Origin of the sequence: Aliiglaciecola sp. 2_MG-2023 (assembly GCF_030548145.1) — a bacterium.
GTDB lineage: Bacteria > Pseudomonadota > Gammaproteobacteria > Enterobacterales > Alteromonadaceae > Aliiglaciecola > Aliiglaciecola lipolytica_A.
Genome location: NZ_JAUORY010000004.1, coordinates 115,344 through 283,341, shown reverse-complemented (window position 1 = coordinate 283,341; position 167,998 = coordinate 115,344). Strand labels below are relative to the sequence as shown.

The 167,998-nt window shown below is 41.1% G+C and carries 122 protein-coding genes, 1 tRNA gene and 6 pseudogenes (1 of these 129 running past the window's edge); 90 read left to right on the top strand and 39 right to left on the bottom strand.

All coding sequences use genetic code 11. The features are described 5' to 3' along the window. The 4 genes from Q4567_RS06575 to gloB form a co-directional block, all read right to left on the bottom strand. Positions 1 to 199 (bottom strand): hypothetical protein (locus Q4567_RS06575; protein WP_303499811.1); only part of this gene is annotated, 199 nt, incomplete at its 3' end. A 290-nt stretch (positions 200 to 489) separates the two neighbouring features. Next, entirely contained in the window at positions 490 to 1,545 is a 1,056-nt protein-coding gene (locus Q4567_RS06570) for an ion transporter (RefSeq protein ID WP_216047037.1), read from the bottom strand. A gap of 34 nt (positions 1,546 to 1,579) precedes the next feature. Next, positions 1,580 to 3,265, bottom strand: a complete 1,686-nt coding sequence (locus Q4567_RS06565) for a LysM peptidoglycan-binding domain-containing protein (protein ID WP_216047046.1) — start codon at positions 3,263 to 3,265, stop codon at positions 1,580 to 1,582. A gap of 43 nt (positions 3,266 to 3,308) precedes the next feature. Further along, positions 3,309 to 4,103, bottom strand: coding sequence for a hydroxyacylglutathione hydrolase (gene gloB / locus Q4567_RS06560; protein WP_303499810.1), 795 nt, complete (start codon positions 4,101 to 4,103; stop codon positions 3,309 to 3,311). Positions 4,104 to 4,179: 76 nt separating this feature from the next. Between gloB and Q4567_RS06555 the strand changes: the two genes are divergently transcribed. Then, on the top strand, positions 4,180 to 4,950 hold the full coding sequence (locus Q4567_RS06555) for a class I SAM-dependent methyltransferase (RefSeq protein WP_216047035.1): 771 nt from the start codon (positions 4,180 to 4,182) through the stop codon (positions 4,948 to 4,950). 104 nt (positions 4,951 to 5,054) lie between these two features. On the opposite strand, the gene metG is transcribed toward Q4567_RS06555, so the two are convergent. After that, positions 5,055 to 7,100, bottom strand: coding sequence for a methionine--tRNA ligase (gene metG, locus Q4567_RS06550; protein WP_303499808.1), 2,046 nt, complete (start codon positions 7,098 to 7,100; stop codon positions 5,055 to 5,057). A 117-nt stretch (positions 7,101 to 7,217) separates the two neighbouring features. On the opposite strand from metG, the gene apbC reads away from it, so the two are divergent. Then, complete coding sequence (apbC, locus tag Q4567_RS06545) at positions 7,218 to 8,279, top strand: iron-sulfur cluster carrier protein ApbC (protein ID WP_303499806.1); 1,062 nt, start codon at positions 7,218 to 7,220, stop codon at positions 8,277 to 8,279. An 89-nt stretch (positions 8,280 to 8,368) separates the two neighbouring features. Beyond that, entirely contained in the window at positions 8,369 to 8,959 is a 591-nt protein-coding gene (gene dcd / locus Q4567_RS06540) for a dCTP deaminase (RefSeq protein ID WP_216047033.1), read from the top strand. A gap of 18 nt (positions 8,960 to 8,977) precedes the next feature. Here the strand turns inward: dcd and Q4567_RS06535 are convergent, their stop codons facing one another. Next, positions 8,978 to 10,000, bottom strand: a complete 1,023-nt coding sequence (locus Q4567_RS06535) for an AraC family transcriptional regulator ligand-binding domain-containing protein (protein ID WP_216047032.1) — start codon at positions 9,998 to 10,000, stop codon at positions 8,978 to 8,980. Beyond that, the gene (locus Q4567_RS06530; RefSeq protein WP_303499805.1) at positions 9,993 to 10,946 is read right to left on the bottom strand and encodes a diguanylate cyclase; all 954 of its coding nucleotides are present in this window, start codon (positions 10,944 to 10,946) and stop codon (positions 9,993 to 9,995) included. The genes Q4567_RS06535 and Q4567_RS06530 overlap by 8 nt, the downstream gene beginning before the upstream one ends. 319 nt (positions 10,947 to 11,265) lie before the next feature. Here Q4567_RS06530 and Q4567_RS06525 point away from each other — a divergent pair, with 319 nt between their 5' ends. From Q4567_RS06525 to Q4567_RS06500, 6 genes are all read left to right on the top strand, one after another. Continuing rightward, on the top strand, positions 11,266 to 13,956 hold the full coding sequence (locus Q4567_RS06525; protein ID WP_303499803.1) for a TonB-dependent receptor: 2,691 nt from the start codon (positions 11,266 to 11,268) through the stop codon (positions 13,954 to 13,956). A 125-nt stretch (positions 13,957 to 14,081) separates the two neighbouring features. Next, positions 14,082 to 15,050, top strand: a complete 969-nt coding sequence (locus tag Q4567_RS06520) for a tartrate-resistant acid phosphatase type 5 family protein (RefSeq protein WP_216047029.1) — start codon at positions 14,082 to 14,084, stop codon at positions 15,048 to 15,050. Between the two features lie 2 nt (positions 15,051 to 15,052). Beyond that, positions 15,053 to 16,990 carry a phytase gene (locus tag Q4567_RS06515; protein WP_303499801.1) on the top strand — a complete coding sequence of 646 codons (1,938 nt, stop codon included), beginning with the start codon at positions 15,053 to 15,055 and terminating at the stop codon, positions 16,988 to 16,990. A gap of 204 nt (positions 16,991 to 17,194) precedes the next feature. Then, a tRNA-Pro gene (locus tag Q4567_RS06510) sits at positions 17,195 to 17,271 on the top strand. 545 nt (positions 17,272 to 17,816) lie between these two features. After that, complete coding sequence (locus Q4567_RS06505) at positions 17,817 to 17,996, top strand: AlpA family transcriptional regulator (RefSeq protein WP_303499800.1); 180 nt, start codon at positions 17,817 to 17,819, stop codon at positions 17,994 to 17,996. 562 nt (positions 17,997 to 18,558) lie between these two features. Beyond that, the gene (locus tag Q4567_RS06500; RefSeq protein ID WP_303499799.1) at positions 18,559 to 18,810 is read left to right on the top strand and encodes an MbcA/ParS/Xre antitoxin family protein; all 252 of its coding nucleotides are present in this window, start codon (positions 18,559 to 18,561) and stop codon (positions 18,808 to 18,810) included. Between the two features lie 170 nt (positions 18,811 to 18,980). Here Q4567_RS06500 and cadR read toward each other — a convergent pair whose 3' ends face one another. Next, a complete protein-coding gene (cadR, locus tag Q4567_RS06495; RefSeq protein ID WP_216052016.1) occupies positions 18,981 to 19,370 on the bottom strand; it encodes a Cd(II)/Pb(II)-responsive transcriptional regulator in 390 nt (129 codons plus the stop codon). Between the two features lie 81 nt (positions 19,371 to 19,451). Between cadR and Q4567_RS06490 the strand changes: the two genes are divergently transcribed. From Q4567_RS06490 to Q4567_RS06460, 7 genes are all read left to right on the top strand, one after another. After that, the gene (locus Q4567_RS06490) at positions 19,452 to 20,087 is read left to right on the top strand and encodes a cation transporter (protein WP_303499795.1); all 636 of its coding nucleotides are present in this window, start codon (positions 19,452 to 19,454) and stop codon (positions 20,085 to 20,087) included. Then, positions 20,084 to 20,443, top strand: a complete 360-nt coding sequence (locus tag Q4567_RS06485; protein ID WP_303499794.1) for a DUF3703 domain-containing protein — start codon at positions 20,084 to 20,086, stop codon at positions 20,441 to 20,443. Before Q4567_RS06490 ends, Q4567_RS06485 begins: the two co-directional genes overlap by 4 nt. Beyond that, positions 20,436 to 21,320: a cation diffusion facilitator family transporter gene (locus Q4567_RS06480; protein ID WP_303499793.1), complete on the top strand. Its 885-nt coding sequence runs from the start codon at positions 20,436 to 20,438 to the stop codon at positions 21,318 to 21,320. Before Q4567_RS06485 ends, Q4567_RS06480 begins: the two co-directional genes overlap by 8 nt. Before the next feature lie 87 nt (positions 21,321 to 21,407). Then, on the top strand, positions 21,408 to 21,803 hold the full coding sequence (locus Q4567_RS06475; protein WP_303499792.1) for a hypothetical protein: 396 nt from the start codon (positions 21,408 to 21,410) through the stop codon (positions 21,801 to 21,803). Positions 21,804 to 21,874: 71 nt separating this feature from the next. Beyond that, on the top strand, positions 21,875 to 23,197 hold the full coding sequence (locus Q4567_RS06470) for a TolC family protein (RefSeq protein WP_303499790.1): 1,323 nt from the start codon (positions 21,875 to 21,877) through the stop codon (positions 23,195 to 23,197). Beyond that, positions 23,194 to 24,132 carry an efflux RND transporter periplasmic adaptor subunit gene (locus Q4567_RS06465; protein ID WP_303499789.1) on the top strand — a complete coding sequence of 313 codons (939 nt, stop codon included), beginning with the start codon at positions 23,194 to 23,196 and terminating at the stop codon, positions 24,130 to 24,132. Before Q4567_RS06470 ends, Q4567_RS06465 begins: the two co-directional genes overlap by 4 nt. A 53-nt stretch (positions 24,133 to 24,185) precedes the next feature. After that, the gene (locus tag Q4567_RS06460; RefSeq protein WP_303499788.1) at positions 24,186 to 27,299 is read left to right on the top strand and encodes an efflux RND transporter permease subunit; all 3,114 of its coding nucleotides are present in this window, start codon (positions 24,186 to 24,188) and stop codon (positions 27,297 to 27,299) included. A gap of 450 nt (positions 27,300 to 27,749) precedes the next feature. Here Q4567_RS06460 and Q4567_RS06455 read toward each other — a convergent pair whose 3' ends face one another. Then, positions 27,750 to 27,974, bottom strand: a complete 225-nt coding sequence (locus Q4567_RS06455) for a helix-turn-helix transcriptional regulator (protein ID WP_303499787.1) — start codon at positions 27,972 to 27,974, stop codon at positions 27,750 to 27,752. 124 nt (positions 27,975 to 28,098) lie between these two features. Here Q4567_RS06455 and Q4567_RS06450 point away from each other — a divergent pair, with 124 nt between their 5' ends. From Q4567_RS06450 to Q4567_RS06380, 15 genes are all read left to right on the top strand, one after another. Continuing rightward, positions 28,099 to 29,265, top strand: a complete 1,167-nt coding sequence (locus tag Q4567_RS06450) for a DUF3596 domain-containing protein (RefSeq protein WP_368509176.1) — start codon at positions 28,099 to 28,101, stop codon at positions 29,263 to 29,265. Further along, complete coding sequence (locus tag Q4567_RS06445; protein ID WP_303499786.1) at positions 29,262 to 30,098, top strand: hypothetical protein; 837 nt, start codon at positions 29,262 to 29,264, stop codon at positions 30,096 to 30,098. The genes Q4567_RS06450 and Q4567_RS06445 overlap by 4 nt, the downstream gene beginning before the upstream one ends. Before the next feature lie 2,421 nt (positions 30,099 to 32,519). Then, positions 32,520 to 33,056 carry a HEPN domain-containing protein gene (locus Q4567_RS06440; protein WP_303499784.1) on the top strand — a complete coding sequence of 179 codons (537 nt, stop codon included), beginning with the start codon at positions 32,520 to 32,522 and terminating at the stop codon, positions 33,054 to 33,056. A 315-nt stretch (positions 33,057 to 33,371) separates the two neighbouring features. Next, positions 33,372 to 33,629: a hypothetical protein gene (locus tag Q4567_RS06435; RefSeq protein WP_303499783.1), complete on the top strand. Its 258-nt coding sequence runs from the start codon at positions 33,372 to 33,374 to the stop codon at positions 33,627 to 33,629. A 454-nt stretch (positions 33,630 to 34,083) separates the two neighbouring features. Next, complete coding sequence (locus Q4567_RS06430) at positions 34,084 to 34,971, top strand: WYL domain-containing protein (protein WP_303499781.1); 888 nt, start codon at positions 34,084 to 34,086, stop codon at positions 34,969 to 34,971. Between the two features lie 9 nt (positions 34,972 to 34,980). Beyond that, the gene (locus tag Q4567_RS06425; protein ID WP_303499779.1) at positions 34,981 to 37,656 is read left to right on the top strand and encodes an ATP-dependent helicase; all 2,676 of its coding nucleotides are present in this window, start codon (positions 34,981 to 34,983) and stop codon (positions 37,654 to 37,656) included. Positions 37,657 to 37,691: 35 nt separating this feature from the next. Then, entirely contained in the window at positions 37,692 to 38,198 is a 507-nt protein-coding gene (locus tag Q4567_RS06420) for a BrxE family protein (protein ID WP_303499777.1), read from the top strand. Positions 38,199 to 38,200: 2 nt separating this feature from the next. Then, complete coding sequence (locus tag Q4567_RS06415) at positions 38,201 to 38,977, top strand: BrxA family protein (RefSeq protein WP_303499776.1); 777 nt, start codon at positions 38,201 to 38,203, stop codon at positions 38,975 to 38,977. After that, complete coding sequence (locus tag Q4567_RS06410; protein ID WP_303499774.1) at positions 38,964 to 39,548, top strand: BREX protein BrxB domain-containing protein; 585 nt, start codon at positions 38,964 to 38,966, stop codon at positions 39,546 to 39,548. The genes Q4567_RS06415 and Q4567_RS06410 overlap by 14 nt, the downstream gene beginning before the upstream one ends. A gap of 12 nt (positions 39,549 to 39,560) precedes the next feature. Further along, positions 39,561 to 43,193, top strand: coding sequence for a BREX system P-loop protein BrxC (gene brxC / locus Q4567_RS06405; RefSeq protein ID WP_303499773.1), 3,633 nt, complete (start codon positions 39,561 to 39,563; stop codon positions 43,191 to 43,193). 12 nt (positions 43,194 to 43,205) lie between these two features. Continuing rightward, a complete protein-coding gene (locus Q4567_RS06400) occupies positions 43,206 to 45,269 on the top strand; it encodes a hypothetical protein (protein WP_303499771.1) in 2,064 nt (687 codons plus the stop codon). Then, entirely contained in the window at positions 45,269 to 47,290 is a 2,022-nt protein-coding gene (locus Q4567_RS06395; RefSeq protein ID WP_303499769.1) for a hypothetical protein, read from the top strand. The genes Q4567_RS06400 and Q4567_RS06395 overlap by 1 nt, the downstream gene beginning before the upstream one ends. After that, positions 47,287 to 49,836 (top strand): PglZ domain-containing protein, encoded by a 2,550-nt coding sequence (locus tag Q4567_RS06390; protein ID WP_303499767.1) that lies wholly within the window; start codon positions 47,287 to 47,289, stop codon positions 49,834 to 49,836. The genes Q4567_RS06395 and Q4567_RS06390 overlap by 4 nt, the downstream gene beginning before the upstream one ends. Before the next feature lie 9 nt (positions 49,837 to 49,845). Next, positions 49,846 to 51,906 carry a BREX system Lon protease-like protein BrxL gene (gene brxL / locus Q4567_RS06385; RefSeq protein WP_303499765.1) on the top strand — a complete coding sequence of 687 codons (2,061 nt, stop codon included), beginning with the start codon at positions 49,846 to 49,848 and terminating at the stop codon, positions 51,904 to 51,906. Positions 51,907 to 51,915: 9 nt separating this feature from the next. Next, complete coding sequence (locus tag Q4567_RS06380; protein ID WP_303499764.1) at positions 51,916 to 53,544, top strand: hypothetical protein; 1,629 nt, start codon at positions 51,916 to 51,918, stop codon at positions 53,542 to 53,544. A 360-nt stretch (positions 53,545 to 53,904) separates the two neighbouring features. Here Q4567_RS06380 and Q4567_RS06375 read toward each other — a convergent pair whose 3' ends face one another. After that, a complete protein-coding gene (locus Q4567_RS06375; RefSeq protein WP_303499763.1) occupies positions 53,905 to 55,494 on the bottom strand; it encodes a DUF3987 domain-containing protein in 1,590 nt (529 codons plus the stop codon). A gap of 1,159 nt (positions 55,495 to 56,653) precedes the next feature. On the opposite strand from Q4567_RS06375, the gene Q4567_RS06370 reads away from it, so the two are divergent. The 5 genes and pseudogenes from Q4567_RS06370 to Q4567_RS06350 all read left to right on the top strand — a co-directional run. Continuing rightward, positions 56,654 to 57,022 (top strand): hypothetical protein, encoded by a 369-nt coding sequence (locus Q4567_RS06370; protein ID WP_303499762.1) that lies wholly within the window; start codon positions 56,654 to 56,656, stop codon positions 57,020 to 57,022. A 4-nt stretch (positions 57,023 to 57,026) separates the two neighbouring features. Continuing rightward, positions 57,027 to 57,926 (top strand): hypothetical protein, encoded by a 900-nt coding sequence (locus Q4567_RS06365; RefSeq protein ID WP_303499761.1) that lies wholly within the window; start codon positions 57,027 to 57,029, stop codon positions 57,924 to 57,926. 415 nt (positions 57,927 to 58,341) lie between these two features. Beyond that, positions 58,342 to 59,499: pseudogene (locus tag Q4567_RS06360) on the top strand (IS30 family transposase). Between the two features lie 155 nt (positions 59,500 to 59,654). Continuing rightward, positions 59,655 to 59,849, top strand: a complete 195-nt coding sequence (locus tag Q4567_RS06355; protein WP_303499760.1) for a transposase zinc-binding domain-containing protein — start codon at positions 59,655 to 59,657, stop codon at positions 59,847 to 59,849. 272 nt (positions 59,850 to 60,121) lie between these two features. After that, positions 60,122 to 60,949: pseudogene (locus tag Q4567_RS06350) on the top strand (transposase); the annotation flags it as partial. A 156-nt stretch (positions 60,950 to 61,105) separates the two neighbouring features. On the opposite strand, the gene Q4567_RS06345 reads toward Q4567_RS06350, so the two are convergent. From Q4567_RS06345 to Q4567_RS06335, 3 genes are all read right to left on the bottom strand, one after another. Next, entirely contained in the window at positions 61,106 to 62,035 is a 930-nt protein-coding gene (locus Q4567_RS06345) for an ImmA/IrrE family metallo-endopeptidase (RefSeq protein WP_303499759.1), read from the bottom strand. A gap of 47 nt (positions 62,036 to 62,082) precedes the next feature. After that, a complete protein-coding gene (locus Q4567_RS06340) occupies positions 62,083 to 62,394 on the bottom strand; it encodes a hypothetical protein (protein ID WP_303499758.1) in 312 nt (103 codons plus the stop codon). Between the two features lie 372 nt (positions 62,395 to 62,766). Continuing rightward, complete coding sequence (locus Q4567_RS06335; protein ID WP_303499757.1) at positions 62,767 to 63,597, bottom strand: DUF6792 domain-containing protein; 831 nt, start codon at positions 63,595 to 63,597, stop codon at positions 62,767 to 62,769. A 329-nt stretch (positions 63,598 to 63,926) separates the two neighbouring features. Between Q4567_RS06335 and Q4567_RS06330 the strand changes: the two genes are divergently transcribed. The 3 genes and pseudogenes from Q4567_RS06330 (at position 63,927) to Q4567_RS06320 (ending at position 66,634) form a co-directional block, all read left to right on the top strand. Beyond that, the gene (locus Q4567_RS06330) at positions 63,927 to 64,058 is read left to right on the top strand and encodes a hypothetical protein (protein ID WP_303499756.1); all 132 of its coding nucleotides are present in this window, start codon (positions 63,927 to 63,929) and stop codon (positions 64,056 to 64,058) included. A 36-nt stretch (positions 64,059 to 64,094) separates the two neighbouring features. After that, positions 64,095 to 65,339 (top strand): annotated as a pseudogene (locus Q4567_RS06325) (IS110 family transposase). Between the two features lie 344 nt (positions 65,340 to 65,683). Then, positions 65,684 to 66,634: a hypothetical protein gene (locus tag Q4567_RS06320; RefSeq protein ID WP_303499755.1), complete on the top strand. Its 951-nt coding sequence runs from the start codon at positions 65,684 to 65,686 to the stop codon at positions 66,632 to 66,634. A 367-nt stretch (positions 66,635 to 67,001) separates the two neighbouring features. On the opposite strand, the pseudogene Q4567_RS06315 reads toward Q4567_RS06320, so the two are convergent. The 3 genes and pseudogenes from Q4567_RS06315 to Q4567_RS06305 form a co-directional block, all read right to left on the bottom strand. Further along, positions 67,002 to 67,157: pseudogene (locus tag Q4567_RS06315) on the bottom strand (transposase); the annotation flags it as partial. A gap of 343 nt (positions 67,158 to 67,500) precedes the next feature. Then, positions 67,501 to 67,857, bottom strand: coding sequence for a hypothetical protein (locus Q4567_RS06310; protein ID WP_303499754.1), 357 nt, complete (start codon positions 67,855 to 67,857; stop codon positions 67,501 to 67,503). A gap of 946 nt (positions 67,858 to 68,803) precedes the next feature. Then, positions 68,804 to 70,231, bottom strand: coding sequence for a tyrosine-type recombinase/integrase (locus Q4567_RS06305; protein ID WP_303499753.1), 1,428 nt, complete (start codon positions 70,229 to 70,231; stop codon positions 68,804 to 68,806). 456 nt (positions 70,232 to 70,687) lie between these two features. On the opposite strand from Q4567_RS06305, the gene Q4567_RS06300 reads away from it, so the two are divergent. The 6 genes from Q4567_RS06300 to Q4567_RS06275 all read left to right on the top strand — a co-directional run bounded on the left by Q4567_RS06300 (position 70,688) and on the right by Q4567_RS06275 (position 79,043). Beyond that, a complete protein-coding gene (locus Q4567_RS06300; protein WP_303499752.1) occupies positions 70,688 to 70,870 on the top strand; it encodes a hypothetical protein in 183 nt (60 codons plus the stop codon). A 505-nt stretch (positions 70,871 to 71,375) separates the two neighbouring features. After that, positions 71,376 to 73,724, top strand: coding sequence for a TonB-dependent receptor (locus tag Q4567_RS06295; protein WP_303499751.1), 2,349 nt, complete (start codon positions 71,376 to 71,378; stop codon positions 73,722 to 73,724). 115 nt (positions 73,725 to 73,839) lie between these two features. Next, complete coding sequence (locus tag Q4567_RS06290) at positions 73,840 to 75,030, top strand: serine hydrolase (RefSeq protein WP_216047024.1); 1,191 nt, start codon at positions 73,840 to 73,842, stop codon at positions 75,028 to 75,030. 186 nt (positions 75,031 to 75,216) lie between these two features. Continuing rightward, complete coding sequence (locus tag Q4567_RS06285) at positions 75,217 to 76,389, top strand: cytochrome c family protein (protein WP_216047023.1); 1,173 nt, start codon at positions 75,217 to 75,219, stop codon at positions 76,387 to 76,389. A 17-nt stretch (positions 76,390 to 76,406) separates the two neighbouring features. Next, a complete protein-coding gene (locus tag Q4567_RS06280; protein ID WP_303499750.1) occupies positions 76,407 to 77,621 on the top strand; it encodes a serine hydrolase in 1,215 nt (404 codons plus the stop codon). A gap of 3 nt (positions 77,622 to 77,624) precedes the next feature. Then, entirely contained in the window at positions 77,625 to 79,043 is a 1,419-nt protein-coding gene (locus Q4567_RS06275) for a sodium/proline symporter (protein ID WP_303499749.1), read from the top strand. Positions 79,044 to 79,099: 56 nt separating this feature from the next. On the opposite strand, the gene Q4567_RS22245 is transcribed toward Q4567_RS06275, so the two are convergent. Both Q4567_RS22245 and Q4567_RS06270 read right to left on the bottom strand, forming a co-directional pair. After that, the gene (locus tag Q4567_RS22245; protein WP_368509175.1) at positions 79,100 to 79,501 is read right to left on the bottom strand and encodes a GtrA family protein; all 402 of its coding nucleotides are present in this window, start codon (positions 79,499 to 79,501) and stop codon (positions 79,100 to 79,102) included. A gap of 205 nt (positions 79,502 to 79,706) precedes the next feature. Then, complete coding sequence (locus Q4567_RS06270) at positions 79,707 to 80,459, bottom strand: glycosyltransferase family 2 protein (protein ID WP_303499748.1); 753 nt, start codon at positions 80,457 to 80,459, stop codon at positions 79,707 to 79,709. A gap of 899 nt (positions 80,460 to 81,358) precedes the next feature. Between Q4567_RS06270 and Q4567_RS06265 the strand changes: the two genes are divergently transcribed. From Q4567_RS06265 to Q4567_RS06230, 8 genes are all read left to right on the top strand, one after another. Continuing rightward, the gene (locus Q4567_RS06265; RefSeq protein ID WP_303499747.1) at positions 81,359 to 82,507 is read left to right on the top strand and encodes a glucosyltransferase domain-containing protein; all 1,149 of its coding nucleotides are present in this window, start codon (positions 81,359 to 81,361) and stop codon (positions 82,505 to 82,507) included. Between the two features lie 39 nt (positions 82,508 to 82,546). Then, positions 82,547 to 82,855, top strand: coding sequence for a hypothetical protein (locus Q4567_RS06260; RefSeq protein WP_303499746.1), 309 nt, complete (start codon positions 82,547 to 82,549; stop codon positions 82,853 to 82,855). 372 nt (positions 82,856 to 83,227) lie between these two features. After that, positions 83,228 to 84,055: a universal stress protein gene (locus tag Q4567_RS06255; RefSeq protein ID WP_216047018.1), complete on the top strand. Its 828-nt coding sequence runs from the start codon at positions 83,228 to 83,230 to the stop codon at positions 84,053 to 84,055. A 2-nt stretch (positions 84,056 to 84,057) separates the two neighbouring features. Further along, positions 84,058 to 85,389: a dicarboxylate/amino acid:cation symporter gene (locus tag Q4567_RS06250; RefSeq protein WP_216047017.1), complete on the top strand. Its 1,332-nt coding sequence runs from the start codon at positions 84,058 to 84,060 to the stop codon at positions 85,387 to 85,389. Positions 85,390 to 85,500: 111 nt separating this feature from the next. Continuing rightward, positions 85,501 to 87,165 (top strand): Na/Pi cotransporter family protein, encoded by a 1,665-nt coding sequence (locus tag Q4567_RS06245; protein ID WP_216047016.1) that lies wholly within the window; start codon positions 85,501 to 85,503, stop codon positions 87,163 to 87,165. Between the two features lie 14 nt (positions 87,166 to 87,179). Then, positions 87,180 to 88,583, top strand: coding sequence for an MBL fold metallo-hydrolase RNA specificity domain-containing protein (locus Q4567_RS06240; protein WP_303499745.1), 1,404 nt, complete (start codon positions 87,180 to 87,182; stop codon positions 88,581 to 88,583). 82 nt (positions 88,584 to 88,665) lie between these two features. Next, positions 88,666 to 89,457: a DUF432 domain-containing protein gene (locus Q4567_RS06235; RefSeq protein ID WP_216047014.1), complete on the top strand. Its 792-nt coding sequence runs from the start codon at positions 88,666 to 88,668 to the stop codon at positions 89,455 to 89,457. Positions 89,458 to 89,480: 23 nt separating this feature from the next. Further along, positions 89,481 to 90,371 (top strand): mechanosensitive ion channel family protein, encoded by an 891-nt coding sequence (locus tag Q4567_RS06230; RefSeq protein WP_216047013.1) that lies wholly within the window; start codon positions 89,481 to 89,483, stop codon positions 90,369 to 90,371. A 59-nt stretch (positions 90,372 to 90,430) separates the two neighbouring features. Here Q4567_RS06230 and Q4567_RS06225 read toward each other — a convergent pair whose 3' ends face one another. Genes Q4567_RS06225 through Q4567_RS06215 form a run of 3 tightly spaced genes read right to left on the bottom strand, consistent with a single transcriptional unit; the run spans position 90,431 to position 93,512 of the window. Then, positions 90,431 to 91,579, bottom strand: coding sequence for an ABC transporter permease (locus Q4567_RS06225; protein ID WP_216047012.1), 1,149 nt, complete (start codon positions 91,577 to 91,579; stop codon positions 90,431 to 90,433). Further along, positions 91,576 to 92,508 (bottom strand): ABC transporter ATP-binding protein, encoded by a 933-nt coding sequence (locus tag Q4567_RS06220; protein WP_303499816.1) that lies wholly within the window; start codon positions 92,506 to 92,508, stop codon positions 91,576 to 91,578. The genes Q4567_RS06225 and Q4567_RS06220 overlap by 4 nt, the downstream gene beginning before the upstream one ends. A 2-nt stretch (positions 92,509 to 92,510) precedes the next feature. Beyond that, complete coding sequence (locus Q4567_RS06215; RefSeq protein WP_303499744.1) at positions 92,511 to 93,512, bottom strand: HlyD family secretion protein; 1,002 nt, start codon at positions 93,510 to 93,512, stop codon at positions 92,511 to 92,513. A 256-nt stretch (positions 93,513 to 93,768) separates the two neighbouring features. Here Q4567_RS06215 and Q4567_RS06210 point away from each other — a divergent pair, with 256 nt between their 5' ends. From Q4567_RS06210 to Q4567_RS06195, 4 genes are all read left to right on the top strand, one after another. After that, the gene (locus Q4567_RS06210) at positions 93,769 to 95,328 is read left to right on the top strand and encodes a sodium/solute symporter (RefSeq protein WP_303499743.1); all 1,560 of its coding nucleotides are present in this window, start codon (positions 93,769 to 93,771) and stop codon (positions 95,326 to 95,328) included. A gap of 139 nt (positions 95,329 to 95,467) precedes the next feature. Then, positions 95,468 to 95,935 carry a (2Fe-2S)-binding protein gene (locus Q4567_RS06205; RefSeq protein ID WP_216047009.1) on the top strand — a complete coding sequence of 156 codons (468 nt, stop codon included), beginning with the start codon at positions 95,468 to 95,470 and terminating at the stop codon, positions 95,933 to 95,935. Beyond that, positions 95,935 to 98,196 (top strand): molybdopterin cofactor-binding domain-containing protein, encoded by a 2,262-nt coding sequence (locus Q4567_RS06200; protein WP_303499742.1) that lies wholly within the window; start codon positions 95,935 to 95,937, stop codon positions 98,194 to 98,196. Before Q4567_RS06205 ends, Q4567_RS06200 begins: the two co-directional genes overlap by 1 nt. Before the next feature lie 285 nt (positions 98,197 to 98,481). Beyond that, positions 98,482 to 99,033 carry a hypothetical protein gene (locus Q4567_RS06195; RefSeq protein WP_216047007.1) on the top strand — a complete coding sequence of 184 codons (552 nt, stop codon included), beginning with the start codon at positions 98,482 to 98,484 and terminating at the stop codon, positions 99,031 to 99,033. 9 nt (positions 99,034 to 99,042) lie between these two features. On the opposite strand, the gene cynS is transcribed toward Q4567_RS06195, so the two are convergent. From cynS to Q4567_RS06175, 4 genes are all read right to left on the bottom strand, one after another. Further along, positions 99,043 to 99,489, bottom strand: coding sequence for a cyanase (cynS, locus tag Q4567_RS06190; RefSeq protein WP_216047006.1), 447 nt, complete (start codon positions 99,487 to 99,489; stop codon positions 99,043 to 99,045). Between the two features lie 10 nt (positions 99,490 to 99,499). Further along, positions 99,500 to 101,227 (bottom strand): bifunctional protein-serine/threonine kinase/phosphatase, encoded by a 1,728-nt coding sequence (locus Q4567_RS06185; RefSeq protein ID WP_303499741.1) that lies wholly within the window; start codon positions 101,225 to 101,227, stop codon positions 99,500 to 99,502. Continuing rightward, a complete protein-coding gene (locus tag Q4567_RS06180; RefSeq protein ID WP_216047004.1) occupies positions 101,214 to 102,080 on the bottom strand; it encodes a formate/nitrite transporter family protein in 867 nt (288 codons plus the stop codon). The genes Q4567_RS06185 and Q4567_RS06180 overlap by 14 nt, the downstream gene beginning before the upstream one ends. Before the next feature lie 403 nt (positions 102,081 to 102,483). Further along, a complete protein-coding gene (locus Q4567_RS06175) occupies positions 102,484 to 104,910 on the bottom strand; it encodes a serine/threonine-protein kinase (RefSeq protein ID WP_303499740.1) in 2,427 nt (808 codons plus the stop codon). A 155-nt stretch (positions 104,911 to 105,065) separates the two neighbouring features. Between Q4567_RS06175 and Q4567_RS06170 the strand changes: the two genes are divergently transcribed. Next, positions 105,066 to 105,674, top strand: a complete 609-nt coding sequence (locus Q4567_RS06170) for an ECF-type sigma factor (protein WP_216047002.1) — start codon at positions 105,066 to 105,068, stop codon at positions 105,672 to 105,674. A 10-nt stretch (positions 105,675 to 105,684) separates the two neighbouring features. On the opposite strand, the gene Q4567_RS06165 is transcribed toward Q4567_RS06170, so the two are convergent. After that, entirely contained in the window at positions 105,685 to 106,587 is a 903-nt protein-coding gene (locus Q4567_RS06165; protein ID WP_216047001.1) for a PEP-CTERM sorting domain-containing protein, read from the bottom strand. Between the two features lie 812 nt (positions 106,588 to 107,399). Here Q4567_RS06165 and Q4567_RS06160 point away from each other — a divergent pair. The 19 genes from Q4567_RS06160 to Q4567_RS06070 all read left to right on the top strand — a co-directional run bounded on the left by Q4567_RS06160 (position 107,400) and on the right by Q4567_RS06070 (position 135,391). Then, complete coding sequence (locus Q4567_RS06160; RefSeq protein WP_216047000.1) at positions 107,400 to 108,008, top strand: DUF4255 domain-containing protein; 609 nt, start codon at positions 107,400 to 107,402, stop codon at positions 108,006 to 108,008. Further along, the gene (locus Q4567_RS06155) at positions 108,005 to 108,808 is read left to right on the top strand and encodes a hypothetical protein (RefSeq protein WP_303499738.1); all 804 of its coding nucleotides are present in this window, start codon (positions 108,005 to 108,007) and stop codon (positions 108,806 to 108,808) included. Before Q4567_RS06160 ends, Q4567_RS06155 begins: the two co-directional genes overlap by 4 nt. A 90-nt stretch (positions 108,809 to 108,898) precedes the next feature. Then, positions 108,899 to 110,806 (top strand): phage tail sheath subtilisin-like domain-containing protein, encoded by a 1,908-nt coding sequence (locus Q4567_RS06150; RefSeq protein ID WP_303499737.1) that lies wholly within the window; start codon positions 108,899 to 108,901, stop codon positions 110,804 to 110,806. A gap of 24 nt (positions 110,807 to 110,830) precedes the next feature. Continuing rightward, positions 110,831 to 111,280 carry a phage tail protein gene (locus Q4567_RS06145; RefSeq protein ID WP_216046997.1) on the top strand — a complete coding sequence of 150 codons (450 nt, stop codon included), beginning with the start codon at positions 110,831 to 110,833 and terminating at the stop codon, positions 111,278 to 111,280. 26 nt (positions 111,281 to 111,306) lie between these two features. Next, the gene (locus tag Q4567_RS06140; RefSeq protein ID WP_303499736.1) at positions 111,307 to 113,382 is read left to right on the top strand and encodes a phage tail sheath C-terminal domain-containing protein; all 2,076 of its coding nucleotides are present in this window, start codon (positions 111,307 to 111,309) and stop codon (positions 113,380 to 113,382) included. Next, entirely contained in the window at positions 113,382 to 113,918 is a 537-nt protein-coding gene (locus Q4567_RS06135) for a phage tail protein (protein WP_303499735.1), read from the top strand. The genes Q4567_RS06140 and Q4567_RS06135 overlap by 1 nt, the downstream gene beginning before the upstream one ends. Positions 113,919 to 113,957: 39 nt before the next feature. Beyond that, the gene (locus tag Q4567_RS06130; protein WP_303499733.1) at positions 113,958 to 115,445 is read left to right on the top strand and encodes a hypothetical protein; all 1,488 of its coding nucleotides are present in this window, start codon (positions 113,958 to 113,960) and stop codon (positions 115,443 to 115,445) included. Beyond that, the gene (locus Q4567_RS06125; protein ID WP_216046993.1) at positions 115,442 to 115,612 is read left to right on the top strand and encodes a hypothetical protein; all 171 of its coding nucleotides are present in this window, start codon (positions 115,442 to 115,444) and stop codon (positions 115,610 to 115,612) included. Before Q4567_RS06130 ends, Q4567_RS06125 begins: the two co-directional genes overlap by 4 nt. Then, on the top strand, positions 115,605 to 116,681 hold the full coding sequence (locus Q4567_RS06120; RefSeq protein ID WP_216046992.1) for a phage late control D family protein: 1,077 nt from the start codon (positions 115,605 to 115,607) through the stop codon (positions 116,679 to 116,681). The genes Q4567_RS06125 and Q4567_RS06120 overlap by 8 nt, the downstream gene beginning before the upstream one ends. 62 nt (positions 116,682 to 116,743) lie before the next feature. Next, complete coding sequence (locus Q4567_RS06115; protein WP_216046991.1) at positions 116,744 to 117,403, top strand: phage baseplate assembly protein V; 660 nt, start codon at positions 116,744 to 116,746, stop codon at positions 117,401 to 117,403. 7 nt (positions 117,404 to 117,410) lie between these two features. Then, the gene (locus Q4567_RS06110; protein ID WP_303499731.1) at positions 117,411 to 119,255 is read left to right on the top strand and encodes a hypothetical protein; all 1,845 of its coding nucleotides are present in this window, start codon (positions 117,411 to 117,413) and stop codon (positions 119,253 to 119,255) included. Further along, positions 119,252 to 119,653, top strand: a complete 402-nt coding sequence (locus Q4567_RS06105; RefSeq protein ID WP_216046989.1) for a GPW/gp25 family protein — start codon at positions 119,252 to 119,254, stop codon at positions 119,651 to 119,653. Before Q4567_RS06110 ends, Q4567_RS06105 begins: the two co-directional genes overlap by 4 nt. A 6-nt stretch (positions 119,654 to 119,659) precedes the next feature. After that, positions 119,660 to 121,849, top strand: a complete 2,190-nt coding sequence (locus Q4567_RS06100; protein ID WP_303499729.1) for a putative baseplate assembly protein — start codon at positions 119,660 to 119,662, stop codon at positions 121,847 to 121,849. After that, on the top strand, positions 121,849 to 124,083 hold the full coding sequence (locus tag Q4567_RS06095; protein ID WP_303499728.1) for a phage tail protein: 2,235 nt from the start codon (positions 121,849 to 121,851) through the stop codon (positions 124,081 to 124,083). Before Q4567_RS06100 ends, Q4567_RS06095 begins: the two co-directional genes overlap by 1 nt. After that, on the top strand, positions 124,083 to 125,651 hold the full coding sequence (locus Q4567_RS06090; RefSeq protein WP_303499727.1) for a hypothetical protein: 1,569 nt from the start codon (positions 124,083 to 124,085) through the stop codon (positions 125,649 to 125,651). The genes Q4567_RS06095 and Q4567_RS06090 overlap by 1 nt, the downstream gene beginning before the upstream one ends. Continuing rightward, positions 125,644 to 127,701, top strand: a complete 2,058-nt coding sequence (locus Q4567_RS06085) for an ATP-binding protein (RefSeq protein ID WP_303499726.1) — start codon at positions 125,644 to 125,646, stop codon at positions 127,699 to 127,701. The genes Q4567_RS06090 and Q4567_RS06085 overlap by 8 nt, the downstream gene beginning before the upstream one ends. A gap of 19 nt (positions 127,702 to 127,720) precedes the next feature. Continuing rightward, complete coding sequence (locus Q4567_RS06080) at positions 127,721 to 129,136, top strand: hypothetical protein (protein ID WP_216046984.1); 1,416 nt, start codon at positions 127,721 to 127,723, stop codon at positions 129,134 to 129,136. Then, entirely contained in the window at positions 129,133 to 133,395 is a 4,263-nt protein-coding gene (locus tag Q4567_RS06075; protein ID WP_303499725.1) for a hypothetical protein, read from the top strand. Before Q4567_RS06080 ends, Q4567_RS06075 begins: the two co-directional genes overlap by 4 nt. A gap of 19 nt (positions 133,396 to 133,414) precedes the next feature. Next, the gene (locus Q4567_RS06070; RefSeq protein ID WP_303499724.1) at positions 133,415 to 135,391 is read left to right on the top strand and encodes a DUF4157 domain-containing protein; all 1,977 of its coding nucleotides are present in this window, start codon (positions 133,415 to 133,417) and stop codon (positions 135,389 to 135,391) included. Between the two features lie 54 nt (positions 135,392 to 135,445). Here the strand turns inward: Q4567_RS06070 and Q4567_RS06065 are convergent, their stop codons facing one another. Both Q4567_RS06065 and Q4567_RS06060 read right to left on the bottom strand, forming a co-directional pair. Next, the gene (locus Q4567_RS06065; RefSeq protein ID WP_216046981.1) at positions 135,446 to 136,390 is read right to left on the bottom strand and encodes a cation diffusion facilitator family transporter; all 945 of its coding nucleotides are present in this window, start codon (positions 136,388 to 136,390) and stop codon (positions 135,446 to 135,448) included. A gap of 17 nt (positions 136,391 to 136,407) precedes the next feature. Beyond that, on the bottom strand, positions 136,408 to 136,776 hold the full coding sequence (locus Q4567_RS06060) for a DUF3703 domain-containing protein (RefSeq protein ID WP_216046980.1): 369 nt from the start codon (positions 136,774 to 136,776) through the stop codon (positions 136,408 to 136,410). Between the two features lie 83 nt (positions 136,777 to 136,859). Between Q4567_RS06060 and Q4567_RS06055 the strand changes: the two genes are divergently transcribed. From Q4567_RS06055 to katG, 3 genes are all read left to right on the top strand, one after another. Further along, a complete protein-coding gene (locus Q4567_RS06055) occupies positions 136,860 to 137,249 on the top strand; it encodes a Cd(II)/Pb(II)-responsive transcriptional regulator (protein ID WP_216047043.1) in 390 nt (129 codons plus the stop codon). Between the two features lie 62 nt (positions 137,250 to 137,311). Further along, positions 137,312 to 137,650, top strand: a complete 339-nt coding sequence (locus Q4567_RS06050) for a P-II family nitrogen regulator (protein ID WP_216046979.1) — start codon at positions 137,312 to 137,314, stop codon at positions 137,648 to 137,650. Between the two features lie 437 nt (positions 137,651 to 138,087). Continuing rightward, on the top strand, positions 138,088 to 140,313 hold the full coding sequence (gene katG, locus Q4567_RS06045; RefSeq protein ID WP_216046978.1) for a catalase/peroxidase HPI: 2,226 nt from the start codon (positions 138,088 to 138,090) through the stop codon (positions 140,311 to 140,313). 93 nt (positions 140,314 to 140,406) lie between these two features. Here katG and Q4567_RS06040 read toward each other — a convergent pair whose 3' ends face one another. The 4 genes and pseudogenes from Q4567_RS06040 to Q4567_RS06025 form a co-directional block, all read right to left on the bottom strand. Continuing rightward, a complete protein-coding gene (locus tag Q4567_RS06040) occupies positions 140,407 to 141,444 on the bottom strand; it encodes an IS1634 family transposase (RefSeq protein WP_289847858.1) in 1,038 nt (345 codons plus the stop codon). A 125-nt stretch (positions 141,445 to 141,569) separates the two neighbouring features. Continuing rightward, positions 141,570 to 141,818 (bottom strand): annotated as a pseudogene (locus tag Q4567_RS06035) (transposase zinc-binding domain-containing protein); the annotation flags it as partial. A gap of 266 nt (positions 141,819 to 142,084) precedes the next feature. Then, the gene (locus Q4567_RS06030; RefSeq protein WP_216046977.1) at positions 142,085 to 143,431 is read right to left on the bottom strand and encodes a prolyl oligopeptidase family serine peptidase; all 1,347 of its coding nucleotides are present in this window, start codon (positions 143,429 to 143,431) and stop codon (positions 142,085 to 142,087) included. Between the two features lie 34 nt (positions 143,432 to 143,465). Continuing rightward, complete coding sequence (locus Q4567_RS06025) at positions 143,466 to 145,067, bottom strand: glycerol-3-phosphate dehydrogenase/oxidase (RefSeq protein ID WP_216046976.1); 1,602 nt, start codon at positions 145,065 to 145,067, stop codon at positions 143,466 to 143,468. A 176-nt stretch (positions 145,068 to 145,243) separates the two neighbouring features. Here Q4567_RS06025 and glpK point away from each other — a divergent pair, with 176 nt between their 5' ends. The 5 genes from glpK (at position 145,244) to Q4567_RS06000 (ending at position 153,889) form a co-directional block, all read left to right on the top strand. Beyond that, positions 145,244 to 146,728 (top strand): glycerol kinase GlpK, encoded by a 1,485-nt coding sequence (gene glpK / locus Q4567_RS06020; RefSeq protein WP_216046975.1) that lies wholly within the window; start codon positions 145,244 to 145,246, stop codon positions 146,726 to 146,728. 456 nt (positions 146,729 to 147,184) lie between these two features. After that, positions 147,185 to 149,941, top strand: a complete 2,757-nt coding sequence (locus tag Q4567_RS06015; RefSeq protein WP_303499721.1) for a TonB-dependent receptor — start codon at positions 147,185 to 147,187, stop codon at positions 149,939 to 149,941. A 141-nt stretch (positions 149,942 to 150,082) separates the two neighbouring features. After that, entirely contained in the window at positions 150,083 to 151,639 is a 1,557-nt protein-coding gene (locus Q4567_RS06010; RefSeq protein ID WP_216046973.1) for a tryptophan halogenase family protein, read from the top strand. A 3-nt stretch (positions 151,640 to 151,642) separates the two neighbouring features. Next, the gene (locus Q4567_RS06005; protein ID WP_216046972.1) at positions 151,643 to 152,407 is read left to right on the top strand and encodes a SapC family protein; all 765 of its coding nucleotides are present in this window, start codon (positions 151,643 to 151,645) and stop codon (positions 152,405 to 152,407) included. A 21-nt stretch (positions 152,408 to 152,428) separates the two neighbouring features. After that, the gene (locus Q4567_RS06000; protein ID WP_216046971.1) at positions 152,429 to 153,889 is read left to right on the top strand and encodes an SLC5 family protein; all 1,461 of its coding nucleotides are present in this window, start codon (positions 152,429 to 152,431) and stop codon (positions 153,887 to 153,889) included. Between the two features lie 81 nt (positions 153,890 to 153,970). Here the strand turns inward: Q4567_RS06000 and Q4567_RS05995 are convergent, their stop codons facing one another. After that, positions 153,971 to 155,932 (bottom strand): beta-galactosidase, encoded by a 1,962-nt coding sequence (locus Q4567_RS05995; protein ID WP_216046970.1) that lies wholly within the window; start codon positions 155,930 to 155,932, stop codon positions 153,971 to 153,973. A 152-nt stretch (positions 155,933 to 156,084) separates the two neighbouring features. Here Q4567_RS05995 and Q4567_RS05990 point away from each other — a divergent pair, with 152 nt between their 5' ends. Together Q4567_RS05990 and Q4567_RS05985 are read left to right on the top strand one after the other, a co-directional pair. After that, positions 156,085 to 158,223, top strand: a complete 2,139-nt coding sequence (locus Q4567_RS05990; RefSeq protein WP_216046969.1) for an alpha-galactosidase — start codon at positions 156,085 to 156,087, stop codon at positions 158,221 to 158,223. A 107-nt stretch (positions 158,224 to 158,330) separates the two neighbouring features. Beyond that, complete coding sequence (locus Q4567_RS05985; RefSeq protein WP_216046968.1) at positions 158,331 to 159,017, top strand: FadR/GntR family transcriptional regulator; 687 nt, start codon at positions 158,331 to 158,333, stop codon at positions 159,015 to 159,017. A 21-nt stretch (positions 159,018 to 159,038) separates the two neighbouring features. Here Q4567_RS05985 and Q4567_RS05980 read toward each other — a convergent pair whose 3' ends face one another. Further along, entirely contained in the window at positions 159,039 to 160,952 is a 1,914-nt protein-coding gene (locus Q4567_RS05980; RefSeq protein WP_303499815.1) for an FdhF/YdeP family oxidoreductase, read from the bottom strand. Here Q4567_RS05980 and Q4567_RS05975 point away from each other — a divergent pair. Continuing rightward, on the top strand, positions 160,925 to 161,248 hold the full coding sequence (locus Q4567_RS05975; protein WP_303499716.1) for a hypothetical protein: 324 nt from the start codon (positions 160,925 to 160,927) through the stop codon (positions 161,246 to 161,248). The two genes, Q4567_RS05980 and Q4567_RS05975, sit on opposite strands and share 28 nt — an antisense overlap. On the opposite strand, the gene Q4567_RS05970 is transcribed toward Q4567_RS05975, so the two are convergent. The 3 genes from Q4567_RS05970 to Q4567_RS05960 all read right to left on the bottom strand — a co-directional run bounded on the left by Q4567_RS05970 (position 161,222) and on the right by Q4567_RS05960 (position 163,821). Further along, the gene (locus Q4567_RS05970) at positions 161,222 to 161,449 is read right to left on the bottom strand and encodes a formate dehydrogenase accessory sulfurtransferase FdhD (RefSeq protein WP_216047042.1); all 228 of its coding nucleotides are present in this window, start codon (positions 161,447 to 161,449) and stop codon (positions 161,222 to 161,224) included. The genes Q4567_RS05975 and Q4567_RS05970 overlap by 27 nt on opposite strands. Positions 161,450 to 161,632: 183 nt before the next feature. Next, positions 161,633 to 162,778 carry a galactokinase gene (gene galK / locus Q4567_RS05965; protein WP_216046967.1) on the bottom strand — a complete coding sequence of 382 codons (1,146 nt, stop codon included), beginning with the start codon at positions 162,776 to 162,778 and terminating at the stop codon, positions 161,633 to 161,635. Positions 162,779 to 162,780: 2 nt separating this feature from the next. After that, entirely contained in the window at positions 162,781 to 163,821 is a 1,041-nt protein-coding gene (locus tag Q4567_RS05960) for a UDP-glucose--hexose-1-phosphate uridylyltransferase (RefSeq protein ID WP_216046966.1), read from the bottom strand. Between the two features lie 146 nt (positions 163,822 to 163,967). On the opposite strand from Q4567_RS05960, the gene Q4567_RS05955 reads away from it, so the two are divergent. Beyond that, positions 163,968 to 165,041 carry a LacI family DNA-binding transcriptional regulator gene (locus tag Q4567_RS05955; protein ID WP_216046965.1) on the top strand — a complete coding sequence of 358 codons (1,074 nt, stop codon included), beginning with the start codon at positions 163,968 to 163,970 and terminating at the stop codon, positions 165,039 to 165,041. Beyond that, positions 165,038 to 166,063: a UDP-glucose 4-epimerase GalE gene (gene galE / locus Q4567_RS05950; protein ID WP_216046964.1), complete on the top strand. Its 1,026-nt coding sequence runs from the start codon at positions 165,038 to 165,040 to the stop codon at positions 166,061 to 166,063. Before Q4567_RS05955 ends, galE begins: the two co-directional genes overlap by 4 nt. A gap of 111 nt (positions 166,064 to 166,174) precedes the next feature. Here the strand turns inward: galE and Q4567_RS05945 are convergent. Further along, positions 166,175 to 167,968, bottom strand: a pseudogene (locus Q4567_RS05945) (Tn3 family transposase); the annotation flags it as partial. Continuing rightward, a protein-coding gene (locus Q4567_RS05940) for a hypothetical protein (protein WP_252728816.1) crosses the window boundary here: on the bottom strand, positions 167,920 to 167,998 show its 3' end. Its footprint extends 131 nt past the window's final position; the window shows 79 of its 210 coding nt (coding positions 132-210); its start codon lies beyond the right edge, outside the window — the gene reads right to left on this strand; the stop codon is at positions 167,920 to 167,922. The pseudogene Q4567_RS05945 and the gene Q4567_RS05940, both read right to left, overlap by 49 nt.

Sequence of the window (167,998 nt, the reverse complement as noted above, 5' to 3'; positions counted from 1 at the left end):
ACAGGGTGCAATTAATCTGTAGCATGGCCTTTAGGCCATGGATGATGTTGCTAGCATTGTAGGGGATAAATCCCCCATCTACAGGAGGGGAATTTGTAGCATGGCCTTTAGGCCATGAGCACCGAACAACAACCGCGGGGCTAAAGCCACCGCCTACACGAATCACCGAATAAAATGCATCACCGCTTTTTTGTAGCATGGCCTTTAGGCCATGGATAATGTTGCCAGCGTTGTAAGGAATAAATCTCCCACCTACAGGGTGCAATTAATCTGTAGCATGGCCTTTAGGCCATGGATGATGTTGCTAGCATTGTAGGGGATAAATCCCCCACCTACAGGGTTTGATTAATCTGTAGCATGGCCCTTAGGCCATGAATGCTGTTGCTAGCGTTGCAGGGGATAAATCCCCCACCTACAGGGTGCAATTAATCTGTAGCATGGCCTTTAGGCCATGAAAAATATCAAAAAAGCGCAGGATAAACCTCCCCGCTAGATTTGCGGAGGATTTTGTGGATTGTTTTGTTCAACAACTACAGCTGTGACAGTTGATTCTTGCTCAAATTCGGTTTTCCAGCGCTGCTGCGAAACATGACTTTTTATCAGCTCGATACATTCATTTACCACGGCTAATACCTCATCATCTAACGCTTCATCTTCACTTGAAAATCGACCAATCCCATGCTTTACAAAATCGTCGATTTTTTCTGGGGTCATGTCTTTGAGCAGATTAACGATTGATTGGGTGACAATGTCTGTCACCGCGGACTCTAAGGTGCGCTCAATGGTTGAACCTAACACTGGAACCAGTTTTAAGGTTGAAATATGCGGATTGCCTCTAACTGCTTTACCAACACTTTTGTTCACATGTTGTCTTACGGACTGGCCATGTTCGTTATGTTCAATAGACTCACCAATATGACTCAATACTGATGCTGTCCATCTGGATATCACCGGCAGTCGAGATGCGATTACATTTTGAGTAATATCTTCTACTAGGGGAGAACCTGCAGCGATATCTTTTTGCGCATCCGATAATACTTTGACAACAATGCGATCAGACAGCTCTTCTACAAAAACTTCATAATAAAATGCGATAAAGCGAAACAAAGCTGTGCGCCTAAGGTCAATAATTTCATATTTATGCAGGCGATGAAGAATTGAAAATATCCGTAAAAAACGGAATATTCGAGCAGCACCAAGTGGGATACAGCCAACCAAATCGTAAAAGTGAATAAATGGGAAAAAATACCATCTCAAGTAGGTCTTTTTTACCACTGCAACTATCCAGCGTAAGCAAAATTCACTAAGGAATACCGCGACAAAGGCTAAATCTATCAACAGGAAGTTATTGTGCACAGGGGCATAGCCAGTGACTAAGGATTCCGATACATAAGCTAATGATTGTTTTACGATTTCGGTGCTGTATAAGGAGTCAAAAATAATCCAGATAAGATTAATGAATAATAATCCTAGCATAAATAAATCGAGCAAAAGCCAAGGACCCTCATGGCTTTTGCTTAGATTTTTGCGATTAAACCCCAGCATCGATCATTCCTTTACCTTAGTTAACTTTGACTTGTTAGGTACGAGTAACGTCAACATAGACTTTTATCTTCTGTCCAGGCTGCAAATATTTACGCAGTTTATCTTGATTCCAACGTTTTAAATCCACCAGATTCACTTTAAATTTATTCGCAATTCGAGCTAATGAATCACCTTTTTTAACGGTGTAGGTTAACGTGCGCATTACCGCATCTTTACGTTGAGATTCAGACGCTTGTTTAACCCAAATAACCAAGTTTTTACCTGGCATTAAGGGATCGGTGGGAGCCATACCGTTCCATTTGGCCAAACTACGCATGTCGACCTTATATTCGCGGCTTAAATCCCAAAAGGTATCACCACTTTTTACTTTGTGATTTAAAGAGTAACTTCCGCGAGGTTTAGATTGAGTAGTTGCCAGCCGCTGCTCTTGTGAAAGGGAATATGAATCCAGAGATTTTAGTGAAACCGGCACCAAAATATAATCTCCGACCCGGATCAGGTTGCCTTGCATATCATTCACACCTTGGATCACGCCAACGGTGGTATGATATTGTTTGGCTAATTTTAATAAACTGTCACCACTTTTGATTTTATGCCGAACCCAGTTAAGACGTTCATTTTCTTCTATTTTATTTAGCGCAATCTCAAAATTGTCAACGCTTTCAACAGGCAATAATAATCTGTGAGGGCCATCAGGATCCGTTGCCCAACGATTGAAGCCAGCATTCAGGGAATGAAGTTCTTTGAGGGTTAATCCCGCAAGGTCTGCCGCTAACGCAAGATCGATTTGTGACTCCACGTCTACCACTTCAACAAAAGGTTTATTTGGAATGGCTGTCCACGCAATATTGTCATCATCTGCATCTTTTAAAATGCTGCTAAGAGCTAATAATTTAGGCACATATGCTCGGGTTTCGCGAGGTAAATCTAACGACCAGAAGTCAGTAGGTTTTCCGGCTTTTTTATTCCGTCTAATCGCACTTCTGACTCTACCTTCACCTGAATTGTATGCTGCCAACGCATGTAGCCAGTCGCCATCAAACATATTATTTAAGTAGGTCAGATAGGCAATTGCGCCCTCAGTTGATGCAACTACATCGCGTCTTCCGTCATACCACCAAGTTTGTTTCATGCCAAAACGTTTTCCAGTACCTGGAATAAACTGCCACATGCCTGCAGCTCGTCCGTGGGAATAGGCAAAAGGATCAAATGCGCTTTCTACTATGGGCAAAAAAGCTAACTCAAGGGGAAGTTGGTTCTTTTCAATTTGCTCAACAATGTAGTGCATGAAAGGCTTGGCACGAGTTGCGACTCGCTGCATATATTCAGGGTGCTTCAGATACCAATTTTTTTGTGCCTTTAAACGATCATTATCTGGGATCGGGAAAGTTAACTGTTGTTTAATTCTAAGCCAAAGGTTTTCAGGGCTCTGAGTTGACTCGTTGATATCAGCAATTTCATCATCAGGTAATTCAACGTAATTGTCTGGCTCAACTGTAATTTCTACTATTTCTGTAGGGTGAGTAACAGGAATAGTGCCCTGAGATGCGGAGGTGCAATCAAAAAGCTCATCAGCTAAAGCGTGTTTCTGTTCACAGCTGTTATTGATTTGTTCGGCAATCAGTTGTTCTTGATGAGTTTCGCTTTGGGCATGGGAGTCCGCCATATATGTTTGGCAACCCGTTAATACCATTAGCAACGAAAAAGAGGTGATTTTCATTGCGGTGTTGAAAAACCCTGTTTGACCCTTATCATTGGCTCCACTAAAAATTGTCTTTCCACTGCCTGATTGCAGCGAAAACGTCTGTTTCGTTGGATAACTTCTTGCCAACAAATTGTTCTGCATTATGTTTTATTTCATCCTGTTGCGCACGTAAAAACGGATTTATCGCTTTTTGTTGTTCGATATTTGAAGGCAGAGTAGGTAGCCCCTGACTTCTTTGATGTTTTGCCCAATCTGAATAGGCGTGTAGAGCTTGGTTTTCAGGTTCTACATTTAGCGCAAAATTCACATTAGCTAAAGTATATTCGTGGGTACAATAGACCTTAGTTTGTGCTGGGAGTTTCATTAATTTCTCTAAAGATTCATGCATTTGTTGTGGAGTGCCTTCGAAAAGTCTGCCGCAACCCGCTGAAAATAAGGTATCTCCACAAAACAGCATATTTTGACCATAAAACGCGATATGGTCCAAGGTGTGCCCTGGTACCTCTAAAACCGCCAATTCAAGATCCAAGGAATCGAGCACTACTGAATCGCCTTCCTTCAATCTTTTGGTCAAGCCTTGAATATTACCATAGTCTGGTCCCAACACGGGAATCTCTGGTGCGTGTTTTAAAAGGGCCAAAATGCCACCGGTATGATCATTGTGATGGTGGGTCACCAATATCCCTTTTAGGGTTAAATTTGTCGATTGAATATAATCTAAAACTGGTGATGCATCTCCAGGATCAACCACCCAGCAATTCACGCCATTGTGTAAACACCAAATATAATTATCTGTGAACGCCGGGATAGGAAATACCGATAGGATTGACTGAGTTTGTTTTGTTTGAGACATAATTACCTTGCTTGTGTCACTTCGCTAGTGTTGTACTATATGTAGTTGTTGGTAGCTGCGCAATTGTTTGGACAATATGAAGCCTGCTTTAATCTCTAAAAAACCGATTTATCCCACTTCCTGGCAAGCTTTGCCTGTTGGGGAGCCCATGAAAGAACATGTGGAAACCAGCTTAGAAGCATGTAGCAGGCGTTTTTTTGGCTATCATTTAGTTAAGGTGGGCTGTTTGAGCAGCCAAATCGATTTATCAGAATGTGCAATCAAACATATTGTTAATGTGGTGAATCGAAAATGCGTAGAGCAACATCAACCTATAAAAGGTAACCAAGTTATCGCAGATAGCCATGAGCTGCCTTTTAGCGAAAACAGCGTCGACGCTTTTTTGCTAGCCCATGAACTGGACTTTTCCAGAGATCCCCATCAAATTTTAAGAGAAATTGATCGAACATTAATTCCCAATGGCCACGTGGTGATAGTGGGCTTCAATCCATTTAGTTTGGCTGGAATTTTGCGTTATCTTCCGTTTAAATCAAATAAGATTTTACGGGAAGCTCGCTTTTTTAGCAGTATGCGAATAAATGACTGGCTGCATTTGCTTGGTTTTGAAACCATTGAGCAACATCAGCTGGTATTTTCGAGTTTGATGTTTAAGCGTAAATCACGGCTTTTTTCAGGAATAGAATCGTTCTGTCGTAAATATTTGCCAATATTTTCGAGTATTTACGTGATAGTCGCCAAAAAGCGTGTGATTCCACTTTCCTTAATTAAACCAAAATGGAAACCCTCACCAAAGTTCTCAACGGTAGGTGCTAGCGTTCGCACCTCAATGCAAAAAAATAGTCGTTAACTGCAATAGGTGAAGTACTGTTGTTAAGTCTGTTTTAGGCAAATAAAAAGGCGTTCATAATATGAACGCCTAATAGTGGATCAGTTATAAGGTTAGTGAAGCTATTATTTAACTTTCATACCAGGTTGTGCTCCTTCATGGGGTTCCATGATCCACAGATCTTTTCCACCCGGTCCAGCCGCTAAAACCATTCCCTCTGACAAACCAAAACGCATTTTGCGGGGGGCTAAATTTGCCACCATTACGGTTAACTTACCTTCAAGGTCTTCTGGTTGATAGGCTGATTTAATGCCGGCAAACACCTGTTTAGTTTCTCCGCCTAGATCCAATTGCAGACGCAGTAATTTATCTGCACCTTCAACGTGTTCAGCTTTGGCTATTTTAGCTATACGTAGGTCGACTTTTGCAAAGTCATCAAAGCTAATCGTTTCACCAATTGGATCTTTGCTAAGTGAGCCATCGGTGGCCGATTCCGCCGCGGGAGCTGCGACCTTCTTAGGCTCAAGGTTTTCTTTTGAGTCTTCTATAATCGCGTTAACCTTGTCCATATCAACACGTTGCATCAAGGCTTTAAACTTGTTTATTTTATGTTTACCCAAGTCACGTTGCGCACTGTCCCAATCAAGTTCATCGTTTAGGAAGGCTTCAGCTTGCTCAGCCAGTTTTGGCAATACAGGTTTAAGATAAACAACCAATATACGGAACAAGTTGATTCCCAACGAACATACATCGTGAGTATATTGCTCTTTACCTTCTTCTTTGATGGTCACCCAAGGAGCTTGCGCATCAATGAATTGATTGGCTTTATCTGCCAAAGCCATGATTTCACGGATAGCTCTGTTGTATTGGCGCTTTTCATACATGTTGGCAATGTCATCAGAGGCTTGTTTAAATTGCGCAAGCAATTCAGGCTCAATGACGTTATCCGATAATGTAGCGTCAAAACGTTTGGTGATGAATCCGGCGCAACGACTGGCAATATTCACTACTTTACCGACTAAGTCAGAATTTACTTTCTGCGCAAAATCTTCCAAATTTAAATCGATATCAGTGACGCCGTCACTTAATTTAGAGGCGTAGTAATAACGTAAATACTCTGGATTCAAATGATCTAAATAGGTGCGTCCTTTAATAAAGGTACCCGTGGATTTAGACATTTTTGCGCCATTTACCGTGACAAAACCGTGGACGTTAACACCCGTTGGTTTGCGTAGACCTGCACCTTCAAGCATGGCGGGCCAGAACAAACAATGGAAATATGTAATGTCTTTGCCGATGAAATGATATAGCTCAGCATCTGAGTCTGCATTCCAGAAACTATCAAAATCAATATCATGTTGATTACAATAATTTTTGAAGCTCGCCATGTAACCTACTGGAGCATCAACCCAAACATAGAAAAACTTGTTCGGTGCGCCAGGTATCTCAAAACCGAAATAAGGCGCGTCTCGACTGATATCCCACTGTTGCAATCCTTCGTCAAACCACTCTTTGAGTTTATTGGCGATTTCTTCTTGCAGCGCACCACTGACTAGCCACTCTTTGAGCATATCTTCAAATTTTGGCAAATCGAAAAAATAATGTTCTGAATCTTTCAAGATAGGAGTTGCACCGGATACTACAGAGCGCGGATTGATAACTTCCGTGGGGCTGTAGGTCGCACTGCATACGTCGCAGCTATCGCCATTTTGATTTTCGGCTTTACACGAAGGGCAAGTACCTTTGATGAAACGATCTGGCAAGAACATTTTCTTTTCCGGATCATACAATTGGCTGATAGTACGTTTGCTGATGTAGCCGGCAGAATTCAAGCGATTATAGATTTCTTCACATAATTCTTTGTTTTCTTCAGAGTGGGTCACATAGTAATTATCGTATTCGATGTGAAAATCAAGCAGATCTTGGTGATGTTCTGCTCGAGTTTGCGCGACCATTTGTTCAGGGGTAATCCCTAACTCCTGAGCTTTTAACATTACCGGCGTACCGTGTGCATCATCCGCACAAACACTGTAGCATTGGTTGCCTCGCATTCGTTGATAACGTGTCCATATATCAGTTTGAATGTGTTCCAGTAAATGGCCTAGATGGATAGAACCATTGGCATAAGGTAAGGCACTGGTGACGAGTATTTTACGTGGCTGATTTGGCATGTTTGATTACGAGTCTTGATTAGTTGAAAAAAGGACGCAAATGGTAACGAAAATGCAGCGTTATTGCATTAGTAAAACAGCATAAAATCACATAAATTGCATCAAAAGGAGTCACCTTTGTCGAATACCCTGTTTAATCAACCCCAGATAACGCAAATTTGTCAGCTTATTGGCCAAATGTTGAGCTTGTCTGAATCGCAAATAACGGATTGTTTGTCTCAGCAAGGACAAAAATTGCAATTTTGTTTCCCATTTGCCTGTGAACAGGATTTTTCACTCATTATGGGCGCTATCGACGAACTTGGGTTAGATTCCAATCACGTGCGATTAAGCTGCGATATTGCGGCCAAAAAAACCAAAGTCAAACGCCTACAAAAGATTAAAAATATTATTGCAGTGGCCTCTGGTAAAGGTGGCGTTGGTAAGTCTACAACGGCAGTGAACCTGGCCTTTGCGTTACAAGCGCAAGGTGCAACGGTTGGCATATTAGATGCCGATATTTATGGTCCATCTGTGCCGATTATGTTGGGTAATCCTGAGCAAAGACCGCAAAGCGAAGATAATAAACATATGATCCCAATCAACTGTAACGGGGTGGTGGCCAATTCGATTGGTTATCTAGTGCCCAGTGATGATGCGACTGTTTGGCGTGGTCCTATGGCAAGTAAAGCGTTACAGCAAATCCTTAACGAAACCCTATGGCCTGAACTGGATTATTTGATTGTTGATATGCCTCCAGGCACCGGCGATATTCAGTTGACTATGGCGCAAATGGTGCCTTTAACTGCTGCAATAGTGGTTACGACACCACAGGACATAGCCTTGGCTGACGCCAAAAAAGGTATCGCGATGTTTAACAAAGTGAGTATTCCTGTTTTAGGTATTATTGAGAATATGAGCTATTACCAATGCCGTAAATGCGGCAATAAAGAGTTTGTGTTCGCCAGTGGTGGCGGGCAAAAATTAGCTGAACAGCAAAGCTTGGAATTACTTGGTCAGTTACCATTAGATATTCAAATCCGAGAGCATGCTGACAACGGTTTACCGTTAATACTTGAACAACCTAATGGTGATTTGGCACAGGCGTATTTGCATGCCGCTAAAAAAATGTCACAACAATTAGCCTACAGCCAAATTTTAAAAAGTGATGATTCAATCCCAATTGTTGAAAAACATTGAACAACCGCACCTAGGCGATCATAATGTGCGCGAATTGAGCTTTAAATTAAAAGCCGCGGATCAAGCGGTACACTTACAGAGAAAATTTCATGCGGTTATGTGATAAAGATATTTTTCAATACATAAAAGAAGGCAAAATTTCGATTTCTCCTGAACCTGATTATTCTGAAATCAGTGGTGTAACCGTGGATATCCGATTAGGTAATAAATTTCGGGTTTTTGAAGATCACACAGCACCTTTTATTGATCTCAGTGGTCCTAAAGCTGAAGTTCAAGAAGCCATGAACACAGTTATGAGCGATGAAATTATTGTCCCTGATGATAAGTCCTTTTTCCTGCACCCGGGTGAATTGGCATTAGCGGTGACGTATGAATCTGTGACGCTACCGGCCAATATTGTTGGCTGGTTAGATGGACGTTCTTCCCTTGCACGCTTGGGATTGATGGTTCACGTTACCGCACATCGCATAGATCCGGGCTGGTCAGGCAATATCGTATTGGAGTTTTTCAATAGCGGTAAACTACCATTGGCGTTAAAACCAAAAATGAAAATTGGTGCCATCAGTTTTGAAGTGTTGTCTGATTTTGCAGAAAAACCCTACAGCAGTAGAGCTGATGCGAAATATCGTAATCAAGATGGAGCTATTGCTAGTCGCATTAGTGCAGACGACAAGTCTTAGAGGTTGGGGTTACTAAACTCAGTAGAGTGGATTTTCAGTCGTCGTTCTGAGTTGGCTAGGCGTTAACCCCGTCCAACGTTTGACTGAACGCCGGAAATTAGGAATATCACTAAACTGCATCAAGTGAGCCGTTTCTTCGTTACTGAGTTGTTGAACTTGGAGTAGGTAGATTGCTTCTTGTTTGCCTACTTCATCATGAATTTGCTGAAAGGTGTAACCATGCTGTTTGAGCTTGCGTTTAAACGTTGCAGGACTCATACAAAATTTCTCGGCTGCTTTTTGTAAGCCACAATCAGAATGTTTTGATATTGTGGTACGCACCGCTTCTATAAATCCTTTGCTTGGCATCGAAACCATCTTGCACTGACGCAAAGCATGGCGTTTTAAGCTATCGCTGCGATTTATACACAAGCTCGCCAGCCATTTTTTATCGAAGCTAATACTCATCGCGGGTTGAGAAAAGTTCAGTCTATGGCCTAAATGAACCTCGTACTCTTGAATATATTTAGGCCGTGGAAATGGAAAGTTAAACTGAAATGGGATGCGCTGACCGAGAATTAATTTAACGGCTGAAACCAGTGCCGTGCAATACAGCTCTGCGATAAATTGAAAGCGCTCTCCACATCCAATCGCATCGGTAATCAATACGTAGTGACGTTGCTGCGAAGCATAGTGTTTAGTGTCTAAAAAAGGGCAAATCTGACTTCTAAGTACGGCCAACACAGTGAATGCATCAGCTAAATTACGACTGTGCATCAATGCATTGGAAATCGCCCCATAATTGCCCGGAAACATACGTTTGCCTAATAAAAAACCACAATCGTGTCCTGGAGTTAATGATTGCGCATTGCCCATAAGTTGCAGCAATTGTAGCGCACTGAGCTTTCTATCTGACACTAAATCTTGATTAAATATGCCTGTGCCACGCAACAGCTTGTGTTTATTGACGTCTCTGGAACGACTGAAGTCCAAAATGCTAGCTGCCAATTGGTGGGCAGGTATAACTTTATCATCAACATAAAAAAAGCGGTTTTCATCCATGTGCCTGTCCACCCTGATTCAGCCCGCTTTGTTTCGGTGTACTCCTTTGATCTTGCTTGAACCTTTCCAACCGTTGGTTAAGGCGCCGCAGTAGGCTTTCTGTTACGTCGCCTAAAATTGCCGACTCTGCAACAAAACTGAGTTGGTGGTAAACTGACTCCCCTGACTGACATGGCTTAAACGCGATACTCGCTATGGCTTTTTTGATTTGGCCGGCTATTTTTTCTGCACTCTGCAAATTAGTGTTAGGCAACAATAATATAAATCGGTCACCTGCATAGCGACAGGCTAGGTCAGTAGCACGCAAGTTCATTAAGATTAAATCTGCTAGCTCACGCAGAAGTTGATCACCTTGAATATGGCCAAATTGGCGATTAAATACATCGAAGTTGTCGATATCTAGCATCACAACTGAAAACTCAGGATTGTGATTGTTTTGCAATTGTGAGTCGATTTGCGTGCGCATATAGTCTGCGCTATACAGCGCTGTAATGAAATCCACTTGGTGATGTTGACGTAACGCTGATTCGCGTTTTTGCAATTGTTTATTGAGGACTAACTGTTCTTTATGCCATTGGAATAACGCGTAACTCATAATAAACATGCCAATTCCAGCTGGAACCGATTCCACCATAGTTAATATGCTTGCGGCATTGTGATAGGACATAAACTCGTCTATTAAGTCCAAGTTGGCAGAAAATAGAAAACAGCTCAGTCCTAATACCAATGCCGAAGTGACTCTACCTGGCGGGCGGCTGACTAACAGGAAAAAAATCCATAACAAGGAAAGCAGCGCGACACTGCCTTCGCCAATAATATCTAGCCATGAAATATCGGCAATGGGTTTGGCTTGCCCTAAACCAATGCTCAAGGTTAACGAAAGTGTCAATGATGCACATGTGACAGAGAACAATCGTTGATGGCGGGCTAGTAAAGAAAAGTTCATGGTAATACTCGGTTGATGCTGTTGGTTTTTATGCTGACATAGTTTTAAACCAGCATAGGGGTCATATTGGCTCAGTAAAATGACAAATTAATGAAGGTGGTTAGCTTTGTTTTAAGTTAATTTCAAAACAGACCGTTTAAAACCTGAGGTCGCTGGGAGGTCAAATAAGCTCATGGAGCTTAAAAGTGCTAGGTAAATTGGTGGTTTTAGCAAGCAACCGCAGAAACTATTTGGTTGCCTGTCATAAAAATGTCATTGCTGCTCATTAGGTTGTCGCGCCAACACATTTAAACCTTAGTTTGCAACCAGAGAACTTACAATGAAAATGATAAAAACCACTTTAGCCTTGGCGTGCTTCGCGGCACTTTCCTGTCAATCTGCTTTAGCTGATGAAGGCGGAATTCAAGGTTTACTCACTGACAAAAGCCAGACTAGCTATATTCAAGGGGCTGAAGTCAATATCAAAGAATTGGGACAAAGCACCGTTTCCAAGCGAGACGGAAGTTTTCGTTTCGCAAATTTGCCTGAAGGTAACTACACCTTAGTTGTGAAATACCTAGGTACTCCAACAATTGAAGTGCCAGTGATTATCAGTGGTGGAAAAATTCTTCAGCAAGATATTAGCTTGGCTGCGCCAGCTAAAGAGTTAGAAAACGTGATTGTCTATGGACAGCGAGCAGGGCAGGCAAGCGCGATCAATTTGCAGCGCGTCGCTGACAGCATTAAGTCGATTGTATCGGCAGATGCGATTGGCCAATTCCCAGACCAGAACGCCGCTGAAGCATTGCAACGTTTACCAGGTTTATCCATTGAACGTGATCAAGGGGAGGGACGTTTTGTCGGTATTCGAGGTATTGATCCCAATCTTAATAATGTGACCATCAATGGTGTCAATGTGCCTTCTCCTGAAGGTGGTGTGCGCTCTGTTGCGTTGGATGTGATCCCCTCTGAGCTTATTCAAGGATTAGAGGTGTCAAAATCAGTTACCTCTGATATGGATGCAGACGCTATCGGTGGGTCAATTGAAGTGAAAAGCTTAAGCGCTTTTGACCGCCAAGGCACGAGCGCCAGTATTAATGTACAGGCCAGTCAAAACCAGTTGCGAGACGAAACAAGTCCAAAAATATCAGGCAGTGTGACCAATGTATTTGATGACGTATTTGGTGTTGCTGCGGCACTGTCATATGCAAAGCGTGATTTTGGCTCTGACAACATTGAATCCAACGGTGATGATGAGATAGAACAACGTTACTACAGCATTTCAAGGGAGCGCATCGGTGCTGCTGTCAACTTGGATTTCCGTCCTGATTTCAACAATCGTTACTATTTACGCACTCTTTATAGCCGTTTCGCTGATGACGAATACCGGATGGCGAATACCTTTACGTTCGATGGAGAAGACTCCGAGATAGAACGAGGGAGCAAAGACCGTGAAGAAACCCAAACGATTTTATCTATTTCAGCCGGTGCAGAACATCATTTAGATGATTGGTTGGTTGAATATCAACTGGGTTATTCAAAAGCAGATGAGGATGATCCGCAAGCGTTGTATTACACCTTCGTGGGTGAAAATATGGCAATCGATTCGGATATGCAAGGACAGATCCCGCAAATAACTCAAGATGCTGCGGCGATGGATTTGGCTAATTATGAGCTAGATGAAGTGAGTTTGGAAAAGAGCCTGGCTGAAGACACTGAAACTATGCTCAAAGCGGATTTCACCCGCATGTTTGACTTGCAAGAGGGGTCATTTGAATTGAAGTTTGGCGCAAAATATCGTGCTCGTGAAAAAACCACAGAAGCTGATATTTTCATCTATGACGGTGATTTTGATGGCATAGATCCCACTATGTTCGCAGCCGCGCAGCCTGATTGGGGATTAGGCAGTTTTGGACCAGGTTTAGACCGTGCAGGGCTACGTAACTACTTCAACCAAAATGGTGCGGGCTTCGAATTAGCGGAACTTGATTCAGAAGTTGAGTCCAATGGGGCGTCATATGTGAGTAACGAAGATATTTTTGCGGCTTATATTATGGGTCGTTATGAATGGCAAAAATTGACCCTAGTGGCTGGGGTCAGATACGAGGATACGGATTTCAATACATCAGGTATGCGCGTAGAGTTAATCGAAAATGAGCAAACTGACGTTGAAGAAGTCGTTAATACACCTTGGAATAGTGAAAGAAGTTACGATCATCTTTTGCCAAGTTTGAATATGCGTTATGAATTCACCGAAAAACTAATTGCTCGAGCGGCTTTTACACAAACCATTTCTCGGCCTAAATTTGAAGATGCAGCTGCGTACCAAATCATTGAATCTAAAACAGAAGAAGATGAAGGCGTGTTCATTACTGAGCGTGAAGCTGAAGTTGGTAATCCAGAACTTAATCCGTTTGAATCGGATAACTTTGATTTAACCTTAGAGTATTACCCTGGTGATATTGGGGTGCTGTCAGCAGGGTATTTTTATAAAAATATCGATAATTTTGTGATCGTTGCCGACGTTGCTGATTTACCTGAATGGGATGGGTTTGACGAAGTCATGCAACCCATTAATGGTGAGTCTGCTAAGGTCAGCGGTGTCGAACTTTCTTGGGTAAAAGCCTTCGATAATGGCCTCTTGCTATCCGCCAATGGGACGTTCTCAAGCTCCGAAGCAATAACCTTATTAGACGGTGAACGCTTTGAAACATCATTGCCTAATCAGTCTGACAAAATTGGTAATTTCACCGTAGGTTATGAAAGCAACTTGGTTAGTTTGCGTTTAACCATGACATACAAAAGTGAAAACTTAGAAGAAATTGACGGTGATCTGATTCGCATGGAAGACAATCATCAGCAATTAGACTTCACTAGTAAGTACTTTATTGAGCAAAATATGTATCTGTATTTTAACGCGATAAATATTACTGACGAAGGTTTCTACAACTATTTTGACCAACGCAGTGTTAATGCACAATACGAAGAGTACGGTCGTACCTTTGAACTTGGATTTAGTTGGATGTTATAGCCTTAAGGTAGCGAACATTTGTTAAATGTTCGCTACTGAGCTTTTATACCGTCGTATCACGACCTAAGTTAAACGAGCCTTAGTATTTTGTGCTGGTTTATCTCATCTCGTAGTTTGGAATAACAATGTTTATTAGATATGTAATATTAGTCGTTTTAAGTGTCACCTCGATTGCGGCCTTCAGTAAGCAGGTTCACGATCAAAACTTTTATAAGAAACACCATGTGCAAGCCTTAGCAACGCCAAAAGATAGCTTTAGCTTTTTGGTGTTAGGTGATTGGGGCCGCAATGGGCATTATCAGCAGCAACCTGTGGCTGATATGATGGATGTGGTCATGCAGCAAATCGACGGCGAATTTATTGCCACCACCGGTGATAACTTTTACTCAAATGGTGTGGCTTCGGTTGATGATCCATATTGGCAAACCTCATTTGAACAGATATACCATGGACCTAATTTATTTGAAGATTGGTATCCTACGTTAGGCAATCATGATTACCGTGGAAATTGGCAAGCGCAAATTGATTACTCAAAACGCAGTCGACGTTGGGAGTTTCCATCTGCGTATTATGCTAAAACCTTTAAGGTAGGTAAAAACACTGAAATGTTAGTGTTATTTATTGATACCAATCCACTTAATCCGGAATACAAAAATCGCGCTAAATATGCCGAAACACAAAAACCAGATGGTGCAAAACAATTACGTTGGATTGAACAACAATTAGCTAACTCAACAGCCAAATGGAATATTGTGATTGGTCATCATCCTCTATATTCCAGCGGTAAACGATTTGGCAAAACAGAAGGGATTCAGCAGGTTTTAGAACCTATATTTGAAAAATATAAAGTAGATGCTTATTTCGCTGGTCACGAACATGATTTACAACATAATCGCCCAGCGGGAAAACTGGTTGAACATTTTGTATCTGGCGCGGGTTCTGAACTGCGCCCGGTTCAACAGCGAGTGTTCACACAGTACGCAAAAAGCGAAGCCGGATTTTTAACTGTTTCGGTTGGAGACAGTAACATGCTAATTCAATTCATCAGTGCCGCTGGCGAGCGTCTCTATCACTACAGCATGGATAAGGAATAAAGATGAAATCAATTTACCTGTGGATTGCCGCGTGTTGCATTCTAAGTGCCTGTCAAACGACGTCACAATCAAGTGCCTCGATAAATCAGATTACCCCTTTATTTAGCGATTCAGTTAATAATCTTGCGGGTAAATCTGCGCTGCCCATTATGCATGATGAAAAGCGATATTGGTTATTGACCAGTGAGACTAAAGGCATTCTATTACTTGATGACCAAGGTCAGTTGCTTAGTACTTTTTCCGGTAACATGGAAATGCTTGACTGGCGTGACAATATCCAGATAGACAATAAAGAATACGGATTAATTACCACTACAGATAATAACTTGCAACAAATCCTAGTGTTAGGTTTGGACTGGCAAACTCAGCAACTATCATTGATGTCTAGGTTATCGCAACCCGAAGGACAAGTAGAAGCTCTTTGCTGGTATCAAATGCCGCAAGGGCATTTGTCAGTTTTCATAGCTGATGCCAAAGGAGTAGTGGAACAACGAATAGTGGTTGATGCCAAAAATCAAACCTTGGTTGATGTGCCTGTCCATGAATTTATCGGCACGCTACAAACCAAAAGTTGTGCAGCTGATGACGAAGCCGGTATTGTATATTTGGCTGAAGAGAATATTGGTCTTTGGCGCTACCCAGCAGATCCTGAAGCTGAATTGGTTCGTGAACTTGTGATTGCGGTGAGTCCTTTTGGGCCAATGGAAGGGGAAGTAAGCCATGTTGATGTATTAGATAATGGCGATGTTTTGGTTAGCGCTCCGGATCAACAAGGAGTCTGGCATGTCGAGGCTGGGAATAACGCAAATGCTCATTTTATTCCGTTAACCGGTGCCGATAAGCCAGAAACAAGCAATGGTGTATTGCAATCATCGAACTTGGTATTAGGGATTTTTGATGATCAAAGTTCAGCGTATTCTCGAGCACAACTGAATATCTCAACTACAAACAGAGAAATCCAAGCATCTGAATTTGGCAGCGTTACTCCATTTGCACAAACAGAACCTATGCAGGTATTTGGTGATGCCGCTGATGATCCGGCAATTTGGATAAACTCCGCCGCGCCAGAACAAAGTCGCATACTAGGTACCAATAAAAAGCAGGGCATGATGTTATATGACTTGCAAGGTAATTTACTCCAGGAACTCAATGTAGGCAGAGTGAATAATGTGGATATTCGGTATGGTTTTAAATTAGGTAACCGAACTTTCGATTTAGCCGCGGCCAGTAATCGCACCACTAATAGCATTAGCTTGTTTGCATTGCAACAAGATAGCGGTGAAATGTCATTTTTGTCTGATATTAAAACGGATTTAGCGGATGTTTATGGCCTGTGTATGTATCAGCAAGAAGACCAATACCATGTTTTTATAAATGACACCGATGGACGTTTTCAGCAGTATTTATTAAAGCCAAACAACAATGAGGTTGGAGCCAAATTAATCAGGGAATTTCGAGTACCAAGTCAACCTGAAGGCTGTGTTGCCGATGATACTAATCAGCAACTCTACTATGGTGAAGAATCCACTGGGGTTTGGCAGATTAGCGCACGTCCAACTAAAGCAGGAGCTAGGTTAATCGCTACCACCTCTAGTAACTTTGTTGCTGATGTTGAGGGAATGGGCATTTACAACATGGATGGGAAACGTTATTTAGTCGCATCTAGTCAAGGAAACAACAGCTTCGGCGTATTTGCACTGGATCAGAATAATCGTTATTTAGGCAGTTTTCGGATTGATATGGATTTAACTGCTGGAATAGACGGTGTCTCTGAAACTGACGGTTTAGAAATTACATCATTAAGCTTAGGAGCGAATTTACCCGACGGGTTATTGGTCGTGCAGGATGGTCGAAATAGACTGCCCAATGCTCCACAGAATTTTAAGCTGGTGGACGGAGTGTTAATTAAGCAGCTTATAAAGCAGTGGCTAAAGAACTAATGACTTAGTCTTTTGCAAAATATTAAGATCAAAGACCCCGTTTTCGAACGGGGTTTTTTGAACGTTTTTTAAGCACCACTTACAAATAGCTCTCATTCCAGCAACAAAAATCCAAAAAAAACGCTCAAACACCTACCAGTTGGCCACTCAAACGATATTTGCCGTTGCAAAGTGTCGAAAAATAAGTAAACTGCGCAGCTCGGTCGGTGTGTAGCGCAGCTTGGTAGCGCACTGTCATGGGGTGTCAGGGGTCGGAGGTTCAAATCCTCTCACACCGACCAATTCTATTTACTCCATGGCGTAGTAATCACTATCAAAAGTATATTACTTTTCTTATAAGGGGCCGTTTAAGGGCCACTCAAAAAAACTGGCTCTACCCCATTAACGGGGGATCAGTATTCATCTCGTTATCCAATATAATCTTTTATTTAAATTTGTATTTAACTAAATATCTAACTCATATTTTTGAGCTATTTATACAAATTTGCCCATTGGCATTATCGTTCAATTATTTATCTGATAGATATTCATAATAGCGATATCACATTTTTGACAAAATACCACAAGCTACACAGTTTTTAGTTTCCACAAGCTACTAATGAGGAATTCCGTAAATTTTTCATTTTGATAATTTGGGAACTAACATCATTAAATTTTCAATGAATTAAACGACTTAAATCTCATCGAACTAATCTTTGGGATTTGTTTAAGTTGTTGAAAAATATAAATTTAATTATTTTCTTCACTGTGTGATGTATAATTCAAATATTACGATAGAATTCTTTTTGTCAATGATGACGAACAACACTTCGTAAGGATTATGAAAATGAACTTAATTACAGATCATCAATTAAAAAAAGAGTTGGGGATATCGGAATCTACTATCAGGCGATATATTGAAAGTGGGATTATTCCACTACCGTTCAAACTTGGTGCTAAGAAATACTGGCTGAAAGAAGATCTAGAGAACTTTTTTAAATCTTTAGCTGAGGCTGCAAGGAGTTAAGTTTTTATAAGGCTAAATCATATTTGGCCTTATTTTAGTCACTCAGTCGAAATTCGGCTTCGATCGATATATAGTCTTTTAACCTAAACTATCTACACTTAGATTGTTTAGGTTATGTGCTCATTGCATACGAATATTGAGCGATATTCATTTGATATATTAATGAGATAAGGAGTAAGCAATCAAGAGCATTTGTTTACCTGTTATCTCGAGGACATAATTTTAGGGGGGATCAAGGAGCATTTTCGCGCGTACGCGTAATAGTTGGCTATTGCTAGAAAGCGCAGCGCCAATAGGCAGTAAAATGGCGTTAGTGAGAGGCGTGGCTTATCCAGGTTAGGGTTTAAATAGTGATTTCCAACCTTGGAATTCAAATAACTCAAACACCTTTGCGAAATGTACAAATAATGTGCTATTTTATAGCCTATACACAGGTCTTTTAGAGCGTTGATGTCGCCTCTCGATAGATTATCGCCAAAGAGGGTAATAAACGAAAGAACCTGACTAGTTTCAAGCAAAAGCATCTCTAAGTGCTTTATAAGCCCTTAAAAAGTAGAATGTAATGAACAAACAGCATAAAGCAGAGTTAGAATTGGATGATTTGTTTTACGGTGATTCTCTATCAGATGATTTACAGAAGGTCACAAGTGAAGTCATTGACTATTTTGGGACAATCGAAGGAGCAAAATCTTGGTTAGTTACTAAAAATATAGGGTTAGGCTCTGTTGCTCCAATCTCTTTACTTTCGACTGAAGCTGGTATTGAACGCGTTCGAAATAGTATAGTCAAACTAGCGCATGGAATGACAGCTTAGAGCGATCAACGGACATTCGACCTACCTCAGTCGAACGGCTGCTTTGCCCAAGATAGCGGACGTAGCTATTTATTGTGTATTGGTTACTTTATCTAATATCAATTAGCGAACCATGTACCATTATGAAACCTTAGGCAAACGTAAAACTACAAGACTTGTAGATATAAGTATCACTCTTCAAGCAACTGCAATACCCCACATTCTTTAACTTTTCTATCATCTGTGCATGCCGAGGCCATCTCAGATAGGGTAAGTTTTAGCTCCTCAAGCTCTGCAATGCGATGTGTGACGTCAACCATATGTTGATGGATCAAATTATTTACACTAGAACAACTTTTATCGGGATTATTTTTTGTATCCAACAGCTGTTTAATTTCTATTATGGTCAAATCTAATGAGCGACATTGTTTAATGAATCGCAGTGCTCTCAACGATGATGCGTCGTAAATTCTGTAGTTGCCTTCACTGCGATTGCAAGCCTCAAACAAATTCTGTTTTTCATAAAAACGGATCGTCTGAATAGAACACCCACTTTTTTTTGATAGCTCACCTATTTTCATAAACGTGCCTTTGTGCTGTTGACCCTATACTAGGTATAGACTTTACACTGTAGCTATACTTTTGGGAATAGGAGTTGGACAATGAGTGGATGCGGCTGTGAAGTGGAAATTAAAGATGCCTCACAAAAACGGGTTCTATATTGGCTGCTCGGCATCAATGCGACGATGTTTTTCGTTGAGATGACCGTGGGTATTTTGGCTGACTCTACTGCTTTGATAGCAGACTCTATGGACATGCTAGCGGATGCGGTTGTTTACGGCATAGGTATTTATGCTGTGGGTAAATCTATACTTCACAAAGCCAAAGCTGCACAAGTCAGTGGTTACTTTCAGTTATTGCTGGGCGTGATCATTCTCATTGATATTACCAGAAGATTATTTTTGGGCAGTGAGCCTATCTCATCATTAATGATAGGAATGGGTTTCATTACCCTAATTGCAAATGTCGCTTGCTTGATGATTATTCGAAATCATAAAAATGACGAAGTACATATGCGAGCTAGCTGGATTTTTTCAGCTAACGATGTCATTGCCAACATGGGTGTCATCATGGCCGGAGTTTTAGTGGTATGGCTTGATAGCAGAGTACCGGATCTGGTTATCGGCTGTATAGTGTCGATTGTCGTGCTGCGCGGAGCGTGGATGATCCTGAAAGACGCCAAGCAGGAAGTAATTAATAACGAAGTACAGAAAGGTAAAGTGGGTGAGCCACTATGACACACAATAAAGCCGTTAAGCCGCATATCGATTCCAAATTGACAGATTACTCAGATGCAATGTCTAACAATAATGAGAGGCAGGCATTTGCAGCGCTGGAGGATGCGCATGTAATTGGTCAGCACTCTACTTATTACCATTGTTTAATTCATTATAAAATGCTGCGACATGTTCTTCTAAACAAAGATTGGAGAGCCGTTTTTGGACAAGTAATAAGAATAGCTGGTGCTGCAACCAAAACAGCTATCGGCCTTGTACCTAAAGGGAATACAGGCGGCACTGACATCAGCCCTTTTAAGCGACTGCCAATCAACGCTGAAAATCAAGCGATATTGGACAAAATCAACCATGCATAATCATAACCACAGTCAAAGTGATAACAGCGCATCAAAACGTATTGGCTGGGCATTTTTCTTGAATGTCGTATTCACTATCATTGAATTTATCGGCGGATGGCTGACAAACAGCACGGCTATAATGGCCGACGCAGTGCATGATTTGGGCGATAGTTTATCCATTGGTACTGCTTGGGGCTTAAATAAACTCAGTGATAAAGAAGCAACCAATACATTTTCCTATGGCTATAAACGCTTTTCACTTCTTGGTGCATTGATCAACGGGTTAGTGTTAACGACTGGCTCAATATGGATCTTATTCGAAGCTATCCCAAGGCTTTCAGCACCCGAAATGCCGCAAGTCGAAGGCATGTTACTCCTGTCAATTTTTGGCATCGCCGTTAATGGATTTGCTGCGTATAAACTTAGCGAAGGGAACTCCTTAAACGAGCGTATCTTAAACTGGCATTTGCTTGAAGATGTTTTGGGTTGGGTGGCAGTGCTGATCGTATCGATTGTGCTGATGTTTAAGCCATGGCCAATTTTAGATCCTATCTTATCCATTGGCTTCACGTTATTCATTATATTCAATGTAGTTAGAAATCTAAAAGAAACCTTATTGTTATTCCTGCAAGCCACGCCAGATGCTAAGCAGATGGAGGAAGTGCGTAAAGTGCTCATGTCATTTGATGATGTGGCGGATATACATCATTTTCATATCTGGTCTCTGGACGGTGAACATAGCGTCATGACGGCACATGTGGAGTTGAAACAAGATGTTTCGGTTTCTCAGTTGAGAACACTTAAAGACGAACTTCGCCAAGGCCTTGATGAGTTTGATTTTGTGCACACTACCATTGAAATTGAATTTGCCAATGAAGATTGTCGTGATGAGTAATATAACGATTGAAATGCTTTGTTTAGGTTGGTTGATTGGTCTTAGTTAGATTACCTGTTAATATTAAAAAGATGAGAGTAGATAGATATGTTTAGTGTAAGGGTGACAAGTTACCTGCTGATTTCGCTGATTTTTTTTCAGTCGTTTTCTGCTGTCGCCAAGTCCTTGGATTTTCATGCTATCGACTCGCAACATCTAGGCGAAATACATGAACATCAGGCAGGAGATAACACAGCTTCTGTGAAGACGCATGTTCAACTGCAATCTAACGAACTACTTGATACTGATAACGCCACCGTAGATATTTCTCACAATCCTGCTGATTGCCACCATTGTGGTCACTGTCATGGAACCCATGCCCAATGGCTTGGAAATAACACCGCAATTGAACTTGCTTCTGTTGCCACCGATCACGGCTTCTATTACTTATCAAAAGTAGTAGATGCACCGGTCACGCAATTACTACGCCCACCTAAAGCATAACCCTGAACTAATCAAACACCGTTCGCCAGCAGCTTGGCGATATATATTTTTGATAATTTAGGAATAAAACAATGATGCATATTTCATTGAGACGCCCTATGCGTTTGCACGCTTGGGTGATTTCCACGATGCTTGTCCTTTTGACAACACACACTGTGGTCGTAGCACAAACAAACAGTATTACCAATCGCGAAATGACCTTGCAAAGTGCCATACAGCGAACATTAGCGAATTCGCCTGAGTTGCATGAGTTCACATATAGGCAACAAGCGATTGAGGGAGAAATTAAAACTGCGTCTCTTAAACCAGCCCTCAACGTAGGTATTGAAGTGGAAAACTTCTTAGGAACAGGCGAGGTCTCAGGCATTAAGGACACCGAGTTGACTCTCACATTGTCGTCGGTCATTGAATTGGGCAATAAACTTAACTCACGTAAGGCGTTTGCTAAGGCACAATCAACCCTCGCCGAAGCACAAAAACAAGTGGACACCTTGGATGTACTGGCTGAAGTGACACGTCGCTACATCGATGTATTGGCGCAACAAGCGTTAATTGACGCGCAAAAAGATACAGAAACTCTTGCTCGATATACCTATCAAGCTGTCACAAAACGCGTGGATGCAGGTGCTTCCCCTGCATTTGAACAGAAACGCGCTGAAGCAGCTTTAGCAAGATCCAGATTGGATGTGGTGACCGCACAGCAAACTAAGCAAGCCATGATAAATAGTCTGGCTATTATGTGGGGGGAAAAAGATCCCTCTTTTACTGATGTGGAGGGTGACTTATTTGCGCTGCAATCGTCTCCTTCGTTAACCGCGCTTTTTACCACCGTATTGGACAGTCCCAATCTTGAGGTCTATGCGCAAGAATCGAGATTGCAGGCATCTCAAGTCCGTCTTACTCAAGCAGCTAATCAATCGGATTTAAGCTGGACGGCTGGTATCAGGCGCATGAATGGCATAGATGAAACAGCCTTTGTAGCAGGCCTGAGTATGCCTCTGTTTGCCGGTGACCGAAACCTTGGCGAGTACGAAAAACAGCGAGCAATTCAGGCACAGCTGGTACAACAAAAAGAGTCAGCGACACAAAAACTATACCATCAGCTAAATATGGCCTTGATGGTCAGAAACAATGCGCTGCTCAATGTACAGACACTGCAAAACTCTATTATCCCACCCTTAGTCCAAGCGCTGGAATTAGTAGAACAAGCCTATTTAAACGGTCGATTCAGCTACCTTGAATGGGTGAGTACACGTCAAGAACTACTCAATGCCAAACAAGCCTTAATTCAATCAGCGAAGCAAGCTCATCAGCGTGGTGCAGATATCGAATCACTGACTGCACAGCCTCTTGTGGATACGATCAACACCTCTTTTTCGAGTAAAGCAAAATGAACAAAAATATATTAATTAAGAAGCAAAACACTCTGTTAGTTTTCATTGTTTGTAGTGCCTTGGGATTTTTTTCAAGCACCACAATACAAGCATCAGAAGGCGAACATGGTAAAGAGGAAGCCCATAAGGGGGAGCGCGTATTCATGTCAGATAGCATGGCGCAAAAAATGGGCATAATGACGCAAAGTGTGCAAACGGGTAGCCTCACTATTACCACCACTGTCTACGGAAATATCGTGACCGACCCTGCTTCACTGAGTCATGTGCGTGCACGATTCGACGGTATGGTGACCAAGGTCAATGCAAATTTAGGTAACAAAGTTAAAAAAGGAGAGACGCTAGCAGTCGTTGAATCCAACGAAAGCCTTAAAAGTTACCCTGTTGCCGCGCCGTTTTCAGGCACCGTGATTGCCAGACATGCCAATGAAGGCGAGTTATCCAATGGCCAAGTGTTATTTTCAATCGCAAACTATGATGACGTGTGGGCACAGCTTAAAGTCTTCCCACAACAGCTATCAGATATTGCAGAGCTGCAACCCGTTCAGCTTAGCCTGTCAGGGGCAGCGTTAGACACCACTATCCAACATATCTTACCCTCACCAGATGAAAAACCGTATATATTGGCGTATGCCAAAATAGCTAATACCTTAGGTCAGTGGCCGGTTGGCGCGGCTATCAAAGGGCTTGTGACAATCAACAAATTTGATGTCGCCATGATGGTGCCTAAAACGTCGATTCAAGAGTTTGAGGGGGCTTCTGTCGTGTTTGTCAAAGAAGGTGGCGAATACCGTCCCGTGCCCGTTACCTTAGGTCAACAAGATAACCACAATATTGAAGTGTTATCAGGTCTGCACATTGCAGATGTGATTGTCAGCCAGAACAGCTATCTGTTTAAAGCCGATTTAGAAAAGTCGGAGGCCGGTCATGACCACTAATAACTCAATGCTATTTACTTGGTCATGCGTCTCAGTTATTGGGGGACGAACACATGATTGAATCCATTTTACGTTTATCCATAGAGCGACGAGGGATAATGCTAATGTTGATCTTCCTTGTGCTGGGCATGGGGATATTCAGTTATCAAAAATTACCTATCGATGCGGTACCCGATATCACCAACGTGCAAGTGCAAATCAATACACAAGCACCGGGTTATTCGCCTTTGGAAACCGAGCAGCGGATCACATTCGTAGTAGAAACAGCACTGGCGGGATTACCTGACCTGTCCTACACCCGCTCTTTATCTCGCTACGGACTATCTCAGGTAACAGCGGTATTTGATGAAGGCACTGATCTGTATTTTGCACGTAATCTCATCAATACCCGATTAGGTGCAATCAAAAGTCAGCTACCTGAAGGGTTAGAGCCTGAAATGGGACCTATCGCTACTGGGTTGGGTGAAATCTACATGTATACCTTGCGAGCCAAGCAAAATACCATGCAAAAAAACGGTGAGCCGTACGATGCAACGGCGCTTCGCGAGATACACGACTGGATCGTAAAACCGCAGCTCGCACTGGTTAAGGGGATCACTGAAGTCAACGCCATTGGCGGTTTCGTAAAACAATATCATGTGAATCCTGAACCACAGAAAATGCTGAATTTTGACATTGGTCTAAGTGATATCCATCGTGCGCTGGAGCGAAACAACACGAATCAGGGGGCGGGGTTTGTTGAGCGAAATGGGCGACAAATACTGGTGCGCTCACAAGGTCAACTTCAGACACTTAGCGATATAGAAAATGTGGTAATAAAACGCATTAATACTGTCCCCGTTGCGGTGAAAGACATTGGCAGTGTAGTTATTGGTAAGGAGCTGAGAACGGGTGCGGCAACGCAGGAGGGTGAAGAGACCGTTTTAGGTACAGCAATGATGCTAGTCAGCGAAAACTCACGAGCCGTTGCCCAATCCGTTGCCAAAAAGGTGAAGGACATTCAATCCAGCTTACCTGATGGTATTGTCATTGAGCCAGTCTATGACCGTACCCTATTGGTCGATAAAGCTATCGAAACGGTTCAGAAGAATTTAGTAGAAGGTGCGTTATTAGTCATAGTGATCTTGTTCATATTGCTTGGCAATATTCGCGCCGCGCTCATCACTGCGGCAGTTATACCGCTGGCGATGTTGGCGACCATTACAGGGATGGTTAATACAGGTGTGTCTGCCAACCTAATGAGCCTTGGCGCATTGGACTTTGGATTAATTGTCGATGGTGCGGTGATCATCGTAGAGAACTGTATCAGGCGGTTATCCGAGTCTCAGAAACGCACAGGCACAGTCTTGCCACTTAAAGAGCGGCTAGAACTGGTTTTTCAAGCGACCAACGAAGTCATTCGTCCTAGCTTATTCGGTGTATTGATTATTACTGTCGTGTATATCCCGCTGTTCTCATTGACAGGCGTTGAGGGCAAGATGTTCCAACCAATGGCGGCAACGGTCATCATGGCGCTGATAGCAGCGATGCTGTTCTCCATTACCATTGTACCGGCGGCAGTCGCGATGTTTATGGCAGGTAAAGTCAGTGAGAAAGAAAGCTTCATTATTGTTGCAGCTAAATCCGCCTATCGTCCTATCATTAATCTTGCACTGAAATTACGCTGGATAGTGCTTTTCGGCTCAGTCGTGCTGGTAGTGGGCAGCTTATGGTTGGCAACGCGATTAGGCTCTGAGTTTGTTCCCCAGCTTGACGAAGGAGACATCGCACTGCACGCCATGCGAATACCGGGCACAGGTATTGAACAAGCCGTCGCAATGCAAAAAACACTTGAATCTACCTTGATGGAATACGAACAGGTACTCACAGTGTTTGCGAAAACCGGTACCGCAGAAGTAGCTACCGATGCGATGCCGCCCAACGTAACCGATACCTTTGTGATGCTAAAACCACGAGCGCAGTGGCCTGATCCTAACCTATCAAAAGCTGATTTCGTGGAAACCCTTGAGCGAGATTTACAAGCGGTGACAGGCAATAACTATGAGTTTACCCAACCTATCCAAATGCGTTTTAACGAGTTGATAAGTGGGGTAAGGGCTGACCTTGGTATAAAAGTCTTCGGAGATGATTTAACCACGCTGGTTGCTTCTGCAAACGACATCTTAACGGTTTTACAATCAATTGACGGCGTGGCGGATGCACGACTTGAACAGGTCGATGATATCCCTATCTTCACTATCAACCCTAAGCTAGTCGAGTTGGCACGTTATGGATTGGACGTGGCCGATTTGCAGGAGTGGTTGGCGTCAGCTATCGGTGGTAATACTGCTGGCTTAATTTTTGAGGGAGATAGACGCTTTGAGTTGCTTGTGCGATTTGGTGAAGGTATCCGCACAGATTTAGATGCCATTGGCAGCACTCCTATCATTACATCGGATGGGGAATTTGTGCCGTTATCAGAAGTCGCTACGCTGGGGTACTCGTCTGTTCCCAATCAAATCAGTCGAGAAAACGGTAAGCGCAGAGTCGTGGTTACCGCCAATGTCAGAGAGCGCGACTTAGGGAGCTTTGTTGACGAAGCAAAAATCAAAATAACCGAACAGGTTTCACTCCCAGCAGGCTACTGGCTGGATTATGGTGGCACGTTTGAGCAGCTTGAAAGTGCCAGTCAGCGACTGTCTATCGTGGTGCCTGCCACGCTTTTTCTGATACTTGTGTTACTGGTAGTCGTGTTTGGCTCATTTCGTGATGCCTTGATCATCTTCACTGGTGTGCCTTTAGCCTTAACAGGAGGTGTTTTCGCGCTCTGGATGCGTGACATGCCACTGTCTATATCTGCCGGAGTCGGGTTTATTGCGCTCTCTGGTATTGCGGTACTAAACGGCCTAGTGATGTTGTCATTTATTAAACAGCGAGTACTAGAAACAGGTGACTTAATTAACTCAATCGTTGACGGAGCTATCACAAGATTGCGTCCGGTTTTGATGACAGCACTGGTAGCAAGCTTAGGCTTTATTCCCATGGCACTTAATGTCGGGACTGGCGCTGAAGTGCAAAGACCGCTTGCAACGGTGGTGATTGGCGGGATCATCTCGTCCACCATTCTAACATTGGTGGTTTTGCCTATTTTGTATCGGATGATGCACTCCAAATTAACCAGAGTGTGATTGTTGGGCACCGTATTGCAGAAAATACGGTGCTCTTCGTCTGGAAATTCAAAACAACTGAAAATGATTACTGAATTGTGTATTCACCAATAAGAAGCTGATTGTCCGGAATACTACAATTACCACCAATTCAATCAAGGTCGAATGACGACCCGCAAATGAAACAAACATCTCAGTAACGTTCAACACTCGACCGACCGCTTTTAGGCTCAAAGCTGCCAGTAAGAGAAGTTCTTCTATAAGACCACTATTGGCACAAAACTGCCGTTCAATATTAGTTTGACTTCGGCCACAAGCAGATGCACAAATACTTCTAGCCTATTTCCGTTAATGAGTATTCACGAAGTTGTTGAACTGCTGTAAGTACAAATCCAACTTTATAATCGTGTAGATTTGCAAAATTTAGTTTTATATATGCATTCAGTTAAAGCAAAGCTTAGTCTCACCTGTTTAATCTTCATCTTCAAATGTCAGTATGTCTTCAATTGGGCATTTAAAGTATTTGCATAGTTTATCTATTATATCCGTTTTAGTTGGGCGCAACGGGTCGCTTTTTATTCTTAACAAGGTTATTCGGCTAATACCGCAAGCTTCGGCAACCTCATCAATGGTAAGACTATTACCATCCTCCGCCGCTTTTTCTAATAATTTTTGTTTTAAATTTATTCTAATCATTGCCACTACAACCAATAGTATTTAGCTAATGATACCTTAAAAATGGAAGGTAAGAAAAAACACATTGACAAGTATCAATAATGATACTAAAATGTATCACATATGATACTTTCGGGGTGTGGTGATGGCAACTGTTAATGTGAGAAAAGAAACAGGAAGGTTATACATTGATTTTAGATATAAAGGGGTGAGGTGTCGTGAGCAAACGAGGCTGAGTGATACGCTTAGTAATCGACGCATTCTTAAAGGGTTAATAATTAAAATGGATGCAGAAATAACTTTAGATATGTTTAATTATCTGGAGACTTTTCCCAATAGCAGAAAAGCTCAACACCTCTTTGGTAATACAAACCACCGGTGCGAATCTCAGCGCTTCAATAATTTTTCGCAACAGTGGATAAATGAAATGTCACCAAGTTGGCGCTTAAGTTATAGGCAAACAGTCAGTTATCTAGTTAGCACTAAGCTAAACGATAAATTTGGAAGCTGTTTCTTAAGTGATATCAAAAAGGCTGACATTTTAAAGTTTCGATCTGAGCTGATAGGTTCAAATAATACTGCTAATGAAAGCTCTCAGTTACAACTGTCATCAAGCTACGTTAATAGGGTCATAGGGTTGCTATGCAGCATTTTAACTGAAGCAAGTAATAGATTCGCTTTTTCCAACCCAGCACTCGAAATTACCCCTCTTAAGGTGCGAAAGAAAACGGTACTTCCGTTTAGTTTGGATGAAGTTGAAAAGATCATAAACGGTGTTGCTAGTGAATTTAAAGACTATTTCATTGTTAGGTTTTTCACTGGGCTACGAACCGGCGAACTCCATGCTTTGCGTTGGGAAAATATAAAGCTTTTAGAGCGACAAATAATCATCAACGAGTCGATAGTAGATGGTGTAGTGGGGCGCACAAAAAGTCAGAGTTCAGATCGAGTGATACATATGACAGATATTATTCATGCAGCCTTAAATCGTATAGCGGAAAAAAACAACAATCATGCATACGTTTTTCATCGTAAAGGCAAACCACTGACGCAAAGTTTTATCACTCAGTCTATTTGGTATCCGCTTCTTGAACGCCTCAATTTAACCCGAAGAAGGCCATACAACACTCGTCATACCGCTGCGACTTTATGGTTATCTTCAGGCGAAAACCCCGAGTGGATATCAAGGCAGTTAGGTCATAAAAATACGCAGATATTATTCGAGACTTATAGTCGATACGTCCCAAATTTAACTCGTTTTGACGGCAGTATCGCCAACAAATTATTCAATAAACTAGAGGTAAATCTATGAAGTATTACTCAAATCAACTACCAATCTCAGCTTTTAAAAAATACAGTTGCATCAAGGGCGTATATCGAATTTTAGATGCAGTTCACTATGACTTATTAGAAGGTTTCTTTTATGAGTTAACTTTTACTGACGGGCAAAGCAAGATCAAGATGTGCACTGCTTGTGAATGCATAGAGAGATTAGATTTTTCTGTTGGTGCTTTTGTTTTTATTGAAGCTGTGAGACGCGCAAATGGTAGTTGGAAAATAAGGGAGTGTCGACTTGTGACTAGTGAAGTAGCATTAAAGTCACTAGGATTTATTTTTGACAGTAATCGTTACATTAGTGCAAGAATACAGTGTACAAATGAGCTATTAAACGAAGTGAATTCGAAACAGTTAGGTGAGTTAATATCAGTAGCACAAGGGCGTCTAATGATGCGAGTAGAGCAGGGCATTTTATTCGATACGTGGTTAAAGTTTTCAATAAACCGATTTCTTTCAAACATAGTTTGTATTGACTTTAGCTCTCAAACAGAGCGGGATTATGCAATCATTTTTGGCTTGGTTTATTCACTTTTTATTAACTGTGTAGGTCCGTCGAAACGTTTTGACATGCGAGAAAAACAAGATGTCACGTTTCTTGAGTTAGGGCAGGAGGTTGAGTCATTTCTAGACCGTCATATACCAGAATTAAGCCCTGTTTTTAAAGAGGTCATCTTCAATACAGATCCTCTAGTTTCGGTTATGGGAGATCTTAATGAGCTTGAATACATTAAAGCAATTCAAGTTGTTGCTGGCCAGGAAGTGCAGTGTTTCGGAAGAAAGCTATTGGACAACCTTGAAGCCGCATAAGACTTAAATGGCATTCGATCTTGGATGCCAATATTATGCACGAGCAAAGAATAATTTATAATCATCTTAGCTAACAATATGAAGCAAATAACGCCTATTTAGAGTTATTTTTACTGAAATTCGAAAATGATTAATAGTGTTTTTTTGGCTTGGTTGGGTCGCTCTTGTGTACGGTTTTAATACTATTTCAATTCAAAATTTAAGTTTAAAGCAGGGGGAATGATATTCAGAAATATGCCTATTTTTAGATCAGGGAATTAAAAAAATGTCTAAACTGATGAATACATATATGTCTACAATGAGTGATTAATGTATCAAAGTTTGATGTTCAACATAGATGAAATTGCGCTTATTTAGAGCTTGATAACTTTGATATTGGTGGTTGTTTATTTTTATGTGATTTGCGTCCCTAATTTCTGCGGAAAGAACCTATATAGATAATCAATTCTCTGTAGCAAAACGATTCCTTTTCTGACTAGGACTGGCAGCTAAAGCTCAAGCATATCAACGTCGTAAAAGTGATCACACTCTTATTGTAAATGATCTAATCAAGGTGACCTCTTTACTGATTAAGTTCGGGCATAGTGATGAAGATTTGCTTATTTCCGAACTGTTATACGATGCCATTGAGTTAACAATAGCGCAGGTTAGAGCAATTAGAAAAAGCTAAAAATGTGATTAAAAATCACAAGTTGATTAAGCTTTCTGATGCGATCAGTAACGCAACTTCAATGCCTTTAAATTGGTCTATAAAACGCGTCAAAGAGTCACTTCATCACCTTAAAAATCTCGCAGGTGTGTGCGGTGAAGTATTCCTAAAATGCGTCAAATGTTTTTGGATAAAATCGATTCAACCTTAGATTCACTTGACAAAAGAAAACGAGAAATTAGCGATAAAATTGATGATTATATTGAGCGGAAATTGGTATTTTACTGCGTTAGAAACGACCAATTTTATCTGTCGGAAGATACTATAAACTAACTCAAAAGTCTCTCGTCAATGGACGGAAAATTCAAGGCATATATGCGCTTGATCCGCTTAGAAAAGCTTGGCTTTTGCTCAGGACATCTGTTCTTTCTTGGCATCAATTTGAAAGTAAAAGAGCTCCGAAAACGTAGTGCTGTTCTATAGATTAAAGCACCAAATTCGTTTGGTTTAATACCTCTAAAGTTTCGAAATAGTTAAGCTGAAACTAGAAGCGCAACTTAAGAAGAAGATGCCTTTGGAGCTTAGCCAAGAGAGTCTAATGTATAGCTGACCAACAAATTTCCGGCATTTGTGTAAATTGCGCTTACTTAATATCAGTTCTCATTTTCAGTGTTTTTCAGAGATTTTTACTTAATGCGTTACTACTGAGCAAGCTATTTGTGATAATTTATACCTCCTCCCCCCGTTACCACTTAAATATTTTCTTCAGTGGTAACGCTTTTCAAAATTTAAGTGGTAACGGTTTTTTTGCGTATTAGTAACGCTTTTTAAAGCCTTAGCTGGTACGCATTAATCGTCAAGATGTAATGAATCAACTATAGTTTTGAGATGGAAAAGGAGAACGGCTCACTCACAAAAAGGGTGGGGTACAATCAAAGGTATTTGTAGCATAGACCTCCAAAACAAGTGAAATAAACTGTGCCGAATGGTTAGTAAAATTTGACCTTTAACCGTGCATAATACACTGTGAATTTATTTCAAATGAAGCGATGTATTTGCCTCGACTCGAAAATAAATTTCGATTGATTTTGCTGCTATATAAATGTGCGATACAGCTAGTCTCCAAAGATGAAATTGTGAGCCCATTTGTGAGCCCATTAATTTATGTAGATAAACTGGCAATATATAGAAGGGCATTATCAGCTAAGTTTACTCTGGATTTTGCCATTACCTGTTTAAACTATAGCTATTTGTTAAGTATGCTTTTGAGGCAAACAGTGAAGGGACTTTAGCTTCGATAATCGCAATTAATATGCAAAAATAAATACTTATAACTCGAGTAACGTTGCCATACGCTCCAATGTCTCTGATTTGTACAAAAACAAGTATCTTCTTGTGGTCACAAATTAATTAAAACTAGAAGCGAAGTTACAGAGACTGAGCTAAGCAATAAAAAATATTGTTACAACAATGAGTCAGAATTAAGTTTTGGGGGCGAGAGTTATTATGTAGTGAGAAACTGGGGGCATTACCAATATAGGTAGGTTAGTTGCAAACATGACCAATAAATTTGATAACTTGAGCTATTTCCCCGAGGCGATAATTCATAGTACATAAGTAAATTAGTTATTTGGTGTTATTTACCGTCATTTGTTTTAACAGCATTATTCAATTCCAGATTACAATAAATAAATATTGTGTGGTGTTGTCCGAGTTACTGATGTTTAAACATCACTACAATTAAAATTTTAGTCAATTATGGATATCATTAAATGAGTGAAGCTGGAAAATCTTTTGAGTGCGCGATAAAAGATGCTGAAGAACTACTAGTCAGGTTTGATAATGAAAATAATATTAGTTCAGCGTCTAATTCAGAAACTTTAAAAAGGGCAGGCATGGTTATCGCAATGGCTGCTTGGGAAACTTACGTTAAAGAGCGCTTCACAGAAGAAATTGATTTTTGGATAGCTTCTGTGAATGGAAGCCTACTGGGTAATTTTGTGCAAAGAAAAGCAGATGAGGATTTAAAGCGGTTCTTTAACCCTAATACGGATCGTATTAAGCAACTATTCAAGAGCTATTTTGAAGTAGACATAACATCTGGTTGGGTTTGGGATAACTATCAAGCTCCACAAGCAAAAAAGGTATTAAATGAGCTAATTGCCAAACGAGGTGACGCAGCCCACAAAGCAAATACAAATCCTAGTGGTGCGCATATCGTAAAAAGAGATGAACTCGAAAAGGCCATTAGATTTCTGAAAGGCTTGGTCAAAGCAACTGAAAAAGTTGTGATAGTTAAAAAATTCTAACAATTCGCTTAAACGAATAAATGAACACTGACTTTAGCTCGTCTTAAACATTTTTATTTTGATTACTTACGATGGTTCTTTCGATAACATCTAATGGATCTCGAACAAATTTCCTACGCAAAAATATAACTTGAAAGAAAAAAGTGTATTTTTACAGTGGTTCTCAAACATGATGCAAAAATTGCGCGGTTCCATGCTGATTTAATCTCCAAATGAGATAGGATATTTATCAGTTGATTCACCGGAAACAGCATATTTTCAGGTGAAACGACGGTTTAAATAACACTTTAACACGGAAATTAATAAGGAAAGAATATGGAAGTTATCAATGAGATTAAAGCTGTAATTACAGAACACAGATACTGTAGCTCGTCAGAATTGTTTGCACAGGCGTTAGCATCTGCATGCAGCCGCGATTATGACGTAAACTTGTTCCAATTAATCAAAGTGCTAGATGGATCAAATAAGCATTTATTGAATCAGTTGATTAACGTCAACTATTACTTGCTAGACGACTTAAAAGCACAAGAGCAAGCTTTGACGTGGTTGAAGCAAGAAAAGCTTATCAAGTGAATGCTTTCCAAGAGCTCAGGATTGCTATCACTGAGTTGCACTGACTCTACGTAAAAAGTGGTCCACCACAGGTCCGTTGTTTTTCATGCTTCAGTGGGTCTGTGATTTTACCTGCTCTTAAGAATTAATTAACCTATGCAGTTCGATTAAAATACCTTTAGATAGCAAATGAAATAGCACTTTTATAAATAAGACCGATCGATAAAACTCCGTGTAGCAAGTGCTATAGAGGTATCTACAAATATCAAAATATCCAAATATTGAGTTCTATATTGAGATATAGCAGCAGATAGGACCGCCACTATTGTTAAAGCAAAACCCACTGGTTAATAGGTAGAGAGTCTGTGCAAGTTGTAATTGACAACTAATGCCATGAGTCGTAAATTATCAGCTAATCAAAATGATTATGTTTTGAGGTTAACGTTAGTATCGCAGTCGCAGTAGATAAGGATATATGCAGAATAACAAACTTAAACACGTTAACTTTGCCCAAAAGCGCCGTCTAGCATTTATCGACTTTTTATTGTTGTTTAGAGGTGCTTTTTCCCGTAGTGACTTGACCAATAAATTTGAAATGGGCATGGCCAATGCCACGCGTGATATTGCCCTGTATCGCGAATTGGCCGCAGATAACTGCGAGTTTGATAGTCTCAGCAAACTCTATCGCCAGAGTAAACTCTTTAGTCCCTTATTTGAACATGACGCTCGTAAAACTCTCATAAAGTTAGCCAACAACATTAGTGATGGTTATGATGCTATCGGCGATATAAAGTTCCCTGTAGAGGCTCCCAGCCAGCTTAACGTGCCGGACATTTTCATCGTTGCCCACTTGGTGCAGGCCATTCTCAACAACAGAACGGTTAGTTTGATTTATACCTCCTTAAGCAGTGGTTCAGCTAGTCGTGAGTTGGTGCCCCACAGTATCGTCGATAATGGCTTACGCTGGCATATTAGGGCATTTGATCGAAAATCCTCTTCGTTTCGTGACTTTGTACTTACTCGTATTAGCAAGGTAAAACTGCTTGAGGACAAAGCGCCACAACAACATGAAGACAAACTCGAAGATCATCAGTGGCAAAGAATTATGCCACTGCAACTGGTATCACACCCCAACAATGTTCAGTTTTCCACAGCTATTGAGATGGATTATGGCATGCGTGATGGCGTGTTGAATTTGAACGTCAGGGCAGCTTTAGCTGGTTATTTGCTAAGACGCTGGAATGTAGACTGCACCGAAGATGCCAGCTTAAAAGGCGGTGAATATCAGTTATGGCTGCGCAATCAACAAACCCTTTACGGCGCTGAGAACTTGGCTATAGCACCGGGTTATAATAAGGATTGAAAAAAAGAAATGGATAAATCTAATCAGATTAGAAGAATTGCAAGTGAAGCTGTTGATGTGCTCGAAATTGTCGCTACAACAGCTAAAAAGTTGGCCGAACAATCACAAGTTTCGAGTGGGCATGGACAATTAGCAAGCATAAACTCTTTTAATGATACCAATGCAGTGGATAGCATGAGTGATATAGCTCAAACTGTTCAGCAAGGTTACCAAAGCCTTCAGAATGAACCTGCAATCGCAAGAGTTACATATGGTAATGGAGAGCAAACAAGAACCCTATATATCGCACGTAAAAGTTCTATAAAACTTGAAGGTGATACCACACTCGCCAGTTATGACTCTCCTCTAGGGCACTTAGCCTCCTTACAAGTCGGCGATGAAGCCATTATAAACGTTGGAGGTAAGCTTCAAGTACTCGAAGTTCTAGAAACGTTAACACTTAAACCTAAAAAAATAGAACAAGGTTGGGACTCATACTTCTCGATTTACACACAGGAAGACGAAGAAACCGTAACAATCGCCCCGTCACTGCGGAAGCTGTTTCACCGAGAAGTCGATTTATCTGACGAATCATTCTTGGATGAGTTATTAAGTGGTGATGCACCTACTGATTATTCTGAAGGTGTAAAACATCAAGTAAGATCAGCAATGAGCCTTCGTGATCAACCCATTCTTGATAAGTTTCAGTCAGAAATATTTCGTCTTCCATTAGATAGCCAATTAATTATTCTAGGCCCTCCAGGAACTGGTAAAACTACAACGTTAATAAAACGTTTGGGGCAAAAGTTAAATATCGAATATTTAGAACATTCTGAACAGCAAAAAATTAAAAATTCGCATAGTGGAGAATCAGGGCATAAAACCAGTTGGCTCATGTTCACACCAACCGACCTATTAAAACACTATTTGAAAGAAGCATTTGCTAAAGAACAAGTTCCGGCTTCATCAGAGCAAATCAAGACATGGGAAAACTACAGTAGTCATTTAGGTAGAAACGTCTTGTCAATTTTACAGTCTAGTGGTAGTGGAGGCTTTGTTAAAAAAGCCGTACAGCATTTAAACGCTAATACCAGTTCAAACCTGCCAAGCTTGTATGATGAATTCATCAAATTTCATAAACTATCAATGATCAACGAACTTAAAGCAAGTATTGAACAACTAGGCGAGCTTGAAAGCGCTCAACTAACGAGTATCAATCAAGGGCTAAGCTCAATAAAACAAAGCATAGTAGAAGGTAATTTAATTGAGTTTTACCGTAAACTTGAACAATACCAAAATGAAATACAAAACCTAATTAAAGACATCAAAGCAGACGCCGAAAAACAATTAAGAGGGGCGTTAGCCTACCAAGTTAATAGTAACAAAAGCTTTATTACTGAATTAGTTGATGTCATAACCGAGTGGAAAAAAAGTAAATTAACTGAAACTGTCGATGAAGAAGACGATGATGAGGATGAAGACGAAGAGCAAATAGTTACACCACAACAACAAGCTTTTAGTGAATATAAAAAATCGCTAAATGCCCTTGCTCGTGCAAAGTATTTGAAACGCAGTCTACCAAAAAACAGTTTATCTACTGCTATTGTAAAATGGCTAGATAATAGGTTACCAGAAGTTGATAAAATTAAAGCTTTAGGTGGCTTAGCTATACAAATGCGTGAGCTTAGAAAATTTAAAAATGCAGAAATTAAATACGTTAAAAATATCTCAAAAAGTTATCGAGCATTCCGCAAATCGGATGAGCAGTTTAAAAAGTGGTATGAAAGTTCCCCTGCAAAACCGAATCATATTGAACAATCTGAGCTGGATATACTTATCTTAGCCAAATTAAGAGTGGCAAGAGAGTTACTCAAAGAAAGGTTTATTCAACAAAAATTAGATCAAGGTGGTTACAACCAACTTATCTTAATCAATGAAACTTTTAAAAACCAAGTGTTAGTAGATGAAGCAACAGATTTCTCACCAATTCAGTTGGCTAATATGGAAGCGTTAACTATGCCTTCTATCGGTTCGTTCTTTGCTTGTGGTGATTTTAACCAAAGGATCACAGAATTAGGCACTAAGTCGGCAAGTCAGCTAAATTGGATTTCGCCAAAGTTATCTACAGAATCGATAAATATTGTCTATCGCCAAAGTAAACTACTTAATGATTTTGCTAAGGAATTACTAACTGAGATGGACGGTGATATTGAATATAGCGGAGAATTACCTAAAAACTCTAATCACCAAGGTGTAATGCCGGTACTGCTAGAAAACGCCAGTGACAATGGTCAAATAGTTATTTGGTTGAAAGATAGAATTATCGAAGTTGAACAAGAAGTTGATGTATTGCCAACTATCGCTATCCTCGTTAACCACGAAAACGAAGTTAAACCGTTAGCTGATGCATTAACTGAAGAACTAGAAGACTTTAATATTCGTGCGGTAGCATGTAGTGATGGTCAATCACTTGGCGAAGGTAATGATGTTCGTGTATTTGACGTTCAGCACATTAAAGGTCTCGAATTTGAAGCTGTCTTCTTTGTTGGTGCCGATGTTTTAGCTGAAAATATCCCTGAGCTATTTGATAAGTACCTTTATGTAGGTGCAACAAGGGCGGCAACGTTCTTTGGTATTACATGCCACAACACTGCGCCCAAATTAATAAATAATTTACGGTCATCATTTCAAGAAAGCTGGGCTTAGTCGGTAAATAACAGTAAATATTTGGAACTAATTAAATGGAAAAACAAATAATAGACAAACTTACGCAGCTTAGATATGCAGTTGGTTTCCTTGGTGAAAAGCCCCAATTTAATTGGTGGCCATCAAACTTTTTAAATATATCCACTCTGAAAATGTTTGAATTTACCTTCCCAAGAACTGCAAACCTCGCCCAGTATATGGCTGTTTCCGCAGCCGCGGCTAAGGTTCACGATGAGTCTATCGGCGTAGGTAAATCTTTCCATTTATTTCGTTTACCCGAGTTTATGGAAAAGTCTTTAATTTCCTCTATTCAATCAAATAATTCTAATGACATAGACCAGGATATTACTTCTAAAGAAAATGCTTTGAACTTATTGTCTGAAATTGCGGGAACAGCAAGTTTAAGTGGAGAAGGCCCTATCAATCTAGGCCAGGTAAACGACGGTAAATGGGCTACATCAATCTCACAAATAGCGTCAGCTTACTTGCAAGCGTTCAATGAAAACAAAAAAGCATTCCCATATTTTCAAGGTGATATTTAGTTATGAGTGAGCAGTTTTATACAACTCAGCTATCTGCAGGCCTCGGATTAAGAGAGGAAACCAAAGGTTTATTCGAACTTTGGCAGCCAGGTATGAATACACAACAGCTTTGTGAGATAGCGCTTGAGTCTGGCTCTTTTCCTAATGTAACTGCACGAAGGTTACGTAATATAGTTGCAGAGTGTTTCTTTCCTCGATACCTCAGAAATGAAGGTGTGGCTCAACAGGTTAAAGCGTTATTACCAATTCTCTCATCTTCAGAAATGAGCCAAGTTTTTTATTTATATACTGCACGTTCCAATTTCATTTTAGCTGAATTTGTTAAAAACGTTTATTGGCAAAAATACGCTTCAGGCTATCAAAGTATCCATGTTGAAGACTCAAAAGCCTTTGTTGAACTTGGCTTGCAAGACGGAAAAATGAAAAAGCCTTGGTCAGAAACAACCATCAAACGAGTTTCATCATATATCTTGGGGTGCTTGGTCGATTATGGCTTTTTGGAAGTGGATAACAGGTCTGAACGAAGACTAACACCGCCTAGGATCTCTGATCACATTGCAGTGTATCTAGCCTATGAACTTCATTTTTCAGGGTTAGGCGATAATGCAGTGATTAATCATCCAGATTGGCAGTTATTTGGACTTAACCCTAATGACGTTAGAGAAGAATTAAAGGCATTAGCAGTTAACAGGCATTGGATTATTCAAGCGGCTGGTGATGTAGTTCAAATTAGTTGGGCATATAAGAGCATGGAGGAAGTTATAAATGTCGTTGCTTAAATCAAATTTTGATGAGTTAGTTGCCAAAATAAAACAAGGAAGGGAATTTACCCATGCTAGTTTCGAACCCATTTATTACTTGGTGTTTTCACCTGCCGAAATAGTCGCTGTAAAGCGGCAAAAAAAAGCATGGCTTGCCCGCCTAAAAACAGAAGGATGGAACGTGCATGAGTTTTCTATCACTGCACAAATTGAAACTCTGCTGAATAAAATCAACCCAGCTGTAAAAAAGATGTGGGGAGCAGCGGATAAAAAAGATCCACTCAATTTCGATAAGGTAACGCAATCAATAACAAATACCTTAACCAAAGAAGGCTCAGGGTTGAAAGAAACCTTCGAACAATTTTTATTGGAAACAGAAGCCGACCCCAATGCACTAATTTTGGTTACAGATCTTGAAGCTCTGCATCCCTATATGCGTATTGGTGCTATTGAAGCCGGGCTGCAAGGCAAATTCAATGTACCTACCGTATTTTTATATCCTGGTATTAGAACCGGGAAAACACGACTTAAATTTTTAGGTTTTTACCCAGAAGATGGTAACTATCGTTCACTTCACGTTGGTGGTTAAAAGGAATAGATTATGACAAATATCAGAACATTATTTGATGGAAGCAAAGGATTAGACCGCCGCATAGAAAAAGTTATCACCTACGGTAGCAACGCAGAAAAAAACCTAAAAGCTGAAATTTCAGAATATGTAGTCACAGATCATCTGTGTGAAAGCATGCACGAGCTGCTTGAGCGAATGCAAACTGCTATGAACTCAAATGACGAAAATGAGATAGGCGTTTGGGTTTCTGGCTTTTACGGCTCAGGTAAATCATCTTTATCTAAGTACATTGGAATGGCGCTTGATGACCGTATTACGGTAGATGGCACACCATTTTTACAGCATTTTTCAGATCGTATCCGAGATGCCAGAACTAAAGCATTGCTAAATACAGTTGCCAAACGTTTTCCTGCTTCTGTTGTCATGGTCGATTTAGCTAGTGAGCAATCTTCTGGTGCCTCAATGGAAGACGTGGCCACAGTCCTCTATTACAAAGTTCTAAAGTGGGCAGGTTATTCTCGCAACCTCAAAGTCGCATCATTCGAAAGAAGGCTTAAAAAAGACGGCCGCTATGCAGAGTTTGAAGAGAAATTCTCAGAAATGCTTGAAGGTGAAACCTGGCAGGCTTATCAAGATGACCCGTCAGTGGTTGATTTTATCATTCCTGAACTTGCTCACCAAATGTACCCTAAGTTTTGGCCGCACTCAGATAGCTTTAAAACCGATCACCAAGAAATGGTTTTTACGGTTGAGCAACAAGCACAAGAAATAATCGATATTGTTCGTGAAACCAGCAACAAAGAATATTGCATCTTCATCTTCGATGAAATCGGTAACTATGTAGGTCCGCGTGAAAAATTAATATTCAAGCTTCAAGGTTTTGCTCAAATCATTAAACAATTAGGTAAAGGTAAGGTTTGGATATTCGGCACCGCGCAACAAACACTAGCCGAAGACGATAAAAGCGCTGCGCTTAACTCTCCAGAACTCTATAAGCTAATAGACAGATTTCCAATCGATATTCGATTGAAATCAAGCGACATTAAAGAAATATGTTACCTGCGCTTATTAGGTAAGTCCGCTGATGGCGAAAGCCAATTAAAAGCCTTATTTGAAAGCAATGGGCAATCACTTCGTCATGCAACCAAATTAGAAGGTAACAAGTTTTATGAAGCTGACGTTGATGAAAAATCCTTTGTAAACTTATATCCTTTCCTACCAGCACACTTCGAGTTGTTACTAAATCTGCTAGGCGTATTAGCAAAGTCTACCGGTGGTATTGGTCTGCGTTCAGCAATTAAAGTGATTCACGATGTACTCGTAGAAGGAATTGATGACCAAGCGCCAATAGCAGATCAAAGTGTAGGTTGGCTTGCAACTTCGGTAACACTTTATGATGCCTTAGAAAAAGATATTGGCGCTGCATTTGCGACTAAACATAAAGCCGTTGGCCGGTTATATCAATCAAACTGGTATGACTCAGCAAATCATCAAGGTGTTGCTAAAACAGTCGCATTACTAGAGATATTAAATAACTTACCCATTACCAGGCAAAACGTCGCTGCTTTGATGCATGGCAATGTGACTAATCAGTCACAAAAAGAGGTCATAAACCAAGCAATTGAAGATTTAATAAACGATCCTAAAGTGCCATTGGCCGAAAAAGATGGTGAGTTAACATTCTTCAGTGAAAAATTAAATGACATTGAACAAGAGCGTCATCAGTTACGTTTACCTTCTATTGAATTACGAAAAATAATTAGCAGTGCATTACGTGATGTAATGAGTCCTTTACCAAGCGTAAGCCTAAACGGTTCTCGCGCTGTTCAAACAGGGATAAAATACAATAACGAATCAGGACTCGTATCGTCTCTAAATGGCGAAAGAAATCCTATTCAAACTGTTATCGAATTTGTTTCATCAACCGATTTTGATGTAGCAAGAACACGATTAGTTGATGCCTCACGCCACAGTAATCATGAAATTTACTTACTCGCCCGCACCTCTGCGGAAGTCGATGAACTTGTGAATGAAGCTTATCGCTGCGACGAAATTGCAAACCGCTATCGCAACGAAACAGAAAAAGAAATTAAAGACTACTGTAAAACTCAAAAAGACCGAGCAGCCAATCTTATTGGTCAAATTGAAACAAAACTTCGCCGTAATTTAATAAATGGAGAGTTTATTTTTGGTGGCAATGCAACAGCGGTAGAAGGATATAGCCAAGAACTTATCGATGCATGTAAAAAGCATTTACTAGATGCCGCTAAACAGGTTTTCAATCGCTACCAAGAAGCTCCAGTACAGGTAAATACTAATGTAGCTGAAAAGTTTATCCGCGCTGATAACCTGTCTTTAATTACCACCGAAATTGATCCACTTACATTAGTAGAAAAAACAGGCGGCTCTTACTCCATAAATGAAAGCCAACAAGCGATTACCAGCATAAAAGACTATATCGAAACCCGTGGTGGTGTTGACGGTAAAGTATTGTCAGATCATTTCTCACGGCCTCCTTTTGGGTGGTCACAAGACACATTGCGTTACTTAGTCGCAGCCATGTTTGTGGGGGGCTTAGTTAAATTTAAAGTGGCTGGGCAAGAGTTAACCAGCTCAGGCCAAAAAGCTATTGAAGCAATTAAAACCAACAATACTTTTAAGAACATAGGCGTTAACTTGCGAGACGACAGGCCATCACCAGAAATGTGTATGCTCGCGTCAGGGCGTTTAACAGAGCTAACTGGGGATAGTGTTTTCCCAATGGAGGATGATATCAGTAAGGCTGCGGTTAAATATTTTAACAAAGCACAACATGATTTTGGTTCACTTGCGGCTGAACTAAGAAACCTTGGTATCCCTGGAGAAGATAAGGCAGAAAGCCTTAGAAATGACCTAGCCAGCATGTTGCTATCAGACTGTTCTGATGCACCACAAAGATTAGGCGCTGAAGAATCACAAGTCTTTAAGTCATTGATATGGGCAACGTCAGTTCAACTTAGTTTTAAGCAGGGATTAGATAAAACCCTCAAAAGTTTAAGCAGTTTAATTCACTCAATTAATACACTGCCAGATTCGGGGGTCCCCGGGAAACTAAAAACTGAAGCAGAGGAAGAGATTAATGTATTCAAAGAGAAACTTAATAGAGCGAACTTTTATGAGTACACAGCCGACTTTAATGCTTCACTCACAACTTTAAACTCATTAATCTCATCTAGAGTAATTGAGCTTCAACAAGAACAGGAACAAAGCATAAAGCAAGCACAGTTAGAGGTTGCGAATCATGTTGACTGGCAAGAATTAACAACTGAAAACAAAGAACAAGAGTTAAAACGTTTTGATTCACTTGCCTTAACTGTCGCGACCGATGTTGATGGACTAAAGCGTCTCATCTCTCAAGAATTTAATATCAGCCAAAAACTTAAAGATGTTAACACTTCAGTAACCCACAAAGCCCAAGTTAAAAGAGTACAACGTGTTGCTGAAGAAAAAGCCAAATATGAAAAAGAGGGTAAGGTTAATCAAAAGATTGAGCGCAAGGTAACTATTCCTAAGCGAGTCACGCAAAAAGCCGAGCTTGAACAACTTATTCAAATGCTGCAACAGCTCAAAGGTGACTTAGAGCTAAACAGTGATATTGAAATTCACTTAGATTTTGAAAGTTAAAAGGAATTAACCATGGCATTTGATCAAAGCACCCGAAATCGATTAAACCGATTTGTTGCAGACTCTCGCGGCTTACTAGTAACAGAATTTACCAGGCAGCTGCGAGCTACCTATGGCATGAATCCAACAACAGGTGAAGTAGCCAATATAAATTCATTGGCTGGCCTTACACCGCACCAACAAGAAACTGCGCAGCTACTGCGCGATACCTTTGAGCATTATTTAGCAGCTAACGACCACAGCAAAGGTAGAAGCAAAGAAAAAGAAAACCGACTTGCCGCATTAGACCGCATTGTTCGCGAACAGGGATTCACTGTATTAAACCGCCTAGCGGCACTTCGAATGAGTGAGGCACGTGGTTTTTTAACTGAATCACTCGTCAATGGCTACGATTCGAAAGGTTTTCAGTTATTTCACCGCATCGCAGGTACCAGTTTAGGTGAAACAGGTGAAGCTTATGCACATTACTTATTCAGTATTTTTGATGAATTTACGTTAGACCTGTCAGTACTGTTTGACCGCTTTGCTGCACAAGGACGCTTGTTTCCGTCAACCCCTGTATTGTTAGAGCTGTTAGCTTTAATCAACACTGATGAAGTAGCGCCGTTATGGTCAGAGGATGAAACCATTGGTTGGATTTACCAATACTTTAACTCGCAAGAAGAACGCAAAAAAATGCGTGATGCCTCACAAGCACCACGTAATAGCCGAGAACTTGCTGTGCGTAATCAATTTTTTACCCCACGCTATGTTGTTGAGTTTTTAACTGACAATACCCTTGGCCGTATTTGGTACGAAATGACCAAAGGGCAAACTAAGTTAGTCGATGAATGTGAATACCTGGTAAAACGCCCTAACGAGATTTTTCTTAATCAAGGCGAATCAGCACAAGAGCAGTATCAAACAGAAGGCTTGAGCCAAGAAGAATTGCTAAAACAAACAGTTTATATCGAACACCGAGCATTAAAAGACCCACGCAATATTAAAATGCTCGACCCTGCCTGTGGCTCAATGCATTTTGGTTTGTATTGTTTTGACTTATTTGAGCGAATTTATAGCGAAGCTTGGGATATAGAGGCAGCGCAAGGTTCAGATGCTTTTATTCGTGAAAATAATCAAGTATCGCTAACCCAAAGTTATCACGATAAAGCTGAATTTTTAACTCATGTACCTCGCTTAATCATCGAACATAATATTCACGGTGTAGATATTGACCCACGTGCGGCACAAGTAGCGGGCATGTCACTTTGGCAAAGGGCTCATAATAGCTGGCAACAGGCAGAGGTTAAGCCTCAGCTACGGCCACAAATCACTAAATCGAATATCGTTTGTGCCGAGCCAATGCCGGGTGAAAAAGAGTTATTACAAGAGTTTGCCTCCCAATTAAAACCAGCAGTACTTGGTCAGCTTGTCGAAGTCCTTTTTGAAAAAATGCAGCTAGCAGGTGAAGCCGGTACTTTACTCAAAATTGAAAAAGAAATTGAAGATGCTATAGCGGGAGCTAAAGCGATTTGGCAACAGCAAAATCAAGCGCTAAGCCAGTTCCCTGATTTAGAAAAAATAGCAAAACACCGAGGTGACGTAGATTTTGATGTGTCTGATATTGATGACGAAGGCTTTTGGCAGCAAGTAGAACAGAAAATACTGGATGCCTTAGCCCATTACGCTTCTTCAACAGCGTCAGATATGACAGAAAAGAAACGTTTGTTTGCATCAGACGCAGCCAAAGGTTTTGCATTTATTGATTTATGTAAAAAACGATTTGATGTTGTTTTGATGAATCCGCCTTTCGGTGAGTTTTCAAAAGATTGGAAGGCGTCAGCTAAATTGACTTACCCTAATAGCTCTAACGATATACTCGCTGCTTTTGTAGAGAGAGGGTTAGACCTACAAAATCCGAAAGCATTGTTGGGATCTATTACTTCTAGAACTTGTTTTTTTCTCAGCAGTTTTACCAAATGGAGAGAAGTAGTAACGCTGTCTCAATCCTCCCCTAAAATACTGGTAGATTTAGGGTTAGGAGTTATGGATGAGGCTATGGTTGAAGCGGCAGCTTATATATTGGAGAAAAAATAGTGACTCTATTTATTAGATTGTTAGAGCATAAAGAAAAAGGCTCCTCTTTGTCGGCAGCAATTAGTTCACTTAATAAAAGTGAAGTTTTTAGTGCAAACTGTACTTTCCATGTTAATCCAAAAGAGTTTAAAAACATACCTAGCTCCCCATATGCTTATTGGGTTAGTAGCAATGTAAGAGAATCCTACACATCATTCTCTCCAGTTGAGAATGATGTGAGAATTGTGAGGCAAGGACTTGCTACAGCTGAAGATTTTAGGTTTGTGAGAAATTGGTGGGAGGTTAAAGGAGAACTTTGGTGTCCTTTTGCGAAGGGGGGAGATTATTCACCATATTATTCTGATTTACATCTAGTTACTAAATGGGGAGATAGCGGGAAGGAAATTAAAGCAGGTATTTGCAATAGATATCCTTACCTTAATGGGAATGCAAACTTTGTAGCGAAAAATTCGCAACATTACTTCAGGGCTGGGATTACATGGTCTAGGCGCACAACAAGTGGTCTTAGTATGAGAGTTATGCCACACGGATCAGTTTTTGGTGATAAAGGGCCTGCTCTTTTAACCAATGCTGATGATGAAAATGAATTACTAGTTAATTTAGGAATCATGTCATCTGCTGCTTATAAATATATTGTTAGTTTACAGTTAGCGGCAGCTGATGCAGCAGCTAGATCATATGAGGTAGGTATCATTCAGAATACTCCTATTCCCGATATAAATATTGATATTAAAACTGAATTACTCACTTTGGTTCATGAAGCTATTGATACAAAAACTAAACTAGACTTTGTAAATGAAACTTCTCATTCATTTGTATTGCCAGAACTCTTGTTGCAAAAACTTATTTCGTATTCTCCTAGCGAGCTTTTCAATAAGTTAAAGGTTGTACAGCAACGCATAGATGAAATAGGGTTTGAAATTTATAACTTTAATGATAGAGATAAATCACTTGCTCATGAGCAAGAGGGAAGTGAATACAAAGACCCTGATATATCGAAGACAATTAGTATGTCACGAAAAGAAAAGATTTCATTACTGCTTGAGTGGTCAGTTGGTGTGGTATTTGGATATTTTTCTACATGTCCTAATGATATCAACCAATTAAACTTGAAAGAAACTTCACCATTTAACATGTTAAGTAAATCATCACCCGCAATGCTAACAGATGAAAAGTCAGCATTTTTTTCAAATCAAGGAATTATCAGTGGAAATAAGGATGATGATAATAATTTAGGTAGTTTACTTAAGAAATTACTGAAAAAAACAGATATTGATTTAGAAGAAGACCTTGATAAATGGTTACAGAAAGATTTCTTTAATAAGCATTTGAAAAAATATTCAAAAAGTAGAAGGCAGGCACCTATTTTTTGGCCATTAGAGGATATAACAGGTTCTTTTAAGCTTTGGCTTGCTTATCATAAGTTGAATAGCCAAACTCTTCTTAACTGTATAAATGATTTTGTTCAACCTAAGTTAGATAAATTAACCAAAGAATATAATCAGATTCTGCTTAAAGCTCAACGGAATATTGAAGAAGAGAAACAGCTCGATTTAATCATCGAAGAAAAAGAGTCTCTTGAAAATTTCAAGGAAGAAATGTTGCGAATTTCAGCTTTTTGGCAACCTAACCTTAATGATGGGATTCAGATTATTGCTGCACCATTATGGCGTTTATTCCAACATATACCCTGGCAGAAAAAACTCAAACAAACCTGGGAAAAGCTGCAGGACGGTGAATATGATTGGGCTCATTTAGCCTTTTCAACTTGGCCTGAACGAGTACTTAAAAAATGTCATGCTGATCGCAGTTTAGCCATTGCTCATGATGTTGAAAATGATTTATGGCATGAAGTTGAAGTGATTAAAAAGAATAAAAAAGAACCGGTATGGGAGTGGCAACCTAAACCGTTTGGCGATGCTGAATTGCATGCTTACATCAAAGAAAAAATTGCTACTGATGAACGATTAAAATTGTACCGTTCAAACCAAGCGAATAATCTAAATGGAGGTAAATTATGAGTATCGAGCAGTACATAAAATCTGATATTTTAGAAAAGCGCTTGGCCGATACCAGTGTGTTGGTAGTTTATGATGGTGAGCATCGGTACCTGCAATTATCCCAAGGCATAGCCTCTGAGCATTGTGATGTGGTTGATGTTAGCCAAGGCAGCTTACTTACTCGTCAACAAGCAATGAGTGCGCTCTCCAAATTAAAATCGGGTAAACAGCTTTTGGTGTATGTTCCCAAAGCCGCACCGTTGGAAGAAGAAGATAAACAAAAAGACCCTTTTGCTCTTTATGCGGCAGCGGGGGCTATTTTTCCTGACCCTGAGCGATCAGGAGATAAATTTCTAGATATTTGTTTAAAGGCAAAACCTGATCAGGCGACTGAAATTCGTCAATTATTTGAACAAAACGACAACCCTAGTTTTGAAGTGATCAATGCAATTGGTGGCGGGGCAAGTTGGCCAACATTACAAGCAGCATTAAGCGCAGAAGGTGCTGCCAGTTTATTGTTTAGATTTATGACTGCTGATGAAAAGATTCAAAGCAAATTAGCAGCCCAAACAAGCTGGCATAGTGAAGCGCTAAGCTTATTTAATTCAACCTTAGGGTTAACACTGCGTACCAAACAATCGAGCTGGTCGGCGATTGCTGACGAGTTATGGCGCTTTGTATTATTCAGTGAGTTTGTGTTTGATTTAAATGAAGCGATTCCTGCAAGTCTATCTGATGTGCTCGTGGCTAAATCATCGGCAAAACCTATCATTGAAGAATTAGGTGATAGTTTAAGAAAGCATACCGACTACCAAAGCCTTTACATTGAACGGGCTAGTGCTATTGAAGAAGAGTTAAAGCTGGGTACGCTGTGCGCTAACATTACCAAATTAGGCCATAGAGATACTTTTCCGTTCGAAGAGAAGTGTTATTTAAAACAAGCGATTGATGCGCTTATTGCTGATAAAGGTGACTTGACGCGTAAAATTGTCACAGAGCATTCAAACTCTGTTTGGTCGTCGAACAGTGATAGCCAGGTTAATTGGGAGTTGGTTAAGTCGTCACAACGTTTACTGGAAGTTTGCGAAGACTTAGAGCGTGAATTACCCAACTTTATTAAGAAGCAAAGTGACTTAATTGAATTTTATCAGTCGTCACTTCGCCGTGCTGATCAATTACACCGTGAATTTGAACAAGCAGTGAATGATTGCCCAGAAGCAGATGATTTAATGCCAGGAGTGGTGAGTCTTGTACGTAGAAATTACCGAAAATTGGTTGAGTCAGTACAGCTGCGTTTTACTCACTTTGTGGACGATAGCGGTTGGCCTCCAGCTGGCGTGATATCTAATACCCAAGTATTTGATAGCAAGGTTGAACCATTACTTAAAAGTGGAGGCAATAGAGTCGCGTATTTAATGGTAGACGCACTACGTTATGAACTTGGTTTTGAGCTAAATAAGCAGCTAGTTGAAGACGCTGATTCACAGCTCTCGGTTGCCTTTGCTACTTTACCTTCTATCACCCCTGTGGGCATGGCGAGTCTACTCCCTGGTGCATATGAAAATTTATCGGTTAGCTTAGAAGATGGAAAAACAAAAGCACTATACAAGGGGAAACCTGTTGGTGCTGTTGATCAGCGTATGGGCGTATTTAAATCGCAATACGGTGATCGTTTTCGTGAGATAACATTGAAAGACTTTGTGAAAATGCCAAGTAAAAAGAAGGTTGATAAATCAATTGATTTACTGGTGATCCGTAGTACTGAAATAGACAGCTTCTTTGAAAATCATCCTGAAGATGCGCCGTCTATGATGCAACGTGAATTAAAGCAAATACGACAAGCGGTTAATAAGCTGCAAGGCCAAGGCTTCCAAAAAGTATTTATTGTGACCGATCATGGCTTTTACATGAACAACGCACAAGAAGCGGGTGACAAAGTAACGTCACCAGATAGCAATTGGAAAGTAGAACATCAACGTATACTTCTTGGTTCAGGTAACTTAGATGATCATCATTACAGCCTTGCTAATGATAAATTAGGTATTAACTCTGACATTGCTATGTTTGCAGGCCCTCGTTCATTAGCACCGTATCGCAGAGGTATGCTTTATTATCATGGCGGATTGTCATTACAAGAGTGTTTAATCCCAGTAATTGAAATTACATTAAAGCCAAGGGCGGTTAATGCAGGACAATCAGCATCGGTAGTTTTAGAGTACAAAAAAGGCGCAACACGGATCACAACACGATTCGCAGTAATTGAACTGAAGTTAGCGTCGTTAAGTGCAGATTTATTTGGCGGTTCTGAAGATTTAGAAGCCACTGAAATATTACTAGAGGCGCATTCCGGAACAGGCAATAAATTACGAGTAGTCGGTGAAGCCCGTCCTGGTGAGCATGTTAATGCCGCAACTGGCACTGTTACACTTGAACCAGGTGAACCCATTAAAGTGACCTTAAAAATGGACCCTGAATTTGAAGGGAAGTTTAAGGTTAAAGCAATCGACCCCGTTACTAATAGTATTTTGGGTGATGTACTTGAACTTGAAACTGATTACGCCGTTTAAGGAATAAATATGGATAAGTTGGATCAAAAGTTAATAGAGATATTCGACGGTAAATTAGTTAGAAAAGATTTGCTACAACGCATTAAAAAAGGAACAAATGTACCTACTTTTGTGCTTGAGTTTTTACTAGCAAGATATTGCGCCAGTGATGATGAAGACGAAATTCAAGCAGGGCTTGAAGCTGTATTAGAGACGTTGTCAGATAACTACGTGCGACCCGATGAGGCTAATGCAGCTCAGTCTAAAGTCGCAACCAAAGGGCGTCATAAGTTCATTGATAAAGTGCACGTGCGTTACGTTGAGACTAAACGGCGGCACTGGGCGTCGCTTGAGAATTTTAACTCGCAGAAAATTGCTGTGGGTGAGAAGTTTTATAAGGAAAATAAACGCCTGTTAGAAGGTGGTATTTGGGCTGAAGTAAAGCTTGCCTACAATGACGTAGAAGAAGATGATTACGCATTTTACATTGAGGATCTTCGTCCTATTCAATTAAGTCGTTTTGACTTTAATGATTATAAAGCGGGTAGAGCGTTAATGACGCGCGACGAGTGGATGGATGTAATTCTACGCTCGGTTGGGCTTGAACCCAGTAAGCTTAAAGAAAGGGTAAAATTACACTTTCTAATGCGCTTAGCGCCACTAGTAGAAGCCAATTTTAATTTTATTGAATTAGGTCCTCGTGGAACCGGCAAGTCTTATTTTTATAGTGAATTTTCACCTTACTCAACCTTAATATCTGGTGGACAAGCCACGGTTGCGACGCTTTTCTATAACAAAAACCGTAAAGAAACCGGATTAGTTGGACACTGGGACACACTTGCATTTGATGAAGTGGGTAACATGAAGGTGAAAGATCCGGACGTAATCCAAATCCTAAAAGACTTTATGGCAAACGGCCGTTTCTCACGCGGCAAAGAGGTGATTGCTGACGCCAGCACGGCATTTGTAGGCAATTTAGACTTATCTGTTAAACAAGTCGTTAACTCAACTGAATATGACTTGTTTCAGCCACTTCCTAAAGAATTCGATTTAGCGGTGCTAGACAGATTTTATGCTTATTTACCCGGCTGGGAAATGCCCAAAAATTCGAGTGAGTTTTTAACCAGCAATTATGGGTTTATTACTGATTACTTGGCCGAAGCATTCCACCATCAACTTAAATCGGTCAATGTGTACGAAATGGTTAACAAGCGCATTAAGCTTGGCAAAGCCATAGAAGGGCGCGACGAAAAAGGTATTAAGAAGACGGTATGTGCCTTTATCAAAATGCTCCATCCCCATGGTGAATGCAATGATGAAGAGTTTGAACAATACGTTGAATACGCCGTTGAAAGTCGTAGACGTGTAAAAGAACAAATGAACAAGCGTAAACCCGACGACGAGTTTGCCAATATCGACTTGTCGTATATTAATGCTAAGGGTGAAGAGATTATTGTTCGTTGCCCAGAGACTATTGGTGCATTAGCTACCCTTGAGCCAAGTAAACCAAGTCTTGTAGACGACGAAGATGTAGAAAGTGAGAAAGCAGAATCGAAGGTGGTTACCCCTGCTGAAACTGTTATAGCTTCTCAAGCTAAAGTTGTAGTCGATGAAAAGCAAGAGTTGAAAGAACAGCATTACAAAATCAACTACGGAGCGACAGGTTATAGCTATGAATCCATCATACTTCCTTACTTACTTGCAGCGAAATCCATCGTAATCGAAGACCCTTACATAAGAGCTAAACACCAGTTGAACAACTTTGTCAGGTTTTGTGAAGCAGTTATAAAGCAACCCTCAGTTGAAGCGATTACCTTAATCACTTCCTATGACGACGATACAAATATTCAGGACATGGCAGAATCCCTTGATGCGCTTAAACAGAGTTTGTTGGAAATGGACGTTAAGTTAGACGTTAAAGTTAACGAAAACCTACATGATAGGGAAATTCGTATTGATAACGGATGGACGGTAAAAATAGGACGAGGTTTAGATTTTTACCAAAAACCAGACAGCTGGTTTGGGGTGGGGGTAAACGATTTAAGCCTGCGTAAATGCTTAGAAACAAGTATTGATATATTTAAGCACTAAGGGGCAATCGTGACTATTTGCAGTACAAGTAATTGCTCTTTCGAGGCAAGTGTGAGTGACAAGTGTGCTTTACACTGCGATAAAGAGAATTATCAAGAAGACCGCCGAAATGGTGTATTAGAAGAGTTTTATTCTTGTCTTGGACACTACATTTATGACGAACTCAATAAGTCTCAAAGGAATGATTTATATGAACTTTATGCTGAGGAATTACCTGGTGGTTTACCTTCTGATAAGTATATGGTTTTACTTGAACTTCTTAATACGGATGGAGGCTTTAATACAATCAAAGAAACGTTGTCTGGAATTGTGATGCATCTTGGAGGCATAGTTTTTCCCGATAGAGATCCAAGAGACTGGTTTGATTATTTCAAATTGTTAGTGCTTTTTGATGGTATTCACTTTGATACTTCAACTTTTTATCTAGACAGTATGAATTTGAAGGAAATAAAGGTCTTTTTTCTAGATTGCGTATTTCTAAATGATTGGTCGATACATTCTTTTTCCGTGTTAGAAGATGTGGTAAGTAAAGCAATTTTTCAAAATTGTACTTTTGAAGGAGCAATCAGTACCTCAGCCGAAGAACACTCAAGAGACACTTTAATCATAGAAGATCATTTGTTTAATGATTGCGTGTTTAAAGATGCTTTATTCATTCGCCGTGGGGAGTTTAAGGCCAGCCCGTTTAATAACACAGCCGGTTATAGTCACGAATTAAAGCACTTTCATATTACAGGTGGCAATTTTACAGAAAGGTTTATATTAAATAACCTGACTATCCAGCAATTGGAAATTAAAGATGTTGAATTTGAAGGAAAATTTGAACTAAAAGAAAATTTAATTTCTGAGACTCTAATAGAAAACGTTAATTTTAACGAGCTATTTGATGCCTATAAAACTAAATTTAAACGCTTCAAACTCAGCAAATGTATTTTCAATGAGTTTTCTGGTTTTGAAAAATGTGAATTTGGTGTCGAAAATAAAGAGGAAGAGCCTCCTGCTGAATTTGAATACGCTACTTTCCTTGATTTTACTAGTTTTAGAAAGGCAAAGTTCTATTGTGGATTAGATCTTGAATATTCAAATATAAAAGATGCACCTAATTTTTTAGGCGCTTCAATCAATGAGAAACAAACCAATCGAGAGACTTTCCGAATCATTAAACACTCGTTTGATAAAATTGGAAATCACCTAGAAGCAAATAATTATTTTGCTTTGGAAATGAAAAAATACAAAAGCGAATTAAAGAAACAAGTAACTTCAGAATCTATTCCTAAAGCTATTTTTAACTGGACAATCGGCTTGTTTGGTAAAAACTCTTCCCCAAAATGGGAGTTTCTCATTTATAAAATAAATGAGATTTTGTCTGCCTTTGGGCAAAGCTATACCAGACCTTTATATATAATGGCTCTGCTAAGCTTTTGTTACGCAGCCATTGTATGTTGGGTTGGACATAACCAGAATATTAGAGATTTTTTTGATGTTTCTTTACTTAATACAGTCGTTAAGCAGCTTCCCTTATACAGCAAGCTACTCACAATAAAAGGTTTAGAGTTTGTATCATTTCTGTATCACATAATGTTCGTTTCAGCCTTGTGGCACTTTATGATTGCTATAAAATCTAAAACGAGACGTTAATATTCTTTTGTTAAGGCAGCATTTAAACTATTTACTATATTGTTGCGGTTTAAACCAAAAAAGACAGATATATGAATTTTCGTCATCGTCAGCTCCATGATTTAACTTCAAGTCGCTGTTAATTCATCATTGAACGGGAGCCTTATATATTGTTGATGTCAGGTATTTAAAGGTTTGTAGAGCACTGCGTAGTGTAGTAAGCAGTTACACAAAATTAGTTATAGCCTCCCGTTGTTGCGTCAACCTATTCTGCCGTATGCTCTCATCTGATCGCCATAGCGGTGGTGACTGTGGCGACACTGTTTATTGCTAAAACAGCACAGTCACAACAGTCACCATAGTATTAGGGTATGGTGCCGCCTACACGACCCATTTTGTTAGTAGCTCAGGGTGCTTATAATACCAAAATTTCTTTTTGTGATTTGTAGTTGTCCTTTCAACTCTTTTAAGACAGCCTAGCCTAACTAATTCGTCGGCCGCTTTTTCAAACTCTGACGCGTATCGCAGTCCTCTGGGACCTCCATGATATACATCTCTACCTGTAAATGGCTCATGTCTAATTTGTCTAAGCCTTTTAAGCAGCAGTTTAGTTTTGTCGTCTTGGCCATGCTCATGCCCATAGTTGTAGATTCGACGATTGTGGCTCCATAAAAATTTAATCCACTTTATTGCCATTCGTAATGATTGCAATGTGACTTCATTAAGAACCTTAAAATTTCCGCATCCTTCAAAACTTTCAGCCTGCTGGACAAGTTCAAAAATAAGAGAAAGCTTTGCACATAGAGCTGGATATTTCCCCCAAACTGTTTGCTGTTCTTCGTCAAGTTTAACTTCCTTCCGCTTGAAATCTGTAGCCCATGAGTCCCAAAGTTTTTGTGCATCTTCAGTAAAAGAGAATGTAAGAGGAGACTCAGGTACACCAATGTCAGATAGTAATGTGAAGATCAAATTCACTGTTTCAGTAGCTTCTTCATCAGGCTTCTTATCCACATAGCAACTTGCATGATCCGGAAAGACTAAGAGTTGAAACCGTTCAAAAAGTCCGTCATTGTTTGTGCCATCATTTCGCGAACGTAGCATCTTTAATAATTTTGATGGCTGCAAACCACCCAGCAGCGACACTGTTAAATTGTCAATTTTAACATTATCGCGAGTAACTCTGATCTGCTCATATTGACCGGTACTGAACCCCTCCAAATAAAAAGCTCTTTCTTGCGCTCTATCGGGCTTTTCAAGCATAGTCAGCCAGGCTGATATTTCGTCTCGAAAAAGTAAAATTCCGCTAGGGTTCTCTTCCGCTACAATGCACGCAGCCTCGTAAGTTGCGTCATTGATAACAAAATCAAACGACCCTTCTTTTTTCGATTTAAGGTGCTTTAGAGGGGCAATACCGGCTTTTAGGCTCGGTGTTTTTTTCCTAGATGGACTTCCTATAATCCCCGCCCACAAATTTACTGGCTCAGACCAAGTCTTGTCGTATCGTTTTGGGTAGATTCTTACGGTGTTTCCTAACATTGAGGCTAGTGCTACAACTAAGCCAATAGCTACATACTCTAAAGGGGCATTATCAAACCGATGGCTTTGATCTTTTGCATAACGAAAAAAGCTTGGGGGTAGATAATTTTCATCCAACGTTTCTACCGGAGATAATTCCGGAGTTTGTTCCGGCAAGGGTCCCCACTGGAGTGATTCGGGATCAGGCAAAACATCCTTATCCGCTACTATCTGTTTTCTTTCGGTCTCCAGGATAGGGCGTTCAGACTTTTCATTTAAAGCCTCTTCTATATTTTCAGTAATAGCCTCCTCCTGCTGTTGCTCTATAACTTCATCCCGTTTTGGTGAATCTTCCTGCTCCTGTGTTTGCTGCTCTTGCTTTGTATCTTCATCTTTTTTCTTCAGTTTGCTTGTAAATCTAAACGCGTAGAAAAACTTTAGTATTGCTTGCAACATCTTATCAATTCCTTTTGGGGTTAATTAATCCTTTATCACCCAGAGAAAATCTCTAGGTACTTTCTAATGATTAACGATTTGAGACGAATTTCCTCTGTCTGATTAAAATGAGGTTACTTATGTTTGCAAATCAATGACTTAACTTTTTATTGGATTGGTTTTAATCGTGAGTGGGCGGAACTATGTTCGGGCAACTGGAGTTTTTATTCTGATAAAAGATAAGAACGGTATTTGCTTTGATAGAGCAAATATAAAATGAATAGGAAAGACGAAATGTTAGGTAAATAGCCGCATGTAGCTTGATTTGATACTAATGCTTAATAACTGTGACCTCACTGTGACCATTTTTTTTTGAGGGAATATTAGGCGAAAATAAGCAACAGCCCACCGCTTTTCAAATTGATAATTTGAACCATCATATTTTAAGAAGAATACAACGATGTTTTTAAAATATAATTGATCTGGGGCTGAGCTGAAAAGGGTGTTAAGCCGAAGTTACTATCATAAAGTGGGGGAAGATCGGAAGAGAAACTCAGACGACTGTCAGGTTTAGCCAAGTTAGTATCTGAAAAGTGCCTGATCGAGTTGACGCTAATTCATATCAAGTTGTTAACACCAAGCGACTTTGTCGTATCTTAATTACCAAGCGATTCTGTCGGTCACTTTTTTACATGTCTGGTAATGTTCTTTTTTTGAATATTTGAGGTATGTTGAGGATGATTGTGATGGATTCTAAAGCTCAACTCACCGTTGATATAATTGCTAAAGTTGTTGAAGACAGAATAACAATTGCCAAATGATTTGGTAAGCCAATGAACAGGAATAACGGCTGTGCGCCATCTATAGTCACTCAACCTTCTTTATCTCAGAAGCTCGCTAATGCCAAAAGCAGTCGCCCATGATTTTAGACATGAGAGTTCACTTTAGGTAAATGGCAGATATTAATACCTCATGGATCATCACATAACTTCGTAAACCGTTCAATTACTCGTAGCAATACCTAACGGTAAAAAAATGATTGAAACTGTATATGTAAACAGTATAGTTAATACTGAAGAAATTATAGGAAGTGAGTGAATGCGCTAAAGAACATATTTACTCAAAAGTGTTGGTGACTTTATGTTGCCATCGTTTTCTTTTGTACTCGTAAGGTATTGCAATGCACACTCAAACTAACAAATCCTCCATGACTGCTATTCTTAAAACTTTGCACGAAAAACATTTAAATTTTTTTTACACGATAAAAGAATGTATAGGACTCTCTAAATTCCTGTACTTCGAGTTGAATTCTAGCCAAATCCCAAAAGGGTTAAAAATCATTGGTCTCAACCCATTAAATCTTCATGCCCTACGCTCGCAAAGAAGATATTTACTTATTGAACAGCATGGTAAAAAATTTTACTCAATATGCGTGGTGCCAATTAAAGTAAGTCTGAAAGGTAGACAAAAATACTTTGTCGAACATGCTATGCGCTGCGCGTTTAAAGACATGCGTTTGATTGAACACCATAATTCGGTAGGATATTAATCACATGGAAATAATCGACCTAACCGAAAAAATTTACCCCAGTATTCAAAGCTATGATGTTAGAAATATTTATTGGTTCGTAGCAATGCATGGAAAGCAAAAGTTACTTAAAGTAGGCCGGGGGAGATGCTCTGTCTTACGGGCCGAAAATTACGCGAAACATCACGGCATTATTGTTGATAGTAAGATACGCCAAGTGGCATTTCCAAACATTATGAACATTCAATTTATCGAGACACGTTGTCACAATAGACTTCGCGATGAAGGCTATTTAAACTATACAACAAAGGATTCTAATCCACGAGAATTGTTTTTCAACGAAAACTATCAAATAGATATCGATAATGTTACAAAAATACTTTTGGACGAAATGGAGCGCGCTTCAGTTGAAATTGCCGATGTTGTTCAAAATATAACGCCCGAACATAGTCTAAACGCCGCTTTTTTGAAGGATTTAACATCTGAGCATAAAAAAGCATCTCGCCATGAGTTTATGAAGTACTTTTTCATTTCGCATAGAAATAATCTGGTAAGAGTGGAGGACTATGACGATTACAGATTGCAGGTATTTTACAATGAAAAAGTAGCCAAGGAATTAGAGAAATTTTCCATTGATTATCTATGTGGTCTTTACCCTTTCCGTGTTGGTGACGGTTTCCAATCATTTTGTGATGAGAAGCAAATAAAAGGTGGTGGATATCTCTATCGTCATTTTTTAGTGCCCGCACCCGCGTGCGCTCATTCAGTTAGCGAAGATTGCATTTCGTGCAGTTTTCTTGTTGCAAATCTTAAAAACAAAGAACTCTCAGAACACATGCCGCAGCTTGGGCGAAGCAACTTGGCACTATATAAAAGCGTTTACGAATGGATTGGCTTGGAATTGCCTTGGCAAGAAGACAATTAAGGGTAAAGTATTCAATAAGCGCCCATCACAGAATTAACGCTAGTAGTACATTCAAATCGCAGAATATAAAAACAACAAATAAACAGTATTCTTTTTTTTGAGTTACTTTTCAGGTGTGTTTATATGTATGCTCGAATATTGAAGTAACATACCCCAAAAAAGAAAAAATCACTATTGTGTTTTCATTTGTGCTTATTATTTGGTATAAAAAATCGAGAGATTTAGCTTTGAGAAAGTTTATGGTCGCTCATATGGGCCAAAATTTCTTAGTTTTTTTGTTAATGCAAAGCTAAGCGTTAATGTTCTCTTTTCGGCAGTAACTCCATCAAAAGCCGAATTTCCTCAATGTCTGCAATTCGTTGTGAGTTCAATCGGTGAATGCAACGCTATACTTATTTAAAGTGGAGGCGTTGTCATGAAACAGAGAAAAAGAATTTACTATAATGCACAACAACGTGCATTAATTTGGGACCGATATCAATAAGGTGATTCGCTGCACGATATTGCAAATTTCTTTGATAGATTTCATTCCAGCATTCAAGGAATAATCGCTAAAACATTTGGTATAAGACCCCCTGGTAGAGTTAGATCCGCTCTATGTTTAACCGTTCAGGAAAGAGAAGACATCTCTCGAGGTTTATCATCAGACCTATCAATTCGTGAAATAGCGAAACAACTTCATCGCTCCCCCTCAACAGTTTCCAGAGAAGTTAATCGAAATGGTGGGCGTAAGCTATATAGAGCAAACAAAGCAGGTATAGCTGCGTGGGAGCGCGCAAAAAGGCCCAAATCCTGTAAACTTCTGTTGAATAAAGCATTAGCGAAATTGGTTGCGATGAAGTTACACCGTCGCTGGTCACCACAACCAATTGCGGGGTGGTTGATGCGTACTTATCCTGAGAAGGACTTGCATGTGTCTCACGAAACAATCTATAAAACGCTCTACGTACAAACGAGAGGGGCGCTAAAAAAAGAGCTTCAACAGTGTCTACGATCTCAACGGGTCATTAGACGCTCTAAGCAGGCAACCTTGAAGGGTAAAGGTTTAGGTAAAATAGTTGATGCTGTGCATATCAGTGAAAGACCTTCGGAGGTAGCAGATAGAGGCGTTCCCGGACATTGGGAAGGCGATCTCATTGCAGGCTCAGGGAATAGCTACATCGCTACATTAGTTGAGCGACACTCTCGATATGTCATGTTAGTTAAAGTTGCTAGCAACAAAACAGCAGCCGTCATCGATGCATTGATCAAACAATTTAAAAAGCTACCTGATGAGCTATATAAAACGCTCACTTGGGACAGGGGCTGTGAAATGTCTAATCACAAGGCCTTTACATTAGCGACAGATATTCAAGTGTACTTTTGCGATCCAAAGTCACCATGGCAGCGCGGTTCGAATGAAAATACCAATCGTTTATTGCGCTAATACTTCCTAAAAGGAACAGACTTAAATGTCCAATCTCAACAAAAATTAAGTCAGGTTGCGAGACAACTAAATGAAAGGCCAAGAAAAACGTTAGACTATGAGACACCAGCAGAGAGATTTAACCAATATGTTGCATCGATCGATTGAACTCACAGCCAATTCCGGACGTTCAGCCAGTCGTAAATTGAGCCTGTTTTTGCCACACTTGTCAGTACACCATTTAGGGATGAACGAATGTGCTGGCAACACAACAAAGTGAAATATATAAACGCCATTGACCAGAAACAACGCTACTCTATCAATTGGTTGAACGTTACTACCCAGAGTTTAACGCTAATTTAGCTGACCAAAGTAAGTATTTACCCAAATATGTTGAGCGTGAGTTTGATGATTTCTTGCGTTGTGGTCGACTAGAGCACGGATTTTTACGCGTGGTATGTGGCGACTGCAAGCATGAGAAGTTAGTCGCTTTTAGCTGTAAACGCAGTGGTTTTTAGTTGCGGTCTGCCAGGACCTAGCTGCGGAGCCTGAAGAATCGCAGAAAGTGCCGCGCTTCTTGTAGATGTTGTATTACTTGGTTATCCAATTCGCCAGTTGGTCTTGAGCTTACCCATTCCACTTCGGCTGTTGCTAGCAAGAAACCCAAGTGAATTGAGCAAAGTGATGCAAATCATTCATCGCGCCATTTCCACGCACATTGTTAACAAATACGCTTTGCCCAACAAACAGGCTAAAACCCAGCAGTAAAGCGTCTAGAACACTGAACTTACTTGTCGAACAACGTCGCATGCTCGTTGAAGATAAAAGACGTCACGTGAATAGATTGATAAATGCACTGAAGCAATATTATCCGTTACCACTGACCATGTTTTCGCATCGAGGAAGCGATTTATTTTGTGAATTTCTGATCAAGTGGCCGACATTTAAGCAGCTAAAACGAGCAAGAGAAAACACGATTCGGAAGTTTTTTGGTCAACGCGGTGGTAATGCGGTTACCAATACAAACAAGCGCATACAGGCAATCGAATCCGCTATGGCACTCACTGAAGACAGCAGCATTATTGAGCCTTACAGCCTATTAGTTGTTTCTTTGTGTAACCAAATTCAGCTTCTAAATAAGAGTATCAAAGATTTCGATCGAGAGGTTGAGTCGGTATTCAAACAAATGCCTGACGCAGTTATCTTTTCTTCCCTGCCAGGAACTGGGCCGTGTTTAGCTCCTCACCTGCTCGCCGCATTTGGCGAGGATAGAAGCCGGTTTTTAACTGCACAAGAAATTCAAAACTATGCCGGCTTATCGCCGGTGACAGAACGAAGTGGTAATAAAGAGTGGATCCACTGGCGATGGCAATGCGCCAAATTTATAAGACAAACCTTCATTGAATGGTCAGCTAAAAGTGTGCATCAATCATATTGGGCAGGCTTGTATTATGAAAGACAAAGAGCAAAAGGAAAGGCACACCAAGCAGCAGTTAGGGCATTAGCGTTCAAATGGGCGCGGATAGTTTTTAGGTGCTGGCAAACAAGAACGCCTTACAACGAGACGAAATATTTGAAGGCGCTGAGAGAAAGAAATTCTCCACTTTTAATTACATAAAAAGGTTGTTGAATGACTCAGGGCGTGAAGCAGACAGTTGATAACTTTAAGTGTATTAGTGTGACTGCGTCAAATTCGCATGGTAGTTAGACCGTCAAGTTCCCTAGGTAATCACACTACTACAAATAATTGTATACACTTAAATATTTAGCTTGACTATGTATTTTTGTGCTTCTTCAAATTCTTCAAATATTCGATCAACTCATCTGCTTGCTGCATAAACACCCCCCATTCCAGGTCGCCTTGATTTTTTTTATGCTCAATCCTTTCATGCACTTCATGCAGAAAGTTTTCACCAGCCAAAGCAAGTTTCCTTACGCTTAAAAGATAGTCGTTACCATAGTTTGCTCGGATGTTGCGCCTGACAAATTTTTGTCTTTTAAGGCCTGAAGGATGACTATCAGAAAGCTGCAGTCCTAACGCGCCTGCTGCGTCATAAATGGCAAGGGCTAAGTAGATTCCATAGTAAGTCAATTTTTTAAAATGCTCAGTAGCCCTTTGATCATCTGCTAATTCAGCAGAAAACAAGTGGCCTGAGTTGTTGATAAGCAAGCTACTAGCGAAAGTATCACAGTAATACTCCCGTTCATGTAACGGCAAAACATCGTGGTCTCCGGACTCAAAAAGCCAAACATGACCGAACTCATGAAGTAAATAAAATTTTTCAGCCGTAAGCGCTACCACGCCAGCATCAAACGCAACGTTATGGTGAACTTCACCACCGCGCCCACTTGACATGATTGGAAGGTCTGCATCGAGTAAATAGTAGAAGAGGGCAACGAGGTTATCTGCGGATCTATTGAACAGACCATCAAAATCTGGGTGTCCTCCGTTGTACATCATATTTATTGAAACTCTGGCAACTTCATAAACGATCCTTCTTAGGCCGTTCGAAAGGACCACTGCGTAAGAGTCAGGCTCACCTTGAATACGCTTTGTTAAAGCCATAATCCCGTCAAAGCTTATCGATTTGGCAATTAACCTTTCACTATCCAATAATGATGTAATCTCTTGTGGTATAAATCCCGAGCATTGTTCGACTAGTGTATCCACGTAATCTTCATCTGCCTGCAGTCCAGTTGGCATGCACCCTCTATAATTAGATTCTAGTTGTTGAATATATTCTATTGGGGTCATCTAGGTTTGAGCTCCACTTCAATTGAAGCTGAAACACCAGCAGAGAGCTCACCAAACAGATGAACACCTCCCTTTGCATCCACTACGAATTTCAATTTAATTTTCTCTACTATTACTCCGCTTTCCTTGGTTGAAATGGCCAATGCTTCTTGAACTGACTTCAGTTGCTTATTCAGATTATCTGTGAATATTTCAGTAGGAACTTCTGTAACAGTCTCTACAGCTCTTTTTACAGAAGGGATGGCGTGTTGAAGATCGTCTTCTGAATGGACACTAATTTTACTCGAGTAAACGGATATTTTTTTCATTTTTGATTTACCTTTTTAAGAACGATGCTAACCAGGAAGATAAACAAGCAAAGACTATTTCTTTAAAAGAAACGTCGCAATGTGTGAACATAGGAAGCTCCTTTACACGGGTATTTTTTAGTAAGTAAAGCAGAGAATGACTTAATTTCAACCCACATTAAGATCAGAAAAAGGCAAAATTAATGGCTATTAGCTAACCACTATCCTTGCCACAGGTTTTGTGGAAAAAGGGTGTGAATGGCTAGTGACATGTTAACTGGATTTACGCCATCTAATTGCCAATAGCTCATTCTGACCCAAGATTACCGACAAATTGTAAACATTGACTGTCCGGTCTTTGTCTTTAGGCGCTCTTGGCTATCAAACCAGTTTCTACCAAGTATTTCTGGTCAATGCTTCTCTAACTGCACTAAGGCCATCGGCAATGGCATCAATACTGTGATCACGAATTGGATTCCATCCAGCGTTGAAATTGACTTTCATCGTGATAAATTTGGGATCGACATTGGGAGTGTCATCGAATTTGTAGGTTTGCTCAGTAAGCGTTCTAAAAGAGCGTAAAATTTCTCCGCGTTCAATAAATCGAAATACTTTTAACCCTTTGCAGTTTTCCAGCCAATCGCTTCGTTTCATCGTGGTGTAAAAGGTGATCCATGACGAGTTGAAAGCATACACCTTCGTGACATCGTTATTCGAATAACCACATGTCTGCGCCAGACCTCCGCCAAGTGAGTGCCCAGCGGCGGCAAATATAATTTCATCTGCATCAGGGTAAGCTTCCGCAAGCTCTTTCCGCAATTCTGCAATAAATTTTTTAGTATTGCGTTTTACCTGTTGATAGTAGTTATTCTTAAAGAAATATAGCACTATCGCCCAATTACCCAACAGCCAATCAATCGGGTGTATGCCTCGAGTTCCACGAAAGACAAGTGCTGCATATACTTTATTGTTTTTTCCGAGCTTATAAAAACCAACAGCTTTAAGCCCATATTTGGCGTCAAATCGGGAATTGGCGCGCACCCACCCTTTTACCGGCTGCTGATTGTCCCCATAGACGATGGCGCTAAGCGAAGCGTACTCGTCCATAAAGCGCATGTCTGAATCTAACGTGCCTGAGAGGACGTCTTTAAGCGAATAGTGTTTCTCGTATTCAGGCGGTATTTCAATAGTCAAATTGTCGTCAAGTTTCTTCGCATTTCCCATTGCTACTGGTCCTTTTATGGCACTGTGAGCAGGCTATCAGGATTGGTTAAGCTCTATGATGAGTGTCTAATAGAGTTGTGCTTAATTCAACTGAATCAATCGGCCGCAGTCCGAACTCCCTATACTAGTTTAGATAAGATCGGCGGTGATGCAACCTATCCCAGTTTACTTAGAGGATGAAAATCCTATATCCATGACTTTTACAGTAGCATTGCCTTCGGCCCACTCAGATAGCGCTGCGTCCCACGACTGAACCTTACAGTCTCTTGTGTACGTGATATGGTCATTCAACCTACTTTATTTGAATTAAAATAACTTAGGTTATGTGCTTGTTGCATACGAACATTGTACGTGAGTCATTAGATGATTACCGCTTTACCTTCGATGCAACGAGTCACTTTACTCATAACGAATACTCAGGGCATGCATTGAACGCCATCCATATTATCTTCGACGAGTGAAGGCTACATAACAAACTTCATATTAAGGAGGCTGTGATGACTAGTTCGTTAAACAAATTCTCTGCCTATGTAGGTTTAGATTGGGCATCAAAAAAACATGATGTTTGTATACAACCAAAAGACTCCCGCTAGAGAAAGTTTGAGATCATAAAGCATTCACCAGAAGCCATTGATGAATGGTTAACTCATTTGCATAGTGAGGTAGAAGGACCGATTGCCATTGCTGTCGAGTTGTCTAGCGGACCTATTGTGTATGCGTTGCAAAAGTATGCCTATGTTACAGTTTTTCCCATCCATGCCGCTACACTTGCTCGATATAGGCAGGCCATGTTTCCAAGTGGTGCTAAGGATGACCCATCTGATGCTGAGCTTGCGCTTGACCTCATGCTGAAGTACCCCGAAAAGATACAACCACTTCAACCCAGCAGTAAAGCGTCTAGAACACTGAACTTACTTGTCGAACAACGTCGCATGCTCGTTGAAGATAAAAGACGTCACGTGAATAGATTGATAAATGCACTGAAGCAATATTATCCGTTACCACTGACCATGTTTTCGCATCGAGGAAGCGATTTATTTTGTGAATTTCTGATCAAGTGGCCGACATTTAAGCAGCTAAAACGAGCAAGAGAAAACACGATTCGGAAGTTTTTTGGTCAACGCGGTGGTAATGCAGTTACCAATACAAACAAGCGTATACAGGCAATCGAATCCGCTATGGCACTCACTGAAGACAGCAGCATTATTGAGCCTTACAGCCTAGTAGTTGTTTCTTTGTGTAACCAAATTCAGCTTCTAAATAAGAGTATCAAAGCTTTCGATCGAGAGGTTGAGTCGGTATTCAAACAAATGCCTGACGCAGATATCTTTTCTTCCCTGCCAGGAACAGGGCCGTGTTTAGCTCCTCGCCTGCTCGCCGCATTTGGCGAAGATAGAAGCCGGTTTTTAACTGCACAAGAAATTCAAAACTATGCCGGCTTATCGCCGGTGACAGAACGAAGTGGTAATAAAGAATGGATCCACTGGCGATGGCAATGCGCCAAATTTATAAGACAAACCTTCATTGAATGGTCAGCTAAAAGTGTGCATCAATCATATTGGGCAGGCTTGTATTATGAAAAACAAAGAGCAAAAGGAAAGGCACACCAAGCAGCAGTTAGGGCATTAGCGTTCAAATGGGCGCGGATAGTTTTTAGGTGCTGGCAAACACGAACGCCTTACAACGAGACGAAATATTTGAAGGCGCTGAGAGAAAGAAATTCTCCACTTTTAATTACATAAAAAGGGTTGTTGAATGACTCAAGGCGTGATTTGGATTTTTACCACCGTTGCGATTTGTCTTAGGAGACCATAAGAAACCTCCGTTAATTTCATGCTGGCATGTTCTTGTATGACTAACCCACCAAAAATTCAAAATTTCAGAACTCCAGACTTCTTTTAAGTTTAAAAGTTAACTTATAAAATATTTTTATGTAAAGGGGTGTTTTTTTTGCGTTGAGTAATACTTTTACCTAGACTTAAGTTTCAAAGGATGATGTGACTATTTAGATGGAACTTTAATTTTCTTCCTCTTCTATGAATTGAGCCTATCTTTTGTGTTTATTTTAATTACACAAGGAAACCTCATGAAACATACAATTTTACTAATATTAACGCTACTAGTTTCAAAATTCGGACTAGCCCAAGTAACTGACGAACAAAGAAAAGACCCTTTGCAATCTGCAATACTTTTTAAAAAAAGTAATATTTGCCATGCTGAATATCTAGGCAAAACGTATGACAGCATGAAAGTTAAAGCGAATGCAGGCAATACTAATTATGAATTAAAAGATACGCTTACATCATGTGTTGAAGATGGTGGGAGGTTGGATGCTCGATATGCTCACTACTTTCCAGATCTTTCACTGCTAGAGACTCAATTAGTTAAGGCAAAGCAAGAAGAAAGACTAGATGCGGTATTAAAAAAAACAACAATTGATCCAGATGAAGTTAAGGAAGCTCAAGAAGCGGTAGAAATTGCAAAAGAGTTAGAAGATAAAAAATTAGAGGAAGCTAAAGAAGCCGAAGAGCAGGAACAAGAAACACGAGAGAATGTTAATAATTTTTATGGTTTCAATTGGGCTCCGGGGATAGCGGTTATGCATTACAGTGAGTCTTATATTGATGACATAAGAATCGAATCAAGCGGTGAGGGCGAGAGCAAAGTAAATAGGGTTTTTATTGATAAAGAACTTGATACTAATATTGCCATCGTATTGGAGACACATTACCTTTGGAATGTCGGAAATATAGTCGAAGGTCGTGATACAGGGCTAGGAATTTTTGCTGCAACAAACCTTGTTAAACAAGAAGGTTCGCCATTAACTACTTTTGCTATCGGTGTCATGTTTGCTGTCAGAGATACAGATAGTTCCAGTGGAATTTCCATTGGTCTTGCTTATTTCGTTGACACAGATTTTAAGGTGCTAAGGGATGGTTTAAGTGATGGTTCGGTTACTACATATGATGATAGTGCCAAAGTCATAAGAAAGGTTGATGAATCTGGTTTGATGTTAATGGTTTCGTCTAAATTCTGATAAACACAGTCATTATCTATTATCAGAACTGAGCTGGTAGTTACCTATTCATCGAATAGTGCTGCCAGTTTGGTTTTGATAAAGTCTTATTTATTAATAGCGTCAATATTGGCGATGAGTCGTTTTATTATCGAGTTCGAGGGACGTCTGGAAAAGCATATTAACTAAATGGCAGTTACACAGAATCTGTTACAGGCTCCACAGAATCTGTTACAGGCTCGTTACAGGCTCGTTAATTGGAATAGTCCGTTTAGGTAAACTATCTATTAAGTTTTGTTTACATAATGATAAAAATGCCTAAAATTTAATATGCGGTTCTATGGGTCCGTATCATTTGGCTGTTAATGTCCGCTTTATGGCTATAGCTTAATCGAAACTCATCACGCCAACGCCTTGGATGACGATCACTGATACCAAACTCTTCGCATACTTTATTATCAGTCATTCCATCTTCAGATGTTCTAAGCAGAGCCATACGCTTAAACTCCGCTGGATATCGTTGATAAGATTTACCTTTTGCCATTTCACACACCTCGATGTATTTATACATCTAGTTTAGAGTGTCCACAGAAATGGGGTAATACTATACAGCGGACTACCACGGCATCTTCCACCAACAACTGCTTCTCGCTCGGGGCAATTACGCGCAATAATCTCAATAGTAAATTAACAACGAGTCGAGTATAGGCCAAATTTTTCTGCGAATATTTTCATTTATACACCAGTCATTAATATTGATTTAAGAATCCTAAACCTAATAGTATAATATCGTGTCGTATTGAGTCTCCCAAACTTACTTCTTTTAATTGGTTGTACAAACTGTAAATTATCCAAAGTAGCAGCTTCCTTGATCGTTTTTTATAGTTTTAAAGGCCGCCGATATTAGATAAGGCAGCATATGTATGCTTAAGGCCTTCAAGATTTTTGCATGCTAAATCAATTGGCCGGGACCCATTGAACGGTTCATTATGGTTGAGCATATTCATAAAACCGTAGTAGTTAGCTGAATTGCTAAATAACGATCGTAACTCTTCATGAATATTCAATAATAGAGATAGTCTCAGTTGTCTTTCGCTTGAAGTAATATCACCTATCAGCATAGATTTTTGCTCTTCACTCACTTCCCACTTTGCGAGAAGTAAATTTACGGCATTGGTAATTTTAGACAAACCAGCTTCAGTGAATGTTATTTTGGTGGATTCGGAAGTTGTAATCTCTTTCATTTTGTATTCAGCTTGAAATAACTCTATTTGAATGAAAATTTACTCTTAAAACTATATAATAATTAACTATTATAAACTACCTTTTTAACCCTAAGTTATTGAAAAACATTAAATGATTGACAAAATTAAGCTTACCCGTTTAATTGAGGTTATGGCTTTTGATTGGCTCCTGGTAACTTACGAATATCATCAAAGAAATAGAATAATTGCATGGCACTTGCTTTAAATTAGGTATAGCCGAGCATCTACAGATATCAGTCAGAATTATATCAACAGTATAGTAGTGTGAATCATTATATGTAGTAGCTTATACTTGATCTTACACATTCATTTATAGATTTAGACACAATCTGACAGGCGGCTTTATAGACGAGTTGCGGACGGTCAATCAAATCAATAATTGAGTATTTGTCCGATACCAATGTGCCAAAAGCGGATCTACGATTGCAGTTGCCTAACTACCCCAAATAGCAGATTATAGTCATCGATGTTTAGTGGACTTGCTTAGGTTTCTAAGTAGAAGCGTTTACATAAAAGGGGAATATCGGTCACAATGAATAAAGATAGCAATGAGTTTGACGCTACATACCCGATTTCACTATTTAAACGAACTCTAAGGAGTGTACTTCGCAAATTTGAGTCTAAGAAATTGACTCAGATTCTAATAACAGGAAACAAAAAACCGATAGCGGTAGTTACTCAACCGGAAACTAATACTAACTAATCTGGTTGTCAAAGCTCTTCATCCCAAACTGTCAAATCGATGCATCGCCTAATGGTGTTAACACAGAGCGACTGAGGTTTTTGGCTCCTTGTGCTAACTGCTGACTTTAGTCTTTGATGACCTTGAGGGGCAGCTTCACATACACAAGAGACTGTCAGCTTTAGTCGCATTCTGTTATTGAAAATGTCAGACTAGATAATGACTAATCCACATTATACGAGACTACATTACTCGATTGCTTGAAAATTTGTTAGAAATACCATTTACAAGTTCAACAGCGTCATTGGGGCATAAATGTCCATAGTGTTCTTCAATCATTTTAGTTGACTTATGTCCCACCAACTTTGCTATGTGTAGCAATGGTGTGCCTTGAGCGACCAACACCGAAATGAAGTTGTGTCGAAGACTATACATTTCAATTTTATTTGGAAATTTTCCAAGTTTCAGAATGGTTTTCCATAATTCGCGATGTGCTTGTCTGTTTTTACGCTTACCTATGGTGTTTGGAAATACGTACCCACTTGATGGACAGCCTGAGTCTATCCACCAATCGTTCAATATCTCTAGAAGCTCATCTGAGATCGGAAATATTATTTTCGCAGGGTCTATATTATCGCGCGTTTTTTCAGGTGTTACAAAAATGGTTCGGATGTTTAGGTCAACTCTATTTTTCCCTGTACACTGCCAAACTAGACCATAAATGTCTCCTTGACGCAATCCTGTGTGAAGCATCAATAGTGAAAATGGCACAATCCAGTGAGGATATGTTAGTGACTCGAAGTCTTGAAGCATTGCCTTCCCATGTTTTCTACTGTTTCTTCTTTCTGACTTTCTTTTTTGAGTATACAAACCTAATCCTATATACAAACAGCTAAGCTCTTGTTCGGTCAAAGCTCTTCGTTTAGCTGGTTCTATAGAGTTTTCTTCATCATTTTCGGTTGATGTTTTTTCTTGCAATTTGAAACTATGCAGCGGGTTTCTTGCTATGAAGGTAGTGGGCTCGTCTTCCTCAATTTTTGTTAAAGCTGCATAGTTAAACATCGTGTTGAGTGATGCATAGTCGGCCTTTATAGTATCTCTGTGTATACCATTTGACATTCTCTCCTTCTCCCATTTTTTAACATCAATGATTTTCACATCTGTGAACTTTAATTTGAATAGAAATTTAAAGTTTCGTTTGATTCTCTGAAGTACTTCTTTACCTTCCCGTTTCTTACTCTGATGTCGGCTGTATTCATTATAATAAAACTCACCAACCGTCATCGCCTCAGCTAAGCGCTCTTTTCGATCGAGTTCAGCTTGCAAGTATGCTTCTCGTTCTTCTTGGATTGGATCTCGGCCTTCTTTTATCTTCTCAACATACTGTCTAGCTTTCATTGCTGCATGATGCTGATTAAAAGTACTTGCGTTAAATGTCCCGAGCTTCAACTTCGTTCGCCCTCTACCAGGTATGGTAACGCGTAAGTTGAATGTGCCCCCATTTTTACGTTTAATTAGGTAAAGTCCGCTATTTTTCTTGCAATACAAGAGTGCACCAGGCTTCACACTGTCATCAGCTATAAATTTACTTACTTGGTTGTTAGTGATTGAGCTAGCCCTTAAGCTAGAATGCGACGCTGTCATGTTAGGTTGGTTGTTTGCCATGTTCATGATTAACTCCTTTTTAAATATTTAAATGAACTAGCTAAATTTGTCATAAAATTTGAAATTTCCAACAAACACTCCCTAATAATCTTCAAAAAATCAAAGGAGCCAAAAAGGGGCCAAAAAGGGGCCAGTAAGGTGAATTAAAATAACAGGAAATGAATAGAAATGAAAAAGTAAATCGTGTTGGAATTTTTAATAAATGTGATAGAAGCCAGTATAAATAGCTGATTAAAGGTATTTTTGAATTATTTTTAATATGTGCTTATTCTAAACTCTCTGAAATGGGGTGTCAGGGGTCGGAGGTTCAAATCCTCTCACACCGACCAATTAATCTGCTCCCCTTATTCTGCTTGACTCTCAGGCATTTTCCATCTAAAAATATCCTTACTTTATTGAACTGAAAGACACCGTTGGGTCACCTTTTGGGTCACCTTTTAGTTCAAAATCATTCCAAATACTATGTTACCGAGTTTAGCCCCCGCGTTTGGTGTTCGGTGTCCATGGCCTAAAGACCATGCTACAGGTGGCGGTTTAGATACCTTCTATGGCCTAAAGGCCATGCTACAAAAAAGCGGTGATGCATTTTATTCGGTCATTCTTGTAGGTGGAGGCTTTAGCCCCGCGGTTTTTATTGTCTTTTAAATGCTATAAAAAGTGTTTTTATAAATTTTTGTTGTTTGCTGATCGGCACCTCTATATTACTAAAATCAATTACCAATCCACTGAATCAAACTTCTTGTTATTAGATGTTGTTGGGGAAACAATTTAAGGGGAGGGATTGATTAAACTTATTTGTTGATAATATCACCTTTTATTTTCCTGTCTTATCAATTGCTTACTTTTTAAATTATTCTAAGATTATCATTAAAAGTGTTTTTTACTCGTTTTATGAGGTTTTCAGTTTCCACAAAATATTTCATTTTGAACTCGTAACTGATTGATAAATATCAAATTGCAGGGGGTATTATTAGGTTAAAACAAATGTTTGTAGGTTATAATGTTATATGTTAATGTCATTCTGTGGTTGGGTCATTATTGAGCATTTTGGCTAAGCTGTGTAATAACTTAGTGCTTCATTTAAGAGGCGCAAATTAAATTAAATTAAATTACTAATTATAATAATAAATATCTGCACCGGGGATCTAATATGAGTATAACATTTAAAGTTACAGCCTTATCTTTAGCCATTGCTTCTGTGATGAGCTCATCAGTTGTTTCACAAGCAAACGCACAAGAAGTTACAAACGATGAGAGCGGTCTTGAAGTCATCATGGTTACTTCACGAAAAGCTGTCGAATCTATTCAAGATGTGCCTTTGGCAATCAGTGCGTTTAGTGCCGAAGACATTGCCAAACGAAGCATCGAAGAACTAGAAGATGTCGCCATGTCTACACCTGGTTTGTCTTTTGAAGATTATTCCAATGGCGGTTACGGTACTCCCATTATTCGTGGTGCAAGCCAATTTTCCGTAGACCAACTTGAACAAAACGTTTCCACCTTTGTTGACGGCGTGTATATCCCTAGAAATTATGCACTTGATTTAGGTGCAATGGACATGGAACGTATCGAAGTCGTAAAAGGACCCCAAGGCGCATTATATGGTGCAAACTCATTCATGGGGGCTATTAATTACATTACTTCTAAAGCTGATTTAGGCGGCCTGACTGGTGAAGTCGGTTTGGTGGTAGGTGATGGCGGTCGTCGTGATATTACCGGTAACATTAGCGTGCCAATCATTGAAGACAAGCTAGCCGTTAAATTCAATTTCACCAACAGTGACTATGATGGTGATTGGACAAATTCACATCCAGCAGCACAAGCCGGTGTCAGTCCAGGTACTGATGATAGCTTGGGTGGTTGGGATAAAAAGACCTACAGCATTTCTTTAGTGGCAAAACCTACCGAAACTGTTGATATTGAAATGGCCTATCATTCTTTTGACTCTTTTACTGAGGGTAAAGCACAATCTCGTTTAGAAATTGGTGATTACAATTGTGGTGGTAGTTTATTTGGTGGTCCAGTTCGAGGTTATTGTGGCGAGTTGCCTGATACACCCCTTGAATTTGGTACTGATACCGAAACCGGTTTTTTGATTGACCCTAGAACCTATGCTTTAGACTCCGAAACTGAAATTTTTAGAGCTTCGATTTCAGCCGAGCTGACCAATAACTTTAGCGTTTCATATCAATTTGCCAATATTCAAGGTGAAACCATGAGTGCGGGTATTTCTGATAGATCGCCCCTTACCGGCACCGATTTGACACCTTTTGGTATTCCAGCATTCCTGAATGCATTTACCGTTTTACCTGTAGGTGGCTTTGACTATGATTCTCATGAGTTGAGAGCTGAATACACTGCTGACAATGGTGTGTATGCTATGTTCGGTGTGTATTCTTCCGATGGTGAAGATAGAGACACAGGACAAACAGGTTATTATGCTCCTCTTTATACTGATAATTTAGACCCAATTACCGAAGATTCTTTGGATCCGGACAGCCGCAACAATAATATCACCATTACTGAAGCAACCGCATTATTTGGACGAGTTGCCGTACCATTGATGGATGATAAATTAGTGTTAGCAGTAGAAGGTCGTTATACCGACGAAACTAAAAAGCAGAACATCACATATATCGATGAGTCTACAGCTGATGATTATGAAGACAGTTATTTTACACCTCGTTTCACAGCAGATTATAGTATTAACAAGAACCAACTCGTTTACTTTTCAGCTGCACAAGGTGTTAAATCTGGTGGCTTGAACCCTGAAATTAGCGGTGGCCTAGAAGACTCCGAAAAAGTGTATCAAGCAGATGAAAACACCACTTACGAAATTGGTTCAAAAAATACTATTTTAGATGGCGATCTTCGAATCAACGCTGCCGTTTATTATATTGATTGGACTGAACTACAAGTGAGTCAGGCGGCAATTAATGGCGGCTTTTTCACAACCTCTATTGTCGGTAATTTAGGCTCTGCAACATCCAAAGGTCTTGAGTTGGACGTAACTTACGCATTAACTGATGCAATTACTGTTAATGCCGGATTAGCACTTAATAATGCTAAATACGATGATGGAACTATCTCTCAGCGTTTAGCACGAGCTGCAATTTGTGATGACATCGTGTGTGCGGCCAATGGTGATATAGGAGGAAATTCATTACCAAGAAGTTCTGATACACAATGGAATATCGGTGCCCAGTATGATGGTGAGTTTAACGACAATCTAGAATATTTCGTACGTGCTGACCTTACTGGTCAATCTGAGCAATACATGTCAGAAGCGAATATTGCCACTTTGCCTTCTAGAACATTACTTAATCTACGTGGTGGTGTGACCGGTGAGAATTGGTCTGCAGAGTTGTGGGTTAAAAATGCAACAGATGAAGAATATGTATCAAACGCATTCTACATTCCTAGCGCATATTTCGTGTCTATCGTCCCAACTTGGGGTAACCAACGTCGAATCGGTGTTTCTGCAGAATACCGTTTTTAATCTCTGACGATAAATAGCGAAACTCGCTGTATAGTTATCGCAAGCCGGTCATCAAAAGCCGGTTTGTTGATAACTAGAGTGACCATTTAAAAAATCTGTTGGAGATGGTTTTTGTATGCAGAATGTTATTAAAAAATTAGCTTATGTAGTTGCTTTCCTGTTGCTAATTTTGCTCGTATTATTTGGCCTGAATTACACTTATATCAGCCGTGTTAATAGCTTAGAAGGTGTTGATACTATCCATGATACTGATTGGTTCAGTCCTGTGGTTACGATGGCAGCTAAAGCTAATCCAGATCCTCTTAGCATTTCACCTTTGGCTCTAAGTGAACAACAAACTCGCTTTACCGAATCCTTAAGTTACGCCGAAAAAATGGGCAGTAGCGCGTTTTTGGTGTGGCATAACGGTGAGTTAGTTGCGCAAAAGTTTTGGCAAGGTGAAAGTGAAGATAGTTATATGCAAACCTTTTCAATCCACAAGTCAATTGTGGCATTGGCGGTGGGCATTGCAGTAGAGCGGGGCGATATTGAATCGGTTCAAGATCCTGTTTCAAAATACATTGGACAATGGATTGATATGCCATATGGCCAAATTACCATTGAACATCTATTAACCATGGACTCAGGCTTGGCATTGCCGCCATTATCAATCGACAATAGCATTTTCGCCCACAGTACTAAATTAATGTACAGTGAAGATATTTCTGCCGTAGCTCGCTCGTTAGAACAAATTAGAGCGCCGGGTACAATGTTTGAATATAACAACTCTAATCCGCAATTATTAATTGATGTGATTGAAGCTGCCACTGGAGAAAAGTATGCATCTTACCTTGAGCAGCACCTCTGGTCGAAAGTAGCCAATAGTTCTGCCGATCTTTGGCTAGATCGAGAAAATGGTAGCGTCCATGGCTTTTGTTGTTTAATTGCCAAACCTGTGGATTTACTTGCTGTTGGTTTGTTGTTACTCAACCAAGGTATGGTTAACGATCAGCAAGTTATCTCAAAAGAATGGATCAACAAAACTACCCAAGCTTCTAATAGTAATCCTAATTATGGCTATTTAACTTGGTTAGGCAGTCCGTTCAAACCTATGCGTACTTATCGTCCTACTGATAAGTTTGGCGTCATCCACTCAGCTCCTTATTTAACCGATGACCTAGTCTTTTTTGATGGATTTGGTGGGCAACGGGTTTATATCGTGCCGTCAAAACAGTTAGTAATTGTTCGAGTAGGCGCAGTCCGATTTGACTTTGATGATGCCTTTATACCCAATTCAGTCATCAAAGCGATTACTCAAGTAGAGTAGAGGAAGCAGGATTTCCTAACATAGAAAAAAGCAATAAAAACGCCCTTGTTGTACGTCAATAACAAGGAAGTAAATGTTTAAATTCTTTAGGGCATTACCCAAGTGTAGGTCTTAGAATAAATATCAACCGATAGTGATTGTAAAAGATATGAATAAAAATAATAAATTTTATCAGCAGGGTGAGTTATGAATAATAAAAGTAAACTCGGTGGTTTTTTAGAACAACTAGGCTTGTGTTGTTCAGTGTTGTTTTACGTATTATTTGCTTGGCATCAGTGGTGGTCAGGCGTATCTCCGCGACTCATTCGTGGCAGTGCTGAACGGGATGCGATTCATCATGCTCACCTTAGCATTGGTGCTACTTTGTTCGTATTGGTCCTAGTGCTGTTTTTAATTTGGCTTTTACGACCTGGCGCATCGATCACAACGCGTTTGAAAAATGCCTTTTCTTCGGTTTCAACAACGGCCATTTCGCTGTTTTTCATTTTTATGTTTTTTGCCATGTTGTATGGTTTAGGCCAAGCGTGGGCTAAAGATGAAGTGACTAAAGTGTTAGGCGTGTTTCCCTTACCGCATTTTTTAGATTGGTCATGGAGTACCTCAGGTTACATGCATTCTGCATTTAGTAATGTGGCATCCGCGTTATTTTCTGGCATTGTATTTGTGTATTTGTTCACTCATTTACGTAAACATGTCAAACCTGGTGTGGCAGTTGCCATCCTTATCATAGTGCACTTATTGGTTAATTTACCTAAGCCACCTTCTATCCATCCTATTGCCGCTTTTGGTACCTATGTGCTTGTACCCATGTATTACCTTATTGCGTTGGCATTGTTTTGTTGGGCTAAGCATAAACGCTTGGTTTATATCCCGGTATTGAGCATCTTCATTTTGTTCTTTATGTACCTACCTTACTTTGCGTTTAAAGTGCTGCCACCTTGGCATGTTGCTAAAGCAACTGAGACAGTGTTAGTCGAATCAAAAGAAGTGCTAATACCTGCTCGTCCTCGTACCGAGATTTTCCCTACAACAGAAAGTTTAACCGCAGCTAAGAGTTCAGCGTCATGGTGTACTCAATGTCATAACGCCGTTGAAAGTAAAGAGCATTTATTAGGGCCAAATCTGGTTGGAGTGTTTAACCGTCAAGCTGGTACCGTGCAGGGATATGGTCGTTATTCAAAAGCCATGGTCAGTGCTGGGGAAGGCGGATTATTTTGGTCCAGAGCCAACTTATCTGAATTCTTATCTCACGGTAAAGACTTTGTCCCTGATAATTTAATGAATCAGCAAACGGATTTATCGGACCCAGTAAAACGAAACCAAGTAATTGATTATCTTGAATATATATCATCTAAATAGATGACAGGAGAAAGTATATGGGCAAGACAATAGGTAAGATTTTCATTGGCTTTTTAGCATTGGTGATGTTGGTAGGCGGTGTCTTATATTTAAAAGACCCTCTTTTTTGGAAGCGTTATTACCTGATTGCTACTGGTAACGGGGTTTTACCTCAATCCGGTTGGGCTGGCTCAGAATATATGGTTGCTGGTGATGCACAACAGTTATTTGATGTGGTCAATGAAGGAGAGGGCAGTATTCCCGCTGAAGCCCTTGCTCAAGTGAGCGAATATGCTGCTGAGCGCCGCAGCACTTCTTTGCTAATTTGGCATAAAGGTAAATTACGTTTTCGTGAGCACTATCAGGGACTGGATGAAAACTCATTAATCGTTGGCAAAAGTATGGCAAAAATGGTCGCCTCTTTAGTGGTTTCAAGAGCGATTAAAGATGGTTTTATTGCTGGTTTAGATGAACCTGCATCAACCTATATAACTGAGTGGCAAGGCACAGAAAAAGCCACCATCAGCATCCGTAATTTACTGCATATGGCAGCTGGATTTGAAAAGTACTACACCTTGGATATGAGCCCATTTAGCAATTTTACGCGTTCCTATATTTCAGGATATTCAGATGATGTGATAATCAATGATTATGAAGTGGTTGCTGAACCCGGTACCAAGTATGACTATAGCCAAGCGGTGTCTGATTTAATTGCGATAATAATCAAGCGGGCAACGGGGAAACCCTATGGCCAATACTTGTCTGAGTCACTGATTAAACCTATTCACGCGCAAGGTGGAGAGGTGATGCTCAACCGCCCTCAAGGTGTCGCTCACAGTGGCTGTTGTTTGTTATTGCCTTCAGAGTCTTGGTTGCGAATGGGGATACTACTTTTAAACGGTGGGGAAATAGATGGCCAATCGTTGTTTTCAGAAAACTGGATGGAAGACTATTTAGAGCCGTCACCTGCTAATCCTGCCATGGGATTACATATTTGGTTGGGGAAACCCTACTTTCCTAAACGTTCATGGGCACAAGTAGGCGCTGCCACAGGTTTTGGTGTTATCCACAGCGACCCCTATTTGGCTGATGACCTCTTTATGTTTGACGGCAGCGGCAATCAAGTGATGTATATCATTCCATCCATGGACTTGGTTATTTTACGTACCGGTGGGTTTAGTTGGGCACCGGGTAAAGAATGGGATAACAGTTATATTCCCAATACAATTATACGAAGCATACTGGAGCAGTAAACAGTGTCTAATCAAAGTTATATTTTAGTCGTACTAGTTGTATATAAATTAGTCTTGTTGGGTATCGGTTTTTGGGCACAGCGACGTGTTAAGAACAGTGATGATTTTTTCTTAGGTGGACGGGGATTAGGCCCTTTTGTTGCCGCCGTGAGTTACTCAGCTAGTTCTTCTTCAGCTTGGAAACTGCTTGGCTTTAGTGGCGTAGTAATGGTGCTAGGCATATCTGGTATTTGGCTAGCCTTGGGAAGTATTTTAGGGATGTTCATATCCTGGTATTGGTTCGCTCCTAGGCTTTATCGCACTAGTCTTGAACAAAAAGATTTAACTGTAACCGACTTCTTAAGTTTTGGCAGTAACGGCCAGATTAAAAAGCTAATCGTGGTGACCGCATCGATAATCATACTCGTTTCTTTTACTTTGTATGTTGCAGCTCAATTCCAAGGTGCGGGTAATATGTTTTCTGCGACTTTTGATATGCCAATGACCGAAAGCGTATTAATTGGTGCATTGATTATCTTTATTTACACTGTGCTGGGCGGTTTTTGGGCGGTAAGTATGACCGATGCACTGCAAGGCTCGATTATGGCAATCGCCACATTAGCGCTGCCAATTGCCGCGGTTGTCGCACTAGGTGGCCCTATCGATTTTGTCACCACCTTAATTGAGGTTGCTACGCCAGAACAACTCAGTTTAACTGGAGGGAATGTTGCCTTATTAGCCGCAGGTGTCATTATTGGTAATCTCAGCGTTTCAGTATCCTCTATGGGGCAACCCCATATGTTATTGCGCTTTATGGCATTGCGCGATGAAAAATCAATTAAGACAGGGCGACGTATTGCCGCAGCCTGGTTTCTTATCGTCGATTTGGGAGTGGTGATCGTTGGACTTGCAGGACTTGCATTACAAATGCAATTAGATAATCCAGAAAACCTGTTTTTTGTACTAACAACCGAATTGTTCCATCCTATAGTTGCAGGTGTTATTACCGCCGCAGTGCTGTCTGCCATCATGTCTACTGCTGACAGTCAGTTATTAGTTAGTGCATCTGTGGTAGCTCATGATTTGGGGTTAGAAAAACGCTCTCGCTTTTCTTCATTGACCATTTCACGATTAAGTATTTTGTTGGTCGTTGTTTTTTCAGTGTTAGTGACTTTGTATATGCCTGAGGCGATATTTAGCAGAGCCATTTTTGCATGGGTAGCGCTAGGCGCGTCTTTTGGACCAATAATTATTGTGCGTTTATGTAATCGAGATATTAATCCTAAAGCAACATTATTGGCGATGATAACGGGGTTTGTATTCGCGGTTACCTTTTACATGTTACCCAGTACACCAGGGGATTTCTTGGAAAGGGTAGTGCCGTTTAGCATTGCGATTATCATCGCGTTTGTTGGCTCTAAGCCTCGTACTAGAATTGCCTAAAGATTTAGCGGCGTTGAAAAGAGCTTTAACATTAGAATCATTAAATCGTTTAAAAATTATGAGGGGCTATTAGTAAACACCCATAATTTTAATAATGAAAAAGTTATTAGTGGGGTCAAAAAACCTATGCCAATTAACGCATAATAAGCAGACAAATTTAATGAATCAGTTGTTATTAATACCCAAAGGGAATTGAGAGCATAACCAAGGAAACTCACACTGATAAAACGTAGAATGGTGTGCTTTTGACTGTTCTGTTGATTACCTGAAAAAGTCCAATATTGATGTCCAATAAATGAGACAGTTAGGGCAACCCAGTATGCAATGAAGTTTGACAATTGAGGTGACATTAATTGCAGCGCGATACATAGTGTGAATATCCCACTATGTATTAAGGTTGCAATTAATCCAACGCTAAAAAATTTAACAAGTAGTTGGGTAAGTTGTTTAGCGATCAATTTTTGTCACTTGGATTCCAACCGTTTCGTTTACGATATATAGAGGCCGTCTTTTAATTTCTATAAATATGCGTGACAAGTACTCTCCGATCACACCCAAACATAACAACGTTAAACCACTCATGAATAGTAAAACTACCATTAAAGAAGCATATCCTGGGGTATCAGTACCATAAGTTATAGTTTTAATAATTAGGTATATTCCTTAAAAAAAAGCGCTCAATGCCACACACGCACCAAAGTAGGACCAAATTTTGAGTGGCAATGAAGTAAACGAAATTATCCCGTCTAAAGCGAGCTTATAAAGTTTCCAATAATGCAGTTTCGTAGAGCCTGCAACTCTTGGGGCTCTGGAATATTCAACAACGGCTTCTCTAAATCCTAGAGACGCAAATAAGCCTTTCATAAATCTTGATCGTTCTCTAAACTTGCAAAGTGCATCGACAACTACTCTGTCTAATAAACGAAAGTCACCAACGTTTTTCGGAATGTGTATATCGGACATAGTATCAATCAGTTTATAAAAAATTAGGGAAGTCCAACGTTTAAGCCAAGAATCTGAACTTCTGTCAATGCGTTTAGCCAAAACAACTTGAAATCCTTCCTGCCATTTCACAATCATTTCTAAAATAACTTCTGGGGGGTCTTGCAAATCACAATCTATTGGAATGACAGCATCTCCAGTCGCATAATCGAGCCCCGCTGTAAGCGCTATTTCCTTGCCATAATTACGAGACAAATCTATTATTTTAATATGATGATTAGTTTTCGAATGTTGCTTTAAACATTCAAATGTTCCGTCGGAACTACCATCATTTATACAAATGATTTCATAATCCACATTTACATTTTCAAGACAGCGGTGTACTTCTTTGAAAAAAATATCTATAACTTCGATCTCGTTGTACATTGGTGCCAGTAATGAAACCATTGGTGAGGCTGGAGATATCTTATTCATATAATTCGTCCTAATCTTCACTGATTATTGAGATATCAACGGTTTAATAGTACATAACCTTTGCCTGAGTTCGAACGGTATCTGGAAGACGATTAATTCGTTATCCCTTCATTAGATTTTGACACGCTAAACTGCTCTTTAATTCATGTTAAATAAGTCGATGATAATTAATGTTTTCCAGATACGAACTTAAATGCCCGTAAATACATAACACTGTTTTCATTAAAGGCTGGGATGTTTGAACAAGCCCATTAAACTTACTTTTGATAAACTATTGCTTAATCGAAAAGAAAGCCTTCGGTAGTTCATGCTAATACAACTCCATTTATTGGATTAGATCTCATGTTAAGTTGCTAGATCTAGAAGCCTATTTTTTCGTTAAACCCTGTTAAAAACTACGCAGCGTTCTATAATCATAAGTGATCATTCAACTAATTGTTTTTTTTCTTTTACTTTTTTCAAGCTCTAGAATTAACAATAATAACAATACCCTTCAAATCAGAAATGTGGTTAAACTGTCATTTCGGTTAGATAGCAGGGCAATAATGAGCCTTTTGTCGATACGAAAAACCTCATTGAAAGAATTGTGCTTATTTTTACATTTCAATATGCTACTTAGAGTAACTATATAAGTATGAGCGATGCTATGTCGGGAGAAAATAAGAGGTCAATTTATACCTACTAGCGAAAATACAAAGAACACAAGAAGGACATTGTTTAGCGTTCAAATAAAATCTGAGCTATTAATAAATTAGGGATAGTTGAGTATGTCGTTAGTGACGGTTTATACAAGGTTATGTGAACTAAGATGGATTTTCTTGGCTTGTGTTCTAATTAACCTACTCGTGTTTTCATTCTCTTTCGCCCAGTTTCCAATAGGAAATCACGACTAGGGTCGTATGAGTGGCATTTCTCCTTTTGATCAATTACGGTTTGGCAGATGGTTTGTTACTGCAATATTATCGTTAAATTTTTTCAAGCAAATTCCCGTTTTAATTCTGTTAATTTCTATTTTATTTCAAGTTTCTAGTGGCCTTTTAGCAGCATATTTATTAGAAATAAATAGCAAAACTCGATTCAGTCGCAGTCGCTACCTAGTAGCTGGGTTATTGGTGAGTATAATTCCTTTTGTTAGTGCCCATCATTATTACACATTCATGAGCCACGTTTTCCCTGCTGCACAACTTCTTGTTATTGCTTCCATGCTGGTTGGTTCGTTAAGAGTGTCTTTTGTCTCGATAGCTTCAGGGGCTATTTTGTTCATGTTGTCGATGGCGACTTATCAAGCTTCAATCAACACATATGCAGTATTATTCTGTGGGGTAGTGATCGTCAGATTAGTCAATTTTTATGAAGAAAAAAAACTAAGGGAAAATCTCATAGCTATTGCTTCTTTATCTTCAATTTTCGTTTTCGGTGCGATTTTTTATAAGGTTTCTTTAGTCTTGTGCGATCAGCTCGAGTGGTTAGAAACAGGTGCTTATCAGTTGGAGAGTTTGCAAATTGCCGATATACCTGAACGATTAGAAGAAGTAGTTGAGTCTTCCATTCGACAACTTGTCATTTCTCAGCCTTATTTTCCGTTCTATCTGAAATTATTGGCATTAACCATATCCATTGTCGGTGGGATAACCTTGCTCATCAAGCTAGGTATAAGGCAGAGATTAAACATCTTTCTAGTCCGTTCATTTATTTTAGGAGTTATATGTTTTCTGATGTTATTTGCAACAAAGACCCAATTTCTTCTCTCAGCGGACGAGGGTTTTTATTATTATAGGTTTGCTTCTTTTGGAATCTCATACTTCTATTTGTTTTTCTTCATGATGCTCCCTATTGACTGCAGTCCGAAGTGCAGAATTCCTATTTTAATCGCTTGCGCAGTATTGTTTTATAGCTTTTGGGTTTATGATTTAAGCCAGCAGAAAGATATGGTTAAACAAAACCACTATGACTTCAGTTTTGTGAATAGAATCATTGCTCGTCTTGAGCAAAGTGAAGACTTTTCATACGAACGAAGCTATAAGCTAATTCAGGTTGGTGAACTATAAAATCTTAAAAAATTTCATGGTGATTATGATGGTGATGACATGAGAGGCTACTGGTCACCTTTTCATCAATATTCTACAAATGCTACTTGGAATGCCGCGTCAATGTACGTGAAGCTAGAGCCACTATTAAAAATAAATCAGAATTACTCTTTTTATCATTTGGAATCCTATAATACAGAAAATGCAAAGAAAGACGTGAAGATGGCGATGGAATACATTATTAAGTCGCATTCATGGCCACACTCTGATGCGGTAAAAATTATTGGTGAGAATGTTATTGTTGTGATTCTCGAAAAGACCAAAAAAGAACAGACTTATATTGAAAACTGGCAGCAAAGTAAGCTCTAACCGCACAAGAGCATTGATCTGTAGAACAGCTTTATTTAATTAGACGCTCTTGCTGATTCAGCAATGTGCAATCATTACTTTAATGCATTTTTGCGTTTACTATAGAGCTAATTTTTTCGAAATGGAGAAGAGTGCTCGAAAGTTACTTAGGATCGAATACTAAGGTATTTAGATTCCCCTTTTTTGACCATTCATCCGTAAACCTGATCTTCTGATCACAGAGAGTCCAAATTTCCTTCCTTTAATTCAATGGTCCTTGATGTGGATCAGTTAATTGGCGCAGATTTAAACTATGCTTAGGTTTAGATTAGATAGTATTTGTACTATAACTCTATGAAGGCTAATCAATAAATTTTAAATCGAGGAATGTTTATGAAACACATTTTAGTTGTTGTTGAAAGGGAAGAAAGCGTCAAGCCAATGTTGGATAAAGCATTAAAATTTGCACCTGAAAGTATTACTGTGCTTTATATCGTAAGCAATGTGCTAGATTCTAATGCAGAAGCGTTAACTACCCTAATAAACAACGAAGTGAAAGATGCTTGCAAATCGACGATCCTCCTTGAAATAGTTAAGTCGGCATCTGAGCGAGAAGAAGTACTTTTCAAAACCCTAAGCAGCAATAAATTCGATACTACATTCCTGCACAGACCCCAATTAGGTCGTGAATTATTGGACTTTTCACTGATTAAAGCCGCGCTTAAAGGTCCAATTAAATCTAGCGTCCTACTATGTGGTGATAATCGCTGGCGCGGACAACTTAAATTGTTAGGAACCGTTGATATTTTCACCAGAACCCCCGCGCAAAAAGAATTGAATGATAAAGTGCTTACTACTTCTGCTCAGCTTGCAAACCAGTTATCTGCAGATGTGTCGCTTTTAGGTGTGATTCCAATCCCACGGATTAAACAGGAATTTGATATTACTGAACCGGGTGAAGTTATGCTCAAGAAAGGTAAATTATCAAAAGCCAAACTAGAAAAAATTGCCGAGGAAATGGATGTTTTCACAGAATATTCAGTGAAAATTGAGGCCGGTTCGCCACATGTGTTGATACCCTCAGTTGCCAGCAAAATGAAAGCAAATCTGGTGGTGTTAGGCAACGTAGGACGCAAGGGGATTAAAGGTTTATTAATCGGTAATACAGCAGAGAAAATTCTAACTCGATTGACTGTTGATGTGCTCATCGTTCGACAGTAAATATGACTCAGATATTTAGCGGTTCACTTAAAAATTTGGCAGATCACTTTGACCGCTTGATCAATGGCAGATTATGGCTAAAAGTTCTGATTGCTCTGTTCTTGGGAGTGATTTTTGGCGTGCTCCTAGGACCAGATTTAGATTTAATCGCACCCAATACAGTGAAAACCATTACTGCTTGGCTAGCGTTACCGGGCCAAGTGTTTTTGGCCGTTATTCAAATGATCGTTGTGCCTCTCGTGGTTGCATCGATTGTGCGTGGGTTAGCGGCTAATAATAATCCCGCGGCGATTAAAAAGAATGGTCTTATTGCCCTTATCTTTATTGTGATTTCCACCGCCGTGGCGGCGACAGTTGGCATCACTTTGGCACTAAATATTCAACCCGGACAGTTTGTTGACGCAAGAATGTTAGTGGACGTTGGTTCAACAGCCGCTAACTCTAACGTGCAAGGTTTTCCTGCTATGTCTGAGTTACCCGAAAAAGTGTCTGCGTTGATTCCTAAAAATCCGCTAGCATCTATGGCCTCTGGGGAAATGTTGCAGGTAATTTTATTTGCCGCTTTGTTAGGAGCTGCCATGCTGTCGATCCCTGCACAACAATCAAAACCTCTGTTTGATTTAATGGGGGCATTGCAAGAAGTGAGCTTACGGATTGTATCTTGGGCGATGTTATTAGCGCCTATTGCGGTCTTTGGTTTAATTACTCGATTAGTGGCTAATTTAGGAATTGATGTGTTGGCCGGCATGGCGGTGTATGTAGCTACTGTGGTACTGGGCCTGATAATTGTAGCTGTAATGTATTTCATGGTAGCTAAGTTAACGATGACACAGTCGTTTCGTGAATTTTTTAGTAACGTCAAAGAATTATTATTGCTGGCTTTTTCAACCAGTAGTTCGGCTGCCGTGATGCCAATTAGTTTACAAGTTACTGAAGATAAGCTGCATGTTAATCCAGAAATAGCTCGTTTCCTCATTCCATTAGGCGCAACAATCAATATGACTGGGACTGCTATGTATCAAGGCGTCGCGACCGTGTTTTTGGCGCAGGTTTTCCAAGTCGATTTGAGCCTTTCCAGTTATCTTTACATAGTAACAATGTCAGTTGCAGCATCAATTGGATCACCAGCAACCCCAGGTGCCGGAATCATCATCTTAAGTATGGTACTTGAAGGTGTTGGCATACCCGCAGCAGGAATAGCATTGATACTTGGGGTCGACCGTATCTTAGATATGTGTAGAACCTCAGTAAATGTACTTGGTGATGTCGTGGCTTGCACAACTGTTCAATATTTTACCGGCGCTGAAAAAGCGTTAGTTAATGAAGCCAAATAACGTCAATGAAAGCAAAAATAAACTGATTATTTGCAGAGTTTTTTAAATCAGTGACTATGCTTTAAATAGTCTTTAATTGCTTGAAAAGCTTAGCGAAAGGATAGGTGTTTAGTGGAATCAGTAGTGTTGGCAGGGACAATTTTTGGCGGCTTAGGTCTGTTTTTGTTAGCCATTGGCATGATGACTGATGGGTTAAAACTTGCGGCGGGAACGTCACTAAGAAAGCTGCTTTCACATTGGAGCAGTACACCCTTACGGGGGATCTACTCTGGCTGTTTTATGACTGCAGTAGTGCAATCCTCTAGTGCTGTAACAGTAGCATCTTTAGGATTCGTTAATGCCGGTCTTATTACCATGCGACAGGCGTTAGGGATTATATACGGCGCTAATATCGGTACAACGATGACTGGCTGGTTAGTCGCGCTAATTGGTTTTAATCTTAATATTAATGCATTTGCATTACCTATGATTGGTTTTGGAATGTTATTGAAGCTGATTAAACAGCAAGGAAAGGCCGCCTCATTTGGTATTGCATTAGTTGGCTTTGGATTGTTTTTTATTGGTATCGATACGCTAAAAGGTGCGTTTGAAGGCATTGTTCTAACTTTAGACATTAGTAAAATTTCAGCTGAGGGTATTAGCGGTATTTTGCTCTTTTTGTTGGTCGGCATAGTGATGACCGTTTTGACCCAGAGCTCAAGTGCATCAATTGCACTGACTATCACTGCAGCATCAAGCGGAATGGTAGGGATTTATGCCGCCGGAGCAATGGTTATTGGCGCTAATATTGGCACTACATCTACTGCGTTGTTGGCTGCGATTGGCGCTACATCGAATGCTAAAAGGGTGGCGGCTGCACAGGTCATTTTTAATGGCGCAACGGCGATCGTAGCGCTGTTACTGTTACCTGTTTTGTTCTATTTAATCGAGGTTATCACCAATAGTTTAGAACTTAGCGCTGATCCAGCCATTTCATTAGCGCTATTTCATAGTGTGTTTAATATACTCGGCGTATTGTTGGTATATCCCTTTAACGATCGCTTAGCCAAGTTTTTAGAAGCACGTTTTCTTAGCTGGGAAGAAAAAGCTTCCCATCCTCAGTATCTAGATAAAACCATTGCACAAACACCAGTATTAGCAGTGAATGCACTACTATTGGAGAATCTCTCAGTTGCCGACAAAATCGCTGTCCTTTATGGTAAATCAATCACGCCAAACTCCGCTCATAGTCACGAATTAATCCATGAACTTAACGTTATAAAATCCCTTTCATCGGAAGTGTCGCGTTTTATTGTGAATATTCAGACTGAAGCGTTAGGCCAGGATACTATCGAAGATCTCGCCACTTTAATGCGTATCGATCAATATTTTTTGAGTTGCGCAGTATCCATTGAACGATTAGCTCAGCAAATGCAAACGCGGGACTATTCAGCCAGTAAATCAACGGATCAACATTTCATACAGTACGCTGAGCGGGTACAGACGTTAATTAATATTAGCCGTTCAGGTGAATCACAAAATGCTGAATCATTGGCAACACATTTCAATCAACTTCAAATTGAACATGACAAGTTTAAGGCTGAGCTAATCGTTGAGGGCACGCGGGCGCACATTTCTGTCGCGCAAATGTCTGAATCAATCGATTGTTTGGCTGAAATATTACGATTTGTCCAACAGTGGTTTAAAGCTTTGACTCGAATTCACGGGTTACAACTTAAACTAGCAAGCTCTGCTGCGCCTGCGACATCTGAGGTGGATGACCTAGCTGCACAATAATAACGGAGAGAATCATGGCTAAACTGACTTTTTATGGTGCTATCGAAGGCGTAACAGGATCTATGTATTTGCTACAAACCGGCAATAGCAAGGTTTTACTGGATTGCGGTTTATTTCAGGGTAGACGCGAAGAGGAAGAGGCTAACTTAAAACCTTTACCTTTTGATGTCAGTCAGTTGGATGCAGTGGTGCTTTCCCATGCCCATTTAGACCATTCTGGTCGTTTGCCATTGCTCGTTTCTCAAGGTTTAAGCTGTCCAATTTATATGACTTCGGCAACTAAAGAGTTGATCGAAGTGTTGCTCAAAGATGCGGCATCATTACAGCAGCGCGATGTTGAATGGGAAAACAAACGTCGACGCCGTGCCGGTAAAGAGGAAATTGAGCCACTCTATAATTTGCAAGATGTGGAAACCACTTTAGATGTCTGTATTGGCATTAGTTACCACCAAAAACGAGATGTAGCCGAGAATGTGACTGTTCATTTTCTAGATGCCGGTCACATTCTCGGATCCGCTATTGTCGAAGTATTTATAGACGAGCAGGGAGGTCCTAAAAAATTAGTATTTTCCGGTGATCTTGGAAACTCACAAGCTGCTTTGTTAAACGATCCCGAATTAGTTTATTCGGCTGATGTTTTGTTGCTGGAATCCACTTATGGTGACCGAGACCATCGCTCTATGGAAGAGACGTTGCAAGAGTTTGAAGACGTGATTGAAGAGGCTTCTGAAAATGGTGGCAATATTTTAATTCCCTCGTTTGCTGTTGGCAGGACTCAAGAAATTATATTTCGACTCGGCGAGTTGTATCAAAAAGGCAAGTTAAGGCAACAAGCGGTATTTTTAGACAGTCCAATGGCTATTGCGGTAACGGAAATTTATCACCGTTATCAGAACATTTTCAATGAACAAGATCGTTCCGCTATGGGAGGGGAAAACAATCAACAAAGTTTACATAAATTTCTGCCTGTGCTGCGCTACTCAAGCAGCACTGAAGAGTCTATGGCGTTGAATCAAATTGACAGAGGGGCGATTTTTATTGCTGGCAGTGGCATGTGTAATGGCGGCAGAATACGTCACCACCTTAAACATAACTTATGGCGTAATCAGTCCCATGTAATCTTTGTTGGGTTTCAAGCGATTGGCACGCCAGGCCGGGCGTTGGTTGATGGTGCTAAAACCTATAAAATAGCGGGGGAAAATATTGCCGTCAAAGCACAAATTCATACTATGGGAGGCTTTTCAGCCCATGCGAGTCAAACTCAGTTAATCCAATGGGCGCTAGGGTTCACCACTAAAAAACCACAACTATTTCTAGTTCATGGTGAGGATAAAGCGAAACAAACATTGCAAGCGGCGTTCAAAAAAGTCGGTTGGCAGGCAACGATTCCGACACTAAATCAAACAATACAATTTTGAGTAAATCGTTTTTAGCAGTAAACTGAATTATCTTGGATTAATTCAGCCCCACGAAAATAAAGGGTAACGTAAAGTAGCTATTATGAAAAAACAATTACCTTGGTGGGGAGAGTTTACATTCGCACTTTCAGAGACAAAATGTTGGCGAATTAGAGAACGTTTAATTGCCATAAAGCGTGGTCAAGGTGAGTGGACAATATGGAACCACGAAACGACCGCTGAAATTGATTTACCTATTTCTACAGATAAATCAATTTCAAATGAAAGCTTTGAGGATGTCGAGTTTTCGCGTTATTTGCTGGAAAATACCAGCGAAACGCTGTTAATTGAACCCTCACTGGCCGATAGGGCAATGGTGGTAAGGCCGAGCCGACCGCTGGTGGTTTTACCAGAAGAACAGATCAACGTTTTTGTCAGTACGCCATTGTGGATGACTATCTTAATACCAAACCATCCGTTACCAATGGCTGATATTCCCTTTTGGCGACCATCTGATTCCTGGTTTGGGCCTTCTACAATGGAAGGGGACCTGTGTTATTCAAAATATACAGATGCAAAAATGGATATTAAACGCTTGGAAAAACGTTCTCATCGTGCGACAACCATGGTGACAATTAAAAATGCCCAAGAAAAACCTTTAACTATTGATAAATTAAATTTGCCAGTTCCAGCACTTAAATTATATGTTAATCAGGACGGCGAGTTTTGGACAGACCAAGTTTCTATTATGCAGCGTTTAGAGCATACCAAATCAGTTTCACATGTTCGTCATTCCCCTCCAGATAAGATCCAGTTAATGGAATTGGTGTCTGAATCCCGTGAGTTGAGTAAAAAGTCGTCTTTTTTGTCTTCTATTGCAAGCTTAATTAATTAGCTTAAACCCGAGAATTGAATCCGATGAAAGAACTAAGTGAAAGCACGATTTTTTCAGATATGTTGCCCGCATTTGACGTGGTAAAAGCCATAATTATATTAGTCTTGGGGTATTTATTAGCCAAGTCTTTGAGTAATTTAGTTGCTCGTTTTAACGTCGCAAACATGACAAAACACGGTCAAGTGCTATTACGCCGTGGTATTTTTTACGGTGTCATGGTGTTAATGTTTATTTCTGCTTTGAGAGAGCTCGGCTTTGATCTCAGTGTGGTGTTAGGGGCAGCCGGTATTTTGAGTGTGGCGATTGGTTTTGCTTCTCAAACATCTGCGTCTAACCTGATTAGCGGACTCTTTTTGATGATGGAGCGGCCGTTTTCTATTGGTGATGTTATTCGCGTGGATGAAACAACCGGAGAGGTCATATCGATTGATTTGCTTTCCGTCAAAATCCGCACCTACGATAACCTGTTTGTTCGAGTGCCAAATGAGTCCATGATCAAAGCTCAAGTGACCACGTTAACCCGATTTCCAATTCGTCGAGCTGATCTCAAAGTGGGTATTGCGTACAAAGAAGACATTGAACAGGTGAAAATAATATTGGCCGAGCTAGCGGACAAAAATCCGCTATGCTTGAGTGAGCCTGCTCCACTATTTATTCTGCTAGGTTTTGGTTCTTCCTCAATTGATATTCAATTTTCAGTTTGGACTAAAAGAGAAAACTTCTTGCTGTTAAAAAACCAAATGTATCAACAAATCAAGCAAGTATTCGATGCAAACGGCATAGAAATTCCATTCCCTCATTTGAGTTTGTATTCAGGGGAAGCGAGCAAGCCGATTCCGGTTTCCTTATCACAAAATGAGGGGGAGGGTGAGCGTTCAGCGCCGCAAAGCCCGTCCAAATCAGACAGCAAATAAGGTTAATTTCGTTTTTAAATAGCGGGTCTTGTTAGGTCTAAGTCATTTTGCAAAGGCGGTTAGTCTAAGTTTTTCTTAAACCGTAATGACGCAATTAGCAGCCCCAATAAGGTAAAAAGTAATAACCAATAAACATCAAAGGTCATGTCAGTAAATTCCACATCTTTGAGGATAACCCCACGAATTAGTCGCATAAAATGCGTGGCGGGTAACGCTTCGGCAATGTATTGCGCCGTTTCTGGCATGCCTTCATAAGGAAACATGAACCCTGATAGCAATATGGAAGGCAGTAAGATGAATATGGTCATTTGCATTGATTGCAATTGATTGACGGCAATGGTTGAGATGACCAGCCCAAGCACTAGACTTGCTGCAATAAACAAAAGAGTGACACCAAATAAAGGCAGTAATCCGCCGTTTACTGGCACGTCAAAAACATAATATCCTAAGCCTAAAATGATCACCACTTGCACCAAACCGATAAAAATGTAGGGAATAATTTTACCTAGCATTAATTCGATGGGTTTAATTGGCGTGGTGATTAACATTTCCATATTGCCATGCTCACTCTCTCTAACAATGGCTGCAGAGGTGAACATAATCATGGTCATGGTGAGGATAATCCCTAGCAAGCCTGGCACTATATTGACCGCTGTCCGTTGTTCAGGGTTATAAAACAAGGTTACTTCAAAGGTTGGCGTTGAACGATTGACCGGCCGGCGCAGCAATTCAACCAAGGGCATGGAACGTAAACTTTTGATTGAACTGGCAATCATGGTGTCTGAACCGTCTACCACCCATTGCGCGACTGGGCGGCTCGTTTCCTCATCACTTGAGGCGGGTAACCCAAAACCAATACTAGCACTACGGGCTAAACGCTGACTAACGTCATGAGGAATAAATAAAATAGCCCGTACCTCTGTGCGTTCCATGGCCTTTTGCGCACTGTCAATGTCATCGTACTGCTCGGTAAATTCGACCACTTGAGTTGCTGAAACGGTTTGTACTAAAGCTCTGCTCAAGGCTGTCTGACTATGGTCAACTAGCGCCACTGGAATATGTCTAACATTGGTATTAATGGCGTAACCAAATAACAACAACTGCACCAATGGAATCATTATCACCATCCCAAAGGTCATTTTGTCGCGTTTTAATTGCGTCAACTCTTTAAAGAAAATAGCTTGGATGCGATACAGGCTAGTAATCATTGTCTGCCACCACCCGTGCAGGTAATAAATACATCTTCCAAACTTGGGCGTACCAAGTTGAGTTTGTCATTCGCAATTCCCGTGTGTTGCTGTAAATAACCGCGGGCATCATTTACTGAATCACTTACCAATACACGCAGTCTCGCGCCTAATTGAGCGGCGGTGATAACATTGGGGAGTGCTATGATTTGTTGTTTTAATTGACGGATACCTGCTGCTTCTATTTCTACCACATGCGCTGCCATGTCGTTCATTAACGCTTCAGGGCTACCATCTGCGCGCTTCAGACCATTTTCTAATATGGCCAGTTTATGGCAGCGTTCTGCTTCATCCATATAATGGGTTGAGACTAAAATACTGGTGCCTTGTTCACACAAATCAAACAACTGCTCCCAAAATTCACGACGGTTCTGAGGATCAACTGCAGACGTTGGCTCATCTAAAAAGAGTAATTGCGGTTTATGTAATGTTGCAGCCGCCAACGCTAGGCGTTGACGCTGTCCACCACTTAAACTTCCTGCTAACTGTTGTTGCTTTTGATCCAAACCATAAACAGATAACAATTCACTAATCCGTTGTTTTTGCGGCAAACCAGAAATGCCGTATATTTTGGCAATAAACTGCAGATTTTCTTTAACGGTTAGATTGTTATATAAAGAAAACTTTTGCGTCATGTAGCCCATTTTTAAGCGCAGTTTTTCGGCATTATGTGGCAGCTCCAAGCCCAATACTCTTACTTCTCCTGAGGTCGGTTTTAATAATCCTGTTAGCATTCTAATTGCGGTGGTTTTGCCACAACCATTTGGCCCTAAAAAACCGTAAATAGTGCTTTTTTCCACATTAAGATCGAGCTGATCAATCGCTTTTAAATCGTCAAAATGACGACTTAATTGTTTCGCCTGTATAACCCACTCAGGAGACGCTTTCATTGTCATGGAAGTTCAACTTGTACTGCAATACCATTGGGAAGATCTGCGTATTCAACGGGTAATTGTACTTCTGCTAAATACATCAAACGTGCTCTTTCTTCTTGATTTAATGCATAATAGGGCGTGAATGCCGCTTCTATCGAAATCCAGCGCACTGTGCCATTGATCGTCTCTGATAGGCCATCCACGTGAATTGGTAAAGTATCGCCAGCTTTTATTTTTACGCGATAGGGTTCTGGCACATAAATGCGCGCATAGGGCGCTTCACCCGCCAGCACAATAGCAACGGGACTGCCCATGGTGACTCTCTCACCTAAATTCCAAGGCAGGTTATCGAGTCGACCATCCCGAGTGGCAACAATGGTTAAATCTTCTAGTTTTTTGATTTCACTGGCCAGTGCGGCTTGCATTATGGCCAAGTTAGCTTTGCCCATTTCTAAATCTTCTGGACGTGTACCATTGGTAAGCAAAAGTAAGGCTTCTTCTGCTTCGTGCACAGCCGCAACATTTGCATCCCTAGTGGCGCGGGCCTGATCGACGTTTGCCTGACTGACTAACTTTTGGGAAATCAGGTTTTTAGCTCTAAGGTAAGCTGATTCACTTTCGGTTAATGCCGCTTGTGCACCTTCTAATTTTGCACTGGCAGAGGCAACTTCTTCTGGGCGTGCTCCATTTCTAAGTTTGTCTAAATTTGCTTGAGCTTCTGCTACAGACGCCTCTGCTTTAGCCACTGAGGCTCGTTGTTGACGATCATCTAATTGCACCAGTACATCGCCTTTTTTTACCAAAGTTCCTTGAGCAATAGGTAATCGAGTGACCACCTCATTAACAGTGGCTGTGTGAGCAATCCTGTTTCGCTCTAAGGTACCTAACGCAAGACCAGTTTTATGGTCTTGGCATCCACCGAGAAAAATTGAAAACAATAATAGTGTGGTGACTAATATCGAGTTTAGCAGTGACTTTTTGTTTGCCACTGTGATTAACGGAAGTTGCAAAGTGTGCATTTGTTATCCCTGCAAGCGGTTAAGCTCATCATTAAAATGAGTGTATCGTTGAAATTTATGACGAGTACTCCAACAACTCGTGTGTGGACATTTGGCTTTTAAAAAATATTTTGCCAATTCAGTTAGATTACACCTTAACTAATCGGCAATCTAGCAAACGCGCACTCTGGTGTATTTCAATATTCGCCAAATCCTTGATATGGTAGATAAAACTGTCCTAGCTAGTGCTAACTAAAAAACTTTAGGGAGAAATATTTTGGCGTTGCTCGATTACTCGATTGTGGGGATGTATTTGCTAGGCTTGTTGTTGATGGGGTTATTTTTCCGTCAACAGAAAAGTAGAGATGATTACTTTTTAGGCGGACGAAGCATTCCATGGCCGGCTTTGTCGTTATCGGTTATGGCAACGCAACTTTCAGCGGTTAGCTTTATCTCAGCTCCGGCTTTTGTCGGCTTGCGAGAAGGAGGTGGCTTAATTTGGTTGTCTTATGAATTGGCGCTGCCCGCTGCGGTCGCGTTAATGCTATGGCGATTGTTACCCTCATTACATAAGTCGGGTGTTGTGAGTGTATACGAATACCTTGAAAGACGCTTTTCTCGTTCCACCCGATTGCTCATCAGTTTGGTTTTCCAACTAAGTCGCTCAGTGGCAACGGCCATTATGATCTACGCAATTTCACTTATTTTGCAAGGCACAATGGGGATGGAGCAGTGGCATAGTATTGTCCTAATTGGTGTGATTACCTTAGTTTATTCGTCCATGGGGGGGATGAAGGCTGTTGTTTATGGTGATGCGCTGCAAATGATATTGATTTTTGGTGGTGCAATTACTTGTCTTTGGGTCGCTGTCGATCACGTTGGTGGGATGACGCAAGCGTTGGCTATTATAGAGCCTGAGCGATTAGTCGCAGTAAAACCAGATCAATTTGGTCTAGCGGGTAACGACTTTGGTTTGTTGCCTATGCTGTTCGGTGGTTTAGTGCTTTATGCATCTTACTATGGTTGTGATCAATCTGAAGCACAACGTTCGTTGTCAGCGCATAATTTGGGCGATCTGCGTAAAATGATGTTAACAGTGGCGGTTTGTCGTTTTCCAATTACCCTAGTGTATTGCGCTGCTGGCTTGGTTATTGGTGCTCTGGTTATGACAACACCTTCTTTGCAAGCGCAAATTCCAGCAGACAATCCGGATTGGATGATGCCAATTTTTATTATTAACTATTTGCCTAGTGGCATTATCGGATTGTTAGTCGTGGCTATTATGGCTGCTGCCATGTCTTCCCTCAGTTCTGCAGTAAATAGCTTAGCCGCGGTATCTGTCGAAGACTTGTGTCGTTTGTTTAAACATCAACCAAGCAATGAAAGCTATGTTCAATACGCCCGCTTAGCTGGGATCGGTTGGGGGTTAGTGACCCTATTTCTGTCGTTCATTGCCGGCGATATTGCACCGACAATTATTGAAGCCATAAATAAAATTGGTTCGGTATTTTATGGCCCAGTTTTAGCCATTTTCTTACTTGGTATTTACAGTAAAAAAATAGCCTCTTATGCAGCTAATACGGGGCTAGCCGCAGGGGTATTGGTGAACATGGGGTTATGGCTATTTGAAAGTCCTATATTTTGGTTTTGGTGGAATTTAACCGGTTTTTTGACCACCATCTTGGTCGGCTATTTGATGATTTTTATCACTAAGCCAACTGAGTCTCATCAGCCCAGTGTAAGATTACTATCATTGTCTAATGTTTTGATGTTAATAGGTTTAAGCGCTGGTTTAACCTTATTTTGTTTGTTTTTACCCTATCTTTTAGCAGCTTAGCATCCTAGCTGACTGATTAAACGGTTATTCAGCTATGCTTATCATGCAAGGGGGCGTTTTTACGTCTAAGCTGGAAAGAGTAAACAAACATTTTGTTAATTTGGCTTTAGTATTTACAAATAATTAAGGAATCGTTGGTATGGCAAGCCTAACGCTCAATATTAATAATCAACAACATCAGCTAGATATAGATCCAACTACCCCCTTATTGTGGGTATTACGTGATAATTTGCAGCTTGTTGGTACTAAATATGGTTGTGGGATTGCTATGTGCGGTGCTTGTACTGTGCATTTAAATGGCAATGCAGTGAAATCATGTCAGTTGCCGGTCTCTGCTGTGGGGGATAATTTGATTACCACAATTGAGGGTTTATCTGAACATGCAGATCATCCGGTACAAAAAGCATGGATTGAACACGATGTTGCCCAATGTGGTTATTGTCAGCCAGGACAAATTATGTCGGCAACAGCATTACTCAATAGTAACCCAAATCCCGATGATGCAGCGATTGAAGCAGGTATGAAGGGCAATGTGTGCCGATGCGCCACTTACTATCGTATTAAAGCGGCAATTAAAACTGCGGCCAAAGCGCAAAGGGAATCGTGATGAGTGAACAAAGCAAAACACAGACTGCGGAATTAGGCAAAGGCTCAGAACGCCGCACATTTTTGAAGGCCAGCTTGGCGGTGGGAGGCGGTTTGATGCTGAATTTTAGTTGGTTCGGCGCAAGCTTTGCCAGCGAAACAACCTCCCAAGGTGAAGGCAATCATGAATTTGAATTAAATGCCTATTTAACCATCAATACCGATGGTAGCGTTACCGCTTCAGTACCTAATCCCGAGTTTGGACAAAATCTGATGACCTCGATGCCGATGATTTTAGCCGACGAGTTGGACGTGGATTGGCGTTCAGTGTCAGCGGTTCAAGCGCCGTATAATGAATCTAGATATGAAAAACAATTTTCCGGGGGGAGTCAATCCATACGAGGGGCTTGGCAGAGTTTACGAATGGCAGGAGCCAGTGCTCGGGAAATGTTAAAACAAGCCGCGGCAAATCATTGGCAAGTGCCGGTTAATTCCATAAATACGGATAAAGGTCGCTTAATACATCAATCCAGTGGGCGAGAGCTAACTTATGCTGAAGTGGCATCGAGTGCGGCACAACTTGCAGTGCCGAAAAATGTTGAACTCAAAAAAAACAAGGATTTCTCACTGATAGGGGGGTCTCAAAAAAATCTCGTAGGTGAACAAATTGTTTCAGGTAAGCCTCTGTTCGGTATCGATTATTGCGCTGACAATATGCTGATTGCGATGATTGTGCATCCACCTGCTTTTGGCCAAGAACTCGAATCCTTTGATGAATCAAGTATTGTTAACATGCCAGGAATTGTAAACGTCTTTGCAATAACCTCGTTACCTGCAGATTACGTCAAAAATTATTTTGACGGTACGGCGTTTCCAAAACTCGTAGCCATTGTCGGTCGAAGCACATGGCAGGTTATGAATGCCAAAAAAGCATTACAAACCCAATGGCGAAACTTATCTGACAAAACTGAAAAGGTAGATAATTTCGGCAATATCATGGATGTAAAAGTGCCAGGTGGCCTTGAAAGTACTTCTTTACATGAAAAAGCGGTGAACGCGAGTTTCACTAATAATATGCAGATTTTGCGTCAAGATGGCGATCCGGATGCTGCATTTTCCTCAGCCTCTAAGGTGATTGAAAGGGAATACTTTGCTCCTTATTTAGCTCATAACACCTTAGAACCGATGAATTTTTTTGCACATGTGACAGATCAAAAGGTCAAAGTTGCAGGCCCATTGCAAGGGCCCGTCTTTATCAAGAAGACCTTACAGCAAAGGTTGCAAGTTCCAGCTGAAAAAATTGAAATAGAAATGACAAGAATGGGCGGAGGCTTTGGACGGCGTGCATATTGTCATTATGTGGTTGAAGCGGCGTTAATTTCCAAACAAGTCAAAGCGCCTATAAAGTTAATCTATGCACGTGAAGATGACATGACAATGGGCATTTACCGTCCCACGTATACGATTAAGTTACGTGCTGCTTTGGACGAAAGTGAGCAACTGGTCGCTTATCACGTACAAGGTTCTGGTGTGCCTGAGCACTGTGTTCATCCCAACCGTTTTCCTGCAGGTGCAGTGCCTAATTATTTAGCGCAAGGTACAGCCGTTGATTCGAATATAACAGTAGGTGCATTCAGAGCGCCAGGCTCTAATTTTATGGCCAGTGCGGAACAATCTTTTCTAGATGAAGTCGCTGAAGCAGCTAATACAGATCCCATTGATTTCCGTTTGGCCTTGTTGGAAAAAGCAAAATCTAACCCTGTGGGAGAAAATAACGATTACGATCCAGTTCGTTACGCAGGTGTGTTGAATTTAGTTAGAGCAAAGTCAGGGTGGGACACATTAAGCAACAATATTAACAAAGGGGTAGCAGCATATTTTTGCCACAACTCCTATGCCGCACACGTTATTACGATGGCGCAATCCACTGACAAGGCGAGGGTAGAGAGTATCACCAGCGCGATTGATTGTGGCATTGTTGTCAATCTAGATAGCGCAAAGAATATGGTTGAGGGCGCAGTAATCGATGGGATCGGAAATGCCATGTATGGTGAAATGACCTTTACCGATGGTAAACCCGATAAACAAAACTTTGACCGCTATCGGATCATTCGTATGGATGAAACACCGGCTAAAATTGACGTGCACTTTGTCGATAGTTTGATTGATCCCACAGGGCTTGGAGAACCGCCATTTCCACCTATTTTTCCAGCACTGGCAAATGCACTTTATCAGTCGCTAGGTAAACGACTGTATCGCCAGCCTTTCATTGATTATATTTAAATTCTAAGAGCGAAAGTATCTGGACTATTCAAATGTTGGCGAGTTACATCTGTTTGGCATAAATACAAATAGAGCATTATTTACCGGTGTATGTGTAAAAAACACCTAAATACACTTCACCTGCATTTAACATAAACCGGAATACAAGGGCTGTGAGGAGAGTAAAGCTCATATTAAAAATGGCACGTTAATTGGATTTAGCATCCTTAAAGTATACAAACTTAAACACCTTGTTTTGAAGATGAATTCAAGGTGACGTTGTGAAAATACCGATAAGGATTGCTTATGAACACAAAAACCATTTCCTCTAAATTAACCACCAGTGCAGCGCTGTTACTGACGTTTTGTAGTCTCCTGTCAGCAGGGTGTGCAACGGTTCAGTCAACACCATTTGTGGCGGCCGAAGCATACGGTGAATTAGGTTTCAGCGACAAAAAACTCAGTGACGATCAATATCAAATCATCTTTAGTGGCAACGCAAAGACTGATAGCGTTACCGCCAAAGACTACGCTTTGCTGCATGCAGCGAACCTGACCATGGCTAAGGGTTTTGTCTGGTTTGAAATCATTCAAAGCGATACTGATGTTGAAACCAAAGAAGTAAAGACAGTGGTGCCCGATATGACAGCAAACCCAACAGCGACCTCTAGCTGTGGGGTTTTAGGCTGTACGATTACAAACGCATCTAATTATCAGGGAGGCACTATAATCTCAGAACGGGTAGCTGATAAAATCAGTGCCACCCTCGTCATCAAAATGGGCAATGAAAAACCGAGCAATCCAAACAAGGTGTTCGACGCACAGCAACTAGCGACTAACTTAGCCACCCTGAACTAAGCAAGCGTGTTAGTAAGATTTGTAGGGTAAGAACTTTCCTGACAGAACGATATTAACTCTATCTCCTGCAGGATTGTTTTCCCGTTGTATATCCATTGAAAAGTCTATGGCGCTCATAATTCCGTCACCAAATTCCTCGTGTATCAATGACTTAATTGTAGTGCCATAAACATTTACTAGCTCATAAAAACGATAAATTAATGGGTCAGTTGGCACGGTTTCAGGCAAAGAACCTTTGTATGGCACTACTTGTAGCCAAGCGACGGCATTCTCATCTAGATCAAACAGACTGCCTATTATTTGCGCTTGTTCAGCTGTGAATGTCATTTGCCCTAAACAACCTGCTGTTGTCCATTCTTTAGATTTACCTATTGCATCGGCTACTTGTTGCCAAGATATGCCGTTTTTCACTTTGTTTACTAATATTGCGGTTGTGACTTCTTCGCGACTTTTCATTGTAATGCCCTCAATTATTTAACAGATAGAATAAATAGATGTTTAATATTGCAAGTAGCGCACTTAACCATTGCCAAAAAAGCAGCGGACTACGTTCCAATAGTGGCGCTTTATTTTGTTGTAAAAACTGTGGGTTAGGGTGCCGTAAATCGTGGATAAACTCAGACAGCGCGTCGTAGCGTTTGTATGGGTCTACTTGCAATGCCTTACGTAAGCTTGCATCTACCCAGCTAGGTATATGTCTATGAGCATCTAAAACCGATTGATAATTTAACTTACGCTGTTGAGCAAAAGTACGTGTTTTGGCGACGTGAGTCTCATATGGATAGCGGCCACTTAGCATGTAATAGGTTAATACCGCTAATGAAAATAAATCAGAGCGTTGGGTTCCCACCTCACCTAAAAAATATTCTGGGGCCATATACAGTGCGGTGCCAGGAAAAGCGAGTTTGAGTTGTTTGTGGTCAAGCTCTTCAATGCCTGCCACCATGGTAGAGCCAAAATCGATGATTTTAACTGTACCATTTTGATCAATCATAATATTTTCAGGACGTATATCTTGGTGTAGCATCTCTAAGCGATGGAAAGCTTGTAAGCCCCGTCCTACCTGTTCAATTATATCTCTGACCGTGACCAAATCAGGGGTTGGGTTGTCGGTTAACCATTGTTGTAGAGATTGACCTTCAACAAATTCTGATAGTGTATATAGATAGTTTTTTGGGCGGTCAATGCTAGGGGCTTTTAACACGTGTACATTGTGAATACGACGAGATATCCACTCTTCCAAACAAAAACGTTCCAAATAGCCATCATCATCCTGTAAATCAACAGAAGGGGTTTTCAAAACAAGGGGCTGCCCAGTATCGATATCATTAACGAGATAAACGTGACTGCGGGCGGAATAATGTAATTGCCGAACAACATTAAACCCATCAAATTGGCAACCTGGATGCAATGGCGGAGGAAGTGGCATTTGTTCCACTAAATTGCTGACTGGACTGCTTGTTTCATTGCTAAGTTCTTGTATTTGCAGCAACTGCACGGTGATATTGTCGTTACTACCGTTTTCTAGTGCAGTATTGACTAAACGTTCAGCTAACCCATCGTTTACTAACCCATGGCTTGCTAATTGCGCTAATACAACGCTGGCATCAATAAAGTCATGGAAACCATCAGTGCACAGCAGCAAAATATCACCGGCTATCAAGCCAATCTGTTGATGATCAATTTCGATGCTATCGGCCATGCCTAAGGCGCGGCTGAGATAGAGCTGTCCTTCAGCGGCAATTTGCTGGTGGTCATTAGTGAGTTGTTCTATTGCACCTTGACGGCATAGGTAAATCCGTGAATCTCCCACATGGAACAGGTGCGCGTAAGTGCCTTTAATTACCACTGCAGCAAAAGTACACACATAACCTTTGTCGGGATCGTATCGGTATTCACTTTGTTTACTATGGGCAAACAACCACGCATTTATGGAAGTGATAACACGCTTAGCAGAGGTTTCTACTGACCACGCATCCGAGGTCGAATAGTAATCGTGAAGAAAACTATTCACCGCTGCCTGGCTGGCGATATGGCTTACTTGACTGCTACTTATACCATCAGCCAAAGCCGCAGCAAATCCATTTAATTGGGCTTGCATTGGCGTGGGTGAAGCAAAGCCACAAAAATCCTGATTGTTAACTTTTCGGCCAGCACTTGAGTACTGGCCGGTAACAATTTTAGTTGCTTGCATTTGGCGCAACAGTGCCAGACGCAATAGTTTCTGGAGAAACTTGAGCTACTTTTCGTTTCGAGCCAGTGCGAACATGAGTGGTATATAGTGTTAATCCAGTGAAGGCTAAACCACCGACAAGATTTCCTAATGCGGTTGGAATTTCATTCCAAATAAAGTAATCAACAACTGAAAATTCACCACCTAAAATCAGGCTGAATGGGAACAAAAACATGTTCACTACTGAATGCTCGAATCCCATAAAGAAGAACAAAAAGATAGGCATCCACATGGCGATTACCTTACCGCTTACATGGGTCGAAATCATTGCGCCCACTACGCCTAGAGATACCATCCAGTTACACAACATACCGCGAATAAATATAGTGAACCAACCCGCAGTACCATATTCAGCATAGCCTAGCGTTCTAGCTTCACCAATTGACGCTACTTTTTTACCGATGGCCCCTGGGTCAACATTAAAACCGTAGGTAAAAATAAATGCCATCATAAATGCAACGGTTAAAGCACCACCAAAGTTACCTAAAAATACCAATCCCCAATTACGTAATATGCCTTTTATGGTGACGCCAGGACGTTTATCGAGCCATGCTAATGGACATAAAACAAACACGCCAGTTAACAAATCAAACCCCATTAGATACAGCATGCAGAAGCCTACTGGGAATAAAATCGCGCCTAAAAGAAACATACCTGTTTGCACTGCAATAGTTATTGCAAATACCGCTGCTAATGCGAGTATTGCGCCAGCCATATAACCGCGAATAAGCGTATCGCGAGTGGACATAAATATTTTTGATTCGCCTGCATCGACCATTTTAGTGACGAATTCTGCTGGAAGTAAATAAGCCATAAGTACCCTCGTAAAATTAGTGTTCAAATTTAATTGTTGTTTCTCATGCCAATACATCTGGCTTGTCGTTTTCTACAGGCAAAAAAAAACGTTCAAATTCCTATACAGTGCATAGGAAGTTGAACGCCTTTGTTCGAATATTGTGACCGTAGACTCTTCGTTGAGTTACATTTTACTAAAAGCAAAAAATACGCCAAGAAATAAACCTATGTAAATCAATATTTTAGTTTTCTGAGACCCTGAGGCTTGAGTGTTATTGGTGCAATCACTCCCTGTTTTAAATCAAAGATTCACAAAAGACTATTAATCAAGGTGAGTAAAAAGCAAACACAATCTAGGTCGTATATTGCGCCATTTAATTACTTTTAGGTAACAGCAAACTGCTGAAAATGAAGCTTCCTAACTAATCCAATAACCATTTCATGGTGGGTAAATCTTCTCCATTTCGACACTTTTCGATGGCAGAGGGTAAGCGAGTTGCTGCATTGTACATGTAACCACTGAGTTGTTTGTTTGCGACAAATGGGCGCAAAAGTTGCTCGGCAGTTTCGAGGCTGATGCAAGCATCGGTTAATCTATCTACATCTCGATACATGTAGGCTAGAATCAAATGGGAAAATGCCCAGGTAGAATATTGGGAAGGTTCGGGTTTAGCTTTTGCCAAGCGCTTTTGCTCTGCAACTATATCAATTTGTTGGGAAATCGCTTGTTCAAAGTCACCCATTTCCGCCAACAATTGTGATTTTGCTTCGCGCATTTGCATGGCAAGACGGGTAATAGAAGCATCACCTTCTTGCAAGGTTTTCAGCTTTTCTGTGGTTGCTGTGGCTTTATCCAAAAATTCTACCGACTGCTTTTGGTCATGTAAATTTGCTGCTGCTCCATAGGCGATGTAATTTGTCCAAGACAATAAATAGAGCAACATAGGGTCGTTGGGCTGATTAGCTTCCAGTGCGCTTAGCCGACGGTCCGCTTCACGAAAATATTGAATTGCTTCAACATTATTCCTGTCAATAAAATCGGCCATGGCCAACCAATAGAAGCTGTAGGCTTGGTCTTGCTTTGCAATTGCACGTTTTTGCATCGCCTTAGGCCATTCTTGGGTATCTTCCCTTAATCGATTGGCATTTTCCCGTAAGTATTGAGAATCACCAGCCTGATCTGCCCTTTCTAAATCGGTATATAACAAATTTCGTTGGGCCAGATACCAAAGTTCACTTCTTTTGGGATGGGGGACTGATTCCAGTATTTTTCGGCCTTGGGCAATAGTCTTCTGTGCAGCTACTAAATCACTATCATCGTGAACTAAAATCATCCCTTGTGCTGCCATCAACTCTACTTTCGTGGCTTTTACATCGGGTAAGTTGGGCGCCGACGACAGCAGTTCATCCAACATCACTTGGGCTGTAGATAAGTTAGCGCGAGAAATAGTCACATCACCCAAGTTAGGTTCGGCAGGCACGCCAAAAATACGCGCTAAACGAATATATCCTTGCGCCGTTTCAAGTTTGAGCTCAGCTGATGCATTTGCCTGTTTACTCAGGTTAGCCAGATATTGTTGTCCTCTATGGGCCAAATCAGCACGAATGCTGGTGTTTCCAGCCACGCGTTTTAAATTATCGTACAAATCAAAAATTTGGTACTTTGCCAATGCTCTAACGTCATCGAATCGAGCTTGCGCCTGCACTAAATTTTGTTCGGCACGTTGATATTGATATATTGAGGTTCCCAACGCTGATAAAATTGCCACCAGTGCCAGTCCTGCAATCATTGACGCTTTAGTATGACGCTTAATAAACTTGCTAAATTTATAGGTGTTCGAAGTGGAGTAGGCGGTTACTGGGAATTGCTGTAAGTAGTTTTCTAGTTCGACTATTAACGCATTTACTGTTTGAAAACGGTGCTGTGGTAGTGCGGCTGTTGCTTGATTAATGATTGCTTGCAGTTCTTTTGGGATGCTGCGTTGTTTAAAAATAGCTTCCAGCAATTTACCTAAAGAATAGATATCAACTAAGGTGTTATTACCGTCACCTGTTGCACGTTCAGGAGCGGCAAAGCCTGGGGTAAAACTCATACTTGCTAACGAACTTGAAGCGTCAACATTGTCACTTCGAGTCGATGTAGGTTTGGCGATACCAAAATCAATTAATTTTACTTCACCAGCTTTATCAACCAGTACGTTAGAGGGAGTAATATCTCGATGAATGATCAGGTTTTGGTGCGCATAACGAACTGCTTCACAAGCTTTTATCAATAGTTGAATGCGTCTCGAATCGCTTAAGTTTTGTTGTTCGCACCACTTGGTTAGCGGCAACCCGTCAATATATTCCATCATAAAATACGGCATTTTTTGCGGTGTTTGTCCACCGTCGTAAAGTCTGGCTATATTGGGATGGTTGAGTTGCGCTAGGGTTTGTCTTTCCCGTTCAAATCGTTCGATCAGTTTCTCAGGTAACGCCTTAGTGCGTATCACTTTAATGGCGACATCATGTTCAAAGTCACCGCTGTCACGTTTTCCTTTGTAAACTGCTCCCATACCACCTTGGCCAATTAATTTGATTATTTTGTAAGCACCAATTTTTTCGGGCATATCAATCGTATCGGAATCCACATCGACCTTTCCGGTATGCATTACATTTTCGGAAATCTCATCTTTTTCTAACAGCTGCAAGACCCGATTTCGCAATTTAGTATTTTTCCCTGTTTGCTCTGTTAGCCAATCACTGCGTTGTTCTTTAGGGATATCTAAAGAAGCTTCAAATAGTTGCATGGCTTGTAATTCAAATTGTGTTGATTCAGTGGTCATGGTTTTATCCCAGATAACGATCATTCGGGTTGCAATGGTTTTCAGTTTAAATCGTATATACAATTTAAATATTCGACATATATTACTGATTTTATTATTCTAAACTGAGCATCTATGAAATATATGCTATTTGGGTTTAGTTGCAATTGCTATTTAAGCAACCGTCTTTCGGAATAAACATGTCATCTTCTAGCTCTCATTCTAGCTCTAATACTGGCTCTGTTGAGCAAATGCTAGCTGCCTGGCGAGAGGGAGATATCAGCGCGCGCAACAGGCTTTTTGATGTGTTATACAACGAATTAACCCGCCTTTCTGCCTTTTGCCTAGAACGTGAAGGTGGTGTTTCTTTATCTGCCGGCGATCTGGTGCATGAAGCTGCTATTCGTCTAGTTAATCTCGAACAAATAAAATGGCAAGATAAAGCCCACTTTTTAGCATTTTCTGCGCAAATTATGCGTCGCGTTTTAGTCGACCATGCCCGTAAAAAATACGCAGATAAACGCTCTCACCAAAAAGTGACTTTACTCACTAACCATTCTGCAGACCATGATCGTGATGATACTTTTAGTTTGTGCTTGCTCGATGATGCCCTCAACAAATTGGCCAATATCGACAAGTCACGGGCGCAAATAGTTGAAATGCGTTATTTTGGCGGCGTGTCCATTGATGAAATCGCCGCCGTAATAGGCACATCCCCTTCAACAATCAAGCGTAACTGGCGTGCATCTCGTGCTTGGTTGTTGAACGAGCTTGATATGCAAGATCAGATACCCGATGCCGAAACGTAATTTCATCGGCTTAGCTGACTATAAGCTTACGCCTGGTGAAGAACAGCGCAATTCCTGATGCAAATAACAACAAGGACTCAGGTTCTGGGATCTGACTAGGATCGCCGTCATCTACAGGCAGTTTAGCTAATCCCATAAAATCACCTGAACTAGAATAAGCATCCACTCCATCGGCAAAATTCATGTTGAATGACGCTGTGTGTAAGAAATCTGCATCGTAGGCCTCTAATCCGTCTCCGTAATCTGAATTAACAATTACATTGGTAAAAGCAAAAATATCGTAAACCTCGTAATCTGATGCAATCTCCACTGACCCCAACGCACTGGTAAATAGATCGTAGAAACTACTTTCTGCCTCAGCGTCAATAGAATCATAGGCTGAACTATACTCGTACAAAACGGGCGAAGAATCGTTAAAACCAGGCACAAAGTTATTCCACGATACTTCACCTGCATTATAGACCGCAATGCCTACATCATAAAAAATACCAGGTGATGTATCTACGCCTGGAATCAATGGTGCGCCCGCATACACCTCTAAGAAGCCTTCGATATCAAAGCCCACATCCCAGCTACTTCCTGCTCCATTTTTAATGGTCACTCTTTCACCAAAACTACCAAAAGTTTGCAGTCCATCTAAAGTTGACCCATATTCAGAGGAGTACATCTTTACGGTACCTTCACTTAGGTTAACAGTGGATTCTGAATATCCCGAAACACCTTGGCTAAGGGTGGCTTCAGTTTCACTATTTACCCTAATCCCATCTATTATTTCCCCTGCGCTTACTCTAAGGGCAGGTCTAACAAAGTAAGACGGATCATCGATTATGACAGCAGATATTGCCGGTTGAATAGCACAGACACTAAACAGTACTGCACTGCTTGTTCTTATAATGTGTTTTCTAAGTTCCATTTTCTTTCCTAATGTAAATAAATTTGCCTACTTAGTTTCCTTGCAGTACTCCAGTGTTAAACAACACAAACCTGCAAACTTCGTTTTAGTAACAGATATATTAGCGATCGAAAAAACCGCTATTTTAAGTAGGCGTAATTTTGAGAATTTAAGGTCAAAATATGTGCATTATTTTTAATAAAGAGATGTTAAAGAAAAATTTAAAACGGAATAAATGGATTTTATTGATATCAAATAGCCCCATAATAAAATTGTTTTGTAGCCTATAAGCAACACTCGTAGTCGTTTTAAAATAACCATTTTTCACTGGTTAAATGAGAACGCTACAACACTTCATATTTATCCTAAAAATTTTTCGATTTGTTCGGTTAACGAGAACGTAGTTTAGAACCAGCAGTAGTAAGGCTTGCCAACTTATGGGGATTGTTTTTGAAGTATACATTTGCTCAAAATATGATCTTTTGGGTCGTTATTAGGTTGCAATAAGTTATAAATCGCCTAATATTTAATCGTTGGCAGTTTTAGGTTTTACCGCTTTAGATATAGGATTTTGCATTTCCTTCCTGAATTTATCTCGTAGTTAATAGCGAGCATTAAGAAAAAATACCCAAGGGTATTGTGATCAATATTTTTTAAATAGCAGTCTAGCAAATCTGTTCAAGTCGAGAGCATATGGAGCCTCGTGTGAATTGGGTGAGCTCATTGATCGTGGCATTTAATTAAAGTACGTGTCGATGCTCCTCAGATAAAGCTCTTATTTTTAAACAGGTTAATTGTTCAATGGATGAGACAATGTTTATGAGTGTACAGAAATGGCTGACTTTGCATCTGTAGCCGCGGTCGGAAGTAGTTTGGTACGGTTTTTAAGCCACTGCTTTGATCAACAGCAACCCATACCCGGTGGATCGAGTTCTACTGACACCACTGTTGTGCTTGCTCGAACCGAAGATTTAAATCTCGAAGATAATCCGCTTATCACACCACCTTGTCTCGCGCTGTTCTTATATCGAGTTGATTTCAATAGTACCAGTAGGGCTGCATATTCAGGAAAAGCAATGGCTAAAGGCAGGGCCTACTTGCCTCTTGAGTTTCACTTTTTGATGATTCCATGGGGAATTACAGCGGATCAAGAATATCGAATTCTTGGCAGAACCATGCAGTGTTTAGAAGATAATCCTTTGCTAACTGGGCCCATGCTTGACCCCGTCACGAATTGGGCGCCCAACGATAGTATACAAATTAGTTTAGAGGATTTGTCTACCGAAGACTTAATGCGAATTTTTGATTCACTTCCTGTGGACTATAAACTATGTGTGCCATATATGGCCAAAATGCTAGTTATGCACGGCCGCCGACAAGAGCCGCTTCGAGAAGTTGGACTTGCGACTCAAAAGCTCACCAGTGAAGTGGTGCAGCCATGACAATCGCATTATTTAATTCAGCAATTGCTGTCAATAAACGGCTGTTACTCGGTATTTTGCCGGTCGATGCGCTAACCCGCGATGATTTACCCTTTGCGGTGAATATCGATGTGGAGCAACCCTCAGATATTCAATTATTAAGGCATCCATCTGGACGATTTTCATTGGCCTACCGCGCTGATTTGAGCAGCGCAATTCAAATTCGAATTTTTGATGCATATCGTCGCTATGTGCCCCGCAGATTATCAATATCAGTGTTAACCCTGCAACAAATTTTGGGCATAGAGTCGGCGCAGCCAGAAGATTATTTGCAGTCACGGCAGCGACGACCGGTAATGTACCCTGGCGCTGGATATCCAATCAATGGTCGTACTACTGGTTTACGGGGCAAAGTCATGTTTAATGATTCGCCCCTGCGTTGGAGTATTATTGAGTTGCGTTCGCCGTTAGATTCAAACACGGTTTTAGCGCGAGCTAGGGGAGATGATCGCGGAGAGTTTTTAATACTTATTCCGCCCAATGCGGTGCCTGATGAAAGCCTTAATCAAAGGGTTTCATTTGAATTAATGGTTTACGCCAGAGTTACCCCTATTGCGCAGCCGCCTGCCGACAACCTAGACCCTTATTGGGATTTGCCTATTGAAGTCGTCACCGATCCACAAGCAAGTGATCCTGTTAGTTCGGGAGAAGTCATTCCTACTGACTACGTGGCGTCACAAAGTTCAGTGTCTATATCTTTTCAATTGAGTCAGATGTTGTCTAGTCATGACGTCAGCGACATTGTTTTCAATCCACCTTAAAGAACGCCTACATGTTCATTTAAGCGAAATTCTAAATTGTATAAACGAATTAATCATCGGATTAGCCGATAGTAAAGGAGCACAAGAGCCATGCCAGAATATCTAGCCCCAGGCGTCTTTGTAGAGGAAGTTAGCTTTCGATCAAAATCAATCGAAGGTGTACCAACCAGCACCACAGGTTTTGCCGGAATGGCGAAATGGGGGCCGGTTTGTTATCGAGAGCAAGGGATACAAGGACCAACAAGTTGCGAACCAAGACTGATAACTAGCTTTACTGAATTTGAACGAGTCTATGGCGCGTTAGAAAACATTCAAATAGATGACGGCGGTACAATTGCGCCACGATTGTCTTATCTTGCCCACAGTGCCAGAGCATTTTTTGAGAACGGCGGGAAGCGTTTGTACGTTTCTCGTGTTTTTGCAGCAAATACAGGGGCCGATTCAAGCGATTTTGATACTGCAGCAGATGCTTGGGGGATTGGCCGCGCGGCTGTTCCTATTAGCGGCAATTCTGATGCGATTTTACAGGCCAGATGGCCAGGTGAAATGGGCAATATGTTTGTCAAAGTATTGGTTACCCGAAGTAAAAATATCGCCTATGAAAATGATGATTTAGGTTTAGTACAAGTGCGAGGTGTACAAAATGGGGCGGTCGTCGAGGTAACCGCTGAGGCAAATTTACCCGCGCCTGTGGGTAATCAACCGCTGGATATAGATACTCTAAGGGTAGTCAGTATTGATTCTGACGGTCAACAAACTTTTATTTCTGCTGCTGATGGTAGCACTACGGCACTTGTCGATACTGACGTAGTGCAACTGATCCAATTACGTATTCAAGTGACCATTGGAAGTCAGATTAGTGAGTATGCTGAGCTTGCCACTGACCCGGCGCAAAAACGATACTTAGGGCGAATTTTTGATATTACAAATCCTGAAGATCCCAATTGCCCATTTTGGTTTAATTGGGAGCCTACCGCTGGTAATGAGATTGCAGCGGCCCAATTAGCCGCTGATCTTCGCGGTCCTGATGGCGCTGATGATATTTACGGCTATCGATTCGAAGGTGGTAATGATGGCGTGATGGTCAGTCCTGACGATTTAACCGGAAGTGCAGCGGATCCTGATGATGCTAGTCTTAAGGCAACCGGTTTAGAAGCGTTAGCCGAAGTGGAAGATATTGCCATTGTTGCCTTGCCTGACTCTGGGGATATGGGCTCACCTTTATTGAGTCGGGTTGCCGCGCAAAGTTTAGTGTCTCACGCAGAACGAGAGCGTTATCGAATTGCAGTTGTTGATGGACCCATCAATAGTTCGTTAAACGAAATACGTGATTTTCGTGCGCAATTTGACAGTAAATATGCCGCTTTATATTACCCGTGGATCAATATCTTTGATCCCAATGAACGTTTTTCACAAGGTACCCCCCCTAGACAGATTGCATTGCCTCCCTGCGGATTTATAACTGGCATTTATGCCCGCAATGATATTGAACGAGGAGTGCATAAAGCACCTGCTAATGAAGTGATTCGTGGTTTGACTCGGTTCGAGTTGAATATTAACAAACCCCGTAACGAAGTAATTAATCCTGAAGGCATCAACGCTTTACGTTATTTCGAAGGGCGTGGCTTCAGAGTGTGGGGCGCGCGCACCATGAGCTCTGACCCTGAGTGGAAGTACGTCAATGTACGTCGCTTATTTATCTTCATTGAAAACTCAATTGATCAAAGCAGTCAATGGGCTGTGTTTGAGCCAAATAACCGGATTCTTTGGGACAACATTCGGCGCATGGTGGAAGATTTTCTGCTGGTTTTATGGCGCGATGGCGCGCTACTAGGAGCAAAACCAGAAGATGCATTTTTTGTTCGCTGTGACCGCACCACTATGACTCAAAACGATTTAGATAACGGTCGTTTGGTTTGTTTAATTGGGATTGCACCAGTAAAACCTGCGGAGTTTGTGATTTTCCGGATTGGACAATATACAGCTGATGCAAGCTAACTAATTTACAAGAGGACTATTGTTATGGCGACATTTAGAGAAGATCCCTACAGCGCCTTTAATTTTCTAGTATCACTCAATGATGGACAGGAATCCGAGTTAGTCGGTGGGTTTTCTGATGTCAGTGGTTTAGGGGTAGAGGTGAGTTATGCCGAGTACCGAAATGGTAATGAAAAAGTCAATACTGTGCGCAAAATTGCCAATACTTTCAAAGTGGATGACGTCACTTTAAAACGAGGCTTAATTGGTTCTACTTCCTTATGGGAATGGTTGAGTAATGTCAGCGCAGGAGCCCATGAACCGCGATTAGTGGTGATTACCTTATTGGATGAAGCAAGAGAAGCTGTAGCCAGTTGGGAGCTTCGCAAAGCTCAACCGAAAAAATGGACTGGACCCTCGTTGGCCGCTAAAGGGGGCGGAGAAGTGGCGATGGAAGAACTTAGCTTAGTCTGTGAAGGCTGTAAATACAGTTAATTGGTTGGTAATTTAGGAGCAATTCAATGGCGTTAGGCATGGTACTTGGTGCACCTAATATCATCTCCATAGCAGATCGAACTCAGCGTCAACTGGATCAGGTAAAAATGGATGTGTGCGCTTTTGTGGGCGTTGCTCCTAAGGGGCCGTCAAGGCGTCATCAAATTACTTCTGATGAAGAACTCGATTTGCAAAAAATTGCCAATAATTGGTTAGTTAGAGATAGAACCGTCGCTGTAAAAGTGAGTAGTTGGGAGCAGTTCAGACGTCTTTATGGCGGCTTTGAATCCCCAGCAAGATTGGTTTACGCAGTTGCAAATTTCTTCGAACAGGGTGGTCAAGAGGCCTACATCTGCCGGATTGTCCATGAATATGCAGACAACATCGTGAATGCTGATGCAGTGGCATCTTGCCAAATTCATAACCTGAGCGCTGATGGTTTAGCCATAGGTTTAAGTGCAAAGAACGAAGGTATTTGGGGAAATCAACTCAAGGCCGCGGCAGGCATTTCTTTTACTCCTATTGAGTTTTTAAGGGACATCAGTGACACCACTTCAGTGTGTTTTGCGGCAACTCAGGGGTTGGAAAGTGGATGTTTATTACGCTTGCTTAATGATGATGCTCATCATCCTGAGGAGCAATTCTCAGAATATCGCTTTATCAACCAAATCAAATGGCAAGGCAATACCCTCGCTGCATCGGAATTTTGGAAACTGGATTTCAGTACTGCTCCGTTACCCAGTAAACCCACGAAAATTGAATGGGTAGAAGGTCAATTTAGTATTATTGATAGTGCAACAGGAATAACCGAAGAATTTATAAAACTAGCATTCAGCCCTAGTCATCCGCGTTTTCTAGGACGGGTTTTATTGACTGAGTCGAATTTAGTCGATCCGCAACTTGACTGGTTGTTAACTGAGCTTGTTCCAGTGACCTTGGATCCCTTTAGTCAAAACTTAGACTCGCTAAGCAGTGCGCAGCAACTAAGCGTCAATCCTTGTTTGTTTAGTGGTGGAGAAGATCGTTATCAGGATATAGATCACGCAGATTTCTTTGATACGAGTTGGGTGCCAGGCGATGAGCATTTTGGCAGCGGAGTACATTGTTTAGCGAACCTAGTTGATTGCTCACTATTGGCAGTACCAGATTTATATGCGCCTGAGTCTTTTGACAAGGTAGATCATAATCTTCAGCCTGAATTGTTGTCTGGCGCAGATTTCGCTCCTTGTTTTGAAGTGGAAACTGAGTTGCTGGAAGTTGACAAAGCGCTCCCTTCATTACCTAAATTACGCTTAGATCCGCAAGATCATCAAGACCGAGAACTAATAATAGCGCTGCAACAACAGCTCGTTTATTTCGCCAGTCAATTGAAAGAGTTTGTGGTGTTGCTAGACGTACCACCAGAGCAGACACCGCAACAAATATTGCAGTGGCGGTCTAAGTTCAACAGTGAATATTGCGCCGCATATCATCCTTGGTTAAAAGTGAATCAATACAATCCCGATGGCCAAGTTGGCGGCACACCTAAGATTATTAATCCTTCTGCGGTGGCAGCTGGCGTTATCGCGGCAAGTGAATTACAGCATGGATTGACCCATGGTCCTGCGAATCGACTAGCTAAATCGGTATTTTCTTTACAAATTAACGTCTCCGAAGATTTTCATAATCAGTTGCATCCAATAGGTATCAACGTCTTTGTGCAGCAGCGCGACGGCATTTGGCTAAGTGGCGCAAGAACCATTAGTCAGCAGCGCCAATGGAGGCAACTCAGTGTGGTCAGACTAATGGTGATGTTGAAAAGGGTGCTGTTACAACAGATGCAGTGGGTGGTATTCGAACCCAATACCCCAGCGTTATGGCTAGATGTGAAGTTCAAACTTGAGAGTTTTTTGAAACAACTGTTTATTGCCGGCGCCTTTCAGGGGGCAGCTCCTGAGCAGGCCTATTTTGTACGTTGTGATGAAACCTTAAATAACGCTCAAATTATCGATTCGGGGAGGTTAGTTGCGCATATTGGAGTTGCTCCAGCAGAGCCCTTGGAATACATCGTTTTACAGTTTAGCCGCGAAGCCGATGGGTCTTTGAAAATGGTGAGCAAATAATGGAAACACGATTTCTACTGTCAAATTTCAATTTTGAAATTAGCTTAATTAAAGCTGCAAATATTGAATCTGGGAGCAATCTTTCGCCAAGTGCAAATAGCAGCGGTAAAGATGTGTTGGGAGATGGAGGCTTCGCTGAATGCAGCGGTTTAGAAATACAAATGGACGTGCAACAGATTCAAGAAGGTGGACGAAATGATGGTGTAATCCAGCAAGTTGGTTACGCCAAATATCAAAATCTAGTGCTCAAAAGAGGCATGTTTTATAACAGCGATAACAAACTTGCCACAGATGTTTGGGAATGGATTCAATCGGTGGTGGGAGGAAGCCTACCGGTTACTCGGTATGACGGCATTATTAAGGTCTATGGTCATCGAAAAAACACGTCCAAAGATGCGCCAATTATTGCCACTTGGGCTTTTGACCGGGCATTGCCCACTAAAGTCAGTGGCCCCAGTCTCAATGCAAAAAGCGGTGATGTTGCATTAGAGGAACTGCACTTAGCCCATGAAGGTTTACGGATGTTAATTGACTAGTGTTTTAAGCATTGTGATAACAATATAAGGATTGTATTAGTGAGTAATTTAGTAAAAGCAACATTACAAAAGGTCTTGGCTGATGAAGCGGAAACCGAAGATGGTGAAGCTTTTCCTGTGCAGTTTAATCCGTCCTCTTTAAAAATTCGCATCACCAATCAAATTGAAGGTGGTCGTTCAGCTGCCAAACAGGTACGCCAACAAACGGGGAATAGCTCTCGTGTCCTTAGCATGGAACTTGTTTTTGATACTGCCGATGAAGGCAATCAAAATGCGCCTGTTTCGGTGCGCCAAAAAACCAAACAATTAGAACAATTTATATCCACACCAGAAAACAATCCTGATCCGCCTCCTAAACTTAAATTCAGCTGGGGAGACCTTACCGTCGTTGGTATTGCTGACAGTATTGATGTCAGTCTGGAGCACTTTGCAGCTAACGGGTATCCGTTAAGAGCAAAGGTTAATTTAAGTATAAAAGAGCAAGACCCGACAATCGTTTTTAAGCCTGCAAATCGCGGTACTGGCAATGCAAAAAGTCCAGGAGCGAAGCCTGCATTACCAGGAGCTGGAACTAATTTAGGCTTCTCTGCAGGTGTGAGTATGGGGGCGGGATTAGGTGTCTCTGCAGGCATAGGTATTAGCGCTGGTATAGGTGTTAGTGCCGGTATCGGCTTATCCGCTGGAGCAAAAGTGGGTTTAGCGTTAGAGGGGGAAATGGGCGCTGAGTTCGCTGCCAGAATGGGAGTAGACCCAGCCGCATGGCGAGGCTTGGATACTGGCTCAAATGGAGGGGGAAATCTTGCCGCCGGCAGTCAGGTTGCGTTTAATTCAGCCTCAGATAGTAGTCCTGGTATAGGTGTTAGTAGTGGTGTAAATGCCGATTCAGATGTTAACCAAAAAGCATCTTCGGCTTTAAATTTGTCCAATTCCTCAGAGTCAGATATTGCCGGCTCTATGGTTTCCGCAAATAACAAAGGCGATGCTGATTCTGCGGGCAAAGCAATGTCTAGTCTCGGTGGTATTGGTGCAACGATTAATGCCGTTAAATTTCAAAAGAATCAACAGCAAACCCAAATGAGTGTGTCTGCATTTGGCATCAATAGCGATTTGTTCAGTTCTGTTAGTTTGGCCGATCGAGAACTCGCCATTGCAACTGATAACAATGCGTCTATTACCCGTACCCCTCTGGTTCGAGCACACAATACAGGTGTTACAAAAGCATCAGATGAATCTGCTGTTCTCTCAGAAGTTATCGATCAAAGAGCGATCACCTATGGTCAAGGCATTCCATTAGAGCCTTTATTTGGCGTGTCGCAAACTCAAAGCCTTTTGAAAGTGTACACAGACCGTGATAGTTCCATTGCTCGCAATACGCGAGATGTCCCTTTTAGTTCTAACGCCTCGACTCCGGCTTGGGTGGCTTTACCTCACAAAGATACTCAGCGACAAGCAATTGATTCTGGGTCAAAGGGGAGTTCAAGTTCGGGCCAATCGAGTGCATGTCTATGTAATGGAGTAATGAAATGACCGCCTATATTGAGCGCATTGTAACTGAAGTGGTTGTTCAACCTGAGCGTGAGCAAGGTAAACAAGAAACGGATATGCGCTATCTAGAACAACAAAAAATAGAAGCAGCGATTAAACGTCAATTTAGTAAATCACAACGAACTAAAGCAGAAGGTTTGGATGACTGACTCGCTATTTTTTAACGCCAAACCAGCATTTAACGTGGATGGTGAAGACATCAATGAACTGATTCGAGATGTCGTGTACATGAGTGTAAAAGAGGGGCTAGACGGACTCAAAACCCTTGAAGCAAGGTTTACCGCAATTGGACCAATGGCAGGGCAAAGAGCAGAGAGTTTGTTGTATTTAGATGGACGTTATTTGGATTTCGGCAAACAGGTGAAAGTAGCCATTGGTGCAGGTAGCCGGCAGCGATTGATTTTTAATGGCTATATCAGTGCGTTGGAAATCCATTTTGAAGAAGGACAAGAGCCAGAATTTAGTTTTTGCGCGGAAGATAGATTGATGGATTTACGTATGACTCGTATCTCAAAAACCTACGAAGAAATGAGTGATCAACAAATTGTCGAGGAAATCGCCAACCAACATGGTTTACAAATTGAGGTGGATGCGGATGGACCTACTTATAACCAAATTCAGCAGTGCAATATGAGCGATCTTGCGTTTTTGCGGGAGCGCGCCCGTTTACTGCAAGCAGAAGTATGGGTAGATGCTGAAACCTTACATTTTAAAACGCGAGATAAGCGCAGTGGCACTAGTTTGACGTTAATTCGAGGCACAGATTTGATGCAGGTACGGGTAAGTGCAGATTTAGCCCATCAAAAAACAAAAGTGCACGTTGCTGGATATGACGCTATGCAAAAACAACCCATCGATGAGTGGGTAGATGAAGATGCCATTAGCAGCGAAATCGGAGCAGGGCGTTCAGGTGTCAGTATCTTGAAAAATGCCTTTGGTGAACGGATTAGCAAACGCGTAATGGAAGTGCCCTTGCAAGCTGAAGAAGCTTCAGTTTGGGCGATAGCTGAGATGCAACGCAGGGCGCGGCAATTTGTAACTGTCAATGCCATATCGGTAGGTGTTGCAGATTTAGTAGTCGGTAGCTCTATTACTTTAGAGCAAATTGGAACACCGTTTTCTGGAGATGGTTATTACGTGACTAAGCTGGAGCAATTATTCACCTTGGCGGAGGGGCATCAAACTCATTTTGAAGCTCAACGAGCATATATTAATTAGCGAGATGGATTTATTTATACAATTTTCAATTGAGGATACAACATGCATTTAAGGAGTGGCAGATGACAAATCAATATGCGCCTGATGGCGGCAGACAACGCTATTTCGGTGTTTATCCGGCGATAGTGGTAAATCTTGTTGATCCTCAAAATTTGGGAAGAGTGTTAGTCAGTTTTCCTTGGTTGAGTGATTCAAATGTTGAAGCTTGGAGTACGTTGACTACACCTTATGCGGATGATGATCAAGGTTTACAAATTATGCCTGAAGTAGATTCTCAAGTGGTCGTTGCGTTTGAGGCAGGTAATTTGCGTCGACCTTATATTATCGGTTCTTGTTGGAACGGTGCGGCTGTGCCACCGGAACAAGCTGAAGATGCAAACAACATTCGTACCTTAAAAACCCGCTCGGGAAGTGAACTTAAATTTGATGATAGTCAAGGAGCGGCCAAAATTACATTAAAAACCGCAGGTGGGCATGAACTGATACTGGATGAGGCATCGAGTGCCATAACGTTGACACATTCAGGTGGTCATAAAATCGAATTTTCAGCGTCTGGTGCCATAGAAATTACCGCTAATTCTACGGTTGAATTGAACGCTGCGGCGTTTAACGTGCACGCACCAGTGGCTAATTTTGACGGTATTATCAATTGTACAACGCTCATCGCCAGTGCCGCTGTAGTGTCACCTTCTTATACTCCTGGGGTAGGTAACTTATGGTAACTCTGCCATGTTAAATACATCAGAGCATCCTTGGAAATTGGTTGGTCCGTGGTATCGGCCTTCTTCTTTAGGTGGTTACGCGGTCACCAAGACGGCTTTAAACCGCTTTTCTGCTCCTATTATTCAGAAATATGCGGATGCTAATTTTGCGAACAATCTTGTCAATGAACCGCAGCACTCATTGCGCTTTAATAGTGAAGATTTTGTTCAGCCCTTTAGCGGTGATCCTAATCAGGTGATTACTCCCATAGAGCGCGCGCAGTCTCACACTCCTTTGAAACTTTACCTAGATACCCATAGCCGTTTTTATGTTGTGGTGTGTGAATTGCATTGTGATGTGGCTGGGTTCCCGCAAGTCGAGCGTAACAAAGTGTGTGAAGCAGGATTTGTGGTTCGTCGTCGTGTGCCAGTTATCACACCGGAACTAAAAGGCAAAGTTGAGACCTTATTACAGCAACGCAGCCAACTGCAAAATGACCTCAATAAAGTCAATATGCAAGTAAAAACAGCACAGTTGCAAGAATCTCAACAGAGCAGCGATATTAGTGGACTGTTAAAAACCAAAAGCGCGCGATTATTTTCTGGTTTGCAATCTGGTACGGCTGAAAAACTCACTGAAAATCTGCAAGACACCAATGGACAGTTAGACCAATTGAGCCAAAGCGGCGACATTAAAATTGAACTACAAGGTTGGAAGTCCAGTGATTTAAAAGGCGTGGGAAACTGGCTCCCAATTGAAGAAACACCTGAGCAGATTACAGAACAGGTTATCCCCATGTATCCGCTTATCGCTGATCCAACTAATCCTAATCACTCTGCCAATGGCAAAACCCTTTGGTTTGGCGTTATACCAACTAGTTTAGCTGATGTTGATAGCAACAATAATCCAAGGTTTGATGACGCTGATCTATATGAAATACGTTGTTTTGTGCGTCGACACCATAGTCAATTCCCCATTCAGAAAAACCACGCTGACTGTTGCGGTGATGTAATTTGGAGTGAAGCAACCGAAGGTTATCAAATTGCTGCTCATTTTGATCTAGATGGCACTAGCCATCGACCGGTAAATATCAAATTACCTGACTTACCGGCTATTCGTAATCAAGTCAATAATGCCCCTGCAGGGCGAGGAGCAAGTGCTCGGATTATAGCTCCAGCGGAGTCGTCCCTCAACTTTGCCACTGATAGTATGGATATGCCCCAAGGCGGAGAGCCGTTAACTCGTGCGGGTCAGCAAATCTGTTTCTTCTCGATTTTTCTTTTTTTCATTGTTGCGATGTTTTTATTCCGTCTGTTTTTACCTATTTTGCTATTCATTTTCAATTTATGGTTTTTGCTAAAACTAAAATTTTGTATTCCACCCTCATTTCAGTTTGATGCGGGCTTGGTGGGCAGCTTGAATTTTGACGGTTCTTTTGGCGCAGATTTTAATGCCTCGATTGATGCTCATGTCGAACTGATGACCGAATTTACGGCTGATTTAGCGGTTCAGGTGGCCATTGAAGGTCCCGATTTGGAAGCTAAATTTAATCAACCGAATTTCAGTATCACTGTAAATAAAGGAAAAGATAACGAAAAAACCTACGTGGATGAAGGGGTTTTGGCTAACGACTTAGGATTAATGATAGCCAACGGCATCAATGCTAGTGACGACATGCGAGCTGACATCAAAAATGGTGGCGATAGCCCAGGTTTAAGCAGTCTCAGTTTGAATGAACTGGCGGGCATTTTTATCGCTATGCAAACGGAGTATCAAGACGTAAAACACCCTGAATTAGCGGGGATACTGCCCACTCCTGATAGTGGCTTAGTGTACTTTGAAAAAGTTGAATTGAACAAGGAGGCAGCATGACCCAGTCGTCCCCACTGAAGGCATTTTTAGGCAAGGGCTGGGCATTTCCAGTCCAACCTAGCCAAGCAGATAAAACTATCGCTTATGTTGAAGGTGCTGAAAAAGTGCGACAGTCAATTTGGATGATTTTGCAGACTGAGCCTATGGAGCGAATTATGCGACCTAATTTTGGCTGTGGTTTACGACGTTACTTAATGCAACCGAATAATTCTGCAACTTGGTCTGGGATACAGCGGGATATCGAACGCGCGCTTAGCCGTTGGGAACCAAGAATAAAGCTCGAAGAAGTCAAAGTGAATGGTGGCGAAGATCCCTCTGTCGCAATGATCAGCATTCGATATTCTCATGTTCAGGACGGAAGTCGTGAAAATCTTGTATTTCCCTTTTATCTGGAGTAGCTAAGGATGAGCCTAAATAAACCGATTTTAGACGACCGATCATATCAGCAAATCCGTGATGAATTGATAGCACGTATCCCGGTCTACGCGCCCGAATGGACGGATCATAACCCTAGCGATCCAGGGATTGCTCTGATCGAATTATTCTCTTATTTGACTGAAAATCTGCTCTATCGTTTTAATCAAATACCCGATTCCACCAAAATGGAATTTTTGCGACTGTTACAAATTCCATTAAAAAGTGCGTATCCAGCCACCGCAATGCTGTCTTTATCAACAAAAGAACCGCAAGGTGTTGCTGCCAAGCTAGCGAGTCAAGCTAGCGCTGGTGATCTGAAATTTACCACCTTGCAAGAAGTACATGTTTTACCGGTATCTGCCCTAGGTGTGCTCAAGGTAATCGATCAAGTTCCTGATGAAGATAGCGAAGAAGGTATTTTCTATCAACAGGCAGCGGCAAGTGTTGATGCAAGTGCAACCCAGCCCTATCACACCGAAACGATTTGGCAGGATGAGCCTGGACTTTCCAAGGATATGAATAGCTCAGTTGATGGGATTTTGTGGGTGGCCATATTGGCAGAAAAAGCCACAGAAACAGAATTGATTAAACAAAATTTATTGGCGCATCCCAAAGCGCCTCTTTTACTTAATATCGGTTTCATTCCTGAGATTAGATTAGAGGACGATCTTGATCACCATAGTGCCGATTTTGCACAACGTTTTCGTTGTCCTGGCGAAGGGATGCAAGCTACGGGGAGTCCGGTTAGTTGGCAAATATCTACGGGACGAATTAATAGTCAAAATAAACCTATCTATTATCCGTTGCAGATACAAGGAGATACCACCAACGGATTAGAAAAAGAAGGCGTCGTTCGTTTGCAAATGCCCACTGAACAGCAAAATATGTCGGTGTATCAACTCGATGATGTCAACATGCAGGGCGTTGGCGATTTCCCCCCCATTTTGGATGACGATACACAATCTCGGGTTATTTGTTGGTTGCGTGCTTTTCGCAATGATGACACTGCCATTGGTAAAATTACCTTTATTGGCGCTAATACCACATTGGCTGAACAAGCGGTTCAAGGGAAGTCTGAATTTATTGGCACCGGAAACGGCCAACCTAATCAAGTTTATGCACTAAATCATCAACAGGTATTGGCCAACTCAGTTAGATTGCAAGTTGAAGAGCCCCAAGGCTGGACCGACTGGCACGAAGTTGAAGGCTTTTATGCAAGCACTGAAAGTGATCGGCATTTTATGCTGGATAAGCAAGGTGGACAAATCCGTTTTGGCACAGGTATTAACGGAGCCGTTGTGCAAATAGGTCAACGGGTAAGAGTGATTCAATATCGTTACGGAGGTGGCAGAGTAGGTAATGTGGCGGCCGCAGCAATTAACAAACTTGTTGCTAATCCGCTAGTCAAAGTGAGTAATCCCCTTAATGCTTATGGCGGTACAGATGCAGAAACCTTGGAAGCCGCTTTAGAGCGGATCCCCAGTGAGCTGCGCAGACGCAATCGAGCTGTCACCCGTTCAGATTTTAAAGAATTAGCGCTGCAGGCACCTGGTGCGGATTTGGCTCGTGCTGAAGTTTTACCCCGTTATCATCCTCAACTACCACAATTAGAATCTGCCGGTGTTGTTAGTGTGGTGGTGTGGCCAAAAGAAGATAAACACAATCCTAATGCGCCACTTCCTAACAAGAATCAGCTTCGTAGTGTCTGTCGATTTTTAGATGCGAGACGTTTAATCACCACGGAAATATATGTGTTGCCGCCTAAGTATGTGCCGGTTGCCATTGCTGTGGGAGTCAAAGTGAAAAATGGCTTCGGTATTGATGCAGTTCGCCATTGGGTGGAACTGGCATTGCGTCAATTTCTAGCGCCCTTACCCCCTTATGGACCAGGCGGGCATGGTTGGCCGCTGGGACGTCGAGTGCATAACGCTGAATTGGAAGCCGCAGCCCATCAAGTCGAAGGGGTCGAATATTTAGAAGGTTTGGAATTGGTCGGGTGGGATTCTGCAGGCAATGAAATTCCGAATACTGTTACGCTGCAAAAGAATGAGGTACCGGAATTAATTGCTATCACTGTTGAAAACGGCCCCATTACCCTCAGCCCTGGAGAGATTATATCGCCCACTGAATCTGATGCCATAGCTGTGCCTGTGCCAGTGATTAAGGAAGTGTGCTGATGTCTCAGTTTGCCATGATTGCCGGTGTTGATCAGTGGATGCGTGTCGCTCACGAAAATACCAGTGTGGATATACAACAACAAATCGTTCAGTTGGCCTGGCATCATCAACACTTGCACGATTCCCATGCTTTTAAAGTGAAACCCGCAGGTCTGACGTTTGACCCTTGGTGTCGTCTTTATCATTCGGTTCCTGAAGACAATGGGATTAATAAATTATTATGGACTGAAAAGCGCCAGCCAAGTTTGGCTAAATCTCTGTTTCATAGATCGCAACAGGTTTATGGTGAATTTGTTGGTCAACAAGTGCAATCTGATTTAAGTCTTCCTATCGGTCTTGCTGTGGATAAAAAAGGACGACTATTTATTGCTGATAGCGGCAATCAGCGGATCTTAATATTTGATCTAATTGACAATACATTATTGCGCAGTGTTCATCTCGACGGCACCCCCAGTGTCATTCGTGGTGACGGCCAACAAGTATTTGTTGTTGTGTCGCCGGTGACACCCCCGGATATGGGCAATCAGCTCAATCAATCTACTAGCTTAGTCAGATTTGACGCCACTAGTATGCCAATTGAAATGGATCTTAAGTTTCCCAATGATGTCAGTGATTTAGCTATCAATAGTGTGACAGTCAATACAGATGGCCGCATCTTCGTATTATTAGGCGCAGGCGAGGAGTCTGCGGTGCTATGGGCGATAGATGGCGAAAATGAATTAATTGACGTCCCATTTGCCAGTGATATTTTAGCTACTGACGATAATATGATTGTTGTGTCTGGCGCGCCAAATGCAGATTTTCAGCGGTTTAGAATCACTCCCAACAGTATTGCGCAAATGCCTCACCTGCAAGCTCCTTATTATGACGGACGGGGCATGGCATTAGACCCCTTTGGCAAAGTGGTTTATTGGTCTGCTAAAGGATTGATGTATGCAACTGTGGCCAAAATTCAATATAGCAGCCAAGGTCGCATAGTGTGTTTTAGGCTCGATAATAATGAAATGCAACGTCGCTGGGGTAGGATATTCATTGATGCCTGTTTGCCGGTTGGGACCTCTATAAAACTGGGTTACATTGTTAGTGATGAACATTTAAATGGTCCCCAAGTAGACGCCACTGCACCACAAAATATTGGAGAGTATGAATTAACCAGACCTGATCTAACGCCGCCGCTGCCATCTAAATTAGCGGTAAATGAAGTGTTAGTTAGTCAAAAATTGCATAGACGTAGTCAAAACCGAGAATTACCTTGGTCGTTTAGCGACGAACCTTGGCGGACCTATGAAGCACCGGTTAATGCGCCGCCAGGGCGCTATCTTTGGTTAGTCATCGATCTCTTTGGAAAATCACATGCATCACCTAAGATCAAAAATATTCGGGTGGAATATCCTGCGCTGGATTTATTACGACGTTTACCCCGTGTTTTTTCAGAGCAAGGGGCTGCAAGTGACTTTTTACATCGATATTTAACCTTATTAAACACTAATTTTGATGAACTTGAACAACGTTCGGATACGCGCCATTGTTTACTCGATCCACTTTGCTCACCAATATCTGTATTGCCTTGGCTTAGCAGTTTACTTGGAATAGAGCTTGACAATCGTTGGCCTGAAACAACCCAAAGACAGATCATTAAACACGCAATGTGGCTATTTAAATATCGCGGTACTGTCGCTGGATTAAAGCGTTTTATCGAAATTTATTTACAGCGTGATATCACCATTATTGAGCATTATCAGGTGCGCGGTTTAGGTGGTGCATTTGTCGGTGAAGATGATTCCCTAGCGGCAAACTCGATTCTTGGCGCGGGCTTTCGGATTGGCGGAAAATTAGGGGAGGCTGATACTACCAGTGTTATCAATGAGCAAGATTCGAATGCAGCAGATGTACAATCGTCCTTTAGCTATTCTGATGCAATAGCACTGCACGCCCATAAATTCAGCGTCATAGTGCCGCTAATTCTAGATGAAGAAAAGCGTGCTGTAATTGAACATATTTTAGAGGTTCATCGTCCAGCGCATACGGTTTTCGATATATGTTCCGTTGACTCAGGTATGAGGGTGGGAACTGGCTTGCATTTAGGTATGTCTTCGGTGGTTGGTCAAAGTTCAGGATTTGGACAATTGCAAATTGGCAAATCGATTCTGGGTACAACTGATGTATTGGGGCAGGCCAAATCTGGAACCATAGTCGGTAATAGTCAAGTGGGTTTTGACTCGAGGGTTGGCTGATGGACATTCAAATCAATCAAGTATTGCGTCGTTATCAGTTAAGCGCCTCTCAACGCACTTACAAGGCGAGATTAGATTACCTCACCGAACAATTATTACGTGAGTACGTTGATTTGGCGTTATTGCACAGTGGATATTCACAAAGAGATATAATCTGTATTCGCAATTGGTATCTGCCCATCGATTTTGATAACAGCAAAACTGATGTTGAGATATTTGAATGTTGGCTAATCGAGCTTGAATCATCTTTACAGAAGTTATTTGCAACTGCTGACGCTAAAAAATGGATTCATTATCGCTCAAAAGTTGAAGCCCTTAAATCCGTTGCTATTGATTTGGCAGCGCAACAACTTAGTCATGTTTGGGCATGGCATCAAATGGGGATTGTCTCTCAATCTAGCCTAAACCTGCAAGAAGCGAAATCACAATGGCTGGCCTATCTAATTAGGCAACCAACTCTGCTCAAAGCGGTGTTAATTGGACTCGCTGTTGAGGGCCGACTAGAGATTTTAATTGCACGAAGAATTATTGAGTTTGATGATGCCCTGAAACTGATTGATGGATTGTTAGAATTTACGCCAAATTGGGTGTCTATTACAGCGCATATCAACACCCATGTAGAGATTAATTGGTCAGGCCTTGTTGTTACCTTTCGCCGCTATTTAGCGTCACAGAGTAATCGTCGTATTGATGAAATTACACTGTTGCCTGAATGGATCAAAGGTTACTTAAGCATGCAGTTAAATAACGGACATTCAGGAATTGACCTTAATAAAATAACAAAACTGAATGTGGATGATATTAAGTGTTTACTATTTTCCGGCGTTTTATCGGAATGGTCGGGTAGTGGTTTTCGTAAGGTTATTTCCAATAATCAGAGTTTAACTGCCTACGTGATGCAATTAGTTGAGGAAATTAAAACGGTGGCTGGAGTCGTTTCCACCGCATTTCCTTTCAACCACCAACATAACCAACCAAATAGCCTGCAAGCGACTAAACAGCAGAATGACAATAACTTCACTGTTTTTCGTCAGACAGAACCTATTTCCGTGCTAAGTGCAGAAAAAGTGGCGCTGTTAAGCAGCTTTGCTGGAATTTTGTATGTATTGAATATTCTTAAACAGCCAAAATGGCAACAACAATTAGCAACTTTAGTGGATAAACCTTACCCACTTATTCAGCAATTAAACCTATTGGGCCAATATCTACAGCCACAAGGGACATTCGATCCTGCGCTTAACGTATTCAGTGGTGAATTAATGGTGTTTGAGCCAACTCAAGATGATGATTGTGCTATCAGCACTGAGGATAAGGCTGACTATCAAATCTTTGCCGAGAAAATTAAATTAGCAATATACACAAGCTTAGCTAAACCTTTGAACAACAACGTGAGCAAGACATTTGACTGGTTATGTCAGCGTAATGCACGGATAGAGTATCAAGCCGGTTGGGTAAACATTGTATTTGAAATGGATGCGATTGATACGCAAATCCGTGCTGCAGGTTTAGATTTGAATCCTGATTATGTGCCATGGTTAGGTTACGTAGTGAAGTTTTATTATGAATGACTCATTACATTATTTAGCGGGCGCCGCTAAGCAACCTGTTCCTTTATTTGATTCTGTTCTTGGTACTGAGCCATCGGCCGAGTGCAGAGGCCCTGTGCTAGAACAAGTAGTATTTCTCACCAATAACTTAATTCAGTTGTTAGAGGTGAATTTTAGTAAAGATGATACCTACATTCAATCTGGAGTGGACTTTTTGCATAGCTATTTGCAGTCCATCGACGATTACAAAAAAAGCGTGCAACAAGTTCACTCAAATGCATCTGAAACAACTTCCGCACAAAGTGCTTTGCCTCGTCTAGTCCTTGGCTTGAATCTTTCGCAATTGGAAATACAGTTGTTAGTACTAGGTGGAATGGCACAAGAACATGAAGGTTTTGCAAATCTGTTTTGTTCTTTACACCCGCGGCAACAGCCTTATCCCACAGCTGCACTGTTAGCAAAATTGGTGTGCACTGATCAGCCACTCCGAGAATCTTTGTGTAATTGTTTAAATGAGTCGGTTTTGTTCGACCTTGGGATTGTGGAAATAGCAGATCAAGCGCCAATTTTCACCCAATCAATTATGGTTAACGCCAATACTTGGTATGCAATAAATACCGGAAAGTCTTGCTTTTTACAGACGCCTGCTTTGAATATCCAGAGTTGTTTCCTGGGATTGTCTAAGTGGTTACAAACGGCGATTGTTGAAGATGCAAAGCTGTGTATTTCGAACTCACTTGAATCCCATATTATGATTCAAGATATGGATAATTTAGTCAGTTTGAACCGCGCATTAGCATTACTAGAAGAAACAAAGCGTAAATCCGTAGTGGTGCAACTTAACGACCAATTTAGCCAGCAAGAATATAAACAATTGGCATGTCATTGTGTATTGTCTGCTGCTGTCCCTATTTTACTTTACGACAGTCAACGCAGCACCACCGCATTGCATTTAGGTGTGCTCAATCAATTTTGTCCTTGTGTGATCATTTGCGCAACTAGCAATATCAATATCATCGAATCTGGCTGTATTAAACTAGATCTTCCCGTGCAACGCCTTGAACACAACGAACTTTTGCTTATGTGGCAGACGTTGTTACCCGAGTTTGCATCTGACGCTGGACAGCTTGCCTCTTGGTTTCCACTTGATCCTTATCACGCAATGCAGCGGGTCAAAAGTTGGCGTTCATTACATCAATCAACACAAAAAAAACACTCACTGAGCGACATTAGTCATGCATTTAAGCAGTATTCTGGCGCGCTGTTACCGCAAGGAATTAAACGAGTGACGCCGAGGTTAGGATGGTCAGATTTAGTGTTACCAGAGACTAAATTACAGCAGCTTCGAGAAGCCATTGGTCGTTTGAAATTACAATACAAGGTGTTAGATGAATGGCAGTTTTTGCAAAACCGAAGAGGAGCTAAAGGAGTACGGATGCTTTTTTCTGGTGTCCCCGGTACTGGAAAAACCCTATCTGCTGAAGTATTGGCAAATGAACTGCAGGTTGATTTGCTGGTTGTCGATTTGGCAGCCGTGGTCTCTAAGTGGATTGGAGAAACCGAAAAAAACTTGGCAAAAGTCTTTAGTTTTGCCGAGCAGTCTCAGGCGGTTTTATTGTTTGATGAGGCGGATGCCATTTTTGGCAGACGAACAGAGGTAACAGATTCCCACGACCGATATGCAAATCTTGAAACGGCTTATTTGTTAACCCGTTTAGAGGCGTATGACGGGATGACAATTTTAGCCACGAATTTTAGAAATAACATCGATGTGGCGTTCATTCGTCGACTTGATTTTATCGTGGATTTTCGTGAGCCCAATGTAACCGATAGGGAACACTTATGGCGTTGTCATGTTCCACAAACTGCGCCCTTAAACGCAGATGTGAATTTTACTCAACTGGCCTCTTTATTTCCGTTGGTCGGTGGAGAAATTAGAAATGCTGCCGTTGCTGCTGCTTTTTCTGCAGCGCAACAGCAACAAGATATACAACAAGAGCACTTCATTATGGCTGTTCGCAAAGAGTTTGAAAAAACCGGCAAGGCATTCAGAGAAGTGAACCCATCATAAGGATTATTGGAGAAATATTGTGAGCGCAGAAGCATTAGTGAATCAAACATCTGGCACTGCTGGTTTATCTAACCAAATGTTGCCAGTGGATCCGTTTCGATCTCTGTATGTGCATTTTGGCATGCTCCTAGGGGTCGACGATTTTCAAACTTTAGATGCCTACCATCGTGGCAAAATGTGGTATCACAATGCTTGGTTGCACGGGCAGGGCGTTGTGTGGGGCCTAGATGTGAGTTTGCCGCAAGCGGATAGTGAAGATTCTGAGCAAACCCGGTTCTTGGGAGAAGTAAAAGTTACCTCTGGTTTGGCCATGGATGCCGCAGGCCGAGAATTACTTTTAGAACAGGCTGCGTGCTTAAATTTAGCTGCCTGGTATCAAGCCAATCAAGACGAGGTTGCACTGCAACAGGTCGTCACTGTGGATGAAGAAAGCGGTGACGTGATATTTGACGCCCATGTGACCTTGGAATTTCATGGTTGTTTAAGTCGCCAAGTCCCAGCACTGAGCGAAAGCTGTGATGCAAGCAGCACCTCAACGGCTTATTCTCGGGTTGTCGAGACTGTCAAAGTGTATTTGTCACCAGGTGGGTATCAGCAGTCTGCAAGCACTGACTATTATCGCTTGAATTTACTATTTGGTTTGGTTGAGGCCAGAGAAGATGATGACGGAATCATTTTAGAAAGTGACGCGGATGTTTTGCAAGCCAAAGCACAGATACTGGCAGCTGAACCCAGCGATAAAGCTGCGCTGTGCCAACATTGGTTTAATCATTTTGCGGTGTTAGATGGCATTGATATCAGACCACAAAGTAGCGTTGGCAGTAGCCAATTTGGCAGTTTTCCTCAGCCACCACCTTGCAAAGTGCTGTTAGCAAATTTACATGGTTTAAGGTTGCATAAAGACGAACAAGGGTGGCAACTGATAGAGGGGGAAGTCGATCCATTTGTGCGGCCCTATTTATTGCCCACCACAACTATTCAAGACTTATTGTGCGGTAGTTGCCATCCAACACAGGAGTCAGTCGCTAATATTTCTGTGACGCCAGAAGATGATGCTGGTGGCCCTCGAATTGATTCACAAAGCGTTGCTATGCAAGACAGCGAGTTTATCAATATGACAGTTGTTGGTTCCCCCTTAATGAAAGCCAGTGTCGACGTTAAAGGAATTAGTGTGACGGCTTTTGATACTCGAGATGGTTGGGTGAACTGCGATATCAAACGTGTTTCTTACCAAAGTGCGGAAAATCGTTTGCAGATAGAACTGCGTGATGCCCCAGCTGGTGTGCTTGTGAGATTGATTGTTAAAGGGACGGGAGAGACGCCGATTTTAGGGCGTAATCGCATCCCTTTAGCAGGAGGCATCGACAGCCCTGCAGGTAGCGCTTATCAGGGCAATGATTTTATCTACATGTTTAAAACAAGGAGCGGATCATGAGTAGTCTTAAACCTTCTAATGTGAGTAGTAAAATATCGAGTAATGCCGCTGGACAGGCCAACGCTAGCGGACACAATGTTATTGACAGTTCTAGTTCACTCACTCGTTTAAATTATTTTGATGGTAAGTTTCTACGTGCTCCTGATCTGCAATTAGAACAAGCTGCATTGTTGAACCAAATACGTTTGTCCAATCAGGCAGCCGGTGGTGGTATTGTAAATGGCTTTGACTGTACCCTTGCTTCTGGCCAACAGATAGCGATCAGCGCTGGGCTCGGATATGACTGGCAAGGCAGAGCGTTGGTGTTAAGTCAGGATATCGAAGTTGGGTTAGGCCAATTGCTGGTTCAAACTCAAAATACATCCACGGCAAAGCCTAAATCCAGTGAGTTCATTAGCAGTGACTTTATAGCCTGTGAGTTGCGCAAATCCGATACAGGTTCAAACAACGTACTTGCCAATCAAGAATTGTATTTGATTGTTTTGTATCACTTAGAAGCCTACTGCGGTGAAGAAGACGTTTACGGTAAATTATGCTCGGAGGCGTGCATAAGCAGTACCCAGCGCACTCATATCGTTGAAGGCTTAAGTATTCGAGCTGTGCCCCTTACATTAACTGAAGCACTTAAAAGTTCCACTCATGTTAGCTTGGCCCAAAAACATCTTCGCTCACGTACTGTGAGTGCTTATTTTGAGCAAGAAAAGAATGCCATTTCATCACTTATCAGCCAACAAGGACTCAACGCCGCGACTTGGTGTTTGGGAGCCGAAGGATTAAGTGGCGAAGGTATCGCCATTGGTATGTTATCAAAAATTGGTGAAACAGTGGTGTTCTTAGATGCTTGGAGCGTTCGCCGTGAGCGCATAGTACCTCCGGCTCAGCAATATTGGGCGGCTAGAATGGGCATGCGCAACTGGCAAATTTATCTGGCACAGATATTACAATTCCAATGTCAATTGAGGGATTGTCTAGGCAGTTTTGATCCCCTTGATCCCCCCGTTACCCATGATCCCTGTGCGGATGAAAAAGCCTTACTTAAAAGCGCCGCAGCAGACATGCAACGTTTGTTGTCTTACTACACGGACATGTCTGCAAAGCTTACCCAAATTGAAAAATTACCCAAAGCCAGTATAGAATCGCAAGTCAGTATTGCCACTTTAGATGTGGATGCATTGCGGGTTAGCATCGACAGGTTGCAAGCGGTAGGAAGTAGTCAAATAAGCCAACAATTATTAATTGATTGCGGCATTGTTGAATTACCCAGTGCTGGTTATTTGCCAGTGGTAGCTGACTCTGACTTATCGATTAATCAGCAAGTTTATCAATTAATGGGCAAGGGCGTAGATTTGCGCTTTTGCGCAGTTCGCGAAGACTTTGTTCATCATGCTTTAGAGGAAGCACAACATATGCAGCGCATATGTCTGCTCTCTGGTCTGGATAATGCTGCAAATATTCAAGAGGTCGATATATTGGTTCCTGAGGGGCAGATTAACCTCTTAGAACAAGCGCAAATTCAACCTGGATTTCAAGCGCACATTGACTCGTCCGATGCTGGTCTTGGCATGATGTTGCACTTAGTTGCGGATGCCTTTAAAGGCACTTTGGACAAAAATAGTATCCGTGATGAAATGGTTTTACATTCTGCTTCAAAGAGGTCTAACCTTAATGCCAGCGACACTATCTTATCTGCTCAGCAATTTGATTTTGGTAAAGACATGACCGGTGCTGCTAGAGCCGAAAATAGTGACAACAAATTAGCTTTTTATTTGGCAACCGAAAATTCTGCTTCGACCACATTTGAAGGTCAAAAAGTAAATGCAGACATGAATTTATGGGGACAGATGCAATCTGATAAAGATGTATTTTCCCTAAACTCAGGTGCTAGGGCGCAAGTGTCTGCGCGCTTTATAATGGAGATGAGCTTGCGCTACACAGGCAACGATCGCGATGTTGCTCTGGATATCATTATTGAGCTGAACATCACTGGGCAGGTGATTATCGAAACTATTTCCCAGCGCAATGAAACCAAAAAATTAAATGGCCGGTTTGTGGGCAACAGCACATTGCAATACACCACAACACTTGACGGAACACCTATAAATCAAGTGACGGGCGCTAACCTCAATGACGATATTATATTAAGTCGAGAAACCACTGAGTTCGGTTCAAATATTGTGATTAACATACCTAGCCCCTCACTTTTTGGTAACTCTGATTTAGTTGATATGACCTATTCGCAAATATGGAATGCTGCAGGTGAATGTGAAGTAGTCGGTCAAATCAGCACGGTTGTAAATGGAACGCCGACACAAGGTAACTTTTTGTCAGGTAAATTTGTACCTGATGAAAGGGTGTTAATCCCAGGTAATCTTTTTTACAACAAGTCATTGCTTGCATTAAACCAAATCGCAGGCGCTCTGAATAATCAAGGATTTGTCGAAACTGCCAGTCATCTCTTATTCCCGCCACCGGAAAAAGTACCCAACGAACTTGTGGTTAAGGGACAATATCCGTGGGTTTTATTCCATCGAAGACGGACTAAAGCATGTGAAGGAGGATCTATTCCAGAGGTGTTTCAGGAAACGCGACTATACCAGATCTATCTTGTGGAAGTTGCCGCCGATGCGGATACAGAAAAGCTACTAGCGTCAATGGAACGGACGTTCGAAAGGACAATCGCCAATGCAAAACCTGTCGTTGATGTGCAGTACTCAGCCAGTTCAGCGGTGATAAATACTGCTCATAAAGCCTTACAAGAAGCATGGAAAAGTGCAGTAACCAGTCAGGCGCAAGTGTTAATAGCCGCTATTGCAAGTGCTGGTGACGTGGTGAGTGAAGGGGATGCGATTGCTACTTCTCGAGTCAATAGTACTAACGCGGTACTTGATGATGTGAGCAATTTTGCCACAGGAATTCCAGTCGTGGTGAAACAAACACTACCGTCGTCTCTAAATGCCGGCGAAAGAGATGGCGCTATAGTGTATTTTGTTCAGCAACAGCAGCAACAAATAGCAACTGATTGTCATACTGTATACCACGTTCTGACGTCTAATCCTGAAGAAGTACTGATTAGGATTAACCAATTTGTATCGAAATATGTGCCGGGTTCAAATATCACCTTAGACAGTGTATTTGATAGTAACAATGATAAAAAATTAAATGTGCAGCCACTGTTTAAAAAGGGCACAGGTGATTTCATTTCAGAGCATCAAGTTGCTAATTTAAAAGATATTTGGCTGGAAGCTGGGAATTATATCATTACTCATGCTGGTGCCATTCACCCCTCAGAAGATAAGGATAACGCGCAAATTACCCGTGAACAAACCAACACTATTGTTAACACGTTGGGAATAGCGACGGATGAGCCTGATGAAAATATGGACACGTTAACCATACCTAGAGGCATGTTTGGTGAGTGTCAAAAAGCCTCTGTACTGTTAAGTGCTACGCAGTGCCATCAAGTGTATCTAGTCACATCCTCGGACTTTGATATTGAAATCATTCCCGGCCAACAAGTCGATGAAGCGCAAAGAACTGCATTAGATCAAATTCTAATTGATTTTGATACTGGGGTTGGAAGTAACCAAGCCGCTTATTATGAGCTTAATTCAATGCAATTTTACTGGGACACTAATCAACCTGAAGCGAGTTCTCGTCAATTGTTTATGAACAATTGGCAGTCACACTTGAGCACAAATATTGCCTTACGGGAACTTCTAAATAATGGTAGTGCAATTTCATTTTATTCCAGCATTAAACCTATTGTTGTTGCCCACGGCAATTTTGAATATAAACCGAATGTGGATCAAACTAAACGTCAGAATGAAGTTATAGCTGAGTTGCTTAACCTAAGTGACGCGCCAAATCATTCTATAATGGCGAGTCAACGCACTTCATTTCCGAGCAATTGTCCGGTGATCACCTTCGTTATAATAACGCCGAGTCTAATCATCGGTGTGGTACCGGGAGATTTAGCCCGCGTGGTTAGGTTTGACGATAATAACGAGGTAATTCGCGATGCAGCATTAGAGAAGGAAATAAAAAATTTAACTGAAAGCTCAACCCAAATAAAAACCATCGAATTAGTCAGTAAAGATGATTCAGCGGCATCGGTAAAAACCGCAGATAAGCAAGCTAGGGCGTTAAAAAAAGTATTGCAAGAAGCAGGGCTAGCAACACGAATGGCGACAATTAAAGCCCGCACGCCAATGTTAGCGGAAAAGAACATGGATAAAAAATTGTTGTTAAATCTTAATTAGTCAAAATTAGGTGAAAGCTATGCTGAAAGCTCAGTCAAGTGTTGCTAATCAGTGTGAAATATCCGCAAGACGAGCAGCAAAAAAGCCTGCTGAGGCTTTTCGTGCTGCCAATTCGGCTGAGCATACATCAGCGAAACAAGACGCTACTGAACGCGCAGGGATAACGCCAATGAATCCCTTATGGGGAAGGTTGGTCAGTTCTCCCTTGCCAAGCAGCCCGATACAGCGAAAATGCGAACACTGTGAACAACAGCAAGAAGAGACATTAACACTACAAACAAAGTTAACCGTGGGGCCGGCCAATGATGCCTATGAACAAGAGGCAGATGCGATTGCCAATCAAGTGATGAGCGGCAATCGTGGTAAGGTTAGTTATATTTCAAGGTTTCAATCTCCGCGAGCCTCTGCCAAGACTGAAAATTCAACTTTAAATTCAAACACGGCTCATAATGGTAACCCGCAACCCAGTCACTTAAGTTCCTATGTTAATGGCTTGAATGGCAGAGGTAATCCGTTGTCTACAGCAGAGAACCGATTTTTCTCTAGCCGCTTTAATCGCTCGTTTGATGGAGTGAGGATACATACTAATAGTGAGGCCAATCAAGCGGCCAAAGGTATAAAAGCTAAAGCGTTTACCTATGCCAATCATATTGTTTTTAATCAAGGGGCTTACCAAGCCAATCAACCTAATAGTATGCATTTGTTAGCCCATGAATTGACTCATGTGGTTCAACAAAGTAAAGGGGGGAGCAGTGGATATAGCCATTCTGTACAACGTAAACCAAGTGAACAAAACTCGCCGCTAGTTGTATTGAATAACCCGCGCTTTGCAAATGACCCGCAACTCACAAAAATTGCTAATGGTCAGATTGAGGCATTAAGTAGCCAACAAAACGGTATTCATGGTGCAGTATCTAAGGTGCAAAGAGCGTTGGATGATATGGGATTCGATCTACCTTTACATCGCGTAGATGGTAGCTATGGAGATGAAACTCGTTTAGCTATCAGCCAATTCCGTTCGAGATATTTAAGTGATGATTTGGATAAGTGCGATAAGGATGCAATTATTCTTTTAGATCAGGTCGCGCCAGCTGTTGATCAGCGTCATGAGCATGTGTTTGATTACAGCAGATTGTTAGCCGACAACCGCTTAGACGTGACGGTTGCCTTTGGTCATGCAGGTGTTAATACCTCATTTGTCGATATTGATAATAAACGCAAGGATAGCGGCGAAGATAGTGGTACAGCCTCTGCTCGTATATTTCGTGACTGGCTGACAGCTCGTGGATTTGCTCTGGCTTTGTTAGGAATAAATTCAGATGAGTTTTGGGCACTACGCACGCCTATTCGCTTCCCTAAAAGTGATGGCAGTTTTGAAACAAGAGATATTCGTGTCTGGGTACACCTAATTGAACCTGGAGTAGGAGCCGCTAGTGCGTTTGGAGCTGGACTTTCATCATCGGAAATTACCCTTTATAACGGTCATGCTCGATACGGGAGCGGTCCAGATTTTGATGAAAAAGCATCTCCTTTAGAAAATTTTAGAATCGGAATTGATGCGGCTATGGCTGCTGCAGGAAGAGGCACTCGCTATCAAGAAGCCAAAAAACATGGTGTTGAAATGGATACTGAACATGATTTAAAAGAGATGGTAGCAAGTGATCAGTTTGACCCTGATAAATATCGTGTATTGTTTTTCCAGGCGTGTACATCAATGGCTTATTTAGATGAAGTCCGCAGCGAAATCGGAAATACTGAAAATACAGATGTGATTGGTTCTCGAGTACCCACCTATTTTACCACGGACGCTGCTAAGGTTAATCCCCACGAGATTATCGATATGCTTTCCGGTATTTTAGAGGGGAAAACCGTAGAAAATATCCTCGATGCAATAGAAAAACGTCAAGAAGTATTTTATGCAAATACCAAAGGAGGCATTCCATCAAAAGGAATTTATTCTACCTCTGGTATTGGTGATAACGAAATTGTTCCCTAGAAGGTAAATAGACTAATGGAATTTCGGCAACTGTTGTTGATAAATGGTTCTATGTTAGGTTTTACTATCACGACAGCTTTCATCTGAAAACTCAAACTCTATTGTGGTGTGCGCGAGGTTAAAGGGGGCTAATTGAGCATTAAGATCGGCTTTTAAATCTTTCATTAATTGAATGCCAATTTGTTCATTTAACACTAAATGTGCTGTCATGACATGTTGCTCGCCATCTAAGGACCAAATGTGCAGGTGGTGAACATCATCAACACTACTGGGAGATAATAGAATACTTTTCACAGCATCCCTGGTTGTATTGTCTGGTGTTGCCTGCAGAAAAAGTACTAAGGTGATTTTTAAATTTTTTAATACATTGATGAGAATAAATAGCGTAAATGCAATGGATAAAATGGGATCTAAAATTGGCCAAGGTTTAAACATCAACACCACAGACACAATTAGCACGGCTACCCAGCCTAAAACGTCTTCGATTAAATGCCAGTTCAACACGCGTTCGTTTAAAGTCTCGCCGTCACTTAATTTATAAGCAGCATAACCATTCACTAAAATACCGAAAATGGCTAAAGCAAACATACCTTCTGCCTGCGGCATTTCGGGGTTACTCAGTCTTGGAATTGCTTCAAACATTATCCACACTGAACCGACAATCAGTATCAAACTATTGATCAATGCACCTAATAACGAAAAGCGTTTGAAGCCATAGGTGAAAACCTGATTTGCATCTTTCTCACCTAATTTATTCAACCACCAGGCTGTGCCAATCGCTAAACTGTCACCTAGATCATGGACCGCGTCTGCCATGATCGCGGTGCTATTGGTTAACCATCCACCAATAAACTCTATAATGGTAAAAGTGACATTTAAAAAGAATGCCCAGCCAATACGATTGGATGCCGTATGTTGGTGAGCATGCATATGAGAATGCCCGTGATGATGGCTATGTGCATGCTGATGACTGTTTACGTGCTGCTCGCTCTTACCCATGGGGAATTCTCTGTTTCCTAATGTTGTATTTGTCGTTCAATTGCTTTTATTATTTTTTGATTGTCAGCGGATATCGGCATAGCTTTGAATGGACTGACATTCACACCACCAGTATTGCCCGTCGGTAATAAGCCAATACGTGTTTTTGTAAAAGCGCCGATTAATCGGAATGCTTGGCCAACGATTTCCATTAAATTTAGCTTACTAAAACCTTGTTTTAGCATTAAGTAATGAACTAGACAATGTAAGTACGTGGATTTTTGTCCAATGACGTGCGCGTCTTCCAAAAAGCCAAATGCTTTTTGTTCATTTCCGTTTTTTCTCGCCTGTTCAGCTAGCGCAATTTTTTCAAGAACAAATGGTTTTGCGTGATCAGTGTATCCCATAACAATTTATTTCCATATTGATGACTGAAGGATTGCAGTGTAAAGTCTATATCTACTATAGAGTCAAGGTTTCGATGCTAAAAATGAAAATAGGTATGCTCGCTACCAAGTCTGGTTGTTCTGTTCAGACAATTCGCTTTTACGAAAAACAAGGTTTACTGAAGCAACCGTTGCGCAGTGCCAGTAACTATCGCGACTATGATACCTCTGCACTAAAACAGTTAACATTTATTCGTCAATGTCGTTCGTTAGGTATCTCTATAAATGAAATCCAGCAATTAATTGCTTTACGGGAAGAGCCAGACAGAAGCTGTGAATCAGTCAATCAAATGGTTAACCACCACATCAATGAAGTTTCAGTACGCATTGACGAATTAACAAATTTAAAAGTCGTATTAACTGAAATTGCCTCCTCTTGTTCGGCGGGACATTCTATTGGTGAATGCGGTGTATTGAAAAAACTAGATGTATAAACTGATGGAAATCGTATACCATTTTTAAACGTGAGCCTTTGTTTAACAATTTGGGAAATTGAATGAAAAAAATTGAAGCTATAATTAAACCTTTTAAAATTGATGATGTTAGAGCTGCACTGACGGAGGTTGGTGTCACTGGCCTTACAGTCACAGAGGTAAAAGGTTATGGAAGACAAAAAGGTCACAAAGAAACCTATCGCGGCGCTGAGTACAGTGTGGATTTTTTACCTAAGGTTAAAATTGAACTAGTGGTAACTGACTCTGATGTAGAGCGTTGTATCGAAGCGATTATGGAAGTGGCTGCTACCGGTAAAATTGGCGACGGTAAAATTTTTGTCACCCCAGTTGCCCAAGCCATTCGTATTCGCACCGGTGAAGAGAATGATGAGGCACTTTAAGGTCTAATTAATCGGTTTCTACTCGACTAAAAGAAAATAGATTTTAAGCTGAATATTCAGCCATGCATCCAAGTTTGTTTGTAAAGGCAAAAGCTGATGTATTGCAATTACCCATGCTAGATACCTATGAAATTTTAGCCGAGTAAAAACGCCCTTATTTCTTCGTTTCATAGTGTGAAATGGATAAATCCTTTTATCCTCAAGATACTGCTAATCTAATTGATAAAAGTAGCCTACTGCAAGTCTGTCGTTGATTTAAATAATTTCAATGTGTTGATATCTAATTGTTTGATTATGTTGCGATTTAATGCCTGCGTTAATTAATTGTTAAATTAGATTAGGGTAATCTAATTTTCCAATAGCTAAACGCAGCTGATGTTTTCATTTTAGGTCTATAGTTTGTGTGAACTCATACAAACCTATTACAGGACTTAACAATGTTTAAACGTACTGTTCCTCTTTTTGCTGCTATTTCACTTGCCTTTCTACCGGCGGTGGCAATTCATTCAGTAACTGCCGCTGAAACTCAAAAAAATATGCATTTTTGGTGGCCCGATAAACTCAATTTGCAACCATTACGCCAACAAGATCCGCGATCAAACCCTTATGGGAATGATTTTAATTATGCAGAAGCATTCGAAACATTAGATCTTGATGCTGTCAGAAAAGACATTAAAGCTGTTTTAACAGACTCCCAACCTTGGTGGCCAGCAGACTATGGACATTATGGGCCTTTTTTCGTGCGCATGGCTTGGCATAGCACTGGGACCTATCGATTGTCTGATGGCAGAGGGGGCGGCGCAGGTGGACAACAACGATTCGAACCGCTGAATAGTTGGCCGGACAATGTAAGTTTAGACAAAGCGAGGCGCTTATTATGGCCAATTAAACAAAAATACGGACGTAAAATTTCTTGGGCTGATCTTATGGTATTAACCGGCAATGTTGCGATGGAATCAATGGGTTTCACAATTTACGGTTTTGCGGGCGGTCGCGAAGATGATTGGGAGCCTGATATGGTGTTCTGGGGACCAGAAAAAAGCTGGTTAGCAGACGAGCGTTATAGTGGTGATAGAGAGCTTCAAAAGCCCCTTGCAGCAGTACAGATGGGACTTATTTATGTCAATCCAGAAGGACCTAATGGTAATCCTGATCCCTTACTTGCAGCAAAAGATATCAGAGAAACCTTTGGTCGCATGGCAATGAATGACGAGGAGACAGTGGCGCTTATTGCTGGTGGACATACATTTGGTAAAGCCCATGGAGCGCACAAACCAGAAGAATGTTTGGATGCAGAGCCGGCTGCTGCGGGCGTCGAAGAACAAGGCTTTGGTTGGAAAAACAAATGTGGCAAAGGCCATTCTGAAGACACTATCACCAGCGGTTTGGAAGGGGCATGGTCGGTCAATCCAACAGCTTGGACAAGTCAATATTTAGATAATTTATTTGCTTTCGAGTGGGTAAAAACCAAAAGTCCCGCAGGTGCGACTCAGTGGATCCCTAAAGATAATGCTGGCGCAAACTTAGTGCCGGATGCTCATGATGCTTCTAAACGTCATGCACCCATCATGTTTACCACCGACTTGTCGTTAAAATTTGACCCTATTTATCGGAAAATTGCGAAGCGTTTTCATGAAGATCCTAAAGAATTTGAATTGGCATTTTCTAAAGCTTGGTTCAAATTGACCCACCGTGATATGGGACCGAGGTCACGATATGTTGGTGAAGATGCGCCCAAAGTCGATTTAATTTGGCAAGATCCATTGCCAGAAATGGATTACAAAGTAATTAGTGATAGGGATGTTAGAAAACTCAAAGCGGCAATACTCGATACTGATTTATCCATTGCTGATTTAGTGAGAACTGCTTGGGCCTCCGCTGCGAGTTATCGAGCAACTGATATGCGCGGTGGGGCAAACGGTTCACGTGTTCGACTTGCACCGCAAAAAGACTGGGATGTTAATAATCCACAGGAATTGGCACGGGTTTTAGCCACTTTAGAGTCAGTCCAAACAGAGTTCAATAAAAAATTGAAACGAGGTAAGAAAGTATCCTTGGCTGATGTCATTGTTTTAGGTGGTGGGGCGGCAATTGAAAAAGCGGCCGAAAATGCAGGTTTTAAAGTCGAAGTGCCATTTTACGCAGGTAGAGTCGATGCGACTCAAGCTCAAACAGACGTAGAATCCTTTGCGGTTCTTGAGTCAACTGCAGACGGCTTTAGAAACTATTACGCAAAAGGTGCAGCTTATTCACCGGCAGTGATGTTAGTAGATAGAGCCAATACATTAAATCTAACGGTGCCTGAAATGACAGTGTTGGTGGGGGGCATGCGAACCTTAGGTGCCAATGCCGACCTAAGTAAACACGGTGTGCTTACTGACAATACTGATAGCCTGAATAATGACTTTTTCGTGAATCTATTAGATATGTCTACCAAGTGGGCGAAGTCTAAAGACCAAGCGGGATTGTATGAAGGCAGAGATTGGGCGTCAGGTGAACTAAAGTGGACGGCAACACCTGTTGATCTGGTGTTTGGTTCTAATTCAGAGTTACGTGCCGTGTCTGAAGCCTATGCTTCTGATGATGCTAAACAGCAATTTGTAGACGATTTTGTTAAGGCTTGGTCAAAGGTGATGACTGCCGATCGCTTTGACATCCAATAGGCGATTAACAAACTAGCATAAAGTAACGGCAACCAATACGGTTGCCGTTTTTACTAGGCTACTGTTTATTTGCGTTTTAGTGAAATAGGAGCTCTAGTTATATGCGCCGCTAGAGTAAATTAATTCGTAGCTGTGGCTGTAAATTTCTAGAATATTTCCGAACGGGTCTTCCATGTAGATCATCCGGTATGGCTTTTCACCAGGGTAGTAGTAACGTGGCTTAGGCATGCGTTTGTTTAGGCTGTGTTGCTCACGCTTGTAGGCTTGCTCACTGCGAATAAGCAACCAATTTTGTTTCACACCGCCGTATTCACTGTCATAGCTGACGCCTTCATACCCTTGGGAAATAGGCGTAAACGTTAAGCTGGGAGCTTGCTTCACCAGCGCCTTAGCTTCTATGAGCGTTTGTGGTACACGCGTAATAAATAATTGCCCTTGCGCGTCTAAATCTATAATGGTTTCTTTCACATAAAGCGCTGCATCGGCCACTAAATAGCGACTCGTTTGGGCGGCCTTTAAACTGCTAATATGTGCTTTTACAATCTGTTTAAAACCTTCCATGTCGTTGCTGTTGCCACTGGCGGGCTTCATATATACCGGGATACCCGACTGATTCTCGCAAATAAGGTTGAGGATGACTTGGTTGAGCTCAGGCCGATGGTCACGCGAATATCCCTTGGCAATGCGGATGTGACTAGGCTCACCATCTTCAGTGGCTTGACCATCATAATGAAAGCTTGTCGAATCAAGATGTAGTGCTTCAGTCGCTAGGCCTAGCTTTGCTACGACAGCCTCACCCAACTGTTGATATAGTTTAGATACGCCATATTCATATAATGTATCTAAACAGCGTCCAAGCGCATCATCGTTAATGTGCTCAGCCAGCACGCCTTCCCCAATCAGCCTGTCGACGGGCTTGTTTCTAAAGTACTCGCTGTACATATGTAGCGTTCGGCCGGTAAAGCCAAGTCCATTTAGGACCATTGCGGTCACCAATTGACCACAACTAATTTTACGCTCAGGCGCATCGCCATTTACTGCGTTATCAATTATGTCGGCAAAACCAAGGCTATTGCAAAACCCTGCAACGAGTCCGTGGTGGTCGAGTATTTTGGAAGAAGGTACAGGCATAATATTACGCTCTCAAAAGAGAGTAATAGATCTAAACTGGGGATCGGCGTCAAGCTATTTTTAACAAACTTAGATCAACCGCTTAAATATTAAGCAAATTTAATTCCAAATTAGGGTGCGGAATGACAGCTAAATGCAACCAACTTCTCATGCTTGCAGTCGCCACACACCACGCGCAAAAAACCGTGCTCTAGTCGTCCACAACGCAAGAACTCATCAAACTCACGCTCAACATACTTGGGTAAATACTTGCCTTGGTCAGCTAAGTTTGCGGTAAAATCTGGGTAGTAACGTTCAACCAATTGATAGAGTAGCGTTGTTTCTGGTCGATGGCGCTTATAGGTTCGGCCTTGTTGCGTTGCCGGCACATCCATTCATCCTTGAATTTAATACTGACAAGTGTGGCAAAAACAGGCTCAATTTACGACTGGCTGACAGTCCGGTTTTGCCGTTAACTTGCCTGTCAGTAACAAAAATAGCCGCCCTAGCCGAAGTAACAAGGCAACACGCGCTTTGTGATTGAGTTAACGAGAGAATGCTTGCTCTCCTATAAATCTAAGTCTAAACCTTAGCAAAGCATAGACGAGATCTTGACCCTATTAGTATTTTGTAAAATGAGCAAAGTAAATTGTCCACAATATCATTGACTCGCTTTGTTGGTGGCATCACGGCGATAAAACAACACTCCAGCTCCCCATCGGTCAGCAAAACCGGGCCAAGCTTCACTTAGTTTACCATTGTCTTGTTTCGTTTGAGTGATATCTTCCCTAGTCGGGAGATAAGCACATCGCTTTGAATCCTCTTTGACGTGGCAATCAAGAAAGGCTAAAACCATATGTTCATTAACTCTATTTAGTCGCTCATTACTCCAAACCGGTTCTATATATTGTCCAATTTCAAATTCGCTGAGATAAGATATTTTAGGTGCAGGATGAGGGGCTACGTTATGCCGGGCATTTTCAAAAACCATTAAATAATTGTTGTGCATACTGGATTGTTCGAATAGCTTTTTCACGCCATGTTCGTACCCCACAATATCGTCTTCATCGCCTACAATATACAAACTGGGTACGTCTATGCTGGCAAGAGAATTTGCGTGATGCACATTATGTTCCTGACCCCAAGGTGCGAGCGCTACCATGGCTTTCCATTTAGGATCGACGAGCGAGCGTCCTGCATTGCAGAAGTTTAGTAATGGCAATAACGACTTCGTCAAATTTTCGGGGAAACCAATATTCTGTAGTCCGTTTGAAGTGAAGTTGTAACAACCACCTACTGTATTAATCGCGCCATAACCGCCCATAGAATAACCAATAACAGACGCCTGATTTGTATCAATTATTTGCCAAAGTGACGAATTGTCCTTGGAAAAGTAATCTAATACAAATTGTTGGTCGCGGGAACGATTAAATAGAGTACTTAAAAAACCGCCGCCTGGGTTGTTCTCAAAATCAATATCTGCATTAGTCGAATCTGTGTGGTCAATGGCCGCTACTACGTAGCCATGACTTGCCAAGTGTTCTCCCATATAAAACATAATAGAACGATAACCAGTATACCCATGAGAGAGTATTACAATAGGAAACTTACCTTTGCTCAACGCCGGCGCATCTCGGTAGGCTTCGCCTTGCAAGCTAAACGCGTTGTGGGCGCGAGTCACATCGTTATAAGAGGCTAAAGTTTGCTTAGAATCTAATTGCGCAGGATACCAAACCTCTAACGTTAAGGAGCGGTCTTTTGTTGCAGTGAAGTTTGTCAGTTCAAGTTGATTTTTATTGATGACCTTGATGGTCTTTACGCCAACTTTATATTCACCATTTTTAGACAGTTCAGGCATTATTGTTGGTTGCACAGTATATAATTCTTGAGGCTTGATTGTATCTGCATAAGCACAATTAAGCCCTATATTACTGAGCGCAAACAACACGAAGTAGGTCCTTAACTTTATTATACTGTTAGCGCCGCGATTGCTTAAAAATGTCAACATATGCCCTCCTAATTGATATAAAGTCATTAAATACTTACACTTTACCAATGTACTCATCTAGCTTCATCTGGGCATGCTCGCCAAACAATATTTCACAAGCTTCTATAATTCCTTGTGTTTTTACGATATCAGATTTTCTTAAGACCATTTCAATTTTTGATCGTCTGCGAAGAAAATCCTCTAGTTTTGTGATCATTTCGCGGCGTGCAGCATAATGTAATTCTGCACGAATATATTCAGCATTTTCCATTAATTGTTCAGCTTGGCTTGGATCACGTTGTATCTCGTCTAATATTTGTAATGCGTGGATATCATATCTGCGCCATAAACGAGTGGTAAGTTTTTCAGAAGAATAGTCAGGCGTCATTGAATCTAGATTTATGAGCCTAGCTCTAAATTCAAACTCTGATTTTATTTTTTCGTTAGATTCACCATACCAAATAGCTTTCTCAAAGGGGAGTGTTATACCCAATGACTTTATTATTTGACTGACTTCTTCTCCTACGTTGATACAGTCAGTCAGTTTGCCGCCAAATATACTTAAGAACTTTTCTTCTTTATTCACATCAATGGCATGTTTGCGAGATAACGCTACCCAATCAGCCTTGCCACCTTTTCCTTTAATTGCAAGAGGTCTAACACCACAACGTTCAGAAATTATATCCGCTGCGGTGAGCGGTTGGTCTAGGTCAAGTAAGGCATTTACATTATCGAGTATAAATTTACGGTCGCTTTCGGTAACGCTAATATCAGGGTCTTCTACTTTATCATCTGTCGTTCCGATGCATGTTTTTTGCCCCATTGGGATGACAAAGAACAAGCGGCCGTCGGAAGCGAAAAATGCCAAGACTTTATCTACTTTGGTTATTTTATCTACAACCAAGTGCACCCCTTTCGAAAACAAATGCCTGTGATCTGTATATTGGTCAACTTGTTTATTATAGGCGTCTACCTTTGGTCCACAGGCATTTATTATGACTTTCGATTGAATATTTAATGTTTGCCCACTAATTTGGTCAACGGCTTCAGTTGTCCACCAATCGCCGTCCCGCTTACTAGATGAAGCACCAACATAGTTGGTGACAATAGCGCCATTATCCATTGATGTTCGAATAAAATTAAATACAAAACGGGCGTCGTTATCATGTAAAAATGCATCAGAATATTCAAAACCGCCTTGCGCGTTGCTTACATCAATAGCGGGTTCGAGTTCTTTAATGGATTTTGAACTCAAAAAATTAGGACGTTGCGTAAAAAATCGTCCCATTAACCAATATGTTAATGTACCTAGGTATACAAACCATGCCGGAAACCTAAACCCTTTTTGCAAAGTGGTTAAAAAACGGATTTCTTGAACCGTTGAAGGGTAGCTGCGCATTAAATGATTGCGACTTTTACATAATTTATTCACCAAAAGATACTCATGGTTTTCTAAATATTTAATGCCTCCCCAAGCGAGGTTTGATGAATTAGAAGAAGTCTTTCCTGCAAAATCACCTTTATCTATCATCGCGACTGATAATCCTTTTCTGGCCAATGACGCCGCTGAAACGGCTCCATTGATACCCGAACCAATAATAAGAACATCATATTTACCTTGATTTAGTTTAATTAGATTGGTTTCTCGCAACAACATTTTTACATTTCCTTTCCACTTTACATTATTGTATGATAAATAATATATTAACAATATATTGACATAAAACGCAAACTCCCTTGTTGATATATTTTCGTCAGTGAATGTTTACCAGAGCGGCTGATATTATTTACTGTCCTTGTTTATAAGTAAAACAAACTATACAAGAGAAAAAGATGAAGAAACTAGGCATCCTATCTATAGACCAAGGTACAACTTCTAGCAGAGCTATTGTGTTTGAGCTTGATGGTCATCAAGTTGCGAATGTGCAACAAGAGTTTAACCAACACTATCCTGCGAACGGGTGGGTTGAGCACAAATCTGAAGACCTTTGGCAAACAACCTTAGACAGTTGTAAAAATGCGATTGCTCAAGCTCAAGAGAAGTGTGTCGAAATTGCTTGTATAGCGATTACTAATCAACGTGAAACAACGCTGGTATGGAATAAGGAAACCGGTAAAACGATATACCCTGCAATTGTATGGCAAGACCGTCGCACCGCTAGCTATTGCGAATCAATTTCTGAACATCAAGATTTGGTGCGCAGTAAAACGGGATTATTATTAGACCCGTATTTTTCTGCAAGTAAGATTAAGTGGATTCTCGACGAAGTTGAGGGCGCGCGGCATTTAGCTAATCAAGGTAAGCTTGCTTTTGGCACTGTAGATAGTTTTTTGATTTGGCGCCTCACCAACGGTAAATCTCATGTTACTGACGCTACTAATGCATCTAGAACCAATCTATTCAATATTCATACACAGCAATGGGACCCTGAATTACTAGAATTGTTTACCATCCCTAAAAGCATGCTACCTGAAGTATTAGATTGTGCCGACAACTTTGGCATAAGCGACAAAAGGGTCTTGGGTGAAGCTATTCCAATATGCGGTGTTGTAGGCGACCAACAAGCAGCGCTAATTGGTCAATCTTGCTTTAATCCTGGTGACCTAAAAAGTACTTATGGCACAGGGTGTTTTGCGCTTATGAACACGGGAAATAAACCTGTCTTGTCTGAGTATAAACTACTGACTACAGTTGGTTACCGTCTGAAAGGTGAAACGACCTACGCGTTGGAAGGCGCCATTTTTACTGCGGGCGCTAATATTCAATGGCTTCGAGATGGTATTAAGGTGTTAAAACATGCTAAACAAAGCCAAGTTTTGGCTGAGTCCTTAGATTATGACCATGGTGTTTTTTTAGTGCCAGGCTTTGCTGGCTTAGGCGCGCCACACTGGCATCCACACGCGAGAGCGAGTCTATTTGGAATGACCAGAGGGACTGGACCCGCGCATTTTGCAAGAGCGGCTTTAGAAGCAGTGTGTTATCAAACTCACGAATTACTATGTGCAATGAATAAAGACGGCATGCCTTCTTCTGCAGTGTGGGTAGATGGTGGAATGGTGGCCAATGATTGGCTATGTCAGTTCTTAGCTGACATTATTCAAGTAGAGGTTAAACGGCCTAAAATTATGGAGTCAACTGCTTTAGGAGCTGCGTATCTAGCTGGTTTGCAATATGGATTGTACAAAGATTTAGACGACATAGCCTCATGCAAAACCGTCGACCGCACCTTTACGCCTGAATTAGGTGACCACACCCGCACTAGACTGCTGAATAAATGGAATTTGGCGGTTGAAGCTACGCTAGCGTTTGCAGAATAACGGTAGGGGAACAAGCTCCAAACTTTGATAGGACTAGTGTGAGTGTTTTCGTCAACATACTCAGCCTCATATGTTGATTTTCGCCCCTCGTGTGAACCTCTACAAAATGAGCATTAGTGGCCCCAGGACCTGCGTCACTCTGTTCATTAGATACCTATTAGTCGAATTTGTATTATAAATAATCTCATTCATAATAATATCATGTTTTTTACTTAAACTACGGGTAAACTGTAAGTCATTGATTAATTAGCTAATTATAACGATCTTTAAACATCACAATATTTATTTCCGCTTAAATCAATTCTTCTAAGTATCTTATATGTTAATTTTTTGTACATTTTTGTTGATAACTTCCTAGTTTTAGTTATATTGTATGATAAATAAGTTAATAGCTTATTGGCTGGTTTTACACGCACATTAATTTAAACAGGGTAAATCTGTAAAAGGGCACACACTATGAAAACCAAAAAAATAAAACAATTTGGCACATATACATCAATCGCAGCGGCTATTGCTGTTGCGTTATTCGCACCTACTACTGTTATTGCACAAGAAACAGATGCTAGTGGCGTAGAGATAATTGCTGTAACTGGTTATCGCAGCAGCTTAAAAGCGTCAATGGATGATAAGAAAAACGCGAATGTAGTGTCTGACGGCATAAAAGCTGAAGATCTAGGTAAATTTCCAGACCTCAATGTTGCCGAATCATTACAACGGATTACGGGCGTTTCAATAGACCGAAACGGCGGAGAAGGCCAGGCGGTTACAATTCGTGGTTTCGGTCCACAATTTAATACTGTGTTAGTAAACGGTCGCCAAATGGCTTCCGAAACAGGAGGTAGAGAATTTGCTTTTGACTCAGTTTCCGCGAACCAAATTGTTGGTGCAGACATTTTCAAAACCGGAACGGCTACAATGCAGGAAGGTGGTATAGGTGGCACCGTAAGTCTTATTACAGCGCGTCCTTTTGACTATAGCGGCTTCACTGCTGTAGTTTCAGCGAAAGGTATGTATGAAAGTTTGTCAGAAGAATTATCTCCCACAATTTCTGCTTTAGTTTCAAATACATTTAATGATGACACGATGGGCATCTTATTTTCTTTGAGTCATGAGAAACGTGATGTTCAAATTAACCGCATCGAAACAGCGGGTTGGCGTCCGGGTCAAACTATATCGAATTCACGCGATGGGGTATTGTATTCGAATGCATATATTCCTCGTAACTGGGATCAAATTGTAGATAACCAAGAACGCACAAGAACAAATGCGAACCTTGTTTTTCAATACGCACCATCAGATGATGTAACTATTACCTTAGACGGTTCAGTATCTACATTCGAAGTTGATTCTCAAGTGACCGATTTAGCGTCATGGTTTGAACCTGATCGCGTCGGTTCTGCCACCATTGATGAAGCTACGGGTACACTAACCTCATTCTCACAAGATACTGATTTATTCGTAAGCTCTGGTAATCCCGCGACAGATTTTGTATCGCATACACGTAACTCTCGTGATATTTCAAATGCAGCATTTGGTTTGAATGTTGATTGGGAAATTTCGGATTCACTTACTGCAGAATTTGATGTTTCATCATCAACTGCCGAAAACGATCGTGCTGGCAAAGACCGATTTAACGTGGTTGGAATTATTAATAGTTATCAATTTGATGGTACCGGTGGCACACCAACAGTTATTCATGATGGATTTGGTAACGGAAGCCTTCCAGATGCAAACTTAGCGCGTTTACACTATAACGAAAAAGGCAATCAACCAAGCTTTGAAGATTCAATTACTGAAGTAAAAGCTGATTTTCATTACCGTGCAGACGGCGATGTTTTTACCGGTGCTAATTTTGGTATATATAGTCAAGATCGCGAAAAGAAAGTATTCCAAATATTTGCTAGCCAGTGTGCATTTTGTGGTTATGCAGAGCCTGCACCACTTGATACTCTTAATTTTAGACCGTTTACCGCAAACAACTATTTCTCAGGTTTAATAGATACATACTATACTTACGATGGCGACGCGTATGTTGATTATTTAGCACAGACAGGTAATCCAATTACGCCTACATTGCAAAACAATCGCTATACGGTTAATGAAAAAATCACTTCGGTATATGCTGACTTTAATTTTGAAACTGACATTGGAGACATGCCTGTATTCTTAAATGTGGGCGCTCGTTACTCAAAAACGTCTGTTGATGTAAACGCTGTACAAAGTTTTATTGCTGACGTTATTCCAACAACTGATCAAACGTTATTTTCAAATGTATTTGGTCCGGCAACTGACATAGTAGAAAGCGGCTCTTATGCAACACTATTGCCAAGCGTTAATTTAAAGTTACAACTTCAAGATGACATGATATTGCGTTTTGCTGTTTATGACTCGTTAACTCGTCCAACTATGAGTGATTTATCGCCAGCAACCAATTATGGCGAGCCACGTCGTCAAAACTTGACAGCTAGCGGCGGTAACCCTGCGTTGAAACCGTTCCGTTCGTCAAACTGGGATATTTCGTACGAATGGTATTATGCTGACACAAGTATTTTAACCTTTGCTTTCTTTAGCAAAGAAGTAGAAGATTTTATTACTACATTAACGGGCATAGAGACGTTTACTCTGGCAAATCGAAGCGATCAAGTTGACTTTACATGTGCTGACGCAGCTTGTGCAACGCTAGATATTACCGACGAAACAACAGCCCAAGAGTTATACGGTTTGCAGGAAGACTACACAGTTAGCCGTCCTCAAAACGGTGAGTCTGCTCGTGTCACTGGTTTCGAACTGGCTTGGACACATGTATTTGACAACGGTTTCGGCGTAACGGCTAATGCTACGGTAGTAGATAGCTCAGTAGAAATTGGCTCTGACACCTCTACTACGTTTGCTTTAGAAGGTCTAGGCGATTCTCAAAACTTGGTAATTTTCTATGAAGCAGAAGATTGGCAAGCGCGAGTTGCTTATAACAATCGCGAAGGTTTCTTACGTAGTATCGACAATGGCTCTACAGGCGAACCCATAAATACGGATACGTTTGGTCAAATAGATATTAGCGCAAGTTATGATATTAGCGAATCAACCACTGTATTCTTTGAAGGAATTAACATTACTGAAGAAGAATTGGTTCAAACAGGACGTTTTGCTAATCAAACATATTCTGTAGAAGACAACGGTTCTCGTTATGCGATAGGTATTAGAACTAAATTCTAAAAGCTTTGTGTGAACAGAAGGGCGGCGGTAAACGCTACCGTCGCTTTTCTTTTTTAGTCATAAAATTCTAAAGATTGGTCTTATTACAATATTTGTGTTTAAGTTAAATCCTTAGCGTTTTATCCATTTATTGAGGATATTATGGCCAAAGATATAAGAAAAATTACAGTTGTAGGGGGCGGAACTGCGGGATGGCTAGCAGCTTCGGTTATAGCAGCTCATCATAAGAAAGCAACGACATCTGCTAAAGCATCACTAGAAATTATCCTAATCGAGTCGTCAGATATTCCAACGGTTGGGGTAGGTGAAGGTACTTGGCCAACAATGAAAAACACTCTAAAATCTATAGGGATTAAAGAAAGCGATGTGTTTTCTCGTTGCCATGCGGCATTCAAACAAGGTGGCAAATTTGTCAATTGGGTGAAAAGTGAAGGTGACTCTTATTATCATCCCTTTACCGTCCCGCTAGGGTATGGTCGAATTGATTTGGCGCCGTACGTGTCAAATATTCAAGAATATGCACTTGAGGCAAATTACCAACAAAGTGTATGTGAAGCAAACCTAGCTCCCCGATCCATTTCTGAAGGCGAGTACTCAGGACAGTGCAATTATGCCTATCATTTAGATGCGGGTGCGTTTGCTGATTTGCTCAAACAGCATGCCCGCGAAAATTTAGGCGTTAAGCACGTTATTGGAACAGTAGACAATGTCGTATTATCTGATGACGGAAATATTGCTAGCGTCCAACTTAAGGATGGTCAGCAATGTTCAGCCGATTTATTTATAGATTGCACAGGGTTTCAATCGCTATTACTTGGAAAAGCATTGGGTGTTGGTTTTAAATCAACAGACAAATATTTATTTAACGATACTGCTTTAGCGTTGCATGTACCGTATAAAGATGCCAACGATCCTATTCCCACACATACCGTGGCAACAGGCCAAAATGCGGGATGGATTTGGGATATTGGCTTATCTTCTAGACGCGGCGTTGGTCATGTTTATGCAAGTGAATATTTAACAGATGACGAAGCGCATTTGAATCTTGCTAACTATCTTGGTCAAAAACCAGAAGACATAAGCCCCAGAAAAATAGCCTTTCAATCAGGTCACCGGGAGAAATTTTGGCATAAAAACTGCGTTGCCATTGGCATGTCGGCTGGATTTGTTGAACCCCTTGAAGCGACTGCGATTATGTTGATAGAAATATCAGCTCGCTATGTGGCTGAAAATCTTCCCCCACATCACGGCGTTATGCCTACGATTGCGAAACGCTTCAATCAACAAATGGACTACAAATGGTCTCGAATTATTGATTTTCTTAAGCTCCACTATATGTTGACTAAGCGTCAAGAGCCCTATTGGCAAGCCCATACCCAAGCAGATTCAATTCCTGAAAGATTGAAAGAAGATTTAGCTGTTTGGGCTTACAGAGGTCCGACACAAGCCGATTTTGAAAGCGCTATTGAGTTATTTCCTGCAGCGAGTTACCAATATGTGTTATACGGAATGGGGTTTAAACCCGACTTCAGCAAGCATCAACATCTTTATAATGAACAACAACAAGCTTCATTGGTTGCGCGCAAAAACCAACAATTGACGCAACAAATGCTTGCGTCTTTACCTCAACATAGAGCGTTTATTCAAACATGGTTAGCAGCTGCTCAAGCCAAACAACAATTACAAAAAGGAATATAAACGATGACGCAATTGATAGAGTTAAGTAGCCGCATACACCAGAATCTTAAAGTAGTGCCTAGCGCTATTAATGAATTTGCGAGTAAACAACATGTGTTTTCATTAAATGCGGTTGAAATTGCACAAGCAGCTACTTGTTTTCCTATATTTTTGTCACGTAACAACATTAATGGAAACTTAAACTTTTCGGCAATGACGAGTTTTTTAACGGAACAAAATTTATTTGTTGAAAGTAATCAGTGGCTCCCTGTTTTTCAGCCCAGTGCATTACGGACATACCCACTGTATTTGATGCAGTCTAACAAAGCAGACGCTCAATTTACCGTTGGCTTTGACCCCCAAAACACAGCTTTCTCAGAAACCGAAGGTAAACCACTATTTTCGGCAGAAGGAGTAGCAAGTGACCACTTGACAGTGGTTACTAAGTTACTGCAAACGGAATTAGATAACATGCGACATAGCTTCCATCTTGTAACTAAGCTAGAAGAGCTTGATTTACTTAAGCAGATTGATTTGAAAGTAATGTTCGAGAACGGGCACGTTAACACCATCAAAGGCTTGTTTACTATAGACGAAGACCAATTCAAAATGTTACCCGCGAGCACACTTGCAGAACTAAATTCAGCAGGATACTTAATGCCGATTCATGCTTTATTAATGTCTATTTACCAACTTAATGTATTAATAAATAAACATAATGCGCGCCCTGATAATTTAGTCGTGAAAGCCATAAAAATGGAAGTCGCAAAAGATGTCGCCCACCACTAGACTTAACATAAGAAGATCACTATGACAGTTAACTTAATTCAAATCGGCGTGTTTTTATTTGTAACATTGTTGATCGCATTCCTTACTTATCTTCAGTGTCGCGGTAAAGGCCATACCACCGCTGACCAAAGTAAAGAATACTTTCTGGCTGGCGGGGGACTTGCCTGGTATTTTGTAGCAGGCTCTATTACTTTAACCAATTTGAGTACTGATCAACTTGTTGGCATGAATGGAAACCAAATGGCGCTACTTGCGTTATGGGAGTTTTCAGCCGTAGCGGGTTTATTTGTATTAGCCAAGGTGTTTCTACCTGTTTATTATCAGTACAACTGCACGACCACCACCGAACTACTTGAAAAACGCTACAATAATAAGCATATACGTGCTGTCATTAGCTGCTTGTTTTTTCTAGGCTCCGCTTTAATTTTTTGTCCCGCTGTAATTTATACTGGCTCTTTGTTCATGCAAAATATGTTTAACGTTGAACTACCCATTATTTACATCGCAGCTATTTTCGCCATTGTAGGGGCTTTATACGCTATATTCGGTGGCTTACGCGCTGTTGCGGTATCTGATACATACTCAGGTGTGATACTGCTGTTTATGGCGGTACTTATCGTTGTTTTGGCGCTTAATGCCGTTGACTATAATTTTGAAGGTATTCCAGCTGAAAGATTAACGCTAATTGGCGGTGATGATTCGCCTATTCCATGGCATACATTGTTGACAGGTATGATTTTTATCCAAATATTCTATTGGGGTACCAATCAGGTTATTACCCAACGCGCCATGGCTGCTCCGAATATTAAAGAAGCCCAAAAAGGTGTTTTTGCCGCGGCTGCAATTCGTTTATTAATAGTGCCTTCAATTATTGTTATTCCAGGAATAGTGTCCTATAAACTATATGGTGACATAGGTGATACGGCCTACGGGACTATCGTTTCTGACTTGTTGCCAAGTTGGTTAAGCGGTGTTTTTGCTGCGGCTATGGCAGCGGCCGTGCTAACAACATTTAACAGTAACTTAAATTCGGCGACTGCACTTTATGTATGTGATATTCATGAAGCATATTTTAATAAAACGCCTAATGTACAGAAACTGTCAGGTATAGTAACTATTTTGATGACCGTTTTGTCGTTATTATTAGTACTCGTTTATAAAGAGGCTGATAGTATTATTAATCTTATTCAACAGCTGTATGGCTTGTTGAGCATGCCTATTTTATCGGTGTTTATATTGGGATTAGCCTTTAAAAACGTACATGCTGGTGCGGGTATATTTTCCGTTGTATTCGGGGTTATATTATATGCGAGCGTTTCGTTTGAATTCTCACCCATCTATGCGCCATTTGATTTGCACTACATACACTTAATGTTTATTACATTAGTAAGTTGTTTGACTTTGTCGTTGCTACTGAACTGGGCGGTTTACGGACAAAGACCAGCGATCCAATGGGTTGGAAATGAGAAGAGACTTGCATAGAACTTAATTTAGTCGTGAAAAAATAACTTGGCGCTCCAATTATAAGATAATTAGAGCGCCAAGCGTCCTATTAAAAGTACCTTAAACCTGTTTAATTATACTTACTGAATACGGCGCAATTTTCAAAGAGCCTAGAATACATTTGTGTTCAAAGGGCAATTCCACAGTTTCGTGAGTATCACCATAGTTTAATAACACCCCGTAGTCTCCTCGCCATGATAAACGAATGTCTTGTGGTAATTGCACTGGACCAAGATTATGTTTATTAGCAATATCGGTAAATAAGGCTAATAAGAATGCGTCATTCGTTAAGCTTGCTATGTAAGTTACTTTCTCGTTTTGTGCGACTACAGCCTGTCCATTTGGCAATGATACTGCTACGGCAACGTCATCGCCCACGAGTAACTCTTCGTTCCAACGTTCCGACTGGTAAGCATTGTTGTTATAAATGAATTCAGTTGCGCAACTGTCACGAAGTGTTTCGACACTCAACACTTTTATATCTATTAATTGCTGTAATGCGCCAGGAGCTAAATTAGGTGCAAAGCATAGTTCGTCAGTTTTACTGCCCGTTCGTGGCCCAACAACTAAATGCACTTGCGCTAATTTAGCGCGCTCAATAAAACTAGCGTTAATAATGGGTAAGCACGGTGCTACCACTAGTTTGTATGAACTTAAGTCGCTATTTTGGTCAATAAAGTCGACGTTTAGGCCTAATTTTCTGAAAGCACTGTAGTAGGAAAATTCAACCTGCTGGTGCTGATAGCTATCACCTTGGCGTTCGATTTCTGTTACCCATTGATTATGCACATCCATTAAAATGGCAATGTCAGCTGATACTTTGGCAGACAAATCAAATTCTGTTTTTTGGAGGTCTAGATTAAACTGCTTTGCTTCGTGCCATGCTATTGATTTAGAATTATCAACACGTTTAATGCCTGCATGCATTTGTTCTTGAGCAAATGCGGCTTGCCGCCATCTAAAGTAACACACCGTTGATGCACCATGGGCTACCGCTTCCCATGACCACAAATACACCATTCCCGGGTGCGGTCTAGGATTATGACTTCCCCAATTTACAGGACCAGGTTGTTGTTCCATTACCCAAAAGTGGTCGTGCGAAATACCGCGAATTTGATCAAATGAAAAACTAGAAAAATCTGGGTGGCCGGTGCGCATATATTTCGCAAATGCCTTAGGTTCGCTATTTGCAAAAAACAAGTCAGTTCTTCCCAAAGGGTAATTATCGTAGCTGGCAAAGTCTAGTTTGTCTGCCAATGCAAAATTATCACACTGGGTGTCGACCATGGGAATAAAATTATGAGTGATAAATTGGTTGGGACAGTGTTGTCGAATCTCACTTATCATGGCATTGTGATAACGAATTACCTGATCAGAGCTAAATCGCCGGTAAGCTAATTGATGTGAAGGATGTGTTTCTGTCACTGCTAAAAAAGGGAGCTCTATTTGCGAGAAGTCTTGATATTCCATAGACCAAAAAATAGTCCCCCATTTTTTGTTTAAAGTATCGATATCGCCATATTGATTCTTACACCACGCTTGAAACGCAATTAGGGCATTTTGTGACCCGCTGTGCGTGGTATCGTGGCACGCTAGTTCATTGTCAGTCTGCCAGCCTACAACCGCAGGGTTATTAACATATCGCTGCGCCATAATCCGAGTGATTTTCATGGATGCATCAAAGTACTCATGCGATGAAAAATCATAATGTCTGCGCGAGCCAAAGCCACGAGTGACACCAGTATTGATATCGACTGGCAAGATAGAAGGGTGTTTATCGATGAGCCACTTGGGAGGTGTTGCTGTAGGTGTGCAAAGTATAATTTTAATATCTTGTTGCGCCAGTATCCTTATGGCTTTATCTAACCAATCAAAGTTAAATTCATTCTCTATAGGTTCAAGTTTAGACCAGCTAAACTCAGCCAAACGTACGAACTTAATGCCCAACTCCCGCATTTCCTCAGCATCTTTTTGCCACATGCGTTCGGGCCAATGTTCAGGGTAATAACAAACTCCAATCATAAAGCGTAATCCTTCTTGTTTTTGAAGCTAAGTGTGTAATCAATAAATAATACTTATAACATATTTATATGATAAAAATTAACATTTACGTGCATCTTGCTTTCATTTGTATGATAATATAAATAGGTATTTTTTATTTTTGAGACTTCACTATGCATCAGTTACCAAATTTTGTACGTTTATCAAGTAAAGCCACTAGCATTATTATTGATTGTCAGCGAAAAACCCCTGTTGTACTTTATTATGGTGAAAAAATACATTCAACTCAAAGTGAGCAGATGATTGCATTGTTGGCTACTCGTCAAGAACCGAAGTGTGGACTCGTGCAAGAGGTGCCATTAAGTTTATCGCCATGCTTGGGCAATGGATTTACCGGGTCACCGGGTATAGATGTTTTCAATAGTAGTAATGCTTGGTCGGTTGGCGCCCGACTCGTTTCAGTTGAGCAGCTGTCTGAACAAGAAGTACTTTTTATATCTGAAGATTCCATTCGTAAGATTCAAATTTCACATAGACTTGTGCTAGACCAAGATACTAATGTATTAACGGCATCAACAGCTGTTACGAACAATAGTGCAGTTCCTTTGCATATTAATTATTGTGCAGCGCCAACGTTTAATTTACCTGACCATATTGATAAGATTCTATCGTTTGAAGGGCGCTGGTCAATGGAGTTTCAACAAGCGTCGATAGATTTATTTTTAGGCGCGTTTGTTCGCGAAAATCGTAAAGGCAAAACATCGCACGACAATTTTCCCGGCGTTATCGTGCACGAAAAACATGCAAACGAATCTCAAGGTGACGCATATGCATTTCACCTAGGGTGGAGCGGTAATCATCGTACACGAGTAGAGTTGTTGCCTGAACAACGCACTTATGTACAAATGGGTGAACTACTTGGCAACAATGAAATAGTATTAGCAAAAGGGGCCTCTTATAATAGCCCCAATTTGTATGTAAGTTTCTCTGCAAATGGCTTTGGTGAGTTATCGCACAATTTTCATCAGTACGTTAGGCAACATCTGCTGCGCGCTAAAATTACCTCAACACCAAGACCCGTAATGTATAACACGTGGGAAGGCATCTACTTTGAACACAAAACCTCTACACTAATGGAACTGGCTTCTATTGTAGGTGAGCTAGGGACGGAACGTTTCGTGTTAGACGATGGTTGGTTTAAGCATCGCAGACATGATCGTGCAGGACTGGGCGATTGGTCGGTTGATGAAGGCATTTATCCCGACGGTTTGCAGCCCATTATAGATCATGTCGAATCATTAGGTATGGAATTTGGTATTTGGTTTGAACCAGAAATGGTCAACCCTGACAGTGACTTGTACAAGGCTCACCCAGATTGGGTGTTGAGCACTGAAGGTAATCCACAAATTGCATTTAGACACCAATTCGTATTGGACTTAACTCGACGTGAAGTGACTGACTACTTGTTTTCAAAAATCAACAAAGTACTTTGTGACTACCCATCAATTAAATACATAAAATGGGACATGAATCGTGATATTAATCATACTGGTGACCAATATGGTATTAGCGCTATTCACGAACAAACCAAAAACGTTTATAAATTAATAGAAAAAGTAAAATCACATCATCCTCATGTTGATATCGAAAGTTGTTCTTCAGGTGGAGCACGAATAGATTATGGTGTACTAGCGCACACAGATCGAGTTTGGACATCAGATTCTAACGACGCGCTAGAACGGCTAGATATACAACGAGGCTGCTCATTTTTCTTTCCAGCAGAAATAATGGGTTCGCATGTCGGACCTCGTGATTGCCATATAACAGGTCGACGAATTAGCATGGAAACACGCATTGCCGTAGCAATGTTCGGTAGTTTCGGAATGGAAATGGATCCTCGTGAGTTAACTGAAGCAGACAAAACACAACTGCGCGCCGGTATTGAATTATACAAGTCGCACCGAGAACTAATTCATTCTGGTAGATTATACCGTTCAAATAAGAACGGTAACTCCATTGATTTTGGCATTGTAGCGCAAGACCAATCGAGCGCTTTGTTTTCTTACAATAGTGTGATTGAGTCTCGCCGTTCTTTCCCTAAAAAATATCGGTTTGAAGGGCTGTCACCGGATGCGACATACAGGTTTAACCTTGTGTGGCCCCAAGCGTTGCAGGAGTATAGTCCATCATTATTAAGGACTATTGAATCGCAAAGCTTTACAGGTGAGTCACTCATGCAATTTGGCATGCAACTTCCTATTACGAATCCACAAACGAGCCTTATTTTTAAGTTGACGAAAGTACAAAGTTGAATTGAGGGAATATATATATAAATATAATGAATGTTTATTTACTATGGTGCGTATATTCATCATAATAAGGTAATTTATATGATAAATGCCTTGGATAAGAAGTTTAAATGACCAGCAATTTGACACAACAACTCACGCATACATTGGGAGAAGCAATAGTAGCCGGCGTTTACGGGGTTGGTTTGAGTATGCCTTCTGAAGCTGTCCTATGTGAACAATTTAATATAAGTCGCAGTGCAACCAGAGAAGCAGTGAAAATGCTATCTGCTAAGGGCTTGATTTCATCAAGACCGCGTCAAGGGATTAGAGTAAACCCAGAAAAGAAATGGAACCTTTTTGATACAGACGTGCTCGAGTGGATACTAAAAAGCAAGCCCTCGCTAAATTTACTAAGAGAATTCACGCAAGTTCGTTTTGCAATTGAACCTGTGGCGGCTAAATTAGCGGCAGAAAATGCAACACCAATACAAATCAAAAACATGGAACAAGCATTAATTCGTATTTCACAAACCGATGATATAATCGAAGATCAACTCGATGCCCACCTTAATTTTCTAAATACAATGTTATTGGCCAGCGGCAATCGATTCTTTATTCAATTAACACAGTTTGTAAATGCAGCGCTGCGCGTAAGTATTCGTTATGTTAATGACGTAAAGGGTGTTTCAAACACTGATGTAACGTTTCACAGCAAGGTGTTTGAGGCCATTAAAAACGGCGATGCCGACACGGCTCATCAGGCGGTGCACGATATTCTCACCGATGCCTTGAATGTAATAGAAGCGAGACTTTAACTTTATAAAGTAGCGCTTACGTTATTGGCGCTGCTTGAATATAGGGGGCTGCTGTGCACTAGGCCTTAAAAATACCGGAACCGACTTAGATGTGGGTGTGGCAGATTTATCTCCAACACTGTCTATGGCAATTAAGGCATTTGTTTCAGGATAATAAGCCGCTAAGTTGCCTCGCGGTATGTCATAAAAATGTAGCGTGAAGCCCTCTATTTTTCGTGTTATGCCGTCATCCCAAATTGATTCTATATCAACTGGTTGTCCTTCCTCGAGCGATAGCTTGTGTGCGTCTTGACTATTAATGAACACAACTTTGCGTGCATTCTTTACGCCACGATAACGGTCGTCCATGCCGTATATGGTAGTGTTATATTGGTCGTGTGAGCGCATGCTTTGCAAGGTAAACACTCGTTCTTTGTGTTTTACTACTGCACTTGTCACCAAACGAGGATATAAAAAGGTTGGTAAGGCTGTAGCACTAAAAGTTGCTTTGCCTGTTTTAGTTTGCCAGGTGAGTTGTGCTGCACTATTTGTTAAGTGAAAACCAAATGGGGTTTGAATTTTTTGATTGAAATTTTCAAAGCCATCGACGATATGCGAAATTAAGTCGCGAATTTTTGCATAATCATCTTTTAGCCCTAGCCAATCAGTATTATTTGCGCGTTTCTCTGTAAATAGATGATGGGCTATCTGTGCGATAATAGCCGTTACAGACAAACATAGTTTCGATGGGGGTTCGGTTGTACCACCAGAGGCGTGCACCATACTAAACGTATCTTCCACAGTCACCTTTTGTGAACCACCCAATTGTACGTATTCCTCAGTTCGCCCTATGCATGGCAGTATGAGACCATCATGAGCAACCATTAAGTGACTTCGGTTGAGTTTTGTACTTATTTGTACATTTAAGTCGGCATTTTGCATAGCCTGTGCTGTGTCGTGTGTATCGGGTGCAGCAGCGGCTAAATTACCGCCTAAACATATTAAGACTCTACTTCGCTTAGCGTATCGCGCTTTTATGGCTGCATGTACGTTATGACCATGTGACTTAGGCATAGGTAAGTCAAAATGGCTTTGAAGCCTATTAACAAAGCTCGCGCTAGGCTGTTCATTGATGCCCATTGTGCGATTCCCTTGCACATTGCTGTGCCCGCGCACCGGACTTAGGCCCGCTCCAGTTTTACCAATATGTCCAAGTAAGAGATGCAAATTACTTAATTCATGTATTGTTTCGACCGAGTGCTTATGCTGTGTTAAGCCCATCGCCCACGTGCTAATAACCGTTTTACTGGTAGCAAAAACAGCAGATGCTTGCTGGATTAAATCTTTACTAAGGCCGGTTTGTTCTATAATTGTTGACCAAGGCGTATCGCTCACGATGTTCCGATATGCACTCATATTAGTAGTAGGTTGCGCAATAAAATCTTTATTAATGTGCTCGGGGAAATCTTCAAATATCGCTTTAGCCATCCCGCGTATTAGTGCCATGTCAGTGCCAAGTTTCGGAGTTAGATATAAATGGCTAATACTGACGCTTTTACTGGTTAATAATTCTAAAGGTTTTTGAGGGCTTGCAAATTTTTCTAAGGCGACTTCTTTCAAATTATTAATCGATACAATTTTGCAGCCGGCTTTCGCTGCTTTCCTCAGCGCATTCATCATTCTGGGGTGGTTTGTACCAGGGTTTTGTCCGAATACAAAAATAGCTTCGGCGTGATTGAAATCTTTTAATACAACGGTACCCTTGGCTACGCCAATAGAGGAGCTTAGGGCACCTCCGCTTGCTTCATGACACATATTAGAACAGTCAGGAAAATTATTTGTGCCGTAAGTTTGGCCCATTAACTGATATAAATAGGACGCTTCGTTGCTGGCTCTGCCAGAAGTATAAAACTCTGCTTGATTTGGTGATGTTAGTTTATGTAGGTGCTGCGCTATTAGCTCAAAGGCATCTTCCCATTAAACCACTTCATAGTGGTCGCTATTTGCGTTATGGCGCATTGGCTGCGTTAGGCGTCCTTGGTATTCAAGCCAGTAATCACTCTGTTTTCATAAATCACTCACCGAATACTTTGCAAAAAAATCGCTGCCGACTTTTCGTTCTGACGATTCCCATGCAATTGCCTTTGCTTCGCTTACTTTGTAGTAATTGTTTAATTGTAGAGGTAACCGAATCCATACCGCCTGCTTTTTGTGGTTTATTGGCTTTAGTCATTGATTGGCTCGTTCGCTAACTGTTGTTGGGCGTTTTGGGGACGCGGGAAATATACATTAGGCAGATCTTGTTTTGGGATATGAACTAAAGTCATTTTGTAACTTTGTGCTAACTTTAGTGCCAGAGTGCTTGGCGAAGCAAAACTAGCCAAGATAGAAATACCGAGAGCGCGTGTTTTTTGAACGAGTTCTGCACTACAACGACTTGTTCTTCTGCAAATGAATGGTGTAAATCATTCGATTGATGGCAATCATGGGATTGTGAAATTGAATAATTCGATATCAGCGAGACCCTAAAAGAATATTTTGAACTTGGCACTAATCTGCTATTTCAAATAGCTATATCCTTTTAGGGTACGCCTTTAATTCTTCAATGCAATTGTTCGCACTAAAAAACTAAATTTTTACTCGAAGAAAGCACCGTCTGAAGCGGTACATACATATATATCGGCAGTGAGTCCAGTACTTGCTGAATATTGGTCTTTAATCGCGTCATTTACCTGATCAACCAGCTCGTCGGGCGTTAGCGCAATTACGCAGCCGCCAAATCCACCGCCTGTCATTCTCGCGCCACCGCGGCTCCTTAATACTTTCGCGACAATATCTACCAGTGTATCTAACTCAGGTGTAGTAATGTCAAAATCATTCTTCATTGACTCATGTGACTGAGCCATAAGCACACTCATGGTGCTCATGTCATTCTTGTTTAAGGCAGTGAGTGCTTTCATGGTTCGCGCATTTTCGGTAACAATATGTTTTGCGCGTTGATATATTAAGGGCTCTAAGTTGTCTCGTTCGCTTTCTAATTCTTCAATAGTAACGTCACGCAATGCGGGCTTGTTGAAGTGTTTTGCACCGGCTTCACACTGTTGTCTGCGGGTATTATATTCGCTGCCTACCAATGTTCGTTTTACATTGGAATTAATAATAACTAAGGAAACCCCTTTTGGAATATCAGCGTATTGAAATTCTAAGCTTCTGCAATCGAGTAACATTGCGGTGCCTTCTTTGCCCATAGCGGAAACGAGTTGATCCATAATGCCGCAGTTGCACCCAACAAATGTATTTTCGGCTTTTTGCGACATCAATGCGGCAGCAACGCCGTCTAGTTCAATATTATTGATTGTAGAAAACGTTTTTAAAATCACGTTCTCAAAACTTGCTGAGGAACTTAACCCTGTGCCTTGTGGCACATTACCACTTACCAAAATATCAGCGCCTTTTATATCAGGATAAGTGTCTAGTAAAATTTTGAGCGTTCCACGCACATAATTACTCCACATATTTTGCTGATTGAATTCGATGGCGTCTAGGCTAAATGAATCAGTTTCATTATCTATATCGAGAGCTAGTACATTGACCGTCCTATCGTTGCGTTTTTTTACCGCGATAGTTGTGCCAAAATTAATGGCTGCAGGCAAAACAAATCCGTCGTTATAATCGGTATGCTCACCTATTAAATTAACGCGACCGGGGGCATGAAAGGTGTGCTCAGGAGCACTTTTAAAATGCTCTTTGAAATGCTCGGTAATTGATTGGCTATTTAACATTACTAAGCCTCCTTATAATGAATGTCAGATGCGTCTCGAAGTCTTTGTGCTGCTTGTTCGGGGGTAAGATCACGCTGCGATTCGGCCATCATTTCATAACCCACCATAAATTTACGTACAGTAGAAGAACGCAACAGTGGCGGGAAGAAACTAGCATGAAGTAGCCATTCAGGATGTTCTTCTTTGTCATATGGCGCTCCATGCCAACCCATTGAGTAAGGGAAAGAACAATTAAATAAATTATCGTACTTAATCGTGATGCTTTTTAGCGCATGAGCGAGCGACTCTTCCTGCTTTGTGCTTAACTCAGTCATTCTTGTAACGGGGAATCGCGGTAATAACATCGTTTCAAAGGGCCAACCTGCCCAATAGGGCACTAGTACTACCCAATCGTCGTTTTTGACAACAATGCGTTCTTTTAAGGAAACTTCTTTTTCCACATAATCTAGCAATAGGTTTTTACCATGGGTAGCGAAGTAATCCGACAAATTGACTTGCTTTTTACTCACAAGCGACGGTAAGTGCTGTTGTGACCAAATTTGACCGTGAGGATGCGGATTAGAGCAGCCCATCATTGACCCTTTATTCTCGAACACTTGCACCCAATTGTATTTTTCACCTAACTCTGCGCACTGTTCTTTCCAGGTTTTAATAACCTGCGTAATTTCTCCAGTGCTTAACTGCGGTAACGTTTTGCTATGGTCGGGTGAAAAGCAAATGACGCGACTTTCGCCTTGTTCGGTCGTCATCCGAAATAAAGGGTCGTTTTGTTCAAATTGTGGCGTATCAGTTTTTAGTGCCGCAAAGTCATTTGTAAAGACAAAGGTATTTTCATATTTATCGTTTATTTCACCATTTATGCGCGTGTTGCCTGAACATAGAAAACAATCTTTATCGTATTGCGGACGTTCGTCTTCATCAACGGTTTCAACTTGACCTTGCCAAGGACGCTTAGCGCGATGAGGAGAGACCAAAATCCATTCATCTAACAGTGGATTAAAACGTCTATGTGGATGTTCAGTTGGATCAAAAATGGTGTTCATAAATTTCTCAATTAAACTTAAATGATTTCTAATGCCAAGAGGGTAATCGTTTACCCTTAAAAATGCAACGTAAAATTTACAATGTACAAAATAGTGATTTTGATGTATATTGTATGACAATAATTGAGGGTAAACGATTTCCTTAAATGACAACAATTAAAGATGTAGCCCGAATTGCTGGTGTGTCAGTTGCTTCAGTTTCTAGGGTAATAAACAACGGGCCAAAAGTTAGTCAGCAAACCCGAGATAAAGTCAGCAAAATTATGCGCGATCTTGGGTACACACCTAACGCGAATGCTAGGGCTTTGGTTAAACGAAAAAGTATGACTATTGGTGTAGTTATCCCCGAACTAACAGATCCTTTCTTTGCAAATTTAGCGCATAACGTTGATGTAATCGCACGTCAGAACAGTATGCAATTGTTGCTAAGTACAGCCTTGCAAAGCGCTGAGTCTGAGCAAGAGGCGATAAATCTTTTGGTAGAGCAACGTTGTCAAATAATAGTCTTGCATAGCAAGCAATTGTCAGACGACGCGCTAATTTCACTGTGTAACAAGATGCCACAACTAGTGCTAATTGATAGGTTCGTTGAACGTATAAAGCATAAGTGCATATGGCTCGATAATAGAGAAGGCGGAAAAATTGCTGCGCGCCATTTAATGTCTTTAAATCATCGCGCAATGGCGTGCGTTAGTAGTAAATACACTATTGAAGATCCACTTCTTAGGCTAACGGGATTCCAAGACGAATTAAACAAGTCGGGGATTATCTTAAACGACGAATTAATTCAATATGCCGAACCAAATCAACAAGGCGGGGAAAAGGCAACGCAGTATTTACTTGCATCTGGCAAACCATTTACTGCTATTTTTGCGTACAACGACGCAATGGCGATTGGGGTAATTACGGCACTAGAAGATAATGGTTTTCGGGTGCCTCACGACGTTTCAGTATTAGGGTTTGATGATGGACTAATAGCTCGTTATGCAAAACCGCGATTAACAACCCTGCATTACCCTATAGATGAAATGGCGCAGAAGGCTGCGCTGCTGGCTTTTAACTCTGCCAATGAGCCACAAAATAGCGGTGCTGAAACGTTTAAATACTTGCCGTATTTAGTAAAACGTGAATCTACTAGCTATGTAATAGAAAATAACGCAACACAAAGTAATCACGTGAACCAAAATATTAGTGTAAGTTTACAGGAAGCTGAAGAATGAAAGTACTCGTCACAGGCGGGGCCGGTTATATCGGTTCTCACACTACGCTGGCCTTATTAAAAAATAACTTTGACGTTGTTGTGTTGGATAACCTGACGAATTCAAATGTTGAGTCATTAAACCGAGTAAAGCAACTTACCGGAAAAAATATCGATTTTGTTCATGGCGAAATAAAAGACACAAAAATACTCGATGATATTTTTGAACAGCATAATATTCGAGCGCTTATTCATTTTGCAGCGTTAAAAGCGGTGGGTGAATCCAGCCAAATTCCCCTAGAATACTACCAAAACAATGTGTACGGAACGCTTAACTTATTGCAAGCGATGGCAAAGCATAGTGTGAATGATTTTATTTTTAGTTCTTCCGCTACTGTGTATGGAGAAGACAATAGTGTTCCCTACATCGAAACTATGCCATTAGGGAATCCTACAAGTCCATATGGTGCAAGCAAAGTAATGGTGGAACGCATCCTAGGTGATAATGCGATTGCCAATACCAATTTTAGAGGAGTATCGTTGCGTTATTTTAATCCAATAGGCGCACATCCTAGCGGTATAATTGGTGAAGACCCTAAGGGAATCCCCAATAATTTACTCCCATACCTTGCACAAGTGGCAGTGGGCAAACTAGCCAACTTGAACGTGTTTGGTAATGACTATGCAACGAAAGACGGTACCTGCGAAAGGGACTATTTGCATGTTATGGACTTAGCTGAGGGGCATGTTGCGGCGCTCCAATGGTTGCAAAAAAATCAGTCTTTTACGGGCCTTGAAACGTTTAATTTAGGCACTGGAAGCGCGGTTTCAGTACTTGAAATTATTAGTGCTTTTGAAAAAGTGACAAACACCGCTATTCCATATGTTATTGCAGATAGACGAGCAGGGGATTTACCCGCTTTCTGGGCAAATGCAGAAAAAGCAGCAAGCGTCCTGAATTGGCATGCAAAGCGAGACTTAGACATGATGATGGCCGATACGTGGCGTTGGCAATCAACTAATCCAAACGGTTATAGCTCATGAGCGCGGTAAAATGTTTTACCTTAACAAACGACTTTGGGGTTCTGGGGACATCCCCGCCTAATGTAACACTTATCGCTACAACCCACAGCTAACATGACATTCACAGGCCTCTTAATTTTCATTCTGCACTATTGATTGCATAATTTCATCTAAATCAAGTAAGTTTTGCTCAAAGCTAAAGCTGTAAGTTCCGTTCAAGTTTATATTATGCCATGCCACTGGTGAAACTTGCTTAATGATTTCCAATTTTTGGTCGTCACCCTCTGCCTTAAAGTGCTCTAGTAATCGGCTCAAGATCAGCGAATTAAAATAGATAATAGCGTTCGTTAAAAGCCTTGCACATTCGTTCCATAAGACGATTTCATCGTCTGACTTTCCTTGAAAACGATTTCCATTTACATGAGCAATAGCGCGACGTAATTGATGATAGGCTTCCCCGCGATTCAAAGCTCGTTGGACATAAGTTCTTAGGCTGGCGTCATCAATATAGTCTAATAAGTACGTGGCCTTGAGCATTCGGTTGTACTCAGTTAACGCTTTCAGTAAAGGGTGGTTTTGACTGTAGCCAGAAAGCTTTCTCACAAGCATTGCCTGCGTTATCGTCTTTTGCGGTAACGATATTATGATCCGTTGAATACTATCCCACTCATCGACAATTAACGTGGTATTGATAGGCTTTTTCAACGAGAGTGTCGCCTTGTTTTCTTCCCCCTCACTCACATCAAAAAGATCTGATATTACTGTTCCAAACTGGGCATAACGGGGTGCAAATGTGTACCCAAACAAGTCCAGCAAGGCAAAGTTCACATGATTAACACCATGTGTATCGGTGGATAATATGTCCGGCTTAATTTCAGAGGTATTGTTATGAAGCAGGTCTAAAATAAAGTGTGATTCATGTTCGTTGGCACCGATAATTTGTGCATTCAAGGCTACATGGTTGGCTATCAGGTTCATCGATGTCAGCCCTTTGTTGGTACCAAAATATTTGGATGAATAACGGGTTTTAAACGTCTCTAACCGTGATTCAAATTTCTGCCCATCGGCGCTGGCATGGATGAGTCCTTCTTGAATATTGTAATGTTTGAAGATGGATAATTTCGCAGTCGCATCGTTAATTGCATCATTACCGAGGTTTAGCGTTTCAGGTCGCAGATAATTTGCTTGTACTGTGCGAAGATGATCATATGAGCGATCGGAGATACTGGCCATGCCATGCAAGCCGTAATAAGTGCCATTGCCAATAATGGCTGCCAGCAAATCATTTAAATGGCCGGTCTGTCCAGACTGTAATTGACGGACGTGTTCGAAGTACTGTAAAAACCCTGTTTCCTGATGAACGAAGCGCAGTACATCGGTAATATTAATTGGTTTCATGCGCGCAAAAAAGGGATTGTTTAAAGCCGATTTCGTGCCTGAATACGGCAATCTCCACTGCGTTTTGCCCGAGCGATTGCGCAGTATTACATTTCGATTGTCACCATCATCAATACGCTGACAAACCCGTTGCAACTTTTCGTTCATCTTCTGCTCCATCGACCTAACAAACTTGGCAGGCTCTGTATTCATGCTGTCTAGCATAGAATCTTTAAGGAGTTTGTTTTTCTGTGCCCATGAGACATCGCAAACGAGATCATCGTGTAATGCTCGGAATTTGATGACTGTGTGTATAAATAGTTGGCCATCAAGTTTATTCTGAGCTAACAAATACAGCATGATCTCGTAACGCTCCAGAAGTATGTTGTTATCCTCATCAATCACATACAAGTGTTGGTTGACCTTAATTAGCCGCCGATCTGTAGACGCTAACTTACCAGCCTCTAAGAACTCATTTTTCATGCTATTTAGCTGTTCAGCTAACACCTTAGTATTATCGGCTCCCTCAAACGGCAGGTATTGGCCAACTGACCATATTCACCCTCGGTGCTTGCAGGT

Bases quoted from the DNA above. Each gene is read 5' to 3' on its own strand.
- Q4567_RS06570 (WP_216047037.1), bottom strand. From the start codon at position 1,545: ATGCTGGGGTTTAATCGCAAAAATCTAAGCAAAAGCCATGAGGGTCCT.
- Q4567_RS06565 (WP_216047046.1), bottom strand. From the start codon at position 3,265: ATGAAAATCACCTCTTTTTCGTTGCTAATGGTATTAACGGGTTGCCAA.
- gloB (WP_303499810.1), bottom strand. From the start codon at position 4,103: ATGTCTCAAACAAAACAAACTCAGTCAATCCTATCGGTATTTCCTATC.
- Q4567_RS06555 (WP_216047035.1), top strand. From the start codon at position 4,180: ATGAAGCCTGCTTTAATCTCTAAAAAACCGATTTATCCCACTTCCTGG.
- metG (WP_303499808.1), bottom strand. From the start codon at position 7,100: ATGCCAAATCAGCCACGTAAAATACTCGTCACCAGTGCCTTACCTTAT.
- dcd (WP_216047033.1), top strand. From the start codon at position 8,369: ATGCGGTTATGTGATAAAGATATTTTTCAATACATAAAAGAAGGCAAA.
- Q4567_RS06535 (WP_216047032.1), bottom strand. From the start codon at position 10,000: ATGGATGAAAACCGCTTTTTTTATGTTGATGATAAAGTTATACCTGCC.
- Q4567_RS06530 (WP_303499805.1), bottom strand. From the start codon at position 10,946: ATGAACTTTTCTTTACTAGCCCGCCATCAACGATTGTTCTCTGTCACA.
- Q4567_RS06525 (WP_303499803.1), top strand. From the start codon at position 11,266: ATGAAAATGATAAAAACCACTTTAGCCTTGGCGTGCTTCGCGGCACTT.
- Q4567_RS06520 (WP_216047029.1), top strand. From the start codon at position 14,082: ATGTTTATTAGATATGTAATATTAGTCGTTTTAAGTGTCACCTCGATT.
- Q4567_RS06515 (WP_303499801.1), top strand. From the start codon at position 15,053: ATGAAATCAATTTACCTGTGGATTGCCGCGTGTTGCATTCTAAGTGCC.
- Q4567_RS06505 (WP_303499800.1), top strand. From the start codon at position 17,817: ATGAACTTAATTACAGATCATCAATTAAAAAAAGAGTTGGGGATATCG.
- Q4567_RS06500 (WP_303499799.1), top strand. From the start codon at position 18,559: ATGAACAAACAGCATAAAGCAGAGTTAGAATTGGATGATTTGTTTTAC.
- cadR (WP_216052016.1), bottom strand. From the start codon at position 19,370: ATGAAAATAGGTGAGCTATCAAAAAAAAGTGGGTGTTCTATTCAGACG.
- Q4567_RS06490 (WP_303499795.1), top strand. From the start codon at position 19,452: ATGAGTGGATGCGGCTGTGAAGTGGAAATTAAAGATGCCTCACAAAAA.
- Q4567_RS06485 (WP_303499794.1), top strand. From the start codon at position 20,084: ATGACACACAATAAAGCCGTTAAGCCGCATATCGATTCCAAATTGACA.
- Q4567_RS06480 (WP_303499793.1), top strand. From the start codon at position 20,436: ATGCATAATCATAACCACAGTCAAAGTGATAACAGCGCATCAAAACGT.
- Q4567_RS06475 (WP_303499792.1), top strand. From the start codon at position 21,408: ATGTTTAGTGTAAGGGTGACAAGTTACCTGCTGATTTCGCTGATTTTT.
- Q4567_RS06470 (WP_303499790.1), top strand. From the start codon at position 21,875: ATGATGCATATTTCATTGAGACGCCCTATGCGTTTGCACGCTTGGGTG.
- Q4567_RS06465 (WP_303499789.1), top strand. From the start codon at position 23,194: ATGAACAAAAATATATTAATTAAGAAGCAAAACACTCTGTTAGTTTTC.
- Q4567_RS06460 (WP_303499788.1), top strand. From the start codon at position 24,186: ATGATTGAATCCATTTTACGTTTATCCATAGAGCGACGAGGGATAATG.
- Q4567_RS06455 (WP_303499787.1), bottom strand. From the start codon at position 27,974: ATGATTAGAATAAATTTAAAACAAAAATTATTAGAAAAAGCGGCGGAG.
- Q4567_RS06450 (WP_368509176.1), top strand. From the start codon at position 28,099: ATGGCAACTGTTAATGTGAGAAAAGAAACAGGAAGGTTATACATTGAT.
- Q4567_RS06445 (WP_303499786.1), top strand. From the start codon at position 29,262: ATGAAGTATTACTCAAATCAACTACCAATCTCAGCTTTTAAAAAATAC.
- Q4567_RS06440 (WP_303499784.1), top strand. From the start codon at position 32,520: ATGAGTGAAGCTGGAAAATCTTTTGAGTGCGCGATAAAAGATGCTGAA.
- Q4567_RS06435 (WP_303499783.1), top strand. From the start codon at position 33,372: ATGGAAGTTATCAATGAGATTAAAGCTGTAATTACAGAACACAGATAC.
- Q4567_RS06430 (WP_303499781.1), top strand. From the start codon at position 34,084: ATGCAGAATAACAAACTTAAACACGTTAACTTTGCCCAAAAGCGCCGT.
- Q4567_RS06425 (WP_303499779.1), top strand. From the start codon at position 34,981: ATGGATAAATCTAATCAGATTAGAAGAATTGCAAGTGAAGCTGTTGAT.
- Q4567_RS06420 (WP_303499777.1), top strand. From the start codon at position 37,692: ATGGAAAAACAAATAATAGACAAACTTACGCAGCTTAGATATGCAGTT.
- Q4567_RS06415 (WP_303499776.1), top strand. From the start codon at position 38,201: ATGAGTGAGCAGTTTTATACAACTCAGCTATCTGCAGGCCTCGGATTA.
- Q4567_RS06410 (WP_303499774.1), top strand. From the start codon at position 38,964: ATGTCGTTGCTTAAATCAAATTTTGATGAGTTAGTTGCCAAAATAAAA.
- brxC (WP_303499773.1), top strand. From the start codon at position 39,561: ATGACAAATATCAGAACATTATTTGATGGAAGCAAAGGATTAGACCGC.
- Q4567_RS06400 (WP_303499771.1), top strand. From the start codon at position 43,206: ATGGCATTTGATCAAAGCACCCGAAATCGATTAAACCGATTTGTTGCA.
- Q4567_RS06390 (WP_303499767.1), top strand. From the start codon at position 47,287: ATGAGTATCGAGCAGTACATAAAATCTGATATTTTAGAAAAGCGCTTG.
- brxL (WP_303499765.1), top strand. From the start codon at position 49,846: ATGGATAAGTTGGATCAAAAGTTAATAGAGATATTCGACGGTAAATTA.
- Q4567_RS06375 (WP_303499763.1), bottom strand. From the start codon at position 55,494: ATGTTGCAAGCAATACTAAAGTTTTTCTACGCGTTTAGATTTACAAGC.
- Q4567_RS06370 (WP_303499762.1), top strand. From the start codon at position 56,654: ATGCACACTCAAACTAACAAATCCTCCATGACTGCTATTCTTAAAACT.
- Q4567_RS06365 (WP_303499761.1), top strand. From the start codon at position 57,027: ATGGAAATAATCGACCTAACCGAAAAAATTTACCCCAGTATTCAAAGC.
- Q4567_RS06345 (WP_303499759.1), bottom strand. From the start codon at position 62,035: ATGCCAACTGGACTGCAGGCAGATGAAGATTACGTGGATACACTAGTC.
- Q4567_RS06340 (WP_303499758.1), bottom strand. From the start codon at position 62,394: ATGAAAAAAATATCCGTTTACTCGAGTAAAATTAGTGTCCATTCAGAA.
- Q4567_RS06335 (WP_303499757.1), bottom strand. From the start codon at position 63,597: ATGGGAAATGCGAAGAAACTTGACGACAATTTGACTATTGAAATACCG.
- Q4567_RS06320 (WP_303499755.1), top strand. From the start codon at position 65,684: ATGAAACATACAATTTTACTAATATTAACGCTACTAGTTTCAAAATTC.
- Q4567_RS06310 (WP_303499754.1), bottom strand. From the start codon at position 67,857: ATGAAAGAGATTACAACTTCCGAATCCACCAAAATAACATTCACTGAA.
- Q4567_RS06305 (WP_303499753.1), bottom strand. From the start codon at position 70,231: ATGAACATGGCAAACAACCAACCTAACATGACAGCGTCGCATTCTAGC.
- Q4567_RS06300 (WP_303499752.1), top strand. From the start codon at position 70,688: ATGTTACCGAGTTTAGCCCCCGCGTTTGGTGTTCGGTGTCCATGGCCT.
- Q4567_RS06295 (WP_303499751.1), top strand. From the start codon at position 71,376: ATGAGTATAACATTTAAAGTTACAGCCTTATCTTTAGCCATTGCTTCT.
- Q4567_RS06290 (WP_216047024.1), top strand. From the start codon at position 73,840: ATGCAGAATGTTATTAAAAAATTAGCTTATGTAGTTGCTTTCCTGTTG.
- Q4567_RS06285 (WP_216047023.1), top strand. From the start codon at position 75,217: ATGAATAATAAAAGTAAACTCGGTGGTTTTTTAGAACAACTAGGCTTG.
- Q4567_RS06280 (WP_303499750.1), top strand. From the start codon at position 76,407: ATGGGCAAGACAATAGGTAAGATTTTCATTGGCTTTTTAGCATTGGTG.
- Q4567_RS06270 (WP_303499748.1), bottom strand. From the start codon at position 80,459: ATGAATAAGATATCTCCAGCCTCACCAATGGTTTCATTACTGGCACCA.
- Q4567_RS06265 (WP_303499747.1), top strand. From the start codon at position 81,359: ATGAGTGGCATTTCTCCTTTTGATCAATTACGGTTTGGCAGATGGTTT.
- Q4567_RS06260 (WP_303499746.1), top strand. From the start codon at position 82,547: ATGAGAGGCTACTGGTCACCTTTTCATCAATATTCTACAAATGCTACT.
- Q4567_RS06255 (WP_216047018.1), top strand. From the start codon at position 83,228: ATGAAACACATTTTAGTTGTTGTTGAAAGGGAAGAAAGCGTCAAGCCA.
- Q4567_RS06250 (WP_216047017.1), top strand. From the start codon at position 84,058: ATGACTCAGATATTTAGCGGTTCACTTAAAAATTTGGCAGATCACTTT.
- Q4567_RS06240 (WP_303499745.1), top strand. From the start codon at position 87,180: ATGGCTAAACTGACTTTTTATGGTGCTATCGAAGGCGTAACAGGATCT.
- Q4567_RS06235 (WP_216047014.1), top strand. From the start codon at position 88,666: ATGAAAAAACAATTACCTTGGTGGGGAGAGTTTACATTCGCACTTTCA.
- Q4567_RS06230 (WP_216047013.1), top strand. From the start codon at position 89,481: ATGAAAGAACTAAGTGAAAGCACGATTTTTTCAGATATGTTGCCCGCA.
- Q4567_RS06225 (WP_216047012.1), bottom strand. From the start codon at position 91,579: ATGATTACTAGCCTGTATCGCATCCAAGCTATTTTCTTTAAAGAGTTG.
- Q4567_RS06220 (WP_303499816.1), bottom strand. From the start codon at position 92,508: ATGAAAGCGTCTCCTGAGTGGGTTATACAGGCGAAACAATTAAGTCGT.
- Q4567_RS06215 (WP_303499744.1), bottom strand. From the start codon at position 93,512: ATGCACACTTTGCAACTTCCGTTAATCACAGTGGCAAACAAAAAGTCA.
- Q4567_RS06205 (WP_216047009.1), top strand. From the start codon at position 95,468: ATGGCAAGCCTAACGCTCAATATTAATAATCAACAACATCAGCTAGAT.
- Q4567_RS06200 (WP_303499742.1), top strand. From the start codon at position 95,935: ATGAGTGAACAAAGCAAAACACAGACTGCGGAATTAGGCAAAGGCTCA.
- Q4567_RS06195 (WP_216047007.1), top strand. From the start codon at position 98,482: ATGAACACAAAAACCATTTCCTCTAAATTAACCACCAGTGCAGCGCTG.
- cynS (WP_216047006.1), bottom strand. From the start codon at position 99,489: ATGAAAAGTCGCGAAGAAGTCACAACCGCAATATTAGTAAACAAAGTG.
- Q4567_RS06185 (WP_303499741.1), bottom strand. From the start codon at position 101,227: ATGCAAGCAACTAAAATTGTTACCGGCCAGTACTCAAGTGCTGGCCGA.
- Q4567_RS06180 (WP_216047004.1), bottom strand. From the start codon at position 102,080: ATGGCTTATTTACTTCCAGCAGAATTCGTCACTAAAATGGTCGATGCA.
- Q4567_RS06175 (WP_303499740.1), bottom strand. From the start codon at position 104,910: ATGATCGTTATCTGGGATAAAACCATGACCACTGAATCAACACAATTT.
- Q4567_RS06170 (WP_216047002.1), top strand. From the start codon at position 105,066: ATGTCATCTTCTAGCTCTCATTCTAGCTCTAATACTGGCTCTGTTGAG.
- Q4567_RS06165 (WP_216047001.1), bottom strand. From the start codon at position 106,587: ATGGAACTTAGAAAACACATTATAAGAACAAGCAGTGCAGTACTGTTT.
- Q4567_RS06160 (WP_216047000.1), top strand. From the start codon at position 107,400: ATGGCTGACTTTGCATCTGTAGCCGCGGTCGGAAGTAGTTTGGTACGG.
- Q4567_RS06155 (WP_303499738.1), top strand. From the start codon at position 108,005: ATGACAATCGCATTATTTAATTCAGCAATTGCTGTCAATAAACGGCTG.
- Q4567_RS06150 (WP_303499737.1), top strand. From the start codon at position 108,899: ATGCCAGAATATCTAGCCCCAGGCGTCTTTGTAGAGGAAGTTAGCTTT.
- Q4567_RS06145 (WP_216046997.1), top strand. From the start codon at position 110,831: ATGGCGACATTTAGAGAAGATCCCTACAGCGCCTTTAATTTTCTAGTA.
- Q4567_RS06140 (WP_303499736.1), top strand. From the start codon at position 111,307: ATGGCGTTAGGCATGGTACTTGGTGCACCTAATATCATCTCCATAGCA.
- Q4567_RS06135 (WP_303499735.1), top strand. From the start codon at position 113,382: ATGGAAACACGATTTCTACTGTCAAATTTCAATTTTGAAATTAGCTTA.
- Q4567_RS06125 (WP_216046993.1), top strand. From the start codon at position 115,442: ATGACCGCCTATATTGAGCGCATTGTAACTGAAGTGGTTGTTCAACCT.
- Q4567_RS06120 (WP_216046992.1), top strand. From the start codon at position 115,605: ATGACTGACTCGCTATTTTTTAACGCCAAACCAGCATTTAACGTGGAT.
- Q4567_RS06115 (WP_216046991.1), top strand. From the start codon at position 116,744: ATGACAAATCAATATGCGCCTGATGGCGGCAGACAACGCTATTTCGGT.
- Q4567_RS06110 (WP_303499731.1), top strand. From the start codon at position 117,411: ATGTTAAATACATCAGAGCATCCTTGGAAATTGGTTGGTCCGTGGTAT.
- Q4567_RS06105 (WP_216046989.1), top strand. From the start codon at position 119,252: ATGACCCAGTCGTCCCCACTGAAGGCATTTTTAGGCAAGGGCTGGGCA.
- Q4567_RS06100 (WP_303499729.1), top strand. From the start codon at position 119,660: ATGAGCCTAAATAAACCGATTTTAGACGACCGATCATATCAGCAAATC.
- Q4567_RS06095 (WP_303499728.1), top strand. From the start codon at position 121,849: ATGTCTCAGTTTGCCATGATTGCCGGTGTTGATCAGTGGATGCGTGTC.
- Q4567_RS06090 (WP_303499727.1), top strand. From the start codon at position 124,083: ATGGACATTCAAATCAATCAAGTATTGCGTCGTTATCAGTTAAGCGCC.
- Q4567_RS06085 (WP_303499726.1), top strand. From the start codon at position 125,644: ATGAATGACTCATTACATTATTTAGCGGGCGCCGCTAAGCAACCTGTT.
- Q4567_RS06075 (WP_303499725.1), top strand. From the start codon at position 129,133: ATGAGTAGTCTTAAACCTTCTAATGTGAGTAGTAAAATATCGAGTAAT.
- Q4567_RS06070 (WP_303499724.1), top strand. From the start codon at position 133,415: ATGCTGAAAGCTCAGTCAAGTGTTGCTAATCAGTGTGAAATATCCGCA.
- Q4567_RS06065 (WP_216046981.1), bottom strand. From the start codon at position 136,390: ATGGGTAAGAGCGAGCAGCACGTAAACAGTCATCAGCATGCACATAGC.
- Q4567_RS06060 (WP_216046980.1), bottom strand. From the start codon at position 136,776: ATGGGATACACTGATCACGCAAAACCATTTGTTCTTGAAAAAATTGCG.
- Q4567_RS06055 (WP_216047043.1), top strand. From the start codon at position 136,860: ATGAAAATAGGTATGCTCGCTACCAAGTCTGGTTGTTCTGTTCAGACA.
- Q4567_RS06050 (WP_216046979.1), top strand. From the start codon at position 137,312: ATGAAAAAAATTGAAGCTATAATTAAACCTTTTAAAATTGATGATGTT.
- katG (WP_216046978.1), top strand. From the start codon at position 138,088: ATGTTTAAACGTACTGTTCCTCTTTTTGCTGCTATTTCACTTGCCTTT.
- Q4567_RS06040 (WP_289847858.1), bottom strand. From the start codon at position 141,444: ATGCCTGTACCTTCTTCCAAAATACTCGACCACCACGGACTCGTTGCA.
- Q4567_RS06030 (WP_216046977.1), bottom strand. From the start codon at position 143,431: ATGTTGACATTTTTAAGCAATCGCGGCGCTAACAGTATAATAAAGTTA.
- Q4567_RS06025 (WP_216046976.1), bottom strand. From the start codon at position 145,067: ATGTTGTTGCGAGAAACCAATCTAATTAAACTAAATCAAGGTAAATAT.
- glpK (WP_216046975.1), top strand. From the start codon at position 145,244: ATGAAGAAACTAGGCATCCTATCTATAGACCAAGGTACAACTTCTAGC.
- Q4567_RS06015 (WP_303499721.1), top strand. From the start codon at position 147,185: ATGAAAACCAAAAAAATAAAACAATTTGGCACATATACATCAATCGCA.
- Q4567_RS06010 (WP_216046973.1), top strand. From the start codon at position 150,083: ATGGCCAAAGATATAAGAAAAATTACAGTTGTAGGGGGCGGAACTGCG.
- Q4567_RS06005 (WP_216046972.1), top strand. From the start codon at position 151,643: ATGACGCAATTGATAGAGTTAAGTAGCCGCATACACCAGAATCTTAAA.
- Q4567_RS06000 (WP_216046971.1), top strand. From the start codon at position 152,429: ATGACAGTTAACTTAATTCAAATCGGCGTGTTTTTATTTGTAACATTG.
- Q4567_RS05995 (WP_216046970.1), bottom strand. From the start codon at position 155,932: ATGATTGGAGTTTGTTATTACCCTGAACATTGGCCCGAACGCATGTGG.
- Q4567_RS05990 (WP_216046969.1), top strand. From the start codon at position 156,085: ATGCATCAGTTACCAAATTTTGTACGTTTATCAAGTAAAGCCACTAGC.
- Q4567_RS05985 (WP_216046968.1), top strand. From the start codon at position 158,331: ATGACCAGCAATTTGACACAACAACTCACGCATACATTGGGAGAAGCA.
- Q4567_RS05975 (WP_303499716.1), top strand. From the start codon at position 160,925: ATGTTAGTTTATGTAGGTGCTGCGCTATTAGCTCAAAGGCATCTTCCC.
- galK (WP_216046967.1), bottom strand. From the start codon at position 162,778: ATGTTAAATAGCCAATCAATTACCGAGCATTTCAAAGAGCATTTTAAA.
- Q4567_RS05960 (WP_216046966.1), bottom strand. From the start codon at position 163,821: ATGAACACCATTTTTGATCCAACTGAACATCCACATAGACGTTTTAAT.
- Q4567_RS05955 (WP_216046965.1), top strand. From the start codon at position 163,968: ATGACAACAATTAAAGATGTAGCCCGAATTGCTGGTGTGTCAGTTGCT.
- galE (WP_216046964.1), top strand. From the start codon at position 165,038: ATGAAAGTACTCGTCACAGGCGGGGCCGGTTATATCGGTTCTCACACT.